The organism is Serratia sp. L9 (assembly GCF_050632285.1).
GTDB lineage: Bacteria > Pseudomonadota > Gammaproteobacteria > Enterobacterales > Enterobacteriaceae > Chania.
Genome location: NZ_CP192591.1, coordinates 57,672 through 288,357, shown reverse-complemented (window position 1 = coordinate 288,357; position 230,686 = coordinate 57,672). Strand labels below are relative to the sequence as shown.

The 230,686-nt window shown below is 53.3% G+C and carries 167 protein-coding genes, 32 pseudogenes and 1 other annotated feature (1 of these 200 running past the window's edge); of the genes and pseudogenes, 122 read left to right on the top strand and 77 right to left on the bottom strand.

The annotated features are described in order from the left end of the window. The first annotated feature begins 51 nt into the window (after nt 1-51). Complete coding sequence (gene nadR, locus ACQ86O_RS01235) at nt 52-1,317, top strand: multifunctional transcriptional regulator/nicotinamide-nucleotide adenylyltransferase/ribosylnicotinamide kinase NadR (RefSeq protein WP_431223816.1); 1,266 nt, start codon at nt 52-54, stop codon at nt 1,315-1,317. 33 nt (nt 1,318-1,350) lie between these two features. On the opposite strand, the gene ACQ86O_RS01230 is transcribed toward nadR, so the two are convergent. Next, a complete protein-coding gene (locus tag ACQ86O_RS01230; protein ID WP_431223815.1) occupies nt 1,351-2,352 on the bottom strand; it encodes a zinc-binding alcohol dehydrogenase family protein in 1,002 nt (333 codons plus the stop codon). A 100-nt stretch (nt 2,353-2,452) separates the two neighbouring features. Here ACQ86O_RS01230 and ACQ86O_RS01225 point away from each other — a divergent pair, with 100 nt between their 5' ends. Beyond that, complete coding sequence (locus ACQ86O_RS01225) at nt 2,453-3,361, top strand: LysR substrate-binding domain-containing protein (protein WP_431223814.1); 909 nt, start codon at nt 2,453-2,455, stop codon at nt 3,359-3,361. Nucleotides 3,362-3,412: 51 nt separating this feature from the next. Here the strand turns inward: ACQ86O_RS01225 and ettA are convergent, their stop codons facing one another. From ettA to ACQ86O_RS01200, 5 genes and pseudogenes are all read right to left on the bottom strand, one after another. Beyond that, nucleotides 3,413-5,080, bottom strand: a complete 1,668-nt coding sequence (gene ettA / locus ACQ86O_RS01220) for an energy-dependent translational throttle protein EttA (protein ID WP_431223813.1) — start codon at nt 5,078-5,080, stop codon at nt 3,413-3,415. A gap of 143 nt (nt 5,081-5,223) precedes the next feature. Further along, nucleotides 5,224-5,721 carry an OmpA family protein gene (locus tag ACQ86O_RS01215; protein WP_431223812.1) on the bottom strand — a complete coding sequence of 166 codons (498 nt, stop codon included), beginning with the start codon at nt 5,719-5,721 and terminating at the stop codon, nt 5,224-5,226. A 33-nt stretch (nt 5,722-5,754) separates the two neighbouring features. After that, nucleotides 5,755-7,002 carry a diguanylate cyclase domain-containing protein gene (locus ACQ86O_RS01210; RefSeq protein WP_431223811.1) on the bottom strand — a complete coding sequence of 416 codons (1,248 nt, stop codon included), beginning with the start codon at nt 7,000-7,002 and terminating at the stop codon, nt 5,755-5,757. Next, a complete protein-coding gene (locus ACQ86O_RS01205; RefSeq protein WP_431223810.1) occupies nt 6,999-7,613 on the bottom strand; it encodes a YfiR family protein in 615 nt (204 codons plus the stop codon). Before ACQ86O_RS01205 ends, ACQ86O_RS01210 begins: the two co-directional genes overlap by 4 nt. A 285-nt stretch (nt 7,614-7,898) precedes the next feature. Beyond that, nucleotides 7,899-10,627, bottom strand: a pseudogene (locus ACQ86O_RS01200) (cation-transporting P-type ATPase). Nucleotides 10,628-11,282: 655 nt separating this feature from the next. Between ACQ86O_RS01200 and sltY the strand changes: the two are divergent. Then, complete coding sequence (gene sltY / locus ACQ86O_RS01195; protein WP_431225624.1) at nt 11,283-13,202, top strand: murein transglycosylase; 1,920 nt, start codon at nt 11,283-11,285, stop codon at nt 13,200-13,202. 136 nt (nt 13,203-13,338) lie between these two features. Beyond that, nucleotides 13,339-13,668, top strand: a complete 330-nt coding sequence (gene trpR, locus ACQ86O_RS01190; RefSeq protein WP_431223809.1) for a trp operon repressor — start codon at nt 13,339-13,341, stop codon at nt 13,666-13,668. Between the two features lie 126 nt (nt 13,669-13,794). Here trpR and yjjX read toward each other — a convergent pair. Further along, nucleotides 13,795-14,228 (bottom strand): annotated as a pseudogene (gene yjjX / locus ACQ86O_RS01185) (inosine/xanthosine triphosphatase); the annotation flags it as partial. 123 nt (nt 14,229-14,351) lie between these two features. On the opposite strand from yjjX, the gene gpmB reads away from it, so the two are divergent. After that, complete coding sequence (gpmB, locus tag ACQ86O_RS01180) at nt 14,352-14,999, top strand: 2,3-diphosphoglycerate-dependent phosphoglycerate mutase GpmB (RefSeq protein WP_431223808.1); 648 nt, start codon at nt 14,352-14,354, stop codon at nt 14,997-14,999. On the opposite strand, the gene robA is transcribed toward gpmB, so the two are convergent. After that, the gene (gene robA / locus ACQ86O_RS01175) at nt 14,996-15,868 is read right to left on the bottom strand and encodes an MDR efflux pump AcrAB transcriptional activator RobA (RefSeq protein WP_431223807.1); all 873 of its coding nucleotides are present in this window, start codon (nt 15,866-15,868) and stop codon (nt 14,996-14,998) included. The two genes, gpmB and robA, sit on opposite strands and share 4 nt — an antisense overlap. 345 nt (nt 15,869-16,213) lie before the next feature. On the opposite strand from robA, the gene creA reads away from it, so the two are divergent. Beyond that, nucleotides 16,214-16,693 (top strand): protein CreA, encoded by a 480-nt coding sequence (gene creA / locus ACQ86O_RS01170; RefSeq protein WP_431223806.1) that lies wholly within the window; start codon nt 16,214-16,216, stop codon nt 16,691-16,693. Nucleotides 16,694-16,743: 50 nt separating this feature from the next. Here creA and arcA read toward each other — a convergent pair whose 3' ends face one another. Beyond that, nucleotides 16,744-17,460, bottom strand: a complete 717-nt coding sequence (gene arcA, locus ACQ86O_RS01165) for a two-component system response regulator ArcA (protein WP_431223805.1) — start codon at nt 17,458-17,460, stop codon at nt 16,744-16,746. A 629-nt stretch (nt 17,461-18,089) separates the two neighbouring features. On the opposite strand from arcA, the gene ACQ86O_RS01160 reads away from it, so the two are divergent. The 5 genes from ACQ86O_RS01160 (at nt 18,090) to thrC (ending at nt 23,820) form a co-directional block, all read left to right on the top strand. After that, on the top strand, nt 18,090-18,767 hold the full coding sequence (locus tag ACQ86O_RS01160; RefSeq protein WP_431223804.1) for a tRNA/rRNA methyltransferase: 678 nt from the start codon (nt 18,090-18,092) through the stop codon (nt 18,765-18,767). A gap of 220 nt (nt 18,768-18,987) precedes the next feature. Beyond that, nucleotides 18,988-19,056, top strand: a complete 69-nt coding sequence (thrL, locus tag ACQ86O_RS01155; protein WP_071998276.1) for a thr operon leader peptide — start codon at nt 18,988-18,990, stop codon at nt 19,054-19,056. Beyond that, nucleotides 18,995-19,111, top strand: a sequence feature (Thr leader region). It overlaps the preceding gene by 62 nt. A gap of 25 nt (nt 19,112-19,136) precedes the next feature. Beyond that, nucleotides 19,137-21,596: a bifunctional aspartate kinase/homoserine dehydrogenase I gene (gene thrA / locus ACQ86O_RS01150; protein WP_431223803.1), complete on the top strand. Its 2,460-nt coding sequence runs from the start codon at nt 19,137-19,139 to the stop codon at nt 21,594-21,596. Nucleotide 21,597: 1 nt separating this feature from the next. Further along, nucleotides 21,598-22,527: a homoserine kinase gene (gene thrB / locus ACQ86O_RS01145; RefSeq protein WP_431223802.1), complete on the top strand. Its 930-nt coding sequence runs from the start codon at nt 21,598-21,600 to the stop codon at nt 22,525-22,527. Nucleotides 22,528-22,530: 3 nt separating this feature from the next. Further along, nucleotides 22,531-23,820, top strand: coding sequence for a threonine synthase (thrC, locus tag ACQ86O_RS01140; RefSeq protein WP_431223801.1), 1,290 nt, complete (start codon nt 22,531-22,533; stop codon nt 23,818-23,820). Between the two features lie 40 nt (nt 23,821-23,860). Here the strand turns inward: thrC and yaaA are convergent, their stop codons facing one another. Further along, nucleotides 23,861-24,637 carry a peroxide stress protein YaaA gene (gene yaaA / locus ACQ86O_RS01135; RefSeq protein WP_431225623.1) on the bottom strand — a complete coding sequence of 259 codons (777 nt, stop codon included), beginning with the start codon at nt 24,635-24,637 and terminating at the stop codon, nt 23,861-23,863. Nucleotides 24,638-24,739: 102 nt separating this feature from the next. Continuing rightward, nucleotides 24,740-26,172, bottom strand: a pseudogene (locus ACQ86O_RS01130) (alanine/glycine:cation symporter family protein). A gap of 378 nt (nt 26,173-26,550) precedes the next feature. On the opposite strand from ACQ86O_RS01130, the gene tal reads away from it, so the two are divergent. The 3 genes from tal to ACQ86O_RS01115 all read left to right on the top strand — a co-directional run bounded on the left by tal (nt 26,551) and on the right by ACQ86O_RS01115 (nt 29,759). Then, the gene (gene tal / locus ACQ86O_RS01125; protein WP_431223800.1) at nt 26,551-27,504 is read left to right on the top strand and encodes a transaldolase; all 954 of its coding nucleotides are present in this window, start codon (nt 26,551-26,553) and stop codon (nt 27,502-27,504) included. 247 nt (nt 27,505-27,751) lie between these two features. Continuing rightward, complete coding sequence (mog, locus tag ACQ86O_RS01120) at nt 27,752-28,339, top strand: molybdopterin adenylyltransferase (RefSeq protein WP_431223799.1); 588 nt, start codon at nt 27,752-27,754, stop codon at nt 28,337-28,339. Between the two features lie 127 nt (nt 28,340-28,466). Continuing rightward, the gene (locus ACQ86O_RS01115) at nt 28,467-29,759 is read left to right on the top strand and encodes an MFS transporter (protein WP_431223798.1); all 1,293 of its coding nucleotides are present in this window, start codon (nt 28,467-28,469) and stop codon (nt 29,757-29,759) included. Between the two features lie 70 nt (nt 29,760-29,829). Here ACQ86O_RS01115 and satP read toward each other — a convergent pair whose 3' ends face one another. Continuing rightward, nucleotides 29,830-30,426 carry an acetate uptake transporter gene (satP, locus tag ACQ86O_RS01110; protein ID WP_431223797.1) on the bottom strand — a complete coding sequence of 199 codons (597 nt, stop codon included), beginning with the start codon at nt 30,424-30,426 and terminating at the stop codon, nt 29,830-29,832. A gap of 392 nt (nt 30,427-30,818) precedes the next feature. On the opposite strand from satP, the gene dnaK reads away from it, so the two are divergent. The 4 genes and pseudogenes from dnaK to nhaR all read left to right on the top strand — a co-directional run bounded on the left by dnaK (nt 30,819) and on the right by nhaR (nt 36,426). Further along, on the top strand, nt 30,819-32,732 hold the full coding sequence (gene dnaK, locus ACQ86O_RS01105) for a molecular chaperone DnaK (protein ID WP_431223796.1): 1,914 nt from the start codon (nt 30,819-30,821) through the stop codon (nt 32,730-32,732). A gap of 105 nt (nt 32,733-32,837) precedes the next feature. After that, nucleotides 32,838-33,967: pseudogene (gene dnaJ, locus ACQ86O_RS01100) on the top strand (molecular chaperone DnaJ). Nucleotides 33,968-34,201: 234 nt separating this feature from the next. Beyond that, a complete protein-coding gene (nhaA, locus tag ACQ86O_RS01095) occupies nt 34,202-35,377 on the top strand; it encodes a Na+/H+ antiporter NhaA (protein WP_431223795.1) in 1,176 nt (391 codons plus the stop codon). A gap of 149 nt (nt 35,378-35,526) precedes the next feature. Continuing rightward, nucleotides 35,527-36,426 (top strand): transcriptional activator NhaR, encoded by a 900-nt coding sequence (gene nhaR / locus ACQ86O_RS01090; RefSeq protein WP_431223794.1) that lies wholly within the window; start codon nt 35,527-35,529, stop codon nt 36,424-36,426. 67 nt (nt 36,427-36,493) lie between these two features. Here nhaR and rpsT read toward each other — a convergent pair whose 3' ends face one another. Continuing rightward, nucleotides 36,494-36,757: a 30S ribosomal protein S20 gene (gene rpsT / locus ACQ86O_RS01085; RefSeq protein WP_033637053.1), complete on the bottom strand. Its 264-nt coding sequence runs from the start codon at nt 36,755-36,757 to the stop codon at nt 36,494-36,496. Nucleotides 36,758-36,841: 84 nt separating this feature from the next. On the opposite strand from rpsT, the gene ACQ86O_RS01080 reads away from it, so the two are divergent. The 12 genes and pseudogenes from ACQ86O_RS01080 to kefC all read left to right on the top strand — a co-directional run bounded on the left by ACQ86O_RS01080 (nt 36,842) and on the right by kefC (nt 51,445). Then, nucleotides 36,842-37,186 (top strand): hypothetical protein, encoded by a 345-nt coding sequence (locus ACQ86O_RS01080; RefSeq protein WP_431223793.1) that lies wholly within the window; start codon nt 36,842-36,844, stop codon nt 37,184-37,186. A 7-nt stretch (nt 37,187-37,193) separates the two neighbouring features. After that, nucleotides 37,194-38,131: pseudogene (gene ribF / locus ACQ86O_RS01075) on the top strand (bifunctional riboflavin kinase/FAD synthetase). A 26-nt stretch (nt 38,132-38,157) separates the two neighbouring features. Beyond that, nucleotides 38,158-40,625, top strand: a pseudogene (ileS, locus tag ACQ86O_RS01070) (isoleucine--tRNA ligase); the annotation flags it as partial. Beyond that, complete coding sequence (locus ACQ86O_RS01065) at nt 40,611-40,973, top strand: zinc finger domain-containing protein (protein WP_431225622.1); 363 nt, start codon at nt 40,611-40,613, stop codon at nt 40,971-40,973. The pseudogene ileS and the gene ACQ86O_RS01065, both read left to right, overlap by 15 nt. 13 nt (nt 40,974-40,986) lie before the next feature. Then, nucleotides 40,987-41,493, top strand: a complete 507-nt coding sequence (lspA, locus tag ACQ86O_RS01060; RefSeq protein WP_431223792.1) for a signal peptidase II — start codon at nt 40,987-40,989, stop codon at nt 41,491-41,493. A gap of 1 nt (nt 41,494) precedes the next feature. After that, nucleotides 41,495-41,965 carry an FKBP-type peptidyl-prolyl cis-trans isomerase gene (gene fkpB / locus ACQ86O_RS01055; RefSeq protein WP_431223791.1) on the top strand — a complete coding sequence of 157 codons (471 nt, stop codon included), beginning with the start codon at nt 41,495-41,497 and terminating at the stop codon, nt 41,963-41,965. After that, nucleotides 41,946-42,897 (top strand): annotated as a pseudogene (ispH, locus tag ACQ86O_RS01050) (4-hydroxy-3-methylbut-2-enyl diphosphate reductase). The gene fkpB and the pseudogene ispH overlap by 20 nt, the downstream one beginning before the upstream one ends. 300 nt (nt 42,898-43,197) lie before the next feature. Then, on the top strand, nt 43,198-44,019 hold the full coding sequence (gene dapB, locus ACQ86O_RS01045) for a 4-hydroxy-tetrahydrodipicolinate reductase (RefSeq protein ID WP_431223790.1): 822 nt from the start codon (nt 43,198-43,200) through the stop codon (nt 44,017-44,019). Nucleotides 44,020-44,486: 467 nt separating this feature from the next. After that, entirely contained in the window at nt 44,487-45,635 is a 1,149-nt protein-coding gene (gene carA / locus ACQ86O_RS01040) for a glutamine-hydrolyzing carbamoyl-phosphate synthase small subunit (protein ID WP_431223789.1), read from the top strand. Nucleotides 45,636-45,650: 15 nt separating this feature from the next. Further along, nucleotides 45,651-48,875, top strand: a complete 3,225-nt coding sequence (carB, locus tag ACQ86O_RS01035) for a carbamoyl-phosphate synthase large subunit (protein ID WP_431223788.1) — start codon at nt 45,651-45,653, stop codon at nt 48,873-48,875. A gap of 163 nt (nt 48,876-49,038) precedes the next feature. Next, a complete protein-coding gene (gene kefF, locus ACQ86O_RS01030; RefSeq protein ID WP_431225621.1) occupies nt 49,039-49,599 on the top strand; it encodes a glutathione-regulated potassium-efflux system oxidoreductase KefF in 561 nt (186 codons plus the stop codon). Beyond that, nucleotides 49,592-51,445, top strand: a complete 1,854-nt coding sequence (gene kefC / locus ACQ86O_RS01025) for a glutathione-regulated potassium-efflux system protein KefC (protein ID WP_431223787.1) — start codon at nt 49,592-49,594, stop codon at nt 51,443-51,445. Before kefF ends, kefC begins: the two co-directional genes overlap by 8 nt. 41 nt (nt 51,446-51,486) lie before the next feature. Here kefC and ACQ86O_RS01020 read toward each other — a convergent pair. Continuing rightward, nucleotides 51,487-52,100: pseudogene (locus tag ACQ86O_RS01020) on the bottom strand (LysE family translocator). Between the two features lie 130 nt (nt 52,101-52,230). Between ACQ86O_RS01020 and ACQ86O_RS01015 the strand changes: the two are divergent. The 3 genes from ACQ86O_RS01015 (at nt 52,231) to folA (ending at nt 54,175) form a co-directional block, all read left to right on the top strand. Next, the gene (locus tag ACQ86O_RS01015; RefSeq protein WP_431225620.1) at nt 52,231-53,031 is read left to right on the top strand and encodes a threonine/serine ThrE exporter family protein; all 801 of its coding nucleotides are present in this window, start codon (nt 52,231-52,233) and stop codon (nt 53,029-53,031) included. After that, nucleotides 53,028-53,492 carry a threonine/serine exporter gene (locus ACQ86O_RS01010; protein WP_431223786.1) on the top strand — a complete coding sequence of 155 codons (465 nt, stop codon included), beginning with the start codon at nt 53,028-53,030 and terminating at the stop codon, nt 53,490-53,492. Before ACQ86O_RS01015 ends, ACQ86O_RS01010 begins: the two co-directional genes overlap by 4 nt. Before the next feature lie 203 nt (nt 53,493-53,695). After that, nucleotides 53,696-54,175, top strand: a complete 480-nt coding sequence (gene folA / locus ACQ86O_RS01005) for a type 3 dihydrofolate reductase (RefSeq protein WP_431225619.1) — start codon at nt 53,696-53,698, stop codon at nt 54,173-54,175. A 45-nt stretch (nt 54,176-54,220) separates the two neighbouring features. Here the strand turns inward: folA and apaH are convergent, their stop codons facing one another. The 6 genes and pseudogenes from apaH to lptD form a co-directional block, all read right to left on the bottom strand. Further along, nucleotides 54,221-55,072, bottom strand: a complete 852-nt coding sequence (apaH, locus tag ACQ86O_RS01000) for a bis(5'-nucleosyl)-tetraphosphatase (symmetrical) ApaH (RefSeq protein WP_431223785.1) — start codon at nt 55,070-55,072, stop codon at nt 54,221-54,223. A gap of 1 nt (nt 55,073) precedes the next feature. Beyond that, on the bottom strand, nt 55,074-55,451 hold the full coding sequence (gene apaG, locus ACQ86O_RS00995; RefSeq protein ID WP_431223784.1) for a Co2+/Mg2+ efflux protein ApaG: 378 nt from the start codon (nt 55,449-55,451) through the stop codon (nt 55,074-55,076). 13 nt (nt 55,452-55,464) lie between these two features. Beyond that, nucleotides 55,465-56,282, bottom strand: a pseudogene (gene rsmA, locus ACQ86O_RS00990) (16S rRNA (adenine(1518)-N(6)/adenine(1519)-N(6))-dimethyltransferase RsmA). Further along, a pseudogene (gene pdxA / locus ACQ86O_RS00985) lies at nt 56,275-57,266 on the bottom strand (4-hydroxythreonine-4-phosphate dehydrogenase PdxA). The pseudogenes rsmA and pdxA overlap by 8 nt, the downstream one beginning before the upstream one ends. Beyond that, nucleotides 57,253-58,554, bottom strand: coding sequence for a peptidylprolyl isomerase SurA (gene surA, locus ACQ86O_RS00980; protein ID WP_431223783.1), 1,302 nt, complete (start codon nt 58,552-58,554; stop codon nt 57,253-57,255). Before surA ends, pdxA begins: the two are co-directional and overlap by 14 nt. Nucleotides 58,555-58,623: 69 nt before the next feature. Beyond that, nucleotides 58,624-60,968 (bottom strand): annotated as a pseudogene (gene lptD / locus ACQ86O_RS00975) (LPS assembly protein LptD). Nucleotides 60,969-61,215: 247 nt separating this feature from the next. Here lptD and djlA point away from each other — a divergent pair. Continuing rightward, nucleotides 61,216-62,037, top strand: coding sequence for a co-chaperone DjlA (djlA, locus tag ACQ86O_RS00970; RefSeq protein WP_431223782.1), 822 nt, complete (start codon nt 61,216-61,218; stop codon nt 62,035-62,037). A gap of 138 nt (nt 62,038-62,175) precedes the next feature. Here the strand turns inward: djlA and rluA are convergent, their stop codons facing one another. The 3 genes from rluA to ACQ86O_RS00955 all read right to left on the bottom strand — a co-directional run bounded on the left by rluA (nt 62,176) and on the right by ACQ86O_RS00955 (nt 68,514). Beyond that, nucleotides 62,176-62,826, bottom strand: a complete 651-nt coding sequence (gene rluA / locus ACQ86O_RS00965; protein ID WP_431223781.1) for a bifunctional tRNA pseudouridine(32) synthase/23S rRNA pseudouridine(746) synthase RluA — start codon at nt 62,824-62,826, stop codon at nt 62,176-62,178. 56 nt (nt 62,827-62,882) lie between these two features. Continuing rightward, nucleotides 62,883-65,789, bottom strand: a complete 2,907-nt coding sequence (gene rapA / locus ACQ86O_RS00960) for an RNA polymerase-associated protein RapA (protein ID WP_431223780.1) — start codon at nt 65,787-65,789, stop codon at nt 62,883-62,885. A 358-nt stretch (nt 65,790-66,147) separates the two neighbouring features. Continuing rightward, complete coding sequence (locus ACQ86O_RS00955) at nt 66,148-68,514, bottom strand: DNA polymerase II (RefSeq protein ID WP_431223779.1); 2,367 nt, start codon at nt 68,512-68,514, stop codon at nt 66,148-66,150. 196 nt (nt 68,515-68,710) lie between these two features. Here ACQ86O_RS00955 and ACQ86O_RS00950 point away from each other — a divergent pair, with 196 nt between their 5' ends. After that, nucleotides 68,711-69,478, top strand: a complete 768-nt coding sequence (locus tag ACQ86O_RS00950) for a DedA family protein (protein ID WP_431223778.1) — start codon at nt 68,711-68,713, stop codon at nt 69,476-69,478. A 180-nt stretch (nt 69,479-69,658) separates the two neighbouring features. Here ACQ86O_RS00950 and ilvN (ACQ86O_RS00945) read toward each other — a convergent pair whose 3' ends face one another. From ilvN (ACQ86O_RS00945) to sgrR, 7 genes and pseudogenes are all read right to left on the bottom strand, one after another. Further along, a complete protein-coding gene (gene ilvN / locus ACQ86O_RS00945; RefSeq protein ID WP_431223777.1) occupies nt 69,659-69,952 on the bottom strand; it encodes an acetolactate synthase small subunit in 294 nt (97 codons plus the stop codon). Nucleotides 69,953-69,955: 3 nt separating this feature from the next. Next, the gene (ilvB, locus tag ACQ86O_RS00940; RefSeq protein WP_431223776.1) at nt 69,956-71,650 is read right to left on the bottom strand and encodes an acetolactate synthase large subunit; all 1,695 of its coding nucleotides are present in this window, start codon (nt 71,648-71,650) and stop codon (nt 69,956-69,958) included. Nucleotides 71,651-71,760: 110 nt separating this feature from the next. Next, nucleotides 71,761-71,874 carry an ilvB operon leader peptide IvbL gene (gene ivbL, locus ACQ86O_RS00935; protein ID WP_431223775.1) on the bottom strand — a complete coding sequence of 38 codons (114 nt, stop codon included), beginning with the start codon at nt 71,872-71,874 and terminating at the stop codon, nt 71,761-71,763. Nucleotides 71,875-71,962: 88 nt separating this feature from the next. Continuing rightward, the gene (gene thiQ / locus ACQ86O_RS00930; RefSeq protein WP_431223774.1) at nt 71,963-72,667 is read right to left on the bottom strand and encodes a thiamine ABC transporter ATP-binding protein ThiQ; all 705 of its coding nucleotides are present in this window, start codon (nt 72,665-72,667) and stop codon (nt 71,963-71,965) included. Beyond that, nucleotides 72,654-74,261: a thiamine/thiamine pyrophosphate ABC transporter permease ThiP gene (gene thiP, locus ACQ86O_RS00925; RefSeq protein ID WP_431223773.1), complete on the bottom strand. Its 1,608-nt coding sequence runs from the start codon at nt 74,259-74,261 to the stop codon at nt 72,654-72,656. The genes thiQ and thiP overlap by 14 nt, the downstream gene beginning before the upstream one ends. Then, a pseudogene (gene thiB, locus ACQ86O_RS00920) lies at nt 74,237-75,221 on the bottom strand (thiamine ABC transporter substrate binding subunit). Before thiB ends, thiP begins: the two are co-directional and overlap by 25 nt. A 441-nt stretch (nt 75,222-75,662) precedes the next feature. Beyond that, a complete protein-coding gene (sgrR, locus tag ACQ86O_RS00915) occupies nt 75,663-77,324 on the bottom strand; it encodes an HTH-type transcriptional regulator SgrR (protein WP_431223772.1) in 1,662 nt (553 codons plus the stop codon). 209 nt (nt 77,325-77,533) lie between these two features. On the opposite strand from sgrR, the gene ACQ86O_RS00910 reads away from it, so the two are divergent. Both ACQ86O_RS00910 and ACQ86O_RS00905 read left to right on the top strand, forming a co-directional pair. Further along, on the top strand, nt 77,534-78,721 hold the full coding sequence (locus ACQ86O_RS00910; RefSeq protein ID WP_431223771.1) for an MFS transporter: 1,188 nt from the start codon (nt 77,534-77,536) through the stop codon (nt 78,719-78,721). Nucleotides 78,722-78,864: 143 nt separating this feature from the next. Beyond that, nucleotides 78,865-80,337 (top strand): DASS family sodium-coupled anion symporter, encoded by a 1,473-nt coding sequence (locus ACQ86O_RS00905; protein WP_431223770.1) that lies wholly within the window; start codon nt 78,865-78,867, stop codon nt 80,335-80,337. Between the two features lie 62 nt (nt 80,338-80,399). Here the strand turns inward: ACQ86O_RS00905 and leuD are convergent. From leuD to leuA, 4 genes and pseudogenes are all read right to left on the bottom strand, one after another. Continuing rightward, a pseudogene (gene leuD, locus ACQ86O_RS00900) lies at nt 80,400-81,001 on the bottom strand (3-isopropylmalate dehydratase small subunit). Nucleotides 81,002-81,012: 11 nt separating this feature from the next. Further along, complete coding sequence (gene leuC / locus ACQ86O_RS00895) at nt 81,013-82,413, bottom strand: 3-isopropylmalate dehydratase large subunit (RefSeq protein ID WP_431223769.1); 1,401 nt, start codon at nt 82,411-82,413, stop codon at nt 81,013-81,015. A gap of 3 nt (nt 82,414-82,416) precedes the next feature. Continuing rightward, entirely contained in the window at nt 82,417-83,508 is a 1,092-nt protein-coding gene (gene leuB / locus ACQ86O_RS00890; RefSeq protein ID WP_431223768.1) for a 3-isopropylmalate dehydrogenase, read from the bottom strand. Nucleotides 83,509-83,510: 2 nt separating this feature from the next. Then, nucleotides 83,511-85,085 (bottom strand): 2-isopropylmalate synthase, encoded by a 1,575-nt coding sequence (gene leuA, locus ACQ86O_RS00885; RefSeq protein ID WP_431223767.1) that lies wholly within the window; start codon nt 85,083-85,085, stop codon nt 83,511-83,513. A gap of 918 nt (nt 85,086-86,003) precedes the next feature. Between leuA and leuO the strand changes: the two genes are divergently transcribed. The 5 genes and pseudogenes from leuO (at nt 86,004) to cra (ending at nt 92,957) form a co-directional block, all read left to right on the top strand. Continuing rightward, nucleotides 86,004-86,951 carry a transcriptional regulator LeuO gene (gene leuO, locus ACQ86O_RS00880; RefSeq protein WP_431223766.1) on the top strand — a complete coding sequence of 316 codons (948 nt, stop codon included), beginning with the start codon at nt 86,004-86,006 and terminating at the stop codon, nt 86,949-86,951. Nucleotides 86,952-87,406: 455 nt separating this feature from the next. Further along, on the top strand, nt 87,407-89,212 hold the full coding sequence (locus ACQ86O_RS00875; RefSeq protein ID WP_431223765.1) for an AMP-dependent synthetase/ligase: 1,806 nt from the start codon (nt 87,407-87,409) through the stop codon (nt 89,210-89,212). A gap of 310 nt (nt 89,213-89,522) precedes the next feature. Continuing rightward, nucleotides 89,523-91,240 (top strand): annotated as a pseudogene (ilvI, locus tag ACQ86O_RS00870) (acetolactate synthase 3 large subunit). Further along, on the top strand, nt 91,240-91,734 hold the full coding sequence (gene ilvN, locus ACQ86O_RS00865) for an acetolactate synthase small subunit (protein WP_431223764.1): 495 nt from the start codon (nt 91,240-91,242) through the stop codon (nt 91,732-91,734). The pseudogene ilvI and the gene ilvN (ACQ86O_RS00865) overlap by 1 nt, the downstream one beginning before the upstream one ends. 218 nt (nt 91,735-91,952) lie before the next feature. Next, complete coding sequence (cra, locus tag ACQ86O_RS00860; RefSeq protein WP_431223763.1) at nt 91,953-92,957, top strand: catabolite repressor/activator; 1,005 nt, start codon at nt 91,953-91,955, stop codon at nt 92,955-92,957. A gap of 41 nt (nt 92,958-92,998) precedes the next feature. Here the strand turns inward: cra and ACQ86O_RS00855 are convergent, their stop codons facing one another. Continuing rightward, entirely contained in the window at nt 92,999-93,439 is a 441-nt protein-coding gene (locus ACQ86O_RS00855) for an L-alanine exporter AlaE (protein ID WP_431223762.1), read from the bottom strand. 872 nt (nt 93,440-94,311) lie between these two features. On the opposite strand from ACQ86O_RS00855, the gene mraZ reads away from it, so the two are divergent. The 16 genes and pseudogenes from mraZ to lpxC all read left to right on the top strand — a co-directional run bounded on the left by mraZ (nt 94,312) and on the right by lpxC (nt 112,134). After that, nucleotides 94,312-94,770, top strand: coding sequence for a division/cell wall cluster transcriptional repressor MraZ (mraZ, locus tag ACQ86O_RS00850; RefSeq protein ID WP_431223761.1), 459 nt, complete (start codon nt 94,312-94,314; stop codon nt 94,768-94,770). 2 nt (nt 94,771-94,772) lie between these two features. Beyond that, nucleotides 94,773-95,714 (top strand): 16S rRNA (cytosine(1402)-N(4))-methyltransferase RsmH, encoded by a 942-nt coding sequence (gene rsmH / locus ACQ86O_RS00845; RefSeq protein ID WP_431223760.1) that lies wholly within the window; start codon nt 94,773-94,775, stop codon nt 95,712-95,714. Continuing rightward, nucleotides 95,711-96,031, top strand: coding sequence for a cell division protein FtsL (gene ftsL, locus ACQ86O_RS00840; RefSeq protein WP_431223759.1), 321 nt, complete (start codon nt 95,711-95,713; stop codon nt 96,029-96,031). The genes rsmH and ftsL overlap by 4 nt, the downstream gene beginning before the upstream one ends. Before the next feature lie 33 nt (nt 96,032-96,064). After that, nucleotides 96,065-97,825 (top strand): annotated as a pseudogene (locus tag ACQ86O_RS00835) (peptidoglycan glycosyltransferase FtsI). Next, the gene (gene murE / locus ACQ86O_RS00830) at nt 97,812-99,299 is read left to right on the top strand and encodes a UDP-N-acetylmuramoyl-L-alanyl-D-glutamate--2,6-diaminopimelate ligase (RefSeq protein WP_431223758.1); all 1,488 of its coding nucleotides are present in this window, start codon (nt 97,812-97,814) and stop codon (nt 99,297-99,299) included. The pseudogene ACQ86O_RS00835 and the gene murE overlap by 14 nt, the downstream one beginning before the upstream one ends. Then, the gene (gene murF / locus ACQ86O_RS00825) at nt 99,296-100,657 is read left to right on the top strand and encodes a UDP-N-acetylmuramoyl-tripeptide--D-alanyl-D-alanine ligase (protein ID WP_431223757.1); all 1,362 of its coding nucleotides are present in this window, start codon (nt 99,296-99,298) and stop codon (nt 100,655-100,657) included. The genes murE and murF overlap by 4 nt, the downstream gene beginning before the upstream one ends. Further along, complete coding sequence (gene mraY, locus ACQ86O_RS00820) at nt 100,651-101,733, top strand: phospho-N-acetylmuramoyl-pentapeptide-transferase (RefSeq protein WP_431223756.1); 1,083 nt, start codon at nt 100,651-100,653, stop codon at nt 101,731-101,733. The genes murF and mraY overlap by 7 nt, the downstream gene beginning before the upstream one ends. A gap of 2 nt (nt 101,734-101,735) precedes the next feature. Continuing rightward, nucleotides 101,736-103,054: pseudogene (gene murD, locus ACQ86O_RS00815) on the top strand (UDP-N-acetylmuramoyl-L-alanine--D-glutamate ligase). Next, nucleotides 103,051-104,253: a cell division protein FtsW gene (gene ftsW, locus ACQ86O_RS00810; protein ID WP_431223755.1), complete on the top strand. Its 1,203-nt coding sequence runs from the start codon at nt 103,051-103,053 to the stop codon at nt 104,251-104,253. The pseudogene murD and the gene ftsW overlap by 4 nt, the downstream one beginning before the upstream one ends. 3 nt (nt 104,254-104,256) lie before the next feature. Then, nucleotides 104,257-105,321 carry an undecaprenyldiphospho-muramoylpentapeptide beta-N-acetylglucosaminyltransferase gene (gene murG, locus ACQ86O_RS00805; RefSeq protein ID WP_431223754.1) on the top strand — a complete coding sequence of 355 codons (1,065 nt, stop codon included), beginning with the start codon at nt 104,257-104,259 and terminating at the stop codon, nt 105,319-105,321. Between the two features lie 67 nt (nt 105,322-105,388). After that, on the top strand, nt 105,389-106,864 hold the full coding sequence (gene murC, locus ACQ86O_RS00800) for a UDP-N-acetylmuramate--L-alanine ligase (protein WP_431223753.1): 1,476 nt from the start codon (nt 105,389-105,391) through the stop codon (nt 106,862-106,864). Continuing rightward, the gene (locus tag ACQ86O_RS00795; RefSeq protein WP_431223752.1) at nt 106,857-107,777 is read left to right on the top strand and encodes a D-alanine--D-alanine ligase; all 921 of its coding nucleotides are present in this window, start codon (nt 106,857-106,859) and stop codon (nt 107,775-107,777) included. Before murC ends, ACQ86O_RS00795 begins: the two co-directional genes overlap by 8 nt. A gap of 1 nt (nt 107,778) precedes the next feature. Beyond that, on the top strand, nt 107,779-108,630 hold the full coding sequence (ftsQ, locus tag ACQ86O_RS00790) for a cell division protein FtsQ (protein ID WP_431223751.1): 852 nt from the start codon (nt 107,779-107,781) through the stop codon (nt 108,628-108,630). Continuing rightward, the gene (gene ftsA, locus ACQ86O_RS00785) at nt 108,627-109,883 is read left to right on the top strand and encodes a cell division protein FtsA (protein WP_004950148.1); all 1,257 of its coding nucleotides are present in this window, start codon (nt 108,627-108,629) and stop codon (nt 109,881-109,883) included. Before ftsQ ends, ftsA begins: the two co-directional genes overlap by 4 nt. A gap of 74 nt (nt 109,884-109,957) precedes the next feature. After that, nucleotides 109,958-111,112: a cell division protein FtsZ gene (gene ftsZ, locus ACQ86O_RS00780; protein ID WP_431223750.1), complete on the top strand. Its 1,155-nt coding sequence runs from the start codon at nt 109,958-109,960 to the stop codon at nt 111,110-111,112. A gap of 104 nt (nt 111,113-111,216) precedes the next feature. Next, nucleotides 111,217-112,134, top strand: coding sequence for a UDP-3-O-acyl-N-acetylglucosamine deacetylase (gene lpxC, locus ACQ86O_RS00775; protein WP_431223749.1), 918 nt, complete (start codon nt 111,217-111,219; stop codon nt 112,132-112,134). Nucleotides 112,135-112,148: 14 nt separating this feature from the next. On the opposite strand, the gene ACQ86O_RS00770 is transcribed toward lpxC, so the two are convergent. Beyond that, nucleotides 112,149-112,673 (bottom strand): DUF721 domain-containing protein, encoded by a 525-nt coding sequence (locus ACQ86O_RS00770; protein ID WP_431223748.1) that lies wholly within the window; start codon nt 112,671-112,673, stop codon nt 112,149-112,151. 26 nt (nt 112,674-112,699) lie between these two features. Here ACQ86O_RS00770 and secM point away from each other — a divergent pair, with 26 nt between their 5' ends. The 3 genes from secM to mutT all read left to right on the top strand — a co-directional run bounded on the left by secM (nt 112,700) and on the right by mutT (nt 116,519). Continuing rightward, nucleotides 112,700-113,233 carry a secA translation cis-regulator SecM gene (gene secM / locus ACQ86O_RS00765; RefSeq protein ID WP_431223747.1) on the top strand — a complete coding sequence of 178 codons (534 nt, stop codon included), beginning with the start codon at nt 112,700-112,702 and terminating at the stop codon, nt 113,231-113,233. Between the two features lie 89 nt (nt 113,234-113,322). Next, nucleotides 113,323-116,034, top strand: coding sequence for a preprotein translocase subunit SecA (gene secA / locus ACQ86O_RS00760; RefSeq protein ID WP_431223746.1), 2,712 nt, complete (start codon nt 113,323-113,325; stop codon nt 116,032-116,034). 80 nt (nt 116,035-116,114) lie between these two features. Next, a complete protein-coding gene (mutT, locus tag ACQ86O_RS00755) occupies nt 116,115-116,519 on the top strand; it encodes an 8-oxo-dGTP diphosphatase MutT (RefSeq protein ID WP_431223745.1) in 405 nt (134 codons plus the stop codon). 48 nt (nt 116,520-116,567) lie between these two features. Here mutT and yacG read toward each other — a convergent pair whose 3' ends face one another. From yacG to coaE, 3 genes and pseudogenes are all read right to left on the bottom strand, one after another. Further along, nucleotides 116,568-116,759 carry a DNA gyrase inhibitor YacG gene (yacG, locus tag ACQ86O_RS00750; RefSeq protein ID WP_431225618.1) on the bottom strand — a complete coding sequence of 64 codons (192 nt, stop codon included), beginning with the start codon at nt 116,757-116,759 and terminating at the stop codon, nt 116,568-116,570. An 84-nt stretch (nt 116,760-116,843) separates the two neighbouring features. Next, nucleotides 116,844-117,595, bottom strand: a pseudogene (gene zapD / locus ACQ86O_RS00745) (cell division protein ZapD). A gap of 5 nt (nt 117,596-117,600) precedes the next feature. Beyond that, nucleotides 117,601-118,215: a dephospho-CoA kinase gene (coaE, locus tag ACQ86O_RS00740; RefSeq protein WP_431223744.1), complete on the bottom strand. Its 615-nt coding sequence runs from the start codon at nt 118,213-118,215 to the stop codon at nt 117,601-117,603. Nucleotides 118,216-118,578: 363 nt separating this feature from the next. Between coaE and ACQ86O_RS00735 the strand changes: the two genes are divergently transcribed. After that, entirely contained in the window at nt 118,579-119,622 is a 1,044-nt protein-coding gene (locus tag ACQ86O_RS00735) for a GMP reductase (protein WP_431223743.1), read from the top strand. A gap of 186 nt (nt 119,623-119,808) precedes the next feature. On the opposite strand, the gene hofC is transcribed toward ACQ86O_RS00735, so the two are convergent. The 4 genes and pseudogenes from hofC to nadC all read right to left on the bottom strand — a co-directional run bounded on the left by hofC (nt 119,809) and on the right by nadC (nt 123,978). Further along, on the bottom strand, nt 119,809-121,008 hold the full coding sequence (gene hofC, locus ACQ86O_RS00730; RefSeq protein WP_431223742.1) for a protein transport protein HofC: 1,200 nt from the start codon (nt 121,006-121,008) through the stop codon (nt 119,809-119,811). Continuing rightward, nucleotides 121,005-122,440, bottom strand: a pseudogene (gene gspE, locus ACQ86O_RS00725) (type II secretion system protein GspE). Before gspE ends, hofC begins: the two are co-directional and overlap by 4 nt. An 11-nt stretch (nt 122,441-122,451) precedes the next feature. Beyond that, nucleotides 122,452-122,889 (bottom strand): prepilin peptidase-dependent pilin, encoded by a 438-nt coding sequence (gene ppdD / locus ACQ86O_RS00720; protein ID WP_431223741.1) that lies wholly within the window; start codon nt 122,887-122,889, stop codon nt 122,452-122,454. A 198-nt stretch (nt 122,890-123,087) separates the two neighbouring features. After that, nucleotides 123,088-123,978, bottom strand: coding sequence for a carboxylating nicotinate-nucleotide diphosphorylase (gene nadC, locus ACQ86O_RS00715; RefSeq protein ID WP_431223740.1), 891 nt, complete (start codon nt 123,976-123,978; stop codon nt 123,088-123,090). A gap of 113 nt (nt 123,979-124,091) precedes the next feature. Between nadC and ampE the strand changes: the two genes are divergently transcribed. After that, nucleotides 124,092-124,946: a beta-lactamase regulator AmpE gene (ampE, locus tag ACQ86O_RS00710; protein WP_431223739.1), complete on the top strand. Its 855-nt coding sequence runs from the start codon at nt 124,092-124,094 to the stop codon at nt 124,944-124,946. 35 nt (nt 124,947-124,981) lie between these two features. Here ampE and hemL read toward each other — a convergent pair whose 3' ends face one another. Further along, the gene (gene hemL, locus ACQ86O_RS00705; protein ID WP_431223738.1) at nt 124,982-126,271 is read right to left on the bottom strand and encodes a glutamate-1-semialdehyde 2,1-aminomutase; all 1,290 of its coding nucleotides are present in this window, start codon (nt 126,269-126,271) and stop codon (nt 124,982-124,984) included. Between the two features lie 178 nt (nt 126,272-126,449). On the opposite strand from hemL, the gene clcA reads away from it, so the two are divergent. After that, nucleotides 126,450-127,868: a H(+)/Cl(-) exchange transporter ClcA gene (gene clcA / locus ACQ86O_RS00700; RefSeq protein ID WP_431223737.1), complete on the top strand. Its 1,419-nt coding sequence runs from the start codon at nt 126,450-126,452 to the stop codon at nt 127,866-127,868. A 198-nt stretch (nt 127,869-128,066) separates the two neighbouring features. Further along, nucleotides 128,067-128,411, top strand: coding sequence for an iron-sulfur cluster insertion protein ErpA (gene erpA / locus ACQ86O_RS00695; RefSeq protein WP_431223736.1), 345 nt, complete (start codon nt 128,067-128,069; stop codon nt 128,409-128,411). Nucleotides 128,412-128,472: 61 nt separating this feature from the next. On the opposite strand, the gene ACQ86O_RS00690 is transcribed toward erpA, so the two are convergent. The 4 genes from ACQ86O_RS00690 to mtnN form a co-directional block, all read right to left on the bottom strand. Continuing rightward, entirely contained in the window at nt 128,473-128,709 is a 237-nt protein-coding gene (locus tag ACQ86O_RS00690; protein WP_431223735.1) for a hypothetical protein, read from the bottom strand. Between the two features lie 221 nt (nt 128,710-128,930). After that, nucleotides 128,931-129,545, bottom strand: coding sequence for a TRIC cation channel family protein (locus ACQ86O_RS00685; protein ID WP_431223734.1), 615 nt, complete (start codon nt 129,543-129,545; stop codon nt 128,931-128,933). After that, the gene (btuF, locus tag ACQ86O_RS00680) at nt 129,545-130,351 is read right to left on the bottom strand and encodes a vitamin B12 ABC transporter substrate-binding protein BtuF (RefSeq protein WP_431223733.1); all 807 of its coding nucleotides are present in this window, start codon (nt 130,349-130,351) and stop codon (nt 129,545-129,547) included. Before btuF ends, ACQ86O_RS00685 begins: the two co-directional genes overlap by 1 nt. A gap of 1 nt (nt 130,352) precedes the next feature. After that, on the bottom strand, nt 130,353-131,054 hold the full coding sequence (mtnN, locus tag ACQ86O_RS00675) for a 5'-methylthioadenosine/S-adenosylhomocysteine nucleosidase (RefSeq protein ID WP_431223732.1): 702 nt from the start codon (nt 131,052-131,054) through the stop codon (nt 130,353-130,355). A 138-nt stretch (nt 131,055-131,192) separates the two neighbouring features. On the opposite strand from mtnN, the gene dgt reads away from it, so the two are divergent. The 3 genes from dgt (at nt 131,193) to ACQ86O_RS00660 (ending at nt 135,764) form a co-directional block, all read left to right on the top strand. Next, a complete protein-coding gene (dgt, locus tag ACQ86O_RS00670; protein WP_431223731.1) occupies nt 131,193-132,710 on the top strand; it encodes a dGTPase in 1,518 nt (505 codons plus the stop codon). Between the two features lie 189 nt (nt 132,711-132,899). Beyond that, nucleotides 132,900-134,342: a serine endoprotease DegP gene (gene degP, locus ACQ86O_RS00665; RefSeq protein WP_431223730.1), complete on the top strand. Its 1,443-nt coding sequence runs from the start codon at nt 132,900-132,902 to the stop codon at nt 134,340-134,342. Between the two features lie 267 nt (nt 134,343-134,609). Beyond that, complete coding sequence (locus ACQ86O_RS00660) at nt 134,610-135,764, top strand: CdaR family transcriptional regulator (RefSeq protein WP_431223729.1); 1,155 nt, start codon at nt 134,610-134,612, stop codon at nt 135,762-135,764. Between the two features lie 45 nt (nt 135,765-135,809). On the opposite strand, the pseudogene garD reads toward ACQ86O_RS00660, so the two are convergent. After that, a pseudogene (gene garD / locus ACQ86O_RS00655) lies at nt 135,810-137,380 on the bottom strand (galactarate dehydratase). A 523-nt stretch (nt 137,381-137,903) separates the two neighbouring features. Between garD and ACQ86O_RS00650 the strand changes: the two are divergent. The 6 genes from ACQ86O_RS00650 (at nt 137,904) to ACQ86O_RS00625 (ending at nt 144,865) form a co-directional block, all read left to right on the top strand. Further along, complete coding sequence (locus tag ACQ86O_RS00650; RefSeq protein WP_431223728.1) at nt 137,904-139,256, top strand: MFS transporter; 1,353 nt, start codon at nt 137,904-137,906, stop codon at nt 139,254-139,256. Beyond that, the gene (locus ACQ86O_RS00645) at nt 139,256-140,593 is read left to right on the top strand and encodes an enolase C-terminal domain-like protein (RefSeq protein WP_431223727.1); all 1,338 of its coding nucleotides are present in this window, start codon (nt 139,256-139,258) and stop codon (nt 140,591-140,593) included. Before ACQ86O_RS00650 ends, ACQ86O_RS00645 begins: the two co-directional genes overlap by 1 nt. Before the next feature lie 25 nt (nt 140,594-140,618). Then, complete coding sequence (gene gudD / locus ACQ86O_RS00640) at nt 140,619-141,950, top strand: glucarate dehydratase (RefSeq protein ID WP_431223726.1); 1,332 nt, start codon at nt 140,619-140,621, stop codon at nt 141,948-141,950. A 25-nt stretch (nt 141,951-141,975) separates the two neighbouring features. Beyond that, the gene (gene garL, locus ACQ86O_RS00635) at nt 141,976-142,749 is read left to right on the top strand and encodes a 2-dehydro-3-deoxyglucarate aldolase (protein ID WP_431223725.1); all 774 of its coding nucleotides are present in this window, start codon (nt 141,976-141,978) and stop codon (nt 142,747-142,749) included. Nucleotides 142,750-142,759: 10 nt separating this feature from the next. Continuing rightward, nucleotides 142,760-143,644 carry a 2-hydroxy-3-oxopropionate reductase gene (gene garR, locus ACQ86O_RS00630; protein ID WP_431223724.1) on the top strand — a complete coding sequence of 295 codons (885 nt, stop codon included), beginning with the start codon at nt 142,760-142,762 and terminating at the stop codon, nt 143,642-143,644. Nucleotides 143,645-143,728: 84 nt separating this feature from the next. Continuing rightward, the gene (locus ACQ86O_RS00625) at nt 143,729-144,865 is read left to right on the top strand and encodes a glycerate kinase (RefSeq protein WP_431223723.1); all 1,137 of its coding nucleotides are present in this window, start codon (nt 143,729-143,731) and stop codon (nt 144,863-144,865) included. A 37-nt stretch (nt 144,866-144,902) separates the two neighbouring features. Here the strand turns inward: ACQ86O_RS00625 and barA are convergent, their stop codons facing one another. Then, complete coding sequence (gene barA / locus ACQ86O_RS00620) at nt 144,903-147,635, bottom strand: two-component sensor histidine kinase BarA (protein WP_431223722.1); 2,733 nt, start codon at nt 147,633-147,635, stop codon at nt 144,903-144,905. 125 nt (nt 147,636-147,760) lie between these two features. Between barA and rumA the strand changes: the two are divergent. The 5 genes and pseudogenes from rumA to eno all read left to right on the top strand — a co-directional run. After that, nucleotides 147,761-148,216, top strand: a pseudogene (gene rumA, locus ACQ86O_RS00615) (23S rRNA (uracil(1939)-C(5))-methyltransferase RlmD); the annotation flags it as partial. A gap of 9 nt (nt 148,217-148,225) precedes the next feature. Further along, nucleotides 148,226-150,459: pseudogene (gene relA / locus ACQ86O_RS00610) on the top strand (GTP diphosphokinase). A 61-nt stretch (nt 150,460-150,520) separates the two neighbouring features. Continuing rightward, nucleotides 150,521-151,315: a nucleoside triphosphate pyrophosphohydrolase gene (gene mazG / locus ACQ86O_RS00605; RefSeq protein ID WP_431223721.1), complete on the top strand. Its 795-nt coding sequence runs from the start codon at nt 150,521-150,523 to the stop codon at nt 151,313-151,315. A 369-nt stretch (nt 151,316-151,684) separates the two neighbouring features. Next, complete coding sequence (gene pyrG, locus ACQ86O_RS00600; protein ID WP_431223720.1) at nt 151,685-153,322, top strand: glutamine hydrolyzing CTP synthase; 1,638 nt, start codon at nt 151,685-151,687, stop codon at nt 153,320-153,322. Between the two features lie 81 nt (nt 153,323-153,403). After that, nucleotides 153,404-154,699: a phosphopyruvate hydratase gene (gene eno, locus ACQ86O_RS00595; protein ID WP_431223719.1), complete on the top strand. Its 1,296-nt coding sequence runs from the start codon at nt 153,404-153,406 to the stop codon at nt 154,697-154,699. An 82-nt stretch (nt 154,700-154,781) separates the two neighbouring features. Here eno and ACQ86O_RS00590 read toward each other — a convergent pair whose 3' ends face one another. From ACQ86O_RS00590 to ACQ86O_RS00560, 7 genes are all read right to left on the bottom strand, one after another. Continuing rightward, entirely contained in the window at nt 154,782-155,900 is a 1,119-nt protein-coding gene (locus ACQ86O_RS00590; protein WP_431223718.1) for a M20 family metallopeptidase, read from the bottom strand. Between the two features lie 19 nt (nt 155,901-155,919). Next, complete coding sequence (locus ACQ86O_RS00585) at nt 155,920-156,381, bottom strand: YjiG family protein (protein WP_431223717.1); 462 nt, start codon at nt 156,379-156,381, stop codon at nt 155,920-155,922. Next, nucleotides 156,381-157,133 (bottom strand): nucleoside recognition domain-containing protein, encoded by a 753-nt coding sequence (locus ACQ86O_RS00580; protein ID WP_431223716.1) that lies wholly within the window; start codon nt 157,131-157,133, stop codon nt 156,381-156,383. The genes ACQ86O_RS00585 and ACQ86O_RS00580 overlap by 1 nt, the downstream gene beginning before the upstream one ends. A 242-nt stretch (nt 157,134-157,375) precedes the next feature. After that, nucleotides 157,376-158,767 carry an amino acid permease gene (locus ACQ86O_RS00575; protein WP_431223715.1) on the bottom strand — a complete coding sequence of 464 codons (1,392 nt, stop codon included), beginning with the start codon at nt 158,765-158,767 and terminating at the stop codon, nt 157,376-157,378. Nucleotides 158,768-158,925: 158 nt separating this feature from the next. Continuing rightward, a complete protein-coding gene (gene hutH, locus ACQ86O_RS00570; RefSeq protein ID WP_431223714.1) occupies nt 158,926-160,461 on the bottom strand; it encodes a histidine ammonia-lyase in 1,536 nt (511 codons plus the stop codon). Then, nucleotides 160,458-162,149: a urocanate hydratase gene (gene hutU, locus ACQ86O_RS00565; protein WP_431223713.1), complete on the bottom strand. Its 1,692-nt coding sequence runs from the start codon at nt 162,147-162,149 to the stop codon at nt 160,458-160,460. The genes hutH and hutU overlap by 4 nt, the downstream gene beginning before the upstream one ends. 375 nt (nt 162,150-162,524) lie before the next feature. Next, nucleotides 162,525-163,862, bottom strand: coding sequence for an MFS transporter (locus tag ACQ86O_RS00560; protein ID WP_431223712.1), 1,338 nt, complete (start codon nt 163,860-163,862; stop codon nt 162,525-162,527). 326 nt (nt 163,863-164,188) lie between these two features. Here ACQ86O_RS00560 and queE point away from each other — a divergent pair, with 326 nt between their 5' ends. After that, entirely contained in the window at nt 164,189-164,860 is a 672-nt protein-coding gene (gene queE, locus ACQ86O_RS00555) for a 7-carboxy-7-deazaguanine synthase QueE (RefSeq protein ID WP_431223711.1), read from the top strand. A gap of 124 nt (nt 164,861-164,984) precedes the next feature. Here the strand turns inward: queE and queD are convergent, their stop codons facing one another. After that, complete coding sequence (gene queD / locus ACQ86O_RS00550) at nt 164,985-165,344, bottom strand: 6-carboxytetrahydropterin synthase QueD (RefSeq protein WP_431223710.1); 360 nt, start codon at nt 165,342-165,344, stop codon at nt 164,985-164,987. Nucleotides 165,345-165,850: 506 nt separating this feature from the next. Between queD and cysJ the strand changes: the two genes are divergently transcribed. The 3 genes and pseudogenes from cysJ to cysH all read left to right on the top strand — a co-directional run bounded on the left by cysJ (nt 165,851) and on the right by cysH (nt 170,189). After that, on the top strand, nt 165,851-167,653 hold the full coding sequence (gene cysJ / locus ACQ86O_RS00545) for an NADPH-dependent assimilatory sulfite reductase flavoprotein subunit (RefSeq protein WP_431223709.1): 1,803 nt from the start codon (nt 165,851-165,853) through the stop codon (nt 167,651-167,653). Beyond that, nucleotides 167,653-169,367: pseudogene (gene cysI, locus ACQ86O_RS00540) on the top strand (assimilatory sulfite reductase (NADPH) hemoprotein subunit). Before cysJ ends, cysI begins: the two are co-directional and overlap by 1 nt. 87 nt (nt 169,368-169,454) lie before the next feature. After that, nucleotides 169,455-170,189 (top strand): phosphoadenosine phosphosulfate reductase, encoded by a 735-nt coding sequence (cysH, locus tag ACQ86O_RS00535; protein WP_431223708.1) that lies wholly within the window; start codon nt 169,455-169,457, stop codon nt 170,187-170,189. 50 nt (nt 170,190-170,239) lie between these two features. Here the strand turns inward: cysH and ACQ86O_RS00530 are convergent, their stop codons facing one another. After that, nucleotides 170,240-171,328 carry an aminopeptidase gene (locus tag ACQ86O_RS00530; protein WP_431223707.1) on the bottom strand — a complete coding sequence of 363 codons (1,089 nt, stop codon included), beginning with the start codon at nt 171,326-171,328 and terminating at the stop codon, nt 170,240-170,242. Between the two features lie 378 nt (nt 171,329-171,706). Between ACQ86O_RS00530 and tssD (ACQ86O_RS00525) the strand changes: the two genes are divergently transcribed. The 9 genes from tssD (ACQ86O_RS00525) (at nt 171,707) to ACQ86O_RS00485 (ending at nt 178,223) form a co-directional block, all read left to right on the top strand. Next, complete coding sequence (gene tssD, locus ACQ86O_RS00525; RefSeq protein ID WP_431223706.1) at nt 171,707-171,892, top strand: type VI secretion system tube protein TssD; 186 nt, start codon at nt 171,707-171,709, stop codon at nt 171,890-171,892. Beyond that, entirely contained in the window at nt 171,832-172,185 is a 354-nt protein-coding gene (gene tssD / locus ACQ86O_RS00520) for a type VI secretion system tube protein TssD (protein ID WP_431225617.1), read from the top strand. The genes tssD (ACQ86O_RS00525) and tssD (ACQ86O_RS00520) overlap by 61 nt, the downstream gene beginning before the upstream one ends. A 2-nt stretch (nt 172,186-172,187) precedes the next feature. Continuing rightward, nucleotides 172,188-172,745, top strand: a complete 558-nt coding sequence (locus ACQ86O_RS00515) for a hypothetical protein (protein WP_431223705.1) — start codon at nt 172,188-172,190, stop codon at nt 172,743-172,745. Nucleotides 172,746-172,849: 104 nt separating this feature from the next. Continuing rightward, complete coding sequence (locus ACQ86O_RS00510) at nt 172,850-173,110, top strand: hypothetical protein (protein WP_431223704.1); 261 nt, start codon at nt 172,850-172,852, stop codon at nt 173,108-173,110. A gap of 274 nt (nt 173,111-173,384) precedes the next feature. Next, nucleotides 173,385-174,815, top strand: coding sequence for a siroheme synthase CysG (cysG, locus tag ACQ86O_RS00505; protein ID WP_431223703.1), 1,431 nt, complete (start codon nt 173,385-173,387; stop codon nt 174,813-174,815). Nucleotides 174,816-174,824: 9 nt separating this feature from the next. Continuing rightward, nucleotides 174,825-175,733: a sulfate adenylyltransferase subunit CysD gene (gene cysD / locus ACQ86O_RS00500; protein ID WP_431223702.1), complete on the top strand. Its 909-nt coding sequence runs from the start codon at nt 174,825-174,827 to the stop codon at nt 175,731-175,733. An 11-nt stretch (nt 175,734-175,744) separates the two neighbouring features. Further along, nucleotides 175,745-177,175 (top strand): sulfate adenylyltransferase subunit CysN, encoded by a 1,431-nt coding sequence (cysN, locus tag ACQ86O_RS00495; RefSeq protein WP_431223701.1) that lies wholly within the window; start codon nt 175,745-175,747, stop codon nt 177,173-177,175. A gap of 1 nt (nt 177,176) precedes the next feature. After that, nucleotides 177,177-177,806, top strand: a complete 630-nt coding sequence (cysC, locus tag ACQ86O_RS00490) for an adenylyl-sulfate kinase (RefSeq protein ID WP_431223700.1) — start codon at nt 177,177-177,179, stop codon at nt 177,804-177,806. Nucleotides 177,807-177,905: 99 nt separating this feature from the next. Beyond that, entirely contained in the window at nt 177,906-178,223 is a 318-nt protein-coding gene (locus ACQ86O_RS00485; protein ID WP_431223699.1) for a DUF3561 family protein, read from the top strand. 206 nt (nt 178,224-178,429) lie between these two features. Here the strand turns inward: ACQ86O_RS00485 and ACQ86O_RS00480 are convergent, their stop codons facing one another. From ACQ86O_RS00480 to ACQ86O_RS00470, 3 genes are all read right to left on the bottom strand, one after another. After that, entirely contained in the window at nt 178,430-179,152 is a 723-nt protein-coding gene (locus ACQ86O_RS00480; protein WP_431223698.1) for an amino acid ABC transporter ATP-binding protein, read from the bottom strand. Next, nucleotides 179,136-179,855, bottom strand: coding sequence for an amino acid ABC transporter permease (locus ACQ86O_RS00475; RefSeq protein ID WP_431225616.1), 720 nt, complete (start codon nt 179,853-179,855; stop codon nt 179,136-179,138). Before ACQ86O_RS00475 ends, ACQ86O_RS00480 begins: the two co-directional genes overlap by 17 nt. A gap of 224 nt (nt 179,856-180,079) precedes the next feature. Next, the gene (locus ACQ86O_RS00470; protein ID WP_431223697.1) at nt 180,080-180,850 is read right to left on the bottom strand and encodes a basic amino acid ABC transporter substrate-binding protein; all 771 of its coding nucleotides are present in this window, start codon (nt 180,848-180,850) and stop codon (nt 180,080-180,082) included. Nucleotides 180,851-181,254: 404 nt separating this feature from the next. On the opposite strand from ACQ86O_RS00470, the gene ftsB reads away from it, so the two are divergent. From ftsB to rpoS, 9 genes and pseudogenes are all read left to right on the top strand, one after another. Then, nucleotides 181,255-181,575 carry a cell division protein FtsB gene (ftsB, locus tag ACQ86O_RS00465; RefSeq protein ID WP_431223696.1) on the top strand — a complete coding sequence of 107 codons (321 nt, stop codon included), beginning with the start codon at nt 181,255-181,257 and terminating at the stop codon, nt 181,573-181,575. A gap of 3 nt (nt 181,576-181,578) precedes the next feature. Continuing rightward, a pseudogene (gene ispD / locus ACQ86O_RS00460) lies at nt 181,579-182,285 on the top strand (2-C-methyl-D-erythritol 4-phosphate cytidylyltransferase). A 10-nt stretch (nt 182,286-182,295) separates the two neighbouring features. Then, the gene (ispF, locus tag ACQ86O_RS00455) at nt 182,296-182,769 is read left to right on the top strand and encodes a 2-C-methyl-D-erythritol 2,4-cyclodiphosphate synthase (RefSeq protein WP_021179414.1); all 474 of its coding nucleotides are present in this window, start codon (nt 182,296-182,298) and stop codon (nt 182,767-182,769) included. Between the two features lie 4 nt (nt 182,770-182,773). Then, nucleotides 182,774-183,818: pseudogene (truD, locus tag ACQ86O_RS00450) on the top strand (tRNA pseudouridine(13) synthase TruD). Nucleotides 183,819-184,424: 606 nt separating this feature from the next. Next, nucleotides 184,425-184,676: a hypothetical protein gene (locus tag ACQ86O_RS00445; protein ID WP_431223695.1), complete on the top strand. Its 252-nt coding sequence runs from the start codon at nt 184,425-184,427 to the stop codon at nt 184,674-184,676. Nucleotides 184,677-184,892: 216 nt separating this feature from the next. Then, nucleotides 184,893-185,648 carry a 5'/3'-nucleotidase SurE gene (gene surE / locus ACQ86O_RS00440; RefSeq protein ID WP_431223694.1) on the top strand — a complete coding sequence of 252 codons (756 nt, stop codon included), beginning with the start codon at nt 184,893-184,895 and terminating at the stop codon, nt 185,646-185,648. Continuing rightward, on the top strand, nt 185,648-186,274 hold the full coding sequence (locus ACQ86O_RS00435) for a protein-L-isoaspartate(D-aspartate) O-methyltransferase (RefSeq protein ID WP_431223693.1): 627 nt from the start codon (nt 185,648-185,650) through the stop codon (nt 186,272-186,274). Before surE ends, ACQ86O_RS00435 begins: the two co-directional genes overlap by 1 nt. Before the next feature lie 302 nt (nt 186,275-186,576). After that, a pseudogene (nlpD, locus tag ACQ86O_RS00430) lies at nt 186,577-187,561 on the top strand (murein hydrolase activator NlpD). Nucleotides 187,562-187,615: 54 nt separating this feature from the next. Beyond that, the gene (gene rpoS, locus ACQ86O_RS00425; protein WP_431223692.1) at nt 187,616-188,614 is read left to right on the top strand and encodes an RNA polymerase sigma factor RpoS; all 999 of its coding nucleotides are present in this window, start codon (nt 187,616-187,618) and stop codon (nt 188,612-188,614) included. A gap of 154 nt (nt 188,615-188,768) precedes the next feature. Here the strand turns inward: rpoS and mutS are convergent. Next, nucleotides 188,769-191,323: pseudogene (mutS, locus tag ACQ86O_RS00420) on the bottom strand (DNA mismatch repair protein MutS). A 621-nt stretch (nt 191,324-191,944) separates the two neighbouring features. Between mutS and ACQ86O_RS00415 the strand changes: the two are divergent. From ACQ86O_RS00415 to ACQ86O_RS00405, 3 genes are all read left to right on the top strand, one after another. Further along, the gene (locus ACQ86O_RS00415; protein WP_431223691.1) at nt 191,945-192,520 is read left to right on the top strand and encodes a hypothetical protein; all 576 of its coding nucleotides are present in this window, start codon (nt 191,945-191,947) and stop codon (nt 192,518-192,520) included. Then, complete coding sequence (locus tag ACQ86O_RS00410; RefSeq protein WP_431223690.1) at nt 192,517-193,020, top strand: hypothetical protein; 504 nt, start codon at nt 192,517-192,519, stop codon at nt 193,018-193,020. The genes ACQ86O_RS00415 and ACQ86O_RS00410 overlap by 4 nt, the downstream gene beginning before the upstream one ends. Nucleotides 193,021-193,210: 190 nt before the next feature. After that, on the top strand, nt 193,211-193,390 hold the full coding sequence (locus ACQ86O_RS00405; protein WP_431223689.1) for a hypothetical protein: 180 nt from the start codon (nt 193,211-193,213) through the stop codon (nt 193,388-193,390). Nucleotide 193,391: 1 nt separating this feature from the next. Here the strand turns inward: ACQ86O_RS00405 and ACQ86O_RS00400 are convergent, their stop codons facing one another. After that, nucleotides 193,392-194,267: a LysR family transcriptional regulator gene (locus ACQ86O_RS00400; RefSeq protein ID WP_431223688.1), complete on the bottom strand. Its 876-nt coding sequence runs from the start codon at nt 194,265-194,267 to the stop codon at nt 193,392-193,394. 79 nt (nt 194,268-194,346) lie between these two features. Here ACQ86O_RS00400 and ACQ86O_RS00395 point away from each other — a divergent pair, with 79 nt between their 5' ends. The 3 genes from ACQ86O_RS00395 (at nt 194,347) to thrH (ending at nt 196,619) form a co-directional block, all read left to right on the top strand. Further along, nucleotides 194,347-195,195 carry a 2OG-Fe dioxygenase family protein gene (locus ACQ86O_RS00395; RefSeq protein ID WP_431223687.1) on the top strand — a complete coding sequence of 283 codons (849 nt, stop codon included), beginning with the start codon at nt 194,347-194,349 and terminating at the stop codon, nt 195,193-195,195. A 192-nt stretch (nt 195,196-195,387) separates the two neighbouring features. Beyond that, nucleotides 195,388-196,005: a LysE family translocator gene (locus ACQ86O_RS00390; protein WP_431223686.1), complete on the top strand. Its 618-nt coding sequence runs from the start codon at nt 195,388-195,390 to the stop codon at nt 196,003-196,005. A 59-nt stretch (nt 196,006-196,064) separates the two neighbouring features. Further along, complete coding sequence (gene thrH, locus ACQ86O_RS00385; RefSeq protein WP_431223685.1) at nt 196,065-196,619, top strand: bifunctional phosphoserine phosphatase/homoserine phosphotransferase ThrH; 555 nt, start codon at nt 196,065-196,067, stop codon at nt 196,617-196,619. A 233-nt stretch (nt 196,620-196,852) separates the two neighbouring features. Here the strand turns inward: thrH and ACQ86O_RS00380 are convergent. After that, nucleotides 196,853-198,060 (bottom strand): annotated as a pseudogene (locus tag ACQ86O_RS00380) (IS256 family transposase). A gap of 560 nt (nt 198,061-198,620) precedes the next feature. Between ACQ86O_RS00380 and ACQ86O_RS00375 the strand changes: the two are divergent. After that, nucleotides 198,621-198,788 (top strand): hypothetical protein, encoded by a 168-nt coding sequence (locus tag ACQ86O_RS00375; protein WP_431223684.1) that lies wholly within the window; start codon nt 198,621-198,623, stop codon nt 198,786-198,788. On the opposite strand, the gene ACQ86O_RS00370 is transcribed toward ACQ86O_RS00375, so the two are convergent. After that, complete coding sequence (locus ACQ86O_RS00370; protein ID WP_431223683.1) at nt 198,785-199,390, bottom strand: Fic/DOC family protein; 606 nt, start codon at nt 199,388-199,390, stop codon at nt 198,785-198,787. The two genes, ACQ86O_RS00375 and ACQ86O_RS00370, sit on opposite strands and share 4 nt — an antisense overlap. A 737-nt stretch (nt 199,391-200,127) precedes the next feature. Between ACQ86O_RS00370 and ACQ86O_RS00365 the strand changes: the two genes are divergently transcribed. The 4 genes from ACQ86O_RS00365 (at nt 200,128) to ACQ86O_RS00350 (ending at nt 203,216) form a co-directional block, all read left to right on the top strand. After that, on the top strand, nt 200,128-201,231 hold the full coding sequence (locus ACQ86O_RS00365; protein WP_431223682.1) for a hypothetical protein: 1,104 nt from the start codon (nt 200,128-200,130) through the stop codon (nt 201,229-201,231). 98 nt (nt 201,232-201,329) lie between these two features. Beyond that, a complete protein-coding gene (locus ACQ86O_RS00360; protein WP_431225615.1) occupies nt 201,330-202,268 on the top strand; it encodes a cation diffusion facilitator family transporter in 939 nt (312 codons plus the stop codon). A gap of 168 nt (nt 202,269-202,436) precedes the next feature. Then, the gene (locus ACQ86O_RS00355; RefSeq protein WP_431223681.1) at nt 202,437-202,691 is read left to right on the top strand and encodes a penicillin-binding protein; all 255 of its coding nucleotides are present in this window, start codon (nt 202,437-202,439) and stop codon (nt 202,689-202,691) included. Nucleotides 202,692-202,826: 135 nt separating this feature from the next. Further along, nucleotides 202,827-203,216 (top strand): SHOCT domain-containing protein, encoded by a 390-nt coding sequence (locus ACQ86O_RS00350; protein WP_431223680.1) that lies wholly within the window; start codon nt 202,827-202,829, stop codon nt 203,214-203,216. 641 nt (nt 203,217-203,857) lie between these two features. On the opposite strand, the gene ACQ86O_RS00345 is transcribed toward ACQ86O_RS00350, so the two are convergent. Then, the gene (locus ACQ86O_RS00345; RefSeq protein WP_431223679.1) at nt 203,858-204,292 is read right to left on the bottom strand and encodes a winged helix-turn-helix domain-containing protein; all 435 of its coding nucleotides are present in this window, start codon (nt 204,290-204,292) and stop codon (nt 203,858-203,860) included. Between the two features lie 752 nt (nt 204,293-205,044). Here ACQ86O_RS00345 and ACQ86O_RS00340 point away from each other — a divergent pair. The 7 genes and pseudogenes from ACQ86O_RS00340 (at nt 205,045) to ACQ86O_RS00310 (ending at nt 211,557) form a co-directional block, all read left to right on the top strand. Next, nucleotides 205,045-205,398 carry a winged helix-turn-helix domain-containing protein gene (locus tag ACQ86O_RS00340; RefSeq protein ID WP_431223678.1) on the top strand — a complete coding sequence of 118 codons (354 nt, stop codon included), beginning with the start codon at nt 205,045-205,047 and terminating at the stop codon, nt 205,396-205,398. A gap of 178 nt (nt 205,399-205,576) precedes the next feature. Beyond that, nucleotides 205,577-206,122 (top strand): fimbrial protein, encoded by a 546-nt coding sequence (locus ACQ86O_RS00335; RefSeq protein ID WP_431223677.1) that lies wholly within the window; start codon nt 205,577-205,579, stop codon nt 206,120-206,122. 56 nt (nt 206,123-206,178) lie between these two features. Continuing rightward, a pseudogene (locus tag ACQ86O_RS00330) lies at nt 206,179-206,879 on the top strand (fimbrial biogenesis chaperone). Between the two features lie 79 nt (nt 206,880-206,958). Further along, on the top strand, nt 206,959-209,607 hold the full coding sequence (locus tag ACQ86O_RS00325; protein WP_431223676.1) for a fimbria/pilus outer membrane usher protein: 2,649 nt from the start codon (nt 206,959-206,961) through the stop codon (nt 209,605-209,607). A 67-nt stretch (nt 209,608-209,674) separates the two neighbouring features. After that, nucleotides 209,675-210,859: a fimbrial protein gene (locus ACQ86O_RS00320; RefSeq protein ID WP_431223675.1), complete on the top strand. Its 1,185-nt coding sequence runs from the start codon at nt 209,675-209,677 to the stop codon at nt 210,857-210,859. A 126-nt stretch (nt 210,860-210,985) separates the two neighbouring features. After that, nucleotides 210,986-211,231 carry a hypothetical protein gene (locus ACQ86O_RS00315; protein WP_431223674.1) on the top strand — a complete coding sequence of 82 codons (246 nt, stop codon included), beginning with the start codon at nt 210,986-210,988 and terminating at the stop codon, nt 211,229-211,231. 8 nt (nt 211,232-211,239) lie between these two features. Next, nucleotides 211,240-211,557 carry a helix-turn-helix domain-containing protein gene (locus ACQ86O_RS00310; protein WP_431223673.1) on the top strand — a complete coding sequence of 106 codons (318 nt, stop codon included), beginning with the start codon at nt 211,240-211,242 and terminating at the stop codon, nt 211,555-211,557. A 44-nt stretch (nt 211,558-211,601) separates the two neighbouring features. On the opposite strand, the pseudogene ACQ86O_RS00305 reads toward ACQ86O_RS00310, so the two are convergent. The 3 genes and pseudogenes from ACQ86O_RS00305 to ACQ86O_RS00295 all read right to left on the bottom strand — a co-directional run bounded on the left by ACQ86O_RS00305 (nt 211,602) and on the right by ACQ86O_RS00295 (nt 214,439). After that, a pseudogene (locus ACQ86O_RS00305) lies at nt 211,602-213,053 on the bottom strand (alpha/beta hydrolase). A 150-nt stretch (nt 213,054-213,203) separates the two neighbouring features. Further along, entirely contained in the window at nt 213,204-213,671 is a 468-nt protein-coding gene (locus tag ACQ86O_RS00300) for a glycine zipper 2TM domain-containing protein (protein WP_431223672.1), read from the bottom strand. 297 nt (nt 213,672-213,968) lie between these two features. Beyond that, nucleotides 213,969-214,439 carry a periplasmic heavy metal sensor gene (locus ACQ86O_RS00295; RefSeq protein WP_431223671.1) on the bottom strand — a complete coding sequence of 157 codons (471 nt, stop codon included), beginning with the start codon at nt 214,437-214,439 and terminating at the stop codon, nt 213,969-213,971. Between the two features lie 313 nt (nt 214,440-214,752). Here ACQ86O_RS00295 and zraS point away from each other — a divergent pair. Together zraS and ACQ86O_RS00285 are read left to right on the top strand one after the other, a co-directional pair. Beyond that, nucleotides 214,753-216,192, top strand: a pseudogene (zraS, locus tag ACQ86O_RS00290) (two-component system sensor histidine kinase ZraS); the annotation flags it as partial. Between the two features lie 6 nt (nt 216,193-216,198). Next, nucleotides 216,199-217,542 carry a sigma 54-interacting transcriptional regulator gene (locus ACQ86O_RS00285; RefSeq protein WP_431225614.1) on the top strand — a complete coding sequence of 448 codons (1,344 nt, stop codon included), beginning with the start codon at nt 216,199-216,201 and terminating at the stop codon, nt 217,540-217,542. 91 nt (nt 217,543-217,633) lie between these two features. Here the strand turns inward: ACQ86O_RS00285 and ACQ86O_RS00280 are convergent. From ACQ86O_RS00280 to ACQ86O_RS00270, 3 genes and pseudogenes are all read right to left on the bottom strand, one after another. Further along, nucleotides 217,634-221,208, bottom strand: a pseudogene (locus tag ACQ86O_RS00280) (molybdopterin cofactor-binding domain-containing protein). Continuing rightward, complete coding sequence (locus ACQ86O_RS00275) at nt 221,205-221,678, bottom strand: (2Fe-2S)-binding protein (RefSeq protein WP_431223670.1); 474 nt, start codon at nt 221,676-221,678, stop codon at nt 221,205-221,207. Before ACQ86O_RS00275 ends, ACQ86O_RS00280 begins: the two are co-directional and overlap by 4 nt. Nucleotides 221,679-221,901: 223 nt before the next feature. After that, nucleotides 221,902-222,639 carry a carbonic anhydrase gene (locus ACQ86O_RS00270; protein WP_431223669.1) on the bottom strand — a complete coding sequence of 246 codons (738 nt, stop codon included), beginning with the start codon at nt 222,637-222,639 and terminating at the stop codon, nt 221,902-221,904. 263 nt (nt 222,640-222,902) lie between these two features. Here ACQ86O_RS00270 and mltB point away from each other — a divergent pair, with 263 nt between their 5' ends. Next, entirely contained in the window at nt 222,903-223,991 is a 1,089-nt protein-coding gene (gene mltB, locus ACQ86O_RS00265; protein ID WP_431223668.1) for a lytic murein transglycosylase B, read from the top strand. Between the two features lie 59 nt (nt 223,992-224,050). On the opposite strand, the gene ACQ86O_RS00260 is transcribed toward mltB, so the two are convergent. The 4 genes and pseudogenes from ACQ86O_RS00260 to ACQ86O_RS00245 form a co-directional block, all read right to left on the bottom strand. Further along, entirely contained in the window at nt 224,051-225,220 is a 1,170-nt protein-coding gene (locus ACQ86O_RS00260) for an HlyD family efflux transporter periplasmic adaptor subunit (protein ID WP_431223667.1), read from the bottom strand. A gap of 10 nt (nt 225,221-225,230) precedes the next feature. Further along, on the bottom strand, nt 225,231-227,369 hold the full coding sequence (locus ACQ86O_RS00255; RefSeq protein ID WP_431223666.1) for a type I secretion system permease/ATPase: 2,139 nt from the start codon (nt 227,367-227,369) through the stop codon (nt 225,231-225,233). A 26-nt stretch (nt 227,370-227,395) separates the two neighbouring features. Beyond that, nucleotides 227,396-228,702 (bottom strand): annotated as a pseudogene (locus tag ACQ86O_RS00250) (TolC family outer membrane protein). Nucleotides 228,703-228,960: 258 nt separating this feature from the next. Next, nucleotides 228,961-230,686: the 3' portion of a beta strand repeat-containing protein gene (locus ACQ86O_RS00245; RefSeq protein ID WP_431223665.1), read on the bottom strand. The gene runs 668 nt beyond the window's last position; the window shows 1,726 of its 2,394 coding nt (coding positions 669-2,394); its start codon lies beyond the right edge, outside the window; the stop codon is at nt 228,961-228,963.

Genomic DNA, 230,686 nt, shown 5'->3' with positions numbered 1-230,686 from the left:
GCGTTGTGACCTGCAGCTTGAAATCCATGGGGTATATAAACTGGAGGGGTTATGCGGCAGTTCGATTATCTCAAGGCGGCGATTAAGCAAAAGGGCTGCACTTTACAACAGGTGGCCGACGCCAGCAGCATGACCAAAGGCTATCTCAGCCAACTGCTGAACGATAAAATCAAAAGCCCGAGTGCGCAGAAACTGGAAGCTTTGCACCGTTTCCTCGGGTTGGAGTTTCCGCGCCGCGAGAAGAAAGTGGGCGTGGTGTTTGGTAAATTTTACCCGTTGCATACCGGGCATATCTATCTGATCCAACGCGCCTGCAGCCAGGTTGACGAATTGCATGTGATCCTGTGCCATGACGAACCGCGCGATCTGGCGTTGTTTGAGAACAGCTCAATGTCCCAACAACCGACGGTAAGCGATCGCCTGCGTTGGTTACTGCAAACCTTCAAGTATCAGAAAAACATTCATATTCACTCTTTCGATGAAAAGGGGATTGAGCCTTACCCGCACGGCTGGGACGTGTGGAGTAACGGGATGAAAAACTTTATGGAGCAAAAGGGCATTGTCCCGAGTTTTATCTATTCCAGCGAAGAGCTGGATGCTCCGCGTTATCGTGAACATCTGGGTATCGAAACCATTCTGGTCGATCCGGAACGCTCCTTTATGAATATCAGTGGCAGCCAGATCCGCCAGGATCCGTTCCGTTACTGGGATTATATTCCCACCGAAGTCAAACCGTTCTTTGTACGTACCGTGGCGATCCTGGGCGGGGAATCCAGCGGTAAATCGACGCTGGTCAACAAGCTGGCTAACATCTTCAATACCACCAGCGCGTGGGAATATGGCCGTGATTATGTTTTTTCACATCTCGGCGGCGACGAGATGGCGTTGCAGTATTCCGATTACGACAAGATTGCGCTTGGCCAGGCACAGTATGTGGATTTCGCGGTGAAGTACGCCAATAAAGTGGCGTTTATCGATACCGACTTTGTGACGACCCAGGCTTTCTGCCGGAAATATGAGGGACGGGATCACCCATTTGTGCAGGCGTTGATTGATGAATACCGCTTTGATCTGGTGATCCTGCTGGAAAACAACACGCCTTGGGTTGCTGATGGCTTACGCAGCCTGGGCAACCCGAACGATCGCAAAGCGTTTCAACATTTGCTGGAGGAAATGCTGCGAGCCAATAACATTGAATACGTTCACGTCGGATCCAGCGATTACGAAGAGCGCTTCTTGCGCTGCGTCGAACTGGTGAAGCAAATGTTGGCGGCGGATGCCAGCCGGTTGGTCGGGCTTGCCACTTTTGCGCGTTAACGAATAAGGCGCAGCAGGCTGCGCCCTCAGGTATCAGTAGCTAATCACTAATTTACCTTGCATATGGCCTTCCCGCAGCCTGGCGTGAGCGGCGGTGAGGGTTTCCACCGTCAGGCCTTGCAGCGTTTCGCTCAGCGTAGTGGTCAGCTTACCTTCGTCAAGTAACTGTGCCATCTGCTTGAGGATCTCCCCCTGTTGGGCAATATCCGGCGTAGTAAACATGCTGCGGGTAAACATGAATTCCCAATGCAGCGCCGCGCTTTTCAGTTTCAACGCATTCTGATCCAGTGGCTGGCTGTTTTCGACGATGGTGCAGATATGGCCGAGCGGGGCAATCAAATCGCTGATGGCCTGCCAGTGGCCGTCGGTATCATTCAGGCACAGGATATAATCGACATGTTCAATGCCTTCCTTCGCCAGATTGCCTTTCAGGTCACGATAGTCCACCACCAGGTCTGCGCCACGTTCACGGCACCAGGCCGCGGATGCCGGGCGGGAAGCGGTAGCGATAACTTTCACGTTGCTGCGCAGTGCCGCCAGCGGAATAGCCAGTGAACCTACGCCACCGGCACCGCCGATGATCAACAGGGTTTTGCTGGCGTCGGCATGCTGGATATTCAGGTGTTCAAACAGGGCCTCCCAGGCGGTGAGGGCAGTCAGTGGCATAGCCGCAGCCTCGGCCCAGTTCAGTTTACGGGGCTTGGGGGCGGCGATGCGTGAATCTATCAGCTGATGAGTGCTGTTGCTGCCAGGGCGGGTGATGTCCCCGGCATACCAGACCTCATCACCCGGCTTGAAACCGCTAACGCTGCTACCGACTTCCACCACCACGCCGCTGGCGTCCCAGCCGAGAATACGCGGTTGCTGCAAGCCGCTTTTCTGCAAGCCAGCATGTACTTTGGTGTCCACCGGGTTCACGGAAACGGCTTTCACCTCTACCAATAAATCGTATTGGCCTGGCGCGGGTTGCTCTGGAGTGATTTCGACAAAGTTGGCTGGGTTTTTGGGATCGACTGCAATGGCCTTGATTGACATAACTGTACTCCTTCGAATGAATGACCCCAGTGTAGACCCCTGAGAGGGGAGTGATAAGATGGACAATGGATAACTCAGTGTTCGTCTAAGGTGAACAATCATGTTCAAGCAGTTGCAGGATATGGCGTTATTTGCGCTGGTGGCCGAGTGCGGCAGCTTTACCGCTGCAGCCGAGCGGGCCGGGCTGCCCAAATCCAGCGTTAGCCAGCGTGTCAGCCAGTTGGAGCAGAAGCTTGGGTTGCGTTTGCTCAACCGTACCACCCGGCAACTGAATTTAACCTTTGCCGGTGAGCGCTATCTTGAACATTGCCAGGAGATGCTCCTGGCTGCCGAGCGGGCCGATCTGGTATTGCAGCGGTTGCGCGATAACCCGAGTGGCCGTCTACGCATTTCTACCCCCGCCGGATTGGGGGCAACCTTATTGCCGCGTTTGGTGGCGGATTTCCAGCGCCAGTACCCAGATGTGTCGTTAGAGGTGTCGGTCTCGGATACGATGGTGGATATGGTGCAAGAGGGTTTTGATGCCGCGCTGCGCACTGGCAGGCCCCAGGATTCTTCATTGATAGGCCGCCGCTTGGGGCATGCTCCTCGCTATTTGCTGGCCTCGCCAGCGTATTTGGCAAGCCACCCGCCGTTGAGCCATCCGCAGCAATTGCAACAGCATCTTTGCATCACCCATCGCGCCTGGCCCGATTGGGTTTTACGCCATGGGGAAGAGTATTACCGCTGGCAATTGCCGCAGCGTCATACCACCGATAACCTGCTGTATGCGCGGGAATGCGCCATTTTGGGCGCGGGGATCACGCTGTTACCGGCGTTTCTCAGTCGTGACGTGGTGGCGCAGAAACTGCTGGTGGAAGTGCTGCCCGAATGGCGGGCTGAAGGGAACGAACTGTATCTGGTTTACCCGAGCCGCAAGCTCAACTCCCCGGCACTGGCTTGCTTTATTGATGTGGTGATCCAGCATCCGGTGTTTGTGGATTATGCGCAGGCGTTGGATTGGGGGTAAAAAGCCTGCGAACGCAGGCTTTTGTCGATACCAGGGAGGCAAACCTTACGGTTACTTGGTGACTCGCTTGTACTTGATGCGGTGTGGTTCCAGCGCATCAGCACCCAAGGTACGCTTTTTGTACTCTTCGTATTCGGTGAAGTTGCCTTCGAAGAACTCCACCTTGCCTTCATCCTGGTAGTCCAGAATGTGGGTGGCAATGCGGTCAAGGAACCAACGGTCGTGCGAGATAACCATGGCACAACCTGGGAATTCCAGCAGGGCGTTTTCCAGCGCGCGCAGGGTTTCGATATCCAGGTCGTTGGTGGGTTCATCGAGCAGCAACACGTTGCCGCCAACCTGCAGCAGCTTGGCCAGGTGCAGACGGCCACGTTCACCGCCGGACAGCTCGCCGACGCGTTTACCCTGATCGACGCCCTTGAAGTTAAAGCGGCCGACATAGGCACGGCTTGGCATTTCAGTATTGCCGATACGCATGATGTCCTGGCCGCCGGAGACTTCTTCCCATACGGTTTTGGCATTATCCATGCTGTCACGGAACTGATCGACCGAGGCCAGCTTGACGGTATCACCCAGCACGATGCTGCCGGAGTCAGGCTGTTCCTGGCCGGACATCATGCGGAACAGTGTGGATTTACCCGCGCCGTTCGGGCCGATGATCCCGACAATCGCCCCTTTCGGTACGGCGAATGAGAGATCGTCGATCAGCAGGCGGTCGCCGTAAGACTTGCGCAGGTTGCTGATTTCAACCACTTTATCGCCCAGGCGAGCGCCAGGTGGGATAAACAGTTCGTTGGTTTCGTTACGTTTCTGGTATTCAGTGCTGTTGAGCTCTTCAAAACGGGCCAGACGGGCTTTGCCTTTAGACTGGCGGCCTTTGGCACCTTGACGAACCCACTCCAGCTCTTTCTCGATCGATTTGCGGCGGGCCGCTTCGGAAGAGGCTTCCTGTGCCAGACGAGCGTCTTTCTGCTCCAGCCAGGAAGAGTAGTTGCCTTCCCAAGGGATGCCTTCACCACGGTCCAGCTCAAGGATCCAGCCAGCCACATTATCCAGGAAGTAGCGGTCGTGGGTAATGGCCACCACGGTGCCTTCGAAGTCGTGCAGGAAGCGTTCCAGCCAGGCCACGGATTCTGCATCCAGGTGGTTGGTAGGTTCGTCCAGCAGCAGCATGTCTGGTTTTTCCAGCAGCAGGCGGCACAGGGCCACGCGGCGGCGCTCACCACCAGAAAGGTTGGCGATTTTTGCATCCCACTCCGGCAGGCGCAATGCATCGGCAGCGCGCTCAAGCTGGGTGTTGAGATTGTGACCATCATGCGCCTGGATGATCTCTTCCAGGCGACCCTGTTCGGCGGCCAGCTTGTCAAAGTCCGCGCCTTCTTCGGCGTACAGTGCGTACACTTCATCCAGGCGTTTCAGGGCGCCAACCACTTCGGACAAGGCTTCTTCTACCGACTCGCGAACGCTGTGCTCCAGGTTGAGCTGCGGTTCCTGCGGCAGATAGCCGATCTTGATGCCCGGTTGTGGGCGAGCTTCCCCTTCGATATCGGTATCGATGCCCGCCATAATGCGCAGCAGGGTAGACTTACCGGAACCGTTCAGGCCCAGCACGCCAATTTTGGCCCCAGGGAAGAAACTCAGGGAAATATTCTTCAGAATATGACGCTTCGGCGGAACCACTTTGCCGACGCGATGCATGGTATAGACGTATTGAGCCACGTTGCTCCGAGCCTCTCTATCAGTTTTTATAGGATGTCTGGCGGCCACGAGTGTAGCCCGTTTCAGCACCGGATCCCAGACCTCCTTTGCGTATCAACGAGTATACCCGTTAATGCCCTGCATCAGGTGAACTTTGCCGCTTTTCAGGGGCTGACCACGATCGCAACTCGGCGGTTTTCAGCCCGCCCGCTGGAGGTGCTGTTATCGGCTACCGGATCACGTTTCCCCATGCCACGGGTTTCAATATTTGCCCGGGGAATGCCGACACCAGCCAGCAGATCGGCAACGGCATTGGCCCGGCGCAGCGAGAGCTGGTCGTTGTAGTTGTCCTCACCGTAGTTATCGGTGTGGCCATCCAGACGGAACTTCACTATGTCCACGCTAAGCAACGCCCGGCCCATTCTTTCGACGATTTCGGTACTTTGCGCATTCAGCTTGCCAACGTTATTACCAAATAATACTTTGTCGGAAAAACCAAATTCCCAGCCGTTATCAGTCAGTTTGAATCCCTGAGCCTGAAGTAAAGCGACCTGCTCTGCCGTTAGCCCCTGCGGTTTACTCTGGCAAGCAGCCAGTGTGAACAAGGCAATAAACAATATCGGCAGCAGTGAGAAATGCTGCTTGATTTTTTGCTGTAACATTAGGTTTTCCTGTTTTTTTAAGTCATGGCGAAGTTACTTGAAACTGGCTAACCGCCAGCCACCGTGGGAAAGGTGTTTTGCCTGATACATCGCATTATCCGCTTCACGCAGCAGCCCCTGAGGCGTCGCCGCATGTTCAGGGTAAAGCGCAATGCCAATGCTGAGGGCGGCAATAATGGTTTCTTCATTGGGCAGCGTAATAGCCTGCTGCATACAATCAATGATGTTGTCAGCAATCTTTAGCACATCATCGATACTGGCGATGGGCGCCAGAAGGATGGCGAATTCATCACCGCCGATGCGGGCTACCAGATCGTTGTCACGCACCTGCGCACGCAAACGGCCTGCAATGGTTGTCAAAACCGCATCGCCTGCAGCGTGGCCAAAATTGTCGTTCACCTCTTTGAAGCGATCGCCATCAATAAACAGCACCGCCAGTTTCTCATTGTTGCTGATGTCGCCCAGCGCACGGCTCAGGCGCCCCTCAAAGAAGGCGCGGTTCGGCAATCCGGTCAGGCTGTCGTGCGTTGCCCGGTGAGCCAGTGAGTCATTTTCTTGCTGCAAATGGGTTTGCCAGGCCTGAAGCTCATCCAGTAGGCCGTTGAAATCGCAGCTCAACTCGTGCAGTTCGGCAATGGGTGCCGAAGGAACCCGCAGTCCGAAAGTACGATCGCGCCGTACCGCATGGGCAACGTTGGCGATATCGTCCAATGAAGTCACTATTCCTCGGAGCATTCTGCGCGAAAGTACCATAGCGCATAGCGTGCTGAGCATCAGACAGGCCAGCATGCCCAAGATACCGCGCAGCAGGAATTTCAGCAGGCTGTTGCCGTTGCCGCTCAACCAGACCATGCCGACCTGTTTGCCTTCATGGGTTATCGGTAAAATCACGGCTTCCGGCAAGGCCCAATGGGCAACCAGCCGCTCCAGACCCTGCAACGGGCCCTCGGTCTGGGTGCTCCAACCGGCCAGGGTTAGCCCTTGCTTACTCAGGATTTTGACCTCTGAAACCTCTTCGCTGGAGGCGATCATCATCAGCGCTTCATGAACCGCGGGGCGATCCTCAAACACGACCGCCGCTTCGACGGTGTAACTGATAGAGCGGGCGATCAGGTGCAGGTTATGGTTGGCGTAGGCACGCAGGGCGAACAGAGCTACCAGCGTCAGAAAAATCCCCGCAGTGCCGACGGCGATCAGCGCCAACCCAAGGTTCATCCGTTGCAACACTTTGCCTAATGTCGGACGGTCTGGTGCAGAACGCTTTTTACGTAACAGGTTCATAGTGGCGGCACCTGTTCGCGTGCCAGTTGCAGCACGTTAGGGTGAACGCGTACGCCACTGCGCGCCAGCACATCCAGATTCACTTTGAAGCCTGCCCGCTCGTTGCCGATTTGCAGACAAAAGGCGCTGCCAGCAGCACATTCGATATCCTTTTCGCTGATGCTGAGGACTGAATGCCCAGTGATCTGATGAATAAAATCTTGTTTCTGAACAGCATTAACCTCGCCCAAATACACCACATCGCAGCTTGTCCCCAGCAGCGGGCTATCTAAATCGATCCGCATGGCTTTGATGGGGCGCATGGCTGTCAGCAATACCGGGTCAAACAGACCTTCGGCATACTGAGTCGATGCGGTCACGCATAAGCGGATCGGATTAGGTTCGGTGGGCCAGCGCGCATAGCTGATAATTCCCACCACCATGGTGGTAACGGCATGGATGCGTTTTTGATAGGGATCGGGGGTTCCTGGCCTGGAAAGGCAGGGAAAGGCCAACATCGCCAGCAGTAAGCTCAACAAAATCCGGCCACGCTTCAGACGCGAGCGGAATAAGTTCCATGGTAAATCCTGCGCCCGGATTGCCAATGCAATGGCATTTTTCGACATCTTCATCTGCCTTCTCGCCTACCGCCGCTTTAAGGACATGGCGGCGTAATACTTAACAATGGGGCCTGGTCGAAAGAAACAAATTTTGCTGAGTACAATCAATCACACTACCTAAAGAGCATCGTCTGACCATCTTGGGTGCGGATTGTATTATAAGAGGTTTTTTTTGTGCGCTTTATGCGCGGTTTTGTAGGAATTTTCCTAGGTGTTTTTTCACATTATAAAAACGCCCGGCAGGGTTTGCCAGGCGTTCTAGTAAAAGTTTTCAGGTGTCAGCCCATGTTGAGTGAATCAAGCCAGGGTTTTCCGGCCTGCTCTGATACGGTTGATCACCCATTTTTCTACTTCCACAATCAGGAACAGCGCAATGGCAATCATCAGCGTCACACCCCAATAGAACAGTGGCAGTGGGGCGGTACCAAACAGCGAGTTCATGAACGGCAGGTAGATAATGGCCATCTGCAGCAGCAACAGGACACCACTCACCAGCCACAGGCCTTTATTCAGAAACACCTGGCGGTTAAGCGGGAAGCGGTCTGCGGTACGGCAGTTGAACATATACACCCACTGCGCGGTTACCAATGTTTGCAGCAGCACGGTGCGAATGAATTCGCTGCTGTAGCCACGAGGCTCCATCCAGGCTTCCAGTATAAAGGCACTGATGGCGATCAATACGCCCACAAATCCGATGCGCCAGATGGCATGCAGATCCAGAACATTGCTGCCTGGGATGCGGGGTTTGCGGTTCATCAACCCTTTTTCGGCCGGTTCATAAGCCAGGCCAAACGACAGGGTGGTGGAAGTAGCCATGTTCATCCACAGGATCTGGATCGGGGTCAGCGGTAACATGGCACCGGCCAGAATGGCGATGATGATCAACAGGCCCTGCGCCAGGTTGGTTGGCAGCACGAACAGGATGGTTTTCTTCAGGTTGTCGTAGACACGACGGCCTTCTTTTACTGCGCTGGCAATGGTGGCGAAGTTATCATCGGTCAGAACCATATCTGCCGCTTCTTTGGTGACCTCGGTGCCCTTGATACCCATAGCGATACCGACGTCAGCCTGTTTCAGGGCCGGCGCATCGTTGACACCGTCGCCGGTCATGCCGACCACGCCTCCTTTATCCTGTAATGCTTTCACCAGGCGGAGCTTATGTTCCGGGCTGGTACGGGCAAAGATATCGTAACGTACAGCCGCTTCTGCCAGTGCTTTGTCATCCATATGCTCCAGTTCGGAGCCGGTGATCGAGTCCTGGCTGTTGCCGATACCCAGCATGGCACCAATCGCCATCGCCGTTTTCTGGTGGTCGCCGGTGATCATCTTGACGCGGATACCTGCCTGCTGGCATTCGGCGATGGCGGCTACGGCTTCCGGGCGTGGTGGATCCATGACCCCGGCAATGCCGATAAACACCATCTGCTGGCGGATGTCACCGTGATCCAGTTCTACCTCGCCGTCTGGCGTGGTTTTACTGGCGGCAGCTACCATGCGCAGACCCTGCTCGGCAAAGCGTGACATCTCTGCTTCCCAGTAATCGCGGCGGAAAGGCTGGATACCGGCGTCCGTCAGTTCGAACTCACAGAGTGAGAACAGCACATCCGGAGCACCGGTAAGGAACACCTGGTTTTTGCCGGCGACTTGGCTGCGTACCGCCATATATTTGTAGCTGGAATCGAAGGGGATTTTAGCCAATTGGCGTGCTGCGCCGATGTCCAGTTCCGCTTTCATTGCCAGAACCTTCAGCGCCCCTTCCGTCGGGCTGCCAGTGACCAGCCAGCGACCACTCTCGTCCTGTTTTACCTGGCTGTCGTTACACAGGCTGATCGCGGTAATGAATTGCGCCAGCGGGGGATTTCCTGCACCCGCACCTGCTTGTTGCTTTCGGCGAAGAAAATGCCGCCAACCGGCTGGTAACTTTCGCCTTCAACACGGAAAGAGTGGTCGGCCATGATGACGTTTTTCGCCGTCATTTCGTTCATGGTCAAGGTGCCGGTTTTATCCGAGCAGATCACGGTCATGGAGCCTAGCGTTTCTACCGTGGGCAACTTGCGGATGATCGCACGGTTACGTGCCATCGACTGCACGCCCAGGGACAGGATGATCGAAATGATGGCTGGCAACCCCTCAGGCACCGCGGCCACTGCCAGGCTGATCAACGCCACCAGCAATTCACCCAATGGCATATCGCGCATGGTGAAGGCAAAGATAAACAGCAGCACCATCATCACCAGGATCAGGATAAAAATGCTTTTGCCCAATTTGTCCATCTGTTGCAGCAGCGGGGTACGCTGGGTTTCAACGGTGGATATCATCTCGCTGATGTGGCCCAGCTCGGTATAACCGCCGGTGGCAATCACCACGCCTTTGGCGTTACCGGCGCTGATGGTGGTGCCGGAGAACAGCAGGTTGGTGCGATCGCCAATCATCACTTCATCAGCGATGGCGTCGGTCTGTTTCGAAACTACGGTAGATTCGCCGGTCAGGATGGCTTCTTCAACCTGGAGATTGTGGGATTCTAGCAGGCGCAAGTCGGCAGGGATTTTATCGCCGGGGCGCAGGAGCACGATATCACCAGGGACCAGATCTTCGGCATCCACCGTATGATTAATTCCGTCACGTACCACAATTGCTTGGCTGGAAAGCATATTGCGAATGCCTTTCAGCGATTTCTCGGCGCTATTTTCCTGTACAAAACCGATTAAGGCGTTAATTACCGCAACGCAAAGAATAACCACGGTATCTATCCAGTGGCCCATAATCCCTTTAAGGAAGGCGGCGGCCAACAGGATATAAATCAACACGTCGTTAAAGTGGGCAATAAAGCGCATAAAAGCACTTTTGCCCGCTTGCTCTGGCAGAGCGTTCGGGCCAAATTTTTTCAGGCGCTCGGCGGCCTCTTGTTCACTAAGACCGTCTTGTTTGCCATTGAGATGTTGAAGGGTTTCTTCAATATCATACTGATACCAGGCTTTGTCCGGCTTGGGTGGTTCCTGGTACTCGTTGGGGGTATGTTTTGGCATTGAACGCCTCTCCTAAAGTCAATCGAACTTAAATTCCCATCTGCGTCGGCAGCCCATTTGCCGGGGTGATATTCCTTTGTTCTCTGTCACACAGATGTAAATGCTTATAATCTTCAGTTATTTCGTCTCGGTTATCCGCCGCGTGATACTAGTTAATTGAAAACTTGGTTTTTTGATCTGAGATAATAAAAACAAAATAATAAGAATTGTTTTATTCAGTATGGAAATGTTTCTCTACTAATGTCTGTGTAATGTAATTTTTTGTATAAGATGGTTCGTATCCACATAGAAAACTATAGAACACTGCGTATATTGTGTGATGAAAATTTCTCCAGAATTATGAGAATTATCAAAACCTCGGCTCACATCGTCATGACTCTTCCATGAATTTTCTTCGTTTTCTCCTGAAAGTGGCGCTGAGGCATAAACTTCTTCTAAAGTAATGAATGGATAAACGTTTTTGCTGTCTATGCTAAATACCAGATGCCTGCTCAATTGGGCGGCACGGTTTTGTTCCCGGCGTGGCTTCCCACGACGGGGCGTGAGACACTCGCAGAGCCGGATTCACTGGCCCGTCAGCCGCTGGCGCAGCGCGGCACGGGGTGATTCGGTTCTGGCAACACAACCCAGCGAGGAAAAAGTAAGTATGGTCAAGGTGGACAAATGGCGGCTTTTAGCCGTGGGCCTGTGCCTCACGGCATTTTCCGGTACAACATTGGCAGACTCTTTGGATGCCGAACGTCAGCGTTACCTGCAAATCAAGCAGGCCTGGGACAGTAACCAGATGGATGTGGTGCAGCAATTGATGCCCACGTTGCAGAATTACCCGCTGTATCCCTATCTGGAATACCGCCAGTTAACCCAGGATCTCAGTACCGCCAGTATGGCGCAGGTCAGCCAGTTTTTGCAGCGCAATCCGACCTTGCCCCCGGCCAAGTCGCTATCTTCACGTTTTGTGAACGAACTGGCCCGCCGTGAAGATTGGCGCGCCCTGTTGACGTTCAGCCCGCAGGAGCCCAAACCGGTTGCAGCGCGATGTAATTACTATTACGCCAAATGGGCTACCGGTGATCAGCAGGCGGCCTGGAGCGGTGCCGATGATATCTGGATGAGCGGCAAAACTTTGCCGGGCGCCTGCGACAAACTGTTTAGCGTCTGGCAGGCGGCCGGTAAGCAAACGCCGTTGAACACCTTGGCGCGGATGAAGCTGGCTCTGAAAGAGGGCAACAGTGGCCTGGTCAACTATTTATATCGCCAGCTGCCGTCAGATTATCAGACCATGGGGGATGCGCTGGTTAACCTGCAAAAAGATCCCAATACCCTGGAATCCTTTGCCCGCAGCGTAGGCCCGACAGATTTTACCCGCTCGGCTACCAGCATCGTATTTGCCAGCCTGGCACGCCAGGATGTAGAAAATGCACGCGCGATGATCCCAACGTTGGCTCGCCTGCAGAAAATGAGTGAAAGCGAGAAGTTGGAACTGGAAGAGGCGGTGGCCTGGCGTTTGATGGGCAGCGATGCCACCTTCGAGCAGGCCCAATGGCGCGATAAGGTGATCCTGCGCAGCCAGTCACCCGCCTTGCTGGAGCGCCGTGTTCGCATGGCGTTGGGGGCAGGGGATCGCCAGGGGCTGAAAACCTGGCTGGCTCGTCTGCCGGAAGAATCCCGTAATAAAGACGAATGGCGTTACTGGCGTGCCAGTGCAATGATCGATGAAGGCAAGCGTAGCGAAGGGGAAACCATTCTGCGCAGCCTGATAAATGAACGCGGTTTCTATCCGATGGTCGCGGCTCAGAAGCTTAATGTCCCTTACCCGGTAATGGTCGCTGTTGCGGCGAAACCGCGTACCGATCTGGTCAGCGGCCCTGAGATTGCTCGGGTGCGCGAGTTGATGTACTGGAATATGGATAACCTGGCGCGTAGCGAATGGAGCTCATTTGTAGCCAGCCGTAGTCGCCCTGAACAGGAAGCGTTGGCGCGTTACGCCTTCGAACAAAAGTGGGCCGATCTGAGCGTACAGGCGACCATCGTTGGTAAGCTGTGGGATCATCTGGAAGAACGTTTCCCGATGGCCTGGCCGCAGGAGTTCCGCCGTGCCACCGAAGACAAAGGCATCACGCCAAGCTACGCCATGGCGATTGCCCGTCAGGAGAGTGCCTGGAATCCAAAAGCGCAGTCGCCGGTGGGGGCCGCAGGTTTAATGCAGGTGATGCCGCGCACCGCACAGCATACGGTGCAACTGTTCGGTATCCCCGGTTACACCAATCCGAGCCAGCTCTTTGACCCGCAAACCAATATCACCATTGGTACCAGCTATCTTGAATCGGTATATCAGCAGTTTGGCCGTAACCGTGTTCTGTCTTCGGCGGCTTATAATGCGGGCCCGTCCAGGGTCAATACCTGGCTGGGTAACACCGATGGCCGTGTGGATGCCGTAGCCTTTGTCGAAAGTATCCCGTTCTCGGAAACCCGTTCTTATGTGAAGAACGTGTTGGCGTATGATGCGTTTTATCGTTACTTCATGCATAGACCCGCGAAGGTGATGACCGAAGCGGAGTGGCAGAGACGTTACTGATCCGTGGCCTTGCCGGCGGTAGCGTTGTTGGCTACCGCTGGCAGGTGAAAGCGGCAGTGCCAGCCAAGCCCGGCATTTTGACGCCCAACCGGTCTATGCTATGCTGCTGTACTAGTTAAATAGTATGGTGGCTGTGATGACGCAATTATCTCTTAACGACCCCGCTCTTTCTGAACAAGGCAATGAGGATTGGCTGCGCTTTGTTGCGCTGTTGCAGAGCTCGTTCGCTCAGGATTTGCATCAGCCGCTGATGCAACTGCTGCTGACACCGGATGAGCGTACCGCTTTGGGGACACGCGTGCGGATTATTCAGGAACTGATGCGTGGCGAAATGAGCCAGCGTGAACTGAAAAACGAACTGGGGGCAGGTATTGCCACAATAACCCGGGGGTCGAACAGTCTCAAAGCGGCGAGTCCGGCGTTGAAACAGTGGCTGGAACAACAATTACTGGGCGATGCGCAGTAGCATCACCCCAGCAGATTATTGATTTGGCGAGGCGATATTGGCGTGCTGGCGATAAATCGGGTTGTGGAAAGGGACCAGCGCCAGTAACAGTGCTTGATGATAAACGCTGGTGCGGCTCAGCCTGCCGTCCGTAAAGATACCGATAGCTCCCCCTGACGCTTCACTTCGGTATTGCCGGTGAGCAAGGCCATTTCACTGCCCAATTCGCGGCCAGCACGAATTCCCTGTAAAATTGATTCTGGCAGCATCAGGCTGGCAGAACGTGATTCGCCGCGGGTCATCGGGTTTTCTACCGTCATCCAGGCGAATGTCATATTTTCTTCTATCCCGGCTTCCACCCCGACCCAAAAGTCGGCTTCTGGCCGCACCTGCCGTGCTTCCATTACGCGCTGGCGCGCGCCGGTACGGGTCTCGGCATTGCCAATGGGTTGCAGTGAAACGCCGCTGGCGACGTCAACGGATTCGATGCGGCATTGGTCTGCACCGAAGGTATCTTCGAAGGCCAGTTGAATAGCCTTGATCTTTGCCGGGTTGGTAGTTGCAGCGACAACATGGTACATAACGGGTTTAGCTTCCTTAAAGTGAGGCTGTGTCTTGCCATTGCTTATGATGGCTATGTAAGTGCGGAACAAGGCACGGCCGCAGTTAAACTCAAGTTTCACGCAGTATAACGGAAAAGAAAAATGTTACAGGTATACCTCGTTCGCCATGGCGAAACGGAATGGAACGCAGCACGTCGCATTCAGGGCCAGTCCGATAGCCCATTAACCGCCAAAGGCGAACACCAGGCTCATCTGGTTGGCAAGCGCGTCTGCCGTGAAGGCATTACGCATGTGATTACCAGCGATCTTGGCCGCACCCGCCGTACCGCGCAAATCATTGCGGATGCCTGTGGTTGTGACGTTGTTATGGATGCCCGGCTGCGTGAATTGCATATGGGCGTTCTGGAAGAACGTCTGATCGATAGCCTGACACCGCAAGAAGAGCAGTGGCGTAAACAGATGGTCGATGGTACTGCTGAAGGCCGTATCCCTCAAGGTGAATCTATGATGGAGTTGGGCGAGCGCATGCGCGCTGCGCTGGAAAGTTGCCTGCAGTTGCCGCTAGGCAGTAAGCCGCTTATCGTCAGCCATGGTATCGCTCTGGGCTGTCTTATCAGCACGGTGCTTGGGCTGCCAGCCTACGCCGAACGCCGTTTACGTTTGCGCAACTGCTCGCTGTCTCGTGTTGACCATCAGCAAAGCCCATGGCTGGCTTCTGGCTGGATTGTTGAGACTGCGGGCGATGTCTCGCATCTGGACATGCCCGCGTTGGATGAGCTCCAGCGCTAACGGCGGATTGGGATCAGATAATCGCAATTGACCTCGCTCGGTGGCGATTGGGGCGGTCTACGTTCATTAAGCGGGTAGAAACGCTCAACGTCATGCCCTTTGCGGCGTGTCAGTCCCAGCGCAGGCAAACAGGTGCCGTACAGCATCAGGATAAATTCCTGCAGCCCGGAGGTCGGCCCTTGATAACTGAACATGGCATATTCTCCACCCTGCAGCACCACTGGATGACCTTCTTGAACTTTGGAAGGCACATGCCTTGGTTCCAGAGCCGTGGTGTACAGCACTTCCTGCTCGTCGTCTTTTTCCTGGCTTGGCCGGGAATGGTGCAGGCCATACAGCACTGGCGGCAGGCTTTCTGCTTCGCCAAGGTATTGGCGCCAGAACTGTGAACGCAGTTCTTTGCGGAAGCTGGAAATCTGCTCCAGCGTACAGGAGTAGCTCTGCGTCACACCGATCAGATGCAGTTCCGGCAGGGTGATAAATTCAGGACGTGGCAGTGTGAATGCACCCAGACGTATTGGCGGGCAAAGGCCGAATGCGTTCCAGTCTTCAGTACGGCGATACAGGGCAGGCGTTTGCGCAAACTGCTTTTTGAATGCGCGAGTGAAAGTTTGTTGCGAGTCAAAACGATACTGTAGAGCAATGTCCAGAATGGGGCGACTGGTCAGACGTAATGCAACGGCGGCTTTGGACAATCTTCTGGCCCGAATGTAAGCCCCGATGGCATTACCAGTGATATCTTTGAACATCCGTTGCAGATGCCATTTAGAGTAGCCTGCTTTTGCCGCCACGTTGTCCAGTGACAAAGGCTGGTCCAAATGGCTTTCCAGCCAGCTAAGCAGATCACGAATGATACCGGCTTGGTCCATAGATCTTCCTCGTAGAACTTTAAGTGTTGGAAACTGAATTGTTATAATTTATCGTGTTGGGACCTGATGCTAAATAACTGATACATCAATGAGTTGCGTTGTATGCAGATCGTATCTTAAACATCCCGCTCAAAAGTAAGGGGGTGATTACATTAACAAGCGTAAAGAAATAGTGATGTCGCATAGTATCAATTTTTTCTTCCACGACTCTGAAAGATTTCTGACACTCCTCGTGTTAAAAAGAGACGATCGGAAAGAGATAGTTCTTATTTTGGGACCGAAAACATCAACGTTATTAATAGCAGATCTGTTTTTCAAACTGGCGGTACATTTGGAGTTAAGTGGATGAAAAAAAGATGGATATTTTTGCTGGGTTTAATTTTTTTCGCGGCAAATAGCGCACAAGCTGAGCAGGTAGGATCGGTTGATACAGTATTTAAACTGTTCGGTCCGGATCACAAAATTGTGGTTGAGGCGTTCGATGATCCAGATGTTAAAAATGTAACTTGTTATATCAGCCGCGCTAAAACCGGTGGGATAAAAGGTGGGCTTGGATTAGCGGAGGACACCTCGGACGCGGCCATTTCCTGCCAGCAGGTTGGGCCGATCGAACTGAGTGACAAGATCAAGAACGGTAAGGCGCAGGGCGTCGTGGTATTCCAGAAGCGTACGTCTTTGGTATTCAAAAAGCTGCAAGTGGTACGTTTTTATGACGCCAAACGCAATGCGTTGGTCTACCTGAGCTATTCTGACCGGGTGGTAGATGGCTCGCCAAAGAATGCTTTGAGCGCAGTGCCGATCATCCCCTGGGGTGACGTTAAATAAAACAAAGGGGTTCAGCAAGCTGAACCCCTGGAACCTTTGCCGGAGGAGTCTTACTCTTCCAGATCGCCGCAGAAGCGGTAGCCTTCACCATGAATGGTGGCAATGATTTCCGGCGTATCCGGCGTAGATTCGAAGTGTTTACGAATGCGGCGGATAGTCACGTCTACGGTACGGTCATGAGGTTTTAGCTCACGGCCCGTCATTTTCTTCAGCAATTCACCGCGCGACTGGATCTTGCCCGGGTTTTCACAGAAGTGCAGCATGGCACGGAATTCACTGCGCGGCAGTTTGTATTGCTCACCTGCCGGGCTGATCAAAGAGCGGCTGTTGATGTCCAGTTCCCAACCGTTAAACTTGTAGCTTTCAACCAGTTTACGCTCTTCGCCGACGCTGCCCAGATTCATGGTGCGTGACAGCAGATTGCGCGCACGAATGGTCAGTTCGCGTGGGTTGAACGGTTTGGTGATATAGTCATCGGCGCCGATTTCCAGGCCGAGGATTTTATCGACTTCGTTATCACGCCCGGTAAGGAACATTAGTGCGACGCTGACTTGTTCTCGCAGTTCACGTGCCAGCAACAAGCCGTTTTTGCCAGGCAAGTTGATATCCATGATAACCAGGTTGATATCATTTTCAGACAGGATGTTGTGCATTTCTGCACCGTCATTGGCTTCATGAACAATGTAGCCTTCCGCCTCGAAAATGCTCTTCAGGGTGTTACGAGTGACTAACTCGTCTTCGACAATCAGAATGTGCGGGGTCTGCATATTTGCTACCTAAAATTGCCAACAAAATAGAAAATAGGAAGTACAGAAGTCTTTGCTTTTCATGGAGGGCAGAGATACCGCTCACGTTCCCTCTTACCAAATGACTAAAGTACGTAAACTCGTTCTTGATGCGCTTTCCACCAATGTCAACAAGATCGCTAGCCTGGTGGGGATGCTATTTTCTACAACCCCAATGATGCCAAAACGGCGCATATCCTAACCTTATTAACAGCAATATAACAGTGCGTGCCGAATTCATCATCTAACAAAATTACGCTTTGTTGACATATATCAAATTCAATTGTAGCACGTTAACAGTTTTGTGAAAAACACTTACAGAAAGGCTAGGTTAAGTCACAGTTCAACAAATTCTGTGTACGATTCAGCATTGTTAAGCCCAATGCGTTACAATTGTCAGTAAATTGATTTTGCCTTATTTATAGCTTATTGATTTTAATAAAAATTAAACGTTAACTTGTAGATATGATAGTTTCGACTTATTTATCTATCTAAAGTGCTGTTTAATAATATATCAATAGTTCAGCATGTACTATGTTAAACATTTGTAAATATAATCAGACAAACCTGAACAGTCAAAGAACTATTACCATTATTTTGATGGAGAAGAGATGCAGCTTCATATCGTGTTAGTGGCGCCGGCCCGGCCAGAAAACGTTGGCGCAGCAGCGCGAGCGATGAAAACCATGGGGTTCACTTCGTTGCGTATCGTTGACAGCGAGGCTCATTTACAACCTGCAGCGCACTGGGTGGCTCATGGTGCTGGCGATATTCTGGATGCGGTGCAGACATTCCCTTCATTGGCGCTGGCGTTGGCGGGTGTAGATTTTACCGTGGCGACCACCGCCCGCAGCCGCGCACGCTTTCATTACTATTGCACACCGCAACAGTTGACCGGCCAATTGGCTGAGCGCCAACAGTGGGTGCAACAGGCAGCACTGGTTTTTGGCCGGGAAGATTCCGGCCTGACCAATGAGGAACTGGAGTTGGCCGATCTGCTGACCGGCGTACCCATGGTTGCTGATTATCCATCCCTGAATCTTGGGCAGGCGGTGATGGTGTATTGCTATCAGTTGGCGGAGTTAATGGCGGTCAGGGCATCAGAAGAATCTATAGCGGATGCCGGGCAATTGCAGGCATTGCGCCAGCGGGCGGATCGTTTGTTGAATTCTCTGGAGGTGGCAGATGACCAAAAATTGCGCGACTGGCTGCATCAGCGGCTGGGTGTTTTGCACCAGCGTGATACCGTGATGCTGCATACTCTGTTACATGATATTGAAAAAAATTGATGAAATGATTTTGATGCCATTTATTACTTATGCAGCTGAATAAACTGCATTTAAGCGGTTATGTCATTTTTTTATGCTGTTGTTTGGTTTTTTCGCTGTTTCATCGCGCAGGTAAGTCATTGAGCAGTAAATAGGCAAAGTAAAGAAATAATTTGACTTGAGAAAGCGATTGCTTTAACCAATAGAGGGGACAGAGATTCTAATGAGACAGACAGACTAAATGCGAAATATCAGCCTGAATACCACAATTATTACCACCACCGATACCACAGGTAACGGGGCGGGCTGACGCGCACAGGAATAGAAGAAAAAGCCCGCACCTAAACAGTGCGGGCTTTTTTTCGGCATAAATTCAGGAGAGAAACAGAAATGCGAGTGCTGAAATTTGGTGGAACCTCGGTAGCGAATGCGGAACGTTTTCTGCGCGTTGCCGATATCGTGGAAAACAATGCGCGTCAGGGGCAGGTAGCCACGGTATTGTCCGCGCCTGCGAAAATCACCAATCACTTGGTGGCGATGATCGACAAAACGGTAGCGGGCCTTGATATTCTGCCAACCATGAGCGATGCCGAGCGCATTTTTGCCGATTTACTCAGCGGTCTCGCTCAGGCACAGCCAGGGTTTGAATACGATCGCCTGAAGGCTCTTGTCGAGCAGGAGTTCGCACAGCTCAAGCAGATATTGCACGGTGTGGCGTTGCTGGGGCAGTGCCCGGACAGCGTCAATGCGGGCATTATCTGCCGCGGGGAAAAACTCTCCATTGCCATCATGGAAGGCGTATTCAAGGCCAAGGGTTATCCGGTTACGGTGATTAACCCGGTCGAGAAACTGTTGGCACAGGGGCATTATCTGGAATCCACCGTGGATATTGCCGAGTCCACCTTGCGCATCGCGGCGGCAGCCATTCCGGCCGATCATATCGTGCTGATGGCTGGCTTTACTGCGGGTAACGACAAAGGTGAACTGGTGGTATTGGGGCGTAATGGCTCTGATTACTCGGCGGCGGTGCTGGCTGCTTGTCTGCGTGCAGATTGCTGCGAGATCTGGACGGACGTTGATGGTGTTTATACCTGCGATCCGCGTACCGTACCAGATGCCAGATTATTGAAATCGATGTCCTATCAGGAGGCGATGGAGCTCTCTTATTTCGGCGCAAAAGTCCTCCATCCTCGCACCATCGCCCCGATTGCCCAGTTCCAAATACCTTGCCTGATTAAAAATACCGCCAACCCGCAAGCCCCCGGCACCCTGATCGGTGGTGAAAGCGTAGTTGATGATACCCCGGTAAAAGGCATCACCAATCTGAACAATATGGCGATGATCAACGTTTCCGGGCCTGGCATGAAAGGGATGGTGGGTATGGCGGCGCGGGTGTTTGCCGTGATGTCCCGTGCCAGGATCTCGGTGGTGCTGATCACGCAGTCTTCTTCCGAATACAGCATCAGTTTCTGTGTACCGCAGAGCGAATTGCAACGCGCCCGCCGCGCGCTGGAAGAAGAGTTCTATCTGGAGCTGAAAGATGGCGTGCTGGAGCCTCTGGATGTGATGGAACGCCTGGCGATTATCTCGGTCGTGGGTGATGGCATGCGCACCTTGCGGGGCATTTCAGCACGTTTCTTCTCAGCTTTGGCACGGGCCAATATCAATATTGTGGCGATTGCGCAGGGCTCTTCAGAGCGTTCAATCTCGGTGGTTGTTGACAATGACTCTGCTACCACCGGTGTGCGTGTCAGCCATCAGATGCTGTTCAATACCGATCAGGTGATTGAAGTCTTTGTGATTGGCGTGGGCGGTGTCGGTGGCGCATTGATCGAACAGATCTATCGCCAGCAACCTTGGCTGAAGCAAAAGCATATCGACCTGCGCATTTGTGGCATCGCCAATTCGCGTGCCATGCTCACGAATGTGCATGGGATCCGGCTTGAAAGCTGGCGGGATGAGCTGGCCAGTGCGAAGGAACCGTTCAACCTTGGCCGCCTGATCCGTCTGGTGAAGGAGTATCATCTGCTTAACCCGGTGATTGTCGACTGTACTTCCAGCCAGGCGGTGGCCGATCAGTATGCCGATTTCCTGGCCGATGGTTTCCATGTGGTTACACCAAACAAGAAAGCCAACACGTCGTCGATGAATTATTACCAGCAGTTGCGCAACGCTGCAGCCGGTTCACGCCGCAAATTCCTGTACGACACCAACGTGGGTGCGGGCCTGCCGGTGATTGAAAACCTGCAGAACCTGCTCAACGCCGGTGATGAGTTGACGCGTTTCACCGGCATTCTGTCGGGTTCATTGTCGTTTATCTTCGGTAAGCTGGATGAGGGGATGTCGCTGTCGGCGGCCACCCAGCAGGCCAAGGCTAATGGCTATACCGAGCCGGATCCGCGTGACGATCTTTCCGGGATGGACGTAGCTCGCAAGCTGCTGATCCTGGCCCGTGAGGCCGGATATGCGCTCGAACTGAGCGATATTGACGTCGAATCGGTGTTACCACCGTCGTTTGATGCCAGCGGTGATGTGGCAAGCTTTATGGCCCGCTTGCCGGAGCTGGACGCCGAGTTCAACCGCCGCGTAGCCGCTGCTGCCGAGGAAGGCAAGGTATTGCGTTATGTTGGTGCGATCGAAGATGGCCGCTGCCAGGTGCGTATTGATGCGGTAGATGGCAACGATCCGTTGTATAAAGTTAAGAACGGCGAGAACGCCCTGGCCTTCTACAGTCGTTATTATCAGCCATTGCCGCTGGTGCTGCGTGGTTATGGCGCAGGTAATGATGTGACCGCGGCGGGGGTGTTTGCCGATCTGCTGCGCACCCTGTCATGGAAGTTGGGAGTTTAATATGGTTAAGGTGTATGCACCGGCTTCAATTGGTAACGTCAGCGTCGGGTTCGATGTGCTGGGCGCGGCGGTTTCCCCTATCGACGGTTCGTTGCTGGGGGATTGCGTCAGCGTAGAGGCGGCAAGCCGCTTCAGCCTGGAAAATTCCGGGCGCTTTGTCAGCAAGCTGCCGACCAATCCGCAAGAGAACATTGTCTACCAGTGCTGGGAGCGTTTCTGCCAGGAAATTGGCCGTGAAATCCCCGTGGCGATGCGCCTGGAGAAGAATATGCCGATCGGTTCAGGGCTGGGTTCCAGCGCCTGTTCGGTGGTGGCAGGGTTAATGGCGATGAACGAGTTTTGCGATCGCCCGCTCGACAAAATGCAACTGCTGGCATTGATGGGGGAACTGGAAGGGCGTATTTCCGGCAGCGTGCATTACGACAACGTTGCGCCTTGCTATCTCGGCGGGTTGCAACTGATGCTGGAACAAGAAGGTAATATCTGCCAGGAAGTTCCTGGCTTTAAAGAATGGTTGTGGGTGATGGCGTATCCGGGGATTAAGGTGTCCACTGCGCAAGCCCGTGCCATTCTGCCAGCACAGTATCGGCGGCAAGACTGTATCAGCCACGGCCGCTATCTGGCTGGCTTTATTCACGCTTGTCATACGCAACAACCGCACCTGGCGGCCAAACTGATGCAGGATGTGATTGCCGAGCCTTATCGTACTCGCCTGTTGCCTGGATTTGCCGAGGCGCGCAAAGCCGCACAGGAAATTGGTGCGCTGGCCTGCGGGATTTCCGGTTCCGGCCCAACGCTGTTTGCGGTCTGTGAAGACAGCGCAACGGCGCAACGCGTAGCTGACTGGCTGACTAACCATTACCTGCAAAACGACGAAGGTTTTGTTCATATTTGCCGTCTGGATACCGCAGGCGCTCGACTATTGGGATAACGCATGAAACTGTACAATCTTAAAGATCATAACGAACAGGTCAGCTTTGCTCAGGCGATCAAGCAAGGCCTGGGTAAGCAACAGGGGCTGTTTTTCCCGCTGGAACTGCCTGAATTTGAGCTGACCGAGATCGACCACCTGCTGGAGCTGGATTTCGTCACTCGCAGTACCAAAATCCTGTCCGCTTTTATCGGTGACGAGATTAGTGAAGAAGCGCTGCATAAACGCGTTAAGGCCGCCTTTGAGTTCCCGGCCCCGGTGGCGCAGGTGGAGAGCGATGTTGCCTGTCTGGAGCTGTTCCATGGCCCGACGCTGGCGTTCAAAGATTTCGGCGGTCGCTTTATGGCACAAATGCTGGCAGAAGTGGCAGGCGATCAGCCAGTCACCATCCTGACTGCAACTTCAGGTGATACCGGCGCGGCTGTGGCTCACGCGTTCTATGGCTTGAAAAACGTGCGTGTGGTGATCCTGTACCCGCAGGGCAAGATCAGCGCGTTGCAGGAAAAACTGTTCTGCACCCTGGGTGGCAACATCCACACCATCGCTATCGACGGTGATTTCGATGCCTGCCAGGCGCTGGTCAAACAGGCATTTGACGATCAGGCACTGAAAGAAGCGGTGCACCTGAACTCTGCCAACTCGATCAACATCAGCCGCCTGCTGGCGCAGATTTGTTACTACTTTGAAGCGGTAGCGCAGCTGCCACAGGAAGCTCGTAATCAACTGGTGGTTTCCGTACCCAGCGGCAACTTCGGTGATTTGACCGCCGGTTTGCTGGCGAAATCCTTAGGATTACCGGTGAAGCGTTTTATCGCTGCAACCAATGCCAACGATACCGTGCCGCGCTTCCTGGTTTCCGGCCAATGGCAACCACATGCCACAGTGGCAACGCTGTCCAATGCCATGGACGTCAGCCAACCAAACAACTGGCCGCGTGTGGAAGAGCTGTTCCGTCGTAAAATCTGGCAATTGAAAGAGCTGGGCCATTGTGCGGTGAGTGATGAAACCACTAAAGACACCATGAAGGAGTTGGCGGCTTTGGGTTACCTTTCCGAGCCGCATGCGGCAATCGCCTACCGTGCACTGCGTGACCAACTGAAAGCAGGGGAATTTGGCCTGTTCCTGGGCACGGCTCACCCGGCTAAGTTCAAGGAAAGCGTGGAGGAGATCCTGGGCCAGGAACTGCCATTGCCAAATGCTCTGGCTGTGCGTGCCCAGTTGCCGCTGTTGTCTCATAACATGCCGGCAGATTTTGCCAAAGTGCGTCAATTCCTGATGACCTTGCCAGCTTAACGCCAGCCCGTTCCCTCTTCCTCAGGAAGAGGGAACCCCTTTACGCTTGTTCCGGGCGTTTAAACACCAGCTCATTCCCCGCCGAAGCGGCCTCGTCAAAGGCGTAGCCTTCCAGGTTGAAATCTGCCAGATGTTCACTTTTTGTCAGGCGGTTTTTGATGATAAAGCGGCTCATCAGCCCACGCGCTTTCTTGGCATAGAAACTGATGACCTTGTACTTGCCGTTCTTTTCGTCCAGGAATACCGGTTTGATCAATGAGCCGTGGAGTTTTGCCGGTTTCACCGATTTGAAATACTCATCTGAAGCCAGGTTAACCACCACGTCATCGCCTTGCTGTTCCAAGGCTTCATTGAGCTTTTTAGTGATTTGATCGCCCCAGAAACTGTATAAATCCTTACCTTTCGGGTTTTCCAGCTTGATCCCCATTTCCAGTCGGTAGGGCATCATCAGATCCAGCGGACGCAACACCCCGTACAGGCCAGACAGCATACGCAGGTGCTGTTGTGCGAAGTCGAAATCCTCTTCGCTGAAATCTTGCGCCTGCAGCCCGGTATAAACATCCCCTTTAAAGGCCAGCAGTGCCTGGCGGGCATTATCCGGGGTGAATTCTGGCCGCCATTCACCAAAACGTGCCGCATTCAGGCCAGCAAGCTTATCGCTGATACCCATCAGGCCAGAAATTTGTGCCGGGGTGAGCGTGCGGCAGATTTTGATCAGCCGCTGTGATTTATCCAGCAACTCGGGCTGTGTATAACGTTCGGTGGCTAGTGGGCTGGTGTAATCTAGGGTTTTGGCAGGTGAAATAATAACGAGCATGGTCACGTCCTGTTTATCAACATGCGGATACTGTAGCAAAAAGCGCGCAACATCAGGAGGAATGGCTGTAATAGGGCGCACTTTACGCACGCCCTGGAAGGGTTAACTCAGTTTGGCCTTTTCCCAGATACCCGGTTCGAGCTGGGCTTCCAGCTCCGGGTAACGGCTGACGTCAAAAGAGGGTAGCCTACCCAGCCAGCGCTGGTGGTTGTAATCGTCGGCCAGCTTGAATGCGACACCGGACAGCAACAAAATAGCGGTCAGATTGGTGATGGCCATCAACGCCATGGCCGTATCTGCCATTTTCCATAACGTCGGCATATCAGCCAGGGTACCGAACATCACCATGGCCAGAGACACACAGCGGAAAAGCAGTAACCCGGCTGGACGATTGCGCTGCAGGAAAATCAGATTGTTTTCTGCATATGCATAATTGGCAATGATCGAGGTAAAGGAAAAGAAGAAAATAGCGATGGCAACAAAGGGGGGCCCCAGGCCCCGATGGCATTGGCCAGTGCCCGCTGGATCAGATCGATGCCGCTAATGTTGGCCGGGGATTGATCCAGTGCCCCGGAAGCCAGAATGATCCCTGCCGATGCCGTGCAGATCACGATGGTATCGATAAATACGGCAAGCATCTGCATATAGCCCTGGGAGGCTGGATGATGTGGATAAGGTGTGGCAGAGGCTGCCACATTGGGGGCGGATCCCATGCCTGCTTCGTTAGAAAACAAGCCGCGCTGTACCCCCTGCGTCATGGCCTGGGCAAAGCCATAACTAACCACACCCGCAGCCGCTTCCTGAAGGCCGAAAGCACTTTTAAAAATCAGCGCCAGAATGGCAGGCATGCGCTCAATATTCAGACTAATCACCCACAAGGCCATCAGCAGATAGGTCGCAGCCATCAGCGGGACGACCTTTTCCGCGACCTGGGCGATAAAGCGCATACCGCCAACGATCACGATACCGCTCATAAAAACCAGGGCTATCCCGACGTAGAACGGGTCAAAGTTAAAGGCAACGACGCTGGCTTGAGCAATCGAGTTGGCCTGTACGGCGTTAAACAGCATGCCGTAAGAGATAAGCAGGAAAAAGGAGAACATGATACCCATCCACCGCATTCCCAGCCCTTTTTCCATATAGTAGGCCGGGCCGCCGCGGTAGTGGCCTTTTTCATCTTTGGTTTTGTAAAGCTGAGCCAGGGTACTTTCAATAAAAGAAGTCGCCATACCAATAAACGCAACCACCCACATCCAAAAGATGGCGCCAGGGCCACCCACAGAGAGGGCTATCGCCACACCGGTGAGATGCCCAGTACCTACGCGGGCGGCTAGCGATGTACATAACGCCTGGAAGGGTGAGATCCCCGCACTGTCACGCTTTGTGCTGTTCTTCAGCACAGAGAACATATGGGAGAAGTGGCGTATCTGAATGAAGCGGGTGCTCAGGGTGAAATAGATACCGGCGCCCAACAGCAAATAGATCAGTACTGAACCCCACAAAATAGTGTTAATAAAGGTAATCAGATCCGTCACAGGTCACTCCTTGTCAAGATCTACAACGCCTTATGCTTTTCACTTGGTGTGAAAATACCTTGAGTCAGTTTTTACAAGAGCTTAGCTAAAAAAGTACGACGTTATCCTGGTAGGACCTTTCGTTTATTTTAGCTGTACATATTATAATCAGCGTGAATTTAACATAATTTCCAACCGTGATAGCGCGATAATGCCGTTCTATTTATTCGTTAATTGCGAATCATTACCGCGTAACCGGTTGCTCGCGCAAGGATAAAACAACTGCCACCCAGGCATGATTTTCCTGCCTTGCACCGGGCCTTGCGCATGTTATTATCAGGGCAAGGCAAGGTTGAACGATGCCAAAAGTTCATGCACAAACGATGAGATAATGCCACCATGACCGATAAATTAACTTCCCTACGCCAACTGACCACGGTAGTTGCGGATACGGGTGATATCGCTGCAATGAAGCTATATCAACCGCAAGATGCAACCACCAACCCTTCGCTGATCCTCAACGCAGCCCAAATTCCTGAATACCGCAAACTGATTGATGAAGCTATTGCCTGGGCGCGCGAGCAGAGCAGCGATCGCGATCAGCAGGTTGCCGACGCCGCCGACAAGCTGGCCGTCAATATTGGTCTGGAAATCCTGAAACTGGTTCCGGGCCGTATCTCCACCGAAGTGGATGCCCGCCTGTCTTATGATACTGAAGCTAGCGTTGCCAAAGCTAAGCGCCTGATCAAACTTTATAATGAAGCGGGTATCGGTAACGAACGTATCCTGATCAAACTGGCTTCGACCTGGCAGGGTATCCGTGCTGCCGAGCGTCTGGAAAAAGAAGGCATCAACTGTAACCTGACGCTGCTGTTCTCCTTCGCTCAGGCTCGTGCCTGCGCCGAAGCCGGGGTATACCTGATTTCTCCATTTGTTGGCCGTATCCTCGATTGGTACAAAGCCAATGGCGACAAGAAAGAATTTGCGCCACATGAAGATCCAGGCGTGGTTTCCGTGAGCGAAATCTACCAGTACTACAAGCAGCACGGTTACGAGACCGTGGTGATGGGCGCAAGCTTCCGTAACGTCGGGGAAATCATCGAGCTGGCGGGCTGTGATCGTCTGACTATCGCTCCTGCGCTGCTGAAAGAACTGGCAGAAAGCGAAGGTGCTCTTGAGCGTAAACTGTCCTATACCGGTGAAGTGAAAGCGCGCCCGGCGCCACTGACGGAACCTGAGTTCTACTGGCAGCATAACCTGGACCCAATGGCGGTTGAGAAACTGACTGACGGTATCCGTAAGTTTGCTGTAGACCAGGGCAAGCTGGAAAAAATGATCGCCGATCTGCTGTAATTTATCCTGGGATTTCAAGCTGCCGGTAACAACGCTGCAGCTTGGGATACGAGAGGTAAACCTGGTAATTCGCATGGAAAAGGTGGCTTCTGCCACCTTTTTTATTCCTGCTATCCACGCTGTCAGGCAAACCCCCTATACTTCCGCCATCAATCTCCCAGGCCGATTTCCAGTTTACGATTGAAAACGGCGAAGGATAACAGGGCAGGAAAGAGACCTGCCCGAGAGCATCAGACAGAGGTTAATCATGGACACATTACATATTGGTTTGGTTTCTATCTCGGATCGCGCATCCGGGGGCGTTTATCAGGATAAAGGTATTCCGGCCCTTGAAGAGTGGCTGAGCAGCGCGTTGGTGACCCCCTTCAAACTGGAAACCCGGCTGATCCCCGATGAACAAATGCTGATCGAACATACCCTCTGTGAACTGGTTGATGAAATGGGTTGCCACCTGGTGCTGACTACCGGCGGTACCGGCCCGGCCAGACGTGATGTTACCCCCGATGCCACGCTGGCGATCGCCGATCGCGTTATGCCCGGCTTTGGCGAGCAAATGCGCCAAATCAGCCTACACTATGTGCCAACGGCCATTCTTTCACGCCAGGTTGGTGTGATCCGCAAGCAGGCATTGATCATCAATCTGCCTGGGCAACCCAAATCGATCAAGGAAACGCTGGAAGGGGTGAAGGACGATCAGGGCAAGGGGGTGGTACAGGGCATTTTTGCCAGCGTGCCGTACTGCATCCAGTTGCTTGAAGGTCCCTATGTCGAGACCCATGAGGCCGTAGTAGCAGCATTCCGCCCCAAGAATGCACGCCGCGAGATAAACCTCTAAATTTCAGCAATCTGCGGAATAACATCCAGTGGTTCTGGTGTGGAAATAATTTGCCGTTATAGTAAGCATCTTTTTACAGAAGGCCTTCTGCTTTCTTTATTTTTTCTGTTTCCTTTAACGGTATCTTATGCATCACGATAATAATCGTCGGCTCAACCGGCAAGACTATAAGACTCTGACGTTGGCTGCCCTGGGGGGCGCGCTGGAGTTTTATGATTTTATTATTTTTGTTTTTTTTGCTGCGGTAATGGGCGAACTGTTCTTCCCGGCCGATATGCCAGAATGGCTACGACAGGTGCAGACTTTTGGTATCTTCGCGGCCGGTTATCTGGCCCGGCCACTCGGCGGTATCATCATGGCGCATTTTGGCGATCTGGTTGGCCGAAAAAAGATGTTCACTCTGAGCATCCTGCTGATGGCCCTGCCCACATTGGCCATGGGGATGCTGCCCACCTATGCCAGCATTGGCATTGCTGCGCCGTTGCTGTTGCTGTTGATGCGCGTCCTGCAAGGGGCGGCGATCGGTGGCGAAGTTCCAGGCGCCTGGGTGTTTGTCGCTGAGCATGTGCCACGCAATCGTATTGGTTTCGCCTGCGGTACGCTCACCGCGGGTCTGACTGCCGGCATTTTGCTGGGTTCGCTGGTAGCAACCATCATCAACACTACGCTCAGCCAGCAAGCCATCCATGACGGTGGCTGGCGTATTCCATTCTTCCTGGGCGGTATCTTCGGCCTGTTTGCCATGTACTTGCGCCGCTGGCTCCAGGAAACCCCGATCTTTATCGAGATGCAGGCGCGTAAAGCGCTGGCAGAAGAACTGCCGCTGAAATCAGTGGTAGTGAATCACAAAAAAGAAGTGGTGGTCTCGATGCTGCTGACCTGGCTATTGTCGGCCGGTATTGTCGTGGTGATCCTGATGACGCCAACCTACCTGCAAAAACAGTTTGGTATTGCACCCGCGCTGTCGCTGCAAGCTAACAGCATCGCGATAATTATGCTGATTGTTGGCTGTATCACCTCTGGTTCGGCGGCGGATCGCTTTGGGGCCAGTAAAACCTTTATTGTAGGCAGCCTGCTGCTGGCGGGATGCAGTTGGTTGTTTTATCGGTCGATAGCTACCCACCCGGAAATGCTGTTTGCTACCTATGCGCTGGTGGGATTCAGCGTGGGGATTGTTGGCGCAGTGCCTTACGTTCTGGTGCGGGCTTTCCCGGCAGAAGTGCGATTTACCGGGATCTCGTTCTCATATAATGTGTCATACGCTATTTTTGGCGGTCTAACCCCGATATTTGTCACGTTGATTATGAGGTTAACTCCGTTAGCGCCCGCTTACTATGTTTTGGCGTTATCGGCGATAGGGCTGTTGTTAGGCCTCTATCTGCATCGTGACCTGAACAGCGAAAAACCTGCGGTAAACTGAACCCCGTGAGCGAAAAAAGCCCTGCGGTTTTTGTGCCGCAGGGCTTTTTCATATCATGACGTAACGGCTATCAGGCAGTGACAGTAACCGGCGCTGCCTGCTGAACTTCCACAGTGCCGATTGGCAGCACGGTGCGGCCCAACTGCTCATTGATCACTTCTGCCATGGCCAGATAGATAGCGCTGGCTCCACAGATGACCCCTTCATAACCGGCGAACGTCAGGATCGCGTGGTTACCGGTGATGTTACCCACGGCCAGCAGGGCAAACAGCAGCGTCAGGCTGGCAAATACGAACTGCAGTGCGCGGTTGGCGCGCAGCGTGCCAAAGAACATGAACAGGGTGAATACGCCCCATAACGCCAGATAGACGCCGAGGACGGTAGCATCGGTGGGTTCCGCCAGGCCCATGCGTGGCAGCAGCAGAATACCTACCAGACTCAGCCAGAAGCAGCCATAAGAGGTAAAGGCGGTCAAACCGAAGGTGTTGCCTTTCTTGAATTCAAGAATACCGGCAAAAATCTGAGCCATGCCACCGAAGAAAATCCCCATGCTGATGATGACGGAAGTCAGTGGGAAAAAACCTGCGTTGTGCAGGTTCAGCAAGACGGTAGTCATCCCGAAGCCCATCAGACCCAGGGGGCCAGGATTCGCCAACTTGTTGTGCATATATCCTCTGCGATCACAGAAATTGATACCCGTTGCCTTTCAAGCCACAGCGTTGTGATTTGCACTGACTGTCACTTGAAATTTATAGGGTATGACCAAAATGGGTGAATAAAACAATATTTGGTCTGAGTGGCCGAAAAAAGCATAACTTCCACCAGAGCGCGCGGCATCATAATGATCCCCGAGAAAGGAAACAATGATCTGACGAGTGATAAAAACGAAATTTTTTTGCTTTAGCCCTTGATGCTGGTGCGGATGGCCCCATCTTATTTGCAACCGCAGTTGCTGACCGCGGGTAAGACTGAGATATCGGGCAGTTGAAAAGTAAAAAATCGCCCGCATATAGGTTAGCAACCTGATCGATTATAAATTTATTTAGTGGAGATGTTTAGATGGGCAAAATTATTGGTATCGACCTGGGTACAACCAACTCTTGTGTAGCAATTATGGATGGTGGCAAAGCGCGTGTGTTGGAGAACGCCGAAGGCGATCGCACCACGCCTTCTATCATCGCATATACCCAGGATGGTGAAATTCTGGTTGGCCAGCCAGCTAAGCGTCAGGCTGTTACTAACCCACAAAACACCCTGTTTGCGATCAAGCGCCTGATTGGCCGTCGCTTCCAGGATGATGAAGCACAGCGTGACAAGGCTATCATGCCTTACGACATCATTGCTGCCGATAACGGCGACGCATGGCTGGAAGTGAAAGGCCAGAAAATGGCACCACCGCAGATTTCTGCAGAAGTGCTGAAGAAAATGAAGAAAACGGCGGAAGATTACCTGGGCGAACCGGTAACTGAAGCGGTTATCACAGTACCAGCCTACTTCAACGATGCTCAGCGTCAGGCAACCAAAGACGCTGGCCGTATTGCGGGTCTGGAAGTGAAACGTATCATCAACGAACCTACCGCTGCAGCCCTGGCTTACGGCCTGGACAAAGAAGTGGGTAACCGCACTATCGCGGTTTATGACCTGGGTGGTGGTACTTTCGATATCTCGATTATCGAAATCGATGACGTTGACGGCGAGAAAACCTTCGAAGTGCTGGCAACCAACGGGGATACCCACCTGGGTGGTGAAGACTTCGACAGTCGTCTGATCAACTATCTGGTTGAAGAGTTCAAGAAAGAGCAGGGCATGGATCTGCGTAACGATCCGCTGGCCATGCAGCGCCTGAAAGAAGCCGCTGAGAAAGCGAAGATCGAGCTGTCTTCCGCTCAGCAGACCGACGTTAACCTGCCGTACATTACTGCAGATGGCAGCGGTCCAAAACATATGAACATCAAAGTGACCCGCGCAAAACTCGAGTCACTGGTAGAAGATCTGGTTGCACGCTCTATCGAGCCGTTGAAAGTGGCTTTGACAGACGCAGGCCTGTCGGTTTCTGACATTCAGGACGTGATCCTGGTAGGTGGCCAGACCCGTATGCCGATGGTGCAGAAGAAAGTTGCTGATTTCTTCGGTAAAGAACCACGTAAAGACGTTAACCCGGACGAAGCGGTTGCCGTAGGTGCTGCTGTTCAGGGCGGTGTGTTGGCTGGTGAAGTTAAAGACGTTCTGCTGCTGGACGTAACCCCGCTGTCGCTGGGTATCGAAACCATGGGCAGCGTTATGACTCCGCTGATCACTAAAAACACCACCATCCCGACCAAGCACAGCCAGGTGTTCTCGACTGCCGAAGACAACCAGGCAGCGGTTACCATCCATGTGCTGCAGGGTGAGCGTAAACGCGCTAACGATAACAAGTCACTGGGCCAGTTCAATCTGGACGGCATCCAGCCTGCTCCACGCGGTATGGCGCAGATCGAAGTTACCTTCGATATCGATGCCGACGGTATTTTGCATGTGTCTGCGAAAGACAAGAATACCGGCCGTGAGCAGAAGATCACCATCAAGGCATCTTCTGGTCTGAACGAAGAAGAAATCCAGAAAATGGTGCGCGATGCGGAATTGAACGCTGAAGCAGACCGTAAGTTCGAAGAGCTGGTACAGACGCGTAACCAGGCGGATCACCTGATCCACGGTACCCGTAAGCAGTTGGAAGAAGCGGGTGACAAACTGCCAGCAGAAGACAAAACGGCTATCGAAGCTGCCCTGAAAGATCTGGAAGTCGCGGTCAAAGGCGAAGATAAAGCCGAGATCGAAGTGAAAACCCAGGCTCTGGTGCAGGTTTCCGGCAAGCTGCTGGAAATGGCACAGGCTCAGGCGCAGGCACAGGGTGCTGACGCTGGTGCAGACAACGCGGCGCAAAAAGATGACGACGTGGTCGACGCCGAGTTTGAAGAAGTTAAAGACAAAAAATAATCGCCCTTAAGCGGGCACGGTGAGGCCAGAGGCCGTAACCGGAAACCAGCACGGGCGTCGAGGCAACTCTACGCCCGTGCACGCATGTTAAGGGTTAGAGAAATAATGGCGAAGAAAGATTATTACGAGATTCTCGGCGTTGCCAAGGCGGCGGACGAGCGAGAGATAAAAAAGGCGTACAAGCGCCTGGCGATGAAGTATCACCCTGACCGTAATCAGGAAAAAGACGCTGAAGCCAAATTTAAAGAAATCAAAGAAGCGTATGAGGTCCTGACCGACGATCAAAAACGTGCTGCCTATGATCAATACGGTCATGCCGCCTTTGAACAAGGTGGTATGGGTGGCGGTGGCGGTTTTGGTGGCGGCGGTGCAGATTTCAGCGATATTTTCGGTGACGTGTTTGGCGATATTTTCGGTGGCGGACGCCGTCAGCGTGCCAGCCGTGGTTCCGATTTACGCTATAACATGGATCTGACGCTTGAAGAAGCGGTACGCGGTGTGAGCAAAGAGATCCGCATTCCAACGCTGGAAGAGTGCGATGTCTGCCATGGTAACGGTGCCAAACCTGGCAGTTCCCCGGCGACCTGCCCAACCTGCCAGGGTCAGGGCCAGGTGCAGATGCGCCAGGGGTTCTTTACCGTACAGCAGGCATGTCCGCACTGCCACGGGCGTGGTCAGATCATCAAGGATCCATGCAACAAATGCCACGGCCATGGCCGTGTAGAGAAATCAAAAACCTTGTCGGTGAAGATCCCGGCAGGCGTAGATACTGGCGATCGTATCCGCTTGGCGGGCGAGGGTGAAGCCGGTGAGCATGGTGCTCCAGCAGGCGATCTGTACGTTCAGGTTCAGGTGAAGGCGCATCCGATCTTTGAGCGTGAAGGCAATAATCTGTACTGCGAAGTGCCTATTAACTTTGCCATGGCTGCACTGGGTGGCGAGATTGAAGTCCCTACGCTGGATGGCCGGGTTAAGCTGAAAGTACCCGCAGAGACCCAGACCGGTAAACTGTTCCGCATGCGTGGCAAAGGGGTGAAATCGGTACGCGGTGGCAGCCAGGGTGACCTGTTGTGCCGTGTTGTGGTAGAAACCCCGGTAAATCTTAATGACAAACAGAAGCAGCTGCTGAAGGAACTGGAAGAAAGCCTGGGGGGCCTTCTGGTGACAAAAACAGCCCACGCTCGAAAAGCTTCTTTGACGGTGTGAAAAAGTTTTTTGACGATCTGACTCGTTAATTAGCGCTTTTTTGCTGGTCACACTTAAAACCCCGGGTTAAAAGCCGGGGTTTTTCATTGTTTAGCGTCCTTATACCCTTATAAAAAGTGTGACATACAACCTGGATTGATCGGTTTTTTCGAGTTAATTTGCACTTATAAACTGTTTTTTTCGAGGTTATTCCTCACCTATACTCTGCGCACTGTCTGAAATCCAGGGCGATATCGCCTTGCTATTATCTGGAGTGACGTACTGTGACTAATATTATTCGTCAATTTCTACGCCAGGAAGCGGCGGGTGGCGTCATCCTGATTGTCGCCGCCTTGGTCGCGTTGATCATGGCCAATACCCCTATGCAGGGGCTATACCAAGCTTTTCTCAACCTGCCGGTGATGGTCAAAATTGCCTCGCTGGAGATAGCCAAGCCATTGCTGCTGTGGATTAACGATGGCTTGATGGCCATCTTCTTTCTGGTGGTCGGCCTGGAGGTCAAACGTGAACTGATGCAAGGTTCATTGGCTGGGCGTGATAAAGCCGTGTTCCCGGCGATTGCCGCACTTGGCGGCATGTTGGCGCCAGCGCTGATCTATCTGCTGTTCAACGGTGCCGATGAAGTGGCACGCCAGGGGTGGGCGATCCCGGCAGCGACTGATATCGCTTTCGCGCTAGGTGTGATGGCACTGTTGGGCAACCGTGTACCGACCAGTCTGAAAGTATTCCTGCTGGCATTGGCGATTATTGATGATTTGGGTGTGATCATCATTATTGCGCTGTTTTATACCCATCAGGTATCGATGCTGGCGCTGGGGGTTGCTGCCACGGCTATAGCCGTCCTGGCGGTAATGAACTGGCGTGGGGTGGGTAAAACCTCGTTGTATATGATTGTCGGGCTGGTGTTGTGGGTCGCGATCCTCAAATCGGGCGTACATGCCACGCTGGCCGGGGTGATTGTCGGATTTATGATACCGCTGAATGCCAAGAGCGAGCCTTCACCTTCAGAAACGCTGGAACATGAACTACACCCATGGGTGGCTTTCCTAATTTTGCCGTTATTCGCCTTCGCTAATGCGGGTGTTTCACTGCAGGGAGTTTCACTGAGTGGATTGACCTCGTTATTGCCGCTGGGCATTGCTGCCGGGCTTTTCATCGGTAAACCATTAGGGATTTTCACCTTCAGTTGGCTCGCAGTGAAGCTAGGAATTGCCCGTTTGCCTGAAGGTATAGGCTTTAAACAGGTGTTTGCCGTTTCCGTGCTCTGTGGTATTGGTTTCACCATGTCGATCTTTATCGCTTCGCTAGCCTTCACTGATGCGGACATGGCCCTCATAACTTATTCCAAGTTAGGGATATTATTGGGTTCGACCACTGCCGCAGTAGTGGGTTACGGCTTGCTGCGTTTGGCGTTACCGCGCAGCAGTTTGCAGCAATAGTCGCCTGGAGCAGCGTGCGGGGAAACCTGGCTGCTCCGGTCATTTGGCTGGGGATAAAGACGACCAGATGTTGTCTGAACTAAAGAAAGGGAGTTTGTCGCTCATCATGGCAGACCGTTTGCCGATGAGGAATCTAAGGAGAGCACGTCTTGAGAATGTCACATATCAATTTTAACCATCTTTATTACTTCTGGCAGGTTTGCAAAGAGGGCTCGGTAGTCGGTGCCGCAGAAGCTTTATTCCTTACGCCACAGACCATAACCGGCCAGATCAAAGCGCTGGAAGAGCGGCTCAACGGTAAGCTGTTTAAACGTCAGGGGCGCGGATTAGTGCCCTCTGAGTTGGGGCAGTTAGTGTTTCGTTATGCCGACAAGATGTTCATGCTGAGCCAGGAAATGCTGGATATCGTCAACTATCGCAAGGAATCCAACCTGCTGTTTGATGTGGGGGTAGCGGATGCGTTATCCAAACGTCTGGTCAGCCAGGTATTGGAAACTGCGGTGGTGGTCGACAACGAGCAAATCCACCTGCGCTGCTTTGAATCTACGCATGAGATGCTGCTTGAGCAGTTGAGCCAGCATAAGCTGGATATGATCCTGTCAGATTGCCCGGTCGATTCCAGCCAGCAGGAGGGGTTATTCTCGCTCAAACTAGGGGAGTGCGGGATCAGTTTCTTCTGCCGTCAGCCTGCACCACATTTACCGTTCCCAGCTTGTTTGGAGCAGCGCCGTTTGCTGATCCCGGGAAGGCGTTCGATGCTGGGGCGCAAATTGCTTAACTGGTTCAACACTCAGGGTATCAAAGTAGAGATACTGGGTGAGTTTGACGATGCGGCATTGATGAAGGCTTTCGGTTTGTACCACAACGCGATCTTCGTTGCGCCGACACTGTACGCGCGGGATATTTATAACGATGATGACGTAGTGGAGATTGGGCGAATCGACAGCGTTCATGAAGAGTACTACATCATTTTTGCCGAGCGGATGATCCAGCACCCGGCGGTGCAGCGGGTATGTAACAAGGACTTCTCGGCGCTGTTTGCACTTTAGTGCCTGCGCTTAGAACGTAAAAAAACCGGCCTAGGCCGGTTTTTTTAACAAGCAGACAACGTAATGCTTATTGCATTGCGTTGATACGCGCAGTCAGGTTTGACTTATGACGTGCTGCTTTGTTCTTATGGATCAGGCCTTTAGCTGCCTGGCGATCCACAAGTGGTTGCATTACGAGGAATGCGGTTTGTGCTGCTTCTTTATCGCCAGCTGCGATTGCTGCGTCTACCTTCTTGATGAAGGTACGCACCATTGAGCGACGGCTAGCATTATGCTTGCGGCGTTTCTCAGACTGCACGGCGCGTTTCTTAGCTGATTTGATATTAGCCAAGGTCCAACTCCCAAATATATTCTATTGAGGACAATTCAAAGGCCGAGGAATATGCCCTTTTAGCCTTCGTTTGTCAATGGATTTGTGCAAATAAGCGCCGTTTGTACGGGCGGCACTTGCTACGTTGTGATGGCGCAGGATTTTACCAGCTTCGGCCATTGGAATACAGTGTTTCGCGAGAAAAATCGCCATGTGATTTGCATCACCGTCTGCAAGCGGCTGGCGGCGGCGGATCATCCCCCGTCTTTCAAGCTTCTGTCAGAAGGCAAGCTTGATATCAGCTGGCTAATATACCACGCATTGGGCTGGATAAACGGTGGTGAAGGCGATTTTCCTCCGGTATGGTATGACTATTACATCAAAGGAACCAATCGCGGGTTAACCTTAACCGCTGTACAAGGTATAATCCGCCGATTTCCACTGTTTTGAGCCAGCTATGCAGCTAATTCGCGGCATCCATAATATCCGGGCACGCCACCATGGTTGCGTGCTTACCATCGGCAACTTTGACGGCGTACATCGCGGTCACAAGGCGTTGTTGGAGCAGCTGAAACATCAAGGGCGAAGCCTGGGGCTGCCGGTGATAGTCATGATCTTTGAGCCACAACCGCTGGAACTTTTTGCTGCGGATAAGGCTCCGGCCCGCCTCACGCGCTTGCGTGACAAGGCCAAATACCTTGCGCAGGCCGGGGTTGATTACCTGCTGTGCGTCAAATTTGATCCCCGCTTTGCCGCCCGTACCGCGCAGGCGTTTGTCGCTGAGCTGCTGGTGGAAAAACTGGGCGTGAAATTCCTGATGGTGGGGGATGATTTCCGATTTGGCGCTGGCCGCCAGGGGATTTCCCGCTGTTGCAGAAAGCCGGGGAAGAATACGGCTTTGAAGTGATCAGCACGCCAACCTTCCGTGAAGGCGATCAACGCATCAGCAGCACCGCGATTCGCAATGCGCTGCGCGATGATGATTTGGCGCTGGCGGAAAACCTGCTCGGGCATCCTTATAGTATTTCTGGGCGGGTGGTGCATGGCGATGAACTGGGGCGGACCATCGGTTTCCCCACTGCCAACCTGCCGCTAAAACGCCTGGTTGCGCCAGTGAAAGGGGTTTATGCGGTTGATGTGTATGGGCTTGGCCCACACCCATTGCCGGGTGTCGCCAATATCGGCACGCGGCCTACCGTGGCAGGCGTGCGCCAGCAGTTGGAAGTGCATTTGCTGGACGTAACAATGGATCTGTACGGGCGTCACCTGGATGTGGTGCTCCGCGCAAAATTGCGCAATGAACAGCGTTTTGCTTCGCTCGATGCGCTAAAGCAGCAAATCGCCAACGATGTGGTGACTGCCCGGAAGTTCTTCGGGCTACAGACACCGGCTTAATCTTACGAACCGAAATCGAGAATCTAATGAGTGACTACAAGAATACCCTGAACTTGCCGGAAACAGGGTTCCCGATGCGTGGCGACCTCGCCAAGCGTGAACCTGGCATGCTCGACCGTTGGTATGAACAGGATCTGTACGGGATTATTCGTGCTGCCAAAAAAGGCAAAAAATCCTTCATTCTGCATGACGGCCCTCCGTATGCGAATGGCAGCATTCACATTGGTCACTCGGTAAACAAGATCCTCAAAGACATTATTATCAAGTCAAAAGGGATGGCTGGCTTTGATTCACCTTATGTCCCTGGCTGGGATTGCCACGGCTTGCCTATTGAACTGAAGGTAGAGCAACTGTATGGCAAACCAGGCGAAAAGCTGACGCCAGCGGAGTTCCGCCAGAAGTGCCGTGAATATGCTGCCGAGCAGGTTGAAGGCCAGAAAAAGACTTCATCCGCCTGGGGGTTCTGGGGGATTGGGATCACCCGTACCTGACCATGAACTTCAAGACTGAAGCCAACATCATTCGCGCGTTGGGTAAGATCATCAGCAATGGCCATCTGCTCAAAGGTGCCAAACCGGTGCACTGGTGTACGGACTGCGGCTCTTCTCTGGCAGAAGCCGAAGTGGAATATTACGATAAAACTTCGCCCTCTATCGATGTCGCTTTCCACGCGGTAGATGTGGCGGCGGTTATCGCCAAGTTTGGCGTAAGCAGCGTTGATGGCCCGGTTTCTCTGGTTATCTGGACCACTACGCCATGGACATTGCCAGCCAACCGTGCAATCTCGCTGAACCCTGAGTTTGGCTATCAATTGGTGCAGGTTGAAGGCCAATGCCTGATCCTGGCGTCGGATCTGGTTGAAAGCGTGATGAAGCGTGCGGGCATCGCCCAATGGGTCGTGCTGGGCAGCTGTAAAGGCAGCGACCTGGAACTGATGCGTTTCACGCATCCGTTTATGGGTTTCGACGTGCCGGTCGTGCTGGGCGATCACGTTACGCTGGATGCCGGTACCGGTGCGGTACATACCGCTCCTGGCCATGGCCCGGACGACTTTATCATCGGCCAGAAATACGGGCTGGAAGTTGCCAACCCGGTGGGGCCGAACGGTTGCTATCTGACCGGCACCTATCCTTCACTGGATGGCAAATTCGTGTTCAAAGCCAACGATCTGATCGTTGAACTGCTGCGTGAGAAAGGCGCACTGCTGCACGTAGAAAAATTGCAGCACAGCTATCCGTGCTGCTGGCGCCACAAAACGCCAATCATCTTCCGTGCCACGCCGCAGTGGTTTATCAGCATGGATCAGAAAGGCCTGCGCAAGCAGTCGCTGGAAGAGATCAAAGGCGTGCAATGGATCCCTGACTGGGGCCAGGCACGTATCGAGACGATGGTGGCAAATCGCCCAGACTGGTGTATCTCGCGCCAGCGTACCTGGGGTGTGCCAATGTCTCTGTTCGTGCATAAAGATACCGAGCAGCTTCACCCGCGCAGCGTCGAGCTGATGGAGGAAGTGGCCAAACGCGTAGAGCAAGACGGTATTCAGGCCTGGTGGGATCTGGACGCAGCCGACATTCTTGGTGCAGAAGCGGCTGATTATGTGAAAGTACCCGACACGCTCGACGTGTGGTTCGACTCTGGGTCAACTCACTCTTCGGTGGTGGATGTACGCCCGGAATTCAACGGTCACGGTGCAGACATGTATCTGGAAGGCTCCGACCAACACCGCGGCTGGTTTATGTCATCGTTGATGATTTCGACCGCCATGAAGGGCAAGGCGCCTTATAAAGAAGTTTTGACCCATGGCTTCACCGTCGATGGCCAGGGCCGCAAAATGTCCAAATCCATCGGCAATACCATCAGTCCGCAGGACGTGATGAACAAATTGGGTGGCGATATTCTGCGCCTGTGGGTCGCCTCCACCGATTATACCGGTGAGATTGCGGTTTCCGACGAGATCCTCAAGCGTGCAGCCGACTCTTATCGTCGCATCCGTAACACCGCGCGCTTCCTGCTGGCAAACCTGAACGGGTTTAATCCGAGCACCGACTGCGTGGCCGCCGATGAAATGGTGGTACTGGATCGTTGGGCCGTTGGTCGTGCATTGGCGGCACAGCAGGATATCGAACAGGCATATGCCAACTATGACTTCCATGAAGTGGTACAGCGCCTGATGCAGTTCTGCTCGGTCGAAATGGGCTCCTTCTATCTGGATATCATTAAAGACCGCCAGTACACCGCGAAAAGTGACAGCGTGGCGCGCCGCAGCTGCCAGACCGCGCTGTTCCACATTGCCGAAGCGCTGGTTCGTTGGATGGCGCCGATCATGTCGTTTACCGCCGATGAAATCTGGGGCTTCATGCCGGGCAAACGTGCCCAGTATGTGTTCACTGAAGAGTGGTACAGCGGCCTGTTTGGCCTGGCGGAAGGCGAAGGCATGAATGATGCTTTCTGGGCCGATCTGCTGAAAGTCCGTGGTGAAGTGAACAAGGTGCTGGAACAGGCCCGTGCTGATAAACGCATTGGTGGTTCGTTGGAAGCGGCGGTGACGCTGTATGCCGACAGCAGCCTGGCTGCACGTCTGCACAGCCTGCAGGATGAACTGCGCTTTGTCTTGCTGACGTCATCCGCCAGCGTGGCTCCGCTTGAGGATGCTCCTGCGGATGCGCAACCCAGCGAACTGTTGAAAGGGCTGAAAATTGCTTTCAGTACCGCCGTTGGTGAGAAGTGCCCGCGTTGCTGGCATTACACCACCGACATCGGCCAGGTGGCGGAGCATGCAGAACTTTGTGGCCGCTGTGTGACCAACGTCGCCGGTGACGGCGAAAAACGTAACTTTGCCTGAGAACAAGCGCCTGATGAGTAGACCGATAAGTTCGACCGGCTTGCGCTGGCTATGGCTGGTAGTGGTGGTTCTGGTGCTGGATCTTGCCAGTAAACATTGGATCCTGAGTAACTTCGTGCTGGGTCAGACCCAGCCGTTGTTCCCGTCATTCAACCTGTACTACGCCCGTAACTACGGTGCCGCGTTCAGCTTCCTGGCGGATCACGGTGGATGGCAGCGCTGGTTCTTCGCCGGTATCGCGATTGCGATTGTGGCCGTGCTGCTGGTGATGATGTATCGCAGCAGTGCTCAGCAGAAACTGAACAACATTGCCTATGCTTTTATTATCGGCGGTGCGCTCGGCAATCTGTTCGATCGGTTATGGCACGGTTTTGTAGTCGATTTTATCGACTTCTACGTGGGTAACTGGCATTACCCGACCTTTAACCTGGCGGACAGTTTTATCTGCGTAGGTGCAGTGATGATCGTGCTGGAAGGGTTCTTGCCGGCGAAGAAAAGTGTCAAGAGTGAAGGTAAGTAATATGACGGCTCAGGTTAACAGCAGCAGCGCAGTGCTGGTGCACTTTACGCTGAAACTGGAAGATGGCTCAACGGCTGAATCTACCCGTGGTAACGGCAAACCAGCGCTATTCCGTCTGGGTGATGGCAGCCTGTCGGCGCCGCTGGAACAGCAGTTGATCGGCCTGCGTGCCGGGGATAAATGCGCTTTTACCCTACAGCCGGAAGCGGCATTCGGGGTGGAGAACCCGGATCTGATCCAGTTCTTCTCACGCCGCGACTTCACCGAGACCGGCGTGCCGGATGTTGGCACCATCATGTTGTTTACGGCTATTGATGGCAGTGAAATGCCTGGCGTAGTGCGTGAAGTGGCGCAAGACTCGGTCACCGTTGATTTTAACCATCCGCTGGCGGGGCATCCGGTCACCTTCGATATCGAAGTGCTGGAGATCGACCCGCAGCAGGAGGAGACACATGCAAATATTGCTGGCTAACCCGCGTGGTTTCTGCGCTGGGGTTGATCGTGCGATCAGCATTGTGGAGCGTGCGTTGGAGATTTACGGCGCCCCAATCTACGTGCGTCACGAAGTGGTGCACAACCGCTACGTAGTCGATAGCCTGCGTGAGCGTGGGGCGGTGTTTATTGAAGAGATCTCGGAAGTGCCGGACGGTTCGATCCTGATCTTCTCCGCACATGGCGTTTCACAGGCCGTACGTGCCGAAGCCAAAGCCCGTGAACTGACCATGTTGTTCGATGCCACCTGTCCCTTGGTGACCAAGGTACATATGGAAGTGGCACGAGCCAGCCGCAAAGGCACCGAGGCGATCCTGATAGGCCATGCCGGGCACCCGGAAGTCGAAGGCACCATGGGCCAGTACAGCAACCCGAAAGGGGGATGTATCTGGTTGAGTCGCCGGAAGATGTCTGGGATCTGCAGGTGAAGAATGAACATAACCTGTGCTTTATGACGCAGACCACGCTTTCGGTGGATGACACCTCGGAAGTGATAGATGCCCTACGCAAGCGCTTCCCGGAGATTATCGGGCCGCGCAAGGATGATATCTGTTACGCCACCACCAATCGTCAGGAAGCGGTGCGTAATCTGGCTGGCGATGCTGATGTAGTGCTGGTGGTCGGGTCAAAAACTCCTCCAACTCCAACCGCTTGGCCGAACTGGCGCAGCGTGTCGGTAAACCGGCCTATTTGATCGACTCGGCAGCGGATATTCAGGAAACCTGGTTGAAAGATGCCGCCAATATTGGGGTTACCGCCGGGGCTTCCGCGCCAGACGTGCTGGTTCAGGATGTGATCAACCGCCTGAAGGCCCTGGGTGGCAAAGAGGTTCATGAGATCAGCGGCCGCGAAGAGAATATCGTGTTTGAAGTGCCGAAAGAACTGCGCATGGAAGTCAAACAGATCGACTGAAAGCGGCATTATGATTGACCAGACGGGGAGCCTAGGCTCCCCGTTTTGCATGTGTAGATTAGGCGGGGCTGCCGTAAAGTGCTATCAACGTGCATAATGCATAAATAGTGCATAGCTATGTGAATTTGCTTTACCGACGTGAAACGGGTAATTGTTAATCAATTGATAGCGTTACTGATAACTGGCCAGCGATATCATAATTTTCTAATCCTCAATGAAATCCTCTAGCAGTGTTAAGGTGAGGAAGTTACCCTCAACCAATAGCCGAGGATCGGCTTCTGACCAAAAAGAGAGCGAAGTATGACAGATTCACAAATCCGCATCGCGATTGCGGGTTCCGGTGGCCGCATGGGGCGTCAACTGATTCAGGCGGTACAGCAGGCGCAGGGCGTTGTATTGGGGGCTGCACTGGAGCGCCCGGGTTCGAGCCTGGTGGGTACCGATGCCGGTGAATTGGCTGGCGTTGGCGCGGTTGGGGTCACCGTCAGCGATAGCCTGGAAAGGGTCGCCAATGATTTCGATATCCTTATCGACTTTACCCGCCCGGAAGGGACCTTGAACCATCTGGAGTTCTGCGTAGCCCATAACAAAGGCCTGGTGATCGGCACTACCGGCTTTGATGATGCGGGTAAAGCGGCGATCCAGGCGGCAGCCGAGCAGATTGGTATCGTATTTGCCGCCAACTTCAGCGTTGGGGTTAACGTGATGCTGAAACTGTTAGAGAAGGCTGCCAAGGTGATGGGGGATTACACCGATATTGAAATTGTAGAAGCTCACCACCGCCACAAAGTGGATGCGCCTTCAGGCACTGCGCTGGCGATGGGCGAGGCGATTGCCGGGGCGCTTGGTCGTGATCTAAAAGAATGTGCAGTTTATCAACGCGTTGGATATACCGGCGAGCGGGATCCGAAAAGCATCGGCTTTGCCACTATCCGTGCTGGCGACATCGTTGGTGAACATACTGCTATGTTTGCAGACATCGGCGAGCGAGTGGAAATCACCCATAAAGCCTCAAGCCGTATGACTTTCGCCAACGGTGCGGTGCGTGCTGCCACATGGGTGGCAAAGCAGCAAAAAGGGCTGTTTGATATGGGTAAAGTACTCGGTTTAGATGAGTTATAATTTTAATTTCACCATCGTGATGTGGTTGTGTTGGTTATAATGCCATGATAATAGGACAATAATTTTATTGTCCTTTTTTTAACAGTTAAAATATGCATTACGATTAGTATTTAATTGATTGCTCGCATTTTTCATTGTTATCTTTCTTTTTATTCTCTTTTATCGCCACTATCAGTTAATTGCGGGGGAGAGTAGCCATTTTCAGCACTTTTTTCTGTCATTGTGCCTCGCAACCGTTTACCAACCCAAGTTTCCTGGTGTTTTTGTGGCTGTTAAGCCTATTAAACCGCGAGGGCAGCAAAAATAAGATAAAAAATGGCGCTTTGGCTAGACAAGTGGGGCACGCATCATTAAAATGCGCCCAATTTGCCAAAAATTGGCCTTGAGGGCGGTTTTTGCATTGATTTAGTTTTCGATATCTGAATTAATATGCAAATATTGTGATTTATTATTCCTCGGAGGGTGTTTTGATTAAGTCAGCGCTATTGGTTCTGGAAGACGGAACCCAATTCCACGGTCGGGCCATCGGGGCAGAGGGTACGGCAGTAGGGGAAGTGGTCTTCAATACGTCGATGACCGGTTATCAAGAAATCCTCACTGATCCTTCCTACTCCCGCCAGATCGTTACTCTTACTTATCCTCATATCGGCAATGTCGGCACCAATGCTTCCGACGCAGAATCCTCCGCTGTTCATGCTCAAGGCCTTGTCATCCGCGACCTCCCATTGATTGCCAGCAACTACCGTAACGAAGAAGGGTTGTCCGAATACCTCAAGCGCCACAATATCGTGGCGATTGCCGATATCGATACCCGCAAACTGACTCGCCTGCTGCGTGAGAAAGGTGCGCAGAACGGTTGTATCATCGTGGGCGACGTGACGGATGCCGAACTGGCGCTGCAAAAAGCCAAGGCTTTCCCAGGCCTGAAAGGGATGGATCTGGCAAAAGAAGTCACCACCAAAGAAACTTACACCTGGCAGCAGGGGAGCTGGACCCTGGAGGGAGATTTGCCGGAGGCGAAAGCTGCTGGTGAACTGCCTTACCACGTGGTGGCCTACGATTATGGCGCCAAACGCAATATCCTGCGCATGCTGGTGGATCGCGGTTGCCGTCTCACCGTTATACCGGCACAGACCCCTGCAGAAGAGGTATTGAAAATGAATCCGGATGGCATCTTCCTGTCCAACGGCCCAGGTGATCCGGAGCCTTGTGATTACGCCATCACTGCCATCAAACAATTTCTGGAAACCGACATTCCGGTATTCGGTATCTGCCTGGGCCACCAACTGTTGGCACTGGCCAGCGGTGCGAAAACCGTGAAGATGAAGCTCGGCCACCACGGTGGTAACCACCCGGTAAAAGATCTGGATAACAATACCGTGATGATCACCGCGCAGAACCACGGTTTTGCCGTAGATGAAAACAATCTGCCGGGTACGCTGCGTGTGACGCACAAATCCTTGTTCGACCACACGGTGCAAGGGATCCATCGGACTGACAAAGCGGCGTTCAGCTTCCAGGGGCACCCAGAAGCCAGCCCCGGCCCGCACGACGCGGCACCCCTGTTCGATCACTTTATCGAACTGATTGAGACTTATCGTTCTAACGCCAAATAATCAGGAGCAGTAAAAATGCCAAAACGTACCGACATAAAAAGCATCCTGATCCTCGGCGCTGGCCCGATTGTTATCGGCCAGGCGTGTGAGTTCGACTACTCCGGTGCCCAGGCGTGTAAAGCGCTACGTGAAGAGGGTTACCGCGTTATTCTGGTCAACTCGAACCCGGCGACCATCATGACCGACCCGGAAATGGCCGATGCAACGTATATCGAGCCAATTCACTGGGAAGTGGTGCGTAAGATTATCGAAAAAGAGCGCCCGGATGCGGTGCTGCCAACCATGGGCGGGCAAACTGCGCTGAACTGTGCGTTGGAACTGGAACGCCAGGGCGTGCTGGCCGAGTTCGGCGTCACCATGATTGGTGCCACAGCCGATGCCATCGACAAAGCGGAAGATCGCCGCCGTTTCGATATTGCCATGAAGAAGATCGGCCTGGATACGGCACGTTCCGGCATTGCCCATAATATGGAAGAAGCGTTGGCGGTTGCCGCTGACGTAGGCTTCCCTTGCATCATCCGCCCTTCATTTACCATGGGCGGTTCCGGCGGCGGTATCGCTTATAACCGTGAAGAGTTCGAAGAGATTTGCGAGCGTGGCCTGGACCTGTCACCGACTAAAGAGTTGCTGATTGACGAATCGCTGATTGGCTGGAAAGAGTACGAGATGGAGGTGGTGCGTGACAAGAATGATAACTGCATCATCGTCTGCTCCATCGAAAACATCGATGCAATGGGTATTCATACCGGTGACTCGATCACGGTAGCTCCGGCACAAACGCTGACCGACAAAGAGTACCAAATCATGCGTAACGCCTCGATGGCGGTGCTGCGTGAAATCGGCGTTGAAACCGGCGGTTCTAACGTGCAGTTCTCGGTGAACCCGAAAACTGGCCGCCTGATCGTCATCGAAATGAACCCGCGTGTATCCCGCTCGTCGGCACTGGCGTCGAAGGCCACCGGTTTCCCGATTGCCAAAATCGCTGCCAAACTGGCGGTGGGTTATACCCTCGATGAACTGATGAACGACATCACCGGTGGCCGCACCCCAGCCTCCTTTGAGCCTTCCATCGACTATGTGGTTACCAAGATCCCCCGTTTCAACTTCGAGAAGTTTGTCGGTGCCAATGACCGTCTGACCACCCAGATGAAGTCCGTCGGCGAAGTCATGGCCATTGGCCGCACCCAGCAGGAGTCGCTGCAAAAAGCGCTGCGTGGCCTGGAGGTGGGGGCGACCGGTTTTGATCCGAAAGTGAGCCTGGACGATCCGGAAGCGCTGACCAAGATCCGCCGCGAACTGAAAGATGCCGGTTCGGATCGTATCTGGTACATCGCCGACGCGTTCCGTGCCGGTCTGTCTGTTGACGGCGTGTTCAACCTGACCAACATCGATCGCTGGTTCCTGGTACAGATTGAAGAACTGGTGCGCCTGGAAGAGCAGGTTGCCGAAGCAGGCATCAATGGTTTGAGTGCTGAGTTCCTGCGTACGCTGAAGCGTAAAGGCTTTGCCGACGCACGTCTGGCCAAGCTGGCGGGTGTTTCAGAAAATGAAATTCGCAAGCTGCGCTACAGTTTCAGCCTGCACCCGGTTTACAAGCGTGTAGATACCTGTGCGGCGGAGTTCGCCACCGATACTGCCTACATGTATTCCACCTATGAAGAAGAGTGCGAATCCAACCCGACCAACGACCGCCCGAAAATTATGGTGCTGGGCGGTGGCCCGAACCGTATCGGCCAGGGTATTGAATTTGATTACTGCTGCGTACACGCTTCACTGGCGCTGCGTGAAGACGGTTACGAGACCATCATGGTCAACTGTAACCCGGAAACCGTCTCTACCGACTACGACACTTCGGATCGTTTGTACTTCGAGCCGGTAACGTTGGAAGACGTGCTGGAAATCGTACGCCTCGAGAAGCCAAAAGGCGTGATCGTTCAGTACGGTGGGCAAACCCCGCTGAAACTGGCGCGTGAGTTGGAAGCGGCAGGCGTGCCGATTATCGGCACCAGCCCGGATGCGATTGACCGCGCAGAAGATCGCGAACGCTTCCAGCAGGCGGTGAACCGCCTGGGCCTGAAGCAGCCAGCCAACGCCACCGTAACCACTATCGAACAGGCAGTAGAGAAAGCGGCTGGCATCGGTTATCCACTGGTGGTACGCCCATCTTATGTGCTCGGTGGCCGTGCGATGGAAATCGTTTACGATGAAATCGACCTGCGTCGTTACTTCCAAAGCGCCTTTATCGTTTCTAACGATGCGCCGGTGCTGCTGGACCGTTTCCTGGATGATGCGGTAGAAGTGGATGTTGACGCGATCTGTGACGGTGAGCGGGTGCTGATCGGCGGCATTATGGAACACATCGAACAGGCTGGCGTGCACTCCGGTGACTCCGCCTGTTCACTACCTGCTTACACCCTGAGCAAAGAAATCCAGGATGTGATGCGCCAACAGGTTGAAAAGCTGGCGTTCGAACTGCAGGTGCGTGGTCTGATGAACGTGCAGTTTGCGGTGAAGAACAACGAAGTCTACCTGATCGAAGTGAACCCACGGGCAGCCCGTACCGTACCGTTTGTTTCAAAAGCCACTGGCGTACCGCTGGCGAAAGTGGCCGCTCGCGTCATGGCCGGTAAATCGCTGGCCGAACAGGGCGTGACCGAAGAAATTATCCCGCCGTATTACTCAGTGAAGGAAGTGGTGCTGCCGTTCAACAAGTTCCCTGGTGTTGACCCGATCCTCGGGCCGGAAATGCGTTCGACCGGTGAGGTGATGGGCGTTGGCCGAACCTTCGCAGAGGCTTTCTCCAAAGCGATGCTGGGCAGCAATTCCGGCATGAAAAAGCAGGGCCGGGCACTATTGTCGGTGCGTGTTGGTGATAAAGCCCGCGTGGTAGATTTAGCCGCCAGCCTGCTCAAGCAAGGTTTTGAACTGGATGCGACCCACGGTACTGCCGTCGTGCTGGGCGAGGCCGGGATTAACCCACGCCTGGTTAACAAGGTGCATGAAGGGCGCCCGCATATTCAGGACCGTATCAAGAATGGCGAGTATACCTATATCGTCAATACCACGGCAGGCCGCCAGGCGATTGAAGACTCCAAACTGATCCGCCGCAGTGCGCTGCAGTACAAAGTGCATTACGACACCACCCTAAACGGCGGCTTTGCCACCGCGATGGCGCTGAAAGCGGATCCGACCGAGCAGGTGACTTCAGTCCAGGAAATGCACGCACGTATCAGTAAGTAATGCTGCAACCTCGTTGCCTATGAAAAGGACGGGATTATCCCCGTCCTTTTCTTTTATCTTCATCAGCCAATTTGCTCGCTTCCGATAAAAATTTCCGCTATTAATCCCGCCGTTTGCTGTCACGATATATGATTGATGTATGACACCAAACGCCGAGAACCGCATGATCCTGATTATTTATGCTCACCCCTATCCCCGGCATTCTCATGCCAATCAACGACTCATTCAGGCAGTGAAAGACATTCCCGGTGTGGAAGTGCGCGCGTTGTATGAGCTTTATCCGGATTTTAATATCGACATCAACGCCGAGCAGCGGGCGTTGGAACAGGCTGACATGGTGGTGTTACAGCATCCGATGCAGTGGTACAGCCAACCGCCGTTGCTGAAACTGTGGATCGACAAAGTGCTGGAGCACGGCTGGGCTTATGGTCATGAAGGTAATGCGCTGGTGGGGAAAGATTGCCTGTGGGCGGTGACCAGTGGCGGTGATGAGCAGCATTTTGCGTTAGGAGATTACCCCAACTTTGCTGCGCTGGCTCAACCACTACAGGCAACGGCGATTTATTGTGGCATGAAGTGGCAGCCTTTCTTCGCGGTACATAACACCTTTACCTGCAACGAACCTGCGCTGATAGCCGCCGGAGAAGCCTATCGCCAGCGATTGATGCAATATCTGATGGAACACAGCGTAGCATTGGGCGAACAGGAGCCAACGCATGGATAATCATCAAATGATGATCGAAGGGCTGATCTACCTGGGTTCTGCCGCGCTGTTGGTACCTATCGCGGTGCGGCTGGGGTTGGGGTCGGTGCTGGGGTATCTGATCGCAGGTTGTATCATCGGGCCCTGGGGGCTGAAACTGGTTTCCGATGCGGAGTCGATCCTGAGTTTTGCCGAGATCGGCGTGGTGTTGATGCTGTTTATTATCGGCCTGGAGCTGGATCCCCGGCGTTTATGGACGTTACGGGCCTCGGTGTTTGGCGGCGGCTGTATCCAGATGGTGGGTTGTGGCCTGGTGCTGAGCGCCTTCTGCTACTTCCTGGGGTTGAACTGGCAAATTGCCTTGTTGATTGGCCTGACGCTGGCCCTCTCTTCCACCGCAATTGCCATGCAGGCCATGAGTGAGCGTAACCTGACGCCCTCGCCGATTGGCCGTAGCTCGTTTGCCGTGCTGCTGTTTCAGGATATCGCTGCCATCCCGCTGGTGGCGATGATCCCGCTGCTGGCCAGCAGCGGTGCAGCGACAACGCTTGGAGCGTTCGTGTTTTCTGCCGCCAAGGTAGTGGGGGCTCTGGCGATAGTCGTGCTGCTGGGGCGCTATGTCACCCGGCCATTGCTGCATTTTGTCGCTCGTTCTGGCATGCGTGAGGTCTTTAGCGCCGTAGCGCTGTTTTTGGTGTTCGGCTTTGGCATCCTGCTGGAAATGGCCGGGCTTTCGATGGCAATGGGGGCATTTCTCGCCGGGGTGTTGCTGGCCAGCTCAGAATATCGCCATGCGCTTGAAAGCGATATTCAGCCGTTTAAAGGGTTGTTGCTCGGCCTGTTCTTTATCGGTGTGGGCATGTCGATCGACTTCGGCACCTTGTTACATCACCCTGTGCTGATCGCCTCGCTGTTGCTGGGATTTATGTTGTTGAAAGCCGCACTGTTATGGCTGGTGGCACCGATCCTCGGGGTACCCAAGCGCCAGCGTGGGATGTTTGCCATTTTGCTGGGGCAGGGCAGTGAGTTTGCTTTTGTTATCTTTGGTGCCGCGCAGATGGCTGGCGTGTTGCCGCTGGAATGGGCTAAGTCGTTAACGCTGGCGGTAGCGCTTTCGATGGCGGCTACCCCGCTGTTGTTGGTGATTGCTGCCCAGTTAGCCAAGAAAGCGCCGCCGGACGATCGCCCGGCAGATGTGATCGACGAAGAGAATGCCAGCGTGATCATTGCCGGTTTTGGTCGCTTTGGCCAGATCGCAGGCCGTATGCTGCTGGCTAACGGTGTGCATACCGTGGTACTGGATCATGATCCCGACCATATCGAAACGCTGCGTAAATTCGGCACCAAGGTATTTTATGGTGACGCAACACGGGCTGACCTGCTGGAGGCAGCAGGTGCCGATCACGCTAAAATTCTGATCAATGCCATTGATGACGTGGAGGCCAACCTGCAACTGACCGAGCTGGCCAAGCGCCATTTTCCGCACCTGAAAGTGGTGGCGCGTGCCCGTGATGTCGATCACTGGTATCAGTTACGGCAATTGGGGGTAGAAAAGCCGACCCGCGAAACGTTTGAAAGCTCGCTGCTGATTGGCAGAGAAGCGCTCGAATTGTTGGGGCTGGATGCCTACGAGGCACGAGAGAAAGCAGATACTTTCCGCCGTAATAACCTGAAAATGCTGGAAGATACCCTGGATAATTACCAGGACACCGAGTTCCGCATCGCAGGCATGCAGCGGGCAAAAGAAATGCTGTCACAGGCCATTGAACAGGATCAGGCGCGCCTGACTCTGGTACCGCAAACCGGATGGCGCGGCAGTATTGACGGCAAAGCGCCGGAAGAGGAAGTGGTGGAAGCCAAAGGTTGAGAAAAACCAGACGAGGAACCTGAAAGTTCCTCGTCGATTGATCAACTCAGCGCGACCTTAATGCCCAGCGCAATCAGCATCCCGCCCAGCAGTTTATCGACCACTTTTTGCGTTTTCTGCAGGCCACGGCGTACCGGCCCACTCTGGATCAAAAATACCAGCATTGGCCACCAAACGACCGACAGACCGAAAATAATCCCCGCATACCACAGCTTTTCGCCAATACCGGAGTTGATTTGCAGCACCTGGGTAAATACCGCCAGGAAGAACAGCGTGGCTTTCGGGTTTAGCAGATTACACAGATAACCCTGTACAAAGGCGCTCTTCAGACTGACCTGTTGCTGAGGCAGGCTGCTGACGTTCATTTTGCCGCCACCACGTGACAGCAAAGCCTGAATACCTACCCAGATCAGATAGAGCGCTCCGGCGTACTTCAGCATATTAAACAGCCACGGCGTGGTGGTGATCACCACCGCCAGGCCGGCGACGCAGTAAGACATGTGGGTGGCTACTCCACAGATGACGCCGAATGCGGTCATCATTGCTGCCAACCGCCGATAGCGAGCCGCGTTTTTAATCACCAGGAAAAATCCGGCCCTGGGGAAAGCATCCCCAGCGTGGCAATCCCGGCAACGAACAGTGAGGTTTCAAGCATAAGCGGTGTCTCTGAGAAAAAGGCCTGATTGGGCTGATAATAACGCCGCTCCCCCTGACGCGCATCAACCTATTGCAGTAATCTTTGGTTATATGATGATCATTCATTCAGGGGAAGCGATTTGAGCGATATGAATCAGGGATTAACCGTAGAGATACCAAGCGTTAACCGACAGCAGCGTGAAATTACGCGTTTGTGCATTCAGTGCGCTCTGTTGCTGTTGCAACACGGCGCGGAAAGCATGGTGGTGGAGCAATTATCCACCCGTCTGGGGCTGGCGCTAGGGATGGACAGCGTGGAAAGCTCCATTTCGGCTAATGCCGTGGTGCTGACAACTATCAGTAATGATGCCTGCCTGACCACCACGCGCAAGAACGTCGATCGCGGGATTAATATGCAGGTGGTGACCGAGGTGCAGCATATTGTGATCCTCGCTGAACACCATTTGGCAGAGGCCCATGATGTTGCCAGGCGCTTCGAAAAAATCCGCCCACTCCGTTACCCACGCTGGTTGGTGGTGCTGATGGTGGGGTTATCCTGCGGTTGCTTCAGTATGCTTAACGGCGGCGGGCCAGATGCTTTTGCCGTGACTTTTTTGGCCAGTGGGCTGGCGATGTTTGTACGCCAGGTGCTGACTGCCCGCCATATGAACCCGCTGATCAACTTCTGCCTGACCGCCTTTGTTGCCACTTCGGTTTCCGGCCTGTTACTGCGATTACCCATTTTCAGTCATACTTCCAGCGTGGCGATGGCGGCCAGCGTTTTGCTGCTGGTGCCAGGTTTCCCACTGATTAATGCGGTGGCCGATATGTTTAAAGGCCATGTGAATACCGGGCTTGCTCGCTGGGCAATGGCCAGTTTACTGACTCTGGCAACCTGTATTGGGGTGGTGATGGCCATGTCACTGTGGGGTTTGCGGGGGTGGTCATGAGTCTGTTATGGGCACTTTTGCAGGATATGTTGTTGGCTGCCGTGCCAGCCTTGGGCTTTGCCATGGTGTTCAACGTGCCGATGCGCGCGCTGCGATATTGCGCCTTGCTGGGGGCATTGGGGCATGGCTCACGTATGTTGATGATGCATGCTGGCATGAATATCGAATGGGCCTCGTTTTTGGCGGCGATCCTGATCGGTGTCATTGGGATTAACTGGTCACGCTGGTTGCTGGCCCACCCGAAGGTGTTTACCGTAGCGGCTGTTATCCCGATGTTCCCTGGTATTTCCGCTTATACCGCGATGATCAGCGTGGTGGAAATTTCGCATCTCGGCTACAGCGAAGCGCTGATGTCATTGATGATTTCCAACTTCCTCAAGGCCTGTTTTATTGTTGGAGCACTGTCGATAGGCCTGTCGGTTCCGGGATTGTGGCTGTATCGTAAGCGCCCGGGTGTCTAAGACCGTGGGCAGGTTGCGCCGAGTTTTATGCCTCATTCCGGTCACGAGGCAGCAACTTGAAATCAACAGCGATCAGACTGAGGGGCCAGGATTACGTTCAGACGTCTCTTATATATACACATTGCTGGATAACCCTATCGACGCTGGCAGGGGCTTTACGTATAGTGTGAACAATTTTGCTGCCTATACAGGGTTTCACAATGATTATCAGTTTGATTGCTGCCTTGGCGGCAGATCGTGTTATCGGTATGGAAAACGCCATGCCGTGGCACTTACCGGCGGATTTAGCGTGGTTTAAGCGTAACACCTTGAACAAACCGGTCATTATGGGCCGCAAGACTTTTGAGTCGATTGGCCGTCCGTTGCCGGGCCGCCATAATATCGTTTTAAGCAGCCAGCCAGGCACGGAGGCCGGTGTTAGCTGGGTGACTTCGCTGGAGGACGCATTGGCCGTTGCCGGTGATGCTGAAGAAATTATGGTGATGGGTGGTGGGCGGATTTATAACCAGTTTCTGCCAAAGGCAAACCGTTTATATCTGACGCATATCGATGCCGAAGTGGAAGGTGACACTTACTTCCCGGATTACGAACCGGATGAGTGGGAAACGTCTTTCAGTGAGTTCCATGATGCTGACGCACTGAACTCGCACAGCTATTGCTTTGAAGTTTTAGAACGCCGTTAAGTTTGCCAGATAGCTATTTGGGCACCTGCGGGTGCCCAATGTTTTTTAAGACGCAGCCAAGGTATCCAGGCCATCTATGATTTCGCGGCGATTGGCCGGCTGGGTGAAGTATTGTTTGTCTTCCCAACGCAGCATGGTCAGATCCCCTCCCCAGCAGCAGCCGGTATCCAGGCCAATAATGCCTTCCGGTGTGCCTTTACCTTCCAACGAAGCCCAGTGTCCAAAAATGATGGTGTAGTCGGGGTCGACCAGGCGTGGCAAGTCAAACCAGGGCTTTAACGGTGCCGGAGCGCTGCCCGGCGCGTCTTTGCAGATCATGTCCAGTTGGCCATTTGGGAAGCAGTAGCGCATGCGGGTCAATGCATTGGTGCTGAAACGTAAACGTGCCAGCCCGCTGAGTTCCGGGCTCCAATTGTTGGGCATATCGCCATACATGGCATCAAGGAACAGCGGATAGCTGTCGCTGCTTAACACGGCTTCAACTTCGCGGGCACAGGTCCGCGCGGTTTCAATATCCCATTGTGGGGTAATACCGGCATGGCCCATGATCAGCTTGAGTTTATCATCGACCTGCAACACCGGTTGGCGCCGCAGCCAATTGATCAACTCGTCGCCATCTGGCGCTTCCAGCAGCGGCGTAATGCGGTCTTTGGGCTTGTTACGGCTGATACCGGCGTAAACCGCCAGCAGATGCAGATCATGATTCCCCAGCACCATACGGACTGCCGGGCCGAGCGAGCGCACGTAACGCAACACGTCGAGCGAGCCAGGGCCACGAGCAACCAGATCGCCGGTCAGCCACAGCTGGTCTTGGAGTGGATCGAAATTAACTTGAGCTAATAGCGACTGCAGTTCATCGAAACAACCATGAACGTCGCCGATAAGATATGTCGACATATTAGTGGATCAGCGTAGGGATAGCTAAGCGGAACACCGGAATGGCGGTGCGGAATGGTTGGCCTTGATGGTCAATCATTTCGTAATGGCCTTCCATGGTTCCCAGCGGTGTTTCCAGAACCGCACCGCTGGTGTATTGGAACTCGCTGCCGGGCCGGATAATCGGCTGTTCGCCGATCACACCCTCGCCCTGAACTTCGGTCTGACGACCGTTACTGTTGGTGATCAGCCAGTAACGGCCCAGTAGTTGCACGTCAAAACGCCCCAGGTTACGGATAGTGACGGTATACGCGAATACGTAACGCTCTTCCTCAGGTATCGATTGTGTTTCCACATAAACACTCTGAACCTGAATACATACACGAGGCGAATCAATCATGATCACTACTCCTTTATTGCTGCGGCGCCTGTTGTGTTGAAAGCCAGTTTGCCAGCTTACAGTACTGCGCTACAGAAATATTTTCTGCCCTGAGCGTCGGATCGACGCCGAGTTCCGTCAGTTGTTCCGGGGTGAACAGATCCCCCAGACTGTTACGGATGGTTTTTCTGCGTTGGTTAAACGCCTGGGTAGTAACACGGCTTAGCATACGCACATCACCGACCGGATTAGGGATCACGGTGTGTGGTACCAGGCGCACCACGGCGGAATCTACTTTTGGCGGTGGAGCGAACGCGGTAGGCGGTACTTCCAGCACCGGAATAACGTTGCAGTAATACTGCGCCATTACGGTCAAGCGCCCGTAAGCCTTGCTGTTCGGCCCGGCAACCAGACGGTTGACCACTTCTTTTGCAACATAAAGTGCATGTCGCGGATAGCCGAAGTATAGCTGAAAAGGTGGAACATCAGCGGCGTCGAGATATTATACGGCAGGTTGCCAAACACTCGCAGCGGTTGGCCAGCCTCGGCGGCCATTTCGGAGAAATTCACCGTCATGGCATCCTGCTGATGGATGGTCAGCTTGTCTTTTAGTTGGGGGTGATTGGCCAGGCGGGCGGCCAGATCGCGGTCCAGTTCGATGACGGTCATGCGATCCATGCGGGCGCCAACCGGCTCGGTCAACGCGCCCAGGCCGGGGCCGATCTCAATCACAGCCTCACCGGGCTGCGGGTGAATAGCCGAGACAATGCTATCAATGACAAACTGATCGGTTAAAAAGTTTTGTCCAAAACGTTTGCGGGCAAAGTGCCCTTGGTGGACTCTATTATTCATTACAATTAATTATCATTTTAATGGCGAGATTCAATGCCGTTTTAAAACTGCCTGCATCGGCATTGCCGCTGCCAGCCAGTTCCAACGCGGTACCGTGGTCGACCGAGGTACGGATAAAAGGCAAACCCAGCGTGATATTCACCGCCCGGCCAAACCCCTGGTATTTTAGTACAGGCAAGCCCTGATCGTGATACATCGCCAGCACCGCGTCTGCGTGTTGCAGATATTTGGGCTGGAATAACGTGTCTGCCGGGAGTGGGCCAATCAGGTTGATGCTGCGGCCGCGTAGCACGTCGAGCGCTGGAATAATCACATCCAGCTCTTCACGGCCCATATGCCCGCCTTCCCCCGCGTGGGGTTCAGCCCGCAAACGTAAATTTGCGGCTTTGCAATGCCAAACTTGGTTTTCAGATCCTGATCAAGAATAGTGATCACTTCGAACAGGTTTTGCTGGGTGATCGCACCCGGTACCGCCAGTAACGGTAGATGGGTGGTTGCCAGAGCCACGCGCAGTTCTTCGGTGGCCAGCATCATCACCACGCGTTTGCAGTGGCTACGATCGGCGAAGAATTCTGTATGCCCGATAAACGGCACGCCGCCATCATTGATGGCGCCCTTGTTGACCGGGCCGGTCACCAGTGCGGCAAACTCGCCATTCAGGCAACCATCACAGGCGCGAGCCAGAGTTTCTACCACATAGGCGCTGTTAGCTATATTCAGTTCACCGGCGACCATCCGCGCTGGGGCAGTGACGGGTAAAACCGTCAAAGTACCGGCACGTTGCGGCTGTGCAGGTTGGCCGGGTTGGTAGTCACGCAGCGTTAAGGGTAACGCCAACTGCCGGGCGCGCTCAAGCAACAAGGCCGGATCGGCACAGACAACCAGCTCAACAGGCCAATCCTGTTGCGCCAATGCTGCGACCAAATCCGGCCCAACCCCGGCAGGCTCGCCGGGGGTAATCACGATACGTTTATGGCTGTACATTGCTTCCATCAAGGATCTTCACGTAGGCCGCGGCACGTTGTTCCTGCATCCAGGTTTGCGCTTCTTCAGCAAACTTGCGGTTGAACAGCATACGATAAGCACGATCTTTCTGAGCGGCATCGGTTTTATCCACCTGGCGGGTATCCAACAGTTGGATCAGGTGCCAGCCAAAGGAAGAGTGCACCGGCTCGCTAACCTCACCTTTCTGCAGCTTCAGCAGCGCATCACGGAAGGCTGGATCGTACATGTCTGGAGAAGCCCAGCCCAGATCACCGCCTTGCAATGCGGAACCTGGATCTTGAGAAAGCTGTTTGGCTTCCTCTTCAAACTTGGCTTTACCACTTTTGAGCGCCGCAGCGACTTCTTGCAGTTTTGCCCGCGCCTGATCGTCAGTCATCACGACAGAAGGCTTTAACAGAATATGACGTGCGTGCACTTCGGTTACCGAAATTGACTGAGAACCGCCACGGATATCGTTAACTTTAAGAATGTGGAAACCAACGCCGGAACGGATAGGCCCGATGACTTCACCTTTCTTGGCGCTCACCAGCCTTTCTGCGAACAGTGTTGGCATTTCCTGCAGTTTACCCCAACCCATCTGGCCACCTTTCAGTGCCTGAGAGTCCGCCGAGTAGGTGATTGCCAATTTACCGAAATCTGCACCGCCGTTGATTTCACCCACCAGGCGTTTAGCCAGTGCTTCAGCTTCATCAACCTGCTGTTGAGATGGATTCTCTGGCAGTGGGATCAGGATGTGGCTGAGGTTGACGTCGGTTTCACCGCCGTTCTGCGCCCCAACCTGTTTGGCCAACGCGTCGACTTCCTGTGGCAGGATGGTCACGCGGCGGCGAACTTCATTGTTACGCACTTCCGAAGTCAGCATTTCTTTGCGGATTTGCGCACGGTAAGTGTTGTAGTTCAGGCCTTCATACGCCAAACGGCTGCGCATTTGATCAAGGCTCATTTTGTTCTGCGCCGCGATATTGCCGATCGCCTTGTCCAGATCGGCATCGGAGACGGTGATCCCCATCTTTTGCGCCATCTGCAACAGAATGTTATCCATGATCAAACGTTCAAGGATCTGGTGACGCAACGTATTGTCGTCTGGCAATTGCTGGCCAGCCTGCTGCGCGTTGAGTTTCACCGATTGCAGTAAGCTGTTCACGTCGCTCTCAAGCACTACGCCGTTATCAACGACGGCGGCGACTTTATCCACTTCTTGGGGTGCTGCGAACGCGGTATTGGCACAAACCACCAATCCGAGAAGAAGCGTTCTCCAGTTCTTCATACATTTCCCGTTATCAAAATCCGCAAATGCGGGTGAAAGTTGTCGTTTCCAATAATGCATTAACCAACATCAGAAGGCGCGCTGGTATGGCAGGATCCCTGAGCGCAGCATTTCAGTGGTACCGAGGCTGTGATCGCTGCTCAGACCGCGTAATTCGACGTTGAATGAAAATTTATTATCGTACTTACTGATCTGGTTACCGGTATCCCAGTCAGTGATCTTACGTTCGTAACCCAGGTTAATCGCCCAACAGCAGGTGTTATAACGCACACCGACCAACTGGCTGGCAGTCTGTTTCGCGCGGGTGTCATAGTAATACCCCCAACGACGGCCCAACGATCGGCGATTGGCCAGCTACCCACCAGACCTACCTGAGAAATACCGTCCTGATAGCCAGGGTTGCTGATATCCGGCAGGGTAGCCGAAATATATTCCGGGCTGGCATAACGGTAGTTCAACTGAACCATACGATTTTCATCTTGACGATATTCCACTACCGCGTCACCTAACGCGAAGCTGTCAAGACGGGTGTCATACTGCACACCACCGCGCAGGCCCCAACGGTCATCAATCTTCCAGTAAGTGTCTCCAGCCCAAACTACGCTGCCGGTGTCATCACTGTTATCAAAGTTGCTGTTATGATCCCCGGTCCGTGAACGGCTGAGGTAGTAGATTTGACCCACAGAAACGTTAAAACGTTCAACCAGCGCATCATCATAAATACGTGAAGTGATACCTGCTGCCACACGGTTTTGCGAAGCTATGCGATCCAGGCCGCTGTATGAGCGATCACGGAACAGGCCGGAGTAATCGGTTTGCAGCAGGGTTGAGTCATAGGTATAGATATCGCTTTGATCGCGGTAGGGTACATACAGGTACTGCATGCGCGGCTCTATGGTTTGGGTATAACCTTCTGACCAATCCATATCGCGATCAAAGACCACTTTGCCGTCAGTCTTGAATTGCGGCATGACACGGTTTACCGACCCTTTCAGTTCGGGCGCCTGGCTGCCCCCGTTACGATTGGCATAATCGGTGGCGAAACCGTTGGGGATATCCTGCTGGAAATGCGTGGCCATCAGTTTGGCTTCGGTATTCCAGTTGCCCCAACTGTTGGCCAGCGGCAGGTTAATGGCCGGCTCAATATGCCAGCGAGTGGCCTCTGGGTTGTTCGGGTTGACGCTGGTGAAATTGGCTACCTGGCCGTAAGTATGTAAATCAAACGGGCCAATATCGGTTTTGTAATAGTTCACGTCCAACTGCGGTTGCGCGCGGTAGGCGTTTTGGTTACCCGCACCGCTGAATATCTGGAATTGCTTTGATGCCAGAGTGGCATCCCAGTTTTCATTGGCATACCCGACGCTGAATTTCTGAGAGGCGTAACCGTCGGTGGTGGAACCGTATTTGGAATCCAGATCGGTAAAGTAATAAGGATCGCTGACCTTGGTGTAGTCGACGTTGAAACGCCACACCTTATCCATGACACCGCTATGTCCCCAGTAGAACAACCAACGTTTATTGTCGTCGGTATTGCCATGGTCATCTTCAAACTGGCTATCGCTTGGCAGCCAGTCTAACGCCAGGGTACCCAGACCAGGTTGTAACAGATAACGGAATTCGTTCTGCCACTGCAGGCCACGGTTCGACATATAGTGCGGCGTGATGGTGGCATCAAAGTTCGGCGCAATGTTCCAGTAATAAGGCAGCATGAACTCGATGCCGTTATTACTGCTGTATTTGGCATTCGGGATCAGGAAGCCTGAACGGCGCTTATCACCGACCGGCAGTTGCAGGTAGGGGCTGTAAAAGACCGGGACCTTGCCAATCTTGAAGCGGGCATTCCAGATCTCAGCGACTTCTTCTTCGCGATCGTGGATCACCTCCGAGCCGACTACGCTCCAGCTGTCATCGCCTGGCAGGCAGGAGGTGAAGGTACCGTTTTCCAAAATGGTATAGCGGTTTTGGCCGCGCATTTTCATTTTGTCGGCATCACCACGTCCCTGGCGGCCCACCATCTGATAGTTGCCTTGATAGACATCGGTATCTTTGGTGTTCAGGTTCGACCAGGCTTTTGGCCCTTTCAGTTTTATCTGGTTATTCGCGTAGTGCACGTCACCCGTGGCGGTGACGGTACGGATAGGATCGGGCTGCCCGTCTTTCTGTGTCTGGTTCAGTTCAACCTGTTCCGCCGTCAGGGTGCTATTCCCCTGTTCGATATTGACGTTACCGGTGAAAAGAGCGCTGCCTGGATAATTGGCGTTAGAGTCATCAGAACGGATGGTGACCGGCAAGCTGTTGGGGTCGCCAGTGATGACAGGTTTGTCATAAACAGGCACGCCGAGCATGCATTGCTCAGCCAGATCGGCCAGCGCATGCTGACTGTAAAGTGCGGTCCAGATCAACGTGGCCAGCAGTGTTGGGAAACTTTTTTCATACGCGGTTTTGGTGTTCCGTCATCAGAGGCATCATGTCCGGCAAACGGTCAGAGACTATATCACTCGCCAGTGTTGCGCTAGTGCTAAATCCTGCCGTTCGACTACGTCGTTGTTAGGCGCAGAGATAAATGACAGGTATGATAATCGAAATCTTGGAAAAAATCGCCTTAACCCTTGCGCACAACGAAGGGGAATGTGCGACTTGTGGTTGATACTTGGGGAGTATATGCAGTATTGGGGAAAACTGCTCGGAGTGATTGTCGCCGTTTGGTCAGGCGCGGGATTCTGGGGTGTAGTTTTGGGGCTGATTGTCGGCCATATGATCGATACCGCGCGAAATAACAAGCGCAGCCGGGGTTTTTTTACCGACCAGCAAACGCGGCAAACGTTATTTTTCCGCACCACTTTCCAGGTTATGGGGCATCTGACCAAATCGAAAGGGCGTGTAACCGAAGCGGATATTCAGATTGCCAGTCTGTTTATGGATCGCCTGCAATTGCATGGTGAAGCCCGCATGGCGGCGCAGCAGGCATTCCGTGAAGGCAAACAGAGCCAGTTCCCGCTGCGTGAAACGCTGCAGCAACTGCGCAGCATCTGCTTTGGCCGCTTTGATCTGATTCGGATGTTTCTGGAAATTCAGATCCAGGCTGCCTTCGCCGACGGCTCGTTGCATCCCAATGAGCGTGATGTGCTGTATGTGATTGCTGAAGAACTGGGGATTTCGCGTGCGCAGTTCGATCAGTTCCTTAATATGATGGAAGGTGGTCGTCAATTTGGCGGTGGCCAAGGCCAGCAAGGTAATTATGGCGGCTTCCAGCAGGCGCAACGTGGCCCGACGCTGGAGGATGCCTGTAAGGTGCTGGGCGTCAGCAGCAATGATGATGCCACCACGATCAAGCGCGCTTATCGTAAACTGATGGGCGAACACCATCCGGACAAACTGGTAGCGAAAGGGCTACCGCCGGAGATGATGGAAATGGCCAAGCAGAAAGCGCAGGAAATTCAGGCGGCTTATGACCTGATCAAGCGTGAAAAAGGCTTCAAATAACCCTCCCCGTCATACATCGAGCCGCAGGGGGTGGTTATCCGCGCTTACCCCGGCCAGGTCCTTTTTTAGGCGCCGGGGGCACTTAGGTGCCGCCTTCCTGCAACTCGAATGACTTAGGGGATGGCCGGGTCGATGAGGTCAGAAATCCGGTTCAACGCGAAAATGCATCGGTGTCTGGAATGCCGGATGGGTGATGCGCAGTTCTTGTGCATGCAGTTGCAGGCGTGATGCCTTCGCTTTAGCCTCGGGATGGGCGTAGAAGCCATCCCCCAGGATCGGGTGCCCCAATGCCAGCATATGAACGCGTAGCTGATGTGAGCGCCCGGTAATAGGCGTTAGCTTGACACGGGTGCTGCCATCCACGTCACGGGAAAGTACCTGATATTCGGTCTGCGCCGCTTTGCCGGTTTCAAAACACACCTTTTGCAGTGGCCGGTTTGGCCAGTCGCAAATCAGCGGTAAATCCACCACCCCTTCATCCTGCTCCATATGCCCCCAAACGCGGGCAATGTAGGATTTCTTCGGTTCTCTCTCACGGAACTGGCGCTTCAATTCACGCTCAGCGGCTTTGTTCAGTGCCACAATGATCACCCCGCTGGTGGCCATATCCAGGCGATGCACCGATTCTGCCAGCGGGAAATCGGCCTGGATACGGGTCATCAGGCTGTCTTTGTTTTCCGGCGCACGGCCAGGCACGGAAAGCAGCCCACTTGGCTTATTGACTACCATGATGTGCTCATCCTGATACAGCACATGCATCGGCCCTTGCGGGGGATTGTAGGGTTCCATGTTGGCTCCGCTGAGAATAGGCAAAGCGGGGAGCCAGAGCTCCCCATTAGGCTGGATTACTGGTGAGTCACGACGACCAGACGGATGGCATCCAGACGCCACCCCGCTTCGTTAAGGTTGACCAGCACTTGTTTGCGGTTGAACTCCAATGCTTCGATTTCATCATCACGGATATTCGGGTTTACCGCTTTCAGGGCTTCCAGACGGGCCAGCTCGGTACTCAGCTTGTCATCCGCTTCTTGTTTGGCACTTTCAATCAACTGGCGAGCCTGTTCTTCAACCAGGTTTTCCGCCTGCTGCAGCATCGCGTGCACTTCTTGCTGTACCGCGTTGACCAGCTTGCTGGAAGTGTGGCGATTGACCGCGTTCAACTGGCGGTTAAAGCTTTCGAATTCGACCTGCGCGGCCAGGTTGGTGCCCTTACGATCCATCAGCATGCGGATCGGTGTCGGCGGCAGGAAGCGGGTCAGTTGCAGGTGTTTCGGCGCCTGTGCTTCAACCACATACACCAGCTCGACCAGCAGCGTTCCTACCGGCAGCGCCTTGTTCTTCAACAGGGAAACCGCGCAGCTCCCGGTATCACCGGAGAGGATCAGATCCAACCCGTTGCGGATAATCGGATGTTCCCAACTGACAAACTGCGCATCTTCGCGCGATAACGCCTGTTCACGATCGAACGTCACCGTACAGCCATCCTGCGGCAGCCCAGGGAAGTCCGGCACCAGCATGTGATCTGACGGGGTCAGGACGATCAGGTTATCGCTACGATCTTCCTGATTGATGCCGACGATATCGAACAGGTTCAACGCAAAACTCACCAGATTGACGTCGTTATCCTGCTCAGCAATGGCCTGAGCCAACACCTGTGCCTTCTCGCCGCCGTTGGAGTGCATTTCCAGCAAGCGGTCGCGGCCCTGTTCAAGTTGGGCTTTGAGCTGGTTATGTTGTTGGCGGCAGGCGTGGATAAACTCATCCAGGCCTTCCTGCTCGGTTGGCGCGGCCAGGAAGCCTATCAACTGCTCATAGCTGCTGTCGTAGATTGGGCGGCCAGTCGGGCAGGTATGTTCGAAGGCGTCCAGCCCTTCATGGAACCAACGGCCCAGCACGGCCTGTGCGGTATTTTCCAGATAGGGCACCATGATTTGGATATCGTGCATCTGGCCGATGCGATCCAGGCGCCCGATACGCTGCTCCAGCAGATCCGGGTTGAACGGCAGATCGAACATCACTAACTGGCTGGCGAACTGGAAGTTACGCCCTTCAGAGCCGATTTCAGAACACAGCAAGACCTGCGCTCCTTCTTCTTGCGAAGCAAAGTAGGCAGCAGCGCGGTCACGTTCAATAATGCTCAGCCCCTCGTGGAACACTGCGGCACGGATCGCTTCGCGCTCACGCAGTACCTGCTCCAGCTGCAATGCGGTTGCGGCTTTGGCGCAGATCACCAGCACTTTCTCGTGACGGTTGGCAACCAGATAATCCAGCAACCACTCAACGCGTGGGTCAAAGTTCCACCAGGTGGCGTTCTCCCCTTCGAATTCCTGATAAATCTGTTCCGGGTAGAGCATATCGCGGGCCCGGGCCTCAACGGATTTCTTGGCGCCCATAATGCCGGATACTTTGATCGCCGTTTGATACTGGGTTGGCAGCGGCAGTTTGATCTGGTGCAGATTACGATGCGGGAAACCTTTTACACCGTTACGGGTGTTACGGAACAGTACACGGCTGGTGCCGTGGCGATCCATCAGCATGGTGACCAGCTCAAGGCGTGCCTGCTCGCTGTTGTTGGTGTCACTGTTGGCTGCTTTGAGCAGCGGTTCAATATCCTGCTCGTCGATCAACTCACCCAGCAGATTGAGTTTTTCATCCGCCAGCCGTTCGCCGCTTAACAGCAATGTCACCGCATCGGCAACCGGGCGGTATTTCTGTTGCTCTGCGACAAACTCTTCGTAGTCATGGAAACGATTGGGATCCAGCAGGCGCAAACGGGCAAAGTGGCTTTGCTGGCCAAGCTGTTCTGGGGTAGCGGTTAACAGCAGAACGCCCGGCGTGTGTTCTGCCAGCTGTTCAATCACCTGGTATTCGCGACTAGGGGCATTTTCGCTCCAGGCCAGGTGGTGAGCTTCATCCACCACCAGCAGATCCCAATGGGCATCCGCCAACTGTTCAAGGCGCTGTTTGTTACGACGTACAAAGTCCAGCGAGCAGATCACCAACTGTTCGGTTTCAAACGGGTTGCTACTGTCCAGCATCGCTTCGGAATAGCGGCTGTCATCAAACAGTGAGAAATAGAGGTTGAAGCGTCGCATCATTTCAACCAGCCATTGATGCTGCAAGGTTTCTGGCACCACGATAAGCACCCGCTCGGCACGGCCAGCCAGCAGTTGCTGATGGATGATCATCCCGGCTTCGATGGTTTTACCCAATCCAACCTCATCGGCCAACAGTACGCGTGGTGCGTGGCGTTGGCCAACTTCATAGGCGATATGCAACTGGTGCGGGATCAGGCTGGCACGCATACCGCGCAGGCCTGCGAACGGCAGACGGTATTGCTCACTTTGGTATTTACGAGCACGAAAACGCAGGGCAAAACGGTCCATACGGTCGATCTGACCGGCAAACAGGCGATCTTGTGGCTTGCTGAAAGTCAGCTTGCTGTCCAGCAGCACTTCGCGCATAGCGACACCGGTTTCCTGCGTATCCAGACGCGTGCCGATATAGGTCAGTAGACCGTTATCCTCTTTGACTTCTTCCACCTGCAACTGCCAGCCTTCGTGGTTGCTGATGGTATCGCCCGGGTTGAACATCACGCGGGTAATCGGTGAGTCGTTTCTGGCATAGAGGCGGTTTTCACCGGTTGCGGGGAAAAGCAGGGTAATCATACGCGCGTCCTGCGCTACAACGGTTCCCAATCCCAATTCGCTTTCCGTATCGCTGATCCAGCGTTGACCAAGAGTAAAAGGCATAGTTTGTCGGCTCGATTCTTATTAAGTAAGTCCTGTCACCTGGCGGATAAGGCCGCGGTAACCTGTTTCAACTGTCTGCTGCTCTGTGCAATTTTTCAGCCACGGCTGAAGAGATCCCGGTTTATTTTCATTTTACGGGCAATAGTTTTGCCTGCCATGCATGCGTCTTCTGACGGCACAGACCGTAACGGCGTCGTGAGTTATGGTTCAGAATTTAGGAAGGGCGCTATGGTAATGGAAGGCAGCGCTTTCGTCACCTGCAAAACCCGATGAATTTTTCTTCCCGTACTTCCTCTAAAACCAACAAAAAGAGAGCGCTGAATCTGACCAGATGCAACTTGCCCGCTTTTTTTACCGATCAGAACAGACCCATTTGCCCGGTTATCAATGTCACAAAATCGTCGTGCAGGAATGGAAGTATAGCGTCTGCAACCGGCTGTAGCTGGCGTTCAAGGTAATGATCGTAATCAATCGCCGAGTGGCGGGTTTCCAGCGGCTCCGGCCCGGCCACGGTCATCACATAGCTGATCCAGCCACCGTTTTGATATTGTAATGGCCGCCCTTGCTGGCGATTGTAGTCATCGGCGATGCGTGCCGCACGTGCATGAGGTGGGACATTACGCTGATAATCGTCCAACTTTCGCCGCAGACGTTTGCGATAAACCAGTTGATCGTCAAATTCACCGCCCAGCGTTTTGGCGACGTAATCACGCACAAAATCCTGATAAGGCTGTTGCTTGAAGATACGTTGATAGAGTTGTTGCTGGAATAACTGTGCCAGCGGGGTCCAGTCGGTGCGTACTGTTTCCAGGCCTTTATACACCATCTCTTCGCTGCCGTCCGGTTTGGTGATCAACCCGGCATAACGTTTTTTGCTTCCCTGCTCAGCGCCACGAATGGTAGGCATCAAAAAGCGCGAGTAATGCGTTTCGAACTCCAGCTCCAGCGCGTTTTCCAGTTGATATTGCTGTTGAAGATGTTGCTGCCACCACTGGTTGACGTGAGTAACCAGTTCACGGCCGATTTCTGCGGCTTGCTGCTGGCTGTGGGCTTTTTTCAACCAGACAAAAGTGGAGTCGGTATCGCCGTAGATGACCTGATAACCTTTCTCCTCTATCAATTCCCGCGTCTGGCGCATGATCTCATGGCCACGCAGTGTGATCGAAGAGGCCAGCCGAGGATCGAAAAAGCGGCAGCCGCTTGAGCCAAGTACGCCGTAGAAGGCATTCATGATGATCTTCAATGCCTGCGAGAGAGGTTTGTTGCTCTGGCGTTTTGCCTCTTCGCGCCCCTGCCAGATCTGGCGGACAATCTCCGGCAGGCAGTGTTTACGGCGGGAAAAGCGTGCCTGGCGAAAGCCTGGCACCGAGCTTTCATCGTCCGGGTGCTGCATGCCTTCAACCAGCCCGACGGGGTCGATCAGGAAGGTGCGGATAATTGACGGATACAGGCTTTTGTAGTCCAGCACCAGCACCGAGTCGTACAGGCCGGGTTGCGAATCCATTACAAAGCCGCCGGGACTATGTTCTTCCGGTAATTCCCCCAGGTTGGGAGCTACGTAGCCTTGGCGATGCATGCGCGGGATATAAAGGTGGCTGAATGCTGCCACCGAACCGCCGCTACGATCGGCGGCCAGGCCGGTTACCGTTGCGCGTTCCAGCAGGAAGGTCAGCAACTCGGTTTTGGCGAAAATGCGTGTCACCAGCTCACAGTCTTTCAGGTTATAACGCGCCAGAGCGGGTTTGTCTTCGGCAAAGCGGCGGTCTATCTCTGCCATCCGCTGGTAAGGGTTGTCGATGGATTTCCCTTCCCCCAGCAGCGTTTGCGACACATATTCCAGGCTGAATGAAGGAAAGTTCCAGGTCGCGGATTTTAGCGCCTCGATGCCATCAATAATCAGCCGCCCATGGGTGCTGGCAAAGAAGTGGTTTTGCTTAAAGCCGTGTTCGCGCCACTCCAGCAGGTTGCCGCCACGGCCAAAGCGCAGTGGGATCTGGTAGCGTTCAGCATGTTTTTGCAAAACCCGCAGGTCGAACTGCACCAGATTCCACCCGATGATCGCATCGGGATCATGCTGTTCCAGCCACTGATTCAAGCGTTCCAGCAGTTGTGGGCGACTAACGCAGTATTCCAGGTCAAAATCCAGCGCTTCGTTGCCGCCATTGGCAGGGCCGAGCATATAAACCTGGCGTTGGCCGCAACCTTCCAGGGCGATCGAATAAAGCTCACCGTGGGCGGTAGTTTCAATATCCAGTGAGGCCAGCTTTAAATGGGGCCGATATTCAGGGCAAGGTTTCATCTGGCCATTGAGCCACTGATGATTAGCACCGGGCTGGCCGCTGAACCAAACCGGGGCGGTGATAAAGCGCTCCATCAGATAGCGTTCGGGAGGGCGGATATCGGCCTCAAAAACGTTGACGCCACCTTCCTTCAGCAGTTTTTCCAACTTGATTAATTGACGGTGCTGGCGGCAATAGAGACCAATCACCGGGCGGGAGTGAAAGTCCAGCAGTGGCAGCGGTTTCAGTTCGATATGGCGCTCTTCGCGCAGCAGCAACTCGGCCCGCTGACGCTGCTCTGCGGGGATAAACGCCACCGAAGTCTGGGGGGACAACCGCAGTTGCTGTGGCCCGCTGTCGGTCGCCAGCCAGAATTCTACTTCGGTACCGGTTGGGGTGTCGCGCCAATGGCGGGTAAGCAAGAAACCTTGTTGTGGAGATGTCACTCTGTTCCTGGGCGTCGCCGTTAGAAAGCTATCGTGTATCGATGATTTGCTGGTATTTATAGTATGGGTTTTTATACAGTCATTGTCTATGATTAGCCGGATCCGCCAAATCTACATACAATTCACCGGTTGACTCACTTTGGCCTGAGCCGGACAATCCTCCGCCCGCACGCTTTTGCTTACGAACCGAGGTTTAATGGAAGCCTATTTACAACATTTGATCACTCAGTCATTGGCTTTCACCCTGATGGTTGTCATGTTGGTGGCGTTTCTGGAGTCGCTGGCCCTGGTGGGATTATTACTGCCAGGTACGGTGATGATGGCCAGCATTGGTGCACTGATTGGCAGCGGACAGGTAGACTTCTATATGGCCTGGGGCGCTGGTATTGTCGGCTGCCTGCTGGGCGACTGGATCTCTTATTTCATCGGGCGTGCCTTCAAAGGGCCGCTGCACCGCTGGTCATTCCTGAAAAAGAACAAAGCGTTGCTGGATAAAACCGAGCATGCGCTGCATCAGCACAGCATTATTACCGTGTTGATTGGTCGCTTTATCGGCCCGACGCGCCCGCTGGTGCCGATGGTAGCCGGTATGCTCGATCTGCCTCCTTACAAGTTTGCGCTGCCCAATATCATCGGTTGTCTGACCTGGCCACCGGTCTATTTTTTCCCCGGTATTCTGGCGGGGGTGGCGATAGATATCCCTGCCAGTGCCAACAGCGCTTTGTTTAAATGGCTGCTGTTTGGCGTGGTGATGCTGGTCTGGTTAGCAGCCTGGCTGAGTTGGCGCTGGTGGCGTGAAGGCAAACGCGGTAGCGATAAGCTGACCCGCTGGCTTACTCCGATGCGGTTGCGCTTGGCCTGCGTATTGAGTTGGTCAGGGGCGCTGGTTTGTTTTTATTATATGCATCAGCAGCCGTTAATGCCGCTTTACCGGCATCTGCTGTGGAAGGTGCTGGCGGGTTGATATACCCGTCATACTTCAAGCGGCAGAAGGGGACTGCGTTCGCTCACCCCAGTCACATAGTGGGCTATGCTCCCGGGGTCTCTCGAACTTATCGCCTTCCGGCAACGTGAATTATTTAGGGCATATACCTGTTATTCAGGGTATATACCCGCTGTTTCTCAGGCCATGCAGACCGGGCGGCTATTGGAAGAAGGCTTCCAACTGCTCGAAGACGCGAATGTCTTCGTTATGGCGTTTTACCTGCAACACATCTTCCAATTTTTCGACCTGGCTTATCATCTGCACCAAACGCTGATCGTCGGCAACCAATAGCCAAATGCGGCTCTGTGTTCCGTCTTTTAGCGGCATACACAAAATGCCTTCCACGTTAAATGCACGGCGGGCAAACAGGCCGCAAACGTGTGTCATTACGCCCGGATGGTTACGCACCGCCAGCTCCAGGATCACTTGCTGATTCTTTTGTAGTGATTGCATGGCTTATTCTCCAATCATTTCAATGTTGGCGGCACCCGGTGGCACCATTGGGTAGACTTTTTCATTAATATCAATCAGCGCATGGATCAGGCAAGGGCCAGGGCGCTGGATAGCAGCCATCAGGGCGGCCTGCGGATCTTCCTCGGCGTTCAAATCGCAGGTATCCAGACCGAAACCGGCGGCAATTTTCAGGAAGTCGGTACGCTTTGGATAAGTGGCGGCAAAGATATGCTGCTGATAGAACAAGGTTTGCTGCTGGTGAACCAGACCCAGCGCCTGGTTGTTCATCAAAATGATCTTCACATCCAGATTGTGTTCGGCGGCGGTCGCCATCTCCTGAATATTCATCATCAGGCTGCCATCACCGGAGAAACACAACACTTTACGTTGTGGTTCCGCCAACGCAGCGCCAATGGCGGCTGGCAGGCCAAAGCCCATGGTGCCCAAACCGCCCGAGGTCTGCCACTGACGCGGGCGGCTCAGTGGATAGGCCTGCGCCACCCACATCTGATGCTGGCCAACGTCGGTAGTGATAATCGCATTTTCATCCACGCAGCGAGCGGCGGCCTTGACCAGCCCATAATGGCTCAACGGGTCATCCACGTTCGGCATGTTGAACGGGAACTCGCGTTTCAGATCGTTAACGGTATTCAACCACTCGGTGCGCGGCTGAGCTTCGATCATCGGTAACAGCTGGTGCAACACCTGGCTGACGTCGGCATGGATGGCAATATTGGCCTGCTTAACCTTGCCGAGTTCTGCGCGGTCGATATCTACGTGGATAATTTTGGCGTTAGGGCAGAATTGTTCGGTTTTACCGATGGCACGGTCGTCGAATCGGGCTCCCAATACGATCAACAGATCGGCTTCCTGCAGGATAAAGTTGGTGCTGCGTGCGGCGTGCATCCCCAACATACCCAATGACAGCGGGTGCTCTACCGGCATCGAACCCAGTGCCATCAGGGTCATGGTGGTTGGCAGGTTGGCGCGTTCTGCCATTTCCAACGCCGGTTTATGGGCGTCCGCACAGATAATGCCGCCACCCAGGTACAGCACTGGGCGCTTGGCCTGGTTGATCATGGCTGCAGCCTGCTCTACCTGCTTGCTGTCGAAGGCTGGCGGTGTGTCTGGTATGGCTACTGGCGGTAATTGGTCCCATTCAATTTCGGCGGTTTGAACGTCTTTCGGGATGTCGATCCATACCGGGCCTGGGCGGCCTGATTCGGCGATGCGGAATGCATCACAGATCACCTGCGGCAGATCGCGGACATCGCGCACCAGATGGTTGTATTTGGTGATCGGGATCGAGATGCCGTAGGTATCGACTTCCTGAAAGGCGTCGGTACCGATCATTGAAGAAGATACCTGGCCGGTGATACAAACCAGCGGGATGGAGTCGAGTTTGGCATCGGCAATGGCTGTCACCAGGTTGGTGGCGCCCGGGCCGCTGGAAGCGATGCAAACCGCTGCCTTGCCTTTGGCGCGAGCCATGCCCTGCGCCATAAAACCGGCTCCTTGCTCATGGCGGGCCAGAATGTGCTGGATGACGGTGCTTTGGCTCAGAGCATCATACAGCGGCAGTGCGGCACCGCCAGGGATACCTGCAATGGTGGTGATACCCTGACGCTCCAGCAGATGAATAATCAACTGTGCGCCTGAGATGCGTTGGCCTGGTTGAGGCGTGCCCGAAATTGCCATGTTCCTATCCTTTATTAAGGCCGGTTCACGTTCTGGGCAGGGGACTGAAACAAGAAACCCCGCCCGGTTTGCGCCGGCGGGGTTTGGGAATCAATGCGTTGATTCGGACCCTACGGCGCACTGCCGACGACCACCACCACACGCACGACGACCACCGCGGCTGGTAGCGCGGTAATTAGTAGGGTCGAAGTCAGCGAGGATGTGATCACAGGGAACCTTATCATCAGTAGTAAAAAACAGAATTTTATAAAACCACAGGTGCAAAATTGGCACAACAGGTTTATTGGTTCAGCATAAAAAACGCGTGGTTGATCACGGTTTGGCTGCAATGCCCAGCACCCGGGCTTCTGGTGCGCTGCCATCCATCAATGCTTGGGTTGGCCCGTCGTAATAAATGCGGCCATCCACCACCAGCAAGGTCCGTGGCGCGATGCGGGCGGCGTCTTCAAGATTGTGCGATACCATTAACAATGTCAGTTGGCGCTGGTCGCAAATGGTTTGCAACAGTTGCAGCATTTCATTGCGCAGGGCGGGATCAAGGGCCGAGAATGGTTCGTCGAGCAACAGGATCGGTTGCTGGCGGATCAGGCAACGGGCCAATGCCGCGCGCTGCCGCTGCCCACCGGAAAGTTGTGACGGCAGACGCAGCAGATGATCTTCCAGCCCGACCTGCTGGGCAATCTGCGCCAACTGCCGTTTTTGTTCGGTATTTAATCTCAGGCCAGGATCTAACCCCAGTCCGATATTTTGCATCACTGTCAGGTGCGCAAACAGGTTGTTTTCTTGAAACAGCATCGACACCGGGCGTCTGGCCGGGGGCGTGGCGGTGTGATCGCTACCGTTGAGCAACAGTTTGCCGCTGGCCGCTGGCAGAAAACCGGCGATCAGGCTGAGCAGGGTGCTTTTACCGGCCCCGCTTGGCCCCAATACCGCGACGTGCTCCCCTGGGCCTATGTGCAGATCAAAGCGCATTGGCAGGTGTTCGTACAGATAAGTCAGTTTTTCAAGCGTCAGCATGGCGGCCCGGTAAACGTTCAATCAGGGTAAACAGCAGGAAGCACAGCAACAGCAGCAGCAGCGCGGTGACCGCCCCGTCGTGGTTGCGGTAGGCGCCAATCTGCTGATAAAGATAGAAAGGCAGGGTGCGGAACTGTTCGTTGCCGAACAGGGCGACCACACCGAAATCGCCAATCGACAGCACGCAGGCAAAGGCCAAAGCCTGTGCCAGTGGGCGTTTCAGCGCTTTAATTTCAATCCAGCGCAACCGCTGCCAGCCGTGAATATCCAGCGACAGACACAGCGGATTATAACGTTCGGCCAGATCGCGCATCGGGTTTTCCAGCACTTTCAGGGCGTAAGGCACCGCCATCAACGCATTGGTGAGGATCACCAGCGCGTAGGGGGATTGCGGCAACCCAGCGGTATCGTTCAACAGTAAAAAGAAGCCGGTAGCCAGCACAATGCCCGGCATCGCCAGGATCAGCATGCCGCTCAGTTCCAGCGCTTGGCCCCAGGCGGCTTTTTGCCGTAGCTGCAGCTCACGACTGCTCCACAGCAGCATCATGGTTAATACCACGCACAGCAAACCGGCACCCAGCGCAATGCGGAGCGAAGTGAATAACGCTTGCCAAAGTATTTGCTGTTGCAGCACCTGGATAATGGTTTGGTTGGCTCCGTCAATGATAACGGCCAGCAGCGGGGGCAACAGCAATAGCAGGGCGGCGGTAATCCATAACGTGTCGCTAATGCGCCGCCAGAGGCTGTCTTGCGGGTTGCGCCAGCGTTGGGCATGGGTATGGCCAACCGGTAACGCCTGGCTCAAACGCTGGCTGAGCACCACCAGCCCCAGGCAGCATCCCAACTGGATCAATGCCAGCAGTGCGGCACGGTTTAGATCGTAGTCGTAACTCAATGCCTGGTAGATGGCCAGCTCAATAGTGGTGGCCTGTGGCCCGCCGCCTAACGACAGCACGGTGGCAAAACTGGCAAAACACAGCATAAACACCAAGGCACCGCTGGGCAGGATCTGGCGGCGCAGCGCTGGCCATTCCACAAATCGGAACTGCTGCCACCCGTTCATTCCCAGTTGCGCGGCCAGTTGACGCTGCTCGGTGGGAATGTTCTCCAGCGCTTGCAACAGCAAACGGGTTGCCAGCGGCAGGTTAAAGAACAGATGGGCTAATAAAATCCCTTGCAGGCCGTAGGGTGAGAAACTGTAATTCACCCCGAGCCAACCGCAGAGCGTGGCCAACCAACCTTGGCGGCCATAGACGCTCAGCATGCCAAACACGGCCACCAGAACCGGCAATACCAGCGTCATGGCGCACAGGCGCAGCAGTAAATTGCGACCAGGGAAGCGCCGCCGATACAGCGCACGCGCAAGCCAGATGGCAGGGATGACAGAGATCAGGGCAGACAGCAACGCCTGCCAGAAGGTGAATCGTACGACGTGCCACAGATAGCGGTCTTGCCACAGGCTGCGCCAATCGCTTTCAGGCGCATGCCGCCAAAGCGAGCTCATGGCAGCCAGCGCGATAAGCAGGATCAGGCCGGAAGCCATCAGCCCCGGCCATAGCCAGCATGCGATCAGTGGCTGACGGCGGTTTGCCATACCCGGATCCAGTTGCCACGTTGCTGTGCGACTTCTTCCGCGCTGAACTGCAGCGCCTTTTGTGGCACGGTCATCTGCTCAAAACCGGCAGGCAACTGGGTTTTGATTACCGGGTACATCCAGTTACCGGTTGCAATGGTGTTCTGGAATGCCGGGGAGACCATAAACTGCATAAAGCGTTCGGCCAGTTCCGGCTGCTTGCTGGCTTTGAGCTTGCCAGCGACTTCAATTTGCAGGTAATGGCCTTCACTGAAATTCGTCGCCGCATAGCTGTCTTTTTTCTCTTCGATCAAGTGGTAGGCAGGGGACGTGGTGTAACTCAGTACCAGATCGGCTTCACCTTTCAGGAACAGGCCATAAGCCTCGCTCCACCCTTTGGTCACGGTGACGGTTTTTTCGCCAACTGCTGCCAGGCTTGCGGGGCCTCATCGCCATACACTTTCTGCATCCAGAGCAACAGACCAAGACCCGGCGTACTGGTACGGGGATCCTGATAGATCACCTTCCAGGGCTGGTCACTGCTCACCAGTTCTTTCAGGCTTTGCGGCGGGTTCTTCAGCTTGTCTTTGTTATAGACGAAGGCAAAGTAGCCGTAGTCATAAGGCACGAAGGTTTTATTTTGCCAACCGCCGGGGAGGGACAGCTTGCTGGTATCAACGTTGCTGGGGGCAAACAGGCCGGTTTGCTGCGCGGCTTGCAGCAGGTTGTTATCCAACCCAAGAACCACGTCGGCAGCGCTGTTTTTGCCTTCCATTCTCAGGCGGTTGAGTAACGAAACGCCATCTTCCAGCGCCACGAACTTCAGCTCACAGTCGCACTCGGCTTCGAAGGCTTTTTCACTGCCGGGCCAGGGCCCCAATCGGCAGCAAAAGAATCATAGGTATAGACCGTCAGCGTTTGCTTGGCCAGAGTCGGCATCGCTAACAGCAATAAGAGACAGGGCAGGTATTTTTTGACCACTTTGCACTCCTGAAAAAATAAGAGGCAAAGGTATCTGAGGGCGATCCCCATTATCTTTCAAACCGCAGCGTTGTTGACTGCACGCCCTTGCCCAGCCACTTATCAATATAAGCTTCTGGGGAGAGGAAGGCTTGCCGCCTGGCTGAGACTTGAAATCTATGGGGATAAGCAACTAAGCAGCGCCATGCTCAAATCCCTCCGCCGGTATGGACCGGATCAGGTTCGACGGGTGTGCTCTCAGCGGAAAAAATTACTACGCGCGTGTTGAACCGACGTTGGGCAGTGTTCGCAATCCTCATGTAGCCAGGTACACTCCGGTTGCTGTGCGCTGCCGCCGTCTTCTGAACACGGCTCGCTGCGTTTTTATGCAGCGTTCGTTATTTTCCGCACCCCGTTGAGACGGCGTTATTGTAAAGACTAATTTGCGCTGGTGAAAGGCGATTATGCTTCCGGCGGTGCAAACCAGGCAGATTTAAAGTCAAACCAGCCGAGGGTGTTCATGCGTACCCCGCGCATACTGCGTTGCCCATGCAGTTGCAGCCAGTGATGGAATAACGGATGCAACTGATGGCGGCTGACCAGGCGCTGGCAGAACTCCGCCATCGGCAGGCGGTTATCGCGCCACAATGCGGCATCCTGCGCGATATCCTCACTCAGACAGTGTTGGATCAACGGCAGTTCATACAGCGTGGCAAACAGGGAAAACTCCAGCGGCAATGTGAAGTTGGCGCTGCCCAGCCACAGATCGCTTTGCGCCTCACCTTTATGCCAGGCATCGTAGTTGATGGTTTGCACATTGAGTTTGATGCCGTGTTCGGCCAACAGTGAACCGATGGCTTGCTGGATCGCGTGGAATTCGGAGTGTTCGCTGTAGAAGGTCAACGTCAATTCGGTCAGGCCCGCAGGCTTGGGCAGGTGCCCTAGCGCACGGTTATGTAACCAGCGCGGCAGAATGCCGTAGGCCGGCGCCCAATAACGTTGATAAAGCGGCCCGGCCTGGTTTAGCAGGGCAATTGGGTTGATGAGCTCGCACAGCCAACTGCGGATCGCGGGATCGACCGCCAGCGGTGAACGCTGGTCAAACAGCAGAAAATAACAGCCTTCTTCCAGGCGACTTTCCAGCTCATTTTTGCCGGTATCATCCCCCTGTAACTGGACCCCCGAGTGCACCAGCTCTTCGGTCACTTCCGGCAATACCCAGATATTGACCTCATCGATCAGCGCGCGATAGCCAAAATAGTCGTCAAAGGCGTGGATTTTCATCTGGCTTTGATGATTGTGTATGACGCGATAGGGGCCGGTACCGACCGGATGGCGGGCAAAATCCGGCAGGCTTTGCCACTCGCGCGGCAGGATCATGGCGTGCACGCTGCCCAGCAGCCAGGGTAGCCAATAGTCCGGTGTGTGCAGATGTACGTCAATGACATAGGGCGTGGGTGAAATGACCTGTTCAATATGTGAAAACAGGGGTTGTGGGATCAGACGGTTGAGCGAATCAATCACATCCGCCATTTCCAGCTCGCGCCCATGATGAAAATGAATGGCGGGGCGCAGATAAAAACGCCAGTGGAGAGACGTCATCCTTTGCCAATGGTGTGACAGATCGGATTCTAGTTCCCCGTTTTCCTCATTTATTCGGGTCAGCCCATTGAATATCTGCCGAGCCAGATGGGTTTCTGAACGGCGTAGCGCCGAACCGGGCAGCAGGTTGTAAAGTTGGCGATAGTAGAGCACGCGCAGGATATGTTTCCCTTGACGGAAGCTGCGCCCCAACTGGGATAGCAACATCTGGCGTACCACATTCTTATCACCCACCAGTTGCACCAGTTGGTCGATACGATCCTGTTCCAGCAACTCTTCGGCCCGCTGCTGCTGCAAAGCCAGGCCCGTGTAGTGGAAGGTTAGCTGTGAACGTTTACCGCGCCCGGACTCGGCCTGCCAGGTCAGCCAGCCTTCATGCTGCATGGCGCCCAGCAGTGAGCGGACATGGCGGCGGGAACAACTGAGCACTTCTGCCAGCTCTTGCAGGGTGGTTTCAGTGGGCTGCCCATGGCAGCGTTGCCATAGGCGGATGAACTGTTGTTGCAAGCGCGAGGTAGACATAAAAGAGGAACTCTCCGGCATCAAGTCGTCAATTTATCTTTCCCTATATTACGCCGATAATTTCACTAGATAGAAAGTGTTTCTGAGTAATGGTGCTTTTCACCAGCCAGTGGGGCAACTCACTGGCATTTTTATCTGCTGCCACTGCTTTCATCCAAGATTTTCCTTCTGTAGCATAGCCTTCTTTGTTTCTGGTCAGGGACGCAGGTATGAATGTCACCCGCTGGTTGCCACGCCGTTTTAACCCCGTTTTTGCCGCTTTCCTGATCATTGCTTTCCTCACCGGCATTGCCGGGGCATTGCAGGCCCCTACGCTGAGCCTCTTTCTGACCACCGAGGTAAAAGTTCGCCCTCTGTGGGTCGGCATGTTTTATACCGTCAATGCCATCGCCGGGATTATCGTCAGCTTTCTGTTGGCCAAGCGTTCTGATACCCGTGGCGATCGGCGCAGGCTGATCTTACTGTGTTGCATGATGGCCGTGGGCAACAGCCTGCTGTTCGCCTTCAACCGTGACTATCTGACGTTAATCACCGCCGGGGTGCTGCTGGCGGCGATTGCCAATACCGCCATGCCGCAGATTTTTGCTCTGGCGCGGGAGTATGCCGACAGTTCGGCGCGTGAAGTGGTGATGTTCAGCTCGGTGATGCGTGCTCAGCTTTCGCTGGCCTGGGTGATCGGCCCGCCGTTGTCGTTCATGCTGGCATTGAACTACGGTTTTACAGTGATGTTTATGATTGCGGCGGCCATTTTTGGCATCAGCGTGCTGCTGGTATGGCTGATCTTGCCTTCGGTGCCGCGAGCTCAGATTGAGATCAGCGTGGATGCTCCGCCGATTGCGCCGATTAGCGCCTGGCGCGATCCGGATGTGCGCCTGCTGTTTCTGGCCTCAATGCTGATGTGGACCTGCAACACCATGTATATCATCGATATGCCGTTGTATATCACCGCTGATCTGGGGTTGCCGGAACGGCTGGCTGGCCTGTTGATGGGCACTGCCGCCGGGTTGGAAATCCCGGCAATGCTGTTGGCAGGTTATTACGTCAAACGTTTTGGTAAGCGTAATATGATGCTGTTTGCCGTCGCTGCCGGGGTGCTTTTTTATGCCGGATTGGTATTGTTCAAATTCAAGCTTGCCCTGATGGTTCTGCAACTGTTCAACGCTATCTTTATCGGCATTATTGCCGGGATTGGCATGCTTTATTTCCAGGACCTGATGCCTGGGCGGCCGGGTGCTGCAACGACGATGTTTACCAATAGTATTTCCACCGGAGTGATCCTGGCAGGTGTACTGCAGGGGGTGCTGGTTGAAAATTTTGGCCACTACGCGGTGTATTGGTTGATCACTCTTCTTGCGTTGCTGGCGCTGTGGATGAGTGCCCGAGTGCGGGAAGTGTGATGTGTAACACAATGTTAATTGACGTGTGTCATTGAGAGTATCGTTGCCTATTATCTAATATGAATGGACTCAGGGCGTGGCCTTCATGCCCTTAACCATCTTGTTTGCTGAGATGCCGATCCCGTTTTTTAAGTGGGTATGTTATGGATAAACTAACGCCGCTCAAGCCTGTTCCTTCCCTTTTTGCTGTTATTGTCGCTCTGCTTATCTGGTTTGTGATCCCTGTTCCCGAAGGCGTTGCTCCGAATGCCTGGCATTTGCTGGCGCTGTTTATCGGCACCATCATTGCCATTATCGGTAAGGCGATGCCGATTGGCGCCGTGTCAATCATCGCTATTGCTCTGGTGGCGCTGACCGGGGTGACCAACCCTGGTAAACCCGGTGCGGCGTTGGATGATGCGCTGAGTGGTTTTTCCAACCAGCTTATCTGGTTGATCGGTTTCTCGATCATGATCTCCCTCAGCCTGAATAAAACCGGGTTGGGATCGCGCATTGGTTATTACTTTATTTCGCTGTTTGGTAAAAAAACGCTGGGGATCGCTTATGCGCTAACCATGGCGGAAACCGTGCTGGCGCCGGTTACGCCGAGCAACACTGCCCGTGGCGGCGGGATTATCCACCCCATCATGCGATCGATCGCCGACAGTTTTGGCTCCAAGCCCGAACTGAATACCTCCGGCAAGATTGGCCGCTATCTCTCGCTGGTGAACTACAACATCAACCCGATCACCTCGGCCATGTTTATCACGGCAACTGCGCCTAACCCGCTGATTGTTAATCTTATCGCCAAGGGGGCCGGTTCCGAGTTCGAGCTTACCTGGTCAATGTGGGCGGTGGCGGCGCTGGTTCCGGCTATCTGTTCACTGATCGTGATGCCGCTGGTGGTGTACCTGCTGTATCCACCAGAAATTAAAAGCACTCCAGATGCGCCGCTTTTTGCCCAGGGTAAACTGCAGGAGCTTGGCAAAATAACCTTACCCGAGAAAATCACGCTGGGCGTCTTTGCCCTGTTGCTGGTGTTATGGGCAGGGGTTCCGGCGATGATCTTTGGCCCGGCGTTGGCGGTGAATCCAACCACCGCTGCAGTGATCGGTTTGGCCATTCTGTTGGCAACCGGTGTGCTGAGTTGGGAAGATATTCTCAAACATAAAGGCGCCTGGGACACTGTAGTCTGGTTCGCCGCTCTGGTGATGATGGCGACCTACCTCGGTAAACTTGGCCTGATTGGCTGGCTTTCCCAAACGGTGGGGGCGGGTATCGATCAGATGGGGATGAGTTGGGTCGGGGGAACCGTGCTGTTAACTCTGGTCTACCTGTATTCGCATTACTTCTTTGCCAGTACCACTGCACACGTCACCGCGATGTTTGCTGCCTTCTTTGCCGCAGGTATCGCCCTTGGCGCACCGCCAGCTTTGCTTGGCCTGATCCTGGCCTTCTCGTCTTCGCTGATGATGTCATTAACCCATTACGGTACCGGCACCGCGCCGATTATCTTCGGATCAGGTTACGCCACGTTGGGCGAATGGTGGAAAACCGGTTTTGTGATGAGCGTGGTCAACTTGCTCATCTGGGCACTGATCGGGGGCTTGTGGTGGAAGTGGTTGGGCTACTGGTAATGCCTGGTGTTTTTCAAGCTTAGGGGACTCACCCGCCGGGCGGCGGGTGAAGTCACTGAGACTCAGTTCAGAAATGCAGGTTGTTGCGCTTCGTAGCGGGAGATATCCGCTTCGTGTTGCAACGTCAAGCCAATGCTGTCCAAACCGTTAATCAGGCAATGGCGGCGGAAGCTGTCAATCTCAAACGGGTAGCTTTTCCCCCGGCATTCACCGTCTGGTTTTCCAGATCGACGACAAACTCTGTGCCTTCGTTCTCTGCCACCAGTTTGAACAGCGTATCGACATCCTGCTCGCTCAGAGTGACGGGTAACAGCTGGTTGTTGAACGAGTTACCGTAGAAGATATCTGCGAAACTTGGCGCAATCACCACTTTGAAGCCGTAATCGGTCAGCGCCCAAGGGGCGTGCTCACGGGATGAGCCGCAGCCGAAGTTTTCACGGGCCAACAGGATGCTTGCCCCTTTGTAACGGGGAAAGTTAAGCACAAACTCAGGGTTTGGCTGTTGGCCTGCATCGTCCAGGAAGCGCCAGTCGTTAAACAGGTGCTGGCCAAAACCGGTACGGGTCACTTTCTGCAGAAACTGTTTCGGGATAATGGCATCGGTATCGACGTTGGCCGCGTCCAGAGGCACCACTAAGCCGGTATGTTGAGTAAATTTAGCCACGGTGATGCTCCTTAGTGCAATTCACGGATATCGGCAAAATGGCCGGTAACGGCAGCAGCAGCGGCCATCGCCGGGCTGAGCAGATGGGTACGCCCACCGCGGCCCTGGCGCCCTTCAAAGTTACGGTTGCTGGTAGACGCGCAGCGCTCGCCTGGGTTCAGGCGATCATTGTTCATTGCCAGGCACATTGAGCAACCCGGCAGACGCCATTCAAAACCGGCTTCAATAAAGATCTTATCCAGGCCTTCTTCTTCGGCCTGAGCTTTCACCGGGCCTGAGCCGGGTACCACGATCGCCTGAACGCCTGCTGCCACTTTCCGGCCTTTGGCAATGGCTGCCGCAGCACGCAGGTCTTCAATACGTGAGTTGGTGCATGAGCCGATAAATACTTTATCGATTGGCACTTCTGTCAACTTCACGCCCGGTTTCAGATCCATATAAGCCAGCGCTTTCTCGGCAGAGGCTCGTTCAACCGGATCGCTGAAGGAGTCAGGTGCCGGGATAGCCTGGTTGACGGCGATAACCTGGCCGGGATTGGTGCCCCAGGTCACCTGCGGCGCGATATCTTCGGCACGCAAGGTGACAATGGTGTCAAACTTGGCATCGTCATCGGATTTCAGTGTGCGCCAGTAGGCCACACCTTGCTCCCAGTTTTCTCCGGTCGGGGCAAACTGGCGGCCTTTCAGGTAATTGAATGTCGTGTCATCAGGCGCGACCAGGCCCGCTTTGGCACCCATTTCAATCGCCATATTACACAGCGTCATGCGGCCTTCCATGCTCAACGCTTCGATAGCCTTACCGCAGAACTCAACGACGTGGCCAGTCCCGCCAGCGCTACCGGTTTTGCCGATCACGGCCAACACGATGTCTTTGGCCGTGATGCCTTCAGCGGCATCGCCGGTCACTTCAATCTTCATTGTCTTGGCACGGCCCTGTTTCAGGGTTTGGGTTGCCAGTACATGCTCAACTTCGGAAGTGCCGATGCCGAAGGCTAACGAGCCGAAAGCTCCGTGTGTGGCGGTATGGGAGTCGCCGCAGACAATGGTCATCCCCGGCAGTGTCATGCCTTGCTCAGGGCCGATAACGTGCACAATGCCCTGGAAAGGGTGGTTCAGGTCATACAGCGAGACACCAAATTCCGCGCAGTTCTTGATCAGCTCCTGCATCTGGATGCGTGCCATTTCACCGCTGGCATTGATGTCTTTGGTCTGGGTTGAGACGTTATGATCCATGGTGGCAAAAGTTTTGCCCGGCTGGCGCACTTTCCGGCCCATGGCACGCAGGCCATCGAAAGCCTGCGGAGAGGTCACTTCGTGCACCAGATGTCGATCAATGTACAGCAGCGGTGTCTCGTTGGGTGCTTCATGCACCACGTGGGCATCGTATAATTTCTGATATAAAGTCTTGGCCATGATTTATGCCCCTTGAGCCACAAAGCGGGCAATAATGTCGCCCATTTCATTTGTGCCGATGGCTTTGCCTGTACCGGCCAGATCGGCAGTGCGGTAACCCTGTTCCAGCGCCTGATTGATGGCGCGTTCAATCGCTTCAGCGGCTTCATCAGCCCCCAGGCTGTAACGAAGCAGCAGAGCGGCAGACAAGATCTGTGCAATCGGGTTGGCAATGTCTTTACCTGCGATATCCGGCGCAGACCCACCAGCGGGTTCGTACAGACCAAAGCCTTGTTCGTTCAAGCTGGCGGAAGGCAGCATGCCCATCGAACCGGTGATCATGGCGCATTCGTCAGACAAAATATCGCCAAACAGGTTGGAGCACAGCAGCACGTCGAACTGGGAAGGATCCTTGATTAACTGCATAGTGGCGTTGTCGATATACATGTGTGACAACGACACATCCGGATAATCCTTCGCTACCTGGCTGACCACTTCGCGCCACAGGATCGAGCTTTGCAGAACGTTGGATTTATCAATTGAGGTGACTTTGTTGCGGCGTTTGCGGGCAGACTCGAAAGCGATGCGGGCAATGCGTTCGATCTCAAAGCGGTGATACACCTCGGTGTCGAAAGCTCGCTCATGCATCCCCTGGCCTTCACGGCCTTTTGGCTGGCCGAAATAAATCCCGCCGGTCAACTCGCGCACGCACAGAATATCGAAGCCTCTGGCAGCGATATCGGCGCGCAGCGGGCAGAAATCCTCCAGCCCCTGATACAGACGGGCAGGGCGCAAGTTGCTGAACAACTTGAAGTGCTTACGCAACGGCAACAGTGCGCCGCGCTCTGGCTGCTCTGCCGGTGGCAGGTGTTCCCATTTAGGGCCACCCACAGAACCGAACAGGATGGCATCGGCCTGCTCACAACCGGTAACGGTGGCGGCGGGCAGTGGAGTGCCATGGCGATCGATGGCAATGCCACCGACGTCATATTCGGCCTGGGTGATGCGGATCCCAAAGCGCTGGCGCACGGCATCCAGCACTTTGTGCGCCTGAGCCATTACTTCTGGGCCGATTCCGTCTCCGGGCAAGACGGCAATATGGTAAGTCTTAGTCATGTTCACACCGTTTCCTGATTATTTTGATGTTTAGTTTGCTGCAGACGCTGTTTTTCTTTTTCTACCTGCTGAGAGCGCCAAATGTTATTCAGTACGTGGACCATTGCCTTGGCAGAGGATTCCACGATGTCGGTTGCCAAGCCTACGCCATGGAAGCGGCGGCCATTATAAGAGACCACGATATCCACCTGGCCCAGCGCATCGCGGCCCTGGCCTTTAGCCGTCAGTTGGTATTTCACCAACTCGATCGGGTATTCGGTGATGCGGTTGATAGCCTGATAAACAGCGTCTACCGGGCCGTTACCGGTCGCGGCTTCCGCTTTCTCTTCTTCGCCACAAATCAGTTTGACTGAGGCGGTCGCCATGATGCTGCTGCCAGACTGCACGCTGAAGTAATCCAGGCTGAAATGCTCTGGTTCTTCCTGCTGTTTGTTGATGAAGGCCAAGGCTTCCAGATCGTAGTCAAACACCTGGCCTTTCTTGTCGGCCAGTTTCAGGAATGCGGCGTACAGAATATCCAGGTTGTAATCCTGCTCCTTGTAACCCATCTCTTCCATGCGGTGTTTTACTGCTGCGCGGCCTGAACGTGAAGTCAGGTTCAACTGCACGTCTTTCAGACCGATGGTCTGCGGCGACATGATTTCGTAGTTTTCGCGGTTCTTCAGTACGCCGTCCTGGTGAATACCGGAGGAGTGGGCGAAAGCATTGGAACCCACGATGGCCTTGTTGGCCGGGATGGGCATGTTGCACAGTTGGCTGACCAACTGGCTGGTGCGGAAGATTTCCTGATGGTTGATATTGGTGTGCACGTTCATAAAATCCTGACGTACTTTGATCGCCATGATCACTTCTTCCAGAGAAGTGTTACCGGCGCGCTCACCAATCCCGTTCAATGTACCTTCAACTTGACGGGCACCCGCCTGCACGGCGGCGATGGAGTTACCTACTGCCATACCCAAATCATCGTGGCAGTGCACTGAAATGATGGCTTTATCGATATTAGGTACGCGGTCATACAATGTGGTGATGATACCGCCGAACTGATTTGGCGTGGTGTAGCCGACCGTATCAGGAATGTTGATGGTGGTGGCACCGGCATTGATGGCGGCTTCTACTACGCGGCACAGGTTGTCAATCGGAGTACGCCCGGCGTCTTCACAAGAGAATTCAACGTCATCGGTATAGTTACGCGCGCGTTTTACGGAACGTACTGCCATTTCCAGTACTTCGTCGAAAGAGCGTTTTAATTTTGATTCGATATGCAGGGTAGAGGTAGCCAGGAATACGTGGATACGGAAAGCTTCGGCAACACGTAATGCTTCGGCAGCCACGTCAATGTCGTTGTCTACACAGCGTGCCAGACCACAAACGCGGCTGTTTTTGATCTGACGAGCAATGGTCTGTACTGACTCAAAATCACCTGGAGAGGAAACCGGGAAGCCGACCTCCATTACATCGACACCCATTCTTTCCAGTGCCATGGCGATTTGAATCTTCTCTTTAACACTCAGGCTGGCCTGTAATGCCTGCTCACCATCACGCAATGTGGTATCGAAAATAATGACTTGTTGGCTCATCCGGTTGTTCCTTATCGTGTTTGTTTCACGCTAAGCGGGTAAAAAAACCCGCGCACTAGCGCGGGTTTTTTAGGTGATGGGCTGAATCAGCTTTGAACTCCGTCCACCAGCAAACCGCGCAAAGAAGATGCGATTAGTAGTAGGCTTAGTAGACGGTGAGTATGGATCATAGCAGTCAGCTTCTCAAAAATGTTTCGTTGCCTAATTTGATACTTTATTGCCTGCTCTGTGTCAACACCTGATTGAAAACGGGGGTATTGATTGCGACGTGGAGGAAAGCCGGACAGTAACAGGCATAACTTCGGTAAAAGCTTCGTTAGCCAGAGTAAAAAAAGATTGGTTTTGCGATACTTTTAGCATATTCAGTATGAATATTGTGCGGCTACGTTGATTCTGAATAGCGCTCAGTTAAAATTCCTGCAAGTAATAAAGTGAGGAGACACAGGCTGATGCACAGCGCTTCTCGATTTTTGTATTCACTTGGTGAATTTTTTGTTGATTTATCATTTATAATTTGTATTTATATCGAAAAACTAACCGGTTAGCATCAATTAAGTAGCATTAAAGGTAGCTATTTTGGTTGTGCATGATTGTCCCTCATCGAGTTTTATGGTCTGATCCAAGGTGTTGATGAGTGCCAATAAGGTTCTCGTGCATTTAGGTGCTTTACCTGCCAATTTGTTTGTAAACCATCAGCGTGTTTTGAGCTGATGTGTCAAGGGTTACACACCCACAAACGATGCCTCAATATGCACCTTCGTATCATATTTTTATAGGATGATTCTCGATTGTTATCTGAAGCAGATAGCCAATAGAGATAACTAATTTCACAGTGTGGGAATAACGTAATGTGACTTATGCATGCTATTCCCCTGCGCGCTGTCGGAATTATCTACATGGGACTTAGTGGAGTTAGATATGTCCGAATATAATTCAGGAACTGTCTTAGAAAAAGAAAGCAGCGATATTCATTTGCGTAGTGTAGATCTTAATTTACTTACTGTTTTTGATGCGGTTATGCAGATGCAAAATATTACCCGTGCAGCAAATTCGTTGGGAATGTCGCAACCGGCGGTAAGCAACGCCGTGGCACGTTTGAAGATTATGTTCAACGATGAGCTGTTCGTACGTTTTGGCCGTGGTATCCAACCCACAATGCGTGCACGCCAACTTTTTGGCCCGGTACGTCAGGCGTTGCAGTTGGTTCAAAATGAGCTGCCCGGCGCAGGATTTGATGCATTGAGTAGTGAGCGCGTCTTTGTGCTTTCCATCTGTAGCCCGTTGGATATTCGTCTAACTGCAAAAATAATCAATAACGTCAAGAGCATGGCACCCCGTGTTCGGCTGCAGGCAAAGTCATATCTGAGCAATAACATCGAACATCAATTGCGTTATCAGGAAACCGAATTCGTGATTGGTTATACTCGCTTCGAACATCCTGAATTCCAAAACATTGCCTTATTTGACGATGAATTAACCCTGGTTGCCGCCCAGTCACACCCGCGCTTGGCAGTCCATATGACGCAGCAATCAATGCTGGCTGAGCAGCATGCGGTCATTTCACTGGAGAGTTTCTGCTCCTTCAGTAAGCCTTACTATCTCGAAGAAGCTTCACAGAGATGTATCACGCAGCAATGCACCGATCTTTTCAGCGTACTGAATATAGTTTCAATGACCGAAATGGTGGCAATCACCCCACGATGGTTTGCTCAGCGGCATGCAGAATCGCTGCAGTTAAAATTAATCTCTTTGCCGTGGGAGAAGAGAAGCGCTACCTGTTATCTTTCCTGGCATGAGTCAGCTGAACGGGATAAGGGCCATCAGTGGATGAAATCTGTACTTAGCCAATCCGAATTATTGCGTTAATTAGCGATTTATTAACCCAACGCGCTTGCGAGTGCGTCGGGTTAATAGTCGGAGGTAGTTTGAATAGAAAGAAAATGCCCAACCAAAACTAAGAATAATCTGTATATTGGTTAGGAGAAATTAATTTTTTAGTCGAATAGTTAATTGGTTTTATTCGCTGAAATTATATTCTGCTCTCTCAGGTTGAAAGCAGTGTTTTAGACTGTCTTCACACCAGAACATTTACCCTTCTCCTTTTTGCCCATAGAAAACCTTTTGATTCTCTCTTTGTCCAAGATAATGGGAGAAGTGAAAATATCCTGAGTTTTAGCTCACACTTCTACGCTGAAATCCCTTTTCTGACTGCAAGAGAGTAGGTAGACTGCGCGGAAAAAGTAAACACGTGTAAGCTGAGATGCAGGAGCTAAGGTTCCAAACTCAGTTAACTGTTTGATTAATTTCGGGCTTAGAGCGCTATGAGCAATAATTTTTCGCACTATCATCTGGTCCAACGCATACAACATCAGATTTCTTACCGTGCCGAACGTACGGCCTTCCGCCAATGGTCGGCGCAAGGCGAGACGAAGTTGAATTGGTCACAGGTTGGAACGCGCACGACTCATATAGCCAACGCCTTGTTGGGGCTAGGGGTTGAGGTGCAAGAGCGCATCGCGATTTTTGCCAATAACAGTATGGCCTGGTCGTTAGCCGATCTGGCTATTCTACAGCTACGTGCGGTCAGTGTGCCGCTGTATGCCACCAACACGCCTGCTCAGGCAGCCTATATCATTAATGATGCAGATATCCGCATTCTGTTTGTCGGTGAACAAGAGCAACTGGACGCGGCGATTGCGTTGCGTGGCGTTTGCCCACAGCTCAGTCACATTATTGTCTTTGATGCCACGGCAGATCTGCGTGGTTGTGAGATAGCTCAATACCTGAGCGATGTTGAGCTCAATGCCGACGTCGAGCACTTTGATGCCGAGCGCCTGCAAAGGATCGCCGAGTGCGATTTGCAGGATCTGTTCACGCTTATCTACACCTCCGGTACCACCGGTGAGCCTAAAGGCGTGATGCTGGATTATCGCAATATGGGGGCTCAGTTGCAGTTGCATGATGACCGTCTGACGGTAACGGAGGATGACGTTTCCCTCAGTTTCTTGCCGCTGTCGCATGTTTTTGAGCGTGCCTGGAGTTTCTTTATCATGCATTCCGGTGCGCAGAATGTTTATCTGCCCAATACCGATTGGGTGCGTGAAGCGATGGCGGATGTCAGACCAACCCTGATGTGCGCCGTTCCGCGCTTCTACGAAAAAATCTTCAGCGCGGTACATGAAAAAGTTGCACGTGCCCCGTGGCACCGCCGTGTTCTGTTCCATTGGGCCATTGTCTGCGGCGAGCGTAAATTCCTGCAGGAACGAGCGGGCAAACCCCTGGGTAAACTGTTCGATCTTTCTCATCGCTGGGCCGATAAGCTGGTGTTAAGCAAACTGCGGGGGATCCTCGGTGGCAGGGTACGTTTCCTGCCTGCAGCCGGTGCCAAGCTGGATGACAATGTCATTCTGTTCTTCCAGGCGATGGGCGTTAACATCAAATATGGTTACGGCATGACGGAAACTTGTGCCACGGTTTCCTGCTGGGAAGAGAATAACTTCCGCTTTGGCTCGATTGGCAAACCGTTGCCTGGGGTTGAGGTGCGGATCGGTGATGAGAGCGAGATCCAGGTTCGTGGGCCAATCGTGATGCGTGGCTACTTCAACAAACCGCTGGAAACGGAGAATACCTTTACTGCCGACGGCTGGCTGAAGACCGGGGACGCAGGCAATATCGATGAAGGCGGCAACCTGTTTATTACCGAACGGTTGAAGGATCTGATGAAAACATCAGGCGGCAAATATATAGCGCCGCAAATGCTGGAGGGCACGCTGGCGCAGGATCGCTTTATTGAGCAAGTGGCGATCATTGCCGATGCGCGCAAGTTTGTTTCAGCGTTGATCGTGCCAAGCTTTGAATCGCTGGAAGAGTACGCTAAATCGATCAACCTAAAGTACCAGGATCGCTTGGAGCTGCTGCGCAACAGCCATATTATTGAAATGTTCGAAAGCCGTTTGCGGGAGATGCAAAAGGAGTTGGCGCTGTTTGAACAGGTGAAAAAGTTTACGCTACTGCCAGCGGCATTTTCCATGGAGCTTGGGGAACTGACCCCAACACTGAAACTACGTCGTAAGGTGATCCTGCAGCGTTACCAAAATGAGATAGAGTCGATGTATCAGGAAAAGTGAGGGTATTGGCGCCGTAACGGCGAAATAACCGCCAACCTGATTGCCTGATATAGTTCTGTAATTATCTCATCCCCCAAAACAATGCCTAGCTGGATCTACTGTTAGCTAGTGCATTGTTTTTGTATACATCGAATCTTTAGCCCGATGACGATAACCCTGTACTCAATAAGCCATTTTGCCGTTTGCCTGCCCCAAATTCTGACGTTATGTTAAGAGATCTGAGATCGTCCATAAAATTTTTGGGGCAATGCCCCGTGACAGGCGCTACGTTCCGGCGTCAGACAAGATATGTAAGCCTGGAGGCAAACCCATGGAAATATTGTCAGGAGCCGAAATGGTCGTCCGATCGCTGATCGATCAGGGCGTTAAGCATGTATTCGGCTATCCGGGCGGAGCGGTACTCGATATCTACGACGCCTTGCACACGGTGGGGGGAATCGATCATATTCTGGTGCGGCATGAGCAGGGTGCGGTGCATATGGCCGACGGCTATGCTCGAGCTACCGGTGAAGTTGGCGTCGTGCTGGTCACCTCTGGCCCCGGGGCGACCAATGCTATTACCGGTATTGCCACGGCTTATATGGATTCCATCCCGATGGTGGTACTTTCCGGCCAGGTTCCCAGCTCGTTGATCGGCTACGACGCTTTCCAGGAATGCGATATGGTGGGGATCTCCCGCCCCGTGGTGAAACACAGTTTCCTGGTCAAACGCACTGAAGATATTCCTTCCGTATTGAAGAAAGCCTTTTATCTGGCCGCTACGGGCCGCCCGGGGCCGGTGGTAGTCGATTTGCCTAAAGATATCGTTGGCCCAGCGGTAAGGATGCCCTACGCGTATCCGCAAGACATCAGTATGCGCTCCTACAATCCTACAGTGCAGGGCCACCGTGGGCAGATAAAACGCGCTCTGCAAACCATTCTGTCAGCCAAAAAACCGATCATGTATGTGGGCGGCGGGGCAATCAACTCAGGCTGTCATGAAGAGTTGTTGCAACTGGCAGAAAAGCTGAACCTGCCGGTCACCTGCACGCTGATGGGGTTGGGAGCTTTCCCAGGTACACACCGCCAAAGTGTAGGGATGCTGGGGATGCACGGCACCTATGAAGCCAATAAAACCATGCATCACTCTGACGTGATTTTCGCCGTTGGGGTGCGCTTTGATGACCGAACCACCAACAATCTGGCCAAATACTGCCCTGATGCTACGGTGCTGCATATTGATATCGATCCAACCTCCATTTCAAAAACGGTGGAAGCCGATATTCCCATCGTTGGCGATGCCAAACAGGTGCTGACACAGATGCTTGAGCTGTTGGCGCAGGGGGATAAAACCCAGGATTTCGATGCATTGCGCGACTGGTGGCAATCCATCGAGCAGTGGCGTGCGCGTGACTGTCTGGGCTACAACAAAGACAGTGGAACCATCAAACCTCAGGCGGTGATTGAAACCTTGCACCGGCTGACCAAGGGGAAGCCTACGTCACGTCAGACGTTGGCCAGCACCAGATGTTTGCCGCGCTCTATTACCCATTCGATAAACCGCGCCGTTGGATCAACTCCGGTGGCTTGGGGACGATGGGCTTTGGCTTGCCGGCCGCACTCGGCGTGAAGCTGGCGCTGCCGGAAGAAACGGTGGTGTGCGTGACCGGCGACGGCAGTATCCAGATGAACATTCAAGAGCTGTCTACGGCGTTGCAGTACAACCTGCCGGTCGTGGTGGTTAACCTGAACAACCGTTATCTGGGGATGGTGAAGCAGTGGCAGGATATGATCTATTCAGGCCGCCATTCACAGTCCTACATGAACTCTCTGCCGGACTTTGTGAAGCTGGCGGAAGCCTACGGCCATATAGGCATCGCCATCCGCACTCCAGATGAGCTGGAAAGCAAATTGGCGCAAGCGCTGGCCGAAAAAGAACGTCTGGTATTTGTCGACGTGAGCGTCGATGAAACTGAACATGTTTATCCTATGCAAATCCGCGGTGGAAGCATGGACGATATGTGGTTAAGCAAAACGGAGAGAACCTGATGAAGCGCCGTATTTTATCGGTATTACTGGAAAACGAATCCGGTGCATTGTCGCGCGTAGTCGGGCTGTTCTCTCAGCGCGGTTACAATATTGAAAGCCTGACGGTAGCTCCAACCGATGACCCTACACTGTCACGCATGACGATCCAGACGGTGGGGGATGAAAAGGTTCTGGAACAGATCGAGAAGCAACTGCACAAACTGGTTGATGTGTTGCGCGTCAGCGAGCTCATTCAGGGGTCCCACGTTGAACGTGAAATCATGTTGGTGAAACTGCAGGCCAGCGGTTACGGGCGCGAAGAAGTTAAACGCAGCACGGACATCTTCCGTGGGCAGATTGTGGATGTTACCGCCTCTCTGTACACCGTACAACTGGCAGGCACCAGTGACAAACTGGATGCTTTCCTCAACGCCGTTCGGGAAGTGGCGGAAATTGTCGAGGTAGCACGCTCAGGAATTGTAGGCGTGTCGCGTGGCGACAAGATCATGCGCTGAAGCTGATTTGTTTCTCTGCATCAAGGGGTATAGTCGGCTGGCTATGCCCTTTCTTTTTACTTTTTTGCCCGTTTGCTGGCACCTTTCTGCAAAAGCGGTTGCTTGACCATGTTTTCTGCTGTTAGATCGCAATGACCAGGTTGAATAACCATAGTCTCTATCATGGTTATAACACCGCAATCTTCGTTTCTATTTTCAGCGTCATTAAAGGGGTTAACGTGAAACTGGATGAAATCGCGCGTCTCGCAGGCGTTTCGCGCACTACGGCCAGTTATGTCATTAACGGCAAGGCGAAGCAGTATCGTGTCAGCGATAAAACCGTCGAGAAAGTGATGGCCGTGGTCAGGGAGCACAATTATCACCCGAATGCTGTCGCAGCAGGGCTGCGTGCAGGCCGGACCCGTTCCATCGGCCTGGTGATACCGGATCTTGAAAATACCAGTTACACCCGTATTGCCAATTATCTGGAGCGTCAGGCTCGCCAGCGTGGCTATCAACTGTTGATCGCCTGCTCGGAAGATCAGCCGGATAATGAAATGCGCTGCATTGAGCATCTCCTGCAACGCCAGGTCGATGCGATCATTGTTTCTACCGCATTGCCGCCAGAACACCCTTTCTATCAGCGCTGGGCCAACGATCCTTTCCCGATTATCGCCTTGGATCGGGCGTTGGATCGGGAGCATTTTATCAGCGTTGTTGGGGCCGATCAGGAAGACTCCTTTGCGCTGGCGCAGGAGTTGCGCGCTTTCCCTGCCAAATCGGTGCTGTATCTTGGGGCCTTACCTGAACTTTCCGTCAGTTTCCTGCGTGAGCAGGGATTCCGTCAGGCGTGGCAGGAGGATGAGCGTCATGTCGATTATCTTTATGCCAACAGCTACGAACGTGAAGCAGCGGGAGCGTTGTTCGCGGAGTGGCTGAAGACGCATCCAATGCCGCAGGCATTGTTTACGACTTCCTTCTCTCTGCTGCAGGGCGTAATGGACGTGACGCTGAAACGACTCGGGCGTTTACCGGCGGATTTGGCGATCGCCACCTTTGGTGACCATGAGTTGCTGGACTTCCTGGAGTGCCCGGTACTCGCTGTGGCCCAGCGCCACCGTGATGTGGCTGAACGGGTATTGGAACTGGTGCTTGCCAGTCTTGATGAGCCACGCAAGCCCAAACCTGGGATGACACGTATCCGTCGTAACCTGTTCCGACGCGGTAGCCTGAGCCGTAAATAAATCATCAGGGGGCCGACGTCAACTGTGCTGGCCCCCTGATTTTAGACGTAACCCACCACTCGGAATAGCCGGCGGCAATATTCCAGAAAGTAGCCATACACTACCCCCATCGCCATGGAAACCACGGCATTACTGGTAACTGCTGCCAGGATCTGGTGCCCATCAGCTCCCACGTTCCATAAAATCGCAGCGTATACCGGTGACTGGAAACTGACATAGGCCAGGAGATCGGCAAGGTTACGCAGCAGGAATTGCCCACGAGGGGAGCGGCGTGCGGTTGCGATAAAGAAATCACGATAGCGGCCATAGGGCCAGGCGATAAGGATGTTGACGGGGATCGACAAGAGCCGCGACGAGAGCGATTGGCTGAAACTCATACCTGAAATCAGGATCTCAATGGCCATCCCGGCGATAAAACAATACACCACCAGTGCAAAAGTATCGGCGGCGGCGATGCGCCAGTGTGATGCCGGTCTAGACATGATGTGATTTCCGAGGTTAAAGGGTTAACCTGTTGCGTTTAAATGTTAAGTTGGTGTTATTATCTATTTTTCTTGCTTATTAATAGTTTACTTGGCTGTAAAGAATGATTTAAGTAGCTAAATATTTTTATTTTTAACATTTGTCTGATTTTTATTCTGACGACAGTGGTTAAAGAGAGTAAACAAGGGATTAAAAATGGCGCACTCCATTAATTCTTTAATAAACAATTAGTTATGATTTATTGGTCAATGAGGGGTCATCAGCGGATAAATTCTGGGGGTTTTTCTTAAAACGGGAAAAATGTCTGATGAATTGTAAAGATGTGTTTTGGGAATAGTCTTACCAAATTGATTTGAATCGTAATTAATCGCTTTGGTTATTTCCGAAAAATTTATTCCTCTGTGGGTTTTTCCTTGTGGGAATAATTGAAGTAAAATAGCGCGCAGGTTTTGGCCCAATATTCGGTGAGTGTTATTAAGTCAATAACTTATGACATTTAACCGCGAAAGGGCTACTTGCAGCCAGGCCTTTGCCGGTGCGGCTTACAGCCTGGGTGAACTCGGTGAACCGGATGTTGAAAAGTGAGACCTGGGTTGCAGAAGGAAATAATGAGTTATTTAATCGCCAATTTGTGACTATTTTAATCACATAAATGCCGCTCGGGAAATTCTTCTCTTTAATCATGGTGTTAATTTCTATTCATACAACAAATAGCGTTCCTTTCGTGAGTCAGCCCTCAGAATGCTCATAGAAATATTGCCAAACCGCTCTTGCTCTGGCTTGACAAGGTTTTCATACCCTCCGTAAACTCCATTATGTGGGAAATTGTGGTGTAAAGTGGTGAAAAGGGTCGCGAGGGGGTAGCTCAGGTATGTTTCGTGGGGCGACGTTGGTTAATCTCGACAGTAAAGGGCGGCTTGCCGTACCTACCCGTTACCGGGAATTACTGAATGAGGAATCGCAAGGTCAAATGGTTTGCACCATCGATCTCCACCAGCCCTGCCTGCTGCTTTACCCATTACCCCAATGGATAATCATTGAGCAGAAGTTGTCCCGTCTGTCGAGCATGAATCCCGCAGAGCGTCGCGTCCAACGCTTGCTTTTAGGTCATGCCAGTGAGTGCCAGATGGATAACGCCGGTCGGTTGCTGTTAGCTACTACGCTGCGCCAACATGCCGGGCTGACAAAAGAAGTGATGCTGGTCGGGCAGTTCAACAAGTTTGAGCTGTGGGATGAACAGACCTGGTATCAACAAGTCAAGGATGATATTGACGCAGAACAGTCCACTCAGGAACCCTTGTCTGAGCGGCTACAGGACTTGTCACTATAAGCATGTTGGAAAACTATAAACATACGACCGTACTGTTGGATGAGGCTGTGAATGGCCTCAATATTCGCAGTAACGGCATATACATTGACGGTACTTTTGGTCGCGGTGGCCATTCGCGTCTGATTCTGTCCCAACTGGGGCCAGAAGGGCGCCTGTTGGCGATTGATCGCGACCCGCAGGCAATTGCCGCTGCCCAATCTATTGAAGATCCTCGTTTTACTATCATACACGGCCCATTCTCTGATTTAGCGCATTATGTGCAAGAACGTGAGTTGGTTGGCAAGATCGATGGCGTTCTCCTTGATTTAGGGGTTTCATCCCCTCAGTTGGATGATGCTGAGCGCGGCTTCTCCTTTATGCGTGACGGCCCGTTGGATATGCGTATGGACCCTTCCAGCGGCCAATCGGCCTCTGAATGGTTGATGAAGGCTGAAGCTGACGATATTGCCTGGGTGTTGAAAACCTTCGGTGAAGAGCGCTTTGCCAAACGCATTGCCCGCGCCATCGTGGAAAGAAACCGTGTGGAACCGATGACACGCACCAAGGAGCTGGCCGATCTGATTGCTAACGCCAGCCCGTTCCGCGAAAAGCACAAACATCCGGCCACACGCAGTTTCCAGGCAATCCGTATCTATATCAACAGCGAGCTGGAAGAGATCGAGCGTGCGCTTGATGGTGCATTGGCCGTGCTGGCACCGCAGGGCCGTTTGTCGATCATCAGCTTCCATTCGTTGGAAGACCGTATTGTTAAACGGTTTATGCGCCATCACAGCCGAGGTGCTCAGGTGCCGGCGGGTATACCGTTGACCGAAGCACAACTGCGTGAGATGGGGGGCCGTACGCTGAAGACCTTGGGCAAAATGATGCCTTCGGAAGCAGAAGTGGCAGAAAACACGCGTGCTCGCAGCTCGGTATTGCGTATTGCTGAAAGGATGCCTGCGTGATTGGCAACGAGCGTCACAGCTTAGTCGGCGTCATTGGCGGTGACTTGCTGCGTAACGCCAAGATCCCGCTGCTTTTAATGGTCGCGGTGCTGATTTCAGCCATCTTTGTGGTTACCACAGCGCACCGTACCCGTCTGCTGACAGCCGAACGTGAGCAATTAGTGTTGGAAAGAGATGCGCTGGATATCGAGTGGCGCAACCTGATACTCGAAGAGAACGCCCTTGGCGATCATAGCCGCGTAGAGCGGATCGCCACTGAAAAACTGCAGATGCAACATGTTGATCCATCGCAGGAAAATATCATCGTTAAGCCATAAGTGGTTAGCCGCAACGGAGCATAAAGGTAACGCATGAAAGCAGTACGTCCCGGTAAGTTGAAACGCCAGGAAGATCAAGCCAGCTTTGTCAGCTGGCGTTTTGCGTTGCTGTGCGGTTGTATCTTGTTGGCGCTGGTTGGACTGATGCTGCGTATGGCGTACCTGCAGGTAATCAACCCGGATCGGTTGGTGAAAGAGGGCGATATGCGTTCTCTGCGTGTGCAGGAAGTGCCAACTGCGCGCGGTATGATCAGCGATCGCTCTGGTCGCCCACTGGCGGTGAGCGTGCCGGTGAACGCCGTATGGGCCGATCCGAAGGAGTTGAACGAGCGAGGGGGATAACGCTGGATTCGCGCTGGAAAGCGCTTTCCGATGCGCTGCAAATCCCGCTTGATCAGCTCTCCAACCGGATCAATGCCAACCCGAAAGGGCGCTTTGTCTACCTGGCCCGTCAGGTTAACCCGGCGATTGGCGATTATATCCACAAGCTGAAGTTGCCGGGGATCTACCTGCGCCAAGAGTCGCGCCGCTACTATCCTGCCGGGCAAGTGACCTCCCATATCATTGGTGTGACCAACATTGATGGCGAAGGGATTGAAGGGGTTGAAAAGAGCTTTGATCGCTGGCTGACCGGGCAACCGGGCGAGCGGACCGTACGTAAAGATCGCTATGGCCGGGTGATCGAGGACATTTCCTCGGTAGACAGCCAGGCTGCACATAACCTGGCGCTGAGCATTGATGAGCGCTTGCAGGCACTGGTTTACCGTGAGTTAAACAACGCGGTGGCTTTCAACAAAGCGGAATCGGGCACCGCCGTGCTGGTAGATGTCAATACCGGCGAAGTGCTGGCGATGGCAAACAGCCCGTCGTACAACCCGAACAATATGGCCGGTACGCCGAAAGACACCATGCGTAACCGTGCGATAACCGATATTTTTGAGCCCGGTTCTACGGTGAAACCGATGGTGGTAATGACGGCATTGCAGCACGGTGTTGTGAAAGAAAACAGCGTGCTCAATACCATTCCTTATCGCGTTAGCGGCCATGAGATCAAAGACGTGGCGCGTTATTCGGAATTGACCGTAACCGGGATCTTGCAGAAGTCGAGTAACGTCGGTGTTTCAAAGCTGGCGTTAGCGATGCCATCCTCTGCGTTAGTAGATACTTACTCACGCTTTGGGTTGGGAAAAGCGACCAATTTGGGGCTGGTCGGAGAAAGCAGTGGCTTATACCCAAAAAAACAACGGTGGTCTGACATAGAGAGGGCCACCTTCTCTTTCGGCTATGGGCTAATGGTAACACCGTTACAGTTAGCGCGAGTCTATGCCACGATCGGCAGCCTGGGCGTATACCGCCCGTTGTCGATCACCCGAGTTGACCCTCCGGTTGCCGGGGAGCGTGTCTTCCCCGAGTCTACCGTGCGCACTGTGGTGCACATGATGGAAAGCGTTGCCTTACCGGGCGGTGGCGGTGTGAAGGCCGCCATCAAGGGTTACCGTATCGCCATTAAAACCGGTACTGCCAAAAAGGTCGGCCCGGATGGCAAATATGTGAACAGATATATCGCTTATACCGCGGGTGTGGCACCAGCAAGCCAGCCCCGTTTCGCTCTGGTGGTGGTCATCAACGATCCCCAGGGGGAAATACTACGGTGGTGCGATTTCCGCGCCGGTGTTTGGTGCCATCATGGGGGGCGTGCTGCGGATCATGAACATCGAGCCTGATGCTTTGCCCACCAGTGATAAAAGCGAATTAGTGACTAACAATAAAGAGGGTTCAGGTGGCAGATCGTAATTTGCGCGATTTACTCGCTCCGTGGGTGCCAACAGCACCTGAGCGTGCGCTGCGGGAAATGATATTAGACAGCCGTATTGCGGCTGCCGGGGATCTGTTTGTCGCCGTTGTCGGCCATCAAACGGATGGGCGCCGCTATATTCCGCAAGCCATCGCGCAAGGGGTTGCCGCCGTTATCGCCGAGGCTGAAGGCCAGAACGAAGATGGCAAAATCTGCGAAATGCACGGCGTCCCCGTGATTTATCTGAGCCAACTCAACCAGCGCCTGTCTGCTTTGGCCGGGCGTTTTTACCATCAACCAGCCGATCGTCTGCGCTTGATCGGCGTGACCGGCACCAACGGTAAAACCACGACCACACAATTACTGGCGCAATGGAGCCAACTGCTGGGTGAAACCGCCGCCGTGATGGGCACCGTGGGTAACGGGTTGCTGGGCCAGGTTTGCCCGACGGAAAATACCACCGGTTCAGCGGTTGATGTGCAGCATGTCCTCAACGATCTGGCGCAACAGGGTGCCACCTTGGCCGCGATGGAAGTTTCTTCCCATGGTTTGGTTCAGCACCGTGTGGCCGCTCTGCCGTTTGCCGCGGCGGTATTCACCAACCTGAGTCGCGATCATCTCGATTATCATGGCGATATGGCCAGCTACGAAGCGGCGAAATGGTCACTGTTTGCCTGCCATGAAGTTGGGCAGGCAATCATCAATGCCGACGATGAGGTAGGGCAACGCTGGCTGGCAGCGTTGCCGGATGCGGTCGCCGTCACCATGCAAGGCAATCTTCAGCCTGGCTGCCGTGGCCGCTGGCTGAAAACCACCGCGGTGAACTACCACGACAACGGTGCCACCATCCACTTCAGTTCAAGCTGGGGCAATGGCGAAATCGAAAGCCGCCTGATGGGGGCCTTTAATGTCAGTAATCTGATCCTGGCATTGGCCACGCTGCTGTCACTCGGTTACCCGTTTGATGAACTGGTTAAAACGGCCAATCAACTGCAACCAGTCTGTGGCCGGATGGAAGTGTTTAATGCGCCCGGCAAGCCGACGGTAGTCGTGGATTATGCACATACCCCGGATGCGCTGGAAAAAGCGCTTGAAGCCGCCCGTCTGCATTGCCAGGGGCAACTGTGGTGCGTGTTTGGCTGTGGTGGCGATCGTGACAAAGGTAAGCGCCCACTGATGGGGGGCATTGCCGAACAGTTTGCCGATCGGGTCGTGGTGACAGACGATAACCCGCGTACTGAAGAGCCGCAGGCCATCATCAAAGATATTCTGGTCGGGTTAATGGATGCCGGGCATGCGCAAGTCATTCATGGGCGTGCGGAAGCCGTTACCAGTGCCATCATGCAGGCAAAAGAACAAGATGTGGTCCTAGTGGCGGGTAAAGGCCACGAGGATTACCAACTGGTGGGTAACCGTCGTCTGGATTACTCCGATCGCACTACCGTCGCTCGTCTGTTGGGGGTGTTGGCATGATCCCAGTCTCCCTCCAGGCTCTGGCCGCTGTATTGAGCGCTGAATTAGTCGGCGCCGATTGCCAAATCACTGAGGTGACGACGGACACCCGTCAGGTTACAGCAGGTTGCCTGTTTGTGGCTCTGAAAGGCGAGCGTTTTGATGCTCACGACTTTGCTGTTGATGCGGTAGCGGCAGGGGCAGGAGCGCTGCTGGTAAGTAAGCGCTTATTGGTAGATGCCCCGCAACTGGTAGTGAAAGATACGCGTATCGCACTGGGGCAGTTTGCGGCCTGGGTACGCCAGCAGGTTCCGGCAAAAGTCGTGGCGCTGACCGGTTCATCGGGCAAGACCTCGGTGAAAGAAATGACGGCAGCCATACTGCGTGAGTGCGGCGAAGTGCTGTATACCGCCGGAAACTTCAATAACGATATCGGCGTACCGCTGACGTTACTGCGTCTGCAGCCACAGCATGATTTTGCCGTGATTGAGCTGGGTGCCAACCATATTGGTGAAATTGCTTATACCACCGCATTGACTCAACCGCAGAGCGCGCTGGTGAACAACCTGTCCGCTGCGCACCTTGAGGGCTTCGGGTCGCTTGCCGGTGTCGCGCAGGCCAAAGGTGAAATCTTTACCGGTTTGCCGGCAGATGGCATAGCAATCATCAATGCCGATAACAATGACTGGCCGCATTGGCAGGCTCAGTTGCAGGGTAAGACAGTCTGGCACTTTTCCCCGCAGGCAGCAGGGTCGGTGGAGTTCTTCGCCAGCAATGTTCAGGTGAAAGGCAGCGTGACTCACTTCACCTTGCATAGCCCGTTTGGCACCACGGCCATTGAACTGCCATTACCGGGCCGTCATAACGTAGCCAATGCGCTGGCGGCAGCGGCGCTGGCGATGTCAGTGGGTGCCACGTTGGCGGCAGTGAGCACCGGGCTGAAACAGTTGCAGGCAGTGCCAGGGCGTTTGTTCCCGCTGGCACTGGCTGAAGGCAAGTTGCTTCTAGACGACAGCTATAACGCCAACGTCGGTTCCATGACGGCGGCTGCCCAGGTGCTGGCAGAGATGCCGGGTTATCGCGTGATGGTGGTTGGTGATATGGCCGAACTGGGGGCAGAAGCGCAAGAGTGTCACCGTCAGGTAGGGGAAGCCGCCCGTCTGGCCGGTATCGATAAAGTCATTAGCGTCGGTACGTTGAGCCAGGTACTGAGTTCGGCCGCCGGTAACGGTGAACATTATCAGGATAAGGCTGCAGTGATTGCGCGCGTGGCGGAATTACTGTCAGCACATGCGGTAATTACCGTGTTAATTAAAGGTTCACGTAGTGCCGCAATGGAGCAGGTAGTACGCGCGTTACAGGAGAAAGCACCATGTTAGTTTGGCTGGCCGAACATTTGGTCAAATATTATTCCGGCTTCAATGTCTTTTCCTATCTGACGTTCAGAGCCATTGTCAGCCTGCTGACCGCGCTGTTTCTCTCTTTGTGGATGGGGCCGCGGGTGATCAAACGCCTGCAGGAAATGTCCTTTGGCCAGGTAGTCCGTAACGATGGGCCTGAGTCTCACTTCAGCAAACGCGGTACGCCGACCATGGGCGGTATCATGATCCTGACCTCCATCACCATCTCGGTGCTGATGTGGGCCTACCCGTCCAACCCTTATGTCTGGTGTGTGCTGTTCGTACTGGTGGGTTACGGCATTGTCGGGTTTGTCGATGACTACCGCAAAGTGGTGCGCAAGGATACCCGGGGCTTGATTGCCCGCTGGAAGTACTTCTGGCAATCGGTCATTGCCCTGATTGTGGCATTTGCCATGTATGCCGTAGGAAAAGACACGCCAGCCACCGAGCTGGTTGTGCCGTTTTTCAAGGACATCATGCCGCAGCTTGGTCTGCTGTATGTGCTGCTGGCGTACTTTGTGATTGTCGGCACCAGCAACGCGGTCAACCTGACCGACGGGCTTGATGGCCTGGCGATCATGCCAACCGTGTTTGTGGCTGCTGGTTTTGCGCTGGTGGCCTGGGCGACCGGTAACATGAATTTTGCCAACTACCTGCATATCCCCTATCTGCGCCATGCCGGTGAACTGGTTATCGTATGTACCGCCATTGTTGGGGCGGGGCTAGGTTTCCTGTGGTTCAACACTTACCCGGCTCAGGTGTTTATGGGCGATGTGGGTTCATTGGCTCTGGGCGGTGCGCTGGGGACTATCGCTGTGCTGCTGCGCCAGGAGTTTTTGCTGGTGATTATGGGCGGTGTGTTCGTGGTTGAAACATTGTCGGTGATCCTGCAGGTGGGATCGTTCAAGCTGCGCGGGCAACGCATTTTCCGCATGGCTCCGATCCACCATCACTATGAATTGAAAGGCTGGCCAGAACCACGCGTGATCGTGCGCTTCTGGATTATTTCGCTGATGCTGGTGCTGATTGGCCTGGCGACGCTGAAGGTGCGCTAATTATGGTGGATTATCAGGGTAAAAAAGTTGTCATTATCGGGTTGGGCCTGACCGGCTTGTCCTGTGTTGATTTCTTTATGACCCGTGGCGTCACGCCACAGGTTATGGATACCCGTATTTCGCCGCCGGGCCTGGATAAATTGCCCGAAAGCGTAGAGCGTCATCTGGGCTCCCTGAACCAGGAATGGTTGCTTGCGGCAGATCTGATCGTTGCCAGCCCAGGTATGGCACTGGCGAATCCGGTCCTGAGTACAGCCGCAGATGCAGGTGTAGAAATCATTGGTGACGTAGAGCTGTTTTGCCGTGAAGCCCAGGCACCGATCGTGGCGATCACCGGTTCTAATGGCAAGAGCACCGTCACCACATTGGTGGGCGAAATGGCCAGGGCCGCCGGATGGGCAGTGGGCGTTGGGGGCAATATCGGCCTGCCAGCGCTCAGCCTGCTACGTGAGGAGTGCCAGCTTTACGTGCTGGAGCTGTCGAGCTTCCAGTTGGAAACGACCAATAGCCTGCATGCGGCCGCCGCCACTATTTTGAACGTGACCGAAGATCATATGGATCGCTACCCGTTTGGTCTGCAGCAGTACCGGGCAGCCAAACTGCGCGTCTATGAAAATGCTGATGTCTGCATAGTGAACGCGGACGACGCGTTGACCATGCCTGTACGCGGTGCCGACGAGCGCTGTGTAAGCTTTGGGGCGGATGTTGGGGATTACCATCTCAACCATCAGCAGGGGAAACCTGGCTGCGGGTTAATGGAGAGAAAATCCTCAATACCCGCGAGATGAAGCTGACTGGCCGCCATAACTATACCAATGCGCTTGCCGCACTGGCGCTGGCGGATGCCGTCAAGCTGCCGAGAGCCTCCAGCTTGAAAGCATTGACCACCTTTACCGGCCTGGAACATCGCTTCCAACTGGTGTGGGAGCACGCAGGTGTGCGCTGGATTAACGACTCCAAAGCCACCAACGTCGGGAGTACTGAAGCGGCACTGAATGGGTTGCAAGTGGCAGGAACTTTGCACCTGCTGCTGGGCGGTGATGGTAAATCAGCAGATTTCTCGCCGCTGGCGCGTTACCTGCAGGGCGATAACGTCCGGCTGTACTGTTTTGGCCGTGATGGCGCACAGCTTGCCCAATTGCGCCCAGAAGTCGCCATGCTGACCGAAACCATGGAGCAAGCCATGCGGGTGATTGCCAGCCAGGTGAAAAACGGCGATATGGTGCTGTTGTCGCCTGCCTGTGCCAGCCTGGATCAGTTCCGTAATTTTGAAGTGCGTGGCAATGAGTTTGCCCGCCTGGCACAGGAGCTTGGCGGATGAGACTACGGGTGCCGACGTTTGGTCTGGCCAGCAAACTGAAAGACTGGGTGATGGGATCGCGTGAAAGCGATCCGGTCAACATGGTGCTGTATGACCGGACCCTGCTGTGGCTGACCTTCGGCCTGGCGATTGTTGGTTTTGTGATGGTGACGTCGGCCTCAATGCCTATCGGCCAGCGTTTGGCTGATGATCCGTTCCTGTTTGCCAAACGTGATGCGTTGTACCTCAGCCTGGCATTTGGCCTGGCGCTGGTGACGCTGCGCATTCCAATGGAAGTGTGGCAGCGTTACAGCAACGTCATGCTGCTGCTGTCGATAGTCCTGTTGTTGATTGTGCTGGTGGTGGGTAGCTCGGTAAACGGGGCATCACGCTGGATTTCACTGGGGCCATTGCGTATTCAGCCGGCGGAATTGTCCAAGCTGTCGCTGTTTTGTTACCTGGCGAGCTATCTGGTTCGTAAGGTTGAAGAAGTCCGCAGCAACTTCTGGGGCTTCTGCAAGCCGATGGGCGTCATGGTGGTGCTGGCGGTGTTACTGCTGGCTCAGCCCGATCTGGGTACGGTCGTGGTGCTGTTTATCACCACGCTGGCCATGCTGTTCCTGGCTGGGGCCAAGATGTGGCAGTTCCTGGCGATCATCGGTTCTGGCGTATTTGCCGTGGGGCTGCTGATCGTTGCGGAGCCTTACCGTATGCGCCGTGTGACTTCTTTCTGGAACCCCTGGGCCGATCCGTTTGGCAGTGGTTACCAGCTAACCCAGTCGCTGATGGCCTTTGGCCGTGGTGAGTTCTGGGGGCAGGGCCTGGGGAACTCGGTGCAGAAACTGGAGTATTTGCCTGAAGCGCATACCGACTTTATCTTCTCCATTTTGGGTGAAGAACTGGGCTATGTCGGTGTGGTTTTTGCCCTGTTAATGGTATTCTTCGTCGCTTTTCGCGCTATGTCGATTGGTCGCAGGGCGTTGGAGATTGACCAGCGTTTTTCTGGTTTTCTGGCATGTTCGATCGGCGTCTGGTTCAGCTTCCAGGCATTGGTTAACGTTGGTGCGGCGGCGGGTATGTTGCCTACCAAAGGTTTAACTTTACCGCTGATAAGCTACGGCGGTTCGAGCCTGCTGATAATGTCGACGGCGATTGTGTTGTTGCTGCGAATTGATTATGAAACGCGCCTGACCAAAGCGCAGGCGTTTGTGAAGAGGTAGCGGATGAGCGGTAAAGCTAAGCGTTTAATGGTGATGGCAGGCGGTACCGGAGGGCATGTGTTCCCGGGGCTGGCGGTCGCGCATCATCTGATGGCGCAGGGCTGGGAGGTTCGCTGGCTCGGCACTGCAGACCGGATGGAAGCGGATCTGGTGCCAAAGCACGGGATCGAGATTGATTTTATCCGTATCTCTGGCCTGCGTGGTAAAGGGCTGAAGGCTCAATTGACCGCGCCGGTGCGTATCTGGCATGCAGTGCGCCAGGCAAAAGCGATTATGCGCAGTTACCAGCCTGACGTCGTGCTGGGGATGGGGGGCTACGTTTCTGGCCCTGGTGGCCTGGCGGCCTGGTTATGCGGTATCCCCGTGGTGCTGCACGAGCAAAACGGCATTGCTGGCCTGACCAATCGCTGGCTCTCAAGGATTGCGAAAAAAGTATTGCAGGCATTCCCGGGAGCTTTCCCGAATGCCGACGTAGTCGGTAACCCGGTGCGGACCGATGTACTGGCTTTGCCACTGCCAGCAGAACGCCTGAACGGGCGTGAAGGGCCGATTCGCGTACTGGTAATAGGTGGAAGCCAGGGCGCACGCGTGCTGAATCAGACAGTTCCTGAAGTCGCCGCGCTTTTGGACGATAGAATTACCCTCTGGCATCAGGTAGGCAAGGGGGCTTTGCCTACCGTGCTGCAAGACTACCAAAAACGAGGGCAGACCGGGCATAAAGTGACCGAGTTTATTGATGACATGGCAGCGGCTTATGCCTGGGCCGATATCGTGGTATGCCGTTCCGGCGCGCTGACCGTCAGTGAAGTGGCAGCGGCTGGATTGCCCGCCATTTTTGTCCCATTCCAGCATAAAGATCGTCAGCAATATTGGAATGCGCGCCCGCTGGAAGAGGCCGGTGCAGCAAAAATTATCGAACAGCCGCAGTTTACCGCCGATGCGGTGGCAAAACTGCTGGCAAGCTGGGATCGCCCAACGCTATTGGTGATGGCCGAAAAGGCGCGCGCAGTAGCGATCCCGGACGCAACAGAACGCGTGGCGGCAGAAATTATTCGAGCAGCCCTTTAGGGCCGTAGGGGTTCAGCATGTTGAACCCGTGTTGAGCTAAACCGAATTTGGTAGATATAGAGAAGTTATGAATACACAACAATTGGCGAAACTACGTACTTTCGTGCCTGAGATGCGACGCGTCCGGCACATCCACTTTGTTGGCATCGGTGGTGCCGGCATGGGGGGTATCGCCGAAGTGTTGGCTAACGAGGGTTATCAGATCAGCGGTTCCGACCTGGCACCGAACCCGGTAACCCAGCAGTTGAGCGAGCTTGGGGCAACGATTTACTTCCATCACCGCCCAGAGAACGTACTGGATGCCAGCGTAGTGGTGGTTTCAACCGCTATCCCGGCAGATAACCCGGAAATTGTCGCCGCCCGCGAGGCGCGCATTCCGGTGATCCAGCGGGCGGAAATGCTGGCCGAACTGATGCGTTATCGCCATGGCATCGCCATCGCCGGTACACACGGTAAAACCACTACCACGGCTATGGTTTCAAGTATTTACGCCGAAGCCGGTCTTGACCCAACGTTTGTGAATGGTGGGCTGGTGAAAGCGGCGGGGACCCACGCCCGTCTGGGCTCCAGCCGTTACTTGATTGCGGAAGCGGACGAGAGCGATGCATCGTTCCTGCATCTGCAACCGATGGTGGCCATTGTTACTAATATCGAAGCCGATCATATGGATACCTACCAGGGTGACTTCGAGAATCTGAAGCAGACGTTTATCAATTTCCTGCATAACCTACCGTTTTATGGTCGTGCGGTAATGTGTATCGATGATCCTGTAGTGCGTGAGTTGCTGCCACGCGTAGGCCGTCATATCACCACCTACGGGTTCAGTGAAGACGCGGATGTGCGTGTAGAGAGTTACCGCCAGGTAGGGCATCAGGGGCACTTTACCCTGAGCCGCCAGGATAAGCCGTTGATGACGGTAACCCTGAATGCGCCGGGCCGCCACAATGCATTGAACGCTGCGGCTGCGGTTGCTGTGGCAACCGAAGAGGGCATTGCCGACGAGGCTATCTTGCGTGCATTGGCCAGTTTCCAGGGTACGGGGCGTCGCTTTGACGTTTTGGGTGAGTTCCCGTTGGCGGCGGTTAATGAAAAGCCGGGCAGCGCGATGCTGGTTGATGATTATGGGCACCATCCAACGGAAGTGGACGCGACGATCAAGGCTGCACGCGCCGGTTGGCCAAACAAGCGGCTGGTGATGATCTTCCAGCCACACCGTTATACGCGTACCCGCGATCTGTATGACGATTTTGCCAATGTGCTGTCGCAGGTGGATGTGTTGCTGATGCTGGATGTTTACCCGGCGGGTGAAGCACCGATCCCTGGTGCGGATAGCCGTAGTCTGTGCCGTACCATCCGTAACCGCGGCAAGCTGGATCCGATCCTGATTTCCGATGCGGAAACCGTGCCAGCGACACTGGCACAGATGCTGCAAGGCGAAGATCTGGTGCTGGTGCAAGGGGCCGGTAATGTCGGTAAAATCGCGCGCAAACTGGCTGAGCTAAAGCTGCAGCCCCAGAACAAAGAGGAGGAACATCATGGCTGATAAAGTTGCCGTATTGCTGGGTGGCACCTCCGCAGAACGTGAGGTTTCATTGCAATCTGGCGCGGCGGTGCTGGCCGGGTTGAGAGAAGCCGGTATTGATGCTCATGCCGTCGACACCCGTGATTGCCCGGTAACCCAACTGAAAGAACAGGGGTTTACCAAGGTGTTTATCGCATTGCATGGCCGTGGCGGTGAAGACGGGACGCTGCAAGGGGTGCTGGAGTTCTTGCAACTGCCCTATACCGGCAGCGGCGTAATGGCTTCGGCACTGACCATGGACAAATGGCGCACCAAGATGGTGTGGCAATCTATGGGGCTGCCGGTGGCACCTTATGTGGTGATCAACCGCCAACAGTATCTTGGCCGCGAGCGGGATCTCCAGCTTGCCGCCATTGATGCACTGGGTTTGCCACTGATCGTCAAGCCTAGCCGTGAAGGCTCCAGCGTCGGTATGAGTAAAGTTACCGAGCGCAGTGCCCTTGAAGGCGCGTTGGAAGAGGCTTTCCGCCATGATGACGATGTACTGGTAGAGAAGTGGCTGAGCGGCCCGGAATACACTATAGCGATCCTGGGTGACCAGGTGCTGCCTTCTATCCGTATTCAGCCTGCGGGCGTGTTTTACGATTACCAGGCCAAATATATTGCGGACGATACACAATACTTCTGCCCAAGCGGCCTGAGCGCACAACAGGAAGCCGATATGGCAGAGTTGGCACTGCGTGCTTATCGCGGGCTGGACTGTAGCGGCTGGGGGCGTGTTGACGTGATGCAGGACAGTGATGGCAGTTTCTACCTGCTAGAGGTGAACACCTCGCCAGGTATGACCAGCCATAGCCTGGTTCCTATGGCTGCCCGGCAGTCTGGGTTAACCTTCTCGCAACTGGTTGCGGCCATTCTGGCGTTGGCAGACTGAGATGTCGCAAGCTGCACTGAATGCGCGCGATCGCGAGGTGGAAAACGGCCCGCGTCGCAGCAATGGAACCCAGTTGGCAGGGATGGTTTTCCTGCTGATGGTGTTGGGAACGATCTTGTGGAGTGGTTGGATGGTGGTTGGCTGGATGAAAGACGCCAGCCGCCTGCCGCTCTCGAAGCTGGTGGTGACCGGTGAACGGCATTACACCACCAACGATGATATTCGCCAGGCAATCCTGGCTCTGGGATCACCAGGGACGTTCATGACGCAGGATGTGGATATCATCCAGCAACAGATTGAACGTATGCCGTGGATAAAGCAGGCCAGCGTGCGCAAGCAGTGGCCGGATGAGCTGAAAATCCATCTGGTGGAATATGTCCCGGTGGCGCATTGGAATGATTTGCATATGGTCGATGCGGATGGCAAATCGTTCAGCGTCCCGGCAGAGCGTCTGGGTAAACAGAAATTGCCGTTGCTCTATGGCCCGGAAGGAAGTGAACAGGATGTTCTGGAAGGTTATCGTGAGATGAGCAGCCGTTTGGCGGCTGGCAAATATACGCTGAAGATGGCAGCCATGACGGCGCGCCATTCATGGCAGTTGGCTTTGGATAACGATGTTCGGCTGGATCTGGGACGTGACGATCGCATGGGGCGTTTGCAACGTTTTATCGGGCTTTATCCGATGTTGCAGCAGCAGGCGCTAGCGGAAAATAAACGGGTCAGTTATGTCGATTTACGTTATGACTCCGGTGCTTCGGTTGGTTGGGCTCCGGCGTTTATCGACCCGCAGGCTGCTGGCGATCGGCCAAACAGTAATCAGCAACAGAATCAGGCACAGGCAAATCAACAATGATCAAGTCGACGGACAGAAAACTGGTAGTTGGACTGGAGATCGGTACCGCAAAAGTCTCCGCATTGGTAGGGGAAGTTCTGCCTGATGGCATGGTCAACATTATCGGGGTGGGCAGTTGCCCGTCTCGCGGTATGGATAAGGGTGGCGTTAACGATCTGGAATCGGTAGTCAAGTGTGTGCAGCGCGCTATCGATCAGGCTGAACTGATGGCAGATTGCCAGATTTCTTCGGTTTACCTGGCGTTATCAGGCAAACATATCAGTTGCCAGAACGAGATAGGCATGGTGCCTATTTCTGAAGAGGAAGTGACACAGGAAGATGTGGAGAACGTGGTGCATACCGCCAAGTCGGTACGTGTCCGTGATGAACACCGAATCCTGCATGTGATCCCTCAGGAATATGCCATCGATTATCAGGAAGGGATCAAGAACCCGGTCGGGTTATCTGGCGTGCGTATGCAGGCTAAAGTGCACCTGATTACCTGCCATAACGATATGGCAAAGAACATTGTCAAGGCGGTTGAACGTTGTGGTCTGAAAGTTGACCAACTTATTTTCGCCGGTCTGGCCGCCAGTTATGCGGTGCTGACTGAAGACGAGCGCGAACTCGGCGTCTGTGTCGTGGATATTGGTGGTGGCACCATGGATATGGCCGTTTATACCGGCGGTGCCCTGCGCCACACCAAAGTTATCCCTTACGCCGGGAACGTGGTCACCAGCGATATCGCCTACGCTTTCGGCACGCCGCCGACAGATGCGGAAGCGATTAAAGTTCGACATGGTTGTGCACTTGGATCGATTGTTAGCAAGGATGAAAGTGTTGAGGTTCCTAGCGTTGGAGGACGTCCTCCTCGTAGTCTGCAAAGACAGACATTGGCTGAAGTGATTGAGCCACGCTACACCGAACTGTTGAATCTGGTTAACGATGAAATTTTGCAATTGCAGGAGCAACTGCGTCAGCAAGGGGTGAAGCACCATCTGGCAGCGGGTATTGTGCTGACCGGCGGTGCCGCCCAGATTGATGGCCTGGCAGCCTGTGCGCAACGGGTGTTCCACACCCAGGTACGCATCGGCCAACCCTTGAACATCACGGGTCTGACGGATTACGCGCAGGAGCCTTACTACTCCACTGCTGTAGGGCTGTTGCACTATGGAAAAGAGTCTCACCTGAGCGGTGAGGCAGAAGTAGAAAAACGCGCCTCGGTGGGCAATTGGTTTAAACGTATCAATAGCTGGCTGAGAAAAGAGTTTTAATGTTTAGACAAAGAGATCATGCTGAGTAATCTTTTTATGATCTCGCAGCGACAGGCACAAAACGGAGAGAAACTATGTTTGAACCAATGGAACTAACCAATGACGCGGTGATTAAAGTCATCGGCGTCGGCGGTGGCGGTGGCAACGCCGTTGAACACATGGTGCGCGAGCGCATCGAAGGTGTTGAATTCTTCGCCGTTAATACAGACGCTCAGGCGCTACGTAAAACGGCAGTTGGCCAAACCATCCAGATTGGTAGCGGTATTACCAAAGGTCTGGGTGCAGGCGCGAACCCTGAAGTGGGTCGCAATTCAGCGGAAGAAGACCGTGAAGCCCTGCGCGCCGCTCTGGAAGGTGCAGACATGGTCTTCATCGCGGCCGGAATGGGTGGCGGGACCGGTACCGGTGCTGCGCCAGTTGTCGCGGAAGTGGCAAAGGATCTGGGTATTCTGACAGTGGCCGTGGTGACCAAGCCTTTCAACTTTGAAGGCAAGAAGCGCATGGCATTCGCTGAGCAGGGTATTGCCGAGCTGTCCAAACATGTGGACTCACTGATCACCATCCCGAACGACAAATTACTGAAAGTTCTGGGTCGCGGTATCTCTTTGCTGGACGCGTTTGGCGCGGCCAACGACGTGCTGAAAGGCGCGGTGCAGGGTATTGCCGAGCTGATCACCCGCCCTGGCCTGATGAACGTCGACTTTGCTGACGTGCGCACCGTAATGTCCGAAATGGGCTACGCGATGATGGGCTCTGGCGTGGCATGTGGTGAAGACCGTGCTGAAGAAGCAGCGGAAATGGCGATCTCCAGCCCACTGCTGGAAGATATCGACCTGTCCGGTGCTCGTGGCGTGCTGGTCAACATCACCGCCGGTTTCGACCTGCGTCTGGATGAGTTCGAAACCGTGGGTAACACCATTCGTGCGTTCGCCTCTGACAATGCGACGGTAGTTATCGGTACTTCGTTGGATCCGGAGATGAACGACGAGCTGCGTGTAACCGTTGTTGCGACCGGTATCGGTATGGACAAACGTCCTGAAATCACGCTGGTGACCAATAAGCAAACCACCCAGCCAGTGATGGATCACCGTTACCAGCAGCATGGTATGTCACCGCTGCAGCAGGAAGTGAAACCTGCCGCCAAAGTGGTGAACGATCCAAGCGCGCAACCTAACAAAGAGCCCGATTATCTGGATATCCCGGCCTTCCTGCGTAAACAGGCAGACTAAGAATAAGCTGATAATTTGGAATCTCCGCTCTTTGTGCTAAACTGTCCCACCGGCCTTGCTGTATGCTGGGCTGGTTGGATTGATAACATTGCGAGATTAAAACGATGATCAAACAAAGGACATTAAAACGTATTGTTCAGGCGACTGGTGTCGGTTTGCATACCGGCAAGAAAGTCACACTGACAATGCGCCCAGCGTCGGCTAACACCGGGGTCATCTATCGTCGCACTGACTTGAATCCACCGGTTGATTTCCCGGCTGATGCAAAATCCGTGCGTGATACCATGCTCTGTACTTGCCTGGTGAACGAGCATGACGTGCGTATTTCTACCGTTGAGCATCTTAATGCTGCGCTGGCGGGCCTGGGTATCGACAACATCATTATCGAAGTTGACGCTGCTGAAATCCCGATCATGGACGGTAGTGCCAGCCCGTTTGTCTTCCTGTTGCTGGATGCCGGCATTGAAGAACTGAACTGCGCGAAGAAATTCCTGCGTCTGAAAGACACTGTTCGTGTTGAAGATGGCGATAAGTGGGCCGAACTGTCCCCGCATAATGGGTTCCGTCTGGACTTTACTATCGATTTCAACCACCCGGCCATTGATGCCAGCACACAGCGTTATCGCCTGGATTTCTCAGCCGATTCGTTTGTGCGCCAAATCAGCCGTGCGCGTACCTTCGGTTTCATGCGTGATATCGAGTACCTGCAATCCCGTGGCCTGGCTTTGGGCGGCAGTTTCGATTGCGCTATCGTGGTGGATGACTATCGTGTCCTGAACGAAGACGGCCTGCGCTTCGAAGACGAATTCGTTCGCCACAAAATGCTGGATGCCATCGGTGATCTGTTCATGTGCGGCCATAACATTATTGGCGCGTTCACCGCGTACAAATCTGGCCATGCCCTGAACAACAAGCTGCTGCAAGCCGTTCTGGCGAAGCAGGAAGCCTGGGAGTTCGTGACATTCCAGGATGAAGCCGAAATGCCGCTGGCGTTCAAGGCACCATCAACCGTATTGGCGTAAACCAATACCGCTGATTATTTATCACGGCTGGTAGCGTTGGCTCTCTCTCCTGCCAACGACGCCAGTCGTTCTAATACTTTCCGTAATCTCTCTGGGCTACGCGCCGCCAATCCCCGCAATTCATCAGCACTTTCCTGGCTCAGATAACGCATGGGGACATCCGTCTGCGCTTTTTCGGTCGTTTTTCCAACGCCTCGTGCCTGGCTGCTACCTTTTGCCATCAAGGCTGGATTAATCCTGATGTCGATTGACGACAATGATGGTAGAATTTGCGCTCGTAGTGCGGATAGCAGGCTGGGTTGTTCATAGCGTAAGCGCATCATCCAACTCGCATTGGCAGTTTCCAGCACTAAAATACCTTGTCTGAAGTTGGCGACACGGCACCAAGGGTGCAGTTGAGCAGGCAATAAGCCTTGCACTGCACGATTGAGTTTCAGTAGCGCAACGGCGCGTTGCTGGACGTTATGCAGCGGCCCTTTGTCTGTTGCTGAAGCGTCGTCAAACAGGACATCTAATAATTGTGGACGGCTATCGCGCATAATGGGCTCCGGCGGATAATAAACTCGTGATCGGTATTCTAAATCGTTGGCGACAATTTGGCAGACGTTATTTTTGGCCTCATCTCCTGTTGGGGATGGTAGCGGCCACGCTTGGCGTACCGCAAAATCTGTCCGGCACCTCCGATCAAACCGCATTGCCGAGCACTTCGTCCAGCCTTAACCGTCAGAATTCAGCCAGCAACGCTTTCAACAGCCTGGCATTGCTGCAAGAAGTGCACCGCCGGCCAACGTTCAGCGGGGATTACTGGCACCAGCATGCGCTTCGAACCGTTATCCGTCACCTCTCTTTTGCTCTTGCACCACAGGCAGTTTATGCCCGGACGCAAGAAGCGGAAACCATTGCAGTTGAGCCCCCGTTACAGGTAGCTCAGTTGGCGTTGCTCTCCACGCTCAATGCGCTACTGACGCACGAGCCGAAACCGCCGACTATCATTCGTGACACACACCTTCCTATCATTCCTTCTTTGGCGCAGCATCAGCCCGGGCTTTGGCTTGCTCAGGTGCAGGGGATTCGCGCCGGGCCTGATGCCCTCAGCTGATTTTTGCCCCATCGGGTAATAAAAACCAAATGAAACAACAGCTTGTTGACGGCAGATGTGATGCCGTCGCGTAAGAGATATTAAGAATCATGCTAATCAAATTATTGACCAAAGTTTTTGGCAGCAGTAACGATCGTACCCTGCGCCGTATGCGCAAAGCGGTTGAAGTAATCAACCGTATGGAACCAGACATGGAGAAACTGTCTGATACCGAATTGCAGGCCAAGACTGATGAATTCCGTGAGCGCCTGAAAAAGGGCGAAGTGTTGGAAAACCTGATCCCAGAAGCATTTGCCGTAGTGCGTGAAGCCAGTAAGCGTGTGTTTGGCATGCGTCACTTTGATGTGCAGTTGCTGGGTGGTATGGTACTGAACGACCGCTGTATCGCCGAGATGCGTACCGGTGAAGGTAAAACACTGACCGCAACCCTGCCAGCCTATCTGAACGCCTTGAGTGGCCGTGGTGTACACGTAGTTACCGTCAACGACTATCTGGCCCAACGTGACGCCGAAAACAACCGCCCGCTGTTCGAGTTCCTGGGCTTGACCGTAGGTATCAACCTACCGGGCATGCCAGCTCCGGCCAAGCGTGAAGCCTATGCGGCAGATATCACCTACGGCACCAACAACGAATACGGTTTTGACTATCTGCGTGACAACATGGCGTTCAGCCCAGAAGAACGCGTACAGCGTAAACTGCACTATGCGTTGGTGGATGAGGTTGACTCCATTCTGATCGATGAAGCGCGTACGCCGCTGATCATCTCTGGCCCGGCCGAAGACAGTTCAGAGATGTATATCAAGGTTAACAAGCTGATCCCTAAACTGATCCGCCAGGAAAAAGAAGATTCGGAAACCTTCCAGGGGGAAGGGCACTTCTCGGTTGATGAAAAAGCGCGTCAGGTTCACCTGACCGAGCGTGGTCTGATCCTGATCGAAGAGCTGCTGATGGAAGCTGGCATAATGGATGATGGTGAGTCGCTGTATTCACCGACCAACATTATGCTGATGCACCACGTGACTGCCGCACTGCGCGCCCATGTATTGTTCACCCGTGACGTTGACTACATTGTCAAAGATGGTGAAGTCATCATCGTTGATGAACACACTGGCCGTACCATGCAGGGCCGCCGTTGGTCCGATGGCCTGCATCAGGCGGTGGAAGCCAAAGAAGGCGTGGAAATCCAGAACGAAAACCAGACCTTGGCTTCGATCACCTTCCAGAACTACTTCCGTTTATACGAAAAACTGGCCGGTATGACCGGTACTGCGGACACCGAAGCTTTCGAATTCAGCTCTATTTACAAGCTTGATACCATCGTCGTGCCGACCAACCGCCCAATGATCCGTAAAGATATGCCGGATCTGGTTTACATGACCGAAAAAGAGAAGATCGCCGCGATCATTGAAGATATTCGCGAGCGTACCGCCAATGGCCAACCGGTGTTGGTGGGCACCATCTCGATCGAGAAATCAGAAGTGGTTTCCCAGGAGCTGACCAAAGCGGGCATCGAGCACAAGGTTCTGAACGCCAAATTCCACGCCATGGAAGCCGACATCGTGGCAAATGCTGGCCAGACCAGTGCAGTAACCATCGCCACCAACATGGCAGGCCGTGGTACCGACATCGTATTGGGTGGCAGTTGGCAGAGCGAATTGGCTCAGCTTGAAGAGCCTACGGAAGAGCAGATTACCGCGATTAAAGATGCCTGGAAAATTCGCCATGATGCCGTTTTGGCTGCCGGTGGTTTGCACATTATCGGTACCGAGCGTCACGAATCACGCCGTATCGACAACCAGCTGCGTGGTCGTTCCGGTCGTCAGGGCGATGCCGGTTCTTCTCGCTTCTACCTGTCTATGGAAGATGCGCTGATGCGTATTTTCGCCTCGGATCGTGTCTCTGGCATGATGCGCAAACTGGGCATGAAAGATGGCGAAGCGATTGAACACCCATGGGTGACTAAAGCCATCGCCAACGCACAGCGTAAGGTAGAAAGCCGTAACTTCGATATTCGTAAGCAATTGCTGGAATACGATGACGTGGCGAACGACCAGCGCCGTGCGATCTACAGCCAGCGTAACGAATTGCTGGATGTGTCTGACGTGAGCGAAACCATTGCCAGCATCCGCGAGGACGTATTCAAAACTACCCTCGACAGTTACATCCCGCCACAGTCGCTGGAAGAAATGTGGGATGTACAGGGCTTGGAAGAACGCCTGAAAAACGATTTTGATCTGGATATGCCGATCGCCGAGTGGCTGGATAAAGAACCACAACTGCACGAAGAAACCCTGCGTGAGCGTATTTTGGAGAAAGCCCAGGAAGCTTACTTACGCAAGGAAGAAGTTGTTGGCGCTGAAATGATGCGCAACTTCGAGAAAGGCGTGATGCTGCAGACGCTGGATTCCCTGTGGAAAGAGCACCTGGCGGCAATGGATTACCTGCGTCAAGGTATCCACCTGCGTGGTTATGCGCAAAAGGATCCGAAACAGGAATACAAGCGCGAGTCCTTCAAGATGTTTGCTTCCATGCTGGAATCGCTGAAATATGAAGTGATCAGCGTGCTGAGCAAGGTTCAGGTGCGGATGCCGGAAGAAGTTGAAGCGCTGGAGCAACAGCGCCGTGAAGAAGCCGAGCGTCTGGCACGCCAGCAGCAACTGAGCCATCAGGAAGAGAACTCATTGGCTGTCACCGATCCAAACGCACCGGCTGTGGCCGAGCGTAAAGTGGGCCGTAACGATCCTTGCCCATGTGGTTCTGGCAAGAAATACAAGCAGTGCCACGGCCGCCTGCAAAAGTAAGCCGGGCTGCAGTGAATGATTAAACGTAGGGGCTCAGCATGCTGAGCCCCTTTTTTAGGGGCAAAGATCTGGAGGATAGGGTGAAGCATCTGAATATCGCCGTAGGTATTATCCGCAACCCGCAGCAGGAAATCTTCATCACTCGCCGTGCTGCCGATTCGCACATGGCCGGCTTTTGGGAGTTTCCTGGCGGCAAGATCGAGCAGGGTGAAACGCCAGAGCAGGCATTAAGCCGCGAATTACTGGAAGAAACCGGGATTAACGCTCATCAGGCGCAATTGCTGGAGGTGCTGGAACACCGATTCACCGATCGGATTGTGACGCTGAATTTTTATTTGGTAGAGGTATGGACTGGCGAGCCTTATGGCCGGGAAGGCCAGCCGATGCGCTGGGTGAAGCAGGCAGATTTGCGTGAGGAAGAGTTCCCTGAGGCCAATGTCAGTATTATCAAACTGTTGGTAGCACAGGCCGATGCCGCACAATGATTTTTTGGCCTGGTGATGAGCACCAGGCCATTTCAGGTCGAGCGACGATTAACGCTCGTCGTTCTCACTCCAATCTTCGGATTCCGACAGATCGCCGCTGCTTGGAATACGTTTCTCTTCATCAGCCCATTCACCAAGATCGATCAACTGGCAGCGTTTGCAGCAGAACGGGCGATAAGGGCTGACTTCTCCCCAGACCACGCCTTTGCCACAGGTTGGGCATTTTACTACGGTCGTCATAGTCATTTTTTCCTCCCTTCGATTATCCCCGGTTGCCTGGCTGCAACAGGAAACTCACAGGTATAAAAGGTTTATTTCTCTCTGTCAGCAGCAGGCCAATTCAAAATTCAAACGTTCTGGCACCAGGCCGTTTTCACTGTCCAACGGCAGGAAACGGATGGCATAACGCGTTTTGTGGCCGGAAATCTGCGGGTAAAGTTGATAAGACAAAGCGATACGCAAGCGTAACAGTTCAGCACCTTCAGCATTGTCCTGGAAAAAGCCGTTAAGGCTGGTCTGAATGCGGAACTGCCCTGCCTGGCGCACCAAATTCAGCACCAGGGTTAATGCCTGATGCAACGGCTCAAGCGTTTGCAGCCAGGCGGCAACGTCAGCATCGCGTTCATGTTGTGCAACGTGCATCCACATATGCAAAGTAGGTAAATCAAAACTGCAGCAGCCGCCTGGAATGCTCAGACGCTGGCGCACCAGGCCGATCAAGCGATCTTCGCGCAGCGCCTGGCCCATACGCGGGGCTGACATTAATGACGATGCGCCTGCTTTTAACTGGCTACGCAACTGATGGATCACTGACATATCCACACCGGGCATATCGGCCCATTGCAGTAATTTCTGTTGTTGGCGTTCCAGCTCTTTCAGTAATTCAGTACGGACTTCACCACGATCTAATACATCCAGCAAATCTGCGACGGTACGGAAAAAGTCAGGGCGATAGCCGTTTCGCTCAAGGCTCTTTGACCATGAAGTTGCTGCAGTAGAAATTCGATTCGCAGCCAGGTGCGCATTTTTTCATTCAACGGGTGTTCAAAGAGAACGGTTGTGGAGGCGTCACTCATTCAGTTTAATCCTGTCGGGTCGCTGATGCTGCCAGCTCAAGATAGCGGCGATGCAGAGCGGCAACATAAGGGGTAATCCCCTGCGCTGTGCCGTTATTGTCAATTACGTCGTCCGCAATAGCCAGGCGCTGTTCACGCGTAGCCTGTGCAGACAGGATATTTAGGGCCTGCTGGTGGCTGATGCCATCGCGGGCCATGGTTCTTGCCAACTGCGTTGCGCTGTCGACATCAACCACTAAAACACGATCCGCCCGATCCTGGAGATTATTTTCCACTAGCAACGGTACCACCCATAGCGCATAAGGGCTACGGGCTTTCGCCAACTGGCGCTGTGTTTCCTGGTGGATCAGCGGGTGCATTAATTGGTTCAGCCAGCGCTTTTCCTCAGGAGTACTGAAGATCCGCTGGCGTAGGGCCGGGCGATTGAGCGAGCCATCTGCCAGCAACATTTCATTACCAAAATGTGCCGCAATGGCCGCCAGCGCAGGAGTGCCGGGCTCAACAATCTGGCGGGCAATCACATCAGCATCAACGATACTTACACCTAAGCGTGCAAAGGCATCGGCAACGGTAGACTTGCCGCTGCCTATACCACCTGTCAATGCAACAATGTAGGCCATGTGAGGAGAGGGTCCTGAAATTCACCAAAAAATAATAAACGAATCATAAAGCGATCGCGCAGAAGTGCAAGCCAGTGCGAGTGACTTACTTGGGTCTCGATGATTTCAGCTGTTTGATGTGGCACGGGTGCGGGGAAAATGAGGCAGAAATCACATTCCATTACCGCAGGTAAATTTGTGGGATTGTAGCGTAAATAAAGGCGAAATCGCAGTCTTGCCGAGCGATTATTAGTGCGTATGATAGCATCACTGGAACTGGCATTACTCTACTCATCGTTTTCCAAGCCGTAGCTTGAGAGGCTTTAGGTATAGGTTCGAATATTCCCCTGCGATCCGTCGCCAAAAACCAGGAAATCATTTGTCATGCGTATTGAAGAAGGTTTGAAGTTGGGTTTTAAAGATGTGTTGATCCGCCCAAAGCGTTCCACATTGAAAAGCCGCTCGGAAGTGGAACTGGCACGCCAGTTTACTTTCAAACATTCAGGTTGGAACTGGTCCGGTGTGCCGATTATTGCCGCTAATATGGACACGGTGGGTACCTTCCGCATGGCTGAGGCCCTGGCTTCTTTCGAAATTATCACTGCCGTTCATAAACACTACACTGTTGAGCAGTGGGCCGAGTTTGTTCAGCGCGTACCAGAATCCACTTTGCGCCATGTGATGGTATCTACCGGCACTTCTGACGCCGACTTCGTCAAGATGAAGCAGATCCTGGCGCTTTCTTCATCTCTGAAATTTATCTGTATCGATGTGGCAAACGGCTACTCCGAACACTTTGTTGCTTTCCTGCAGAGAGCCCGTGAAGCTTGCCCGAGTCATGTGATCTGTGCGGGTAACGTGGTGACTGGCGAAATGGTAGAAGAGCTGGTTCTGTCTGGTGCCGACATTGTTAAAGTGGGGATCGGCCCTGGTTCTGTGTGCACCACCCGCGTGAAAACTGGTGTGGGCTATCCACAGCTTTCAGCGGTTATCGAATGTGCTGATGCGGCGCATGGCCTGGGCGGGCAGATTGTCAGTGATGGTGGTTGCTCTGTTCCGGGTGATGTGGCTAAAGCTTTCGGTGGCGGCGCAGACTTTGTGATGCTGGGCGGTATGCTGGCCGGGCACGATGAATGCGAAGGTACCGTGGTGGAAGAGAACGGCGAAAAATTCATGCTGTTCTACGGTATGAGTTCAGAATCTGCCATGAAACGCCATGTGGGTGGGGTAGCTGGCTACCGTGCGGCCGAAGGTAAAACCGTCAAGCTGCCACTGCGTGGTGAAGTTGAGTTTACCGTGCGTGATATTCTTGGCGGCCTGCGTTCTGCCTGCACTTATGTGGGGGCAGAGCGTTTGAAAGAGCTGACCAAACGTACTACCTTTATCCGCGTTGCGGAGCAGGAAAACCGTGTTTTCGGCAGCAAATAACCGCCGGGAAGTGAGAACCCTCTAAATATACCTTATGGATTTCAAGTTGCAGCTGGGCGCCAGGCTGGTTAATCCCCCGGAGCTTACTTAAGTCAGTGACTGGGGTGAGCGAGTACCGGTAACAACGCTGCAGCTTGAAAGACGACGGGTAGAGAACCCGGTTAACGCCGGGTTTATTGTTTCTCATCACCCCAGCACGTTTCCCAGTTGGAATATCGGCAGATACATGGCGATAACCAAAGTACCGACAATTACACCCACCACCAGCATCAATATCGGCTCCAGCGTTTGCGCCAGCGTGTCGGCAAGTTCATGCGTTTGTTGTTCATGCCACAGTGCCATCTTGCCTAACAGGATATCCAGCGTGCCCGACTCTTCGCCCACCCGCGCCAACTGTTGGCACAGGGAAGGGAACAATCGTTGCTGAGCCAGCGCACTGTGGAAAGGATGGCCTTGCATGAGCTGCTGTTCAATGGTTGCCAGCGCTTGGCGATAAAAAATATTGCTGACTGACAGCATTGCGGCATTCAGCCCTTCTACCAGCGTGAGCCCAGCCTGTTGTGTCATTGTCAGAATGCGAAATATCTGGCTCAGACAATTCCCCTTCACTAATAATGAAATCAGTGGGAGGCGCAGCAATATGGCCTGTTCCCGCTGTTGCCAATCCGGCAACGGGTGCAGCCAACGCAGATAAACCCCGGTTAACCCAGCCAGGATAAGCAGCAGATAAGGCCCGGTGGCAATAAGGATATCTGAGAGCGTCAGCAACCCTTGGGTAAACCAGGGCAAAGGGGCTTCGAAGGACTGATACACCTTGGCAAATTCTGGTAATACCATAACCAGCATCAGGATACTGACCAGAATGGCGACCAGGCAGATAAACAGCGGGTAGCGCAAGGCCTTCATGACTTTTTTCTGCAACTTCTGCTGCGCCTCTTGCTGCTGTGCCAATTGCAGGCAACAGCTATCCAGGTTCCCCGTCAATTCGCCGATGGCGATCAGTTGGCGATAAACCAAAGGAAATACCCTTTGTTGTTCGGCAATCACTTCGGAAAAAGGTTGGCCTTTCGCTACGCTCTCACCCATTTCCTTCAACAGGCAGCGCCAGGCCGCCGATTGGTGCTCTTGGGCCAGCAGCCGCAGGCTGTTCACCAACGGCAACCCGGCCTGTAACAAGGTTGCCAACTGCCGGGTGAATTGGATCATCGCTTCACCACGCCATTGCCGCGCCGCGATCTGCTTCCCTGCGCCAACCTGGTAAGGTTGCAGACCCTGCTCAAGCAAATGCAGATATACCTGGTTTTTCTCTTCGGCCAGCAGTTCGCCGTGGCGTATCGCCCCGTGATGGTCGATGGCTTGCCAAAGATACAGGCGGCGAACTTTCATGGCACCTGCTCATCCTGGCTGACCCTGCCGACAACACGGTAAATCTCTTCCAGAGAGGTGACTCCCTGGGCCGCCAGCGCCAATCCTGCTTGCAGCAGCGTCACTTGCCCCTGCTGTTGTGCGATATCGGCCAATTGCGTCACCGAAGCGTTTTGTATCAGGGCGTTTTGCACTCCGGGCGTGATATTCATCAGTTCGTAGATGCCGATACGGCCGTAATAACCGCCAAAACATTGCTCACAGCCAGTTGCACGCCAGGGCATTAATGGTTCGGGCCAGATAGCCACCGGGAAGTGCAGCGCTTCAGTCTGCGGATAGCGACAGTGGGGGCATAGACGCCGAACCAGACGTTGGGCAATCACCAGTTTGAGGCAGGCGGCCAGCAGATAGCCCGGAATACCCATTTGAGTCAGACGTGTCAGGGTTTCACTGGTTGAGTTGGTATGTAACGTGGAGAGCACCAGGTGCCCGGTTTGTGCGGCTTTTACTGCGATCTCAGCCGTTTCAGCATCGCGGATCTCGCCAATCATGATGACATCTGGATCTTGCCGTAGCAGCGCACGCAATACGCGGGTGAAACCGAGATCGGTTTTGTTGTTGATCTGTGTCTGATTAATGCCAAAAACCGGGATTTCAATCGGATCCTCTACGCTGCACAGGTTGCTTTGTGCATCGTTCAACTGGCTCAGGCCGCTGTACAGTGTGACGGTTTTGCCGCTGCCGGTCGGGCCGGTCACCAGGATCATACCTTGGGGGTTGGCAAGGGCATTGGCATAGAACCCAAGATCTTGCTGGCTCATGCCAAGCTGGTCGAGCGGTAACTCCTGGCGCTCTGTCTGCAGGATCCTCAGCACCACTTTTTCGCCATGTAGCGTCGGCAAGGTAGAAATGCGTATTGAAAAGCTGGCGTTGTCCAGTTGCACCCCAAGCTGACCATCTTGGGGGAGGCGGCGTTCAGCAATATCCAGTTGCCCCATGATCTTCAACCTGGCGGTGATCCGGGCGGCCAGTGGCAAGGGGGTGAAGCGATCGCCTGCAAAACGCCATCGATCCTCAGCCTGACGCGGAACGTCTGTTGGTAAGGTTCGAAATGGACGTCAGAGGCTCGCCGCTGTATGGCACTGCGCAGCGTCTGATTAATAAACTGTATCGCAGGGGTGTCGCTGTCGTCGTTAAGTGAGGGAGGGTGATCTTCTGCGATCTCCAACTGTGGCGTAGAGGGAACGGGTTGCCATCTGTTTTGTGCCAGTTCCAACCGTGCGAGGGGCCACTGCTCCACTTCGATATTTTTACCGGTGGCAAAGCGCAGTGCAGTAAGTAGTGCAGAAGGGAGCTCACCATGCAGGGCTATGGTGAGGCGTTGTGAGTCTTCACTTAGTGCCAATGCCTGATAGCGCTGGCACAGCGCGTGGGTTTCCTGGTTGATTTCCATTGCTCCGCTCCTTATTTGGCCACGTTGTCAAAGCGGAATACTTCCTGGCAGGTTTCCAGCAGATTACTGTTCTCGCTGCTGCACAGGCGTGTCCAACGCAGGGAGCCGGTAGAGGCCGAAACGGGAGCCAGCGTGACCGTCAACCCTTGTAGGCTTTGCGTACCGACCAGGCTGATTGCCCCTTGCTTGACCTGAATACCGCTCACATAACGTGATGCCTCCCCGGCGGGTATGCCCTGGCTGCCAGCGTTGCACCCAGCAGTGCCACCGCTATCCAGTGCGCAGAGCTCGACTGCCATTTTGTAAGGCACCAGGGCCTGCAACATATCGGTCATGGCCGCTTTCTGGATATAGCGTTGATAGGCTGGAATGCCAATGGCGCTCAGTATGGCGATAATGGCTATCACCACCATAAGTTCGATCAGGGTAAAACCGCGTTGTGTTTCCATCTGTAGTCTCCTGCGTAACAATCAGGAGGCAACGTTAAGATGCAATGGCACGGGTGGCGAATGGCCAATAGCTATTGTGCGCGGCCTTTTCAGCACAATGTGGCGGCGTTACGCGGCGTTGAGAAAAAATGCGCAGAGCTTCACAACTCAGAAAGGAACAACGCCTCTTTATGCAGAGGCGTTGCTGATATAAAGGGGTTATTTAAAACGCATTGAGAGATCGAGCGCGGTAACGTGTTTGGTCAATGCCCCTACCGAGATATAGTCCACCCCGGTTTCGGCGAATTCGCGCAGCGTCTGGTCGGTGACGTTACCGGAGACTTCCAACTGGGTACGTCCCTGAGCCAGGGCGACGGCATCGCGCATCATTGCAACGCTGAAGTTGTCCAGCATCACGATATCGGCACCCGCATCCAGGGCCTGCTGCAGCTCATCCAGGGATTCTACTTCAACTTCGACTGGCACGTCGGCGTGCAGCTGGAAAGCTTTCTCTACCGCATTTTTAATCGAACCGGAAGCGATGATGTGGTTTTCCTTGATCAGGAAAGCGTCTGAGAGGCCCAGCCGATGGTTGCTGCCCCCACCGCAAAGCACGGCATACTTCAACGCGGTACGCAGGCCTGGTAGCGTTTTACGCGTATCCAGCAGGCGGGTTTGCGTTCCTTGCAGCAGCTCCACATAGCGGTTGACGGCAGTGGCAACACCGGAAAGCGTTTGCACAAAGTTCAACGCGGTTCGTTCACCGGTGAGCAGGATCCGCGCCGGGCCATACAGGCGGCACAAAGGCTGGTTGGGTACCAATTTGTCGCCATCTTCTACCAGCCACTCTATTTTTATCTGCTCACCCAGTTGAATAAACACCTCATCCATCCAGCGGCGGCCACAGAAAATACCTGGCTCGCGGGTGATCACCGTGGCTTCAGCCTGTTTATCTGCGGGTAACAATTGCGCGGTGATATCGCGCTCGGCATCCACGGTACCACCCAGATCTTCGCTCAGAGCCTGGGCAACAGTGGCGGGAATATCACTTTCAATTCGTTCAAGAAGTGCGGTACGGCGGTTATCGGCACTGTAGCGACGTGTCGGCATACAAAACTCCGAAATGGGCAGAAGGATCATAAACGATCATGCTACTCTGTTGCTGGAGCAAGTACCACCGCAAGCACTATGCTGAGGAAGAGATAAAGGGAGAGGATTAGCTGATGACGCTGTTTACGCTATTACTGGTTCTGGCGTGGGAACGTCTGTTTAAACTGGGTGAGCACTGGCAATTGGACCACCGTCTGGAAGTGGTGTTTCAGCGCCTCCATCGATTTTCGCTGCTGCAGACGTTGGCGATGACCCTGTCCTGGATGGCCGTAGTATGGGGCATCCTGTGGCTGGCGCAGGGCCTGTTCTTCGGCGTGGTTGTGCTGTTGTTATGGATTGTGATCGGCCTGCTTTGCGTGGGGGCTGGTATCAAGCGTATGCATTATCGTGCCTATCTGAAGGCCGCGCGGCAGGGCGATACCCATGCCAGCGATCAGATGGCAGAAGAACTGGCATTGATCCACGGCCTGCCGGTGGAGTGCAGCGAAGAAGAACGCCTGCGCGAACTGCAAAATGCCCTGTTGTGGATTAACTACCGTTACTACCTGGCTCCGATGTTCTGGTTTACGGTGTGTGGGCCTTATGGGCCACTGGCCTTGGCGGGTTATGCTTTTCTGCGGGCTTATCAAACCTGGTTGGCACGGCATAATTCCCCGCTGGAACGTTCTCAGGCAGGGATCGATTTTCTGCTGCACTGGCTGGACTGGATCCCGGTTCGTCTGGCTGGCGTAGCCTATGCGCTGCTTGGCCACGGTGAAAGGGCTTTGCCTGCGTGGTTTGCATCGCTGGGCGACCTTCATACTCCGCAGTATCAGGTGCTGACGCGTTTGGCGCAGTTCTCTCTGGCCCGTGAACCGCATAAGGATCCGGTACAGACGCCCCGAGCGGCGGTCTCGTTAGCCCGCAAGGTGACGGTGATTATTTTGGTGGTGGTCGCGTTGTTGACGATCTACGGTACCTTGCTCTGAGGATAAAAGCGGGCGCTGAGGCGCCCGCGAAGTGATCACAGTTTGGCGAAGCAGCGGCGCGCGGCGTCAATGGTGCGCTGAATATCTTCATCGCTGTGTGCGACAGACATAAACCCGGCTTCGAACGCAGACGGGGCCAGATAAACTCCCTCATCCAGCATCAGATGGAAGAAGTGCTTGAAGCGCTCGACATCACATTGCATGACGTCCTGATAGCAGGTAACGGCTGCTGCATCGGTAAAGAACAGGCCGAACATACCGCCCACATGGTTGACGACCAAGGGGATGTTTTCCTCTTTTGCCGCGGCCAACAGGCCTTCGGCCAGTTTGTTGGTCAGTTCGGTCAATGTCTGGTGAATACCCACCTGTGAAACTTCGGTCAGACAGGCAAAACCAGCTGCCATCGCAATCGGGTTACCAGAAAGAGTCCCCGCCTGATACACCGGCCCGGTAGGAGCCAGCGCAGCCATGACATCACGGCGCCCACCAAAGGCACCCACAGGCATACCGCCACCGATAATTTTGCCCAGGCAGGTCAGGTCTGGCACCACGTCGTAATAAGATTGAGCACCAGCCAGCGCGACGCGGAAACCTGTCATCACCTCATCAATGATCAGCAGTGCGCCATACTTGTCGCACAGGGCGCGCAGGCCCGGCAGGAACTCTGGCAGCGGTGGGATACAGTTCATATTGCCAGCGACAGGCTCAACGATGATACAGGCAATTTCGGAGGGATACTGCTCGAAAGCGGTGCGTACGGAATCGAGATCGTTAAAGGTGCAGGTCAGCGTATGTTTGGCAAAGTCTGCTGGCACGCCCGGTGAGTTTGGCTGGCCCAGCGTCAGCGCACCAGAACCGGCTTTAACCAACAGGCAGTCGGCATGGCCATGGTAGCAGCCTTCAAACTTGATGATTTTGTCACGGTTGGTGAAACCACGGGCCAGGCGAATGGCGCTCATGGTTGCTTCGGTCCCTGAGTTTACCATGCGGACCATATCCATCGTCGGCACCAGATTGGTGACCAATTCCGCCATTTTGACTTCCATCTCGGTGGGCGCGCCGAAGCTCAAGCCTCGTTGTACCGCTTCGATCACCGCATTGCGGATCGCCGGATGGTTATGGCCCAGCACCATTGGACCCCAGGAGCCGACATAATCAATATAGGCTTTACCGTCGGCATCAAAAAGGTAGGCACCGTCGGCACGATCGATAAACAGAGGTGTGCCGCCTACACCGGTGAATGCACGCACTGGGGAGTTAACTCCACCTGGGATCAGCTGTTGCGCCTGGGCGTACAGACTTTCGGACTTACTGTGTAAGCTCATAAACCGGCTCCTGGGTTTGCATTTGAATGATTTGACCGCGCTATTCTAGAGGAGATACAGGAGAGATGAAACGATCACCGCTAGATACCTATTTAAGGGGGGCGAGAGGGAAATGACTGAGCTAGAATGAGCAAGCGCTATTTGTATTACTTTTCACTTTGATAATGAATAAAACATTATGACTGAATTACAGCGAAAGGTTCCGGGCCTGCGTTTAAGGCATAGAGATAAATTCCGACATCTTATTCGCCAGGATAAAACGCCTGTCGCCATCCTTATCATGGCGGCGGTGGTGGGGACGTTGGCGGGGTTGCTGGGGGTTGCCTTTGAAAAAGCGGTGGATTGGGTCCAGCAACTGCGGCTTTCAAGTTTAGGCTTTGTCGCCAATGATGTGTTCCTGGTGTGGCCGCTGGCGTTTCTTTTCTCGGCCTTACTGGCGGCTGTGGGATATTACCTGGTCCGGCGTTTTGCGCCCGAGGCCAGTGGCTCCGGGATCCCGGAGATTGAAGGAGCGCTGGAGGAGTTGCGCCCGGTACGTTGGTGGCGGGTGATCCCGGTAAAATTTGTCGGTGGTATGGGCACATTGGGTGCTGGGATGGTGTTGGGGCGCGAGGGGCCAACGGTGCAAATGGGGGCCAATGTCGGGCGAATGGTGCTGGATATTTTCCGTATGCGCAGTGCCGAGGCGCGCCATTCCATGCTGGCCACCGGCGCTGCTGCCGGCCTTTCCGCCGCGTTTAACGCGCCGCTGGCGGGGATCTTGTTTATCATCGAAGAGATGCGTCCGCAGTTTCGCTACAACCTGATTTCCATCAAGGCGGTGTTTATCGGCGTGATCATGTCGAGCATTGTCTTTCGTATCTTCAATGGTGAGCATTCGTTGATTGAGGTGGGCAAGCTTGCTACGGCACCGCTGAATACCTTGTGGCTCTACCTGTTGCTGGGCGCGGTTTTTGGCGCGGTTGGCGTGATGTTCAATGCTTTGGTGTTCCGCACTCAGGATATGTTTGCCCGTATTCATGGTGGTAGCCTGCGTAAAATCCTGCTGATTGGCGGCCTGTTAGGCGGAGCCTGCGGGATCCTTGGCCTGATCCAGCCAGAGGCGGCGGGCGGGGGTTTTGCCCTGATCCCGATTGCCGCTACCGGCAATTATACCGTGGGGATGTTGCTGTTTATTTTTATTGCCCGTGTGGCTACCACTTTGCTGTGTTTTGGTTCCGGAGCGCCGGGCGGTATTTTTGCGCCTATGCTGGCCCTGGGAACGCTGCTTGGCACCGCTTATGGCCTTGCCTGTGACCATATGTTCCCGCAGTACAGCATTGAGGCGGGCACGTTTGCCATTGCCGGAATGGGGGCGCTGTTTGCCGCTACCGTGCGTGCGCCGTTAACGGGGATCGTGCTGGTTCTGGAAATGACCGACAACTATCAGCTGATATTGCCGATGATTATCACCTGTCTGGGGGCAACACTCGTGGCGCAGTTTATGGGCGGTAAGCCATTGTATTCCGCACTGCTGGCCCGCTCATTAGAAAAACAGCAGCAACAGCAGGCAGAGAAAACAGGTAAGGAAGATGCAACAAATGCGGTGAATACTTGAACGCAACACTCAGGTATTAGATAATCAGCAACATGAGTCAAGTTATGCCCGATATCCTTCAAACTGCTGGTTTGTTAGCGAGGCTCGTGCACCCTATGCTCCGGGGGATTTTCTCGCTTGCCGCCTCGAAGCATCTTGAATGATTTTGGGTATACCACTGTGGTAATCTGACGCAGAACAATGTTGGGAGTAAAGAGTATGAGTGATGAAACAGCACTGCCCCTGCAGTTTACCGAGGCAGCAGCAAGCAAGGTGAAGTTCCTGATTGCTGATGAAGACAATCCAAACCTGAAGTTACGGGTTTACATTACCGGTGGCGGCTGCAGTGGATTCCAGTACGGCTTCACTTTTGACGACAAGATCAACGAAGGGGATATGACCATTGAGAAGCAAGGTGTCTCGCTGGTGGTTGATCCGATGAGCCTGCAATATCTGGTTGGTGGTGCGGTGGATTACACCGAAGGGCTGGAAGGTTCACGCTTTGTGGTGACTAACCCTAATGCTAAAACCACCTGCGGCTGTGGTTCTTCGTTCAGTATCTGATCCCGCTTTTGCCATAAACATAAAGCCCGCCAGCCTGATCGGTTTGCGGGTTTTTTTGTGGCTACCATTCCACGGTGATCAATTCGTTTTCTCCCTGGTTTTCCACCTGCTTGCTGCGGCTCACTTTGGGCTGAAAGGCAGCCTCATTACCGCAATCAACCTGAGGCGCGCTGCCGCTGTTGTTAACACTGCATTTAGCAACAATCGTCAGGCTGACACCTATTTGGCCGCTGGTGCTCCCGGCTATCACCCAGCCGCTGAACAGCAACGTACTGGATAGCAAAAGAATTCTTTTCATTATTTGAACAATACCTGGCCGTAAGTCATAACAAATGACCTATCGGCAAAAGTGAATAAAACTTAACAGTACGGGGAAATGATTAACGAATGATTAAAAAGGATATAACATTAATTTTCCGCATTTTTTTCAGCGCAAAATAGTAGCATATTGGCTATATATTAGTCGAATATTCTATTGAAGGGGCGATGTACCTCCGTCAAAACTGACGGAGGTAGGTGTTACTGCTCGAGAATAAAGGCCGGTAATTTCAGATGCCAGCGAATGGCTGCCAGGCGAATGCCTAAGGTGATGATCATACCTAACATCATGGCCTGCTGCAGAGGCATGCCGAAGGTGTAGAACGCGGTGACATGTACCGTACCGCCGACAATGCAAGCGGTAGCGTAGACTTCGGTGCGCAGGATCATCGGGATTTCGCGGGCGAGCACGTCACGGATGATCCCCCCGCCTACGCCAGTGATCACCCCCATGCAGACTGCCACCAATGGCCCACTCTCGGCGGCAAAGGCTTTATTGACACCAATCCCCACGAACACCGCCAAGCCGATGGCGTCCAGCACCGGCAGGATCCATTTAGGCAACCTGCGGGGCTGACGTACCAGCAGCAGCGTGAGCACGCAGGTGATCATCGCCACCACCAGATCGGTAGGATCCTTGACCCAGAACACCGGGCCGTTAGCCAGCGCCATATCTCGGATTGTCCCTCCGCCGACTGCGGTGACCACGCCTAAAACCAGGACGCCAAACGGATCCATCCGTAACTTGCCAGCCAGCAATACGCCGGAGATGGCAAAGACAGCAGTACCGAGAATATCGAGCCAAAACACCAGCATCAGTGGATCTCCGCCAATTGACTGCACAGTGACTGCGCCGCCAGCATGATGCGTGGCCCAGCGCGGTTAAACCAATCCTCATCCAATGCAATGACCGGCACTTGCAGTTGAGGAGCCCAGAAAGCTTTCACATTGTTGATTTGCTGTTCGCCACCGGCAATAACGATCGCCTGTGGTTGACGTACCAATACCTGTTCACGGCTGACCTGCGGCCAGGGAACACGGCTTTCGGCAAAAATATTCTCTGCGCCACATAATGACAACACCTGGCTTTGCAGGGTAGCTGCAGAGCTGGTGAACAACGGTTGAGTACCAAACTGCAACAAAACACGCCGTGGCGTGTTGCTGGCATAGCGTGATTTCAACTCTGCCATTTGCTGGCGGAGATCTTTCGCTGCCTGATGCGCCTGTTCTGGGTGGGGGCTGTACTGCGCCAGCGCATCCAGCGATTGGGCGATTTCGTCAATATTCTTGGCATCCGCATAGAAAATCGGGATGCCGAATGACGCGAGTTGATCCAATATCCGCTGCGGGTTACCGCCACGCCACGCCAGGATCAAATCAGGCTTCAGCGCCAGTATCCGTTCCAGATTGATCCCTTGCCAGGAGGCCACCTGCTCAAGCTTTGCGGCTTCGGGTGGGTAATTGGAATAGGCACTGACAGCCAGCAAGGTATCCCCCATGCCCGCCGCATAGGCAAGCTCCGTGGTGCTTGGAGCAAGGCTTATCACACGTTGAGCGGCATGGGCTGGCAACGCCAGCCAGAAAACCAGCCAGCACAGCGCAGCAGAGAAACGCAGCCTCACATTAACCGCGCTTAGCCAGGGCTTGCAGCATGGCATTGACCATCAGGGAAGACTGCTTGGCCGCCACAACCAGGAATTCGTCGAAGCTCATATGCGACTCGTGGTCGGCAACGTCGGAAATAGCGCGCACCACCACAAACGGCGTGCTGAACTGATGGCAGACATGGCCGACAGCGGCGGCTTCCATCTCTACGGCAGCGACGCTCGGGAAAGTGCTGCGGATGCGTGCCAACGGCTCGGCACCGTTAATAAAGGCATCACCACTGCAAATCAGGCCACGTACCGCATTCAGGTTCAGCTGTTTGATGCAGCTTTCGGCCAGGGCGATCAACTCGCCGTTGGCAACAAAGGCCGCTGGACAACCGGCCATCTGACCAGGTTCATACCCAAAGGCGGTAACATCGGCATCGTGATAACGCACCTCTTCGGAAACCACGATGTCACCAACTTTAAGCGTCGGGGCCAGGCCACCGGCGGAACCGGTATTGATCACCACATCGGGTTGGCACTGTTCCAACAGCAGGGTAGTGCCGAGCGCAGCTGCCACTTTGCCTATGCCGGATTTGAGCAGGGCTACTTCTACGCCGTCTATCTGGCCGGTATAAATTTCACAACCCGCGCGTTGAATGGTCTGGCGGTTAACAATTTGCTCGCGCAGCAGGGAGACTTCTTGCTCCATTGCGCCGATGATGCCTACTTTCATAAATAACACTCGCTGATTGGGTGTGGAAACTGCGCCATAGTCTATCATGGCTCTCAGAGAGAGATAATCCGCAATACCGTTGCATCCGCCGCCGGGAATTGTTATCACGGAGGGAATGCGCAACGGTGGGAGAAACAGATGTCCGGGATCGACTTTAAGCAGAAAATCAGCTTTCAACGGCCATTCAGCAAGCCGATAGAAGCCGAAGAAGAATACGATATTGTCCGGCAGTTCGAGAGCGATCGCGGGCGCATCGTCAATTCGGCGGCGATCCGCCGTCTGCAGCAGAAAACGCAGGTGTTCCCTCTGGAGCGTAACGCGGCAGTGCGCAGCCGTTTGACCCACTCGATGGAGGTGCAGCAGGTGGGGCGGCATATTGCCAAAGAGATCCTCAACCGTTTCAAGCAGGACAAGCGTATTGATGCGCTTGGATTAAGCAAGTTGCTTGATCCCTTCGAAAGCATCGTTGAGATGGCCTGCCTGATGCACGATATCGGCAACCCTCCCTTTGGCCATTTTGGCGAGTCGGCAATTAACGACTGGTTCCGCCAGCGGCTCGATCCGGCAAGCTGCGGCAGTGAGCCGGGCAGCCACGATCGCTGCCAGATAGAAGTATTACGCCTGCGGGAAGGGGAAAGCGATCTCAACCGGCTGCGCAGCCGTATTCGTCAGGATTTGTGCCACTTTGAGGGCAATGCTCAGGCGATCCGGCTGGTGTATACGCTGTTGAAACTGAACCTGACCTATGCGCAGGTCGGCTGCATCCTGAAATATACCCGTCCGGCCTATTGGGCAAATGAAATTCCGACCAGCCACGATTATTTGATGAAGAAACCGGGGTTTTATCTCGCGGAAGAGGCATTTGTCGATCGTTTACGTCGCGAATTGAATATGGGGGAGTTCGATCGTTTTCCTCTGACCTATATTATGGAGGCCGCCGATGATATTTCTTATTGCGTTGCCGATCTGGAAGATGCGGTAGAAAAAAATATCTTTACCGTCGAACAGTTATTTCAACATTTAACTCAGGAATGGGGCGAGGTCGTACCGGGAGACCTGTTTGATAAAACCGTAGCCAGTGCATTTCGTAAAATCGATCGCGGTGGGGCGCGCCGCAGTTCGGAAGATCAATTCTTTATGTATTTGCGGGTCTTTACCGTCGCCCGGCTGGTTCCCCATGCGGCACAGCGCTTTATCGATAATCTGGACGCGGTGTATCACGGCCGTTTCAACGGCGCACTGCTGGAGGATTCCAGCCCGGCTTATCAACTGCTTAAGATCTTCAAAAACGTCGCTTTCAAGCATGTCTTCAATCACCCGGAAGTCGAGCAGTTAGAGCTGCAGGGATACCGGGTGATTAATGGCCTGCTGGATATCTACAGCCCGTTGCTGGCCATGTCGCTGGCCGATTTCAGCCAGTTGGTGCGGGATGACAGCCACCGTGCTTTCCCGATTGAAACGCGGTTGTTGCATAAGCTCTCTACCAAGCACCGGTTGGCGTATGTGGAGGCGGTTGAGGGTTTACAGCATCTGTCCGCCGAACAGTTGGCGATCAGGGAATACTATTTCCGTGCGCGGTTATTACAAGATTATATCAGTGGCATGACCGATCTTTATGCTTATGATGAATACCGTCGTTTAATGGCCGCGGAATAAATAGCGGGTGAATAATTGCTTATTTTCCATAAGCTAGCGAGTTGCCTGGGCGTTATTTCGAGTTTTGTAAAGACCAACAATATTTGTTTACTATTAGCCGCCAGCAAACCTGGAACTTCGGCATATTTATCTGCTCTTATTAAGCACGAAACCTTCGTATTTCCTTGAACGACTTTAAGAGACACACAGATGAAGAAAACAGCATTAACGTTAAGCGCTTTGGCATTAAGTATTGGTTTGGCAATGGGCCCGGTTGCGGCTGCCAATGCCGCAGAAACTGTATCTGCAGCTCCCTCCACCAATAGCCAGCAGTTGCCAAGCCTGGCACCTATGCTGGAAAAAGTCATGCCTTCCGTAGTGAGCATCAACGTTGAAGGCAGCACGACGGTAAACTCGGCGAAAATGCCGCAACAGTTCCAGCAGTTCTTTGGTGACGATTCGCCGTTCTGCCAGGACGGCTCGCCATTCCAGGGCTCTCCAATGTGCCAAGGTGGCCAGGGTGGTGCAGCTGGTCCGGGTACTAAAGAAACCTTTAAGGCACTGGGTTCGGGTGTCATCATCGATGCGGCAAAAGGCTACGTGGTTACCAACAACCACGTGGTAGACAACGCCAGCAAGATCCAGGTGCAGTTGAGCGATGGCCGCCGTTTTGAAGCCAAAGTGATCGGCAAGGATCCACGTTCTGATATCGCATTGATCCAACTGAAAGACGCCAAAAACCTGACTGCGATTAAAATGGCAGACTCTGAGCAACTGCGCGTTGGTGATTACACCGTCGCCATCGGCAACCCGTATGGTCTGGGTGAAACCGTTACCTCAGGTATCGTTTCTGCTCTGGGGCGCAGTGGCCTGAATATCGAAAACTACGAAAACTTTATCCAGACCGATGCTGCCATCAACCGTGGTAACTCCGGTGGTGCGCTGGTGAACCTGAACGGCGAACTGATTGGCATCAATACCGCGATCCTGGCACCGGACGGTGGCAATATCGGTATCGGTTTTGCTATTCCAAGCAATATGGTCAAAAACCTGACGTCGCAAATGGTGGAATACGGCCAGGTGAAACGCGGTGAGCTGGGTATCATGGGCACCGAGTTGAACTCTGAACTGGCGCAGGCGATGAAAGTGGACGCCCAGCGTGGTGCATTCGTCAGCCAGGTAATGCCGAAGTCTTCTGCGGCCAAGGCCGGTATCAAAGCCGGTGACGTGATTGTCACCCTGAACGGTAAAGCCATCTCCAGCTTTGCTTCTTTCCGTGCCGAAATTGGTACTCTGCCAGTGGGCACCAAAATGACATTGGGCATCATCCGTGATGGCAAGCCGCTGACCGTTGAAATTACTCTGGAGCAGAGCAGCCAGACCCAGGTCGATTCCGGCAACATTTACACCGGCATTGAAGGTGCGGAGCTGAGCAACAATACCGACAAGCAGAAAGGTGTGAAAGTCGATAAGGTGAAACCTGGCAGTGCCGCTGCACGTATCGGCCTGAAAAAGGGTGACCTGATCCTGGGTGTGAACCAACAGGCGGTAGGGAACCTGGGTGAACTGCGTAAAATCCTCGACAGCAAACCTTCAGTATTGGCGCTGAACATCCAACGTGGTGACACATCGCTGTATCTGCTGATGCAATAAGCTTTTCCTGTTATCCCCAAGAGGCACGCTACGGCGTGCCTTTTTTATACCCCTTTCCCTGTGTGAGAGGGGAAAAGGTCGCGGGATTGATCAGGCTTCACTAGCAGGCACCACGGCTGACAGCCTGCTTATGTTATATGACTGAACTGTGAGTTTGCGCACAAAACTCATGCCAAGGTTAAACTCTTTTGGGCATCCGCACAATGTGCGGGGGCAGGCACGTCGGTATGCTAAACGCTTGTTTACTATCCGGTGGGGCAAAACACAATGGCGGAATATCATCTCGATGCCAAGTTAGCCAGGGAAATTGTTGCTCGAACCATGCAAATTATCGATAGCAATATCAACGTAATGGATGACCGTGGCCGAATCATTGGTAGCGGTGACCCTGAGCGTCTGGGTGAAATGCATGAAGGGGCTTTATTGGTATTGTCGCAGGCCAGAGTGGTGGATATTGACGATGCCGTTGCCCGGCATCTGCACGGTGTGCGGCCCGGCATCAACTTGCCCTTGCGCGTTGACGGTAAAATTGTTGGCGTCATCGGTCTGACCGGCAACCCGGCACAGTTGCGCCAATATGGTGAGCTGGTTTGCATGACCGCAGAAATGATGCTGGAACAGGCGCGTTTGATGAGCATGCTGGCGCAGGACAGCCGGTTTCGTGAGGAGTTGGTACTGAACCTGATCCGCACTGAGGAGTTGTCACCCGCGTTGATGGAGTGGGCGCATCGCTTGGGGATCGATCCTAATCAGCCCCGCGTGGCGGCGGTGGTGGAGGTGGATAGCGGCCAACTGGGGGTCGACAGCGCCATGGCCGAGTTACAGCAGCTACAGGCGTTGCTGACTTTGCCAGAACGGGACAATCTGATTGCGATCGTTTCTCTCAGCGAGATGGTCGTGCTGAAACCGGCGCTGAATAACCATGGGCGCTGGGATGCCGAAGACCACCGGCGGCGGGTGGAGAGTCTGTTGTCGCGCATGAATGAGAGTAGCCGTTTGCGGGTGCGTATTGCGCTTGGTAATTATTTCAGTGGGCCGGGTAGTCTGGTGCGTTCTTACCGCACGGCCCGTACCACCATGGCCGTGGGGAAACAGCGTATGCCGGGGCGGCGAGCTTATTACTACCAGGACCTGATGCTGCCGGTGCTGCTTGGCAGCTTGCGCAGTGGCTGGCAGGCGGACGAATTGGCCCGTCCATTGGAGCGTCTGAAGGCTATGGACAGCAACGGTCTGCTGTTGCGTACCCTAAACGCCTGGTTCCTGAATAATGTGCAGCCAACCGCTACCGCCAAGGCATTGTATATTCACCGTAATACGCTGGAATATCGATTGAACCGCATTTCAGAACTCACCGGGTTAAACCTGGCCAATTTCGATGCTCGCCTGTTGCTGTATGTCGGGCTGCAACTGGATGAGGAGTAAGCCAAGCCCCACAATTGAACCTGGCCAATTGTGGGGCGTTGCCACTCAGGTTACCGGTGCGGGGTTAAATACCGCCAACGCATTGTACAGGCCCCATTGATCTGACCAGGTTTGCTTGCGGCCACTGGCTATCTCCAGGATAAACTCAAACAATTCCCAGCCTACCTGCTCAATGGTGGCCTCGCCGGTGGCGATGGTCCCGGCGTTGATGTCGATTAAATCGTGCCAGCGTTCTGCCAGTGCGCTACGCGTTGCCATCTTGATTACCGGGACGGCAGTCAGGCCGTAAGGGGTTCCCCGGCCGGTAGTGAACACTTGCACCGTAATGCCGGAGGCCAATTGTTGGGTGCCGCAAACGAAATCGCTGGCCGGTGTTGCGGCATAAATCAGCCCACGCTTGGTGGGGCGCTGGCCGGGGAGAGCACTTCGACAATCGCGCTGCTGCCGGATTTGGCAATGGAGCCCAAGGCTTTTTCCACCACGTTTGCCAATCCACCTTTCTTGTTGCCCGGTGATGGGTTGGCGCTGCGATCGGTTTGCCCCTGATTGAGGTAATCGTCGTACCAGGCCATCTCCTCCAGTAAGCGCTTGCCAACCTGCTCGTCGGCGACTCGTGGTGTTAACAGGTGTATGGCATCGCGTACTTCGGTCACTTCGGAGAACATCACTGTAGCGCCACAGCGTACCAGCAGGTCGGAGGCAAAACCCACCGCCGGGTTGGCTGTTACCCCAGAAAAGGCATCGCTGCCCCCGCATTGCATACCTACCACCAGCTCTGAGGCCGGGACGGTTTCCCGTTGGCGGCGGTTCAGGCGTTGCAGATGCTGTTCTGCGACGGCCAGGATATCGGCCACCATGGCCTGAAAGCCGACGTGCTTTTCATCCTGCAAACGGACGATCCGGCTTTCATCCAAAGAGATAGGTTGCACATCAGGGGTGCCCGACAGCAGGCGCTCCGGCTGCAATTTTTCGCACCCTAGCCCCACCACCATCACTTCGCCACCAAAATTGGGGTTGAGCGCCAGGTTATGGATGGTGCGGATTGGCACCACTGCCGCAGGGGCATTGATTGCCACGCCGCAGCCATAGAGATGATTCAGGCCAACGACACCGTCAACGTTCGGATATTTCGCCAGCAGGTCGCGCTCAATGATTTTTACCACATAATCGACCACACCGGCTACGCAGTGCACGCTGGTGGTAATCGCCAGCAGGTTTTTGCTGCCGACGCTGCCATCGGCATTACGGTAGCCTTCAAAGGTATATCCTTCCAGGGGCGGCAAGGCCTGAGGTACATTGTTGGCCAGCGGTAGGCTGGCCAACTCGGGGGCCGGGGGCAGTAATACAAGCGATTCATCAATCCAACAGCCACGGGCAATATCCTGCCCAGCAAAGCCAATAACTTCACCGTAGCGCAAAATATTGCTGCCTTTGGAAATAGCGTGCAACGCCACTTTGTGCCCCTGGGGGATATGTTCTAATAATACCAAGCCGCAGGGGAATATGGCCCCTTTTGGCAAGCCATTATCATTAACCACAATAGCGACGTTATCTTGTGGGTGAACCTGAATATATCTTGGTGTCTCTTTAATATAATCAATTACAGATTCGGACATAGTGAAACCTCACGTACCCTAACTTAATATGCGCCGTGGGTAATAATCGAAAGATCAGCTCATAAAAAAGGATAACATTCGCCGCTATGCCGGGCATTATGCAAATGACCTAGATTTGCCCTTTTCTGGCCGTCATTCTTTGGCATTGTGCTAGCCCGTTGTGAGATAGCTCACGCATTGCCTGGACCTGGGAGGGTTTCGTGAACCAGGCGCTATCCGTTTGGGCATATGCCATAAATAAATCGCCAGATTCACGATATTATTGGGTTATTGCCCGATGAGTCTGCACGACCACTTCCCTATACTTTTATTCCACAAAGCGTTATTGCGTTTAAAAATTGCCAGTGCCGTATTAATCGAACTGCTCAAAAAAGGCTGCAATTAATTTAAACCCTTTCGTTCTGCGATATTTCTATCGGCTGTTCAGGATGAAAAGATAACCTATGAATTTCAAGGCGCATATAACAATGCTGCGGCTTGAAAGGCGACGGATATAGCCCAGGCTATAATTCAGGAGAGCCCCATGTCTACTATCAGCACTGCCAACAGTGCCATAAAAAGAACCAACAAACGTTACTGGATCGTGGTGATGCTGTTTATTGTCACCTCATTCAACTATGGCGATCGTGCCACACTGTCTATTGCCGGTACTGCCATGTCTCAGGACATCGGCCTCGACGCGGTAGGGATGGGGTATATCTTCTCGGCCTTTTCCTGGGCCTATGTTATCGGGCAGATCCCCGGTGGCTGGTTGCTGGACCGCTTCGGTTCCAAGCGTGTCTACTTCTGGAGCATTTTCATCTGGTCCCTGTTTACCCTGCTGCAAGGCTTCGTGGATATCTTCAGCGGTTTTGGCATCGTGATCGCGCTGTTCGCACTGCGTTTCCTGGTTGGTCTGGCAGAAGCACCGTCATTCCCCGGTAACAGCCGCATTGTTGCCGCCTGGTTCCCGGCCCATGAGCGTGGTACTGCAGTGTCAATCTTCAACTCGGCCCAATACTTTGCCACGGTGATCTTCGCGCCGATTATGGGGTGGCTGACACACGCGGTAGGTTGGTCGCACGTGTTCTTCTTTATGGGCGGTCTGGGCATTATCCTGAGCTTTATCTGGCTCAAAGTGCTGCACGATCCTAAAGATCACCCCACGATCAACCAGGCTGAACTGGACTATATCGAAGCCGGTGGCGCCTTGATCAATATGGATCAGAAACAGGAGAAAAAAGCCACGGTCAAGGGTGAGAAGTGGTTCCAGATCAAGCAACTGCTGCAATCACGCATGATGGTCGGTGTGTATATCGGCCAGTACTGCATCAACGGCCTGACCTATTTCTTTATCACCTGGTTCCCGGTTTATCTGGTGCAGGCGCGCGGTATGTCGATCCTCAAGGCTGGCTTTGTCGCGTCGGTCCCGGCAATTTGCGGTTTTATCGGCGGGGTGCTTGGCGGCGTTATTTCCGATTACCTGATGCGTCGTACTCAGTCGCTTACCTTTGCCCGTAAAACCCCGATCGTACTGGGCATGCTGCTATCGATGTCGATGATTTTCTGTAACTACGTTGAAACCGAATGGATGGTGGTGGGCATTATGGCCGCAGCGTTCTTCGGCAAGGGGTTGGGTGCGCTGGGCTGGGCGGTGATGGCAGATACCGCACCAAAAGAGATCAGCGGCCTGAGCGGTGGCCTGTTCAATATGTTCGGCAATATCTCCGGCATCGTCACCCCGATAGCTATCGGCTACATCATCGGTACCACCGGGTCATTTAACGGGGCGTTGGTATATGTCGGTATTCATGCGTTGTTGGCGGTGGCCAGTTATCTGTTCATCGTCGGTGATATCAAGCGTATTGAGCTGAAACCGATGGCGAGGAGCAAATAATGAACAGCACCCAGGCTACCCCGGTAATCACCCAGATGCGCGTTATCCCCGTGGCGGGCTATGACAGTATGCTGCTGAACATCGGCGGCGCACACAGTGCCTGTTTCACCCGCAACATTGTGGTGCTTACCGACAGTGCCGGGCATACCGGCGTGGGGGAGGCACCCGGTGGCGAGGTGATTTATCAAACCTTGCTGGATGCCGTTCACCAGGTGGAAGGCCAGCAAATCGCCCACATGAACCGACTGGTGCACAGCATCCATACGGGCAATCAATCATCAGATTTTGATTCGTTTGGCAAAGGTGCCTGGACCTTCGAGCTGCGGGTAAATGCGGTAGCAGCACTGGAGGCGGCACTGCTCGACCTGATGGGGCAATTCCTGCAAGTCCCGGTTGCGGAGCTGTTGGGCCCAGGCAAACAGCGTGATGAAGTCACCGTGCTTGGCTACCTATTTTATCTTGGTGACCGCCTGAAAACCGACTTGCCCTATCAGGCTGGCGAACCAGGCAGGCACCCCTGGTATCACCTGCGCCATCAGGCTGCGATGAATACGTCGGCGATCGTTGAACTGGCTGCGGCAGCTCAGGATCGTTATGGCTTTAAAGATTTCAAACTCAAGGGTGGAGTCTTGCCGGGGGAGCAGGAGATTGATGCGGTACGAGCACTGGCTAAAACCTTTCCGGATGCCCGTATCACCGTCGATCCCAACGGCGCCTGGCTGCTGGATGAAGCCATCGGCCTGTGCAAAGACCTGCAGGGGATCCTGGCCTATGCCGAAGATCCCTGTGGTGCCGAGCAGGGCTTTTCCGGGCGAGAGGTGATGGCAGAGTTCCGCCGCGCCACCGGTTTGCCAGTGGCAACCAATATGATTGCCACCAACTGGCGGGAGATGAACCATGCCGTGCGGTTGCAGGCGGTGGATATCCCTCTGGCCGACCCTCATTTCTGGACTATGCAGGGTGCGGTACGTGTCGCACAACTGTGTGACGAATGGGGCCTGACCTGGGGCTGCCATTCAAATAACCACTTTGATATTTCACTGGCGATGTTCACCCATGTAGGGGCCGCTGCTCCTGGAACCCCCACCGCAATCGATACGCACTGGATCTGGCAGGAAGGCCAGCATCTGACGAAAAACCCGTTACAGATCGTTGGCGGCAAAATTGCGTTATCGGATCGGCCCGGGCTGGGTATTGAGCTTGATTGGGAGGCATTGGAAAAGGCCCATCACCTGTATCAGCAATTGCCGGGCGGGGCCCGCAACGACGCGGCGGCAATGCAGTATCTGGTGCCCAATTGGCAATTTGACCGTAAACGGCCAGCGTTTGGCCGCTGAACCCGACATTTTAGAGGACATTTCAATGAATGCAGCACCAAAAATCACCTCCATGCAGGTTGTGCCAGTGGCCGGTCACGACAGCATGCTGCTCAATCTCAGTGGAGCCCATGCGCCGTTTTTCACCCGTAATATCGTGATCTTGCAAGATAACGCCGGCAATACCGGAATAGGGGAGATCCCAGGTGGAGAGAAAATCCGCCAGACCCTTGAAGAGGCTCAGCCGCTGGTCGTGGGGAAAACCCTTGGCGAATACAAAAACGTTATGAATGCTGTGCGCGATCGCTTTGCCGATCGTGATGCTACCGGGCGCGGCCTGCAGACTTTCGATTTACGTACCACCATCCATGTGGTGACCGGTATTGAGGCCGCCATGCTGGATCTGTTGGGGCAGTTCCTCGACGTACCGGTAGCCGCCCTGCTGGGGGATGGCCAACAGCGTGATTCGGTGGAAATGCTGGGCTACCTGTTTTATATCGGCGATCGCCATAAAACCCCGCTGCCTTATCAGAGCCAACCGGATGACGCTTGCGACTGGTATCGCCTGCGCCACGAGGAAGCACTGACACCACAAAGCATCGTGCACCTGGCCGAAGCGGCGTTTGATAAGTATGGCTTTAATGATTTCAAGCTGAAAGGCGGCGTGTTGGCCGGCAGTGAAGAGGCCGAAGCCGTTACCGCGCTGGCGCAACGCTTCCCTCAGGCGCGGATCACGCTCGATCCCAACGGTGCCTGGTCGCTGAAAGAAGCGATCGCACTCGGCAAACAACTGCGCAACGTGCTGGCCTATGCCGAAGATCCTTGTGGTGCCGAGCAGGGCTTTTCTGGCCGGGAAGTCATGGCGGAGTTCCGCCGGGCCACCGGTCTGCCAACCGCAACCAACATGATCGCCACCGACTGGCGGCAGATGGGGCATACGCTGCAGCTGCAATCGGTCGATATCCCGCTGGCGGATCCTCATTTCTGGACCATGCAGGGCTCGGTGCGCGTTGCACAGATGTGCCATGAGTTTGGCCTGACCTGGGGCTCGCACTCCAATAATCACTTCGATATCTCGCTGGCGATGTTCACCCATGTGGCCGCAGCGGCTCCGGGCAACATTGCGGCGATCGACACCCACTGGATCTGGCAGGAGGGCAACCAACGGCTGACGCGTGAACCGCTACAGATCGTCGGCGGCCGCGTGAAGGTGCCGCAGCGCCCAGGGCTGGGGATCGAGCTGGATCAGGATCGGCTGATGCAGGGCCATGAGCTGTATAAAAAACATGGCCTGGGTGCCCGCGATGATGCGCAGGGAATGCAGTACCTGATCCCTGGTTGGGTCTTCGATAACAAACGCCCGTGCCTGGTGCGTTAACCCTTTAGCATGCAGAGGAAATTTCATGAATAGCTGCCATAACCCTTTTCGCCAGTCGCTGCTCGGGGGCGAAACCCTGATTGGCTGCTGGTCTGCCCTCGCCAACCCGATTTCCACCGAAGTTTTGGGGCTGGCTGGTTTCGACTGGCTGGTGCTGGATGGCGAGCATGCGCCCAATGACATCAATACTTTTGTGCCACAACTGATGGCGCTGAAAGGCAGCTCCAGCGCTGCCGTGGTGCGCCCGCCTTGCAACGAACCGGTGATTATCAAGCGCTTGCTGGATATCGGTTTCTACAACTTTCTGATCCCGTTTGTGGAAAGCGCCGAGCAGGCGCAGCAGGCGGTGGATTCGACGCGTTATCCGCCAGCCGGGATCCGTGGAGTGTCGGTTTCGCACCGTAGCAACGGTTACGGCACCGTGCCGGACTATTTCGCTCAGATCAACGAGCAGATTGCGGTAATGGTTCAGATCGAAAGCCAGCAGGGGGTCGATAACCTGGACGCGATAGCCGCCGTGGCAGGTGTCGACGGTATCTTTGTCGGGCCAGGGGATCTTTCTGCCGCGCTGGGCTATCTCGGCCAGCCGAACCACCCTGAAGTGCAGGCGGTGATCCGCCATATTTTTGACCGTGCCAGTGCGCACGGTAAAGCCAGCGGCATTCTGGCACCGGCAGAAGCCGATGCTCGTCGCTATCTGGAATGGGGAGCCCGATTCGTGGCCGTTGGTAGCGATCTCGGGGTATTCCGTACGGCCACGCAGGCCTTGTGCGATCGGTTTAAATCAAGTGGTAAATAAGGGGAACAGGATGAAAATAGGATTTATTGGCCTGGGGATTATGGGTAAACCCATGAGCAAAAACCTGCTCAAGGCAGGTTATTCACTGGTGGTGTTGGATCGTAATACCGAAGCGGTAGCCGAATTGGCAGCGTTGGGGGCTGATGTAGCCGCTACGCCAAAGGCGGTGGCAGCTCAGAGCGATATCGTGATCACCATGTTGCCCAACTCACCGCAAGTGCACGAAGTTGCACTGGGGGAAAATGGCCTGATTGAGGGAGCTAAAGCGGGCACCGTGCTGATCGACATGAGTTCTATCGCACCGCTTGCCAGCCGTGAGATCGGTGCGGCTTTGGCCGCCAAACAGATTGCCATGCTTGATGCACCGGTGAGCGGCGGTGAGCCTAAGGCGATAGATGCCACGCTATCGGTGATGGTCGGTGGTGATAAAGCAGTGTTTGATCGCTGCTTTGAAGTGATGAAAACCATGGCCGGTTCGGTGGTGCATACCGGTGATATCGGTGCTGGCAACGTTACCAAGCTGGCGAATCAGGTGATTGTGGCGCTGAATATTGCGGCCATGTCCGAAGCGCTGGTGCTGGCCACCAAAGCCGGGGTTAATCCGGAGCTGGTCTTCCAGGCGATTCGTGGCGGGTTGGCAGGCAGCACGGTATTGGAAGCCAAGACACCGATGGTGCTGGACCGCAATTTCAAACCTGGTTTCCGCATTGATTTACACATCAAGGATTTGGCTAATGCGCTGGACACTTCACATGGCGTAGGGGCCCAGTTACCGCTAACCGCAGCAGTGATGGAAATGATGCAGGCCCTGCGTGCCGATGGCCTGGGTAACGCCGACCACAGCGCACTGGCATGTTATTACGAAAAGTTGGCCAAGGCAGAAGTCACCCGATAAAGGCAGCGGAGCTTGCGCCCGTGAAATCAGAGGGGCCGGAGGTTTCGGCCCTTACTGCTCGGGCCGCTAAGGAACTGACAGTATATGAAAATAGTGATTGCGCCGGATTCGTACAAAGAAAGCCTTTCCGCATTTGCAGTGGCCTCTTGCATCGAGGCCGGATTTCGGGAGGTGTTCCCACAGGCCAACTACCTGAAACTGCCGATGGCGGATGGGGGAGAGGGAACGGTAGCGGTGATGGTGGCCGCTACCGCAGGCCGCAAGATTGACGTAGAAGTCACCGGACCGTTGGGTGAGAAGGTGATGGCTTTTTTCGGCCTGTCTGGCGATGGACAGAGTGCTTTTATAGAAATGGCGGCGGCCAGTGGGCTGGAACTGGTGCCAATCCATCGGCGTAACCCGTTAAAAACCAACTCTTACGGCACCGGTGAATTGATCCGCCATGCGCTGGATCTGGGAGTGAAACATTGCATTATCGGCATCGGCGGCAGCGCCACCAATGACGGGGGAGCTGGCATGGTTCAGGCGTTAGGTGCGCGGCTGCTGGATAGCCAGGACCAGGAGTTGGGATTGGGTGGCGAAGAGCTGGCCCGGCTGGCCCGTATTGATATCAGCGGGCTGGACGCGCGGATCGAACAGTGCAAATTTGAAATCGCCTGTGACGTCACCAACCCATTAACCGGCGCTAACGGTGCTTCGGCTATTTTCGGCCCGCAGAAGGGGGCCACTGAGCAGATGGTGGCGCAATTGGACAGTGCCCTGCACCATTATGCGCAAATGATTAAATACTGGTTGGACATTGACGTTGAGCAGGCGGCTGGCGCTGGGGCCGCCGGGGGCATGGGGGCCGCGTTATTGGCTTTTTGCCGCGCGGAACTACGCCAGGGGATTGAGATTGTCACCGAAGCCTTGGGGCTGGATGAACTGGTGCGTGATGCCACTTTAGTGATCACCGGCGAAGGGCGGCTCGATAGCCAGAGCCTTAACGGCAAGGTGCCGATCGGCGTGGCCAAAGTGGCCAAGCGTTACCATAAGCCGGTCATTGGCATTGCCGGTAGCCTGAGCACAGATGTTGATGTGGTGCATCAGCACGGGATAGATGCGGTATTCAGCGTGCTGCACCGTGTCTGTACGCTGGAGGAAGCGCTAGCCAATGCCGGGGAGAACGTGCGGATGGCGGCCCGCAATATTGCCGCAGTGATCAAACTGGCGCAACGTTAAACCTCTCCGCCCCTTTCTGTAAGAAGGGGGCGTTACCTTACCCCAGCCGGAAGCTGGCTTCCGTCTTCACCAGTTCAATCTCATCCAACATTTCCAGCCATTCCGGCTCCAGGCTGCTGTTGCTGACACCCTGGCGTAACTGTTGCTCAAGGTAAAAACAGAGTTGCTTGAGGCGGGGGACGCCGCTGTAGCTGCAACTGCCGTGCAGCTTGTGGATCAGGTCAAGAATGCTCTCATCCACTTCCCCTTCCAGTAAGGCCTTTATCCGATCGCTGACCTGTGGCAGGAACTCGACCAGCATTTGCAGCAGATCGCGGGCCAGATCTTCCTTGTTGGCTGCCTGGCGCAGTGCCAGCGGCCAATCCAGCGACAGCGGTGTTTCCGTCAGGCTATGGGGCTTGCTAGGCTCAGGTTCAATTTCGACGGTGTGATAGCGGGAAAGCACCCGCGTCAGCATGGCTTCATCAATCGGTTTTGCCAGATAGTCATCCATCCCTACCTGCAACAGGTGCTCACGTTCGCCACTGACCGCGTGGGCCGTTACCGCCACAATCGGGGTGGAGTTGTGGTGGGGCATCTGGCGGATCAACTCGCTGGCCTGGATGCCGTCAATATTCGGCATCTGTATATCCATCAGGATCATATCCAGCACGTTGTCACGCGCCATAACGATCGCCTCTTCGCCACTTTCGCACAGCAGCGTGTTTTCAACCTGCTCTGCCAGCAAAGTGCCAATCAGCTTCAGGTTGGCCGGGTTATCATCCACCGCCATCACCGTGAGCGGTAAGCGTTTACGTACCGCTGGGGCACTCAGACGCTGCGGGGCTTCCATGCGCAGTAACGGGTACAGGCGGCCACTGCTGATGGGTTTGGTCAGGCAGCCGATGGCCCCGAGTTTTTTCATTTCTTCTGCGTCGACCTGTGACTGGCTCGGCAGTGCCAGGATCACCCGTCCGGCAATGCTCAAGGCCTCCATCAGTTTGCCCCGATGCTGGCCGACACCCTCTTTATAAGGAATAGGCACGCCTAACAGGATAAAATCGTAATGATTTTTCGGCAGTTGCCCCAGCGTCGGTGAATGGGTTACCACCAGTTGGGTGACGCTCAGCATATTCAGCGTTGCCTGGGCTGCCGTCGGGTTGGCTTCGACGTAGGCCAGCGTTTTGCCGCGCAGATCCGGCAGGCTTGGCGGTAATGACAGCATGCCTTCGTTCAGATCGATGGTGATGTGGAACCAGAAGGTAGAACCACGGTTCAACTGGCTGTGGAAGCAGATATCGCCCCCCATCTCTTTCACCAGTTTTTGGGTGATCACCAGGCCCAGCCCGGTGCCACCGTGGCGGCGCGAAATACTGGCGTCGGCCTGACGGAACGCCTGGAACAGCTGCGATTGCTGGCGTTCAGAAATACCGATGCCGGTATCGTGGAACTGTATTTCCAGCTCTACCTGGCGCTCCAACTGGTTGCGCAGCTCTACGCGGATATCGATATTGCCGGTTTCGGTGAATTTCACCGCGTTGCCAAGCAGGTTGGTGATCACCTGCTGCAGGCGCAAGGAATCGCCAATAACCTGTTCAGGCACATCGTTTTGCACATCCAGAGTCAGCTCCAGCCCTTTGTCATGTGCGCTTGGCGCCAGCAACACGATCACTTCGTCCAATGTTTCACGCAGTGCGAACGGAATATGCTCCAGCACCAGTTTGCCAGCCTCCAACTTGGAGAAGTCCAGCACGTCGTTAATGATGGTCAGCAGATTATTGGCAGAACGCTCGATGGTTTGCAGATAGTCGGTCTGGGTGGCGCTGAGATCGGTCTTCAGCATCTGACGCGTAAAGCCAATCACGCCGTTGAGCGGGGTTCGCAGCTCATGGGACATATTGGCCAGGAATTCGGATTTGATTCGTGCGGCTTCCTGCGCACGTTTTTTCGCCAGATCCAGTTCAACGTTCTGGATCTCCATCTGCTCCAAAGTTTCACGCAGATCAGAAGTGGCCTGATCGATATTTTGCTGCATCTCCTCGTGATAGGCGGTCAGCGACATCGCCATCGAATTGATGCCATTTTTCAGCATGTGCAGCTCGCCGAGCATATAGCCCTCAACCCGGCTATCCAACTGCCCACGACGGATACGGTCAACGGTGTTGACCATATTGCGGATCGGGCCGGTAACGTCGCGCATCAGGCGGTAGGCAAACAGAATGGCGATGCACATACACAGCAGCAATAACAGGGTCGAAACAAACACTTCTTTGTATTGCTGCAAACGAACCGATTGCAGATCCAGCTCAATTGCCACATAACCCAGATTGTTTTCGGGGTGAGCCTCGCCGCTGGCGCCTTCATCCGGGAACTGGTTTTCTGAGAGGATAGGGGTGCGCAGGATCAACGAATCCCCTCGCCGTGTCAGCATCAGTTCGGTGGGCATTGGCACACCTTTGGGCAACTGCAACTGGGTATAATTATGGTGATAATTGGAAGTGACAAACAGGTTGTTCTGCGCATCAAAAACGGTAATAGAACGCACGATCTCCGAATGGCGCCGATGCAGAAGGCTGACCAATTGCCTGACGGATTCACGGCTGCGGAAGGTCATGCCGTATTCGCTGGCCACCGCGAGTGGTTCAATGATGCTGGCGCCAGCGTCAACCAGTTGCTCTTGTAACTCGTTGTAGCGATGCACTACAAAGAAAGTGCTGAGTAGCAAACCGATTAATAGCGTCGGTGCCAGGATCAAGATCATCATGCGTGCGCGCAGGCTGTATTTGGTCATGGAATTCCAATGTGGGAGAATGGGTTGCTAATCCTGGCAGTAAACCAGCACTCAATCGACAATTAGCGCACTCCCGAACGCCGCGTGCCGACCTGGCCAGCGAGACAAATATTAACAGTATTGGTGCGGTAAATCAGCAAATGCTGGCCGAGCCCCTTGAATGGTTGAAAATCGGACCCAATGATCGAATATTAGATCTGTTTTACGGATTGAAGGTGTTGCCACGCTGTGGGTGAATGGGCAGTATAAGCACATAAGAATTCACTTACTAATCTGCCATTTCTCCATCAAAATCTTGAGGATGGCGTGGCACGGCAACCTTGGGCAGCTCAAGGATTTGATCGGATGATGTTGATCCCCCGCGCTGGCGTGGCTGGGGTCATGTCACATATTGCTAAACTGGCAATAGAGCGCGTGGTTTATGTTTCCTGTAACCCCGCAATACTGGCATACGCAGCAAAGTGTTGGTGGCTGCCGGTTATCGTCTTGCCCGTATGCGGACGTTGATGACGTTTTCGCAGGCGGGGCATCTTGAATCCATGGCGCTGTCTATCAACACGCCCGGGGTCGCTGCAAAGTAGGGAGAAGTTATGGTTGCGGTAAGAAGTGCACATCTGAATACGGCGGGTGAATTCGCGCTTGATGATTGGATCGCCAGTCTGGGGCTCCCCAACCCGCAGTCATGTGAGCGATTAGCCGCAACCTGGCGTTACTGTGAGCAGCAGACCCAAAACCACCCCGATGCGCCACTGTTGTTGTGGCGTGGCCTGGAAATGGTGGAGATCCTCTCGACCCTTAGCATGGATAACGACAGTATGCGCGCGGCGCTGCTGTTCCCGCTGGTCGACGCGGCCATTGTGCCGGAGGCTACCCTGACCGAAGCGTTCGGTTCTGGCATTACCTCGCTGGTTCATGGCGTGCGTGATATGGACGCCATACGCCAACTGAAAGCTACGCATAATGACTCGATGGGTTCCGAACAGGTGGATAACGTTCGCCGTATGCTGCTGGCGATGGTGGAAGATTTCCGCTGCGTAGTCATTAAGCTGGCAGAGCGGATTGCTCACCTGCGCGAAGTGAAGGATGCGCCAGAAGATGAGCGCGTGCTGGCGGCCAAAGAGTGTTCCAATATTTATGCTCCTTTGGCCAACCGTCTTGGTATCGGCCAGTTGAAGTGGGAACTGGAAGATTTCTGCTTCCGCTATCTGCACCCGGATGAATACAAACGCATTGCCAAGCTGCTGCATGAACGCCGTATCGATCGCGAGCAGTTTATTGATGACTTCGTGGCCACGCTGCATAACGCGATGGACAAGGAAAGCATCAAGGCGGATATCTATGGCCGCCCGAAACACATTTACAGCATTTGGCGCAAGATGCAGAAGAAGTCGCTGGCGTTCGACGAATTGTTTGACGTGCGCGCGGTGCGTGTCGTGGTGGAGCGCTTGCAGGACTGCTATGCGGCGTTGGGCATTGTGCATACGCATTTCCGCCATCTGCCGGATGAGTTCGACGACTATGTCGCCAACCCAAAACCGAACGGTTATCAATCGATCCATACCGTGGTGCTTGGCCCGCGGGGCAAGACGCTGGAAATCCAGATCCGCACCCGTCAGATGCATGAAGATGCCGAACTGGGAGTGGCTGCCCACTGGAAATACAAAGAAGGCGCGGTAGTTACGGCGCGTTCGGGCTACGAAGAACGCATTGCGTGGCTGCGTAAGCTGATCGCCTGGCAGGAAGAGATGGCGGACTCTGGCGAAATGCTGGACGAAGTCCGTAGCCAGGTCTTCGACGATCGTGTGTATGTGTTTACGCCAAAAGGTGACGTGGTGGACCTGCCAGCAGGTTCGACGCCGCTTGATTTTGCCTACCATATTCACAGCGATGTTGGCCACCGTTGCATCGGCGCCAAAATTGGTGGCCGTATTGTGCCGTTTACCTATCAATTGCAGATGGGCGATCAAATCGAGATTATCACCCAGAAGCAGCCGAACCCGAGCCGGGACTGGCTGAACCCGAACCTGGGCTATGTCACCACCAGCCGTGGGCGATCGAAGATCCACAACTGGTTCCGCAAACAGGATCGCGATAAAAATATCCTGGCCGGGCGGCAGATGCTGGACAATGAGCTGGAACATCTCGGTATTAGCCTGCGCGAAGCCGAAAAACTGCTGATCCCGCGTTATAACGTCAACTCGCTGGATGAAGTGCTGGCGGGGATTGGCGGCGGTGATATTCGCCTGAATCAGATGGTGAACTTCCTGCAGGGCAAGCTCAACAAACCGAGCGCCGAAGAGCAGGATCGCGAAGCGCTGCGCCAACTGACCCAACAGAAGGCACCGGCAGCAGCGGCCCGCAGCAAAGACAATGGCCGGGTAGTGGTAGAGGGCGTGGGCAATCTGATGCATCACATTGCCCGTTGCTGCCAGCCGATCCCTGGTGACGATATTGTCGGTTTTATCACTCAGGGGCGGGGTATCTCGATCCACCGTTCAGATTGCGATCAACTGGTCGATCTGCAATCCCACGCGCCGGAGCGCATCGTTGATGCTGTTTGGGGGAAAGCTACTCCAGCGGATATTCGCTGGTGGTACGCGTAGTGGCCAACGATCGCAGCGGTCTGTTGCGTGACATCACGACCATCCTGGCCAACGAGAAGGTCAACGTACTGGGCGTTGCCAGCCGCAGTGACACTAAAAAGCAGTTGGCCACCATCGATATGGATATCGAAATCTACAACCAGCAGGTGCTGGGGCGGGTGTTGGCCAAGCTTAATCAATTGCCGGACGTGATAGACGCCAAGCGTCTGCACGGTAGCTAATTTTTCTCTTTTTGTCTTAGGGCTCAGCATGCTGAGCCCTGAATTATTCAGAGATCCCGCCATGACCCAAGTCACCCCGTTGCAACGCCTCCTGACCATCATGAAAACCTTACGCGACCCGCAGGTAGGCTGCCCGTGGGATCGTAAGCAGACCTTCGCGACCATCGCGCCCTACACGCTGGAAGAAACCTATGAAGTGCTGGACGCCATTGCGCGCCAGGATTATGCCGATCTGCGTGATGAACTGGGGGATTTGCTGTTCCAGGTCGTGTTCTACGCCCAAATGGGGCAGGAACAGGGGCTGTTCGATTTCGACCAGGTTTGCAATGCCATCAGTGACAAGCTCGAACGCCGCCACCCGCATATCTTCGGGCAAGCGGAAGCGGCAGACAGCGAAGCCGTTTCCGTACGTTGGGAGCAACTGAAAGCCGATGAGCGTGCGGAGAAAGCGCTGCACTCGGCACTGGATGATATTCCTGATGCCTTACCGGCGCTGATGAAGGCTCACAAAATTCAGAAGCGCTGCGCCGCCGTCGGTTTTGACTGGAACACGCTTGGCCCGGTACTGGGGAAAGTGTACGAAGAGCTCGACGAAGTGATGCATGAAGCGCAACAAGCGGTGGTCGACGAGAAAAAGCTGGAAGAGGAAATTGGCGATTTGCTGTTTGCCACGGTCAATCTTTCCCGCCATCTCGGGCATAAGGCGGAAAATGCGCTTCAGGTGGCCAACCGCAAGTTCGAGCGGCGTTTCCGCCAGGTTGAAGACATCGTGCAGCAAAGCGGCCTGCAGATGCAGGAAGCCACACTGGAGCAGATGGAAGCCGCTTGGCAGCAGGTAAAAAGCCAGGAAAACTAATTGGAAATGCCGTTGTCCTAACTGTGTTGCTTGTTTGATCGGCGACAATATTCGTGTAGGCTGAAACGGTTAAGCTCAGGGTTATGGTTTGCTGAATTGCTGGTTATGCGCTGATATAAGCCCAACGGACTGAAATCCAAGTCTTTTTATAGATTATGATGTCGGTTTCATCGCGCTTTGTTTTACGCTAACTGATTGTTTTAAAAGGCACGGAGAGCAGTGCTGGCGGATTGAACCCGGATGAACTCACGACGGTGACAGAGATGATGGATGGCAAAACGATCGTTTGTAGGTCAAGAGAGGTTCGGGTATACTACTTTCCCGTCCTGGTACTTCCATCGTCTTTAAACCTAAACTCTCAGGTTCAGCATGACAACTAATTATATTTTTGTGACCGGCGGGGTCGTATCCTCTCTGGGTAAAGGCATTGCCGCAGCCTCTCTGGCGGCTATTCTCGAAGCCCGTGGCCTCAACGTTACCATCATGAAACTGGACCCGTACATCAACGTGGATCCGGGCACCATGAGCCCGATTCAGCATGGGGAAGTTTTCGTCACCGAAGACGGCGCAGAAACCGATCTGGATCTGGGTCACTACGAACGCTTCATCCGTACCAAAATGACGCGTCGTAACAACTTCACTACTGGCCGTATTTACTCCGATGTGCTGCGCAAAGAGCGCCGTGGCGATTATTTGGGCGCGACCGTTCAGGTGATCCCGCACATCACCAACGCCATTAAAGAACGCATTATCGAAGGTGGCGAAGGGCACGATGTGGTGCTGGTTGAAATCGGCGGCACCGTCGGTGATATCGAATCCCTGCCATTCCTGGAAGCCATCCGTCAGATGGCGGTTGAAGTTGGCCGCGAGCATACTCTGTATATGCACCTGACGCTGGTGCCGTACCTGGCGGCCGCAGGTGAAGTCAAAACCAAGCCTACCCAGCATTCGGTAAAAGAGCTGCTTTCCATCGGTATTCAGCCTGATGTGCTGATCTGTCGCTCCGATCGCGCAGTTCCTGCTAACGAACGCGCTAAAATCGCACTTTTCTGTAACGTGCCGGAAAAAGCAGTTATCTCCCTGAAAGACGTTGATTCCATTTATAAAATCCCAGGCCTATTGAAATCTCAGGGGCTTGACGATTATATTTGTAAACGATTCAGCCTCACCCCGCCGGAAGCCAATCTGGCCGAGTGGGAGCAGGTGATTTACGAAGAAGCCAATCCAGGCGGCGAAGTGACTATCGGTATGGTCGGCAAGTATGTCGAACTGCCAGATGCCTACAAGTCTGTGATTGAAGCGCTTAAGCACGGTGGGCTGAAAAACCGTCTGACCGTCAACATCAAGCTGATCGATTCGCAGGATGTTGAAACGCGCGGCGTAGAAGTGCTGAAAGATCTGGATGCGATCCTGATCCCTGGTGGTTTCGGCTACCGTGGCGTGGAAGGCAAGGTCATGACCGCACGCTATGCTCGTGAAAACAACATCCCTTATCTGGGCATTTGCCTGGGTATGCAGGTGGCGTTAATGGAGTTTGCCCGTAACGTGGTGGGCATGGAAAACGCCAACTCCACTGAATTTGTGCCAGACTGTAAGTACCCGGTGGTGGCCCTGATCACCGAGTGGCGTGATGAAGAAGGCAATGTTGAGGTCCGTACTGAAGAAAGCGATCTGGGCGGTACGATGCGTGTGGGTGGCCAGCAATGCCACCTGACCGATAACAGCCTGGTGCGCAAGATGTACGGCGAACCAACCATCGTTGAACGCCACCGTCACCGCTATGAAGTGAACAACATGCTGTTAAAGCAGATCGAAGCCGCAGGTTTGCGTGTTGCTGGTCTTTCTGCCGATAACAAGCTGGTCGAGATTATCGAGCTGCCTGACCATCCGTGGTTCGTAGCCTGTCAGTTCCATCCGGAATTTACTTCGACGCCGCGTGATGGGCATCCGTTGTTTGCTGGCTTTGTCAAAGCGGCGGGTGAACACCAGAAGCGTCAGGTGAAATAAGAGTTTTGGTAAGCAACGCGCGGCAAAAACCGCGCGTTGTTTGTCTGGAGTTTTAGCTTAACTTGTATCGAGGAAAACCTAATGTCCAAAATCGTTAAAGTCATCGGCCGTGAAATCATCGACTCACGCGGCAACCCAACTGTTGAAGCCGAAGTGCATCTGGAAGGCGGTTTCGTAGGTCTGGCTGCTGCGCCTTCAGGTGCTTCTACCGGTTCCCGTGAAGCACTGGAACTGCGTGACGGTGACAAATCCCGTTTCCTGGGTAAAGGCGTACTGAAAGCCGTTGCTGCAGTAAACGGCCCAATTGCTCAGGCAGTTATGGGTAAAGATGCCAAAGACCAGGCTAACATCGACAAGATCATGATCGATCTGGACGGTACCGAGAACAAATCCCAGTTTGGTGCCAACGCCATCCTGGCAGTTTCTCTGGCTGCTGCCAAAGCGGCGGCTGCCTCTAAAGGCATGCCACTGTACGAGCACATTGCTGAGCTGAACGGCACCCCAGGCAAATTCTCTATGCCACTGCCTATGATGAACATCATCAACGGTGGTGAGCACGCCGACAACAACGTCGACATTCAGGAATTCATGATCCAGCCAGTAGGCGCGAAAACCCTGAAAGAAGCCGTGCGTATCGGTTCTGAAGTTTTCCATCACCTGGCAAAAGTGCTGAAAGCCAAAGGCATGAACACTGCGGTAGGTGACGAAGGTGGCTATGCGCCAAACCTGGGTTCTAACGCTGAAGCGCTGGCCGTTATCGCAGAAGCCGTGAAAGCGGCAGGCTATGAACTGGGCAAAGACGTTACCCTGGCGATGGACTGTGCGGCTTCTGAATTCTACAAAGACGGTAAATACGTTCTGGCCGGCGAAGGCAACAAAGCGTTTACCTCTGAAGAGTTCACTCACTTCCTGGAAGACCTGACCAAGCAATACCCAATCGTTTCTATCGAAGACGGTCTGGACGAATCTGACTGGGATGGTTTCGCATACCAGACCAAAGTGCTGGGCGACAAAATCCAGCTGGTTGGCGACGATCTGTTCGTTACCAACACCAAGATCCTGAAAGAGGGTATTGAGAAAGGCATCGCTAACTCCATCCTGATCAAATTCAACCAGATCGGTTCTCTGACCGAAACTCTGGCTGCTATCAAGATGGCCAAAGACGCAGGCTACACCGCGGTGATCTCTCACCGTTCAGGTGAAACCGAAGACGCAACCATCGCAGATCTTGCGGTTGGTACTGCGGCTGGCCAGATAAAAACCGGTTCTATGAGCCGTTCTGACCGCGTTGCTAAATACAACCAACTGATCCGTATCGAAGAAGCGTTGGGCAACCGCGCACCGTTTAATGGCCTGAAAGAAGTTAAAGGTCAGTAATAACGGCTTGATTCGTTACTGAGTAGATAACGGAGAGTACCGCAAGGTGCTCTCCGTTTTTTTAGTGCAGATAAAAGAGGGTTTACTGGCCTAAACGGACAATAACCTGTTTTAGCAACCTGATGCGTGGCGCGATGCTGTCCAGCTCCAGATATTCTGCCGGGCTGTGAAAACCAGCACCAATTGGGCCAAAACCGTCCAGTGATGGGACACCCAATGCCGCCGTGTGGTTCGCGTCAGAACCCCCGCCCACTGCCTGCCAGTGAATAGCGATACCTTCCTGCTCGCCGACGTCTTCGACCAACTGCATAAGCTTTTCAGTATCCCGTGAAGGCGCCATCGCGGGCGTGTGGGCCTCTTGCAAAAGTTGGATGCTGATATCTGCAAGCAAATGCGTGCTACAGAATTGAGATAGCGATTGATGAACGCGCTGATACTCTTCATTGTTCCAGAAGCGCAGATCCAAAATAGCATGGGCTTTATCAGCAACAATGTTGGCGGCATCACCGCCTTGGATCACACCAAAATTGAGGGTAGTACCGGCCTCAGCGTCTGCCAATCCATTCAGTTCAACGATTGTCTGGGCGAGTGCATTGATCGCCGAGCGGCCACGGTGCGGGTCGTTACCGGCATGTGCCGCTACGCCACGAAAGTCCAACCTGTAACGGGCCATGCCTTTACGTGCCTTAACCAGAGAGCCATCGGCTCGGGCTGCTTCACAGACTAAAACCACGGCGCTGCGTTTGGCTAATTCACCGATCCATTGATGAGAGAAGACGGAACCGGTTTCTTCATCTGGATTCATGGCGACTGCAATCTTCAGACGCTCTTTCTCGGCAGGGGATAAGCTGCGCAACGCCCAGAGAATATTGAGTAATCCGCTTTTCATATCCGAAACGCCGGGGCCATAAACCCGCCCGTCCTGTACTGTCATCGGGCGTTCTGCGGCGGTGCCTTCGGGGAAAACGGTATCCATATGGCCGACCAGCAGCACATCAAACTGCTCGGCATCGGCATGGTTGGTGACAAACATACCGGGCCCGACACGCTCCCCCAGATTGACTCGTTCGGTGTGCCAGCCGGCCTGCTGATACCAGGTTGCAAAACGGTCGGCAACACAAGCTACGCCCGCAACGGTCTGGGTTCCGCAGTCGATATTGACCACGCTGCGCAACTCGTCGAGATATTGTTCAGTGTTCATAATTTTCCTTTACCTGAAGCTACAGAAGAATGCGCATGATCAGCATGGCAATAAAGGCGTTCATTACCGAAATACCAATCATCAAGGGAATACGTTTGGCGGAGGTGCCTACCACGCCAAGGATGCGCCCGGCGTACTGGATCTGTGATCCCATCAGATAGATGGCGGGAGCAAGAATGGCCAGATGCGTGCCGCTCAGAATACCTTGATCGAATAACGCTACCGCGACACCCACCCCGCCACCCATCGACATCCAACCGCCGATCAGCACCGCTGCCGCTTCACCCGGTAGGCCAAACACCCCCATTAATGGGCCAAAGACCAGCGCCAACCCCTTCAGCGCACCGGTAATTTCTAACGCTTTAATCAACACAAATGCCATCAGCACGTTGGGCAAGGTGCTGGTGGTTGCTATGTTCCAGCCTTTGCGCGCTCCGGCAACAAAGACATCGGTAATCATTGGATTTGAAGGCGTAGACATTAGGCTTCTCCCTGCGCGGATTGACGTTTTTTATCGGTTTCATCCTGCTGCTCTTCGCGAGAGATAGTGCGCAGGATCAGGCGCAGGATGTTGGCACCAAAAATTTTCATGACGAACATCACCACGATACAAAGACCAATGGAGGCAGGAACCGCAGGCGTGCCATCGACGGTTATCAGGGTGAACAGGATGGCGCCCGAGGAGAAGAAATTGGTGATCATCGCCCCTGCCGAGAACTGGAACATGGTGAAAACGTCCCGCTCATTATTGGAAATCTGTCCTTCATCACTCAGGTTACGTGTCAGTGAGGCGCCAACGTCGGTGCTTTGCAGGCTGCCGATCATCGCCAATCCGGCACAGCCGGGCAGCCCGAGCAGAGGGCGCAGTAGTGGGGTAAGAAGCTTGCGTGCCGCGTTCAGTGCGCCGTAATGTTCCAGGACGTTAATCATCCCCAATGCGAACATCACCGCCGGGATCAGGCCAAACGCAAACAGAAAACCATCCATTGCTCCATTGCCACCGGTGCCGCGATAGGCGCTGGTAGTGACCTTCATTGCTTCACCACTGCCGCTCACCCCACTGACGACTCGGCCAAAGGCGCCATTGAGCGTAGTAAAGTCAAATACGCCATACCAGGTATTACCGCCTAGCAGGCCAGAGAAAAACACCATCGCGAACAGCAAGGCAATATAGGCACCGGGGCCCACTCGTATTTCCTCAGGGTGGGGCGTCGGTTTTTGTAAATCACTCATCATCATTTCCTTTTGTTTCCATGGAATAATAAATGTAAAAACTTATTAATTTTTAAAGAAACACAAATGGGCAAAGTTGATGATGATCAATAAAAATGTCGGGATATTATTTTGTTTTTCAGATATTTGAAGTGGAACATAGTTCAGGAAACAACGGCCTTCAGGAAGAAGGCCGGAAAGGATTGCTGGGTATAGTCTTATCTAAAAATACCGATTAATAAACGCTGTTCCGGGTGTGGCGGTTACAGACTTTCAGTTGAGGTTACCGGGGAAACATCGCTTTTTTTACGTACCCACAGCCAGTATGCCAGGGTCAGGAACGCCACCCAGACCAGGCCGACAAACAGGGCGATGCGGCTCTCTTCGAAGTAACCGAGCAAGCCGATCACAAACACCATAAATGCCGTTGCCAGAGCGGGGGCTATCGGCCACCAAGGCACCGGGAAGCTCAGCTGGCTGACTTGCTCTTTGGTGAGAGTACGGCGCATGGCTGCCTGCGAAAGCAGGATCATCAGCCAAACCCAAACCGTGGCAAAGGTGGCGATAGAGGCAATAATCATAAAGATTTGTTTTGGGATCAGGTAATTGAGCACCACCGCCAATAACAGGGCAATCGACATCACCAACACCGTCATCCACGGCACGCCGTTTTTGGTCAGCTTGGAAAAGCTTTTCGGTGCCTGACCGTCATGGGCCATGCCGTACATCATGCGTCCAGCGCCAAAAATATCACTGTTGATGGCGGAGATAGCGGCGGTGATCACCACTACGTTCAATACGTTAGCCGCTGAAGCGATCCCCAGGTTGCTGAAGATTTCCACGAATGGGCTGCCGTTTTGGCCAATACTGTTCCACGGATAGATAGCCATCAGCACCAGTAAGGTCAGCACGTAAAATAACAGGATGCGGATCGGCACGGCGTTGATCGCTTTTGGCAGTACCTTGGCGGGATCTTTGGCTTCGCTGGCGGTGATCCCGATGATTTCGATCCCCCCAAAGGCGAACATGACCACAGCCAGAGAGGCGATAACGCCACCTATGCCATTTGGCATAAAGCCGCCGTGCGCCCACAGATTGCTGAAACCGGTGGCCTGCTCGGTTACGCCAAAGCCAAACAGCATCACGGCAGCGCCGCCAACGATCATTGCCACAATGGCCGCCACTTTGACCAGAGACAGCCAGAACTCCATTTCGCCAAACACTTTGACGCTGCACAGGTTAAGCGCGCCAATAAACATGATGATGCTCAGCACCCAGACCCACTGCGCGACATCCGGGAACCACAGCCCCATATAGATGCCAAATGCCGTGACGTCGGCCAGGGCGACGATCACCATTTCAAAGGTGTAGGTCCAACCGGTGAGGAACCCGGCCAAAGGGCCAAGATAATGACTGGCGTAATGGCCGAAGGAGCCGGAGACCGGCTGATGTACCGCCATTTCCCCTAATGCCCGCATCACCATAAAGACGGCGGCGCCGCCGACCAGATAGGCCAGCAGCACGGCCGGACCGGCCAGTTGAATAGCACCCGCAGAGCCATAAAACAGGCCGGTGCCAATGGCCGAACCCAGGGCCATAAAGCGAATATGTCGCGCGTTCAGGCCGCGCCGCAGTTGTGGTTTTTCGGAACGCATGTTGCTTCTCCGTATTAATGTTGTTGTCGGACAGGCAGCGCCATCCACACCGGGGGAACGAACCCCGGCGGGATAGAGTACGAACTTGTAGGGTAACAGGTTGTGTCCCTTAATTAACCGCCGTGCTGTGGCAGTTGAGGGACACAGGTTTAACGGTGTTACGCCTGGCTAGGCAGCAACTTGGCCGGTACCAGAGAGGTCAGGTGGCCTGCCGCCAACAGTTGGCTGGCAGCTTCTATGTCGGGAGCGAAGAACCGATCCTTCTCGTAGTAGCTGACCTGCTCACGCAACAGGCGGCGAGCCTGCTCCAGGCTTTCGGTGGTTTGCAGCCCTTTGCGCAGATCCAGCCCCTGGCAGGCAGCCAGCCATTCCACTGCCAGAATACCGCGCACGTTATCCGCCATCTCCCACAGGCGACGGCCTGCCGCTGGCGCCATTGAGACATGGTCTTCCTGGTTGGCCGAGGTCGGGATGCTGTCAACGCTGGCCGGGTGTGCCAACGCTTTGTTTTCGCTGGTCAGTGCGGCGGCGGTTACCTGGGCTATCATAAAGCCGGAGTTCACGCCGCCGTTATCCACCAGGAACGGTGGCAACTGCGACATGTGCTTGTCCATCATCAGCGAGATACGGCGTTCTGAGAGTGAACCGATCTCGGCAAATGCCAGCGCCAGGTTATCAGCCGCCATGGCGACCGGCTCGGCGTGGAAGTTACCACCGGATAGCACATCACCCTGTTCGGCAAATACCAGCGGGTTATCGGAAACGGCGTTAGCTTCGATCTCCAGCACCTCGGCAGCCTGGCGGATTTGCGTCAGGCAGGCCCCCATCACTTGAGGTTGGCAGCGCAGAGAATAAGGGTCCTGTACTTTCTCGCAGTTATGATGCGAATCAGACACGGCGCTGCGTTTACCAAGCAGATGGCGATAAGCCGCCGCCGCGTCGATCTGGCCACGTTGCCCGCGCACTTCGTGAATACGTGGGTCGAACGGGCTGCGCGATCCCAGCGCGGCTTCAACCGTAAGGCTGCCGGTCACGGTAGCTGCGGCATACAAGTCTTCGGCATCAAACAGACCGCGCAGGGCAAAGGCAGCGGAAACCTGGGTGCCGTTCAACAGCGCGAGACCTTCTTTGGCCGCCAACGTCAATGGCTTCAGGCCTGCTTTGGCCAGCGCCTCGGTTGCCGGTAGCCATTCTCCTTGATAGCGGGCTTTACCTTCACCCAGCAGCACCAGGCTCATATGCGCCAGCGGAGCCAGATCGCCGGAAGCACCAACGGAACCTTTGAGCGGGATATGCGGGTACACTTCGGCATTAACCAGCGCCATCAGTGCCTGAATAACTTCCAGGCGAATACCCGAGAAACCGCGTGACAGGCTGTTAATCTTCAACACCATAATCAGGCGCACCAGATTGTCATCGGTTGGGGCACCCACACCGGCTGCGTGTGACAGCACGATGGAGCGTTGCAGGTTTTCCAAATCTTCACGGGCGATTCGGGTCGAAGCCAGCAAACCGAAACCGGTGTTGATGCCGTAAGTGGTGCGGTTCTCTTCTACGATGCGTTCTACACAGGCCACGCTTTGCTGGATTGCCCCATAGGCGTTGTCATCCAGCGCTAATTTGACCGGGTGTTGGTAAATCTGGCGCAGATCGGCAAGGGTAAGTTTGCCTGGGCGAATCGTTAATGTTTTCATGCTTTGCCCCCTTGAGTGGCGGCTACCATTGGCAAGTTAAGGCCTTGTTCACGGGCGCAGTCGATAGCGATGTCGTAACCGGCATCTGCATGGCGCATCACACCGGTGGCTGGATCGTTATGCAGTACGCGGGCGATACGCTCGGCAGCTTCATCGGTGCCGTCACAGACGATCACCATCCCGGAATGTTGGGAGAAGCCCATGCCAACGCCGCCGCCGTGGTGCAGTGAGACCCAGGTTGCGCCGCTGGCGGTGTTCAGCAGGGCGTTGAGCAGTGGCCAGTCAGATACGGCATCGGAGCCGTCTTTCATCGATTCGGTTTCACGGTTCGGGCTGGCTACCGAGCCGGAATCCAGGTGATCGCGGCCAATAACGATTGGTGCAGAGAGTTCGCCACGGCGCACCATTTCGTTAAACGCCAGGCCCAATTTGGCACGTTGGCCCAGGCCTACCCAGCAGATACGGGCTGGCAAGCCCTGGAAGCTGATACGTTCACGCGCCATATCCAACCAACGGTGCAGATGTTCGTCATCCGGGATCAGCTCTTTCACCATGGCGTCAGTTTTGTAGATATCCTGCGGATCCCCTGACAGGGCGGCCCAACGGAACGGGCCGATACCACGGCAGAACAGCGGGCGAATATAGGCAGGCACAAAACCAGGGAAGTCGAAGGCGTTATCAACGCCCATTTCTTTAGCCATCTGGCGGATGTTGTTGCCGTAGTCGAAGGTTGGAACGCCCATTTTCTGGAACGCCAGCATGGCTTCGACGTGCTCGGCCATCGACTGTTTGGCGGCTTTCACCACCACCGCCGGTTCGGTCTGCGAACGGCGGCGATACTCTTCCCAGCTCCAGCCTTTTGGCAGGTAACCATTGAGCGGATCGTGGGCGCTGGTCTGGTCGGTCACCATGTCCGGGCGCACGCCACGTTTGACCAGTTCTGGCAGAATGTCTGCTGCGTTACCGCACAGTGCGATGGAAATGGCTTTGCCTTCGGCGGTGTATTTTTTGATACGTGCCAGGGCGTCATCCAGATCTTTGGCCTGTTCGTCGACATAGCGGGTTTTTAAACGGAAATCGATGCGGCTCTGCTGGCATTCGATATTCAGCGAGCAGGCTCCAGCCAGCGTGGCGGCCAGCGGTTGTGCGCCACCCATGCCACCCAGACCGGCAGTTAATACCCAGCGGCCTTGCAGGCTACCGTCGTAATGTTGACGGCCTGCTTCCACGAAGGTTTCATAGGTGCCTTGCACGATGCCCTGGCTGCCAATGTAGATCCAGCTACCGGCAGTCATCTGGCCATACATCGCCAGACCTTTGGCATCCAGTTCGTTGAAGTGCTCCCAGGTGGCCCAGTGAGGAACCAGGTTAGAATTGGCAATCAGCACGCGCGGAGCGTTGCTGTGAGTTTTGAAAACACCGACCGGTTTGCCGGACTGCACCAGCAGAGTCTCGTCGTCTTCCAGCGTTTTGAGGGTGGCGACAATCTTGTCATAGCAATCCCAGTCACGGGCAGCACGCCCGATACCGCCGTACACCACCAGTTCATGTGGATTTTCTGCCACCTCAGGATCGAGGTTGTTCATCAGCATGCGCAGCGGCGCTTCAGTCAGCCAGCTTTTTGCGTTTAATTGTGTGCCGCGAGGCGCGCGTACATCGACATTGCGAACTTTGTTATTTGCAGTCACAGCTATTTCCTCAAACAGTATCGGTACAAATTTCATGACTTGGTAACAACAACACCAGGTCATAACAATGCATAGGGTTTATTAACATATACTTGTATGTACAAGCATATGCAACACCAACCAGCGCCTAACCCGAAAGGCCTAAATTGGATTTAATATTTATTTATATCAGTGTGTTATGCTATTTTTCCGGGTTTGGGTCATTAGCAGGAGTTGATAGAACAGTGAGCTACTCTACAAAAATGAATTAAAATTGTGTCATTTTTGAGCGACGAATCACAATAAATTTACATATGGATTACAACTAAGCCAAAAGGGGTAAAAAGCCGTATCCACAGGGGCGTCAGAGGCCGATACCTAACGCCCCGGGAAGGGTTAATGGATAGGTTGCAACGCCGAAGATCGGCTCATCTTGAATACCGTTGCGAAGGTGGCTACCAGTGCCGGAAGAGCCAGGAACATCAAAATCCCCTGAACCTGCCACTCCATGGCCAGCAACTGCGCGGCCATCATGGTGCCTGCCACGCCGCCAAAACGGCCTATGCCCTGCATCCAGGCAATGCCGGTAGCGCGGCTGTGGGTCGGGTAGTAAGTAGCAGCCAGCGTCTGCAGGCCGGATTGAGCCCCGTTCATGGTGATCCCCATCAGGAAGATAAAGGCTCCCAGCAGGACGATATGGCTATCCTCGTTGGCCATAGCCACAATCAGCAAGGCGGTAATGGCGAAGCCGGTTGAAACTACCTTATGGGCATTCCAGCGGTCCATCAGCCAACCGGCAACCAGGATCCCCAAGGTACCGCCAAAAGTGAATAGCGAAGTCAGGATTGCCGATTGTTCAAGCTGATAACCCAATCCCTGCATCAGCAGCGGCATCCAACTGAGCAGGACGTAGTAGATCACCAGCCCCATAAAGTAGGTTAACCACAGCATGAGCGTCCCCACCAGATAGGGGCGGCTAAACAGCAGCCCGACGCTGGTTTTCGACAGGGCCAACTTGTCTTCATACAGGTAAAACCGCGAGATATGGCTGATGTCGTAACTTACAAAACGCTGGGCGATGCGTTTGATTTTCGAAACGTCCCGGCCACGGTTAACCATATATTTCACCGATTCCGGCAGCAGCAGGATCAGCAGCACGGTGAGTACCAGCGGAGCGATGGCTCCCAGCAGTAGCACGCTGTGCCAGCCGTAGGCAGGGATCAGCCATGAGGAGATAGCGCCACCGCCCGCCGCCCCCAAAGGGAACCCGCAGTACATGGTGTTGATCGCCAATGAACGACAGCGCTGGGGGGCATATTCCGAGATCAGGGTGATCGCATTGGGCATTGCCGCCCCTAGCCCCAGCCCAGTCAGGAAGCGCCATAGCGTCAGGCTATTAAGCGAGCCTGCATAGGCGGTCGCCAGGCTGGATAAGCCAAAAAACAGGCAGGAGAAAACCAGTACCTGCTTGCGCCCAACCCGGTCGGAAATCGGCCCGGCGACCAGTGCCCCAAGCGAAAGGCCGAGCAGTGCTGCACTTAACACCGGTCCGAGATCTTGTTTGACGATCCCCCAGTCTTTGGCCACCGAAGGGGCGATATAACCCATTGCTGCCGTATCGTAACCATCAATGGCCAGGATCAGGAAACCGAGAATGATTAAGGTCCAGTGGAATAAAGAAATCTTGCTGTCGTCGATAGCCTGCTGAATATTCAACTCAGTAGAGTGAGCCATAGTCCCCTCGAAACACAGATGTGATGTTGATGGATGGAGCGTCGAAACTGCGCTCGACTTGTGCTTGCCTGTCTATACATCTGCGCCAGTGGTAGGGTTTATGTCAAATAATTTTATATTATTTGTTGCCGATATGTGTGTTTTGCGTGGTGTATTAATCTGCTTATTGGTGTTTGTCTTTATATAAACAGCATCAATATGTTTGGCCATCGGAGCGTTACGCTGGATGCAACCGGAGAGGATAAAATTTAATACAATTTACCTGGTTTGGCGGCCTGGACGGGATCTGCGATAATGCGGTTTTCCCCTGCCAGATAGAGAAAGCCATGCAGTACCCGATTAACGAGATGTTCCAGACTTTACAAGGTGAAGGCTATTTCACCGGCGTTCCGGCTATTTTTATCCGCCTGCAGGGTTGCCCGGTAGGATGCAGTTGGTGCGATACCAAACACACTTGGGAAAAGGAAGCTAATCGGGAAGTAGACATGCAGCGCATCCTGGTAAAAACCGCCGAAAGTGATGCCTGGGGCAGTGCCAGCGCCCAACAACTGCTTGAGGTTTGCCAGCAGCAGGGTTATACCGCCCGCCATATTGTCATCACGGGCGGTGAACCCTGCATTTACGATCTTATCCCGCTGACGACTCTCTTTGAGAACCACGGCTATGGCTGCCAAATCGAAACCAGCGGTACCCATGAGGTTCGTTGTTCTCCCAATACCTGGGTAACGGTTTCACCCAAAGTGAATATGCGTGGTGGGCTAAAAGTATTGGATCAGGCGCTGATACGGGCTGATGAGATTAAACATCCGGTGGGGCGTGAACGGGATATTGAAGCGCTGGACCAGTTGCTGGCTACATTACACGACGAAAAGCGCCGAATTATCGCCCTGCAACCCATCAGCCAGAAAGAAGAGGCGACACGATTGTGTATTGAAACGTGCATCGCCCGCAATTGGCGGCTTTCGATGCAGACGCATAAATATTTGGATATACAATAAAGAGTCTGTGTAATCCCTAACCGCTTTCACGCTAGCCTGTTTATCCCCAGAAGCTTACTGTTGGGTAAGTGACTGGGGTCAACATGTGCGCCAACCACGCGGTGGCTTGAAAGATGAAGGGGATTTAGCCTTTATATAGGCAACCTGCGGTACAGGTCTCTTTAACCATCACCGCCGATAATTCAGGCAGTTGTGGTTTTAACTGGTGCCAGATCCAGGCGGCGAGCACTTCGCTGGTCGGGTTTTCCAAACCAGGAATATCATTCAGATAATAGTGATCCAGGCGTTGCCAAATCGGGTTGAACGCCGCCTTTAGTTCGGCAAAATCCATCACCCAGCCGGTATGGGCATCGACTTCACCGGTAACTTCCAGACGCACCATAAATGAATGCCCGTGCAGACGGCCGCACTTGTGGCCCTCCGGCACATTTGGCAGGTGGTGAGCGGCTTCAAAATGAAAATCTTTAAACAGCGTGGTTGCCATAATTACGGCCTCAGTGACTCAAAAACTGGCGAATGGTATCGAAAAGCGGACTCACTTACCACTCATACCCGCCCTGGCCGTCGTCTTTCCAGCTACAGCGTGGTTGGCTGTACGTGTCATCCCTGTCACTGACCCACCCACGCTGGGGTAAGCTGGGATCCATAGGGTATGCCGGTGATATCGTCCTATTAGCGGCATCATTGACAATTTTTTTATTTGGCAGGATGACGTCTATCGAAGACCGCTATCAGTCATAAATGCGATTCATTCCACCATTAGTTAAATTATTATCTATTTATCAATAGATTAAAATTTAACTTCTAACAGTTTAACCGCTATCCCTTACCAGAAAAACCGCTTAGTCATTTTGGTTATTATTTATTGCTATCCCTTATTTAATCGTTGCAATGGCACTCGGTAACCTTACAAACTCTCCTGGTCTTTTCAGGAAATCAAACAACAACACAGCGACTGACACTGGCTAAGCATAGGATATCCGTACCGCGATGACGACTCAGGCTCCTCCAACCTCTTTGCTCCCGCTGACACCCGAACAGTTGGCGCGCTTACAGGCGACAATTGGTGAATATTCGCCCACACAGTTAGCGTGGCTATCTGGCTACTTTTGGGGGATGGTTAATCAGCAACCGGGGGCCGTTGCCGCCGTACCCACCCCCGCGCCAACAGCGGCCAGCATCACCCTGATATCCGCATCCCAGACTGGCAACGCCCGCCGCCTGGCCGAACAGCTGCGTGACGATTTATTGGCGGCCAAGCTGAGCGTCACGCTGGTTAACGCCGGTGACTATAAGTTCAAGCAAATCGCCCAGGAGCGCCTGGTTGTGGTGGTGGCTTCCACCCAAGGGGAAGGGGAGCCAGCAGAAGAAGCGGTAGCGCTGCATAAATTCCTGCATTCCAAAAAAGCGCCCAAGCTTCCTGAAACGGCCTTTGCGGTATTTGGCCTGGGGGATAGCTCCTATGAAAACTTCTGCCAGTCCGGTAAGGATTTTGACGCCAAGCTGGCGGAACTGGGGGCAGAACGCCTGGTGGAACGTATCGATGCCGATGTGGACTATCAGGAATTGGCCGTCGCCTGGCGTAAACAGGTGGTGGAAGTTCTCAAGTCGCGTGCTCCGGCACAGAGCAGCGTACCGGCGGCACTGGCCAGTGGTGCCGTCGATTTACTGGATAGCAGCCCTTACAGCAAAGAGCAGCCGCTGACCGCGCAACTGGCGGTAAAGCAAAAGATCACTGGCCGTGGTTCCGATAAAGATGTGCGCCATATCGAAATCGATTTAGGGGATTCCGGCCTGCGCTATCAACCCGGCGATGCGCTGGGAGTATGGTTTGATAACGATCCGGCGCTGGTGGATGAGCTGGTACAGTTGCTGTGGCTGAAAGGGGACGAGCCGGTTGAAGTCGAGGGCCAGACCAAGCCGCTGCGCGATGCGTTGCACAGCCACTTTGAACTGACGCAGAACACCACGCAAATTGTTGAAAAATATGCAGCGCTTTCGCGAGACGAAAAACTGATTGCTCTGTTGGCAGATAAAGCCAGGCTGCAGCATTACGCGCATAACACGCCGATCGTAGACATGGTGCGCCAGGCGCCGGCGGATCTGCATGCAGAACAGTTGATCAGCCTGTTGCGTCCGCTGACGCCACGTTTATATTCCATCGCCTCCTCGCAAGCGGAAAATGAAAACGAAGTGCACATCACCGTTGGCGTGGTTCGCTACGCGATTGATGGCCGTGCCCGTGCCGGTGGAGCCTCCAGCTTCCTGGCCGATCGTTTGCAGGAAGAGGGGCCTCTGCGCGTGTTTATCGAGCATAACGAAAACTTCCGTCTGCCCGCCAACCCGCAAACGCCGGTGATTATGATTGGCCCCGGCACCGGTATTGCTCCTTTCCGTGCCTTTATGCAACAGCGTGAGGCCACGGGGGCGGAGGGTAAAAACTGGCTGTTCTTTGGCAACCCGCATTTTACCGAAGACTTCTTATATCAGGTTGAATGGCAGCGCTACGTGAAAGACGGCCTGCTGAGCCGTATCGATCTGGCCTGGTCACGGGATCAGCAGCATAAGGTTTATGTGCAGGACAAGCTGCGTGAGCAAGGGGCAGAAATCTGGCGCTGGATCCAGGAAGGCGCGCACATTTATGTCTGTGGCGATGCCAACCGAATGGCGAAAGACGTCGAAAACACATTATTAGCACTGGTGGCCGAGCACGGTGGTATGGATACCGAGCTGGCAGATGAATTTTTAAGTGAGCTGCGCATTCAGCGCCGTTATCAGCGAGATGTTTACTGATGAGTGATAAACACCCTGGCCCTCTGGTGGTTGAAGGCAAACTGGCTGATGCCGAACGCTTGAAGAAAGAAAGCAACTTCCTGCGCGGTACCATTACCGAAGATTTAAATGATGGCCTGACCGGCGGCTTCAACGGCGATAACTTCCTGCTGATCCGTTTCCACGGCATGTACCAGCAGGACGATCGCGATATCCGTGCCGAACGCGCAGAACAAAAGCTTGAACCGCGCCACGCCATGATGCTGCGCTGCCGTCTGCCGGGGGGATTATTACCCCGCAGCAATGGTTGGGCATCGACAAATTTGCCGAGCAAAGCACGCTGTATGGCAGCATTCGTATCACCAACCGCCAGACGTTCCAGTTTCATGGCCTGTTAAAAGGTAACGTGAAACCGGCGCATCAGTTGCTTAATCGCCTGGGGCTGGATGCGCTGGCGACGGCCAACGATGTGAACCGTAACGTCCTGTGTACTTCCAACCCGGTGGAGTCGGAACTGCACCAGGAGGCCTACGAATGGGCGAAGAAAATCTCGGAACACCTGTTGCCACGTACCCGGGCCTATGCCGAGATATGGCTGGATAAAGAAAAGGTCGCCACCACCGACGAAGAACCGATCCTGGGGGCCACCTATCTGCCGCGCAAGTTTAAAACCACGGTAGTGATCCCGCCGCAGAATGATGTGGATCTGCATGCCAATGACATGAACTTTGTGGCTATCGCTGAAAACGGCAGGCTGGTGGGCTTTAACCTGCTGGTTGGCGGTGGTTTGTCCATCGAACATGGCAATAAAAAGACCTATGCACGTGGGGCCAGTGAATTCGGTTATATCCCGCTGGAGCACACGCTGGCGGTGGCGGAGGCGGTAGTAACCACCCAACGTGATTGGGGCAACCGCACTGACCGCAAGAATGCCAAAACCAAATATACGTTGGAGCGCGTGGGGGTTGAGACCTTCCGTGCCGAAGTGGAAAAACGGGCTGGCATAACTTTCGAACCGGTGCGCCCTTACGAGTTTACTGGCCGTGGCGATCGCATCGGTTGGGTGAAGGGGATCGATAATCGCTGGCACCTGACGCTGTTTATCGAAAATGGCCGTTTGCTGGATTACCCAGGGCGACCGCTGAAAACCGGCGTGGCAGAGATCGCCAGGATCCACCAAGGTGATTTCCGCCTGACGGCTAACCAAAACCTGATCGTGGCTGGCGTACCGGAGAGCGAAAAAGCCAAGATCGAAGCGTTGGCTCGCCAGCATGGCCTGATTGACGAGGGGACCAGCGAGCAACGCAAAAATTCGATGGCCTGTGTCTCTTATCCGACCTGCCCACTGGCGATGGCAGAGGCCGAACGCTTCCTGCCGGAGTTTGTGACCAAGGTCGAAGGCATCATGCACCGGCATGGCGTGGGTGATGAGCACATCGTGTTGCGTATCACCGGGTGCCCGAACGGCTGTGGCCGTGCGCTGCTGGCGGAGATTGGCCTGGTAGGCAAAGCGGTTGGTCGCTACAACCTGCACCTGGGGGGCAACCGCGAAGGCACGCGTATTCCCCGGATGTACCGGGAAAACATTAATGAAGAAGAAATACTGCACAATATTGACCAACTGGTAGGGCGCTGGGCAACCGAGCGCACGGCTGGGGAAGGCTTTGGCGATTTCACTGTTCGTACCGGCATTATCCGGCCGGTGGTGGATCCTGCGCAGGATTTCTGGGACTGACCTTCAAGGCGGTATTTTTTATCGTGCCGCCCTCCCTCTCCCTTGGGTTGAGGGGAAAATACATCCTCATTTTCAGGAGATCGCATCATGGCTGAATTGGATCTTGCAGCATTGAACGCGCTGCCGAAATCCGGTCAGGCGCTGGCATTGGCGGTCGTCAATGGCCAGTTGGAATCGCTTTCGGCGCAGGAAAGAGTCTCCTGGGCGCTGGAGCATCTGCCGGGGGAGTTTGTACTCTCTTCAAGCTTTGGCATTCAGGCTGCGGTATGCCTGCATCTGGTCACCCGCATCAAGCCGGATATCCCGGTGATCCTGACCGATACCGGCTATCTGTTCCCGGAAACCTACCAGTTTATCGATCAACTGGCCGACAAGCTGAACCTGAACCTGCAGGTATTTCGTGCCGAACATTCACCGGCCTGGCAGGAGGCGCGCTATGGCAAACTGTGGGAGCAAGGCGTGGAAGGGATCGAAAAGTACAACCAGATCAACAAGGTTGAGCCGATGAACCGCGCACTGGAAACGTTGGGTGCCCAGACCTGGTTTGCCGGTTTGCGCCGTGAGCAATCGGGCAGTCGTGCCAATCTGCCAGTGCTGGCGGTGCAACGTGGAGCGTTCAAGATGCTGCCAATCATTGATTGGGATAACCGCCAGATTTACCAGTACCTGACCGAACATGGGCTGAGTTACCACCCGCTGTGGGATCAAGGCTACCTTTCGGTTGGCGACACTCATACTACACGTAAATGGGAAGAGGGGATGAGCGAAGAACAAACCCGCTTCTTTGGACTCAAGCGTGAGTGCGGCCTGCATGAAGGTTGATTGAGAACCTCATCAATGGGGGGCGGGTAGCCGTGCCCCCTATTTTGACCTTACGACTTCTTCTTTTTCTTCTGCGGCTCTGGAACCGGGTGCGCCTGGGCCAGCTCTTTAATCAGGGGTAGCAGGATCTGCACACTGTCACGACTGCGTTTGTCTAATCGGCCAGGCAGGTGGGTTTCCAGATATTGCAGGTTGTCGTATTGCGGACGATGCCAGGTCACCCCTTGCGGGAAGTTCGGGCTGATAGCGCGCTGCTGATAACCGTCTTTGTCACCCAGTAACCAGTTAGTGGCTTCTACCGCCATCACCGGGATTTTTGCCTCATCAAACACCAGTTGATCGGAACAGCAACCGGTGCCTTGCGGAAACTCTTTACTGCCAGGATTGATCGCCGCCTCGATACCGTAGCGGTGGGCAATATTCAGCGCCCGATCGCGGGAGATTTTAGCAACTTCCTTCGGGGTATTGCGCCCGGAGTGGAAATAAAGCCGATCGCCGGTGATCAGGCTGTCGAGGTTAATCAGCAGTACGGTATTGTCACGCTCTTGCTGCGTCATACGCCTCAGGTAGTTTTTGGCTCCCAACGACTTTAACTCCTCACCGCTGGTGGCCACAAAGCGCAGGCTGTAGGTAGTAGGAATGTCCTTCAACCTTTTAGCCAATTCCAGCATAACGCCGACACCGGAGGCATTATCATCGACGCCCTGTAGCGTCAGCCCACCCAGATTGTTATCCACTTCATCGTCGCTAATCGGGGTGTAGGTATCGAAGTGCGCCATGATGATGATCTGCTTTGGCAGATCGCCATTCTTGGCGGCAATCACCGAGGTAACCGAGATTTTGCGCCAGTTTTCGCTGGTGTCTTTGTTGGTATAAAGGTAGCGGGCATCAAAGGTGCGGGTGTTAGCCGGGTAACCCATTTCGGTAAACTGTTGTACCAGATAGTCTGCGGCGAGTATTTCCGCCGGGCTGCCAGCCATGCGTCCAGGAAAATAGGTGGCAATATGGCGAATCTGGTTGGCAGCATACTGGCCCAAAGGGGCTTCTTTTTTAACGGGTTTTGTAGCGGCCGAGACGCTGACAACGTTGCCGAGAGCCACTAACAGCAGCAATGCTCTCAGGCACAAGCGGGAAAACATACCGAAAAATCCTTCTTTAACAGCGGTGATGCCGATTATCTTTGCGGTAGTCAGTATGGGACGCTATTGCCGATTTCACAATTTCTTCGCGTCCTATTTTTGTCTGAGATGCACGTTTAGCACTGCCCTATCCTAAATGTGAGGCAGAAGGTAATCATATAGGTTAGCCGATCGGTGAGCGCAGGGCGCACGAAAACGGGCCTCCACGGATAGATTCGCAGCGTGTTGGTGTTTTTCTTGGTTCCCACCTTTAGCACCATGACGCACCGCTACTTGATAGGATCTATTTGAGTAAAAAAACATCTAGGCATAAGTAATCCTTCAGTATAATGTTAAATATTATACAAATTTCAAATTTTGCGATTAAAAGGGATTTTTATGTCAAGCATCATCTACATGGGTGTTAATGGGAAGAAACAAGGATTGATATCAGCCGGTTGTGGAACTTTTGACTCTATAGGAAACAGGTATCAGAAGGGGCATGAGGATGAAGTTTTTGTTCTATCTTATCAGCATTTAGCAACCGGTCTCAGTATGTCAATCATCAACCTGTCATTATTCTAAAACTTATAGATAAATCATCCCCATTAATAGCTTCATGTATGGACAATAATGAAGAGGTTGAATGTAATATTCAGTTTCTTAGAACTAGTATGAATGGTGGTCTAGAACGATATTACTTAATCCGACTAGGAGGTGCGGTTATTGTGTCTATTAAATGCGATTATCCTCATTCAGTTAATGACAATGGAATGATTCCGCAAAAAGTAACATCCATAAAATATAGAGATATAACGCGCAATCACGAATCCTGCTCGACAGGCTCGTATAGTTTCTGGGATGACAGGGTGTATTGATTATGAATGCTTCATTCGTTGCTTCGACTATAGCAGAGGAGATGTCTGAGTCTATTCCAGCACTGGGAGACTCTGATCTGGCAGATGCATTTTACTCTCTATTGAATGGCACATGGGAGACGCTTGGTGATTATGGTTATCTCGCTTATGATTTTATAGATACAGATTCAAGATATCAAAAAAACAATGACAAGCATAGAATTGCGAAACTGTTGAAAGATGGAATTAACTCAGAAAAAGTCAATAGGGTTTTGCATATTGTCTATGAGGATGACTATAAAAATTTGACAGAAGAGCAACAACAGTTATTGAGTCGCAGACAGACAGCAGGTATTGCGGGAGGAGCGGTTGCTAATAACTATCTTTTTAAAAATGTGACTGGTACGTTGTTGACTGGATTTTTTCCGCGTTTCTTTACTGGTTTGACGATAACAACTACCTATACATTGGGTGGGAAAATAGCCCGTTCGACATACGGATCTCAACAATTGATGAATGATGCTCCTGAATTATATTGGAAGTTAAGGTCGGAAGGAGATTTGGATTTACTTTATTTTTAATTGAAAAATATGCGGAGCCTTTTGTTAAGGTGTCTAAAATAAAAAACACTAACCCAGCTCTATTTGAAGAAATAAATAATAAATTTCTATCGTTGGAGTTGTAGATGAAAGGTAAAGTCATTGGATTTATTATTTTCATCACTGATTTGATACTGGGTTATTTTGTTGTGTTGGGTGCTGCATCTATAATTTTATCATTTTTCTTGTTTCAGCATGATATTCGTAACCTGATCTATTTTAATGTAATGATGATAACGGTAGGCCTATTAAGTTGGTATTTTCAACGTAAATTAAAGGCGTATCGGGATCGCTTGATAAAGGAAGGCGTTATTCCCCATAAAAAAGTAAATCACAGACCTTATTGAAATTGGGGATATATCGACGGGAGTGACTTACAATAATCTACCTATGCGTACTTTCATCACCGCTATCAAGACAGGTATATGCTACCTAAAACTTAAGGATTGTGGAGCTGCCCAGGCTGGTGCTTCATCTGCGTTTCTAACCCTTCCTTCCGTTTAGACTTCGGCTCAGCCTGCCTTATTCCATTTAAGAACATCTCATGCCTTTTCGTCATTTCAGGGGGCAAATCGCACACCGTATAGTCACACTATCAATTTGTTATATGAAAAGGCCATTGTGGACTATCTACCAATATTTGCCGACCTGAAACAACGCCCGGTGCTGGTTGTTGGCGGCGGTGAAGTGGCTGCGCGCAAAGTCGACCTTCTTCAGCGCGCCGGTGCTGAAATACGGGTAGTTGCGCAGGCACTTTCACCGGAACTTGATCACCTTCACCAGCAAGGGCGAATTCATTGGCTTGGGCAGGCCTTTGCTGCGCAGCAACTGGATGACGTCTTTCTGGTGATCGCCGCTACCGATGACAGCGCGCTGAATGCCGAGGTTTATGCCGAAGCCGACAAACGCCGTGTGCTGGCCAATGTGGTAGACGATCAGCCGCGCTGTTCTTTTATTTTCCCCTCGATTATCGATCGTTCACCGCTGGTGGTGGCTGTTTCTTCCAGCGGCCAGGCACCGGTGTTGGCGCGCATGCTGCGCGAAAAACTGGAGGCATTACTGCCGACCAGCCTGGGGCAAATGGCCGAATTGGCCGGGAGCCTGCGTAGCAAAGTAAAGCAGCAGCTCTCTTCGATGGGGGCCAGACGCCGTTTCTGGGAAAAAGCATTCAATGGCCGCTTTGCCACGCTGATCGCCAATGGGCAAAAGGCGCAAGCAGAGCGGCAGCTAGAGCAGGATTTAGCCACCTTTGCGCAGGGGAATGAAGGGCAACAAGGTGAGATCGCGCTGGTCGGGGCCGGCCCGGGGGATGTCGGTTTATTGACTCTGCGTGGGCTACAGGTGATGCAGCAGGCGGATGTGGTGTTGTATGACCATCTGGTGAGCGAAGAAACATTGGATTTGGTACGTCGCGATGCCGAGCGTATCTGCGTGGGCAAACGCGCCGGTGCGCATTCGGTGATCCAGGAAGAAACGAATCGGCTGCTGGTGGAACTGGCGCAGCAGGGGAAACGGGTAGTGCGGTTAAAAGGCGGCGATCCCTTTATCTTTGGCCGGGGTGGTGAAGAGTTACAGGTAGCCGCCGCTGCCGGGATCCCTTTCCAGGTGGTGCCGGGCGTGACCGCCGCCGCTGGGGCTACGGCCTATGCCGGTATTCCACTGACTCATCGCGATCACGCACAGAGCGTGACTTTTATTACCGGCCATTGCCGTCCGGATGGTGAGGGCCTGGACTGGGCCGATCTGGCGCGGGCGCGTCAGACGTTGGCTATCTACATGGGTACCATGAAGGCGGCAGATATCAGCCGTAATCTGGTGGCTCATGGGCGCGGGGCAGAGACTCCGGTCGCGGTTATCAGCCGTGGAACACGGCCGGATCAACGGGTGCAAATCGGCACCTTGCAACAGCTGGAAATATTAACGCAGCAGGCACCGTTACCGGCGCTGCTGGTGATCGGCGAAGTGGTGGAACTGCACCATCAAATTGCCTGGTTTGGGCATCAACCGCAGACGGAAGAGGCAGCGCGCTCGGCCGTCGTGAATTTGGCTTAAGGATCTGTTATGGACGAAAAACGACTCACTCATTTGCGGCAATTGGAGGCGGAGAGTATCCATATCATCCGTGAAGTAGCCGCTGAATTCGGCAACCCGGTGATGCTCTACTCCATTGGTAAAGACTCCTCGGTGATGCTGCATCTGGCACGCAAGGCGTTCTACCCAGGGACGTTGCCATTCCCGCTGCTGCATGTGGATACCGGTTGGAAATTCCGCGAAATGTATCAATTCCGCGATCGTACTGCCAAAGAGTACGGTTTCGAACTGCTGGTACACAAAAACCCGGAAGGGGTGGCGATGGGCATTAATCCCTTCGTGCACGGCAGCGCTAAACATACCGATATCATGAAAACCGAAGGTCTGAAGCAGGCGCTGAATAAATACGGCTTTGACGCCGCCTTTGGTGGTGCGCGCCGTGATGAAGAGAAATCCCGCGCCAAGGAGCGAATTTACTCCTTCCGCGATCGCTTCCACCGTTGGGATCCGAAAAACCAGCGCCCGGAGCTGTGGCACAATTACAACGGCCAGATTAACAAAGGTGAGAGTATCCGCGTATTCCCGTTGTCGAACTGGACCGAACTGGATATCTGGCAATATATCTTCCTGGAGAAGATCGACATCGTGCCGCTGTATCTGGCAAAACCGCGCCCGGTAGTTGAGCGTGACGGGATGTTGCTGATGGTGGATGACGATCGTATCGATTTGCAACCGGGGGAGATGATCAGCCAACGCATGGTGCGTTTCCGCACCCTCGGCTGCTGGCCATTGACCGGCGCGGTAGATTCTACAGCGCAGACGCTGCCGGAGATCATTGAGGAAATGCTGGTCTCCACCACCAGTGAGCGTCAGGGCCGCATGATCGACCGCGATCAGTCCGGTTCGATGGAAATGAAAAAGCGTCAAGGGTATTTCTGAGGAGCCGCCGGATGAATAACGTTATTGCACAACAAATTGCTGAACAGGGCGGGGTAGAGGCTTATCTGCACGCGCAGCAGCACAAGAGTCTGTTACGGTTCCTGACCTGCGGCAGCGTCGACGACGGTAAGAGTACCCTGATCGGCCGCCTGTTGCACGATACCCGCCAAATCTACGAAGATCAGCTATCTACGCTGCATACTGACAGCAAACGCATCGGTACCCAAGGTGAGAAACTCGATCTGGCTTTGCTGGTTGATGGCTTGCAGGCAGAGCGTGAGCAAGGCATTACTATCGACGTGGCTTATCGCTATTTCTCCACTGAAAAGCGTAAATTTATTATCGCCGACACCCCGGGGCACGAGCAGTATACCCGCAATATGGCCACCGGCGCGTCCACCTGCGATCTGGCGATCCTGCTGATCGATGCGCGTAAAGGGGTGTTGGATCAGACCCGTCGCCACAGTTTTATCGCGACTCTGCTCGGCATCCGTCATCTGGTGGTGGCGGTGAACAAGATGGATCTGGTGGATTACAGCGAAGCGGTATTTGAGCAGTTCAAACAAGATTACCTGGGCTTTGCCGAGCAGTTGCCGAACGATCTGGATATCAAGTTTGTGCCACTTTCGGCGCTGGATGGCGACAACGTGGCTTCGCAGAGCGAACAGATGCCTTGGTACAACGGCCCAACGCTGTTGGAAGTGCTGGAAAGCGTGGACGTCATCAGAGAGCGTGAAAGCCAGCCTCTGCGCTTCCCGGTGCAGTACGTTAACCGCCCTAACCTTGATTTTCGCGGCTATGCCGGCACGTTGTCGGCCGGTGTGGTGCGTGTCGGGCAACGAGTTAAAGTGCTGCCGTCAGGCGTGGAATCTACCGTGGCTCGCATAGTGACCTTCGATGGGGATCTGCAGGAAGCGATACCCGGTGAGGCAATCACACTGGTGTTGAAAGATGAAGTGGATATCAGCCGTGGCGATTTACTGGTGGACGCTGGTGAAACCTTGCAGGCTGCGCAAAGCGCGTTGGTGGATGTCGTGTGGATGGCCGAACAATCGCTGCTACCCGGCCAAAGCTACGACATCAAAGTGGCCGGCAAGAAAACCCGAGCTCGCGTTGAGAGCATTCGCCATCAGGTAGAGGTCAACTCCCTGGCGCAGCATCAGGCCGACGTATTGCCGCTCAATGGCATCGGGCTGGTGGAACTGACCTTTGATGAACCGCTGTTGCTGGACAGCTATCAACAGAATCATGATACCGGCGGCTTGATCTTTATCGATCGTTTGAGCAACGTAACGGTTGGCGCAGGGTTGATCCGCGAAGCCTTGCATCAGGGTAACCCGGCGGTGGCTGGTGATTTCAGCGCATTTGAGCTGGAACTGAACGCATTGGTCCGCAAGCATTTCCCTCATTGGGGTGCTCGTGACTTGCTCAAGGGGAATTAAGGTGTCTGAGGAGCAAACCCTGCCAACCGGGCTGGAAGATGAAAATGTAGTGTGGCACCCGCATACCATAACGCGTGCGGAGCGTGAAGCCTTTAACGGCCATAAAGGTGTGGTGTTGTGGTTTACCGGCCTGTCCGGTTCCGGGAAGTCGAGCATTGCCGGGGAACTGGAGCAGGCTTTACATCACAGAGGCGTCAGTACCTATCTGCTGGATGGTGACAACGTTCGTCATGGCTTGTGCCGCGATCTGAGTTTTTCCGATCAGGACCGGCGCGAGAATATCCGCCGAGTGGGGGAGGTGGCCAAACTGATGGTGGATGCCGGGCTGGTGGTGTTGACGGCGTTTATCTCCCCGCACCGTGCTGAAAGACAAATGGTGAGGGAAATGCTCGATAAGGGGCGTTTTATTGAAGTATTTGTCGACACTCCACTGGCGGTTTGTGAGGCCCGGGATCCGAAAGGGTTGTACAAGAAAGCGCGTGCTGGCGAGATACGAAATTTCACCGGAATTGACTCGGTTTATGAAGCGCCAGAGCGGCCCGATGTGTATTTGGATGGTGAACAATTGGTAACAAATTTGACCGAGCAATTGTTAGACGTGCTGCGTGGTCAGGCTATTATCAAACCCTGAATTCGAAAAAGCGCGTGGTGCTTGTGCCACGCGCTTTTTACCCTAAACCTGCTGCACTTGCTGTCCATAGGGTAAAAATATGTTTAACCAGGGACCGCTATGCAAAACCTCACGCCATTATTGATTGATGCACAACAGGAGCAAGAGGAACCTTCTTACTCTTTCCTGGGTGGGACCAGCGGTTTTGTCTTCTACTGGCTGGCCTTTGCCTTGCCTTTTATGGTTTATGGCTCCAATACGCTGTTCTTCCTGCTATATACCTGGCCGCTTTTCCTGGCTCTGATGCCGGTTTCCGTCCTGTTGGGGATCATCTTCAGTATGCTGCTGCGTGGCCGAGTGATCCTCACGCTGCTGCTGACCGGTGCTGCCGTAGTTTGCCTGTTCTGGCTGGTATTCAGTTTTCTAAGCGGCTGGTAGCATTTCCGTCGTCTTTCAAGTCGCCGCGTTGTGACCTTCAAATGTAAATCCCAATCACTGACTTACGCTTAGCTCTGCCGTATACATGCCGTGAGCGTATGGACGCGCAAGCGTGGCCAACTTGAAATCCATAGGATATAGAAATTGATTGGGCGCAACGGTGCATCAAAAAATGCGCCCAAGTGATGTCAAAGCGGTGCGGAAGGTTACAAAACTTTGCTTAAAAATGCCTGCGTGCGCGGATTGGTCGGATTGCCGAAAATCTGCTGTGGCGAACCCTCTTCCTGAATAATTCCCTGGTCGATAAACAACACCCGATCCGCCACTTCACGGGCAAAGCCCATTTCATGGGTTACAACCACCATGGTCATGCCTTCATGCGTCAGGGCCTTCATGACTTCCAGCACCTCGCCCACCAGTTCTGGATCCAACGCCGAAGTTGGCTCATCGAACAGCATGATTTTGGGTTCCATTGCCAGTGCGCGGGCGATAGCTACCCGTTGCTGCTGGCCGCCGGACAGGCTACTGGGATAAGCATCAATCTTGTCCAGCAGACCTACTTTGCGCAGCAGCACTTCTGCACGCTCAATGGCTTCGCTGCGTGACAGTTTTTTCACCTCCATCGGTGCCATGATGATGTTTTCCAACACCGTCATATGTGGGAACAGGTTAAAACGTTGGAATACCATGCCCACGCTTTCACGCATTTTGTTCAGATCGGTCTTTTGGCTGTGTATGGCAAAGCCATTAACGTCAATCTCACCGCCAGAGAGCGTCTCCAGCGCGTTAATGCAGCGCAGAAAGGTGCTTTTACCTGAACCGGAAGGGCCGATTATGCATACCACTTCGTTTGGCGCGATCTCGCAAGAGATACCGCGCAGCACATGGCTTTCGCCAAATTGTTTTTGCAGGTTATGTACGCGAATCACTTTTACCGAACCTTTTTTCCATGTGTTGCACCATCAGCGAGAGCAGGAAGGTGATGACCCAATAGACCAATGAGATGGTCAGGTAGGGCTCCCAGTAGGTGGCATAGGCGCCCGAAACGGTGCGTGCGGCATAGGCCAGATCCGCCAGGCCGATCGCGGAGGCCAGAGAAGAATCTTTGACGATGGCAATGGCGTTATTACCCAGCGGTGGCAGCATACGGCGAAATGCCTGCGGCAGGATCACCTTGCGCATGGTTTTACCGTAGCCCATCCCCAGGGAGCGTGAAGCTTCCATTTGGCCGCGATCGATCGACTGGATACCGGCACGGAAGATTTCGGAGACATAGGCACCGGCGTTCAGGGTGATTGCTACCACGCATGAAAGGAAGGCACCGTAATCGGAGCGCAAAGCCCGGGCGAAGTCGGTGCTCATCAGGCCGCTGCTCACCAGCAAGCCGTCCCGTGGGTTGATAAACAGCGGCACCAGCGCGAAGTGCACCACCATGATTTGCACAAACAGCGGAGTGCCACGGAAGGCACTGATGTAAATACGCACCGGCCATTGAATGCAATAATGCAGGATCGGCTTCCAGATCCCGTGCGGTGCCTGGGCCAAACGGCCCAGACCGAGTAGCAGGCCCCAGGTGGTGCCCAGAATCACACAGATGATGGTGCATTTGATGGTCATCCAGGCGCCTTCCATAAACAGTGGCGCGTACTCCTGGATAATCTCCCAACGGAAATTCAAGGTCGGTTCCTTCTTAAAGAATGTTCAGGCTACCCTGCGTCGTCATCTCGGGGTTGGGCAGTGTTCGCCATCCTCATGGAGGTAGTGCCCTCTCCGGTGGCGTACGCTGTCCACACCCGATATGATTTAGCTCGCTACGCCTGCTGATGCGTCTTTAACGGTGACTTGTGTTGGCTCGTTTATTCGGCTGGCAGCGTCGGGACGTTACTGTCAAACCAGGTTTGATAGATTTTTGCGTAGGTCCCATCAGCGATGATTTTCTTCAGCCCGCTGTTGATCTTGTTAAGCAGCTCATCGTTCCCTTTTGCTACCGCGATACCAAAATACTGGCGCTCAAATTTGGCGTCTGAAACCAGTTTGAACTCTTTTTCCGGGTGGGTTTTGATGTAGAACTTGGCAACGCCAACATCGCCGACTGCCGCGCCGATACCGTCTTCATAAAGCTCTTGCAGCATCAAAGGGGTATTATCGAAGCGTTTGATGGAGGTATTGTTTTTGCCCAGTACGTCGGAAACCACGATGTCACCGGTGCTGGAGTTCACTACGCCCACCTTCAATTCTTTCAGCGCGGCGATGGAGTCGATTTTGGAATCCTTTGGCACCACGATCGCCTGCTCGGCCGGGAAGTAAGGCATAGAGAAATCGACCATCTGCTTGCGCTTATCGGTGATGGTAATGCCGGAAATAATGATGTCGCGATCGCCTGAATTCAGTGTGGCAAAGATGCCTTCCCACGGCGTATTTACCAGTTTCAGTTGGAAACCTTCCGCTTTGGCAATCGCCTTGATCACATCAATATCAAAACCTTCCAGCTCTTTCTTGCTGTTTTCAAATTCGAATGGGCGATAAGTCCCCCCAGAGCCAACCACGTAGGTCGGTTCTGCGGCATAGGAAGAAACGGAGAAAGCGGCGGCCAGACAGGCGCTAATAAGAACTAAACGTTTTAACATGGGGCAATCCCTGATGAGTTAATGTGAATTAAAGGTTATATATTGGATTTATTTATGCACTTTAGATGCATAAAAATATACTTACATGAATAAAAACACAACCCCTGCCGCATGATGAAAATGCTAATAGTGAAAAATATGAATAATTATTTAAATCGTGGTGAAAGTGTCGGCAAAAATACCGTCTGCCTAGTTCTTCTTACTGCATAGCGGCGTTTGCTTAACGAGGCGGGGCAGGGTTTTTCTATGGCAACATGGGTTTTTTATACCGCTTTAAGGCGACAATTAGTCTATAACCTAAGGAAAATCTTATTCAACTGAATATCCACTGGTGGAAAGGCTTTCCTGGTGTGGAGTCAAACGGAAAGTTGTGGGATGATTGGTCGGTTTTTTAGGGGGCGAAGATGGGAAAACTTACGCTGCTATTGCTGGCATTGCTCGGCTGGCTGCAGTACTCGCTGTGGCTGGGGAAAAATGGCGTCCACGATTATGTGCGCGTCAACGATGATGTCACGGCTCAGCAGGGCAGCAATGCCAAATTAAAAGCGCGTAACGATCAGCTATTTGCCGAGATCGACGATTTGAACGGCGGTCAGGAAGCGATAGAAGAGCGCGCACGCAATGAGCTGGGTATGATTAAACCCGGTGAGACTTTCTATCGCCTGGTTCCTGAGCCTTCCAGACGCAGCGCGGCGTCCACCACGCAAAATAACCCACAAAAATAACGCATGAACCATTCCGCAGGCTTCTTTCCTTCGGTGATCGCTGTCCTGCCCGCTGCCGGTATCGGCAGTCGTATGCAGGCCGATTGCCCGAAACAGTATTTAATGATCGGCCACCAAACCCTTCTCGAGCACGCGATCCACGCTTTGTTGCGCCATCCGCGTATTTTGCAGGTGATTGTGGCTATCAGCCCCGAAGATGACCAATTCCAGGCGTTGCCAATCGCTCAGGATCCCCGAGTGCTGGTCACTTTGGGGGGCAACAACGTGCTGATTCTGTGATGGCTGGCCTGCAACTGGCGGGTGATGCCGAATGGGTGTTGGTGCATGATGCTGCCCGCCCTTGTCTGCATGCTGACGATCTGGAGCGGCTGCTGGCGATCACCGGACATAGCAAGGTTGGGGGCATTCTCGCCGCGCCGGTGCGTGATACCATGAAGCGTGCGGAAGTGGGGCAAAGTGCCATCTCGCACACGGTTGAACGCCAGGATCTTTGGCATGCGCTGACGCCGCAGCTATTTCCGCTGGATTTACTTAAACTCTGCCTGCAACGTGCCCTGGATGAAGGGGCGACGGTAACGGATGAAGCGTCCGCGTTGGAGCATTGCGGTTATCACCCGCTGCTGGTGCCAGGGCGCTCGGACAATATTAAAGTGACGCGGCCAGAAGATTTGGCGCTGGCGGCGTTCTATCTGACTCAGTTGAACAATTAAGGAGCGCGAGATGCGTATCGGCCACGGTTTTGATGTCCATAAATTTGGCGGCGAAGGGCCGTTGGTGATCGGTGGTGTTCGCATTCCCTATGAAAAAGGTCTGCTGGCACACTCCGATGGTGACGTAGCTCTGCACGCCGCGACAGATGCCCTGTTAGGCGCGGCGGCTTTAGGTGACATTGGCAAACTTTTCCCGGATACCGACCCGGCATTCAAAGGTGCAGATAGCCGTGAGCTGCTGCGCGAAGCCTGGAAGCGCATCCGCGCCAAAGGGTATCGTCTGGGGAATTTGGATGTAACCATCATTGCTCAGGCTCCGAAGATGGCGCCACACATTCCTCAGATGCGCATCTTCCTGGCAGAAGATCTGCAATGCCATATGGATGACGTTAATGTGAAAGCGACCACTACCGAGCAGTTGGGATTTACCGGGCGTGGCGAAGGTATTGCCTGCGAAGCTGTTGCTTTGCTTATCAAGGAATAAGCGAATGGATATGGCCAACCTGACCTGGCTGCACGGTAAACCGCAGGCCACCGGAGTGCTGAAAGCTAATCCGGAAGATTTTGTGGTAGTTGAAGATTTAGGTTTTACGCCTGATGGTGAAGGTGAGCACCTGTTGGTGAACATCCGTAAAAACGGCTGTAACACCCAGTTTGTGGCGGACTATCTGGCTAAATTTGCCGGTATCCATGCCCGTTCGGTCAGTTACGCTGGTTTGAAAGATCGTCATGCGGTAACCGAGCAGTGGTTTTGCCTGCATTTGCCGGGTAAGGAATCTCCCGATCTCAGCCAGTTTGCTCTGGAAGGTTGTGAAGTGCTGCAAGCCGCCCGCCATTTACGCAAGTTGCGTATTGGCACGCTGAAGGGCAATGATTTCACCTTGGTACTACGGAATATCAGCGATCGCCACGAAGTGGAACAGCGTTTGCAGTCTATTGCTGCGGGCGGTGTACCCAATTACTTCGGCAGCCAGCGCTTTGGCCGGGGGGAATAACTTGACCATGGCGCGCCGCTGGGCCAAAGACGAGATCCGGGTTAAAGAGCGCAGCAAGCGCAGTTTCTACCTTTCTGCCAGCCGCAGTGCGTTGTTTAACACCGTTGCCAGCCAGCGCCTAGCGAACCATCAGCAGCAAACGGTGATGGAAGGGGATGCATTGCAACTTGCTGGGCGCGGGAGTTGGTTTGTGGCCAAAGAGGAAGAACTCGCGGGCCTGCAACAACGGTTGGATGCGGGAGAACTGATGATCACAGCCCCGTTGCCGGGGGATGGTGAACCTGGCCCCGCAGGGGAAGCGCTGAGGTTTGAGCAACAATGTCTGATTCAACAACCGGAATTGCTGTCGCTTTTAAAACGCGAACGTGTTGAACCTGCTCGAAGAGCCCTGCTATTACAGCCGCAGAAATTACAGTGGAACTGGTGGGATGACACCACCGTGGAATTAAGTTTCTGGTTACCTGCCGGTAGTTTTGCCACTAGCGTCGTACGCGAAATCCTGCTGCAGGAGAATAGCGACGTGGATATCAGTTTGTAATTACCTTATTCAGCGTCACTTTCCTGATATGCGGTTCAGTAGAGTGGCGCTTTGATTTTTATTTGCTCACCGGCTGGCCAGATAGAAATCGACCAGCGTTTATCTATTTACTGACAATGACTTTGGTTCAAGCCGCTTGTTAGAAGTGGAATATTAAAATATAGCCTCAGCATTTATCGCTACATCCCTCTTTAACCTCAGATGATTAATACGTGCTTCGGGGTGCGTTGATGCATTCCTGGTAATTTATCGGATAACCTTAAATTTTTGACCCTCATTATAACGATATTTTTGTGGGCATCATTGATGGGTAATATGATAAAAATCAAATGGATAAATCACCTTGTCTTACCGGGGAACGCATTGTGATTCCCTATAATAATTAAGGGGTTATTATTTGATTATAATCGCATTACCCACTGTGATGTTGAGGTGTTGCTCTGCTGAATTTATAGTGCACCCAGATTTTAAATGCCTGGGGAAAATATAGTTTATCCGGGCGTGTTTAACTAAAGGGTTAATGATCAGTTCTATCAATATTAATCACCTATTGAGCACTATTGATTAGCCGCATTCCCCTTAGCGCACTTTCCTGGGCGCCACGGGGTGGGTTTAGCCGGGATACTTACACGTGGTTCGCAGTTCTACCCGTGTGCGATAAAGGTACAAGCGGCGCGTGATGTGCTGCGCTATGTCGGCACTACGCGCTGTGCTGGGGTTACTATGGCCAGCATACCTTCGGCCGGGCAGCGGCAGGCTCTGCTGTTGACCGGCAGGCAAAACCCCGGCAGCGATGTGCCAGTGGCGATGAGAAAGGGCGATTACCTCAGCTCTCACTGGCTAGCAGGGGTGATTTAGTGGCGGTTGAATTGTATAGTAGATCGGATAGCTGGCCGTTGATGGCGATGTTCCCGGCAACGTCTAAGCCTGATTTCACGCATCAGGCTTACCAGATTGGATAATATGACAGGTTGGACTTATTATTGAAAATATCAGCAGAAACAAATAGATATGGCAGTGTAGGTCAATGTGTCAGTTTTATGCGCTTTATGAAAAAAGTCTTTTAAATTCAATATGAAAATACTATTGAGCAACGATGACGGCGTGTCCGCGCCGGGTATTCAGGTACTGGCGGCGGCATTGCGTGAATTTGCCGAAGTGCAGGTGGTCGCCCCCGATCGTAATCGCAGTGGTTCTTCCAATGCGCTGACGCTGGAATCGCCGTTGCGTACAATAACCTTGGCAAACGGCGATATTGCGGTTCAGCAGGGGACTCCCACCGATTGTGTCTATCTGGGGGTCAATGCCCTGATGTCTCCAGCGCCGGATATTGTGGTGTCTGGTATCAATGCCGGGCCTAACCTGGGGGACGACGTTATCTATTCTGGGACGGTTGCAGCCGCGATGGAAGGCCGCCATCTTGGCTTTCCGGCGCTAGCCGTGTCGCTCAATGGCCACCAGCATTATGACACCGCGGCGGCGATCACCTGCCGTTTGTTACGCGCCTTGCAACGTGAACCGCTGCGCACCGGCAAAATTCTTAATATTAACGTCCCCGATTTGCCTCTGGCGGAGATCAAAGGGATACGCGTGACCCGTTGCGGTAGTCGGCACCCTGCCGAAAAAGTGTTCTGCCAACAGGATCCTCGTGGGCAGAAGCTGTATTGGATTGGGCCACCGGGGGATAAATTTGACGCTGGACCGGACACGGATTTTGCCGCAGTCGAGCAGGGTTATGTGGCAGTAACGCCTTTACAGGTAGATTTGACCGCCTATGGGGCACAGGATGTGCTAAAAACATGGTTAACCAAAGCTGAGGTTAGCGGGTAATGGTGAACAAACGCATACAAACGTTGCTGACGCAATTGCGCCAGCAGGGGATCAGGGACGAACGACTGCTTAAGGCAATCGAAAACGTTCCGCGTGAGCGTTTTGTTGATGAAGCTTTAGAACATAAAGCCTATGAAAATACGGCGCTCCCTATTGGTTCGGGGCAGACGATTTCTCAACCTTATATGGTTGCGCGTATGACCGAACTGCTGAATTTGCAGCCGACTTCGCGGGTGCTTGAGATCGGCACCGGTTCTGGCTATCAGACTGCGATCCTGGCGCATCTGGTGCAGCACGTCTGCTCCGTTGAGCGTATCAAAGGCTTGCAGTGGCAGGCGAAGCGCCGTCTGAAGCAGCTTGATCTGCATAATGTCTCGACACGGCATAGTGACGGTTGGCAGGGCTGGGCCTCGCGAGGCCCATTTGATGCGATCATCGTCACTGCCGCACCGCCAGAAATCCCACAGGCGCTGATGCAACAGTTGGACGAAGGCGGCATTCTGGTACTGCCGGTAGGGGAACAGGCGCAGATGCTGCAATGTATTCAACGGCGCGGTGATGAATTTTCTATCAATGCTGTTGAAGCGGTGAGATTCGTTCCTTTGGTGAAAGGCGAACTGGCATAACTTGCGTTTAAAACGACGTTACCCATTGCTTTTTCATTTAGTCAGGTTAGGTTTTAGCGTTTAAATAATATTAATTTTCAATAGAATTGTTCTTCTATGTCGTTGTCTTATGGCATGACATTGCCAATGTGGTTAGCATTGGCGGCGCTGTTTTTTAGCTCTCGGGCACGAGGCCTTCTGGTATGCAGAGGTCGGCCGGGGAAATTTTTCGTTGTAGAGCTGGGATAATACGAAAGCTCAGCTACGTTTGGATATAACGCTGATATTGCTGTCATGGGGGAAGCATGAGCACGGGAAGCCCAATGATTACTTTGCGCCGAGTTGTGGTGTGTACGATGTTAAGTTTGGGGTTGGCAGGCTGTTCGAATGATAATTCTACCTCGGCACCTATCAGCAGCGTTGGTGGTGGCGGAGCTGCCGCATCCGGTAATGCGGGTGGCGGGGGCTGCACAGGGGCGTATTGTTTACAATCGCAGTTACAACTCAATCCCCAAAGGGAGCTACAGCGGTAGCACCTATACCGTAAAACATGGCGATACGCTGTTCTATATTGCCTGGATCACCGGGAACGATTTCCGCGATCTGGCCCAGCGAAACAATATTCCTCAACCCTACAGCCTGGAGGTAGGACAAACCCTGCAATTGGGTAATGGTTCCGCTAATGGAAACGGCGGTATGTTGGCAGCAACAGACGCAACCAGCGGCGGTGTACCGAAGCCGCCTTCCAGTAGCCAGATACAAACTGCAACGGTTGATTCTCAATCAACGAACGCGTATTCTGGTAATTCGGGTAAACAGAATGTAGGTAAAATGTTGCCTGCATCAGGAGCAGTTGTGGCAGGCTCAGCCGCTGCTCCTGTTACCGCGCCAGCTGCAACACCTCCGGTGAGCAGCACCGCCAGCAACAGCGCTCCGGTTAGTAGCTGGAAGTGGCCAACTGACGGTAAGGTTATCGATAGCTTCTCCTCATCGGAAGGTGGGAATAAAGGTATTGATATCGCTGGCACCCGTGGGCAGCCTATCCTCGCTACCGCCGATGGCCGTGTAGTGTATGCAGGCAACGCTTTACGGGGTTACGGTAATCTAATCATCATCAAACACAATGATGATTACCTGAGTGCCTACGCCCATAACGACACAATGCTGGTCCGGGAACAACAAGAAGTAAGGGCGGGGCAGAAAATAGCAACGATGGGAAGCACCGGAACCAGTTCAGTACGTTTGCATTTTGAGATTCGTTACAAGGGGAAATCCGTAAACCCGCTGCGTTATCTTCCGCAGCGATAGATTGGGCAGAATGCGTTGTATTCTGCTCGCGGTATCACGGGTAGGAGCCGCTTTATGAGCCAAAATACGCTGAAAGTTAACGAGTTACATGACGATGCAGATTTCGATGAGAACGCCACGGAGGCTGAGTCATTCGATGAAAAAGCACTGGTAGAAGAAGAGGCCAGTGAGAATGACTTGGCGGAAGACGAACTGTTGTCTCAAGGTGTTACCCAACGCGTATTGGATGCAACGCAGCTCTATCTGGGCGAAATCGGTTACTCACCTCTGCTGACCGCAGAGGAAGAAGTTTATTTTGCGCGGCGTGCACTGCGCGGAGACGTGCCGTCCCGCCGCCGCATGATAGAAAGTAACCTGAGGTTGGTCGTTAAAATTGCCCGTCGTTATAGCAATCGTGGCCTGGCGCTGCTGGATCTGATCGAAGAGGGTAACCTTGGTCTGATCCGTGCGGTGGAAAAGTTTGACCCAGAACGCGGTTTCCGTTTTTCAACCTATGCAACCTGGTGGATCCGCCAGACGATTGAACGGGCGATTATGAATCAAACCCGTACGATCCGTTTGCCAATCCATATCGTCAAAGAGCTGAATGTCTATTTGCGCACCGCGCGCGAGCTCTCTCACAAACTGGATCACGAACCAAGCGCAGAAGAGATTGCGGAGCAACTCGACAAGCCGGTTGACGACGTCAGCCGTATGCTGCGCCTGAACGAACGTATCACTTCTGTGGATACGCCGTTGGGTGGTGATTCCGAGAAAGCGCTGCTGGATATTTTGGCAGATGAAAAAGACAATGGGCCAGAAGACACTACGCAAGACGATGACATGAAACAAAGCATCGTTAAATGGCTGTTCGAATTGAACGCCAAACAGCGTGAAGTGTTGGCTCGCCGTTTCGGCCTGCTGGGCTACGAAGCGGCAACGCTGGAAGATGTGGGCCGTGAGATTGGCCTGACTCGCGAGCGTGTTCGTCAGATCCAGGTTGAAGGCTTACGCCGCCTGCGTGAAATTCTGCAAATGCAGGGCCTGAGCATTGAGGCACTGTTCCGCGAATAAACGTATTCAACCATTAAAATAAAAACGGTGGGCCTAGGCTCACCGTTTTTTTATGCAATTGATTTTGTTTCTTTACAGCCCGCTATCCAAAGGAGAGCGGGCCTTACCACAAACAGGGCGCTGGTTTAGTGGGCATATTAACAAGCGTTAAGACTCAGACCAGACTTTTCAAGCGATAGATCCACTCGAGTGCCTGGCGCGGCGACAATGAATCGGGATCCAACGCCTCCAACGCTTCCACGGCCGGAGAAACCTCTTCGTTCAGCAGCGTCATCTGGGTGGCATCCACCGTGCCAGCCGCTGTCTGGTTTGAGAGAGTTTCCAATTCGCGAAGTTTCTGGCGCGCACGTTTGATCACATCACGCGGTACTCCGGCCAATGCCGCAACTGCCAGGCCGTAGCTTTTGCTGGCGGCCCCATCTTGTACGCTGTGCATAAAGGCAATGGTGTCGCCGTGTTCTAATGCGTCCAGGTGAACATTAACCACGCCTTCCATTTTTTCTGGCAGGGTGGTCAGTTCAAAGTAATGCGTGGCAAACAGCGTCATGGCTTTGATGCGGCTGGCCAGGTTTTCTGCACAGGCCCAGGCAAGTGAAAGCCCGTCGTAAGTGGAGGTGCCGCGGCCAATCTCATCCATTAACACCAGGCTGTTCTCCGTGGCGTTATGCAGGATATTGGCGGTCTCGGTCATTTCCACCATAAAAGTGGAGCGGCCAGAGGCCAGATCGTCTGCAGCCCCTACGCGGGTAAAGATACGATCCACCGGGCCGATCGTGGCTTTGGTCGCAGGTACAAAACTGCCGATGTGCGCCATTAGAACAATCAGCGCGGTTTGGCGCATATAGGTGCTTTTCCCCCCATATTTGGACCAGTAATAATCAACATTCGGCGTTGCGGCGAGAGTGAGACCGGGTTGGCAATAAAGGGCTCTCTTAAAACCTGCTCCACAACTGGGTGACGGCCATCGGCGATACGGATACCAGGCTGCTCGCTAATGGTTGGGCAGGTATAGTTCAGCGTTTCGGCACGTTCCGCCAGGTTGGCTAAAACGTCCAGCTCTGCCAATGCACCCGCACTCTGTTGCAGCGCTTCAAGGTGGGGCAGCAACAGATCGAAAAGCTCTTCATATAGCCCTTTCTCTATGGCCAATGCCTTCCCTTTTGAAGTCAGTACTTTGTCTTCATACTCTTTCAGTTCCGGGATGATATAGCGTTCCGCATTTTTCAATGTCTGGCGGCGGACATAGTGGATTGGCACCAGGTGGCTCTGCCCACGGCTGACCTGAATGTAGTATCCATGTACTCCATTGAAACCTACTTTTAGCGTATCCAGACCCAGCTTTTCACGCTCGCGGATCTCCAGGCGATCCAGATAGTCACTGGCACCGTCTGCCAGCGCACGCCATTCATCCAGCTCTTCGTTATAGCCTGGAGCTATTACCCCACCATCCCGGATCAGGACCGGCGGTGCTTCCACAATGGCACGTTCCAGTAAAGCCAGCAGTTCGTCAAACTGGCTTACCTGCGACAACAGTTTCTGTACCTGAGGCGTTTCATCGTTTTCCAGCAGTGCACGAATATCCGGTAATTGTTGGAAGGCGTGGCGCATGCGGGCCAGATCGCGTGGGCGAGCGGTGCGCAGTGCCAGGCGGGCAAGAATGCGCTCAAGATCGCCAACCTGGCGCAACGGCTGCTGCAACTCAGTGCTCAGTTCCTGTAGCGCGGTAATCGCTTGTTGACGGTTGTTCAGCACGCTCATGTCGCGGGTTGGCATATGCAACCAGCGTTTCAACATGCGGCTGCCCATCGGCGTCACGGTGCGATCAAGTATGGCGGCCAGGGTATTTTCGCTGCCGCCGGAAAGGCTTTGGGTGATTTCAAGATTACGGCGGGTTGCCGCATCCATAATAATGCCGTCTTGCTGGCGTTCCATGGTGATACCACGGATATGGGGTAATGAGGTGCGCTGGGTATCTTTGACATATTGCAGCAGGCAACCTGCTGCACGCAGTGCTTGATGGGACTGTTCAACGCCAAAGCCGGTAAGATCGCGGGTACCGAATTGCAGGTTCAACTGTTGGCGAGCGGTTTCGAGTTCAAATTCCCATAACGGGCGGCGGCGGAGCCCATGACGCTGTTCGATTAGCGCCATTTGTTCAAACGTTTCCGGGTAGAGCAGTTCCGCCGGGTTGGTGCGTTGCAGCTCGGCAGCCATGGTTTCGAGATCTTCTGGCTCGGCGACGCGGAAACGGCCGGAACTGATATCTAACGTGGCATAACCAAAGCCACGGCCATCCTGCCAGATAGCGGCCAGCAGATTGTCATGCCGTTCTTGCAGCAGGGCTTCATCGGTAATGGTGCCTGGAGTAACGATACGCACGACTTTGCGTTCGACCGGGCCTTTGCTGGTGGCCGGATCGCCAATCTGTTCGCAAATTGCGACAGATTCCCCTTGTTGAACCAGCTTGGCGAGATAGTTTTCTACCGCATGATGAGGAATGCCCGCCATCGGGATTGGTTCCCCCGCGGAAGCACCACGCTTGGTGAGTGATATTTCCAGCAGTTGAGATGCACGTTTGGCATCGTCATAGAACAGCTCGTAGAAATCCCCCATGCGGTAGAACAACAGGATCTCAGGATGCTGCGCTTTAAGGCGCAGATACTGCTGCATCATTGGCGTGTGGGCGTCGAGTTTTTCAGTGCTGCTCATAAGATTATCGGTTCCAATCCATTGAATTTAAAATTGATTGTGATTTCGTTGTCATCATTGGGTATCACGTTGCCTCATAAAAAACCGCTACAGCATTCAGGTGGAGCAAAAGGTATAGCCGCTCAAATAAATCAATTGGTTGGTCATAAAACGGAGCATATATGACAGGCAAACAGGCTGGCAAACCTTTGTCGCCTAAAGCCAGAGAAAGAACGACGTTATCGGACAGAGGCCGGGCCAATGCCAGCAAAAACCGAGGTTTGCGTGCTACTGCTGGCGATAGGGGTATCAAGACCTTTGCCATCGCTATACTAGCCCAGGGGACAATAAGCTGTCACAGGTAAAAATTGGAAGCGTTACGCAAACTTCACATGCAATGGCCCGGATGAGATTGCAAGAACTCAAACTATTCAGAAGTGAAGGGCGCTGTCCGGCTTCTGAGCTGAAGGATGAAAAGCAACGGTTATTAGAAGAGAGTCAAAAACCGAAAGCGACAGTGCTGACAGTTGAAGGGTTGGTTGGACTGACCCCACATCGGTAGACAAATTCTGTCCTCACGACGAGGCCTGTTCAAAGGCCCATCTTCGTAGATGGTTTGGCGATCAAAAACATGCTGAGTATATGCAACGTACCGATCGCCTGATTTATCTCACGACTGCACGCCGTAGGCGGAATCTAGACAGTTTTACCGAGGAATCATTGATCCAGAAGGCTCTATCGGAATGCCGCAAACCCAAGCATTCTGTACGCCATATTATGTCTCGGGAAACGCAAGTTTATATGCGGGAAGTGTACCGCAACATGGGTGGGTTGCGTATTAACCTGGATAAACTACAAGCCTATCAGCCCTTGAATGAAAGGGAGGCGCTCCAGAAGACTATGTTTTTGAATCATCTTGCTGAGCGTGGCTGTAGACTCGTCAGCAGCGTTCCCTTGGTGGTGGAGTACTGGCCTGAATATAACGTGGCTGATCTGGGTACACGCTCTTTTGAGAAGCATGGTGGCTTTCAGACGTTAAAATCCACCATTAAGTGGCATATCTTTGAAGGCTACAACTATGACATCGAAAGCAGCCAATTGACCATCCTGCGCCATGAACTTGAGAAATATGGGCTTAAGCGTGTAGGCCTGAAGAAAATCACCAAAGAAAAAGTGATGCGGCGCTTCGATATTGACGAAGGATCGGCAAAACTTTGATTTACAGTCTGATTTACTCACTTGGCGAAGTCAGGAAGCATAGGGACAGTGAAGTATTCAACATTTTGTATAACGCTTATGGGTATGACGTGGCGGTAGAGAAGGCGGATAGCTGGCGTGAGTTCATTAAGCCAATCCGAAAGAAGCTAAAACAGCTTGTCGAAGTCTACATTGGGCTAGGAGTTAACTGCCCGGGGCGGGGACTGGCAATCCGCAATGCAGTGCGTCAAACATATCTGGTTAACCCCAAGAAGATTACTCAGGAGGATCGCCGTCGCATCCTCAGCCATATGCTACAGGGCATTGAAAGCCAAGCGACGTATGAGACGATCTTGCTGAATCCTGGCGTATGTGGTTCAAGTGAGCATGATGGGCTGGTCAGCAGCGTTCTGTTGAAATGGGTACACCCCTATCTCCGGTTAAAGTTGAAGCATCAGAGTGTTACTGAGGTAGGTTCGGGCAAGCCCAAGAAGCGAGCTAAATCAATCATTCGTTTTTAAATGCTGGATGATGCAACCCTCAAGTAGTGGCTACATTAGGCTTCTGTAGCCACCTAGGCATGATTTAATCAAGGCTTGAAGAACTACCCGAACTAACCGCTATGGGCGTTGTGTTACAAACGCAGTGGGCCAGACCTTCAACTGCACTTACAAATGCGTGGTAACGGGTAAGTGGTGGAAGTGTGACGTAATGCGCCGCAAGCTACTGGCTCATATGCTGCAAGGGTTGGAAAGCCGGGCCGTCTATGACTTCGTTACCGCACATCTGGGGCTTGTTTGCGCGTTAGAGCATGATGGGTTTGTATCTTACTGCCTGATCGATGAGGGGGATTGGCAGCATCCATTTTTGAAGATTGTCTTGAAACATTGATTCAATTATTTTGATTTAGATAAAAATTTTTACTATCATTAAATTCTTCCCGTATCCATGTAAGAAAAGCAGTTTTTCTATGGTCTATATGAAAAGGTTCTGATGATAACAAATGATACGAAGAACCATCGGGAACAAAACCACAAGGAGCTATCAATTGCCCATTCCTAAGCCCTTTCTCAACCATATATAAGGAACAAAGCCCTATTCCGACCCCCGCTCCAATTGCTTCGAGCATAATATAAAAGTGCTCGAACCAAGTATTCTTGATTATTTCCATATTAAAGTTGTTAATTTTTAGCCAATGTTGCCAACCATCAGGCCGCGTATGAGTATGCAACGCATTAATCTTCGCGAGTGGAAACGCGCTACCTAATAATTCAGCTTTAGATACCGGCCCCATAAGTTCCTGCCCTATCATTTCCGAAAAAATATTTCTGTCCCAGTTAAAATCATCACGTCGCAATGCCAAATCAACGTGACTGCGAGCGAAATCTATAGGCCCCCCAGCAGCAAAAAGATGGATCTGTATATCAGGTTGCTTTTTATTGAAAACAGGTAAACGCGGGATTAACCACCTCATCATAATTGTCGGTTCACATGAAACAACCAAAGGTTGGTCTGATTGGCATGAACCCAGTTGCTCCATAGCTGCTTTGAGGATTTCAAGCATCTCTTGGCAAGCTATCTTAAGCCTCACTCCATCTGGAGTTAAAAAGATGGCTCTATTCCTGCGCTCAAACAGCGATATCCCTAATGTATCCTCTAGCTGCTTGATCTGACGACTGACGGCGGACTGTGTAACGCATAGCTCTTGAGAAGCCTTAATCAAGCTTTGATGTCGGGCTACCGCTTCAAAAAAGCGCAAAGTGTTCAACGGGGGAATCTTCATAATAGATGACATTTTCTCAACAATTTCAATGATTATAACTCAATATTATTAATGGTAAAGATGTGTGATTTTATATTACCAACTAAGTGGTTTTGAGCTTTTTTATACACATGGAGAGTTGTCTAAAATGAGTTTATTCAATGAGTTAGAATCAGTTGTTGAAGTCAACCAAATCCCTCGAAAAGCAGAAAAAGAACTAGTAAGAATCAATCATGAGTTAAAGAAAAATAATTTTTGTTTTATCGATAGCGAAATGTGTTCCTCTCTACTTAAAAGTAAGGATGTTGATGCGCTCAGTGATTGGAAAATTTTCCAAGATAGTTGGCACGATCTTGTTCTTGATGACTACATGGCAGATAGTGGGAAATACAGAAAACGTCGTTATGCCACATTGAGCGCTCTTCCATCAAGTGAACAATGGAAAAAAGAACCAGAACAACCTCACTATCAAGGCCGTGATTATAATAATCTCAATGGTGGTATAGAGCGTCATTACGAACCTATCCACCACCATATCTTGCATGGTAACACGATGAATAGTGTTATCAAATTAGGATGTGAGCTATTCAACCAACAAATATCTGGGCAAGCATGGCATATTGAAGTTCATCAGTTCAGAATAGAAGCCAGTAGTGAAGAAAAAGGGAAGCCAACTCCTGAAGGAGTTCATCGTGATGGTGTCGATTTTGTTATGATGATGATGGTAGAACGCCATAATGTTATTAATGGTGAGACAACTATTTATGATTTAGATAAAAAACACATTACCAATTTCACCCTAAAAAAACCTGGCGACATTGCTATTTTAAACGACCACTATGTATATCACGGTGTCAGTTCAATAGTACAAGATGTCATAACTGAAGAAGCCTATCGAGATGTTCTTGTTGCCACATTTAGGCGTAAAAATTAGATTGTATTAACACCTAACACTATCTGCCTGTAGTGTTATTTGAGCATGATATTGGTATTTCTGACGATGGATTTTATTGGCCCTTCGATAAACAACAGGGCCAAAGTTAGAATAAAAAATTAAATATACTTATATTGAACGGTGTAGATGCACTCACCTAAGATATGAAGTCTTTATTAAAAGGTAAGAAGTATGATGGAGTTAGTAGCTGTTGCAATAATAACTATTTTGGCTGTAATTAGCCCTGGTGCAGATTTTGCCATGGTAACTAGAAATAGTTATCTTTATGGCCGTCGTGCTGGCTTACTTGCCGCTGTTGGGATCGCACTAGGAGTTCAAGTTCATGTGACATATACAATGATGGGCATTGGATTTATTATATCACATTCAAAATTTTTATTTTCAGCAATAAAAATTGTTGGGGCCATTTATCTGATATACATAGGTTACAAAACTTTCTTTACTAAAATACAGTTGGATATAGACCTTACATCCTCAGTGGGAATATCACCATTTGGTGCTCTACGTACAGGTTTCTTAACAAATGCGTTAAATCCGAAAACTACATTGTTTGTGGTGAGTACTTATACTCAGGTTGTTAATCCTTCAACACCTCTGTCATTACAGATTGCTTATGGGCTATTTATGTCTTTTGCTCACTGGGCCTGGTTCAGCCTAGTAGCACTGTTCTTTTCTAATGTAACTTTGCGTGAAGTAATGCTTTCGAAGCAAACAATACTCAATAAAACTATTGGTGGTATATTAATCGGTCTTGGCGGGGCATTAGCATTTTCACCTATGATTAGTTAAAGAGGTAATACAATGAAAATTGCATGTATTGATGTGGAAGGTGTTTTAATCCCTGAGATGTGGCCCTTTCTTGCAAAAAAACAGGGTTACTCTCACTATCGCGTACAACTCGTGAAGAGCCTGACTATAAAAAGTTAGTTAACGACAGAATTGATACTCTTTATAAAAACAAGTTAAAATTATCAGATGTTGTAAAGGAAATTTCTGATTTGCCATTATTACCTGGTGCTTTGGATTTTATAACCCAACTAAAACTAAGTTATCGAATTATATTGGTTTCAGATGCCTTCTATCAAATGGTTCTGCCGTTCCTCAAAAACCTAGGAAATCTAGAGCTAAAGTGCCATCATTTTAAGTGTAATGAAGACGGGTTTATCTCTGGCGCTGAGTACAGTCGCCTGCATGGGAAAATTGATGTCGTTAATGAGTTAAGACGGAATGGTGGTGCATCTAAGATACTTGCAGTTGGTGATGCTTTTAATGATTTAGAAATGATCATTAATGCTGATAAAGGCTTCTTGTTTCGCCCTTCGGCTGAAACAGCTAAAGTAGCGAATAATATAAAAATTGTGCACACGTATAAAGAAATACTCGATGAGGTGAATAGAGCATAAGTATGAATGATTTTTTGTAGCCGCTGAACATGATTATGCACCAATTCACCAAGGTGTGTAAAAAACACTACATTTAGCTAAATAACAACCGAGTAAAGAACAAGAAAAAATTCATTTTAGCCTTGTGCCACTCAAGGCTAAAATGAACGGGTGAAAAACATGTTCCCAACGTGTCGAGATAATCTGCCCATTTTTGCAGAGCCTGTCCATAATTCTGTGTAACTGCCAGCGTATTAAAGGTGCTCGTTTAGACGGTCACCAAACTCGATAATAAAGCGGCTCATCGCCAACCGCCAGTTCTGGATTGGCATACTCCATTTTTTCGATGCTGCCTGGATCGCCAGATAAATCACTTTTCGCACTGAGTCGTCTGTTGGGAACACCTTACGTTTCTTTATCGCCTGCCGGATTACGCTGTTCAGCGATTCTATAGCGTTGGTCGTGTAAATGGCCTTGCGGATATCCGCAGGGTAACCGAAGAACGTGTTGAGATTTTCCCAGTGAGTACGCCAGCTTTTGCTGATTTGCGGGTATTTCTCATCCCAGATACCTGCAAACTTATCCAATGCCATCAGGGCGGCTTCCTCTGTCGGGGCCTGATACACCGTTTTCAGCACGCTAGTCACCGCTTTGTAGTCTTTCCACGAAACGTATTTCAGGCTGTTACGCACCATGTGGATAATGCATAACTGGATGTGGGTTTGCGGATAAACGCTGTTTATCGCCTCTGGGAAGCCCTTCAAGCCGTCCACGCAGGCAATCAGGATGTCCTGAAGCCCCCGATTTTTAACTCGGTCAACACGTTGAGCCAGAACTTTGCTCCCTCATTCTCGGCTAGCCACATGCCCAGCAGTTCTTTTTTACCTTCGGTATTAATCCCCAGAGCCAGGAAGATGGCCTTGTTGATGACACTACCATTTTGACGCACTTTCACCACGATACAGTCAAGGTAAACAATGGGATACAGTGAGTCGAGGGGGCGATTCTGCCACTCGGTGACCTGTTCTTTGACGGCATCAGTGACTTTGGATATTAGCGTGGGTGACACATCGGCATCGTACATCTCCTTGAATGTGGCAACGATTTCCCTTGTGGTCATTCCTTTGGCATACAAGGATAAAATCTGGCTGTCCATCTGCGTGATACGTGTCTGATTTTTCTTGATTAACTGAGGCTCGAAAGTGTTTTCGCGATCACGGAGTGTATTCAGTACGACCTCGCCATCATCAGTGAGCAGCGTCTTTGATGAGTAACCGTTGCGGGTATTCGAACCTGTTTTAGGGGCATTTTTTTCATGACCAAGGTGTTCGGTAAGCTCAGCATTCAACGCCGTTTCGACGGTGAGCTTGGTCAGCATACGAGAAAACGCATTAAGATCGGCTTCGGTTTTGAGGCCTTTAGCCAGTTCGGCAGCCAGTGCCTTAAGTTTCTTTTCGTCCATAATTTGCCTGTCTCCATTGTCAGGAAGAACATATCAAAAACAGGCAATTACACAATTTAAATTACAGTCTCTTTTTGCAGCCAAACCTTGCATTCTTTATCGTTGCTATGGAGGTTATACACGCCGACAATCCCTTTGGGCGAGTGGCCTAATACGGCCTCCGCAACTTCATTGGGACATCCAAGACTAGCCAAGCCAGTGCGCACGGTTCTGCGTAAGTCATGAGGTGTCCAGAGAGGGATATCAAGCATTTTCCCTTCTTTTCACAACGTTCCGGCAGCAGCATTTAGATACTCTTGAACGATAGGGGTACGCCTGTATTGTGAAGAGAATATATAAACTTCATTTTTTGATGATAATTGCTGAATAAATTCGATGGCCTGCTGAGACAACTGAACATAGCGCCCAATCCCGCTTTTGGTTTCACGTAAGTGTATTGTACCATCTTCAAGATTGACATCCTTTCATGCGACAGCACAGACTTCCCCTGAGTTAATGACAGCAGTTCTCTACGATCCTTGGTATACTGTAACCAGTGGATTAGTTAATCAGGAGTCGCTATGAGCACTAACAAAAAAGAGCAGGTGATGTACGCTAAACCATCTCGCGCGGACATTGTGCGTTCTGTGGCGACGTCAACAGCTGTTGAAACAGGCCAACCTTCAGCGAGTGTTGAAGCTTCGCTGGAAGCTGCACGTAAAAAGTTCGCGCATCTGCGCCTCGCCTAATCCCTTCTTAATCCCTCACTGACCCAGTGTTTCATTGGTTCGTAGTTCATTGACATCCCCGTGTGAATGGCTGATATATAGTGGGTTTTGTTCTGCTCCCAGCTCTGATAATCCAACGGCTTATAGCCAGCCTGAACCGCCATCACATCGGCTAACAGTCCATTTCCCTCTCTGAATGGGTGGATGAGTATGAGTTCCACATGGGTTATTGCGATAGCTTCAATCAACTGTTCTTCGCTCATATCTGTACACGGTGTGTAACGGGCGAGATATTTCACATCGAAATCGTTCAGCAATTTGGGCAGTTGCGCTGAGGGGGCAAACATAAAACCGCCTTTGCTGATATTAACCATCCTTTCTTGTCCAGCCCACTCATAGATGTTGCCTAACCAGCGATGGTGCCAGCCTTTCAGTATCTCAACGGTGAGCTTCCCAAGCGGAAAGTGATTCTCAAAAACAGAGCGATAAAGCTGCTCCAGCAGTACCAGCTCGGCGTCATCGATCTCATTTGAATCAGCAATCCCAAGCTTATTGGCCAAAACCTGTTCGCCAGAGTCTTTCTCAAACTGGCCTTCTCTGCCAGAAACGTAGTATCGATTCATGAGTACACTCGGAGTGGTGACTGGTGGAGATGAAAGTATAACGCTCAGTGAATAACGCAACAATACTCGTAAAATCAGGTAGTTAATAAAATGTAGGCTAAAGCGCAGTTTTTCCTTATTTTTCTAAAATAGCCTTTAATTATCAGCGTTAACACACCAATGCATCATAGGCGTGTGGGCGTCGGGTTTTCAGTGCTGCCCAGAAGATTATCGGTTCCAATCCATTGAATTTAAAATTGATTGTGATTTCGTTGAAAGGTATAGCCGCTCAAATAAATCAATTGGTTGATCATAAAACGGCACATATATGACAGGCAAACAAGCTGGCAAACCTTTGTCGTCTAAAGCCAGAAAAAGAACGACATTATCGGACAGAAGCTGGGCCGATGCCGGCAAAAACCGAGGCTTGCGTGTTACTGCTGGCGATAGGGGTATCAAGACCTTTGCCACCGCTATATCAGCCCAGGGGACAATAAGCTGCCACAGGTAAAAATTGGAAGCGCTGCGCAAACTTCGCTGGCAATGCTCAGGCCAGGCTTACAAAAGTCAGGGGAGTGTTGAATGCATCACCTTCCAGACGCAAAAATTTCTCTGGCTCTCCATCGGTAATGTAAGGGAACAACTATAGTTAAAGTCCATATGGTATGTGCGTGGGTTCCCACCAACTATTTTGGTTGTTCCAGTTGTACGAACTAAAGGATCGCACAGCCTGAAACCGTCAGTTTGCGAGGTGATCCATGCTTTATGTTGATATCCCAAGTCGTGAAGAGTATGCCTATTTAGCTGATATCCGCTCACCAGCCTGCGTCTCAATTTATCTTGAAACTTCTCCTTTGCACCAACAATTGGAAGCCAGCAAAATCCAGCTTGGTAACTTCATCAAGGAGGCGCTGTTGCAGGTTGCGGACACTGGTTTGGATAAACGCAGCATCGCTTCGCTAGAAGAAGAACTGTATTCCGTCTTGGAAGATGTATCGTTTTGGGATCTGCATGCAAGAAGCCTGGCAGTGTTTGCAACGCCGGACAGCATCCGAACTTACCGCCTGGCAAATGAGTTATCCAATCGGCTTGTCGTGGGGGAGCGCTTCTTCCTTAAACCGTTATTGCGTGCATTAACTTTCCCTCATTCGGCCTACATCCTCGCACTTTCTGAAAATCAAACACGTCTGATTGAATTCTTTGCAGATGCGCCAGCAGAAGAAATGAACGTGCCAGAAATGCCCACGCACTTGAAGGAGGCGATGGGGGAGGCTGCGTTGAATGATCATCATCATGGTGCGGTGCATCATAAAGTGCGGCTGGCACAATACACCCGCAAAATTGACCAGGCGTTACGCCCAATATTTGCCAGACATGACTCGCCCCTTATCCTTGTCAGTTCTGAACCTTTAGCCTCGATCTACCGCTCAACCAATTCCTTGTCTAACCTGACAGATGAAACCCTTTTTAGGAACGCTGAACACCTCGGCGCCTCTGAGTTGGTGACGCTGGTGCGGCCATTAATGGATGACTATTATCAGGCGCAATTAAACGCGTTAGCATCGCGTTTTGAAATCCGTTCAGGGGAACGCCGTGTCACTCAGGATCTTTCAGATGCGGCTAGGGCAGCCACCTTCGGTGCCATTGAGCTGTTACTGGTTAACCTCGACAGCACGCTGAACGGCACCATAGATGATCAGGGATTAATCACTTTCAGTGGCAGTGATGAGGAAAATACTTACGGTTTAATTGATGAGATTGCCAAGCGGGCGATGGCTACCGGCGCAAGAGTTTTAGCCGTGCGCAGCGGCGATTTACCTTCTGGTGCCGATATAAATGCCATATTACGTTACCCGCTCTAAAAGTATTCCAATGTCAGCGCTGGTCTGTGTGTCTGCTGCAGACCAACGCGTTTTAACATTAACGAGAGGCTGTTGACGTTATAAAATAAGGGTGAATGATGGCAACCGCATCGGCTAATATTCAACAACAGTTGCAAAGTACCGAACTGGAACAAAGAATTCTCAAACGCTCAATTTTATGCACATTATTTATTGCAGGTGCAGGGATCGTGTTTGGCATTCTTTGCGGTTCGATGTCGATTGTTTTTGATGGTATGTTTTCGGCCCTGGATGCAGGCATGTGCTCATTGTCTTTGTTGGTTTCCCGCCTGCTGGGGCAACCGCACAGCCGCCGTTTCCAGTACGGATTCTGGCATGTAGAACCCTTGGTGCTGGCGTTTAACGGCAGCTTATTGGTTTTGCTGTGTTTGTATGCCTTTGTTAACGCCGTTAAGGGGATTTTTGATGGTGGACGTGAGCTCGAGCTGGGATGGGCAATTGTCTATGCCATCACCGTCAGTATTTTCTGTTTTACGCTTTATTTTAAACAGCGCCGGTTTAATCAAAGAATAAAGTCAGAGCTTATCGCATTGGATACTAAAAGTTGGTTAATGTCGGCATGTATCAGTTCTGCTTTATTATTGGCCTTTGTTCTTTCCTGGTTGATGGAAGGAACCCGTTATGAGTATCTTAATGTCTATACAGACCCCTTTGCGTTAGCCGTATTAACATTGGCATTAATACCGGTACCGATCAAAACCGTTATGGCCGCAGTGAGAGAGGTGTTACAAATGACGCCTGACAACCTGGACTGCAAAATGGAATCCATCATGGCGCAGTTGACCCTGGAATATGGTTTCCTCGATTACTCCAACTACGCGACTCGTATCGGCCGCGGGTTGTTTATCGAGATCCACATTGTCATTCCAGAAAGTATGGAAAACAGCGGCGTCACCAAATTTGATAAAATCCGCGATAAAATTGCAGATGCAATTGGTGAGGATGGCCCCCACCGGTGGCTGACCATCTCTTTCACACACAACCCCAAATGGCTGTAAGTTCGGCAAAGCCGCACGGGTTTACGTGTTGGTATTGATGATTAAAGCGGCGGGATCGGGATTCATTACTGGCGGCCTTCCAAATGCCATAAATACCTCATCAAAATCCTGCCGCCAGCGCTATCCTGATATGGCATATCCCACTCTATTTTTACAGGGCAAATTGGTATGAAAATCGACGTGAAAGTGGATAAAAACCTGTTCAGAAACTTGTCTGATAAAAGCCGGGAAGCTTATCTTGCTGAGTTGCAAACTCGTGTTCACGAGATCTACCCGGAAAGCCATCTTACGGTGATCCCCGGCCTTAATGATAAAACCGAGATCGCTACCAGTGACTTTTTCAATGATATTGAGGCTAAAGTGACCGTGCAGGAAATTGTCGATGATGTCAGCCAGCACGGCTATTGGCGTAACCAGGGGTAAGAGAACCTGCCATCAAGCCAGGACAGATTGGCATTTTTATCATCCAACATGGAAAAAATAGAATAGCGACATATACTTATGATGTGTTTATGGCTGATTTTGATTCCCGTTATAATTGAATAGAAAGGAGCGCTAATGACCTATCATCTACTCACCCTTTGGGATATTTTGGTAACGACATTTTCATTCTTCTTTTTTATCGCCTATCTGTTTATTTTGTTCCAAGTCGTTTCCGATCTTTTTCGTGATCATCAACTAAGCGGTTTTTATAAGGCCGTGTGGATTGTCTTCCTGCTTTTCATCCCGTTGTTAACCTCTCTGGTTTACCTTATTGCCCGGGGTAAAGGTATGGCTGAACGGCATCGTGCACAGCTACAAAAAAATGTCTCTGCAACCAACGAGTATATCCGTGAGGTCGCTGGTAAATCGCCAGCCGAGCAGATATCTGATGCCAAAAAGTTGTGGGACGATGGTGTTATTACCGAAAGTGAATACCAGCAGCTCAAGGCCAAAGCGCTAGCCTGATCATTCAGGAAACCAGCCTTGGCCTGAAAGGAGCCCCCAGGCCAAGGCAGTTTGAAGAACAGTTGCTAAAGCTGAAAATTACTGCGGCCCAGGCTTTGTATCCTCATCTTCAGAAAAAGGGATTGAAATAAGACGAATTCCCTTCTCGCCAGCCAGCGTGATAGCCGTTTGTGAGGTCAACAGCAATCTACCTGCCTGGCTTGGGTAATGCAACGGCACGGCGGCCAATCCGCTTGTGGTTAGTCAATACATGTTTCACCTGACCGGCCTTAGCCCAGCCATAGGTGTGTGTTGATTGTTGATTTTAAAGCGAGTTGAGCACCTTAGATCTCCTTTGGCGTTTGCATCACAAAACAGCACGAGAGTGTCATTACTCGAAGGGATCTTGGTAATGTAGATAAACTCATCTGGGTGACAGACCACGTTATTGGCTTCCAACGATTTAATATATCCCTCCACATTAACCTCTAAATCATCCCTGTCTATGTATACGGAGCATTGATTGACTGAGGTGACTCTATTGTGGGCATCGAAGAACTGGGCACTTTGAGAACGGTGGCTAATTAATAGAATAAACATGGCAATGGTGAATGCTGTTATCAGACCGATGCGAAAAAATACTTTTCTTTGCCAATAAGGGGCTAACCGTGGTTTTTCTGCTGGTCTCTCGACTGGCTTATTTTCAGCGAGGGGGCCTCTGGTGTCGCGATCTTTTGTTCAAGCCCCTCGCTGTCGCCTTCCTCTAAAATCTCAACGGTGCCTGAAAACACCACCCCGACCTTGGGTATCGTTCTAATGACGTTTTTAGTGAGGCCTGCCTCCCTCATTCCTTTTCTCAGCAATGAGATATTTTGATAGAGAGTATTGGCGGTAACATACTGACCATTTTTCTGCCACACTTCGTTAAAGAACTCACTTTGACTGATAACAATACCGGGGCGCTCCAATAATAATTGCAGGCAGCGGCTGGCAGGGACATTCAAAATTGACTCTTTCCCTCTTACACGCAGCGGGCATAAACGGTGCTCTTCAAATATGTACAAGATAGCATCGTTAATGATGGCTTTCTTTTTCATTTTCAATCAAATACCTTTGGTTGCTGGCAGCGCAGTTTGCCTTGCTAAAAGTATAGTTTATAAGCTGCGAAAGGGTGATGGATGAACGCTATAATTATAATCCTTTTAAATCAGTAAGTTGACGCATCATCTTAAATGAGAGTTACTATTATTTAAGAACAATAAAGAGTGATTATGTTTTCATTTCAGATTTATAATTAACATTATGAAATTATTGGTTTTTTCATGTTATGTTGAAAATTAAAACTTTTTCATTAAGAAGTATCCTATCTTTTGGGTAGTATTTATTCCATCAGCACGGCTAGCATCGAAGTTAAGAAAATCTAACTTGTGAAAAAAATGATGGCCAGATTGATAGGAGGGTGAATATTATTCAATTGGCAGATAATTCCTAATGCTGTCAATTTGAGTAACAGTTTGAAGTATAATGATATTTTTTAAACTGATAGTAATTAATATCGATAATTTTTAATCTTTGGGGCTTTTGACTACTTAAATCCATCGAAGTAAGAGCGTGTTAAAAACACCAGGCAAGGTTTATTTTTTAGTCATATATGCTTGTTTGCATTTTTAGTTTGGAGTTTAAAACTGTTGTCGCCTTTTGATAGATGGCAAAGTGATCACCCTGGCTCTGTTGCCATAGTGAAAATTGTTTCTATAATGCCTAACTTAAAAGGAGGCTTGTTATTTTTGTTTCATAGACGAAATAATAATCCGAGAGGTATATGGAAAGTAGACTTTATGGATTCCTTATGGATGATGACATTCAATTCGATATTGCTAACCGAAGACTCCTTCATTACTCCGGTGGTGCGACGGAACACATCCTGTCTTTCAAGGTCATCTCTCTTAATGAGATCCAAACGCGGTTATTGATTTATTTGCTAGCGAATAGTCAAGATGCTGTTATTTATAAAAATGACATAATGAAAAGTGTGTGGGAGGAGATTAATTTATCTTCATCCAGTCAGCGGTTATGGCATGCAATAAATGAATTGCGAAAAAAACTGATATCTATCGGTCTTTCTGATGATTTTATAGCGAACATACATGGTGTTGGATACTCTATAGATAACAACCGAGTATCTTCGCTATTTATAAAATAAGATTCGTAATGCCAGTTTTCTTTCAAGCTGATTGCCTATTTTTGGCTTGGAAACCAAAGTTGTAAATTAGTATTAAACAATTTAGCAGAGTAGTTATATCCATGCTTTATGGATATTCCCCACGCCATTTTAATGGATGTTAGAATGGTTTAACAACACAAGGTAAGTAGGAATATATATGAAAAAGTTAGCAATTGTTGCGTCCCTGGCCGTCGTTTTTGGTTCAGCGGGTATGGCTCAGGCTGCTTCAACTGGCACTATCACTTTTGAAGGTGAACTGACTGCCAACACCTGTGACGTTATAGTTGATGGCCAGGATGCAGATGCAACCGTAATTCTACCAACTGTAGGTACTAACCAACTGAATGGGGCTGGCATTACCGCTGGTGACACGGGTTTCTCAATGGCTCTGAACAACTGTTCAGGTACGCTGAGCACGGCTTCTGCCTTCTTTGAAGCCGGTGCTTCAGTGGATCCGACTACCGGGCGTCTGAAGAACCTGACGGGCACGGCTTCTAACGTCAGTCTGCAGCTGCTGGACGCTTCCAACGCGTCTCAAGAGGTAATCCAGGCTGGTAATGCAAACCAGGTGACCAACACCACTTATGTCGATGTTTCAGGTGGTAGCGCCAGTCTGCCATACACTGTGCGTTATTTCGCCGAAGCAGTGACTTCCCCTGGTACCGTGATCAGCAACGTTGTTTATTCTATTCAGTACCAGTAATACGTAGTAGGAGGGGGAAATCCCTCCTAATCTGTATGCTTACGCGGAGTTTTTTCATGAAATTTCCCCTTGTTGATTTACGCCAGGCTTGCACCTTGGTCACCGTTGCCCTGTTCAGTGCCAGCACCTTGGCCAGTGTGGTGATTAGCGGTACGCGGGTGATTTACCCTTCCGATGCCAAAGAGGTCAGCGTCAAGATCAGCAATGGTGGGCAGTCTCCGGTTCTGTTGCAGAGTTGGATTGATAGTGGCGATGCCAATGCCAAACCTTCGGCGATCAAAGTGCCGTTTGTACTGACGCCACCGATGAACCGAGTGGAGTCCGGTAAGGGCCAGACGCTACGTATCAGCTATGCGGGGGCGCGCTGCCGATGGACAAGGAATCGGTGTTCTGGTTGAACGTATTGGAAGTCCCGGCCAAGAAGGCAACTACAAACGAAGAGAACCGTCTGCAGTTGGCTTTTCGTTCGCGCATTAAGCTTTTCTATCGCCCAAGCGGTTTGCAAGGCAACGCCAATAATGCGGTAGAAGCAGTCACCTGGAGCACTCAGGGTAACCGGGTACAGGCTACTAACCCGACGCCATATTATGTGTCGTTGGTGAACCTGTCGGTCAACGATAAAAAACTTGGCTACGCGATGGTGGCACCGCGCAGCACGATGGCCCTGGATTTAGCGGGGAATACAGGAAATAAAATTTCCGGGAGTTTTGTCAATGATTATGGTGCGGTCAAGGCTTTTGACGCATTAATAAAGTAAAGGCGCCGATGAATAAAAAAATATCGCGCATTAATCTATTGAACATTATTCAGGGAATCAGTTCTTAAAGGGATTTGCCATGTCGAAATCTTTGCAATATCACCCGCCGGGGCGGCTATCGCCACTGGCTATAGCCGTTTTATCGACATTGTTTATCGGTAATGTTTATGCCGAGACGATTGTTAATTCTACTGCTCCGCAAGAAGTCGCAAAGAATCTGGAATTTGATGCCTCTTTCCTGAATGTTGACGATCATAACGCGGTTGATCTCAGCCGCTTTGCCAATGGCTCTTCGGGGTTGCCTGGGGTGTATAAGACCGCGTTATATATTAATAACCAACCGGTCAGTAATTCTGATATTGAATTCAAGGCTCGGGCAGACAAATCCGTGTATCCCTGCATGACCGGCGATCTGATTAAAAGCATTCCGTTCAATTACGATAAATTACCTGCGGGTTTCTTAAATCCTCAAGACTTGAGCGAATTGTGCCTGGATTTGCTACGTAAACTGCCGGAGGCCCAGGTCAATTACGACAGTAACGAGCAGCGTCTGGATATTGTGATCCCGCAGGTTTATATGTTGAACACCGCCCGTGGCACCGTGAGGCCAGAGCTGTGGGACAGCGGGGTACCGGCATTATTGCTGGGTTACAACGTTAACGGCTATACCAGCGAGTCACAGGGTAATACCTTTAACTCACTGTTTGCCGGGGTCAATGCCGGGGTGAACGTAGGTGCCTGGTATCTGCGCCATAATGGCTCCTATACCCGCATGGATAGTGGCCAAAGCCAGTACAACAGTATCAATACCTATCTGCAGCGCGATATTCCAGCGCTTAAAGCACGCGTGCTGATGGGCCAATCTAATACTACCGGGCAGTTGTTTGATACCGTGCCGTTTACTGGTATTCAACTTGCTACCGACGAACGGATGTTACCGGAGTCCCTGCGCGGTTACGCGCCGGATATCCGTGGCATTGCCCGCACCAACGCCCGTGTTACCGTGCGCCAGGGCGGTCAAGTGTTGTATGAAACCACGGTGACGCCGGGTGAGTTCCTGATCAACGATCTGTACCCGACCGGCTACGGCGGCAATCTGGACGTGACCGTGCGTGAGTCCGACGGCACCGAGCAGAACTTCAGCGTGCCATATGCTTCAGTGGCGCAGCTATTACGCCCGGGATCATCACGTTATTCCATCACCGCCGGGGAGGTACGCAGTGAAAACCTGCGTGATAAACCGGCGCTGTACCAGGCAACTTACCAGCTTGGCTTGACCAACAGCGTGACCGGTTATGGTGGCCTGCAGGCTAGCCGGGATTATTACGCAGTGCAATTGGGAGCCGCTGTGGGTACACCGTTCGGTGCCCTGGCATTTGATGCTACCCAGGCTCGTACCCAGTTGGGCGATAGCACGGATGCCGATGGTCGACATCGTTCAGGTAACAGCCTCAGCGGGCAAAGTTATCAGGTCAGCTACAGCAAAATGATCAGCGAAACCAACAGTAATCTGTCGCTGGCGGCATACCGCTTTTCCACCGATGGTTACATGGATTTTATGAGCGCGATGCAAACCCGTGATGCGGTAGCGAAAGGTTATTCACCGGACACGATCTCACGTGCCAAAAACCGTCTGACGGTCACCGCCGGACAAGGTCTGCCAGAAAACTGGGGCCAACTGTATATCAGCGGTTCTTTACAGAATTACTGGAACAAAGACGGCAGCGAGAAGCAGTACCAGATGGGTTACAACAATCGCTACAAGGACCTGTCTTACGGCCTGAGCGTGAACCGTAGCTTCTCCAGTCTGGGGTCGGCGCAAACCAACTATCTGTTGAGTTTCAGCTTGCCGTTGGGAAGTAACGAAAAAACGCATACACCGCAACTACGCATGGATCTGTCCCATGACAGCAGCGGCCGTACGGGCCAGCAGGCGACGGTATCTGGCAGCGCCGGGGCAGAGAATCAGTTCAGCTATGGTGTGACAGCGATGAATGCTAATCAGGGCCAGGGCAGCAGCGGTTCGCTGAACGGTAGCTACCGCAGCCCGGCAACCGCGCTGAGTGGTACGTACAGCACCGGCAAAGGTTATCAGAGCGCCTCAGCCGGAATGAGTGGCACGGTGATTGCGCACTCTGGGGGCGTGACCTTAACGCCTTACGCGTCGGGTACTTTTGCGCTGGTGGAAGCCAAAGGGGCCGAAGGGGCTAAGGTTTCTTCGTATCCTGGCGTGAGCATCGATTCACGTGGCTACGCGGTGGTGCCTTACCTGAACCCTTATCAGATGAATGAAATCAGTATCGATCCGAAAGGAACCGCGGCCGGTGTGGAATTGGATAATACCAGCCAGAAGGTCGCCCCGTATTCCGGAGCGGTGGTGAAGGTGAAATACAACACCAAACAGGGTACGCCGATCCTGGTGAATGCCACCTATCTAGGGGAACCGGTACCGTTCGGCGCCGATATCTTTGACGCTAAAGGCAATAGCGTAGGCTTAGTGGGCCAGGGCGGGCAGTTGTATGCTCGCGTGGCGGAAGACAAAGGTCGGCTGCGTGTGCAGTGGGGCGAAGGTAGCCAAATGCAGTGCATGGTGAGTTACATACTGATGCCACAAGCCAAAGGGCAACAAAGCAGCCAGATGCAACAATTTAACTCTATCTGTTCGGCTGTGGGTAACTCTGCATCGGTAGAGAAAAGTAGTGTGAACACCATAGCGGCCAATAGTTAATGGCGCGATGTCAAGCTAAACTTCAACCTGACAGAACCTTCGTAGCTAACCTGGCAATAGGGAGTTAATGATGAAATTACCGACTAAGAAAATAATCCTTATTACTTGCGGGATGCTATGGGCTGGCGCGAGTCCTAACGTCTGGGCGGTGGATTGTTCAAATATGCAACCGGGAACACAGACTTTTACCATTCCTTTGAGTCCTGCGACAATTTCTGCAGGCGCCGATATTCCCGTGGGCACGGTTATTTATCAGGGTAACTGGATCACCGGAAATGAAGGTCTGCTAAGTTGCAAAGCTGAAAGTGGCGATGTTGCCGGCTCGCTTTGGTACAATACGTCAATCAATATCGAATCTGCTCCAATGGGCTTGAGTGGTCTCATGAGCGGCCCATTTCCAGGCGCAGTATACCAAACCAACATCCCGGGTGTCGGTATTGCTATTTCGCGTTATAGCGATAGAAAGGCCGCTACCGTAGGTGCCCCAGCGTATAGAGATGTTAATTCTCTATTTTCATTATCCTCGGATAATATTGCTAATGGGGGCAATATTTCGGCTTGGCCACTGCATGTTTCGTTGATTAAAACAGGCCCGATCACGCCGGGAAGTTACACTCTTAACTCATCAAGTTTACCGAGTGCTAGAATCTATTGGGCTAACCCATTAATGCTCCCACCGGTAAAAGGGTTACCTGTCGGGATAAATACCTATAGATTTCAAGGTCAGTTAACGGTATCAGCGCAAACCTGTACGACGCCTGATGTGTCTGTTAATTTAGGATCTTACGAAAAACATGAACATTTTAATGGGATCAACTCTACGACTCCGTGGATAGACTCATCGATCATGCTGACTAATTGCCCTGTTTTCTATGGTTTCTATAACCAAACCAACCCAAGGTTGATGGCAGACTTTAATGCGGGAACCTCCAACACTGCGGTACCTACAAACAACAGCATCGGTGTACGTCTGGCCCCGACCACCTCAGTGATTGATGCTGCCAATGGCATTATGGCTATCGACTCGACGGTTTCCGGTGCGGCAGCGGGCGTGGGTATCCAGATCGGCTGGGGCAATAGCAGCCAGACGCCAACCTTATTTAATTTTGCAGGTGAACAGGCGATGACGTTACCGAAAGACGGTAGTCCGACAATTCGTGTCCCGCTGGCCGCCCGTTATATTCAAACGCTAAGTAATGTTTCACCGGGCAAGGCGAATGGCAAAGTGGTATTTACCATTAACTATTATTGAGTTGCGGCCCGTGGATAATGTAACTCATGACTATACAAACTTTCCTCTCGGCTATCTTTAAGCCTCGGCTTGCTGTGATATTGATGAGATGGAGATTCAATTTGCAATAAAAGGAGTGCTATCAATATGTCTGGTATCATTAATATCATTACTGATAACTGTTATTTTTTTGTCGGACTAAAGGCGTATTTACAGGCTGAGGGGAGAGTGATTAATCAAATGTCACTCAATGAACTGAAAAGTACCAGCTTAAGTAGCTTTGGCAAAGAAGATGTGTTGGTTTTTCATATGTCTAATTCAATGAAAAAAATGTCATTCTTGATTTCCGTTGCTAAATTTCCGGGAAAATTTATTTTTTTCCAAGCGAAATGAAAATAAAATTGAATCTGGATTTTGAGCGGCATATTGCTTCGAAAGAGGATACCGATGGAGCGTTTAAAGAGTTGGTCAAGATTTTAGGCGGGGAGCCCCCTGTGGTGACTTCTCTTCAGGATAGCTTAACCAGCAGAGAGAAAGCGGTACTGCTGTCTATGATCGATGGCATGAATATGCGGGCTATCGGCCATAGCCTGCGTATCTCAACCAAAACCGTGTATACCCACCGGCGTAATGCGTTGCATAAACTGGGAGTGCGTAACCTGTTTCAGGCATGTCCAATAAAAACCAGCGTGCTCGACTCGGCTATTTTTAACGGTTGAAACACGGCCAGCGCCAAATGGACACTGGCCGTGTTTAACCTGCTTTATTTCGTTGGTGCCGGGCCGATATTATCATCGATGCGTTTGAGCATATATGGGAAGAACGGATTGGAAGACAGACGCATCAACGAATCCAGTCCCACCACCAGCACCGCGCGTTCACCACGTGCGGCAAAGGTGCCCAAGCTGATGCCGTATTGATTGCGCGGTTCTGGGTAACGCCCGTACAGGGAATCACTCAGCGGGAACGGCAAGGCAACGTGTGACAGCGAGAATATATCCGGCAGATAGGTGATCCCAAGCATCTCGGTGATGGCTGTGGTTTGCCCTGCGGCGGTAGTGCGCGCCTCTGTATCAGTGGTTTCTGGCGTTACGTTGGTGACGATGGTGGCCTTATAGTTACGCGGGGGGCCGGTAGCAACCGTGGCAATGCGGTATAGGAAGAGGTCCTGAGCAAAGGCCCGAAAGCGACCGCCTGGTTCAAATCGAACAGCACCACTTCACTGCCATTGGCTGGCAAATGGTTATACAGCGCGGTAATCACCGCACGGGTACTGACGGTAGAATCCATTACCGATTGGAACGTCAGGATCGGGGGAGCTGCCCCATCTTGTTGTTACGCGAATCGGTGGCAATCTGTTTTTGCAATGCCTGAGTCAGTTGGAAAGACTGGCGCGCCGCATTGACCGGGAAGGAATTGTATTTAAACGGGTTGAACTCCGGCACAATCCCCAGCCAGGCTGCCTTGGCAAAGGCTGGGAAGATGGCTGGCCACCCGGCAATACCGGCAAAACGGGCAAAGCTGGTGACGCCGATCATCGGCGAAATCAGCACCACACGCTGTGGTTTTGCCAGTTTAGGGTCATCCAGCGCATCCAGCGTATATTTCATCGCCAGCGCTCCCCCGTTGGAAAAACCAACGATATGCAACGGAACACCATCCCCTGCAAGGCTTTTGGCTTCACGTACCGCCAGGCGGGTGGCGGCCATCCAATCCTGCCAATCAACATCGGTCAATGCCCCTGGCACGGTGCCGTGTGCCGGTAAACGGATCCCGACTGCCACATAACCATACTGACGATAGTTATCTGCGATGTGACGCAGGCTGTAAGGGGTATCGGTCAGACCATGCAGCAATACGACCGCACCTTTTGGTTTACCTTCCGGCATCATGATGTAGGAGCGGTTCCAGTCAGTGGGGAATTTTTCGGGGTAGATGGGGCTGCCAGAATAATAACGGTTCAAGGCGGTTTGCTGGCTGCTGTCCAGTTTTTCGGTCACATTGAGCTGAACTTCTTTGAATATGTCCTGTTCAGCCTTTAAATAGCCTGCCCAGTTGGTTTTGTCTATTTCATCAGCCCGCAACTCATGGGGAACAAAGGTATGCCAAAGTTGCAGCGCTGGCCCGCTTTGCGTGTCATAAATGCGTGCGCCCAGCGCGCCAATGATTAAAAAACCACCAGCAGGGCAATGCGCTTAATCCATTTGATAACCATCAGGTTCAACTCCGTTTCTTATTGTCATGACCGAGCCGGAAAACTCGCTATTATCCCGAAAAGTAGAATCATCCCTGACCACTGTGCTCCCTGTAAAGGTGGTTATTATGCGGCTGAGTAACTCAAAACCGTGGATAACCTGTTCAGCTTTTAGCGTGGTGATACGGTTGTGGTGCTGCCATTGGTCACCAGAGCGACGCGTTGCCCGGTATGGAACTGAGTGCTGCCTTGTGCCTGAACGACCACGATATTAACGCCGTCATCCCGGCGTACTTCCAACTCCACGCCCGCGCTGCGGTTCATGGCGCTTTGTATGCCAGAACCTGCGGCTGCACCACCAACGGCACCGGCTGCGGTTGCCAGGTTACGCCCGGAACCACCGCCTACGGTGTTACCCAGGAATCCGCCGACCACGGCGCCACCAATGGCCCCGGCGGCGTTGTTCCCATCACCACCCTGAATGGTTACCGGGCGGACAGAGACCAGGGTGCCATATGTTACAAAATGAGCCTGCCTGGCTTGTGAGGCGGTAAAAGTATCGCCGGAAGAGGTGCGATTGGCTGAACATCCGCTGAGTACTGCGGCGGCAATGGCAATGACAATGATTGTTTTAGTCATAAAAACTCCGAACTGGTTAGGTGCGCGAAGAGACAATGGTTGTCTCATAGTAGGAAGTATGGCAGGAACTTGATTTAATTCAGGTCATAGGGAAAAAAATTGTGTTCGGGGGGCAGCATAGAGACTGGGAGTTTTAGTATATTGTTGCAAATCAATTTATTGAGATTAAATCGTTCCTTTTTTTATTTGTTTTTATTTTATGCTTCTGAATTTAATGATTTTTTAGGTGAGAGGAAAGAAAGGCCGCCTGGGGGTGAGAGAAACCCGCCATCGGCTGGTGTTCTCTCGTTTACTTAATTATTTCGCCTCTCCCAACATGATTTTAGCGGCATCCGCGCCCGCCGTGCATACCTGCACCCCCATTCCCATCCCATATCCCATGGCCGGAACGCCAGCTTTGGCCAGTTCGGTATCCAGCGCGACGCGTTGTTGATACATATTGTCACGCAGCGCGTTGATTTCTTTGCTGACGGCCAACACCTTTTGCTCATCCAGGGGCTTACTGGTTAACAACGCTTTGTACTCATAGTTTTTGGACATCAGCTGCTGGCGCAAATCGGCGGTTTTAAGCTGGAATTCATCAAATGCTTTCTGGCTGGTTGCCTGCTGCTCAGGTGTCAGATTAGCCATATAGCCATGCTGATAACCCATACCCCGATGCATTCCCTGTTGCCCGATCATGTTTTGTTGCGCCATGGCAACATTACCGAGTCCCGCCAGCAGGGTGATAGAGAGTACGGCTGCAAGGGTAGTTTTATTTAGTGTCATGATTTATCTCCTTCAATTTCATATCGATGGTTTTCAAATGATTCACTGATGCCTTTGCAACCGACGTGCCATGTTTGGACTGGCACGGGAATTGTATGGCTATACGATCGCCAATAAGGGTTGGCGTACCCGCTAACTGGCGGCAGAGAAGGGCAATACCGCTAAATCCCTGGCATCAATAAAAATGAATGCCTGCGGTTTAATGCCGTCGACGGGTAAAAGTCCTTATAAAAAGTGGGTTATTTTTACCCGGTGAGCTGTTAGGGTGAGTAATAATTACCCGCGGCTGTGGGCTCGGTTAAAGAGGAAGGCAATGGCAACGGAATTTAAAAAGAAATCAGGACTATCTGCGGTGCTACCCGCCTGGATCGTGATTGGCTCAGTGATCGTGCTGCTTGCCGCTATTCTCATCTTGGCCTTTAAGGATTTGCAGCGTGGGCGGGAAGTTGAAATCCAGACGTTACGGGAAAAGAGTGCGGTGCTTATCCGCTCTTTTGAGTCAGGAGCCCGTACCGGTATGGGCATGCGTTGGCGGCAGGATCAGCGCCAGATCCTGCTGGAGGAAATGGCCTACCAGCCGGGTGTGCTGTATATCGCGATCGCCGACAGTTCAGGCAAGATCCTGGCACACAGTGACCCGCAATGGGTTGGAACTCAGTTGTACAGCCCACAGCAGATGGCAGCGCTGAACGTGAGCGGCGCTGAGCAGTGGCACATGACCTCCTTTGTCGATCGGCAACAAAACCGCGAAGAGGCCTTCGAGGCTTATCGTTTCTTTAAGCCCCTTAAACGCAGTAATGGCCATATGGGTCATATGATGAATATGCATCGGATGGCACAAACCGAGGATCCCGCACTCCAGGATGAACCGCCGGCCATCATTTTCGCCGCCTTCGATACCGCTGCGCTGGATGCTGCGCAGGCAAAAGATATCCGTAACACCTCCATTCTGCTCTCTATCCTGTTGCTGCTGGCGTTAGCCAGCCTGTTGGCGCTCTTCTGGGCACGGCGCTATCAACGTTCCAGCCAGCGGTTTATACACGAGGTTCGCCAACTGCAGGATGAAATTCGCCGTAAAGAAAAGCTGGCGGCAATTGGCGATCTGGCGGCTGGCGTGGCCCACGAGATCCGTAATCCGCTCTCCTCAATCAAAGGTTTTGCCAAGTATTTTGAAGGCCGTTCGACCCCGGGCAGTGAGGAGCAGGAACTGGCCAAAGTGATGGCGAAAGAGGTCGACCGTCTTAACCGGGTGATCAGCGAACTGCTGGCGCTGGTGCGTCCAGCCGATTTGCGTCTGCAACAGGCCGATATCAATGACGTGATCGAACATTCACTGCATCTGATCCGCCAGGACGCGGGGCGTAAGAATATCACCCTGAATTACCGCTGCACCGGCACCTTGCCGCTGGTGGAGATCGACCCCGACCATTTTACCCAGGCACTGTTGAATCTGTATCTCAACGCCATTCAGGCGATCGGTTCTGACGGTTTGCTTGAGGTTGGCGTTGAACGGGTGGGGGAAGAGGAACTGCACATTACCGTTAGCGATTCCGGTAAGGGGATCAAACCTGACGATCTGGCAAAAATTTTTAATCCGTATTTCACTACCAAAGCGAGCGGAACCGGCTTGGGGCTGACCATGGTGCAAAAAGTGATTGAAGAGCATCAGGGCACCATCAGCGTTACCAGTACCCCGCAAACCGGTACCCGCTTTGAGATGGTGATCCCGCAAAGGCAAAAAAACAGGAGGGCGCGGCGCATGATGACGCCTAATGCACATATTCTGGTGGTTGAGGACGATCTGAGCCATGGCACCATCCTGCAGGCGCTGATCACCGGTTGGGGTTACCGGGTCAGTTCGGCCCATAACGGCTTGGAGGCGGTTGAGCAGGTAAAGGCACAACCGTTTGACCTGATCCTGACCGATGTCCGCATGGCAGAAATGGACGGTATCGAAGCCCTCAAGGCGATCAAAGCCTATAACCCGGCTATTCCAATCCTGATCATGACGGCCTATTCCAACGTGGCATCTGCGGTGGAGGCGATTAAAGCGGGCGCTTATGACTACCTGACCAAACCGTTAGATTTCGATACGTTACAACTCACCATCGCACGCGCGCTGGAGCATACCTCGCTGAAAACCGAGAATCACAGTTTGAAGCAGCGGTTACAGTTTGATGACCAGAACATCATTGGCCGCAGTGAGCCGATGCGCCGGTTGATGGAAATGATCGCCATGATCGCTCCTTCGCAGGCAACGGTGCTGATTAGTGGCGAGTCGGGGACCGGTAAAGAACTGATAGCCAAGGCGGTTCACGCCAACAGCCTGCGCAAAGAGCAGCCATTGGTGAGCATCAACTGTGCCGCGTTGAGTGAATCCCTGTTGGAATCGGAACTGTTCGGCCATGAGAAAGGGGCGTTTACCGGTGCCGACAAACGCCGGGAAGGGCGTTTTATGGAGGCCAACCAAGGCACGCTGTTCCTGGATGAAATTGGCGAGGTTTCCCCTCTGATGCAGGCAAAATTACTGCGGGCTATTCAGGAGCAGGAAATCCAGCGGGTGGGCAGCAACCAGACGCTAACGGTAGATGTGCGCCTGATTGCGGCGACCAACCGGGATCTGCTGGCAGATGTTGAGGCCGGTAGATTCCGCCAGGATCTCTACTATCGTCTGAACGTGGTTACGGTAGAAAGCCCACCGTTGCGGGAACGCAGTGAAGATATCCCCTTGCTGGCGATGCACTTTCTGGTGAAGTTTGCCGAGCGTAACCGCAAAACGGTGAAAGGCTTTACCCCGCAGGCTATGGATCTGCTGCTGAAGTACCCCTGGCCCGGTAACGTGCGCGAACTGGAGAACAGCGTTGAGCGGGGGGTGATCCTGCTGAGCGGCGAGTTTATCAGCGAGAAAGAACTCCCGCTGAGTGTCAGCCAGTGCGTTGAGCAACCGCCAGCTCAGCGCCAGGAACAACCGATCCAACCGCTGGAGCAGGTTGAGAAACAGGCGATCATGGTCGCCTTGGCAACCACCGCTGGCAATAAAACCGAAGCGGCCAAACAGTTAGGTATTACCCGCAAAACGCTGTTGGCCAAGCTGCAGAAATAGGGTACCCATCTCCATTTGATGCCGCTCGCCCGGTGGGCGAGGGGCGGGGAAGATAAATCGATCTCCGGATAGCTGATCTGAACCCGCCAAATTATTGCCCTGCGGTTTCTGCCCGCAGCGCAGTAACCCGTTGCTGCAAATTCGGCCAGGGTGCCTGGTGGGCAAAGTCTTGCCGCAGATATTGCAGTAACGCCGTAATTTGCCCGTCGTTGAGGTTATACCGGAAGGCTGGCATATAACCCAATTCCTGTTTGGCCGGATGTTGAATGCCCAGAAGTACCACGCGGATGGCGTTATCCGGGCTGGCACTGTAAAGGTTGCTGTTCAGCGCCAGTGAGGGGCGCACGCCTGGCATCTGCGCGCCTTTCTCCTGAGCATGGCAAGCCATGCAGGCCCCGGAGAAAATCCTCGCTCCAGCCGAGGCCAGCGGCTCAACCTGTTGTTCGGCCTGCTGGTTTATCTCAGCCGCCTTGCCCGGGGGCTTTTATCTTGCGGATGGAAAGAGCGCAGATAGGTTGCAATAGCCTGCAAATCCTCTACGGGTAATTGGGAAAGCCCTTCCTTGATCACTGGCGCCATTGGCCCTGCAGCCACGCCATGATTGGCAGAGTAGCCAGCTTGCATAAAGGCCAACAGATCCTGCTGGCTCCATGCGAGTGGTAATTGGTTATTCGCCGTCAGCGCCGGAGCGGTCCAGCCTTCTGCTACTCCACCGGTCAGATGAGCGTGGCCCGTTTGTTCACCGAACAGGAGATTGCGGGGGGAATGGCAGGCGCTGCAATGACCCAGGCCCTCCGTCAGATAGGCACCCCGATTCCATTCTTCACTTTGGCTGGTATCGGGCCGCATGGCACCTGGTGTCAGATACAACCAGTTCCAGGTCACAATCCCCTGGCGGATATTGAACGGGAAGTTCAACGCGGTTTTCGGTGGCTGGTAATGCACCGCAGGCTGCGTCATCAGGTAGGCATACAGCGCTTTGAGATCTTCGTCGCTGGTGCGGGTAAAGGCGGTATACGGGAAGGCCGGGTAGAGGTAATTCCCTTGGCGATCGACCCCGTGGCGCATCGCGCGCTCAAAGGCTGGATATGACCATTTGCCGATGCCGGTTTGCGGATCCGGGGTGATGTTGCTGGTGTAAATCGTCCCAAAGGGGATCTCCATCGCCAGCCCGCCGCTGTTGCGTTGGCCATCGGGGCGCGTGTGGCAGACCGCACAATCGCCTAAGGCGGCCAAGCGCTCGCCTTGCGCAATCTGTGCCTGGCTGAAGCTGTGCATATCCAGGCGCTCAATTTGTACTATTTCAGGCTGCCAGGTGGCAATGGCCCCCACGGCAACGATGACAACAACGGCCAGTGCGCCCAGCCCGGTAATTTTCTTGATTTTACTCATAGTGACTTACCCGTTTGCATGGCTGGAGAGGAGGCAGTACGCAGCGCCTTCAGGATCCGCTCTGGTGTGAACGGTACTTCGCGCAGCCTGACACCCAGCGCATCAAATAGCGCGTTAGCCACTGCGGCAGCGCTCGGTACTGAGGCTGATTCCCCGGCGCCCATCGGGGGTTCAAGCGGGTTGTCCAGTAACTGAATGTCCACTTCCGGCAGTTCATCAAACCGCAGTAACGGGTAACCCCCCAATCCAGTGAGGTCACTGCACTGCTGTCAAAGGTGACAAACTCTTTCAGAATGCGGCTGGCGGACTGAATAATATTGCCATGCACCTGGTGGCGAACCCCGGCAGGGTTGACGATTTGCCCGCAGTCGTGGGCAACAAAGATTTTTTCAGCTTGATTTGCCCATTGTGGCGGTTGACGCTCAGATCGCAGATCCAGGCTGCCCATGCAGCACCAAAACCAGGGAATTTGCTGTGGAAATAACGGGCATAGGCAAAACCACGGCCATTGACCACTTCCTGATCCTCTGGTGCCGGGTTACGGTGAGCAGGGCCGTCTTGCCAATTGGCCTGCTTTTTCAACGCGTCGATCAAGGTGATGGCGCGCGGATCTTTTAAGTACGCCAAACGGAAGGCGATCGGATCCTGCCTGGCGAGATAGGCCAGCTCGTCGATCCAGCTCTCATGGGCAAACACGTTCGGTAGCGCCGACACGCCGCGCATCCAGGAGGCCCGAACGATTGGCGCGGCGTCTTCTGCAATTACCCGCATATGAGGATATTCATATTGTGGGATGGCGGTTCGGTCACCCATCTGCTGCACGTCGGCCAGGTTGGCGACTTTGCCGGTTAACACCAATGGCAGGGTGACGGCATTATTGGAGGGGTAACTGGTTCTCAGTTCATAAGCACTCACCTGATTGCGGCTATCCAGCCCGCCGCGTACCCGGATCAATTGCCCGGCACCTTTCGGTTCCCAGCCCGCTTCCTGCTCGCGCATCAATTGCACCCGCACCGGTTTGCCGGTGGCCTGTGAAAGCAAGGCGGCATCCGCCGACACGTCATCCGCACAGTTACGGCCATAGCAGCCGGCGGCTTCCATACGGTTGATGTGGACCTGCTCCAGATTACGATCAAGCAGCTTGGCGATGTCTTTGCGTAAATCATGAGGGTTTTGCGTGCCAGACCAGATCTCTGCCTGCTGTGCGTTGACATCGGCTACGGCACATGATGGGCCAATGGAGGCGTGCAGATGATAAGGCCAGACGTAGTCTGCATTGACCGGGGTAGCCAGCGCGGCCAGGGCGCGGGTGGTCCCGGGGTCATCACGCAGTACACGTTCGAATTTTGGATTGGCCACCAGCGCATCGTGCAGCTTATCCAGAGAAAGGTCCGGCAAACCAGCCCAGGGTTGCCATCTGACCTTGAGCTGGCGCATGGCGTTAATGGCCTGTTCTTCGCGTTCTGCCACGATGCCGATAAAGTCATTGATCACAACCAGCTTCACAATCCCTGGCAGATGGGCGATGGAACGACTATCGACGGAAATCAGTGCCTTGCCCAATGGCGCACTGCTGTCGGCACCGGCATAAGGCGGGCGGACAACTCGGCCATGCAGCATTCCGGGTAAGCGCAAATCGTGCACATAGGTCAGTTGGCCGCAGACCTTGGCAGGAATATCTACACGTGCCACCGGTTTGCCAACGTATTGGCCATTCTGCGGGCTTTTCAGCACCACATGGCTATCCAGAGGCAGATGCAGATCCTGCCCACGGGCCAGTTCGGCGTAGCTTAAGCGGGCCGCAGGATTATCGGTGGCAAAAATCATCCCCTTGGCGGTACTCAACTGTGCGGCAGGGCGATTGAAGGCCTTGGCGGCCACCGCTACCAACATTTGGCGCACCTGGGCCGCAGCCTGGCGTAAAGGAACTGAAGTTACCTGGAGGGTGGCGCTGGCAATGGTCGGGCCCTGATCCGGCGTGCGGTGGGTATCACCCAGGATCAGGGTGACATCTTCGAACGCCACATCCATTTCGTCGGCGACAATCTGCGCCAGCGAAGTGCGCACTCCGGTGCCGAGATCGACATGCCCGTTAAAGGCGATAACCTTTCCGTCGGCACCCAAGGCAATAAAGCTACTGATAAGGTCGAGAGGGATCGCCTGACCAACGGCTGTTGGAGCCCCCGCCAGCGCTTTGAGTGGCAGCAGGTTACTGACCATCACTACGCCACCCGCTTGCAGCAGGCGGCGACGGGTTATTTGCAGACTCCTCATTGGGCACCACGCTCAGCCAGTATCTGTTTGGCTTTTTCCGCAGCGGCCAGAATTTCTATGTGCGTACCACAGCGGCACAGGTTGAAGGCTAATTCGTTTTTGATCTCTGTTTCGTTTGCCAGAGGATTACGTTCGAACAGCGCCACCAGCGTCATGATCATGCCGTTGGTGCAGTAGCCGCACTGCGCGGCCTGCTCCTCGATAAAGCCCTGTTGCACCGGGTGCAGCTCACCATTGTGGCTTAACCCTTCGAGCGTGGTGATTGTCTTGCCCTGCGTAGCGGCAAGCGGGATGGAACAGGCGCGGGCGGCTACCCCGTCGATCAGTACGGTACAGGCTCCGCACTCGCCAAGACCACAACCATATTTTGGGCCGTTGAGTTGCAGATCGTTGCGTAATACGTACAGCAAGGGGGTTTCTGGTGGGATGTTGCTCAGTGCGACCAAACGGCCATTAACATTAATTTCCATGAAAAAAACCTATCCGTAGGATGTTTAATTTTTGCGAAGTCTATGTTAGTGATCGGTTGGGTTTTTGATCAAAAGAGTGATTTTACAATTAGTAGCAAGATAATTAATTGCAGGGTGGGTTATGCAGCAGGTTGATAATCAGTAATAGTTATTTTTCAGCGGCAGAAATTAAAGTGGCAACGAGCGGCGTGGCAGATGCCAGCCGCTGTTATTACCAGGAGGGTTAAGCGAGGAACTCGACTTTGCCGCCGACCAGATGGTACATGCTGCCGACAATTTTGATTTTCCCTTCCTCTTCCAGTTTTTTCAGTACCGGGCTGTTTTTACGAATTTCATCGATGGTCATCTCAACGTTGGTTTTCGCCACGGCATCGACAAACTCATAGTTCTTACCGGTACGATCCCCTTGGTAATCGGTCTTGTCGATAGCGGGTTTGATCTTGTTGAGCAGCCCGGTCAGGTTGCCCAGCTCGGCATTATCAATCGCCCCCCGCACCGCACCGCAGGCCGTATGCCCCATAACCATCACCACTTTGGCACCAGCGACCGCGCAGGCAAACTCCATGCTGCCAAGAATATCGTCATTTTGAATATTGCCAGCAACGCGTGCGTTAAACGTTTCACCGATGCCAACATCCAGCAAGATCTCCGCCGGGGCGCGTGAGTCGATACAGCTTAAAATCACCGCCGCCGGGAATTGGCCCTCTTGGCTGGCCTGTTTCTGGGCCACAAAATCATGCTGTTGCATTTTTCCTTCGCGGAATCTCATATTGCCTTTTTTAAAGCTTTCGATGATGTCGTCCGGTGTCATCTTGTCACGCTGTTCTTTGGTCATCGCGGCGGCAAAGGCTACCGAAGGGGCGGTAAAGCCCGCAATGCCGGTCATGGCCAAGACGGAAAGGGCGGCGGTACGTTTCAACAGGGCACGGCGTGGTGGTTCTTGTGAGGGAAGTTTACTCATAGCGTTATACCTCGATTGTCATTTAGGAAGACAACACCTTCATCACCGGTTTACAGCAGAATATCCGGGCTTACATTTGAATGCGTAACGGGCATTGTCCAGAGAAATGTAAGTCATAATAAGTGTATATACCCCCTTAGTTTTCGCTAGATTATTTTCGGGGGTGAAACGGCAGCGGCGGAGGGCATATTCCTGTTTGTTCGCGCCAGACAATACCTTAACATAGTGGGCAACTCTTTTTGCCCGGTTTATATGGATATCCGATGCGCCATCTGGTTACTCTTTTACCCCTGATCCCTTTGCTGGCTGCCTGCAGCAGCGAGCCTAAGCCTGCAGAACTCGCCCCACCGGAAAGCCTGGTGAAAAGTGGTTTTGTGTTAGAACCAGAACATGCCATTCACCCATTGGGCGGAGATTTTGCCGACAATCCGGCGGCAGAGCGCTTTATCGATAAAATGGTGAGTGAGCATGGCTTTGAGCGCCAGCAACTGCACGATGTACTGGCTCAGGCTCAGCAGTTGGACTGGGTGGTGCGCTTGATGGACAAACAGGCCCCGGCTGGCCAACCGTCTACCCGTCCGAACGGAGCCTGGCTTCGCTATCGCAGCAAATTCCTGACGCCCGACAACGTACAAAACGGCGTAGTGTTCTGGAATAAATATGAAGAGGCGTTACAGCGCGCTTCGCAGATTTATGGCGTTCCGCCGGAAATTATCGTTGGCATCATTGGCGTAGAAACCCGTTGGGGCCGAGTAATGGGTAAAACGCGTATTATCGATGCGTTGGCGACGCTGTCGTTTAACTACCCGCGCCGTGCTGAATATTTTAGTGGCGAGCTGGCAACTTTCCTGCTGATGGCGCGTGCGGAAGGGGATGACCCGCTTTCCTTGCGGGGCTCCTACGCGGGTGCGATGGGCTACGGCCAGTTTATGCCTTCGTCATTCAAGAGCTATGCGGTTGATTTCAACGGCGACGGTCACATCAATCTGTGGGATCCTGTGGATGCCATCGGCAGCGTGGCCAACTACTTCAAAGCTCATGGCTGGACCCGTGGTGCAACGGTGGCAGTCCCGGCTAATGGCCAGGCCCCTGGTTTGGAAACCGGGTTCAAAACCCGCTATTCGGTTGCCACCCTGGCGGCGGCTGGGTTGACTGCACAAGGCTCGTTGGAAGGTAATCAGGATGTCAGCCTGCTACGGCTGGATATGGGTAATCGCTATCAATATTGGTTCGGTCTGCCTAATTTCTACACCATTACACGCTACAACCACAGCGTGCATTATTCGATGGCGGTATGGCAGTTGGGTGAGGCGGTTGGCAGGGCGCGCGCGGGCAGTGATGTTTCCGGATAAGCGCTGTGGGTTTGGCGGGCTTACCTGCCCTCTCCCTTTGGGGAGGGGCAGGACAGGGATCACCGCTCCCGCAGTGACTCTTTTACCTTGTTAAGCGGTTTGATCAGGTAATCCAGAACGCTTTTCTGCCCGGTTTTGATCTCCACGCTGGCAACCATTCCCGGCACGATCGGGAACTTCTTACCGGCTTTATTCATCAGCTCCGCCTGTTTGGTGCGCACATAGACCCGGTAGTAATACTGGTCGCGTTTCACTTCGTCCTGAAGAGTATCCGGTGAAACATTCTCTACCTCGCCATTCAGGTTGCCGTAAATCGAAGAGTCATAGGCGGTCACCTTGACGGTGGCGGGCAGGCCGGGGCGGATGTAGGCAATATCCCGAGGATTGACACGGGTCTCAATCAACAGCTGATCTTCCAACGGCACGATCTCCATCAGCTTGCCGCCCGGCTGCAATACGCCGCCAACGGTGGTGACCTGAATGTCCTTCACGATGCCGCGTACCGGCGAAACCATGGTAGCCCGATCCAACTGATCCGCCTTGCCGTTAACCAGTTCCAGTTGAGCATCCAGATCGGCGTTATTTTTCACCTGTTCTTCACGGGCGCGCACGGCGTACTGGTTACGGGCCTCATCAATCTTGCCGCGCAGTTCGCTCACCTGCCGCCGCAGCCGTATAACTTCCACCTGGCCAGCAGCGCCTTTGGCGACCAGCGGCTCGGTCATCCGCAACTCCTGCTGCACCAACTGCATCGACTGCTGCAGGTTGGTGACGGTCTCGTCGCGGTTGCGTTTACGGGATTCATACAACTGGCGCTCCCGGGCCACCAGATCCGGCTCCTTTAAGGTATCGGCGCTGAACTGCAGGGGTTCGCCAGTCAGTTCTGAACGTAAACGCTCTGCGGAGGCGCGCAGGGTACGAACGCGGGAGAATGCCTCACCATAATTGGACTGAAAGCGCTTCACATCCAACTGTGCCAATACCTGGCCTTTATTGACGATATCTCCTTCATGCACATACAGGTGATCGATAATTCCGCCGTCCAGGCTCTCTATCAACTGTGCCCGGGTGGAAGGGGTTACCTTGCCGGTGCCGACGGTGACTTCATCAAGCAGGGCAAAATAGGCCCAGACGACAAACAGGATCATCCCCAGCAGCGTCAGCCAGAGAATAGAGGAGTGCTGGCGCCCTTGGCGCGCCAGATCGTCTTGCATAGTGATATTGCTCATCGGTTGCTCCTCATGCCACGCCCTGTTCTTTATTCACCGGTTTATTGGCCGCCTGCAGGATATGATCGCGGGGGCCATCGGCTACCACGCGGCCGTTATCCAGCACCACCACCCGATCGACCAGCTTCAGTAGCGCTGGCCGGTGAGTCACCAGCACCAGCGTGCGGCCGGTGAGCCAACTGTGCATCTGGCGGATCACGTATTCTTCCAACTGTTCATCCATTGAGGCGGTGGGTTCATCCAGCAATACAATCTGCGGATTGCGCAGGATCATGCGGCTCAGCAGCACCATCTGACGCTGCCCACCGGACAGGCCACGGCCCCCTTCATGAATAATCCGATCCAGGCTGGCGGCGTCTTGCTGCACGATGCTCAATGCCCCGGAAATACGCAGTGCCTGCAACATTTCGGGTTCGGTGGCATGCGGGTTACCCAGCATCAGGTTCTGGCGCAGGCTACCGAAAAACAGCCGGGATTCCTGGGAAAGGTAGCCCAACTGGCGGCGTACATCGGCGGGATCGATATGGCTGATATCCACCCCGTCGATGATCACTTTGCCGCGCGTAGCGCTGGCCTGGCCGGAGAGCAGTTTCAGCAACGTCGATTTCCCGGCCCCTACCTTGCCGAGGATCGCCACTCTTTCGCCGGGTTTGATCTCCAGGTTGTTGACGGTGAGCGAATTTTCTCCTTTCTCTACGTCATAGCTGTATTGCAGATTACGCAGTTGGAAGTGGCCGCTGAGTATCGGGCAGTGAGCCATCTTGCCTTCTTCCGGTTTATCGAGCGGTTTTTTCAGCAGATCGTCGAGGCCGGTCATAGCAGTTTTGGCGTGCTGCCAGCGTGAGAACACCATGGTCAGTTGCATCAGCGGGGCGATGGTGCGTGAAGAAAGCAGGCTGCAGGCCACCATGGTCCCGGTAGTGATATCACCGTTCAGCACCAGGTAGCTGCCGAACACCAGCATGCCAGCATAGGTCAGTTGCTGCACCGTCGAAGCCCAGCCGCTGAGCCGCGCGCCCCACAGGCGTTGCTTCATGCCGATGGTGGCGCTGACCGCGTGGGTTTGCTCCCATTGACGCTGAAAATAAGGTTCTGCTTGCAACGCCTTGATGTCCTCAACCCCTTCGATCGATTCTACCAATACCGCATTGCGCAGCGCGCTTTCACGCATACCTTCTTTCGCCAATTTGGCCATCGGCCATTGCAGCAGGATCCCCGGAATAACGATCAGCGGGATCGCCAGCATCGGGATAAACACCAATGGGCCGCCAACCAGCGCCATAATCGCCAGGAACAGCAACACGAACGGCATATCCGCTGCCGCCCCCACCGTGGTGGAGGTCAGCAGTTCCCGCACCTGGTCGATCTCCCGCAATTGCGAGATAAATGAACCTGTGGATTTGGGCCTGGCTTCGTTTTTAATCGCCAGGGCGCGGGCAAACAGCATGCCGGAGATCTTCAGGTCGATCTTCTTGCCCATCAGATCCGAAATAACGGTACGCGACAGGCGGATGGCGTATTCCAGCGCCGCAGCAATCAGCACCCCGAAGAACAGCACCCACAATGTTGAGTAAGACTGGGCAGGAATAACGCGGTCGTAAACCTGCATCGAAAACAGGATGCCGGCGAGCGCCAGCACATTGCTGATGATCGAGGCCAGTGAGATCTCGCCGATCTGCCGCCCGGCACCGCGAAAATGCTGCCAGAACCAATGCTTACGGTAGGGTTGAACAAAGTCGTCGATACGAGAGTCTTGCCCCCGCTCCGCCACGCCCACCAGCAGGATGGTGCCTTGCCCCTTGGTCAGCAACTCCACCAGATCGGCTTCCCGTTGCACATCACCACTGTCGTTGAGCCAATAAAGCGCCTTGCCCTCGTTGTCGAGGGATTCGATAACCACAATGCTGCCGTTATCGATCTCAAACATCGCCGGCAGGATCTCGTTGCGCCAGCGGATTTTCTCCCGGGGTTGCAGGCTGACGCTAAGCCCCACCAGATGGCCCATACGCTCCAGGCGGCGCTGCAGGGGCAGTTGCTCATACCAGCGCATTTGCTGGCGGACGGATTTGGTATCGATCGCCAGACCGTAACCGTTGGCCGCCCGGGCCATGGCTGCGATCCAGGCTTCGATTGAAGCAGGTTGTGACATAAGCGCTCCTGGCAATATTATTCAGACTAGAGCGACGGTAAATCGTCGCCGCTGGCTCGTTGGCGCTCGATACCCAACATATCCAATAGATTGTCGACCGCAGAGGCGTAACGCACTGCTGCATCCCAGCCGTCATACAGGGCGGAGACACGGGAGGTTTCCGCTTGCAGAACGTCTTGTTCGACGCTGAGCAGGTCGTTCAGGCTGCGTTTGCTGAGTTTGTACTCGTCCTGGTAAACGCTGCGGGTGTAGTCCGCACTGCTCAACTGTTGTGACCCGGCCAACTCGCGATGTTGGGCGCCGATCAGATCCGCGTAGGCGGTGGAGGCTTTCTGGTTCATGTCCAGTTTGGCGGCCTCAACCTGGGCCTGTGCGGCTTGGCGAGCCCCTTCGGCGGAGTCGACCTTGGCGTTGACTGCTCCCCCTGGTAGATCGGCGCCTGCACCACCAGCTGTAGCTGATCGTTCCAATAGGAACGGGAATCACTGCCGTCGCTTTCGTAGCGGGTGCGGCCAGCCTGCACCGAAACGGTTGGCCAGTGCTGCGCTTGTGCCTGGCGTACACGCTGGATCGCCGCCTCCTGTTTGGCCTGGGCGCCCAGTACAGCACTGCTCTTCTGATAAGGCAGAGATTTCAGGGTGATTTTCTGTTGCAGCAATTGCTGCGGTAGGTCTGGGAGTGTTTCCGGCACCACGCCGGTCAACACGGTAAGTTGAGCCAGAGCGGAACGCTGTTGGGCGCGGTATTGCTCCAGCGTGGCGTTCATTCCGGCGATGCGGGTTTCTGCCTGCAGGACATCCGACTGAGAGCTAAGGCCCGCATCGGCCCGCAGCCCGGCAATGTTCTTGACCCGGTTCAGTGAAACCAGGTTATTCTCCGCCGCCTGGCACAGATCCTGATAGCGCTTGACCTGTAGGTAGGCTTGCAGCGTTTGCTGGCCGACGTCGGTCATGGTCTGGTAAAGGGTATAACGATAGGCATCGGAAAGGTTGTGTTGCTCCTCGATGCTGCCACTGGTCTTGCCAAAGTCATACAGTAACTGGCTCAGCGTCACGCCAGCGGAAGCCGTATTGCTCAGGGTACCCGACGAGTCGGTCTGATTGGATTTGCCCACATTGCTGTTTAAGGCAATCTGCGGGAACCAGGCGCTTTGAGCCAAGGCCAAATCGCCTTTACCTACGTTGATCTGTGCCGCAGCCTGAGCAATTTGCGGGTTGCGTGCAAAGGCCCGCAAAATAGCCTGTTGTAAAGTGAGTGAATCGACAGATTGCTGTGTCGGTGCTGCTTGCCAGTTAAATTCGACCTGAGGTGCGGCGAGGGTGTTACCCACCATCCCGCCTAACCCACCCAAAAACAGTCCGATTGTGGCCGCACGCCGCAGCGTGAGCCGATAACCATCCGTGCTATAAGCATTTTTTTCATTATCGATACCACATCTGCGCCGATAACCGTGCGTCGTGCCGTTTCGGCTTTGTTATTGTGACTTGCTTTAATTGCGGCGGTCCGTCTCCCAAACGGGACCGCCGTAAGGCTCTGGCCGATGCCCTGCATTCCCATGCCACCATCCGGTGGCAAACAGGGCAGCCAGTGACTACACCAGGTTGACGTGCAGGCCTTGCTGCACCAGAACATCTCCCAGGGTGTTACCGCTTTCGAGTGCGGAGTTGTGGTAAACATCGAACACTTGACCATCGACCGTCCGTTGGCCCACCGTGCTCCAGGTAGCGCCTTCGCCCTGTGTCAGATTGACCTGGTCACCGATGCTGCCTTTAATCAGCAGGTTGTCACTGGCGGTGTCCTTCACGGTCAGCGCTTCGTGCAGGTCCAGCGTGATGCTGTTGGTGCCACTGGTACCCAAATCGAAGATATCGATGTGTTGCACCTTCAGGCCCAATGCCGTCAGATCCAGGTTGAGGTTTTTACCCTCCAACTCCAGGGTGTCGGTGCCTATGCCACCGTCGATCGACAGGAAGTCGAGCGTACTGACATGAACCACATCGTTACCGCTGCTGCCCTGAATCGTTTCCCCGCTTGCGCTGGTGCCATCGGCCAGGTTGATGGTGACGCCACCAATACTGAAAGTGGAGTCTTCAACCGTGGTAACGCCTGCGGCATCGACCGGCAACGTTGGGTTGACCACCAGCGTACTGACGATCGGCGCGGAGGTATCAGCGGTGGTCTCGGCACTGCTGGCCTCACTGACAGGCGTGCTGGTTTCCGCGGGGGTATGTTGCACCGCGGCTACCTGAGCGTGCTGCACGGTCGTTTGATCGGTACTGCTGTCGTTGGTGACGTTCTCGCTGCCGGAAATATCCAGCGACAGCGTGTCGATCGCGGCGTTGGCAGTCATCAGCAGTGGCAATTCGATACCGGAAGTCAGGCCCGCAGATACGCTGACGCCGTTACCTGCCAGATCGCTGACCGAAGCCGCAACCACGGTGCCCAACAGGGTTGGCAGCAGGTTGAATATAGTCAGGTTCTTCAGCGCGTTAGTGCTGTCAAACTTCACTGTCCAATGGCCGGTGGCATCCACGGTCCCCAGCAGCGTACTGCCCAGCAGGGTGACGCTGACCTTCGCGCCTTGTTGCACGTTCAGGCTGGTACCGCTGATGGACAGGCCGTTGGTCAGAATACTCAGTGCGCTGCCCAGCGTACCCAGAGCATCTATCCCCAACAGCGGTAACGCATGGATTTTCACCGTCGCATTAGCGCTGGCCGAGTTAACGTTGCCATAACGGTCAGTCACGGTAACGCCCACTGAAAGCGGCCCATCAAGCAGATTGGTCAGATTCAGCGTCGGCACGCTGACGCTCCATTTACCGTCGTTGCCTACGGTGGCGTTCAATATCAGGCCGCCTACGTTGACGCTGACGTTACCGCCAATGGCATTGGTGGTGGTGCCGCTGATCAACTGGTTGAGGTTGGCTTCGCTGAGGTTAAGGTATCCATCACCGAACAGGCTGCCCAGGCTGACGGTTGGCAGGTTGTGGATCCCTACGCCCAGATCGGCGGAGATGCTGCCGGTTTTCCCGGCGGCGTTGGTAACCGAGACCCCCAGCGACAGATTGCCGTCCAACAGGCTGGCCAGGTTGAGCGGTGTCAGGCTGAGTGCCCAACTGCCGTCGGCTTTTACCTGCGTGGTGAAGGTATTGCTGCCGATATTCACCTGAATGGTGGAGCCCGGAGCGTTGGTTGCATGGCCGCTGATGATCTGGTTAGTGGTGGCTTCCAGGGCGTTCAGCAGGCCATCGCCGCCAAACAGCGGATCCAGCGTGACGGTTGGCAGGGCATTGATCAGCACGTTGAGCGGGCTGACC

What these genes read in the sequence shown, in the direction of transcription:
- mtnN (WP_431223732.1), bottom strand. Translation starts at nt 131,054, where the DNA reads ATGAAAGTAGGCATCATCGGCGCAATGGAGCAAGAAGTCTCCCTGCTG.
- kefC (WP_431223787.1), top strand. Translation starts at nt 49,592, where the DNA reads ATGGATAATCATCAAATGATGATCGAAGGGCTGATCTACCTGGGTTCT.
- nadC (WP_431223740.1), bottom strand. Translation starts at nt 123,978, where the DNA reads ATGCCGACACGTCGCTACAGTGCCGATAACCGCCGTACCGCACTTCTT.
- ilvN (WP_431223764.1), top strand. Translation starts at nt 91,240, where the DNA reads ATGAAGCGCCGTATTTTATCGGTATTACTGGAAAACGAATCCGGTGCA.
- ACQ86O_RS00275 (WP_431223670.1), bottom strand. Translation starts at nt 221,678, where the DNA reads ATGGAAATTAATGTTAATGGCCGTTTGGTCGCACTGAGCAACATCCCA.
- thiP (WP_431223773.1), bottom strand. Translation starts at nt 74,261, where the DNA reads ATGGCAAACCGCCGTCAGCCACTGATCGCATGCTGGCTATGGCCGGGG.
- coaE (WP_431223744.1), bottom strand. Translation starts at nt 118,215, where the DNA reads ATGGCCTACATTGTTGCATTGACAGGTGGTATAGGCAGCGGCAAGTCT.
- murG (WP_431223754.1), top strand. Translation starts at nt 104,257, where the DNA reads ATGAGCGGTAAAGCTAAGCGTTTAATGGTGATGGCAGGCGGTACCGGA.
- ACQ86O_RS00905 (WP_431223770.1), top strand. Translation starts at nt 78,865, where the DNA reads ATGGATAAACTAACGCCGCTCAAGCCTGTTCCTTCCCTTTTTGCTGTT.
- rapA (WP_431223780.1), bottom strand. Translation starts at nt 65,789, where the DNA reads ATGCCTTTTACTCTTGGTCAACGCTGGATCAGCGATACGGAAAGCGAA.
- cysH (WP_431223708.1), top strand. Translation starts at nt 169,455, where the DNA reads ATGGCTGAATTGGATCTTGCAGCATTGAACGCGCTGCCGAAATCCGGT.
- carB (WP_431223788.1), top strand. Translation starts at nt 45,651, where the DNA reads ATGCCAAAACGTACCGACATAAAAAGCATCCTGATCCTCGGCGCTGGC.
- ACQ86O_RS00855 (WP_431223762.1), bottom strand. Translation starts at nt 93,439, where the DNA reads ATGTCTAGACCGGCATCACACTGGCGCATCGCCGCCGCCGATACTTTT.
- ACQ86O_RS00645 (WP_431223727.1), top strand. Translation starts at nt 139,256, where the DNA reads ATGAACAGCACCCAGGCTACCCCGGTAATCACCCAGATGCGCGTTATC.
- ftsB (WP_431223696.1), top strand. Translation starts at nt 181,255, where the DNA reads ATGGGAAAACTTACGCTGCTATTGCTGGCATTGCTCGGCTGGCTGCAG.
- mog (WP_431223799.1), top strand. Translation starts at nt 27,752, where the DNA reads ATGGACACATTACATATTGGTTTGGTTTCTATCTCGGATCGCGCATCC.
- ACQ86O_RS01115 (WP_431223798.1), top strand. Translation starts at nt 28,467, where the DNA reads ATGCATCACGATAATAATCGTCGGCTCAACCGGCAAGACTATAAGACT.
- ACQ86O_RS00355 (WP_431223681.1), top strand. Translation starts at nt 202,437, where the DNA reads ATGAAAATCGACGTGAAAGTGGATAAAAACCTGTTCAGAAACTTGTCT.
- clcA (WP_431223737.1), top strand. Translation starts at nt 126,450, where the DNA reads ATGACTGAATTACAGCGAAAGGTTCCGGGCCTGCGTTTAAGGCATAGA.
- thrB (WP_431223802.1), top strand. Translation starts at nt 21,598, where the DNA reads ATGGTTAAGGTGTATGCACCGGCTTCAATTGGTAACGTCAGCGTCGGG.
- ACQ86O_RS00690 (WP_431223735.1), bottom strand. Translation starts at nt 128,709, where the DNA reads ATGAAAAGAATTCTTTTGCTATCCAGTACGTTGCTGTTCAGCGGCTGG.
- ACQ86O_RS00910 (WP_431223771.1), top strand. Translation starts at nt 77,534, where the DNA reads ATGAATGTCACCCGCTGGTTGCCACGCCGTTTTAACCCCGTTTTTGCC.
- garR (WP_431223724.1), top strand. Translation starts at nt 142,760, where the DNA reads ATGAAAATAGGATTTATTGGCCTGGGGATTATGGGTAAACCCATGAGC.
- ftsZ (WP_431223750.1), top strand. Translation starts at nt 109,958, where the DNA reads ATGTTTGAACCAATGGAACTAACCAATGACGCGGTGATTAAAGTCATC.
- leuB (WP_431223768.1), bottom strand. Translation starts at nt 83,508, where the DNA reads ATGACTAAGACTTACCATATTGCCGTCTTGCCCGGAGACGGAATCGGC.
- ACQ86O_RS00370 (WP_431223683.1), bottom strand. Translation starts at nt 199,390, where the DNA reads ATGAATCGATACTACGTTTCTGGCAGAGAAGGCCAGTTTGAGAAAGAC.
- ACQ86O_RS00585 (WP_431223717.1), bottom strand. Translation starts at nt 156,381, where the DNA reads ATGTCTACGCCTTCAAATCCAATGATTACCGATGTCTTTGTTGCCGGA.
- hofC (WP_431223742.1), bottom strand. Translation starts at nt 121,008, where the DNA reads ATGAAAGTTCGCCGCCTGTATCTTTGGCAAGCCATCGACCATCACGGG.
- lpxC (WP_431223749.1), top strand. Translation starts at nt 111,217, where the DNA reads ATGATCAAACAAAGGACATTAAAACGTATTGTTCAGGCGACTGGTGTC.
- cysD (WP_431223702.1), top strand. Translation starts at nt 174,825, where the DNA reads ATGGACGAAAAACGACTCACTCATTTGCGGCAATTGGAGGCGGAGAGT.
- ACQ86O_RS01215 (WP_431223812.1), bottom strand. Translation starts at nt 5,721, where the DNA reads ATGTTACAGCAAAAAATCAAGCAGCATTTCTCACTGCTGCCGATATTG.
- mltB (WP_431223668.1), top strand. Translation starts at nt 222,903, where the DNA reads ATGCGCCATCTGGTTACTCTTTTACCCCTGATCCCTTTGCTGGCTGCC.
- gpmB (WP_431223808.1), top strand. Translation starts at nt 14,352, where the DNA reads ATGTTACAGGTATACCTCGTTCGCCATGGCGAAACGGAATGGAACGCA.
- rsmH (WP_431223760.1), top strand. Translation starts at nt 94,773, where the DNA reads ATGTTGGAAAACTATAAACATACGACCGTACTGTTGGATGAGGCTGTG.
- ACQ86O_RS00515 (WP_431223705.1), top strand. Translation starts at nt 172,188, where the DNA reads ATGAATGCTTCATTCGTTGCTTCGACTATAGCAGAGGAGATGTCTGAG.
- ACQ86O_RS00270 (WP_431223669.1), bottom strand. Translation starts at nt 222,639, where the DNA reads ATGAGTAAACTTCCCTCACAAGAACCACCACGCCGTGCCCTGTTGAAA.
- mazG (WP_431223721.1), top strand. Translation starts at nt 150,521, where the DNA reads ATGACCCAAGTCACCCCGTTGCAACGCCTCCTGACCATCATGAAAACC.
- ACQ86O_RS00435 (WP_431223693.1), top strand. Translation starts at nt 185,648, where the DNA reads ATGGTGAACAAACGCATACAAACGTTGCTGACGCAATTGCGCCAGCAG.
- dnaK (WP_431223796.1), top strand. Translation starts at nt 30,819, where the DNA reads ATGGGCAAAATTATTGGTATCGACCTGGGTACAACCAACTCTTGTGTA.
- ACQ86O_RS00660 (WP_431223729.1), top strand. Translation starts at nt 134,610, where the DNA reads ATGGCGGAATATCATCTCGATGCCAAGTTAGCCAGGGAAATTGTTGCT.
- hemL (WP_431223738.1), bottom strand. Translation starts at nt 126,271, where the DNA reads ATGAGCTTACACAGTAAGTCCGAAAGTCTGTACGCCCAGGCGCAACAG.
- rpoS (WP_431223692.1), top strand. Translation starts at nt 187,616, where the DNA reads ATGAGCCAAAATACGCTGAAAGTTAACGAGTTACATGACGATGCAGAT.
- ilvN (WP_431223777.1), bottom strand. Translation starts at nt 69,952, where the DNA reads ATGCAATCACTACAAAAGAATCAGCAAGTGATCCTGGAGCTGGCGGTG.
- surE (WP_431223694.1), top strand. Translation starts at nt 184,893, where the DNA reads ATGAAAATACTATTGAGCAACGATGACGGCGTGTCCGCGCCGGGTATT.
- ACQ86O_RS00685 (WP_431223734.1), bottom strand. Translation starts at nt 129,545, where the DNA reads ATGCTGGTGTTTTGGCTCGATATTCTCGGTACTGCTGTCTTTGCCATC.
- secA (WP_431223746.1), top strand. Translation starts at nt 113,323, where the DNA reads ATGCTAATCAAATTATTGACCAAAGTTTTTGGCAGCAGTAACGATCGT.
- tssD (WP_431223706.1), top strand. Translation starts at nt 171,707, where the DNA reads ATGTCAAGCATCATCTACATGGGTGTTAATGGGAAGAAACAAGGATTG.
- ACQ86O_RS00295 (WP_431223671.1), bottom strand. Translation starts at nt 214,439, where the DNA reads ATGACACTAAATAAAACTACCCTTGCAGCCGTACTCTCTATCACCCTG.
- ACQ86O_RS01015 (WP_431225620.1), top strand. Translation starts at nt 52,231, where the DNA reads ATGAATCAGGGATTAACCGTAGAGATACCAAGCGTTAACCGACAGCAG.
- ACQ86O_RS01230 (WP_431223815.1), bottom strand. Translation starts at nt 2,352, where the DNA reads ATGTCAATCAAGGCCATTGCAGTCGATCCCAAAAACCCAGCCAACTTT.
- dgt (WP_431223731.1), top strand. Translation starts at nt 131,193, where the DNA reads ATGTCCGGGATCGACTTTAAGCAGAAAATCAGCTTTCAACGGCCATTC.
- thrC (WP_431223801.1), top strand. Translation starts at nt 22,531, where the DNA reads ATGAAACTGTACAATCTTAAAGATCATAACGAACAGGTCAGCTTTGCT.
- creA (WP_431223806.1), top strand. Translation starts at nt 16,214, where the DNA reads ATGAAAAAAAGATGGATATTTTTGCTGGGTTTAATTTTTTTCGCGGCA.
- ACQ86O_RS00365 (WP_431223682.1), top strand. Translation starts at nt 200,128, where the DNA reads ATGCTTTATGTTGATATCCCAAGTCGTGAAGAGTATGCCTATTTAGCT.
- mraY (WP_431223756.1), top strand. Translation starts at nt 100,651, where the DNA reads ATGTTAGTTTGGCTGGCCGAACATTTGGTCAAATATTATTCCGGCTTC.
- dapB (WP_431223790.1), top strand. Translation starts at nt 43,198, where the DNA reads ATGACAGATTCACAAATCCGCATCGCGATTGCGGGTTCCGGTGGCCGC.
- ACQ86O_RS00415 (WP_431223691.1), top strand. Translation starts at nt 191,945, where the DNA reads ATGCAACGTACCGATCGCCTGATTTATCTCACGACTGCACGCCGTAGG.
- ACQ86O_RS01205 (WP_431223810.1), bottom strand. Translation starts at nt 7,613, where the DNA reads ATGAAGATGTCGAAAAATGCCATTGCATTGGCAATCCGGGCGCAGGAT.
- satP (WP_431223797.1), bottom strand. Translation starts at nt 30,426, where the DNA reads ATGCACAACAAGTTGGCGAATCCTGGCCCCCTGGGTCTGATGGGCTTC.
- murF (WP_431223757.1), top strand. Translation starts at nt 99,296, where the DNA reads ATGATCCCAGTCTCCCTCCAGGCTCTGGCCGCTGTATTGAGCGCTGAA.
- surA (WP_431223783.1), bottom strand. Translation starts at nt 58,554, where the DNA reads ATGAAGAACTGGAGAACGCTTCTTCTCGGATTGGTGGTTTGTGCCAAT.
- thrA (WP_431223803.1), top strand. Translation starts at nt 19,137, where the DNA reads ATGCGAGTGCTGAAATTTGGTGGAACCTCGGTAGCGAATGCGGAACGT.
- ACQ86O_RS00335 (WP_431223677.1), top strand. Translation starts at nt 205,577, where the DNA reads ATGAAAAAGTTAGCAATTGTTGCGTCCCTGGCCGTCGTTTTTGGTTCA.
- ACQ86O_RS00260 (WP_431223667.1), bottom strand. Translation starts at nt 225,220, where the DNA reads ATGAGCAATATCACTATGCAAGACGATCTGGCGCGCCAAGGGCGCCAG.
- ACQ86O_RS00345 (WP_431223679.1), bottom strand. Translation starts at nt 204,292, where the DNA reads ATGAAAAAGAAAGCCATCATTAACGATGCTATCTTGTACATATTTGAA.
- leuC (WP_431223769.1), bottom strand. Translation starts at nt 82,413, where the DNA reads ATGGCCAAGACTTTATATCAGAAATTATACGATGCCCACGTGGTGCAT.
- gudD (WP_431223726.1), top strand. Translation starts at nt 140,619, where the DNA reads ATGAATGCAGCACCAAAAATCACCTCCATGCAGGTTGTGCCAGTGGCC.
- ACQ86O_RS00360 (WP_431225615.1), top strand. Translation starts at nt 201,330, where the DNA reads ATGGCAACCGCATCGGCTAATATTCAACAACAGTTGCAAAGTACCGAA.
- nadR (WP_431223816.1), top strand. Translation starts at nt 52, where the DNA reads ATGCGGCAGTTCGATTATCTCAAGGCGGCGATTAAGCAAAAGGGCTGC.
- trpR (WP_431223809.1), top strand. Translation starts at nt 13,339, where the DNA reads ATGACGCAATTATCTCTTAACGACCCCGCTCTTTCTGAACAAGGCAAT.
- ACQ86O_RS00285 (WP_431225614.1), top strand. Translation starts at nt 216,199, where the DNA reads ATGATGACGCCTAATGCACATATTCTGGTGGTTGAGGACGATCTGAGC.
- ACQ86O_RS00470 (WP_431223697.1), bottom strand. Translation starts at nt 180,850, where the DNA reads ATGTTAAAACGTTTAGTTCTTATTAGCGCCTGTCTGGCCGCCGCTTTC.
- ftsA (WP_004950148.1), top strand. Translation starts at nt 108,627, where the DNA reads ATGATCAAGTCGACGGACAGAAAACTGGTAGTTGGACTGGAGATCGGT.
- queE (WP_431223711.1), top strand. Translation starts at nt 164,189, where the DNA reads ATGCAGTACCCGATTAACGAGATGTTCCAGACTTTACAAGGTGAAGGC.
- eno (WP_431223719.1), top strand. Translation starts at nt 153,404, where the DNA reads ATGTCCAAAATCGTTAAAGTCATCGGCCGTGAAATCATCGACTCACGC.
- apaG (WP_431223784.1), bottom strand. Translation starts at nt 55,451, where the DNA reads ATGATTGATTCGCCTCGTGTATGTATTCAGGTTCAGAGTGTTTATGTG.
- ivbL (WP_431223775.1), bottom strand. Translation starts at nt 71,874, where the DNA reads ATGATAAGGTTCCCTGTGATCACATCCTCGCTGACTTCGACCCTACTA.
- rluA (WP_431223781.1), bottom strand. Translation starts at nt 62,826, where the DNA reads ATGGAACCCTACAATCCCCCGCAAGGGCCGATGCATGTGCTGTATCAG.
- ppdD (WP_431223741.1), bottom strand. Translation starts at nt 122,889, where the DNA reads ATGGAAACACAACGCGGTTTTACCCTGATCGAACTTATGGTGGTGATA.
- degP (WP_431223730.1), top strand. Translation starts at nt 132,900, where the DNA reads ATGAAGAAAACAGCATTAACGTTAAGCGCTTTGGCATTAAGTATTGGT.
- ACQ86O_RS00560 (WP_431223712.1), bottom strand. Translation starts at nt 163,862, where the DNA reads ATGGCTCACTCTACTGAGTTGAATATTCAGCAGGCTATCGACGACAGC.
- robA (WP_431223807.1), bottom strand. Translation starts at nt 15,868, where the DNA reads ATGGACCAAGCCGGTATCATTCGTGATCTGCTTAGCTGGCTGGAAAGC.
- pyrG (WP_431223720.1), top strand. Translation starts at nt 151,685, where the DNA reads ATGACAACTAATTATATTTTTGTGACCGGCGGGGTCGTATCCTCTCTG.
- yaaA (WP_431225623.1), bottom strand. Translation starts at nt 24,637, where the DNA reads ATGCTCGTTATTATTTCACCTGCCAAAACCCTAGATTACACCAGCCCA.
- erpA (WP_431223736.1), top strand. Translation starts at nt 128,067, where the DNA reads ATGAGTGATGAAACAGCACTGCCCCTGCAGTTTACCGAGGCAGCAGCA.
- ACQ86O_RS00405 (WP_431223689.1), top strand. Translation starts at nt 193,211, where the DNA reads ATGCGCCGCAAGCTACTGGCTCATATGCTGCAAGGGTTGGAAAGCCGG.
- ftsW (WP_431223755.1), top strand. Translation starts at nt 103,051, where the DNA reads ATGAGACTACGGGTGCCGACGTTTGGTCTGGCCAGCAAACTGAAAGAC.
- ACQ86O_RS01225 (WP_431223814.1), top strand. Translation starts at nt 2,453, where the DNA reads ATGTTCAAGCAGTTGCAGGATATGGCGTTATTTGCGCTGGTGGCCGAG.
- ACQ86O_RS00350 (WP_431223680.1), top strand. Translation starts at nt 202,827, where the DNA reads ATGACCTATCATCTACTCACCCTTTGGGATATTTTGGTAACGACATTT.
- leuO (WP_431223766.1), top strand. Translation starts at nt 86,004, where the DNA reads ATGTCCGAATATAATTCAGGAACTGTCTTAGAAAAAGAAAGCAGCGAT.
- ACQ86O_RS00875 (WP_431223765.1), top strand. Translation starts at nt 87,407, where the DNA reads ATGAGCAATAATTTTTCGCACTATCATCTGGTCCAACGCATACAACAT.
- ACQ86O_RS00770 (WP_431223748.1), bottom strand. Translation starts at nt 112,673, where the DNA reads ATGCGCGATAGCCGTCCACAATTATTAGATGTCCTGTTTGACGACGCT.
- ACQ86O_RS00510 (WP_431223704.1), top strand. Translation starts at nt 172,850, where the DNA reads ATGAAAGGTAAAGTCATTGGATTTATTATTTTCATCACTGATTTGATA.
- yacG (WP_431225618.1), bottom strand. Translation starts at nt 116,759, where the DNA reads ATGACGACCGTAGTAAAATGCCCAACCTGTGGCAAAGGCGTGGTCTGG.
- ACQ86O_RS00485 (WP_431223699.1), top strand. Translation starts at nt 177,906, where the DNA reads ATGCAAAACCTCACGCCATTATTGATTGATGCACAACAGGAGCAAGAG.
- ACQ86O_RS00475 (WP_431225616.1), bottom strand. Translation starts at nt 179,855, where the DNA reads ATGGAAGGCGCCTGGATGACCATCAAATGCACCATCATCTGTGTGATT.
- ACQ86O_RS00320 (WP_431223675.1), top strand. Translation starts at nt 209,675, where the DNA reads ATGATGAAATTACCGACTAAGAAAATAATCCTTATTACTTGCGGGATG.
- ACQ86O_RS00950 (WP_431223778.1), top strand. Translation starts at nt 68,711, where the DNA reads ATGGAAGCCTATTTACAACATTTGATCACTCAGTCATTGGCTTTCACC.
- kefF (WP_431225621.1), top strand. Translation starts at nt 49,039, where the DNA reads ATGATCCTGATTATTTATGCTCACCCCTATCCCCGGCATTCTCATGCC.
- sgrR (WP_431223772.1), bottom strand. Translation starts at nt 77,324, where the DNA reads ATGTCTACCTCGCGCTTGCAACAACAGTTCATCCGCCTATGGCAACGC.
- cysJ (WP_431223709.1), top strand. Translation starts at nt 165,851, where the DNA reads ATGACGACTCAGGCTCCTCCAACCTCTTTGCTCCCGCTGACACCCGAA.
- ACQ86O_RS00325 (WP_431223676.1), top strand. Translation starts at nt 206,959, where the DNA reads ATGTCGAAATCTTTGCAATATCACCCGCCGGGGCGGCTATCGCCACTG.
- ACQ86O_RS00315 (WP_431223674.1), top strand. Translation starts at nt 210,986, where the DNA reads ATGTCTGGTATCATTAATATCATTACTGATAACTGTTATTTTTTTGTC.
- ACQ86O_RS00795 (WP_431223752.1), top strand. Translation starts at nt 106,857, where the DNA reads ATGGCTGATAAAGTTGCCGTATTGCTGGGTGGCACCTCCGCAGAACGT.
- fkpB (WP_431223791.1), top strand. Translation starts at nt 41,495, where the DNA reads ATGACGGCTCAGGTTAACAGCAGCAGCGCAGTGCTGGTGCACTTTACG.
- ampE (WP_431223739.1), top strand. Translation starts at nt 124,092, where the DNA reads ATGACGCTGTTTACGCTATTACTGGTTCTGGCGTGGGAACGTCTGTTT.
- ACQ86O_RS00625 (WP_431223723.1), top strand. Translation starts at nt 143,729, where the DNA reads ATGAAAATAGTGATTGCGCCGGATTCGTACAAAGAAAGCCTTTCCGCA.
- ACQ86O_RS00530 (WP_431223707.1), bottom strand. Translation starts at nt 171,328, where the DNA reads ATGTTTTCCCGCTTGTGCCTGAGAGCATTGCTGCTGTTAGTGGCTCTC.
- ACQ86O_RS00580 (WP_431223716.1), bottom strand. Translation starts at nt 157,133, where the DNA reads ATGAGTGATTTACAAAAACCGACGCCCCACCCTGAGGAAATACGAGTG.
- arcA (WP_431223805.1), bottom strand. Translation starts at nt 17,460, where the DNA reads ATGCAGACCCCGCACATTCTGATTGTCGAAGACGAGTTAGTCACTCGT.
- cysN (WP_431223701.1), top strand. Translation starts at nt 175,745, where the DNA reads ATGAATAACGTTATTGCACAACAAATTGCTGAACAGGGCGGGGTAGAG.
- ACQ86O_RS00255 (WP_431223666.1), bottom strand. Translation starts at nt 227,369, where the DNA reads ATGTCACAACCTGCTTCAATCGAAGCCTGGATCGCAGCCATGGCCCGG.
- mraZ (WP_431223761.1), top strand. Translation starts at nt 94,312, where the DNA reads ATGTTTCGTGGGGCGACGTTGGTTAATCTCGACAGTAAAGGGCGGCTT.
- ACQ86O_RS00575 (WP_431223715.1), bottom strand. Translation starts at nt 158,767, where the DNA reads ATGCGTTCCGAAAAACCACAACTGCGGCGCGGCCTGAACGCGCGACAT.
- tal (WP_431223800.1), top strand. Translation starts at nt 26,551, where the DNA reads ATGACCGATAAATTAACTTCCCTACGCCAACTGACCACGGTAGTTGCG.
- apaH (WP_431223785.1), bottom strand. Translation starts at nt 55,072, where the DNA reads ATGTCGACATATCTTATCGGCGACGTTCATGGTTGTTTCGATGAACTG.
- ACQ86O_RS00650 (WP_431223728.1), top strand. Translation starts at nt 137,904, where the DNA reads ATGTCTACTATCAGCACTGCCAACAGTGCCATAAAAAGAACCAACAAA.
- ACQ86O_RS00300 (WP_431223672.1), bottom strand. Translation starts at nt 213,671, where the DNA reads ATGACTAAAACAATCATTGTCATTGCCATTGCCGCCGCAGTACTCAGC.
- ACQ86O_RS00735 (WP_431223743.1), top strand. Translation starts at nt 118,579, where the DNA reads ATGCGTATTGAAGAAGGTTTGAAGTTGGGTTTTAAAGATGTGTTGATC.
- ftsQ (WP_431223751.1), top strand. Translation starts at nt 107,779, where the DNA reads ATGTCGCAAGCTGCACTGAATGCGCGCGATCGCGAGGTGGAAAACGGC.
- queD (WP_431223710.1), bottom strand. Translation starts at nt 165,344, where the DNA reads ATGGCAACCACGCTGTTTAAAGATTTTCATTTTGAAGCCGCTCACCAC.
- ACQ86O_RS00340 (WP_431223678.1), top strand. Translation starts at nt 205,045, where the DNA reads ATGGATGATGACATTCAATTCGATATTGCTAACCGAAGACTCCTTCAT.
- ACQ86O_RS00375 (WP_431223684.1), top strand. Translation starts at nt 198,621, where the DNA reads ATGAGCACTAACAAAAAAGAGCAGGTGATGTACGCTAAACCATCTCGC.
- murC (WP_431223753.1), top strand. Translation starts at nt 105,389, where the DNA reads ATGAATACACAACAATTGGCGAAACTACGTACTTTCGTGCCTGAGATG.
- hutH (WP_431223714.1), bottom strand. Translation starts at nt 160,461, where the DNA reads ATGAAAACATTAACGATTCGCCCAGGCAAACTTACCCTTGCCGATCTG.
- leuA (WP_431223767.1), bottom strand. Translation starts at nt 85,085, where the DNA reads ATGAGCCAACAAGTCATTATTTTCGATACCACATTGCGTGATGGTGAG.
- djlA (WP_431223782.1), top strand. Translation starts at nt 61,216, where the DNA reads ATGCAGTATTGGGGAAAACTGCTCGGAGTGATTGTCGCCGTTTGGTCA.
- ilvB (WP_431223776.1), bottom strand. Translation starts at nt 71,650, where the DNA reads ATGGCAATTTCGGGCACGCCTCAACCAGGCCAACGCATCTCAGGCGCA.
- ACQ86O_RS01010 (WP_431223786.1), top strand. Translation starts at nt 53,028, where the DNA reads ATGAGTCTGTTATGGGCACTTTTGCAGGATATGTTGTTGGCTGCCGTG.
- ACQ86O_RS01160 (WP_431223804.1), top strand. Translation starts at nt 18,090, where the DNA reads ATGCAGCTTCATATCGTGTTAGTGGCGCCGGCCCGGCCAGAAAACGTT.
- garL (WP_431223725.1), top strand. Translation starts at nt 141,976, where the DNA reads ATGAATAGCTGCCATAACCCTTTTCGCCAGTCGCTGCTCGGGGGCGAA.
- thiQ (WP_431223774.1), bottom strand. Translation starts at nt 72,667, where the DNA reads ATGCTGACGCTTGAAAAACTGACTTATCTGTACGAACACCTGCCAATG.
- lspA (WP_431223792.1), top strand. Translation starts at nt 40,987, where the DNA reads ATGAGTAGACCGATAAGTTCGACCGGCTTGCGCTGGCTATGGCTGGTA.
- ACQ86O_RS01210 (WP_431223811.1), bottom strand. Translation starts at nt 7,002, where the DNA reads ATGAACCTGTTACGTAAAAAGCGTTCTGCACCAGACCGTCCGACATTA.
- ACQ86O_RS00390 (WP_431223686.1), top strand. Translation starts at nt 195,388, where the DNA reads ATGATGGAGTTAGTAGCTGTTGCAATAATAACTATTTTGGCTGTAATT.
- barA (WP_431223722.1), bottom strand. Translation starts at nt 147,635, where the DNA reads ATGACCAAATACAGCCTGCGCGCACGCATGATGATCTTGATCCTGGCA.
- ispF (WP_021179414.1), top strand. Translation starts at nt 182,296, where the DNA reads ATGCGTATCGGCCACGGTTTTGATGTCCATAAATTTGGCGGCGAAGGG.
- ACQ86O_RS00590 (WP_431223718.1), bottom strand. Translation starts at nt 155,900, where the DNA reads ATGAACACTGAACAATATCTCGACGAGTTGCGCAGCGTGGTCAATATC.